Source organism: Sphingobacterium sp. UBA3519 (assembly GCF_002377215.1).
Classification (GTDB): domain Bacteria; phylum Bacteroidota; class Bacteroidia; order Sphingobacteriales; family Sphingobacteriaceae; genus Sphingobacterium; species Sphingobacterium multivorum.
Genome location: NZ_DFPI01000026.1, coordinates 115,344 through 346,029 on the forward strand (window position 1 = coordinate 115,344; position 230,686 = coordinate 346,029).

207 protein-coding genes, 1 tRNA gene, 4 pseudogenes and 2 riboswitches (2 of these 214 only partly in view) are annotated in these 230,686 nt (G+C 38.8%); of the genes and pseudogenes, 82 read left to right on the forward strand and 130 right to left on the reverse strand.

Annotated features, from left to right (window positions below; all coding sequences use genetic code 11):
* Positions 1-62, forward strand: partial view of a hypothetical protein gene (locus B3297_RS17575; RefSeq protein ID WP_286779194.1) — the 3' portion only. Its footprint begins 619 nt before the window's first position; only the last 62 of its 681 coding nucleotides appear in the window; the start codon falls outside the window, past its left edge; it ends in the stop codon at positions 60-62.
* 631 nt (positions 63-693) lie between these two features.
* On the forward strand, positions 694-1,062 hold the full coding sequence (locus B3297_RS17580; protein WP_070561190.1) for a hypothetical protein: 369 nt from the start codon (positions 694-696) through the stop codon (positions 1,060-1,062).
* A 55-nt stretch (positions 1,063-1,117) separates the two neighbouring features.
* On the opposite strand, the gene B3297_RS17585 is transcribed toward B3297_RS17580, so the two are convergent.
* From B3297_RS17585 to B3297_RS17600, 4 genes are read right to left on the reverse strand one after another with little or no spacing between them, the layout of a single operon-like run.
* Entirely contained in the window at positions 1,118-2,473 is a 1,356-nt protein-coding gene (locus B3297_RS17585; protein WP_115049140.1) for a RagB/SusD family nutrient uptake outer membrane protein, read from the reverse strand.
* A gap of 6 nt (positions 2,474-2,479) precedes the next feature.
* The gene (locus B3297_RS17590) at positions 2,480-5,626 is read right to left on the reverse strand and encodes a SusC/RagA family TonB-linked outer membrane protein (RefSeq protein WP_286779195.1); all 3,147 of its coding nucleotides are present in this window, start codon (positions 5,624-5,626) and stop codon (positions 2,480-2,482) included.
* Positions 5,623-7,044, reverse strand: a complete 1,422-nt coding sequence (locus B3297_RS17595) for a TlpA family protein disulfide reductase (RefSeq protein ID WP_286779196.1) — start codon at positions 7,042-7,044, stop codon at positions 5,623-5,625. Before B3297_RS17595 ends, B3297_RS17590 begins: the two co-directional genes overlap by 4 nt.
* Before the next feature lie 18 nt (positions 7,045-7,062).
* Positions 7,063-7,437: a hypothetical protein gene (locus B3297_RS17600; RefSeq protein WP_286709326.1), complete on the reverse strand. Its 375-nt coding sequence runs from the start codon at positions 7,435-7,437 to the stop codon at positions 7,063-7,065.
* Between the two features lie 967 nt (positions 7,438-8,404).
* Between B3297_RS17600 and B3297_RS17605 the strand changes: the two genes are divergently transcribed.
* Positions 8,405-8,785: a helix-turn-helix domain-containing protein gene (locus B3297_RS17605; protein WP_286709327.1), complete on the forward strand. Its 381-nt coding sequence runs from the start codon at positions 8,405-8,407 to the stop codon at positions 8,783-8,785.
* 178 nt (positions 8,786-8,963) lie between these two features.
* Here B3297_RS17605 and B3297_RS17610 read toward each other — a convergent pair whose 3' ends face one another.
* The 18 genes from B3297_RS17610 to B3297_RS17695 form a co-directional block, all read right to left on the reverse strand.
* Entirely contained in the window at positions 8,964-9,665 is a 702-nt protein-coding gene (locus tag B3297_RS17610) for a M48 family metallopeptidase (RefSeq protein WP_286709328.1), read from the reverse strand.
* Positions 9,665-12,715: a type I restriction endonuclease subunit R gene (locus B3297_RS17615; protein ID WP_286709329.1), complete on the reverse strand. Its 3,051-nt coding sequence runs from the start codon at positions 12,713-12,715 to the stop codon at positions 9,665-9,667. The genes B3297_RS17610 and B3297_RS17615 overlap by 1 nt, the downstream gene beginning before the upstream one ends.
* Positions 12,712-14,745 (reverse strand): DUF262 domain-containing protein, encoded by a 2,034-nt coding sequence (locus B3297_RS17620; protein ID WP_286709330.1) that lies wholly within the window; start codon positions 14,743-14,745, stop codon positions 12,712-12,714. Before B3297_RS17620 ends, B3297_RS17615 begins: the two co-directional genes overlap by 4 nt.
* A complete protein-coding gene (locus tag B3297_RS17625) occupies positions 14,735-16,156 on the reverse strand; it encodes a DUF262 domain-containing protein (protein ID WP_286709331.1) in 1,422 nt (473 codons plus the stop codon). The genes B3297_RS17620 and B3297_RS17625 overlap by 11 nt, the downstream gene beginning before the upstream one ends.
* 142 nt (positions 16,157-16,298) lie before the next feature.
* Positions 16,299-17,519 (reverse strand): restriction endonuclease subunit S, encoded by a 1,221-nt coding sequence (locus B3297_RS17630; protein WP_286709332.1) that lies wholly within the window; start codon positions 17,517-17,519, stop codon positions 16,299-16,301.
* A gap of 5 nt (positions 17,520-17,524) precedes the next feature.
* The gene (locus B3297_RS17635; protein WP_286709333.1) at positions 17,525-19,960 is read right to left on the reverse strand and encodes a type I restriction-modification system subunit M; all 2,436 of its coding nucleotides are present in this window, start codon (positions 19,958-19,960) and stop codon (positions 17,525-17,527) included.
* Between the two features lie 166 nt (positions 19,961-20,126).
* The gene (locus B3297_RS17640; RefSeq protein WP_286779197.1) at positions 20,127-21,629 is read right to left on the reverse strand and encodes a DUF7017 domain-containing protein; all 1,503 of its coding nucleotides are present in this window, start codon (positions 21,627-21,629) and stop codon (positions 20,127-20,129) included.
* Positions 21,610-23,829 (reverse strand): ATP-dependent DNA helicase, encoded by a 2,220-nt coding sequence (locus tag B3297_RS17645; RefSeq protein WP_286779198.1) that lies wholly within the window; start codon positions 23,827-23,829, stop codon positions 21,610-21,612. Before B3297_RS17645 ends, B3297_RS17640 begins: the two co-directional genes overlap by 20 nt.
* A gap of 56 nt (positions 23,830-23,885) precedes the next feature.
* A complete protein-coding gene (locus B3297_RS17650) occupies positions 23,886-24,116 on the reverse strand; it encodes a hypothetical protein (RefSeq protein WP_286779199.1) in 231 nt (76 codons plus the stop codon).
* Between the two features lie 261 nt (positions 24,117-24,377).
* Positions 24,378-26,111, reverse strand: a complete 1,734-nt coding sequence (locus tag B3297_RS17655; RefSeq protein WP_286779200.1) for an ATP-binding protein — start codon at positions 26,109-26,111, stop codon at positions 24,378-24,380.
* A complete protein-coding gene (locus B3297_RS17660) occupies positions 26,098-27,432 on the reverse strand; it encodes an SIR2 family protein (protein ID WP_286779201.1) in 1,335 nt (444 codons plus the stop codon). Before B3297_RS17660 ends, B3297_RS17655 begins: the two co-directional genes overlap by 14 nt.
* Positions 27,433-27,450: 18 nt before the next feature.
* Positions 27,451-27,654: a heavy metal-binding domain-containing protein gene (locus B3297_RS17665; RefSeq protein WP_286779202.1), complete on the reverse strand. Its 204-nt coding sequence runs from the start codon at positions 27,652-27,654 to the stop codon at positions 27,451-27,453.
* A 604-nt stretch (positions 27,655-28,258) separates the two neighbouring features.
* Positions 28,259-28,483 carry a hypothetical protein gene (locus B3297_RS17670; RefSeq protein ID WP_075993018.1) on the reverse strand — a complete coding sequence of 75 codons (225 nt, stop codon included), beginning with the start codon at positions 28,481-28,483 and terminating at the stop codon, positions 28,259-28,261.
* The gene (locus B3297_RS17675) at positions 28,480-28,947 is read right to left on the reverse strand and encodes a hypothetical protein (protein WP_286779203.1); all 468 of its coding nucleotides are present in this window, start codon (positions 28,945-28,947) and stop codon (positions 28,480-28,482) included. Before B3297_RS17675 ends, B3297_RS17670 begins: the two co-directional genes overlap by 4 nt.
* Positions 28,948-29,154: 207 nt before the next feature.
* Entirely contained in the window at positions 29,155-31,752 is a 2,598-nt protein-coding gene (locus tag B3297_RS17680) for a carboxypeptidase-like regulatory domain-containing protein (protein ID WP_286779204.1), read from the reverse strand.
* Between the two features lie 75 nt (positions 31,753-31,827).
* Complete coding sequence (locus B3297_RS17685) at positions 31,828-32,589, reverse strand: GLPGLI family protein (protein ID WP_286779205.1); 762 nt, start codon at positions 32,587-32,589, stop codon at positions 31,828-31,830.
* A gap of 83 nt (positions 32,590-32,672) precedes the next feature.
* Entirely contained in the window at positions 32,673-32,936 is a 264-nt protein-coding gene (locus B3297_RS17690; RefSeq protein WP_070564608.1) for a hypothetical protein, read from the reverse strand.
* 183 nt (positions 32,937-33,119) lie between these two features.
* The gene (locus B3297_RS17695; RefSeq protein WP_262511806.1) at positions 33,120-33,242 is read right to left on the reverse strand and encodes a hypothetical protein; all 123 of its coding nucleotides are present in this window, start codon (positions 33,240-33,242) and stop codon (positions 33,120-33,122) included.
* A 237-nt stretch (positions 33,243-33,479) separates the two neighbouring features.
* Here B3297_RS17695 and B3297_RS17700 point away from each other — a divergent pair, with 237 nt between their 5' ends.
* Both B3297_RS17700 and B3297_RS17705 read left to right on the forward strand, forming a co-directional pair.
* Positions 33,480-33,680, forward strand: a complete 201-nt coding sequence (locus B3297_RS17700) for a hypothetical protein (RefSeq protein ID WP_070564605.1) — start codon at positions 33,480-33,482, stop codon at positions 33,678-33,680.
* Between the two features lie 47 nt (positions 33,681-33,727).
* Positions 33,728-34,279: a hypothetical protein gene (locus B3297_RS17705; protein WP_070564598.1), complete on the forward strand. Its 552-nt coding sequence runs from the start codon at positions 33,728-33,730 to the stop codon at positions 34,277-34,279.
* A 126-nt stretch (positions 34,280-34,405) separates the two neighbouring features.
* Here B3297_RS17705 and B3297_RS17710 read toward each other — a convergent pair whose 3' ends face one another.
* Together B3297_RS17710 and B3297_RS17715 are read right to left on the reverse strand one after the other, a co-directional pair.
* Positions 34,406-35,101: a hypothetical protein gene (locus B3297_RS17710; protein ID WP_070564594.1), complete on the reverse strand. Its 696-nt coding sequence runs from the start codon at positions 35,099-35,101 to the stop codon at positions 34,406-34,408.
* 741 nt (positions 35,102-35,842) lie between these two features.
* Entirely contained in the window at positions 35,843-36,043 is a 201-nt protein-coding gene (locus B3297_RS17715) for a heavy metal-binding domain-containing protein (protein ID WP_115049168.1), read from the reverse strand.
* Between the two features lie 790 nt (positions 36,044-36,833).
* Between B3297_RS17715 and B3297_RS17720 the strand changes: the two genes are divergently transcribed.
* The 3 genes from B3297_RS17720 to B3297_RS17730 all read left to right on the forward strand — a co-directional run bounded on the left by B3297_RS17720 (position 36,834) and on the right by B3297_RS17730 (position 39,627).
* Positions 36,834-38,288 carry a hypothetical protein gene (locus tag B3297_RS17720; protein WP_139144948.1) on the forward strand — a complete coding sequence of 485 codons (1,455 nt, stop codon included), beginning with the start codon at positions 36,834-36,836 and terminating at the stop codon, positions 38,286-38,288.
* The gene (locus tag B3297_RS17725; protein WP_070564584.1) at positions 38,233-38,766 is read left to right on the forward strand and encodes a hypothetical protein; all 534 of its coding nucleotides are present in this window, start codon (positions 38,233-38,235) and stop codon (positions 38,764-38,766) included. The genes B3297_RS17720 and B3297_RS17725 overlap by 56 nt, the downstream gene beginning before the upstream one ends.
* Before the next feature lie 453 nt (positions 38,767-39,219).
* Complete coding sequence (locus B3297_RS17730; RefSeq protein WP_070564582.1) at positions 39,220-39,627, forward strand: hypothetical protein; 408 nt, start codon at positions 39,220-39,222, stop codon at positions 39,625-39,627.
* 459 nt (positions 39,628-40,086) lie between these two features.
* Here B3297_RS17730 and B3297_RS17735 read toward each other — a convergent pair whose 3' ends face one another.
* Positions 40,087-40,332: a hypothetical protein gene (locus B3297_RS17735; protein WP_286779206.1), complete on the reverse strand. Its 246-nt coding sequence runs from the start codon at positions 40,330-40,332 to the stop codon at positions 40,087-40,089.
* A complete protein-coding gene (locus B3297_RS17740) occupies positions 40,308-40,775 on the reverse strand; it encodes a hypothetical protein (RefSeq protein ID WP_159333010.1) in 468 nt (155 codons plus the stop codon). The genes B3297_RS17735 and B3297_RS17740 overlap by 25 nt, the downstream gene beginning before the upstream one ends.
* Before the next feature lie 345 nt (positions 40,776-41,120).
* On the opposite strand from B3297_RS17740, the gene B3297_RS17745 reads away from it, so the two are divergent.
* Positions 41,121-41,834 (forward strand): metallophosphoesterase, encoded by a 714-nt coding sequence (locus B3297_RS17745; protein ID WP_139144988.1) that lies wholly within the window; start codon positions 41,121-41,123, stop codon positions 41,832-41,834.
* A gap of 108 nt (positions 41,835-41,942) precedes the next feature.
* Here the strand turns inward: B3297_RS17745 and B3297_RS17750 are convergent, their stop codons facing one another.
* Positions 41,943-42,926 (reverse strand): Rpn family recombination-promoting nuclease/putative transposase, encoded by a 984-nt coding sequence (locus tag B3297_RS17750; protein ID WP_070565937.1) that lies wholly within the window; start codon positions 42,924-42,926, stop codon positions 41,943-41,945.
* A 415-nt stretch (positions 42,927-43,341) separates the two neighbouring features.
* On the opposite strand from B3297_RS17750, the gene B3297_RS17755 reads away from it, so the two are divergent.
* The 3 genes from B3297_RS17755 to B3297_RS17765 all read left to right on the forward strand — a co-directional run bounded on the left by B3297_RS17755 (position 43,342) and on the right by B3297_RS17765 (position 46,753).
* Positions 43,342-44,154, forward strand: a complete 813-nt coding sequence (locus tag B3297_RS17755; protein WP_070565939.1) for a helix-turn-helix domain-containing protein — start codon at positions 43,342-43,344, stop codon at positions 44,152-44,154.
* Between the two features lie 97 nt (positions 44,155-44,251).
* Positions 44,252-45,931 (forward strand): alpha/beta hydrolase-fold protein, encoded by a 1,680-nt coding sequence (locus B3297_RS17760; RefSeq protein WP_070565941.1) that lies wholly within the window; start codon positions 44,252-44,254, stop codon positions 45,929-45,931.
* Between the two features lie 294 nt (positions 45,932-46,225).
* Positions 46,226-46,753, forward strand: a complete 528-nt coding sequence (locus tag B3297_RS17765) for a hypothetical protein (protein WP_286779207.1) — start codon at positions 46,226-46,228, stop codon at positions 46,751-46,753.
* A gap of 84 nt (positions 46,754-46,837) precedes the next feature.
* Here the strand turns inward: B3297_RS17765 and B3297_RS17770 are convergent, their stop codons facing one another.
* On the reverse strand, positions 46,838-47,164 hold the full coding sequence (locus tag B3297_RS17770) for a hypothetical protein (RefSeq protein ID WP_286779208.1): 327 nt from the start codon (positions 47,162-47,164) through the stop codon (positions 46,838-46,840).
* A gap of 407 nt (positions 47,165-47,571) precedes the next feature.
* Here B3297_RS17770 and B3297_RS17775 point away from each other — a divergent pair, with 407 nt between their 5' ends.
* Positions 47,572-48,042, forward strand: a complete 471-nt coding sequence (locus B3297_RS17775; RefSeq protein ID WP_070568840.1) for a DUF1963 domain-containing protein — start codon at positions 47,572-47,574, stop codon at positions 48,040-48,042.
* A 382-nt stretch (positions 48,043-48,424) separates the two neighbouring features.
* Positions 48,425-48,607: a hypothetical protein gene (locus B3297_RS17780; RefSeq protein ID WP_028069684.1), complete on the forward strand. Its 183-nt coding sequence runs from the start codon at positions 48,425-48,427 to the stop codon at positions 48,605-48,607.
* 779 nt (positions 48,608-49,386) lie between these two features.
* Here the strand turns inward: B3297_RS17780 and B3297_RS17785 are convergent.
* Positions 49,387-49,599, reverse strand: a pseudogene (locus B3297_RS17785) (transposase); the annotation flags it as partial.
* Positions 49,600-50,125: 526 nt separating this feature from the next.
* Between B3297_RS17785 and B3297_RS17790 the strand changes: the two are divergent.
* The 6 genes from B3297_RS17790 (at position 50,126) to B3297_RS17815 (ending at position 55,685) form a co-directional block, all read left to right on the forward strand.
* Positions 50,126-50,419, forward strand: coding sequence for a putative quinol monooxygenase (locus B3297_RS17790; RefSeq protein ID WP_070566204.1), 294 nt, complete (start codon positions 50,126-50,128; stop codon positions 50,417-50,419).
* Positions 50,420-51,168: 749 nt separating this feature from the next.
* The gene (locus tag B3297_RS17795; protein ID WP_070565712.1) at positions 51,169-51,765 is read left to right on the forward strand and encodes a Crp/Fnr family transcriptional regulator; all 597 of its coding nucleotides are present in this window, start codon (positions 51,169-51,171) and stop codon (positions 51,763-51,765) included.
* A 173-nt stretch (positions 51,766-51,938) separates the two neighbouring features.
* Entirely contained in the window at positions 51,939-52,535 is a 597-nt protein-coding gene (locus tag B3297_RS17800; RefSeq protein ID WP_070565714.1) for a hypothetical protein, read from the forward strand.
* Between the two features lie 189 nt (positions 52,536-52,724).
* Complete coding sequence (locus B3297_RS17805; protein WP_070565716.1) at positions 52,725-53,972, forward strand: helix-turn-helix domain-containing protein; 1,248 nt, start codon at positions 52,725-52,727, stop codon at positions 53,970-53,972.
* A gap of 91 nt (positions 53,973-54,063) precedes the next feature.
* Positions 54,064-54,759, forward strand: a complete 696-nt coding sequence (locus B3297_RS17810) for a hypothetical protein (RefSeq protein ID WP_070565717.1) — start codon at positions 54,064-54,066, stop codon at positions 54,757-54,759.
* A 20-nt stretch (positions 54,760-54,779) separates the two neighbouring features.
* Entirely contained in the window at positions 54,780-55,685 is a 906-nt protein-coding gene (locus B3297_RS17815; RefSeq protein ID WP_139144976.1) for a hypothetical protein, read from the forward strand.
* 45 nt (positions 55,686-55,730) lie between these two features.
* On the opposite strand, the gene B3297_RS17820 is transcribed toward B3297_RS17815, so the two are convergent.
* The 3 genes from B3297_RS17820 to B3297_RS17830 form a co-directional block, all read right to left on the reverse strand.
* Positions 55,731-56,588: a helix-turn-helix domain-containing protein gene (locus tag B3297_RS17820; protein WP_070565720.1), complete on the reverse strand. Its 858-nt coding sequence runs from the start codon at positions 56,586-56,588 to the stop codon at positions 55,731-55,733.
* Between the two features lie 201 nt (positions 56,589-56,789).
* Positions 56,790-59,054, reverse strand: a complete 2,265-nt coding sequence (ggpS, locus tag B3297_RS17825) for a glucosylglycerol-phosphate synthase (RefSeq protein ID WP_286779209.1) — start codon at positions 59,052-59,054, stop codon at positions 56,790-56,792.
* Between the two features lies 1 nt (position 59,055).
* Entirely contained in the window at positions 59,056-60,045 is a 990-nt protein-coding gene (locus tag B3297_RS17830) for an NAD(P)H-dependent glycerol-3-phosphate dehydrogenase (protein WP_083295914.1), read from the reverse strand.
* A 178-nt stretch (positions 60,046-60,223) separates the two neighbouring features.
* On the opposite strand from B3297_RS17830, the gene B3297_RS17835 reads away from it, so the two are divergent.
* Complete coding sequence (locus B3297_RS17835) at positions 60,224-61,531, forward strand: mechanosensitive ion channel family protein (protein ID WP_070565726.1); 1,308 nt, start codon at positions 60,224-60,226, stop codon at positions 61,529-61,531.
* Here the strand turns inward: B3297_RS17835 and B3297_RS17840 are convergent.
* The 5 genes from B3297_RS17840 to B3297_RS17860 form a co-directional block, all read right to left on the reverse strand.
* Positions 61,528-61,887, reverse strand: coding sequence for a barstar family protein (locus B3297_RS17840; protein WP_070565728.1), 360 nt, complete (start codon positions 61,885-61,887; stop codon positions 61,528-61,530). The genes B3297_RS17835 and B3297_RS17840 overlap by 4 nt on opposite strands.
* Positions 61,888-62,263: 376 nt before the next feature.
* Positions 62,264-62,731 carry a hypothetical protein gene (locus B3297_RS17845; protein ID WP_159333023.1) on the reverse strand — a complete coding sequence of 156 codons (468 nt, stop codon included), beginning with the start codon at positions 62,729-62,731 and terminating at the stop codon, positions 62,264-62,266.
* Positions 62,732-62,878: 147 nt separating this feature from the next.
* Complete coding sequence (locus B3297_RS17850) at positions 62,879-64,030, reverse strand: cysteine desulfurase family protein (protein WP_139145109.1); 1,152 nt, start codon at positions 64,028-64,030, stop codon at positions 62,879-62,881.
* A gap of 1 nt (position 64,031) precedes the next feature.
* Positions 64,032-64,766: a hypothetical protein gene (locus B3297_RS17855; RefSeq protein WP_070570598.1), complete on the reverse strand. Its 735-nt coding sequence runs from the start codon at positions 64,764-64,766 to the stop codon at positions 64,032-64,034.
* A 173-nt stretch (positions 64,767-64,939) separates the two neighbouring features.
* Positions 64,940-65,281 (reverse strand): winged helix-turn-helix transcriptional regulator, encoded by a 342-nt coding sequence (locus tag B3297_RS17860; protein ID WP_070570596.1) that lies wholly within the window; start codon positions 65,279-65,281, stop codon positions 64,940-64,942.
* A gap of 89 nt (positions 65,282-65,370) precedes the next feature.
* Here B3297_RS17860 and B3297_RS17865 point away from each other — a divergent pair, with 89 nt between their 5' ends.
* Positions 65,371-65,880 (forward strand): dihydrofolate reductase family protein, encoded by a 510-nt coding sequence (locus B3297_RS17865; RefSeq protein WP_070570594.1) that lies wholly within the window; start codon positions 65,371-65,373, stop codon positions 65,878-65,880.
* A gap of 86 nt (positions 65,881-65,966) precedes the next feature.
* Here the strand turns inward: B3297_RS17865 and B3297_RS17870 are convergent, their stop codons facing one another.
* Complete coding sequence (locus B3297_RS17870) at positions 65,967-66,218, reverse strand: hypothetical protein (RefSeq protein ID WP_112376264.1); 252 nt, start codon at positions 66,216-66,218, stop codon at positions 65,967-65,969.
* A 248-nt stretch (positions 66,219-66,466) separates the two neighbouring features.
* On the opposite strand from B3297_RS17870, the gene B3297_RS17875 reads away from it, so the two are divergent.
* The 6 genes and pseudogenes from B3297_RS17875 (at position 66,467) to B3297_RS17895 (ending at position 70,325) form a co-directional block, all read left to right on the forward strand.
* The gene (locus B3297_RS17875; RefSeq protein WP_070570592.1) at positions 66,467-67,036 is read left to right on the forward strand and encodes a Crp/Fnr family transcriptional regulator; all 570 of its coding nucleotides are present in this window, start codon (positions 66,467-66,469) and stop codon (positions 67,034-67,036) included.
* A 10-nt stretch (positions 67,037-67,046) separates the two neighbouring features.
* Positions 67,047-68,735 (forward strand): dihydroxy-acid dehydratase, encoded by a 1,689-nt coding sequence (gene ilvD, locus B3297_RS17880; protein WP_070570590.1) that lies wholly within the window; start codon positions 67,047-67,049, stop codon positions 68,733-68,735.
* A gap of 365 nt (positions 68,736-69,100) precedes the next feature.
* A pseudogene (locus tag B3297_RS24885) lies at positions 69,101-69,208 on the forward strand (TM2 domain-containing protein); the annotation flags it as partial.
* 24 nt (positions 69,209-69,232) lie between these two features.
* Positions 69,233-69,424: an SHOCT domain-containing protein gene (locus tag B3297_RS17885; protein WP_201639097.1), complete on the forward strand. Its 192-nt coding sequence runs from the start codon at positions 69,233-69,235 to the stop codon at positions 69,422-69,424.
* Positions 69,425-69,506: 82 nt separating this feature from the next.
* Positions 69,507-69,806 carry a hypothetical protein gene (locus B3297_RS17890; RefSeq protein ID WP_070570588.1) on the forward strand — a complete coding sequence of 100 codons (300 nt, stop codon included), beginning with the start codon at positions 69,507-69,509 and terminating at the stop codon, positions 69,804-69,806.
* A gap of 27 nt (positions 69,807-69,833) precedes the next feature.
* Entirely contained in the window at positions 69,834-70,325 is a 492-nt protein-coding gene (locus B3297_RS17895; protein WP_286779244.1) for an alpha/beta fold hydrolase, read from the forward strand.
* Between the two features lie 138 nt (positions 70,326-70,463).
* Here B3297_RS17895 and B3297_RS17900 read toward each other — a convergent pair whose 3' ends face one another.
* The 9 genes from B3297_RS17900 to B3297_RS17940 form a co-directional block, all read right to left on the reverse strand.
* Positions 70,464-70,877: a hypothetical protein gene (locus B3297_RS17900; RefSeq protein ID WP_286779210.1), complete on the reverse strand. Its 414-nt coding sequence runs from the start codon at positions 70,875-70,877 to the stop codon at positions 70,464-70,466.
* A 195-nt stretch (positions 70,878-71,072) separates the two neighbouring features.
* Positions 71,073-71,444, reverse strand: a complete 372-nt coding sequence (locus B3297_RS17905) for a response regulator (protein ID WP_070570584.1) — start codon at positions 71,442-71,444, stop codon at positions 71,073-71,075.
* Positions 71,445-71,835: 391 nt separating this feature from the next.
* Positions 71,836-71,958, reverse strand: a complete 123-nt coding sequence (locus tag B3297_RS17910; protein WP_256604652.1) for a hypothetical protein — start codon at positions 71,956-71,958, stop codon at positions 71,836-71,838.
* A gap of 452 nt (positions 71,959-72,410) precedes the next feature.
* Positions 72,411-73,091, reverse strand: coding sequence for a DUF421 domain-containing protein (locus tag B3297_RS17915; RefSeq protein ID WP_070570582.1), 681 nt, complete (start codon positions 73,089-73,091; stop codon positions 72,411-72,413).
* Positions 73,092-73,097: 6 nt separating this feature from the next.
* Positions 73,098-73,298 (reverse strand): hypothetical protein, encoded by a 201-nt coding sequence (locus B3297_RS17920; RefSeq protein ID WP_070570580.1) that lies wholly within the window; start codon positions 73,296-73,298, stop codon positions 73,098-73,100.
* A 249-nt stretch (positions 73,299-73,547) separates the two neighbouring features.
* On the reverse strand, positions 73,548-74,411 hold the full coding sequence (locus B3297_RS17925; RefSeq protein ID WP_070570610.1) for an SDR family oxidoreductase: 864 nt from the start codon (positions 74,409-74,411) through the stop codon (positions 73,548-73,550).
* Positions 74,412-75,139: 728 nt separating this feature from the next.
* The gene (locus B3297_RS17930; protein WP_070570577.1) at positions 75,140-75,583 is read right to left on the reverse strand and encodes a hypothetical protein; all 444 of its coding nucleotides are present in this window, start codon (positions 75,581-75,583) and stop codon (positions 75,140-75,142) included.
* 248 nt (positions 75,584-75,831) lie between these two features.
* Positions 75,832-76,152: an alpha/beta hydrolase gene (locus B3297_RS17935; RefSeq protein ID WP_217493585.1), complete on the reverse strand. Its 321-nt coding sequence runs from the start codon at positions 76,150-76,152 to the stop codon at positions 75,832-75,834.
* A 110-nt stretch (positions 76,153-76,262) separates the two neighbouring features.
* Positions 76,263-76,607: an alpha/beta hydrolase gene (locus tag B3297_RS17940; RefSeq protein WP_201303546.1), complete on the reverse strand. Its 345-nt coding sequence runs from the start codon at positions 76,605-76,607 to the stop codon at positions 76,263-76,265.
* A gap of 500 nt (positions 76,608-77,107) precedes the next feature.
* On the opposite strand from B3297_RS17940, the pseudogene B3297_RS17945 reads away from it, so the two are divergent.
* The 4 genes and pseudogenes from B3297_RS17945 to B3297_RS17960 all read left to right on the forward strand — a co-directional run.
* A pseudogene (locus B3297_RS17945) lies at positions 77,108-78,142 on the forward strand (PAS domain S-box protein); the annotation flags it as partial.
* Positions 78,143-78,169: 27 nt separating this feature from the next.
* Complete coding sequence (locus B3297_RS17950) at positions 78,170-78,637, forward strand: ATP-binding protein (protein ID WP_312905267.1); 468 nt, start codon at positions 78,170-78,172, stop codon at positions 78,635-78,637.
* Positions 78,627-78,992, forward strand: coding sequence for a response regulator (locus B3297_RS17955; protein ID WP_070570575.1), 366 nt, complete (start codon positions 78,627-78,629; stop codon positions 78,990-78,992). The genes B3297_RS17950 and B3297_RS17955 overlap by 11 nt, the downstream gene beginning before the upstream one ends.
* 192 nt (positions 78,993-79,184) lie before the next feature.
* Positions 79,185-79,574, forward strand: a complete 390-nt coding sequence (locus B3297_RS17960) for a DUF5856 family protein (protein WP_046672983.1) — start codon at positions 79,185-79,187, stop codon at positions 79,572-79,574.
* Positions 79,575-79,819: 245 nt separating this feature from the next.
* On the opposite strand, the gene B3297_RS17965 is transcribed toward B3297_RS17960, so the two are convergent.
* Positions 79,820-80,179 (reverse strand): winged helix-turn-helix transcriptional regulator, encoded by a 360-nt coding sequence (locus tag B3297_RS17965; protein WP_286753944.1) that lies wholly within the window; start codon positions 80,177-80,179, stop codon positions 79,820-79,822.
* A gap of 129 nt (positions 80,180-80,308) precedes the next feature.
* Between B3297_RS17965 and B3297_RS17970 the strand changes: the two genes are divergently transcribed.
* The 3 genes from B3297_RS17970 (at position 80,309) to B3297_RS17980 (ending at position 84,748) form a co-directional block, all read left to right on the forward strand.
* Positions 80,309-81,100: an SDR family oxidoreductase gene (locus B3297_RS17970; protein WP_286779211.1), complete on the forward strand. Its 792-nt coding sequence runs from the start codon at positions 80,309-80,311 to the stop codon at positions 81,098-81,100.
* Between the two features lie 283 nt (positions 81,101-81,383).
* The gene (locus B3297_RS17975) at positions 81,384-84,347 is read left to right on the forward strand and encodes a response regulator (protein WP_286779212.1); all 2,964 of its coding nucleotides are present in this window, start codon (positions 81,384-81,386) and stop codon (positions 84,345-84,347) included.
* A 110-nt stretch (positions 84,348-84,457) separates the two neighbouring features.
* The gene (locus B3297_RS17980; RefSeq protein WP_070570571.1) at positions 84,458-84,748 is read left to right on the forward strand and encodes a hypothetical protein; all 291 of its coding nucleotides are present in this window, start codon (positions 84,458-84,460) and stop codon (positions 84,746-84,748) included.
* A 1-nt stretch (position 84,749) separates the two neighbouring features.
* Here the strand turns inward: B3297_RS17980 and B3297_RS17985 are convergent, their stop codons facing one another.
* Complete coding sequence (locus B3297_RS17985) at positions 84,750-85,463, reverse strand: transporter (protein ID WP_286777234.1); 714 nt, start codon at positions 85,461-85,463, stop codon at positions 84,750-84,752.
* A 3-nt stretch (positions 85,464-85,466) separates the two neighbouring features.
* Entirely contained in the window at positions 85,467-85,703 is a 237-nt protein-coding gene (locus tag B3297_RS17990) for a hypothetical protein (protein ID WP_286777235.1), read from the reverse strand.
* A gap of 336 nt (positions 85,704-86,039) precedes the next feature.
* Between B3297_RS17990 and B3297_RS17995 the strand changes: the two genes are divergently transcribed.
* On the forward strand, positions 86,040-87,254 hold the full coding sequence (locus tag B3297_RS17995; RefSeq protein WP_286777236.1) for a transglutaminase-like domain-containing protein: 1,215 nt from the start codon (positions 86,040-86,042) through the stop codon (positions 87,252-87,254).
* A gap of 473 nt (positions 87,255-87,727) precedes the next feature.
* Here B3297_RS17995 and B3297_RS18000 read toward each other — a convergent pair whose 3' ends face one another.
* The 4 genes from B3297_RS18000 to B3297_RS18015 form a co-directional block, all read right to left on the reverse strand.
* Complete coding sequence (locus B3297_RS18000; RefSeq protein ID WP_112376251.1) at positions 87,728-88,567, reverse strand: AraC family transcriptional regulator; 840 nt, start codon at positions 88,565-88,567, stop codon at positions 87,728-87,730.
* Positions 88,568-88,646: 79 nt separating this feature from the next.
* The gene (locus B3297_RS18005) at positions 88,647-89,348 is read right to left on the reverse strand and encodes a peroxiredoxin-like family protein (RefSeq protein ID WP_112376250.1); all 702 of its coding nucleotides are present in this window, start codon (positions 89,346-89,348) and stop codon (positions 88,647-88,649) included.
* Positions 89,349-89,509: 161 nt separating this feature from the next.
* Complete coding sequence (locus B3297_RS18010; protein WP_159333032.1) at positions 89,510-90,808, reverse strand: spondin domain-containing protein; 1,299 nt, start codon at positions 90,806-90,808, stop codon at positions 89,510-89,512.
* Positions 90,809-90,910: 102 nt separating this feature from the next.
* On the reverse strand, positions 90,911-91,474 hold the full coding sequence (locus B3297_RS18015; RefSeq protein ID WP_070570559.1) for a dihydrofolate reductase family protein: 564 nt from the start codon (positions 91,472-91,474) through the stop codon (positions 90,911-90,913).
* Positions 91,475-91,764: 290 nt separating this feature from the next.
* Here B3297_RS18015 and B3297_RS18020 point away from each other — a divergent pair, with 290 nt between their 5' ends.
* Positions 91,765-92,874: a serine hydrolase domain-containing protein gene (locus B3297_RS18020; protein WP_070570557.1), complete on the forward strand. Its 1,110-nt coding sequence runs from the start codon at positions 91,765-91,767 to the stop codon at positions 92,872-92,874.
* Positions 92,875-92,951: 77 nt separating this feature from the next.
* Here the strand turns inward: B3297_RS18020 and B3297_RS18025 are convergent, their stop codons facing one another.
* From B3297_RS18025 to B3297_RS18060, 8 genes are all read right to left on the reverse strand, one after another.
* Positions 92,952-93,722, reverse strand: coding sequence for a hypothetical protein (locus tag B3297_RS18025; RefSeq protein ID WP_286779213.1), 771 nt, complete (start codon positions 93,720-93,722; stop codon positions 92,952-92,954).
* 53 nt (positions 93,723-93,775) lie between these two features.
* On the reverse strand, positions 93,776-94,243 hold the full coding sequence (locus B3297_RS18030; protein WP_070570553.1) for an SRPBCC family protein: 468 nt from the start codon (positions 94,241-94,243) through the stop codon (positions 93,776-93,778).
* 171 nt (positions 94,244-94,414) lie between these two features.
* A complete protein-coding gene (locus B3297_RS18035; protein WP_286779214.1) occupies positions 94,415-95,053 on the reverse strand; it encodes a hypothetical protein in 639 nt (212 codons plus the stop codon).
* A 202-nt stretch (positions 95,054-95,255) separates the two neighbouring features.
* On the reverse strand, positions 95,256-95,666 hold the full coding sequence (locus B3297_RS18040; protein WP_286779215.1) for a GNAT family N-acetyltransferase: 411 nt from the start codon (positions 95,664-95,666) through the stop codon (positions 95,256-95,258).
* Positions 95,667-95,709: 43 nt separating this feature from the next.
* Positions 95,710-96,111, reverse strand: coding sequence for a GNAT family N-acetyltransferase (locus tag B3297_RS18045; protein ID WP_286779216.1), 402 nt, complete (start codon positions 96,109-96,111; stop codon positions 95,710-95,712).
* Between the two features lie 76 nt (positions 96,112-96,187).
* Positions 96,188-96,616: a DinB family protein gene (locus B3297_RS18050; protein WP_286779217.1), complete on the reverse strand. Its 429-nt coding sequence runs from the start codon at positions 96,614-96,616 to the stop codon at positions 96,188-96,190.
* A 39-nt stretch (positions 96,617-96,655) separates the two neighbouring features.
* Entirely contained in the window at positions 96,656-97,312 is a 657-nt protein-coding gene (locus B3297_RS18055; RefSeq protein ID WP_286779218.1) for a GrpB family protein, read from the reverse strand.
* 140 nt (positions 97,313-97,452) lie between these two features.
* Positions 97,453-98,343 carry a DMT family transporter gene (locus B3297_RS18060; RefSeq protein WP_286726792.1) on the reverse strand — a complete coding sequence of 297 codons (891 nt, stop codon included), beginning with the start codon at positions 98,341-98,343 and terminating at the stop codon, positions 97,453-97,455.
* A 111-nt stretch (positions 98,344-98,454) separates the two neighbouring features.
* Between B3297_RS18060 and B3297_RS18065 the strand changes: the two genes are divergently transcribed.
* On the forward strand, positions 98,455-99,867 hold the full coding sequence (locus tag B3297_RS18065; RefSeq protein ID WP_112376245.1) for a PLP-dependent aminotransferase family protein: 1,413 nt from the start codon (positions 98,455-98,457) through the stop codon (positions 99,865-99,867).
* Between the two features lie 66 nt (positions 99,868-99,933).
* Here B3297_RS18065 and B3297_RS18070 read toward each other — a convergent pair whose 3' ends face one another.
* Positions 99,934-102,576: an alpha-L-rhamnosidase gene (locus tag B3297_RS18070; protein WP_286779219.1), complete on the reverse strand. Its 2,643-nt coding sequence runs from the start codon at positions 102,574-102,576 to the stop codon at positions 99,934-99,936.
* A gap of 159 nt (positions 102,577-102,735) precedes the next feature.
* Positions 102,736-102,831, forward strand: a riboswitch (TPP riboswitch).
* 60 nt (positions 102,832-102,891) lie between these two features.
* Between B3297_RS18070 and thiS the strand changes: the two genes are divergently transcribed.
* The 8 genes from thiS to B3297_RS18110 all read left to right on the forward strand — a co-directional run bounded on the left by thiS (position 102,892) and on the right by B3297_RS18110 (position 110,152).
* Positions 102,892-103,098, forward strand: coding sequence for a sulfur carrier protein ThiS (thiS, locus tag B3297_RS18075; protein WP_112376243.1), 207 nt, complete (start codon positions 102,892-102,894; stop codon positions 103,096-103,098).
* 46 nt (positions 103,099-103,144) lie between these two features.
* On the forward strand, positions 103,145-104,959 hold the full coding sequence (gene thiC, locus B3297_RS18080) for a phosphomethylpyrimidine synthase ThiC (protein WP_070570535.1): 1,815 nt from the start codon (positions 103,145-103,147) through the stop codon (positions 104,957-104,959).
* The gene (locus B3297_RS18085) at positions 104,956-105,573 is read left to right on the forward strand and encodes a thiamine phosphate synthase (protein ID WP_286779220.1); all 618 of its coding nucleotides are present in this window, start codon (positions 104,956-104,958) and stop codon (positions 105,571-105,573) included. The genes thiC and B3297_RS18085 overlap by 4 nt, the downstream gene beginning before the upstream one ends.
* Positions 105,519-106,151 carry a thiamine phosphate synthase gene (gene thiE / locus B3297_RS18090; RefSeq protein WP_286779221.1) on the forward strand — a complete coding sequence of 211 codons (633 nt, stop codon included), beginning with the start codon at positions 105,519-105,521 and terminating at the stop codon, positions 106,149-106,151. Before B3297_RS18085 ends, thiE begins: the two co-directional genes overlap by 55 nt.
* Positions 106,148-106,918, forward strand: a complete 771-nt coding sequence (locus B3297_RS18095) for a thiazole synthase (protein ID WP_070570529.1) — start codon at positions 106,148-106,150, stop codon at positions 106,916-106,918. The genes thiE and B3297_RS18095 overlap by 4 nt, the downstream gene beginning before the upstream one ends.
* Positions 106,919-106,927: 9 nt before the next feature.
* Positions 106,928-108,052, forward strand: a complete 1,125-nt coding sequence (thiH, locus tag B3297_RS18100) for a 2-iminoacetate synthase ThiH (RefSeq protein WP_286779222.1) — start codon at positions 106,928-106,930, stop codon at positions 108,050-108,052.
* Between the two features lie 4 nt (positions 108,053-108,056).
* Complete coding sequence (locus B3297_RS18105) at positions 108,057-108,764, forward strand: HesA/MoeB/ThiF family protein (protein ID WP_070570525.1); 708 nt, start codon at positions 108,057-108,059, stop codon at positions 108,762-108,764.
* A 146-nt stretch (positions 108,765-108,910) separates the two neighbouring features.
* On the forward strand, positions 108,911-110,152 hold the full coding sequence (locus tag B3297_RS18110) for a YaiO family outer membrane beta-barrel protein (protein ID WP_083296141.1): 1,242 nt from the start codon (positions 108,911-108,913) through the stop codon (positions 110,150-110,152).
* On the opposite strand, the gene B3297_RS18115 is transcribed toward B3297_RS18110, so the two are convergent.
* From B3297_RS18115 to B3297_RS18155, 9 genes are all read right to left on the reverse strand, one after another.
* A complete protein-coding gene (locus tag B3297_RS18115; RefSeq protein ID WP_286779223.1) occupies positions 110,149-113,571 on the reverse strand; it encodes a sulfatase-like hydrolase/transferase in 3,423 nt (1,140 codons plus the stop codon). The two genes, B3297_RS18110 and B3297_RS18115, sit on opposite strands and share 4 nt — an antisense overlap.
* The gene (locus B3297_RS18120; RefSeq protein WP_115049269.1) at positions 113,565-114,632 is read right to left on the reverse strand and encodes a hypothetical protein; all 1,068 of its coding nucleotides are present in this window, start codon (positions 114,630-114,632) and stop codon (positions 113,565-113,567) included. Before B3297_RS18120 ends, B3297_RS18115 begins: the two co-directional genes overlap by 7 nt.
* Before the next feature lie 4 nt (positions 114,633-114,636).
* Positions 114,637-114,993 (reverse strand): response regulator transcription factor, encoded by a 357-nt coding sequence (locus B3297_RS18125; RefSeq protein WP_070570518.1) that lies wholly within the window; start codon positions 114,991-114,993, stop codon positions 114,637-114,639.
* Between the two features lie 4 nt (positions 114,994-114,997).
* Positions 114,998-118,918 (reverse strand): response regulator, encoded by a 3,921-nt coding sequence (locus B3297_RS18130; RefSeq protein WP_070570516.1) that lies wholly within the window; start codon positions 118,916-118,918, stop codon positions 114,998-115,000.
* A 321-nt stretch (positions 118,919-119,239) separates the two neighbouring features.
* Entirely contained in the window at positions 119,240-120,394 is a 1,155-nt protein-coding gene (locus B3297_RS18135; protein WP_286779224.1) for a TIGR03364 family FAD-dependent oxidoreductase, read from the reverse strand.
* A 32-nt stretch (positions 120,395-120,426) separates the two neighbouring features.
* The gene (locus B3297_RS18140) at positions 120,427-121,767 is read right to left on the reverse strand and encodes a DUF5690 family protein (protein WP_083296140.1); all 1,341 of its coding nucleotides are present in this window, start codon (positions 121,765-121,767) and stop codon (positions 120,427-120,429) included.
* Between the two features lie 185 nt (positions 121,768-121,952).
* Positions 121,953-122,531 (reverse strand): helix-turn-helix domain-containing protein, encoded by a 579-nt coding sequence (locus tag B3297_RS18145; RefSeq protein ID WP_070565659.1) that lies wholly within the window; start codon positions 122,529-122,531, stop codon positions 121,953-121,955.
* A gap of 165 nt (positions 122,532-122,696) precedes the next feature.
* A complete protein-coding gene (locus B3297_RS18150; protein ID WP_070565327.1) occupies positions 122,697-123,521 on the reverse strand; it encodes a glycoside hydrolase family 16 protein in 825 nt (274 codons plus the stop codon).
* Positions 123,522-123,651: 130 nt separating this feature from the next.
* A complete protein-coding gene (locus tag B3297_RS18155) occupies positions 123,652-124,137 on the reverse strand; it encodes a nuclear transport factor 2 family protein (protein WP_070565661.1) in 486 nt (161 codons plus the stop codon).
* 363 nt (positions 124,138-124,500) lie between these two features.
* On the opposite strand from B3297_RS18155, the gene B3297_RS18160 reads away from it, so the two are divergent.
* Genes B3297_RS18160 through B3297_RS18170 form a run of 3 tightly spaced genes read left to right on the forward strand, consistent with a single transcriptional unit; the run spans position 124,501 to position 126,407 of the window.
* Positions 124,501-125,427 (forward strand): ring-cleaving dioxygenase, encoded by a 927-nt coding sequence (locus B3297_RS18160; RefSeq protein WP_070565329.1) that lies wholly within the window; start codon positions 124,501-124,503, stop codon positions 125,425-125,427.
* A 38-nt stretch (positions 125,428-125,465) separates the two neighbouring features.
* A complete protein-coding gene (locus B3297_RS18165; RefSeq protein ID WP_046672947.1) occupies positions 125,466-125,765 on the forward strand; it encodes a GNAT family N-acetyltransferase in 300 nt (99 codons plus the stop codon).
* Positions 125,766-125,789: 24 nt separating this feature from the next.
* The gene (locus tag B3297_RS18170) at positions 125,790-126,407 is read left to right on the forward strand and encodes an alpha/beta hydrolase (protein WP_070565331.1); all 618 of its coding nucleotides are present in this window, start codon (positions 125,790-125,792) and stop codon (positions 126,405-126,407) included.
* Positions 126,408-126,492: 85 nt separating this feature from the next.
* On the opposite strand, the gene B3297_RS18175 is transcribed toward B3297_RS18170, so the two are convergent.
* Positions 126,493-127,776 (reverse strand): Gfo/Idh/MocA family protein, encoded by a 1,284-nt coding sequence (locus B3297_RS18175; RefSeq protein ID WP_070565333.1) that lies wholly within the window; start codon positions 127,774-127,776, stop codon positions 126,493-126,495.
* Between the two features lie 574 nt (positions 127,777-128,350).
* Between B3297_RS18175 and B3297_RS18180 the strand changes: the two genes are divergently transcribed.
* Together B3297_RS18180 and B3297_RS18185 are read left to right on the forward strand one after the other, a co-directional pair.
* Positions 128,351-128,542, forward strand: coding sequence for a cold-shock protein (locus B3297_RS18180; RefSeq protein ID WP_046672944.1), 192 nt, complete (start codon positions 128,351-128,353; stop codon positions 128,540-128,542).
* A gap of 186 nt (positions 128,543-128,728) precedes the next feature.
* Entirely contained in the window at positions 128,729-129,853 is a 1,125-nt protein-coding gene (locus B3297_RS18185; RefSeq protein WP_070565335.1) for a DEAD/DEAH box helicase, read from the forward strand.
* Between the two features lie 63 nt (positions 129,854-129,916).
* On the opposite strand, the gene B3297_RS18190 is transcribed toward B3297_RS18185, so the two are convergent.
* The 3 genes from B3297_RS18190 to B3297_RS18200 form a co-directional block, all read right to left on the reverse strand.
* Positions 129,917-132,184 carry a cation:proton antiporter gene (locus B3297_RS18190; RefSeq protein ID WP_070565337.1) on the reverse strand — a complete coding sequence of 756 codons (2,268 nt, stop codon included), beginning with the start codon at positions 132,182-132,184 and terminating at the stop codon, positions 129,917-129,919.
* A 177-nt stretch (positions 132,185-132,361) separates the two neighbouring features.
* Positions 132,362-133,084 carry a LytR/AlgR family response regulator transcription factor gene (locus B3297_RS18195; protein WP_070565339.1) on the reverse strand — a complete coding sequence of 241 codons (723 nt, stop codon included), beginning with the start codon at positions 133,082-133,084 and terminating at the stop codon, positions 132,362-132,364.
* Positions 133,074-133,814 (reverse strand): histidine kinase, encoded by a 741-nt coding sequence (locus B3297_RS18200; RefSeq protein WP_083295901.1) that lies wholly within the window; start codon positions 133,812-133,814, stop codon positions 133,074-133,076. The genes B3297_RS18195 and B3297_RS18200 overlap by 11 nt, the downstream gene beginning before the upstream one ends.
* Before the next feature lie 294 nt (positions 133,815-134,108).
* Here B3297_RS18200 and B3297_RS18205 point away from each other — a divergent pair, with 294 nt between their 5' ends.
* On the forward strand, positions 134,109-134,327 hold the full coding sequence (locus tag B3297_RS18205; protein ID WP_046672939.1) for a hypothetical protein: 219 nt from the start codon (positions 134,109-134,111) through the stop codon (positions 134,325-134,327).
* A gap of 123 nt (positions 134,328-134,450) precedes the next feature.
* On the opposite strand, the gene B3297_RS18210 is transcribed toward B3297_RS18205, so the two are convergent.
* Positions 134,451-135,629 carry a thiolase family protein gene (locus B3297_RS18210; protein ID WP_286779225.1) on the reverse strand — a complete coding sequence of 393 codons (1,179 nt, stop codon included), beginning with the start codon at positions 135,627-135,629 and terminating at the stop codon, positions 134,451-134,453.
* A gap of 318 nt (positions 135,630-135,947) precedes the next feature.
* Between B3297_RS18210 and B3297_RS18215 the strand changes: the two genes are divergently transcribed.
* Both B3297_RS18215 and B3297_RS18220 read left to right on the forward strand, forming a co-directional pair.
* Positions 135,948-137,123, forward strand: a complete 1,176-nt coding sequence (locus B3297_RS18215; RefSeq protein ID WP_070565343.1) for an acyl-CoA dehydrogenase family protein — start codon at positions 135,948-135,950, stop codon at positions 137,121-137,123.
* Between the two features lie 28 nt (positions 137,124-137,151).
* Entirely contained in the window at positions 137,152-139,263 is a 2,112-nt protein-coding gene (locus B3297_RS18220; RefSeq protein WP_070565345.1) for a 3-hydroxyacyl-CoA dehydrogenase NAD-binding domain-containing protein, read from the forward strand.
* 201 nt (positions 139,264-139,464) lie between these two features.
* Here B3297_RS18220 and B3297_RS18225 read toward each other — a convergent pair whose 3' ends face one another.
* From B3297_RS18225 to B3297_RS18270, 10 genes are all read right to left on the reverse strand, one after another.
* Positions 139,465-140,916: a bifunctional 2-methylcitrate dehydratase/aconitate hydratase gene (locus B3297_RS18225; protein WP_070565347.1), complete on the reverse strand. Its 1,452-nt coding sequence runs from the start codon at positions 140,914-140,916 to the stop codon at positions 139,465-139,467.
* Between the two features lie 121 nt (positions 140,917-141,037).
* Positions 141,038-142,189: a bifunctional 2-methylcitrate synthase/citrate synthase gene (gene prpC, locus B3297_RS18230; protein ID WP_070565664.1), complete on the reverse strand. Its 1,152-nt coding sequence runs from the start codon at positions 142,187-142,189 to the stop codon at positions 141,038-141,040.
* A gap of 10 nt (positions 142,190-142,199) precedes the next feature.
* A complete protein-coding gene (gene prpB, locus B3297_RS18235; RefSeq protein WP_286779226.1) occupies positions 142,200-143,075 on the reverse strand; it encodes a methylisocitrate lyase in 876 nt (291 codons plus the stop codon).
* 434 nt (positions 143,076-143,509) lie between these two features.
* Complete coding sequence (locus tag B3297_RS18240) at positions 143,510-145,021, reverse strand: SusD/RagB family nutrient-binding outer membrane lipoprotein (protein ID WP_070565667.1); 1,512 nt, start codon at positions 145,019-145,021, stop codon at positions 143,510-143,512.
* A gap of 45 nt (positions 145,022-145,066) precedes the next feature.
* Positions 145,067-148,300 (reverse strand): SusC/RagA family TonB-linked outer membrane protein, encoded by a 3,234-nt coding sequence (locus B3297_RS18245; protein WP_070565349.1) that lies wholly within the window; start codon positions 148,298-148,300, stop codon positions 145,067-145,069.
* Between the two features lie 271 nt (positions 148,301-148,571).
* Positions 148,572-149,195, reverse strand: a complete 624-nt coding sequence (prfH, locus tag B3297_RS18250; protein ID WP_070565350.1) for a peptide chain release factor H — start codon at positions 149,193-149,195, stop codon at positions 148,572-148,574.
* A 5-nt stretch (positions 149,196-149,200) separates the two neighbouring features.
* The gene (locus B3297_RS18255; RefSeq protein ID WP_070565669.1) at positions 149,201-150,592 is read right to left on the reverse strand and encodes an RtcB family protein; all 1,392 of its coding nucleotides are present in this window, start codon (positions 150,590-150,592) and stop codon (positions 149,201-149,203) included.
* A gap of 528 nt (positions 150,593-151,120) precedes the next feature.
* Positions 151,121-152,434, reverse strand: a complete 1,314-nt coding sequence (locus B3297_RS18260) for a PDZ domain-containing protein (RefSeq protein WP_083295902.1) — start codon at positions 152,432-152,434, stop codon at positions 151,121-151,123.
* Between the two features lie 697 nt (positions 152,435-153,131).
* Positions 153,132-153,211, reverse strand: a tRNA-Leu gene (locus B3297_RS18265).
* Between the two features lie 114 nt (positions 153,212-153,325).
* Positions 153,326-154,063 carry an SIMPL domain-containing protein gene (locus B3297_RS18270; RefSeq protein WP_046674621.1) on the reverse strand — a complete coding sequence of 246 codons (738 nt, stop codon included), beginning with the start codon at positions 154,061-154,063 and terminating at the stop codon, positions 153,326-153,328.
* 95 nt (positions 154,064-154,158) lie between these two features.
* Between B3297_RS18270 and B3297_RS18275 the strand changes: the two genes are divergently transcribed.
* Together B3297_RS18275 and B3297_RS18280 are read left to right on the forward strand one after the other, a co-directional pair.
* Positions 154,159-156,978 (forward strand): S9 family peptidase, encoded by a 2,820-nt coding sequence (locus B3297_RS18275; RefSeq protein WP_070565354.1) that lies wholly within the window; start codon positions 154,159-154,161, stop codon positions 156,976-156,978.
* 174 nt (positions 156,979-157,152) lie between these two features.
* Entirely contained in the window at positions 157,153-159,342 is a 2,190-nt protein-coding gene (locus B3297_RS18280) for a glutamine synthetase III (RefSeq protein WP_070565356.1), read from the forward strand.
* A gap of 108 nt (positions 159,343-159,450) precedes the next feature.
* Here B3297_RS18280 and B3297_RS18285 read toward each other — a convergent pair whose 3' ends face one another.
* Positions 159,451-161,901: a TonB-dependent receptor domain-containing protein gene (locus B3297_RS18285; protein ID WP_175441982.1), complete on the reverse strand. Its 2,451-nt coding sequence runs from the start codon at positions 161,899-161,901 to the stop codon at positions 159,451-159,453.
* 342 nt (positions 161,902-162,243) lie between these two features.
* Between B3297_RS18285 and B3297_RS18290 the strand changes: the two genes are divergently transcribed.
* The 4 genes from B3297_RS18290 (at position 162,244) to B3297_RS18305 (ending at position 168,434) form a co-directional block, all read left to right on the forward strand.
* The gene (locus B3297_RS18290; protein ID WP_070565360.1) at positions 162,244-164,271 is read left to right on the forward strand and encodes an FUSC family protein; all 2,028 of its coding nucleotides are present in this window, start codon (positions 162,244-162,246) and stop codon (positions 164,269-164,271) included.
* 182 nt (positions 164,272-164,453) lie between these two features.
* A riboswitch (SAM riboswitch) is annotated at positions 164,454-164,566 on the forward strand.
* 261 nt (positions 164,567-164,827) lie between these two features.
* Complete coding sequence (locus B3297_RS18295; protein ID WP_070565362.1) at positions 164,828-166,138, forward strand: O-acetylhomoserine aminocarboxypropyltransferase/cysteine synthase family protein; 1,311 nt, start codon at positions 164,828-164,830, stop codon at positions 166,136-166,138.
* Positions 166,139-166,171: 33 nt separating this feature from the next.
* A complete protein-coding gene (locus tag B3297_RS18300) occupies positions 166,172-167,215 on the forward strand; it encodes a homoserine O-acetyltransferase family protein (protein WP_070565364.1) in 1,044 nt (347 codons plus the stop codon).
* A 37-nt stretch (positions 167,216-167,252) separates the two neighbouring features.
* Positions 167,253-168,434, forward strand: coding sequence for a homoserine dehydrogenase (locus B3297_RS18305; protein WP_046674614.1), 1,182 nt, complete (start codon positions 167,253-167,255; stop codon positions 168,432-168,434).
* Positions 168,435-168,497: 63 nt separating this feature from the next.
* On the opposite strand, the gene B3297_RS18310 is transcribed toward B3297_RS18305, so the two are convergent.
* Positions 168,498-170,828, reverse strand: a complete 2,331-nt coding sequence (locus B3297_RS18310; RefSeq protein WP_083295903.1) for a GH92 family glycosyl hydrolase — start codon at positions 170,826-170,828, stop codon at positions 168,498-168,500.
* 353 nt (positions 170,829-171,181) lie between these two features.
* On the opposite strand from B3297_RS18310, the gene B3297_RS18315 reads away from it, so the two are divergent.
* A complete protein-coding gene (locus B3297_RS18315) occupies positions 171,182-172,516 on the forward strand; it encodes a hypothetical protein (protein WP_070565366.1) in 1,335 nt (444 codons plus the stop codon).
* Positions 172,517-172,580: 64 nt separating this feature from the next.
* On the opposite strand, the gene B3297_RS18320 is transcribed toward B3297_RS18315, so the two are convergent.
* On the reverse strand, positions 172,581-173,381 hold the full coding sequence (locus B3297_RS18320; protein WP_254667693.1) for a GntR family transcriptional regulator: 801 nt from the start codon (positions 173,379-173,381) through the stop codon (positions 172,581-172,583).
* Positions 173,382-173,408: 27 nt separating this feature from the next.
* Here B3297_RS18320 and B3297_RS18325 point away from each other — a divergent pair, with 27 nt between their 5' ends.
* From B3297_RS18325 to B3297_RS18335, 3 genes are read left to right on the forward strand one after another with little or no spacing between them, the layout of a single operon-like run.
* On the forward strand, positions 173,409-174,746 hold the full coding sequence (locus tag B3297_RS18325; protein ID WP_070565368.1) for a sugar porter family MFS transporter: 1,338 nt from the start codon (positions 173,409-173,411) through the stop codon (positions 174,744-174,746).
* Positions 174,747-174,796: 50 nt separating this feature from the next.
* Positions 174,797-176,551, forward strand: a complete 1,755-nt coding sequence (locus B3297_RS18330) for a class I mannose-6-phosphate isomerase (RefSeq protein WP_070565370.1) — start codon at positions 174,797-174,799, stop codon at positions 176,549-176,551.
* Positions 176,552-176,581: 30 nt separating this feature from the next.
* Positions 176,582-177,880, forward strand: coding sequence for a hypothetical protein (locus B3297_RS18335; protein WP_286710002.1), 1,299 nt, complete (start codon positions 176,582-176,584; stop codon positions 177,878-177,880).
* Between the two features lie 345 nt (positions 177,881-178,225).
* Here the strand turns inward: B3297_RS18335 and B3297_RS18340 are convergent, their stop codons facing one another.
* From B3297_RS18340 to B3297_RS18355, 4 genes are all read right to left on the reverse strand, one after another.
* Positions 178,226-179,638, reverse strand: a complete 1,413-nt coding sequence (locus B3297_RS18340) for a c-type cytochrome domain-containing protein (RefSeq protein ID WP_286710001.1) — start codon at positions 179,636-179,638, stop codon at positions 178,226-178,228.
* On the reverse strand, positions 179,635-180,507 hold the full coding sequence (locus B3297_RS18345) for a sugar phosphate isomerase/epimerase family protein (RefSeq protein ID WP_286779227.1): 873 nt from the start codon (positions 180,505-180,507) through the stop codon (positions 179,635-179,637). Before B3297_RS18345 ends, B3297_RS18340 begins: the two co-directional genes overlap by 4 nt.
* Before the next feature lie 4 nt (positions 180,508-180,511).
* Entirely contained in the window at positions 180,512-182,011 is a 1,500-nt protein-coding gene (locus B3297_RS18350) for a DUF1501 domain-containing protein (protein ID WP_070565376.1), read from the reverse strand.
* Between the two features lie 174 nt (positions 182,012-182,185).
* Positions 182,186-184,942, reverse strand: a complete 2,757-nt coding sequence (locus tag B3297_RS18355; protein WP_070565378.1) for a DUF1553 domain-containing protein — start codon at positions 184,940-184,942, stop codon at positions 182,186-182,188.
* 515 nt (positions 184,943-185,457) lie between these two features.
* Here B3297_RS18355 and B3297_RS18360 point away from each other — a divergent pair.
* From B3297_RS18360 to B3297_RS18370, 3 genes and pseudogenes are all read left to right on the forward strand, one after another.
* The gene (locus B3297_RS18360; RefSeq protein ID WP_070565380.1) at positions 185,458-187,695 is read left to right on the forward strand and encodes a glycosyl hydrolase family 95 catalytic domain-containing protein; all 2,238 of its coding nucleotides are present in this window, start codon (positions 185,458-185,460) and stop codon (positions 187,693-187,695) included.
* Between the two features lie 335 nt (positions 187,696-188,030).
* A pseudogene (locus tag B3297_RS18365) lies at positions 188,031-188,267 on the forward strand (carboxypeptidase regulatory-like domain-containing protein); the annotation flags it as partial.
* Between the two features lie 81 nt (positions 188,268-188,348).
* The gene (locus B3297_RS18370) at positions 188,349-190,355 is read left to right on the forward strand and encodes a TonB-dependent siderophore receptor (RefSeq protein ID WP_254667695.1); all 2,007 of its coding nucleotides are present in this window, start codon (positions 188,349-188,351) and stop codon (positions 190,353-190,355) included.
* 67 nt (positions 190,356-190,422) lie between these two features.
* Here the strand turns inward: B3297_RS18370 and B3297_RS18375 are convergent, their stop codons facing one another.
* Complete coding sequence (locus tag B3297_RS18375) at positions 190,423-191,058, reverse strand: NAD(P)H-dependent oxidoreductase (protein WP_070565384.1); 636 nt, start codon at positions 191,056-191,058, stop codon at positions 190,423-190,425.
* A gap of 336 nt (positions 191,059-191,394) precedes the next feature.
* On the opposite strand from B3297_RS18375, the gene map reads away from it, so the two are divergent.
* Positions 191,395-192,156 carry a type I methionyl aminopeptidase gene (gene map / locus B3297_RS18380; RefSeq protein ID WP_286709999.1) on the forward strand — a complete coding sequence of 254 codons (762 nt, stop codon included), beginning with the start codon at positions 191,395-191,397 and terminating at the stop codon, positions 192,154-192,156.
* Between the two features lie 560 nt (positions 192,157-192,716).
* Positions 192,717-193,568, forward strand: a complete 852-nt coding sequence (locus B3297_RS18385; RefSeq protein ID WP_286709998.1) for a helix-turn-helix domain-containing protein — start codon at positions 192,717-192,719, stop codon at positions 193,566-193,568.
* A gap of 85 nt (positions 193,569-193,653) precedes the next feature.
* On the opposite strand, the gene B3297_RS18390 is transcribed toward B3297_RS18385, so the two are convergent.
* Positions 193,654-194,208, reverse strand: coding sequence for a cysteine hydrolase family protein (locus B3297_RS18390; RefSeq protein WP_046674600.1), 555 nt, complete (start codon positions 194,206-194,208; stop codon positions 193,654-193,656).
* A gap of 221 nt (positions 194,209-194,429) precedes the next feature.
* Between B3297_RS18390 and B3297_RS18395 the strand changes: the two genes are divergently transcribed.
* Complete coding sequence (locus B3297_RS18395) at positions 194,430-195,212, forward strand: alpha/beta fold hydrolase (RefSeq protein ID WP_204991071.1); 783 nt, start codon at positions 194,430-194,432, stop codon at positions 195,210-195,212.
* 79 nt (positions 195,213-195,291) lie between these two features.
* Here B3297_RS18395 and B3297_RS18400 read toward each other — a convergent pair whose 3' ends face one another.
* From B3297_RS18400 to B3297_RS18430, 7 genes are all read right to left on the reverse strand, one after another.
* Complete coding sequence (locus B3297_RS18400) at positions 195,292-196,590, reverse strand: cryptochrome/photolyase family protein (protein WP_115049318.1); 1,299 nt, start codon at positions 196,588-196,590, stop codon at positions 195,292-195,294.
* 158 nt (positions 196,591-196,748) lie between these two features.
* Positions 196,749-197,804, reverse strand: coding sequence for an NAD(P)-dependent alcohol dehydrogenase (locus tag B3297_RS18405; RefSeq protein ID WP_201639082.1), 1,056 nt, complete (start codon positions 197,802-197,804; stop codon positions 196,749-196,751).
* A 273-nt stretch (positions 197,805-198,077) separates the two neighbouring features.
* Complete coding sequence (locus tag B3297_RS18410; protein ID WP_046674596.1) at positions 198,078-198,308, reverse strand: hypothetical protein; 231 nt, start codon at positions 198,306-198,308, stop codon at positions 198,078-198,080.
* 7 nt (positions 198,309-198,315) lie between these two features.
* Positions 198,316-198,609 (reverse strand): hypothetical protein, encoded by a 294-nt coding sequence (locus tag B3297_RS18415; RefSeq protein WP_070565396.1) that lies wholly within the window; start codon positions 198,607-198,609, stop codon positions 198,316-198,318.
* A 149-nt stretch (positions 198,610-198,758) separates the two neighbouring features.
* On the reverse strand, positions 198,759-199,346 hold the full coding sequence (locus B3297_RS18420; protein ID WP_070565398.1) for a TetR/AcrR family transcriptional regulator: 588 nt from the start codon (positions 199,344-199,346) through the stop codon (positions 198,759-198,761).
* A gap of 106 nt (positions 199,347-199,452) precedes the next feature.
* Positions 199,453-199,944, reverse strand: a complete 492-nt coding sequence (locus B3297_RS18425) for a DUF6624 domain-containing protein (protein ID WP_083295905.1) — start codon at positions 199,942-199,944, stop codon at positions 199,453-199,455.
* Positions 199,945-200,084: 140 nt separating this feature from the next.
* Positions 200,085-200,873 carry an AraC family transcriptional regulator gene (locus tag B3297_RS18430; RefSeq protein WP_286709996.1) on the reverse strand — a complete coding sequence of 263 codons (789 nt, stop codon included), beginning with the start codon at positions 200,871-200,873 and terminating at the stop codon, positions 200,085-200,087.
* A gap of 88 nt (positions 200,874-200,961) precedes the next feature.
* Here B3297_RS18430 and B3297_RS18435 point away from each other — a divergent pair, with 88 nt between their 5' ends.
* The 3 genes from B3297_RS18435 (at position 200,962) to B3297_RS18445 (ending at position 203,389) form a co-directional block, all read left to right on the forward strand.
* Complete coding sequence (locus B3297_RS18435; RefSeq protein WP_070565402.1) at positions 200,962-202,017, forward strand: SDR family oxidoreductase; 1,056 nt, start codon at positions 200,962-200,964, stop codon at positions 202,015-202,017.
* Positions 202,018-202,157: 140 nt separating this feature from the next.
* Positions 202,158-202,841, forward strand: a complete 684-nt coding sequence (locus B3297_RS18440; RefSeq protein WP_070565404.1) for a dihydrodipicolinate reductase C-terminal domain-containing protein — start codon at positions 202,158-202,160, stop codon at positions 202,839-202,841.
* Positions 202,842-202,888: 47 nt separating this feature from the next.
* The gene (locus B3297_RS18445; RefSeq protein ID WP_070565406.1) at positions 202,889-203,389 is read left to right on the forward strand and encodes a hypothetical protein; all 501 of its coding nucleotides are present in this window, start codon (positions 202,889-202,891) and stop codon (positions 203,387-203,389) included.
* Between the two features lie 135 nt (positions 203,390-203,524).
* Here the strand turns inward: B3297_RS18445 and B3297_RS18450 are convergent, their stop codons facing one another.
* Both B3297_RS18450 and B3297_RS18455 read right to left on the reverse strand, forming a co-directional pair.
* Complete coding sequence (locus B3297_RS18450; RefSeq protein ID WP_070565408.1) at positions 203,525-204,664, reverse strand: acyltransferase family protein; 1,140 nt, start codon at positions 204,662-204,664, stop codon at positions 203,525-203,527.
* Between the two features lie 105 nt (positions 204,665-204,769).
* Positions 204,770-205,567 (reverse strand): hypothetical protein, encoded by a 798-nt coding sequence (locus B3297_RS18455; RefSeq protein WP_175441983.1) that lies wholly within the window; start codon positions 205,565-205,567, stop codon positions 204,770-204,772.
* 326 nt (positions 205,568-205,893) lie between these two features.
* Here B3297_RS18455 and B3297_RS18460 point away from each other — a divergent pair, with 326 nt between their 5' ends.
* Both B3297_RS18460 and B3297_RS18465 read left to right on the forward strand, forming a co-directional pair.
* A complete protein-coding gene (locus tag B3297_RS18460) occupies positions 205,894-206,235 on the forward strand; it encodes a hypothetical protein (protein WP_286709994.1) in 342 nt (113 codons plus the stop codon).
* Between the two features lie 8 nt (positions 206,236-206,243).
* Positions 206,244-207,092 (forward strand): transglutaminase-like domain-containing protein, encoded by an 849-nt coding sequence (locus B3297_RS18465; RefSeq protein WP_286709993.1) that lies wholly within the window; start codon positions 206,244-206,246, stop codon positions 207,090-207,092.
* A gap of 200 nt (positions 207,093-207,292) precedes the next feature.
* On the opposite strand, the gene B3297_RS18470 is transcribed toward B3297_RS18465, so the two are convergent.
* Positions 207,293-207,643, reverse strand: a complete 351-nt coding sequence (locus tag B3297_RS18470) for a GNAT family N-acetyltransferase (protein WP_254667696.1) — start codon at positions 207,641-207,643, stop codon at positions 207,293-207,295.
* A 343-nt stretch (positions 207,644-207,986) separates the two neighbouring features.
* Between B3297_RS18470 and B3297_RS18475 the strand changes: the two genes are divergently transcribed.
* Entirely contained in the window at positions 207,987-208,532 is a 546-nt protein-coding gene (locus B3297_RS18475) for a hypothetical protein (protein ID WP_070565414.1), read from the forward strand.
* 106 nt (positions 208,533-208,638) lie between these two features.
* Here B3297_RS18475 and B3297_RS18480 read toward each other — a convergent pair whose 3' ends face one another.
* On the reverse strand, positions 208,639-208,842 hold the full coding sequence (locus tag B3297_RS18480; RefSeq protein ID WP_139144971.1) for a hypothetical protein: 204 nt from the start codon (positions 208,840-208,842) through the stop codon (positions 208,639-208,641).
* Positions 208,843-209,127: 285 nt separating this feature from the next.
* Here B3297_RS18480 and B3297_RS18485 point away from each other — a divergent pair, with 285 nt between their 5' ends.
* A complete protein-coding gene (locus B3297_RS18485) occupies positions 209,128-209,328 on the forward strand; it encodes a YqaE/Pmp3 family membrane protein (protein ID WP_046674694.1) in 201 nt (66 codons plus the stop codon).
* 34 nt (positions 209,329-209,362) lie between these two features.
* Here the strand turns inward: B3297_RS18485 and B3297_RS18490 are convergent, their stop codons facing one another.
* Together B3297_RS18490 and B3297_RS18495 are read right to left on the reverse strand one after the other, a co-directional pair.
* Positions 209,363-210,148: an alpha/beta fold hydrolase gene (locus B3297_RS18490; protein WP_046674583.1), complete on the reverse strand. Its 786-nt coding sequence runs from the start codon at positions 210,146-210,148 to the stop codon at positions 209,363-209,365.
* Positions 210,149-210,193: 45 nt separating this feature from the next.
* A complete protein-coding gene (locus tag B3297_RS18495) occupies positions 210,194-210,628 on the reverse strand; it encodes an SRPBCC domain-containing protein (protein ID WP_070565417.1) in 435 nt (144 codons plus the stop codon).
* A 303-nt stretch (positions 210,629-210,931) separates the two neighbouring features.
* Between B3297_RS18495 and B3297_RS18500 the strand changes: the two genes are divergently transcribed.
* Positions 210,932-211,381, forward strand: coding sequence for a hypothetical protein (locus tag B3297_RS18500; protein ID WP_070565419.1), 450 nt, complete (start codon positions 210,932-210,934; stop codon positions 211,379-211,381).
* 1 nt (position 211,382) lies between these two features.
* Here the strand turns inward: B3297_RS18500 and B3297_RS18505 are convergent, their stop codons facing one another.
* The 7 genes from B3297_RS18505 to B3297_RS18535 all read right to left on the reverse strand — a co-directional run bounded on the left by B3297_RS18505 (position 211,383) and on the right by B3297_RS18535 (position 215,120).
* Positions 211,383-211,829 carry a hypothetical protein gene (locus B3297_RS18505; RefSeq protein ID WP_070565421.1) on the reverse strand — a complete coding sequence of 149 codons (447 nt, stop codon included), beginning with the start codon at positions 211,827-211,829 and terminating at the stop codon, positions 211,383-211,385.
* A gap of 91 nt (positions 211,830-211,920) precedes the next feature.
* Positions 211,921-212,295 carry a hypothetical protein gene (locus B3297_RS18510; RefSeq protein WP_139144972.1) on the reverse strand — a complete coding sequence of 125 codons (375 nt, stop codon included), beginning with the start codon at positions 212,293-212,295 and terminating at the stop codon, positions 211,921-211,923.
* 138 nt (positions 212,296-212,433) lie between these two features.
* Positions 212,434-212,631 carry a hypothetical protein gene (locus B3297_RS18515; RefSeq protein WP_070565425.1) on the reverse strand — a complete coding sequence of 66 codons (198 nt, stop codon included), beginning with the start codon at positions 212,629-212,631 and terminating at the stop codon, positions 212,434-212,436.
* Between the two features lies 1 nt (position 212,632).
* Positions 212,633-213,370, reverse strand: coding sequence for a DUF1266 domain-containing protein (locus B3297_RS18520; RefSeq protein ID WP_070565427.1), 738 nt, complete (start codon positions 213,368-213,370; stop codon positions 212,633-212,635).
* Between the two features lie 33 nt (positions 213,371-213,403).
* Positions 213,404-213,580: a hypothetical protein gene (locus B3297_RS18525; RefSeq protein ID WP_217493527.1), complete on the reverse strand. Its 177-nt coding sequence runs from the start codon at positions 213,578-213,580 to the stop codon at positions 213,404-213,406.
* A gap of 72 nt (positions 213,581-213,652) precedes the next feature.
* Positions 213,653-214,051 carry a hypothetical protein gene (locus B3297_RS18530; protein ID WP_217493528.1) on the reverse strand — a complete coding sequence of 133 codons (399 nt, stop codon included), beginning with the start codon at positions 214,049-214,051 and terminating at the stop codon, positions 213,653-213,655.
* A gap of 715 nt (positions 214,052-214,766) precedes the next feature.
* On the reverse strand, positions 214,767-215,120 hold the full coding sequence (locus B3297_RS18535; protein WP_070565675.1) for an arsenate reductase family protein: 354 nt from the start codon (positions 215,118-215,120) through the stop codon (positions 214,767-214,769).
* A gap of 184 nt (positions 215,121-215,304) precedes the next feature.
* On the opposite strand from B3297_RS18535, the gene B3297_RS18540 reads away from it, so the two are divergent.
* Both B3297_RS18540 and B3297_RS18545 read left to right on the forward strand, forming a co-directional pair.
* Positions 215,305-216,213 carry a helix-turn-helix domain-containing protein gene (locus tag B3297_RS18540; protein ID WP_070565429.1) on the forward strand — a complete coding sequence of 303 codons (909 nt, stop codon included), beginning with the start codon at positions 215,305-215,307 and terminating at the stop codon, positions 216,211-216,213.
* An 82-nt stretch (positions 216,214-216,295) separates the two neighbouring features.
* A complete protein-coding gene (locus B3297_RS18545) occupies positions 216,296-217,297 on the forward strand; it encodes an aldo/keto reductase (RefSeq protein WP_070565431.1) in 1,002 nt (333 codons plus the stop codon).
* 127 nt (positions 217,298-217,424) lie between these two features.
* Here the strand turns inward: B3297_RS18545 and B3297_RS18550 are convergent, their stop codons facing one another.
* The 9 genes from B3297_RS18550 to B3297_RS18585 all read right to left on the reverse strand — a co-directional run bounded on the left by B3297_RS18550 (position 217,425) and on the right by B3297_RS18585 (position 226,562).
* Positions 217,425-219,161 (reverse strand): HAMP domain-containing sensor histidine kinase, encoded by a 1,737-nt coding sequence (locus B3297_RS18550; RefSeq protein WP_070565433.1) that lies wholly within the window; start codon positions 219,159-219,161, stop codon positions 217,425-217,427.
* Positions 219,162-219,185: 24 nt separating this feature from the next.
* Positions 219,186-220,307: a histidine kinase gene (locus tag B3297_RS18555; protein WP_070565435.1), complete on the reverse strand. Its 1,122-nt coding sequence runs from the start codon at positions 220,305-220,307 to the stop codon at positions 219,186-219,188.
* A gap of 61 nt (positions 220,308-220,368) precedes the next feature.
* Entirely contained in the window at positions 220,369-221,454 is a 1,086-nt protein-coding gene (locus B3297_RS18560; protein WP_070565437.1) for a porin, read from the reverse strand.
* Positions 221,455-221,501: 47 nt separating this feature from the next.
* Positions 221,502-222,068, reverse strand: coding sequence for a K(+)-transporting ATPase subunit C (locus tag B3297_RS18565; protein WP_070565439.1), 567 nt, complete (start codon positions 222,066-222,068; stop codon positions 221,502-221,504).
* A gap of 25 nt (positions 222,069-222,093) precedes the next feature.
* Positions 222,094-224,103, reverse strand: a complete 2,010-nt coding sequence (gene kdpB / locus B3297_RS18570; RefSeq protein ID WP_286779228.1) for a potassium-transporting ATPase subunit KdpB — start codon at positions 224,101-224,103, stop codon at positions 222,094-222,096.
* 26 nt (positions 224,104-224,129) lie between these two features.
* Positions 224,130-225,815: a potassium-transporting ATPase subunit KdpA gene (gene kdpA / locus B3297_RS18575; RefSeq protein WP_070565443.1), complete on the reverse strand. Its 1,686-nt coding sequence runs from the start codon at positions 225,813-225,815 to the stop codon at positions 224,130-224,132.
* 141 nt (positions 225,816-225,956) lie between these two features.
* Positions 225,957-226,034, reverse strand: a complete 78-nt coding sequence (locus B3297_RS24890; protein WP_084823209.1) for a potassium-transporting ATPase subunit F — start codon at positions 226,032-226,034, stop codon at positions 225,957-225,959.
* Positions 226,035-226,412, reverse strand: coding sequence for a DUF7674 family protein (locus B3297_RS18580; RefSeq protein WP_070565445.1), 378 nt, complete (start codon positions 226,410-226,412; stop codon positions 226,035-226,037).
* Positions 226,413-226,439: 27 nt separating this feature from the next.
* The gene (locus B3297_RS18585; RefSeq protein WP_256604641.1) at positions 226,440-226,562 is read right to left on the reverse strand and encodes a hypothetical protein; all 123 of its coding nucleotides are present in this window, start codon (positions 226,560-226,562) and stop codon (positions 226,440-226,442) included.
* A 683-nt stretch (positions 226,563-227,245) separates the two neighbouring features.
* On the opposite strand from B3297_RS18585, the gene B3297_RS18590 reads away from it, so the two are divergent.
* Entirely contained in the window at positions 227,246-227,977 is a 732-nt protein-coding gene (locus B3297_RS18590; RefSeq protein ID WP_070565677.1) for a 3-keto-disaccharide hydrolase, read from the forward strand.
* 91 nt (positions 227,978-228,068) lie between these two features.
* On the opposite strand, the gene B3297_RS18595 is transcribed toward B3297_RS18590, so the two are convergent.
* The 5 genes from B3297_RS18595 to B3297_RS18615 form a co-directional block, all read right to left on the reverse strand.
* The gene (locus B3297_RS18595; protein WP_070565447.1) at positions 228,069-228,539 is read right to left on the reverse strand and encodes a hypothetical protein; all 471 of its coding nucleotides are present in this window, start codon (positions 228,537-228,539) and stop codon (positions 228,069-228,071) included.
* 165 nt (positions 228,540-228,704) lie between these two features.
* Positions 228,705-229,022, reverse strand: coding sequence for a DMT family transporter (locus B3297_RS18600; protein ID WP_046674567.1), 318 nt, complete (start codon positions 229,020-229,022; stop codon positions 228,705-228,707).
* A gap of 77 nt (positions 229,023-229,099) precedes the next feature.
* The gene (locus B3297_RS18605; RefSeq protein ID WP_286779229.1) at positions 229,100-229,462 is read right to left on the reverse strand and encodes a Crp/Fnr family transcriptional regulator; all 363 of its coding nucleotides are present in this window, start codon (positions 229,460-229,462) and stop codon (positions 229,100-229,102) included.
* 36 nt (positions 229,463-229,498) lie between these two features.
* A complete protein-coding gene (locus B3297_RS18610) occupies positions 229,499-229,657 on the reverse strand; it encodes a hypothetical protein (protein ID WP_286779230.1) in 159 nt (52 codons plus the stop codon).
* Positions 229,658-229,674: 17 nt separating this feature from the next.
* The gene (locus B3297_RS18615; RefSeq protein WP_286779231.1) at positions 229,675-230,187 is read right to left on the reverse strand and encodes a DUF4269 domain-containing protein; all 513 of its coding nucleotides are present in this window, start codon (positions 230,185-230,187) and stop codon (positions 229,675-229,677) included.
* Between the two features lie 282 nt (positions 230,188-230,469).
* On the opposite strand from B3297_RS18615, the gene B3297_RS18620 reads away from it, so the two are divergent.
* Positions 230,470-230,686, forward strand: the beginning of a protein-coding gene (locus B3297_RS18620) for a TonB-dependent receptor (RefSeq protein WP_286779232.1). Its footprint extends 3,050 nt past the window's final position; only the first 217 of its 3,267 coding nucleotides appear in the window; the start codon lies at positions 230,470-230,472; the stop codon falls past the right edge of the window.

Genomic DNA, 230,686 nt, shown 5'->3' on the forward strand with positions numbered 1-230,686 from the left:
AATATATGGCATTCATTGACGAGATTATCCAAGAAGCCACCACAATACCTTTGAAAATTTAACCGTAGCATTCCCCCCCGAGGGGATTTTTTATTGCTCTACCTTTTCATTATTCCAAACCTGTACATACACGACTCCAGATTCGGCCAAGCCCAGCTGCTCTTTACTGGCGAACTTTGGTATAAGTTAACGACGAAAACGTTAACCGGATAAAACGAAGAAATAATAAAAGTCAAGTGGGCAGGCCATGATAAGGAGGCGCCGCTGCCAACAGACAAATGGATCAGGTAATACAAGTTGTATGAACAAAATGCACCCTATATTGAACATAATGACGGCTCTTTTCCGTTGCATCGGAAAGCTATACTCGTCCCTGAGGACGCAGGTATATCCGCTGATTATGCCCAAGAGTTTGGTCTGTAGACTGGTCAAAGACAAGCTTCAGCTGGACACTTTACCGCATCGGATTGCCTTCGCCCAGAAGAGAGTTGTACAGCGAAGGTCGCGCAACCGTAAAGGGGCACTGTTCACGGAAATCCCGGATGGCTCTCAGGGCTCATCTGGGAACAGGCAGGCTGCGTATCGGGATGCAAAGCCAGCCAGCGAGGTCTGCTAAAAGACACCCCACAACATAAAATTAATCAAAGTTTTTTGAGGCAACCTTTTTTTGATCGGATAAAAAAGACCACAACCATGATTTCAAAAAAGATCATTAAAAGAAGTCTAATTACCGTTGGCTCGGCATTGACTTTAGTACTAGGTATCGCATTCGCGGTGAATGCAATGGAAAAGAAGGATAGTTTTATTGAGGAGCAACCTGCAACTCAAACATACTACTATCAACTAAACAGTACAACTCCTGCGGATGTTAATAACCGCAATAATTATGCATTGACCAAACCTGGCAACGGACAGGTGGAATGCGGTAACGGAATATATATCTGTGAAATTCAAGATACTCCACACCCATCCGACGCTACAAAACCGGCCATGTCATTGGGTAATGTGACCGATAATCCTGATGATTACGAAGCTGCCGAAAGACCGGCATTTTCAAATTAATGGGATAGTTTTTAAGGAGGGACAGCTCGGCTGCCCCTCCTTTTAGTGACACACTTTATCTTGGGTTTTGGGGCATGCCTGTCAGTTCAATGATCTCAGCAGGTAATGGTAACGCATATCTGTTATCATTTCTCTTAAGCAAAAACTCGCTGTCACCTAACTTGCGAACAGGAATAATCACCCCATCATCAATCTTATTTAAACGTTTGATATCCCCCCATCGGGAATCCCGCATGATAAATTCCTTTCGTCTCTCATCCAAAACTAGTTTTAAGGCGCTCTCCTGCGACATTGAGGCAAGCGGCGGGCTATAAGTCTCATCGTAACGATGACGTTGGAAAATTTCAAGAAATCGCAGTCCTTCCTCTGTTTTATTCAGGCGTATCAGTCCTTCCGACAGATTGAGGTAAGCATCCGCTACTGTAAGTCCCATAAAAAGCCCTCGGGAACCGACGTAAGACCCCTTGAAATTATACGATCCATCTTTATTTCTTTCAAAAAACAGCTTCTTTCTAAGATCATGTATGTCATATGAAGAATATAATAGTGTATCAATTTTACAATAGGACTTTCCAAGCATGTTATAGATTCCTCCTCCGGCCACTATATAAACGATTTCGTCATCAAAACCAAAAAACGGATATCTGGCTTCCTGCGAATACTCTTTATAATCTTTAAGTTTGCTATCGATTTCAAGTGCTTTCTGTGCATACAGAATTGATTGATCAAATTCAGCTCGTGCCTGATAAATCCATGAAAGTAGGACATAAGCTGATATCCTTGACGGTAAGTGCATATTATCTGATTTCAGCGGCAATAAACTTTCCGCTTCATGTAGATCCTGTAATATCTGTTGATAACATGCCTCTACTGTTCCCCTTTCGGAAGGTATATTAAAGTCATCATTCAGTCTTAATGGGATGCCAAGATCAGTTTTAGAAGCGTCTTTATCATATGCATTAGAGAAGAGTGAAAGCAATTTATAATGACCAAATGCCCTGAAGAATAATGCCCTTCCCCTAAGCTCCATTGCACGCCCCTTTATTTTCTTCTCAGAAGCGATCTTATCCAATTTGGCTAATACATGATTGCTGTAATATATGCTCTTATAATAATCCAGCCAAGGATTGAGGTAAAACTGGTAGAAGATTTCTCCTCCCCATGTATATAACTGTCTTTCGTGCTGATCAAATGCTTCCCAGCTAGATTTGTCGAGGTAATAATTATCAGCAGAAGCCTCGCCAAGTCCCATGCTATAATAATTCATGATCTTAGTATTGTTCAATAGCGCATCAAGGTCTTCGAGGCTATTGGCTTCTTTTAGACTGGCATCAGGTTTTTCATCCAAGAAATTTTTACATGAAACCTGAAGGATGATCAATAGATATAAAAAATAGTTGAGCGTTTTCATTTTTTTCTAATTATAAGTCAAATTAATGCCTAGAGAAATCTGTTTCTTAGGCCTGAATTGTGAAAGGTAATCGGGATCAATTCCTTTATTGTTTTTTCTCCAAATAATTCCAAGATTAGTGGCATTGCAGAATAGCCTTCCGGAAACAATTTTATTGATCCTGAATTTATATCCTACAGAAAGATTTTGTAAACGTACATGGCTTGCATCTTCAACTAAAACGGAAGAACTTTGATAGAAAGAGCTACGCTCGGTATCAACAGGGTAAATAAAAGAAGGTATATCTGTTTTGGATTCGTCACCACTCACTTTCCATCTACGGTCAAAATCCCCGCTACCATCGCCTAATCCACCCATGGCAACCAATTCATTATATCCTACTGGAGTCCGTCTAAGTACATGTCCTAATTTATATAGAAAACTGGCGGAGACATCAACGTTTCCTAGCGACATACCGGGGTTAAAATAACCCGAATAGCGCGGAACCACAGTACCTTTGTATTCGAGTACAGATTTATCCTGCAGTTTGATGTTTGGATAATCGATCGAACGCTGACCATCCAGTTCCCCGACAGGATTTCCGTTGGCGTCTAGCCCATTCCACTTATATGCGAGAATAGAATATACCGGATAGCCTACCTGTCCCGTTACTGAAGTACCATAACTTAGAAACTCATAAGCATAATTGCCCTCATAATAATAATCGGTTACTTTATCAGTATTGAAATTGATCATAAGCTGGGGCGTAAAGAAAACACGATTTCCAAATGGAATATTTCCATTAAGCTTTAGGTCAACACCATTGCCTTTCATTGCGGCAATGTTCCGAAGTACACCCTTGTTTGGTATAGCCGTATAATCCACGGGATATCTGCCAAAAAGGTCAGTTCCCCATTTTTTGTAATAGTCAAGAGAACCATTGATCTTACCCGATATAAATGAAAAATCAATTCCAGTATTCCATATTGTATTTTTTTCCCACCTTAGATCAGGGTTGCTGTACTGGGAAATAATAGCCTGCGGCAAGTTGGTATAGCGGTCCGGGCTTGTGTAGCGAATAGTTGTAATGGCTGAGCGCGATTGATCCACATTTCCACTGATACCATATGATCCGCGTAAGCTCAGCGCATCTATCCATGCAATCTTAAAGAAACGCTCTTCCGAAAGATTCCATTTGTAGCCGATAGACCATAGCGGTTGCCACCTTTCATTCGTTTTTACACCGAATAGATTTGAAGCGTCCCGCCTAACACTCCCTGTCAGGACATACCTACCGTTATAAGAAACCGATGCATTTGCATATTGAGATCTTGAACGGTTTATTTTAAGGCTCTTATTATCTAAATATGGAACATAAATGGTCGATTTATCAATAAAGTGAGTGTATGGGTTCCGGTAATCTACTTTTGAAACAGTATACGTGTCGGGATCAAATCCATAGAATCTGTATTGCGCACTCTCGGCATTTGACTGTCTCCACTCCGTTCCCAGTAAAGCTGTAAACAACAAACCCCGCCACCTCTTTTCATAGTTAACACCAAATCTCACATTATGCGTCTTTTGTATCTGATCAGACTGATCCAGAATACCGCCAGTAGGAATTGCCGATGTTACAGTTCGTTTGGCATAGTCTACCATAGCATAGGAATTGATTAGATTTCTGACCATGTAACTATCCTCATCATAACGTTGCTTATCCCGGGTGGATACAAACTGAAAACCATAGTTCCCCTGCAGATTCAGGCCCTTCAAGAGTTTGATATCAGCTGTCACATTTGCCAGCACCATATTTGATGCAAGTATAGAATGCTTTTTTTTGTATTCTATCAGCGGGTATTCGAACCAATCATTTAAGAGCCCTTGCCCTACAGTGTCAAGATATCCTACCCTATTTTTAGCTTGTCTAATTGGATTGCCATCTTTGTCTGCAAGCATGAGGTATGGTCTACCGTTTGATGGACTATAAGCAGTTCTTCCTTCTTGAAATTTATTGTCTACATATTGAAGGTCAGTTGAAAGCCTGATTTTTGGATGCAGTTCAATCTCAATAAAAGTCCTTATTAAATTCTTCTTCAGCTTTTCATCCAGTGTGCCGGTATTGTTGTCCATTCGTGCAGAAAATTGGTAACGCAAGTTCCTGCTACCACCTTCAATACTTAAGTTGTGATATTGGTTGACAGCCGTTCTGTACATATACTTACTATAATCGTCCCTGACATCAAGTTTTCTGTAGTTCGCTATAGCCTGCTCATGATCCTTTCGATCTCCTATCCCATCTCTAATGGCTATTAAATGCTCTACTACAGGCGAAAAATAAGGCATGTTGAAGGAATTTTGATTATCATAACGGCCTTTTTCAAACAGGAAGTTTTCGAGATCGACAACACCCGAAGAAGAAATTCGATTCAAGGAATAAAGGTCCGGTTTTTCCTGTATCTGCACACCGCCTGCTATTGTGACCCGATTCGGTGAATTGTATTTCCCTTTTTTCGTCGTGATTACTATAACCCCATTACCTGCACGGGTGCCCCAAATAGCCGATGCAGCAGCATCTTTTAATATTGTGATATCGTCGATATCTTCCGGATTGATCCAGTTCGGATCACCTTCGTAGGGAAAATTATCGAGCACGATGAGGGGAAGGTTTGTATTATTTATACTGCTCAATCCACGGATAGTCATCGACCGTTTGCTGTCACCCGTCTTATCGAATAGGATCGGTGAATTGCCTTCTAACTTCTGAAATATATTGCTGCCGTACACATCCCTGCTTCGTTGGAGATCAATTTTATCGACTGCGCCTGAGGATATACGCTGATTTATTTTCTGATATCCTGTATTAATTGTAACTGTTTCGAGCATATTATCTTTGCTGGCCAAAGTGACAGATCTGTCTTTAAGCAGCTGGCTCAATGCAATCGTAACAGTTTTGTATCTGATATGTGTAAAAGTCAAGCTATCCATATTAAACTTGTTCAAAAGAAAAGATCCTTCATGGTCAGTTTTTGCAACGAAATCTCTTCCTTTGACATTTACCTCTTCCAGCGGATTAAAGCTATCCACGTCGGTGATCTTTATCTTTATTACCTGAGCCTGACCGTTCACCGTCTTGATAAAAATGAAAAGCAAGAATATTAAATAAGTCGTTTTCATAAGCTTCTCCTTTCTGTTACCTCTATAATTGATTGTTTAGCGCGCTGATTTTTGATTTTTAGCCCATATTTAGACAATATGTCCTGTAAATATTCCTCGTCCCTTATCTTATGGAGATCTATAGAAATCCGGTCCTGTTTATCGATTAAATCACTGGACAAATAGATTGGTACCCTCCGCATATCCTTTTGCTGGTAGTTCAGCGACTTCAGCAGTTCTTCAATCGTCACATTGCCTGCTGTGGCATATAACTTTTTATTTCCTGTTGGATATATCAGTTTGGTTTCAACTTCTTTCTCAACGACTGCAAGGTCATATCCATTTGTATTGAGCAGTGCGCTCAATGCATTCCACTTTAACTCCTTTTTTGGGATGTTCAATGGAGCAATAGATTCCAAGCCAGCGCCATATTTGGTTAACCATACAGTGTAAGGAAATTTTTGTTGATCTTCGAAGCCGAAGTAGTCGAACTGATCTTCATTACTTATCTTTAAAAAGATCCGGTTATGCCAATAAACATCCAGGAGCTTGTACATTGCAAACAACAGACTATGATTTGTCAGGTAGAGCCTTTGCGTGCTATCAGTCTTTTTGTAAGATCCAAATGCTGAAAGTCCGCTTATAGGCCCCATTATAACCGTCCTGGATTTTATAGCATCCTTAATTCTACTGTTTTTTTGGTCCAGGATGACTTTGGTTTTATCAAAATTAAGGATATCGCTCTTTGCAAGATATTCTTCATATTTACCTCCTTTCAATTTTTGGACATTTTCAGGTAACAATATTTCAGAGTGGGCAATAGTCAAAACTTTCCCCTGTTGGATGACTACGACGTGCGGAATTATCCTATATGGAAAATAAGCGCTGAGCACTGTATCGCCAATTATTGTTGGAAAGTTAAGCTTAAACCTTCCGTTGAACTTGGTGACTTCTTCCTTGTCCTGATAAGTGACACCGAGGAATGCTATATCTGCATCAGTATACGCATCTGTTTTAACATACTTTTGTATTGATCCAATACAGGCACCACACCATGTAGCCCAGAAGTCCAGAATGATCAGTTTTCTATTTTTGAGTTCATTAAGAGTTACTGTATTCCTATGGGATCTGTCGTACATAGAATTTAAGGCTGTAGTCCAAAATTCATCTGGCACTGTATCACCTATTTTCAGTGGTTTGATTATTTTCAGCCCTTCCGCCCCGCTGTCCTTGCGGGGCGTCTGAGCCGATAAACTAAACATATGAAACATAAGAGCTAATACAATAAAAGCTCTTATGTTCTTCAATGCCTTTAAAAAACAAGTTAAATAGGATTGAAAAACTAAGAGGAACACAATTACAACTAGTGTAATCTGTATAACTGGAATATTGACTACCTTATCCAATAAGGCAGTGTATGATTTTGATCTTTTTATCATCTGCTTATGGATTAGGTATTATTCAGCAATTCTATTAAAGAAACTGTGGATCCTTTGTTTGGTTTCCAGATCGGCCGTAATGACGCCGGCAGGTTCCGTAAAGGCAAATGGCACCGTATCGATTCCGATCTTGCGAAAGTGTACGAGGAAATAAGCCATCAGCACACGACACACTTTCATCAAAAAGGTATGCATCTGCTTTACGTCGGCAGCATCTTCCTGCACCGTACTCTTTCTATAGTTTTCAAAGAGTGTCCACAGGCTTTCCTGACAGTCGGTGATGGTATGTTGGGACCAGAACTCCGTAATGGTTTTTAATGGATCGTATCCATTGTCGTATATTTCATAACATGCTAGCTCAAAAGGTAGCAGATTGTTTGATTTTTGGTTCATAATTTAGTTTCATCAAGTATGACAAACCCGAGGTGCTACCGGAAAATTAGGCCAAAGCATCCCCCTTCGCGATTTTTTCGCGTTAAAATGGCTTGTCATTGCACAGATCAAATGCGACCTATGCGAAATGGACAAATAAGATTAAAAGTCCGAAAAGCGCCTTGATACAGTTTCAAAGCATAAATTAGGGTTAATTATGGCGCTCCCTGCCGGAAAGAAGGAAATACCGACCTACCACAAAATTGTATTACAATAAAAACTACGGGTAAAAAGTTTGGACTGAATGAAAATTTGCTTAATTTTAAGGTGCAAATATTAAATCAAGCTGTATCACTGGCCAATATTACCTTTTAATGCAATTATATAAATGTATAGGTCGGTGACAGGCGTAAAAAGAGGGAAATTAAACTGAACCGGGTTCAGTTGTCTTTTCAATTTAAGGAAAGTCAAATCCTCCCCTTTTTGTTGCTCTTTACAGCCTGTTTTAAGTTGAGCGCAACCTATTCAGGTGCGCGAAAGATGTTCTTTAAAAGTGATTTGCGGGAATACCTAGTCATCTGATCTCTGATCGAATGCGGGTAATGGGTGGTGTTTTTTGTGTTCGTTCTCATAATCATTTTTGGTTTTATGTGAACGATGTTACTCTCTATTATTGCGAAGAATAAAAAAAGCAAGGGGTGACCCGCACTTTAGATCTGAAGGTGACTAACCTTTGTTGTCTATGTCTACACGAGACACTTGACTCTACCCTCTAAAGTAAACGCGAATCACCCACATGCATTATAAAAGTATTACAAAAGTAACAAACTTTTTGAGCATGGGGCGATATCACGGTTTTCTCTGGGTAATTTAGTCGTTTACAGATAGAGAAAAACATCGTTAATCATGGCTAATTGCCCTGATCTTCATATCGCTAGAACAAAAATACAAATAACTGGAATATTATGCAAGTTTTTTAGGTTAAAATATGTCGAAAAAAATCAATAATATAAAAAAAGCTATCAAAGATTCTCCACTCCAAGTAATAGCACTAGCTCTGTACCTTGACGTGGATGACACGACAATAAGCAAATGGAATTCAAATACTGCTCAACCGAGTTTAAAAAGATTGGACGAAGTAGGTGAAATTCTTGAAGTAGATAACGTAGAACTAATTCAATCCATTCCGAGATATTCTACTGGATTAGCTCAAGCTCTACAGAATGAATATAAAAGATTGCTCAAAACCGGTATGTCTATCAAAATCCAATCTCCTGATGATAAAGGAGAATTAAAAGAGATTAATAATCCTGAATTTGTAAGAGCACTCCAAAAGTTTGTTGCCGATTATAAGAACGAGAAATTATAACTTGCAACGGGATTGTATGTAGCCAAAAGGATTTTATGGCTGAAAAGCCTATAAAATCCCGTTCGGATAATGGAGCCAAAATTGAGATTTAAAACTGAGATAAATATCAACAGAATTTGCTAAAATTGTACACCCCAGCATTCGAAATGTTGGGGCATATATCTTTTGACTATTTAAACTAATATATCAATGGCAATTCATTCAATAATTTTTTCTGAGTTCTCCAATTTGGGTAGTATTGGTCCATCATTAGGACAAAACGCTTATTATGATGACGTTCTAATAAATGAACCAATTCATGAACCACTACATATTCAATACATTCAATCGGTTTCTTTGTTAATTCGATATTAAACCATAATCGCCCATTAGTTACAGCACAAGAACCCCATTTTGTTTTCATCGTTCTGATTTTGAATTCAGGAATTTCCAATTGCATTTTATCTGCAAAATGTGCGAGCAAACTATTCAATTTAATACGAAGTGCTTTTCTGTAAAACTTGTATAAAACCTCACGCTTCAATTCTTTATCATTTCCATCTATTACAAAAAGAACAATCTTTTTACCTTTTAAACTAATCGAATTCCGTTTAGCCACAACGACTTCTAACAAATATCGTTCACCAAACAAATAATGACTTTCTTGGTTTATCATTTGTCGTTCGGATTCTCTTGCTTGATTTTTAAATTTTAGCTGCTCTTTCTTAATCCAACCCAATTTGGTAGCCGCATAGATTTTCACCTTCTCCAAATCATAAAATTCTGGCGAAGAAATCGTCACCTTTCCTTCCGGCGGGTGGACACTAAGATGTAAATTCTTAATATCTTTAAAAGTAACCTCTATCTCTACTCCTCCAATCTTCAACTGCTCTACTTTCATTAGTATTCGTCTTTATGAGCTTCTATAATTTTATAAATCTCGTTGACTTTATCCTTATCTTTTACAACGTCGTAAATTGCTTTTTTGACTAAGTTTTGTTTCGCTAAATTTTCTCTAAAACCTTCTTGTTTTGCGTATTGTACAGCATTTTCACAAGCTAAAGCCAAATATTCATCTTCCAAGGTATGATACAAAGCTACTTTTCCTTTTGTATTTAGCGAATCCGGTAAGTCATCCTTTTTACCTTGATTGACTTGGCGCACCAGTTCCACCATTTCATTCAAATATTCTTGATAGGAAATCATATCTTGCTTGCGCTTTTCAATCAATTCTTGCAAAAGAACAGACATGTGATCAAAATACTTCGGATCTAACAAATGTTCTTCTACAATTTTACTGCGCACGTTGTTTTCAATAATTTCTGCAACAGCTTCTTTATTACCTTTAACACCAGCAGGTAAAGTTTCAATCGCTTTTTGAATATTGGTATCAAATAAATCCAACAAAGAAATATCCTCAAAAGGAGAAATGGTTTCAGATTCTTCAGCACGGATATAGGTGTCAATCAAGAAACGCATATCGGCTTCGTAGGCTTTCAAATCAATCGTTTCACCTGACGCAATTCGAATAATTTCTCTGATGTTTAAATACTCATCAATTTTTTTATGAAAACGTTGTACTTCTGCATCACTAAATTCAGTCTGTACAAAATCTGCTTTGATAGCTGTATAAGCACGTACATATTCAACGATAGCTTTGTATAAGGCCATACGTTTGAATTCATTCGCTTTTAAATCTTCGGGGTTCTCGGTATTCCCACAGAAATAGCGAATAAAATCCAAATCCGCTTTGGGTAAAGCTACATTTTCAATAATCGCTTCTACGGTTTCATATGCCGTCATCAATCGATCGGCCGCTACTTTGATACGATCCTTTAAATTGATTTCAACTTCTTCCTTTGTAAACCCTTCACTGTCCAATTCAGATGTATAGACACTGATAGCGTCGGTTACATTTCCAAACAATTCCATGTAGTCGATGATGTAGCCATAATCCTTGTCGTCGGTATCCAAACGATTCACACGACAAATAGCTTGAAACAAGGTATGATCCTGCATCTTTTTATCGATGTAAATATAGGTACACGGAGGCGCATCGAAGCCTGTTAAAAGTTTAGATACTACGATCAATAATTTCATGCGAGCAGGTTCCTTACGGAAACGCTCCTTGCTTTCTTGTTCATAGGTTTCAGTCTTAGATTTATTACCACTCGGGCTCACTGATTTTAATAATTCCGTATAGGTATTGTAGATGTATTCTTTGTCTGTTTCGCTATCTGCCCCTGTATCTTCTAACGATATATCACGTGCATTTGGATTGTACGAAGTAATGATCGCACATTTGTTTTTCAGTTCCGTATTTAGAAACAAGTTGTAGTACTTACACGCTTCATAAATGCTCGAAGCCACTAAAATGGCATTACCTTTTTCATTTGCTAAACGCGGTTTTACAGAGAAATCCATCACAATGTCTGATACGATTTTTTCCATGCGGCTCTTTGAACTCAATACATTTTGCATTGTTCCCCATTTCTTTTTGAGTTCATTGCGCTGGAATTCATTCAACCCCGCTGTTTTTGCTGCAAACCATTGATCAACTTTAGATTGTGATGTTAAAGATTGTTCTATCTTACGGCCCTCGTACATCAAATCTTTCACGACACCGTCTTGAACTGCCTCGTTGAATTTGTAGGTATGAATGTATCGACCGAAAACATCCATCGTCGTTTTCTTGTCTTGTTTCAACAAAGGCGTTCCTGTAAACCCAACAAATACTGCATTATGCAATACGGCTTTCATCACTTGGTTGAGTTTACCGCTCTGTGTGCGGTGGCACTCGTCAATGAAAACAAAAATTTCTCCCTGCGTTTGTAGCGGATTTTCTTGCAATTCTTTTAAAAAAGCATCAAAATCGGTTTCGCCTTTATTTCCAAACTTATGGATTAATGAACATACCAATCTTGGGCGTGACGAAGTCAAAAACTGTATCAATTCTTTACCTGATCTAGTTTTTGCAATATCTGTTTCACCCACATCATTAAATACCCTTTCGATTTGATCGTCCAACTCTGTACGGTCGGTTAGAATCACCAAACGGGAATTGGGAACATTCTCCAGAATCCATTTCCCTAGCATCACCATCATTAAGGATTTACCCGAACCTTGCGTATGCCAGATAATTCCTCCTTCACGACCTCTCACAAAATCTTGCGCTGCTTTCAACGCAAAATACTGATGTGGACGTGGTAATTTTTTCACCCCTGCATCAAAAACAACACCATTGTAAACGATATCTAAAAAGCGTTCTTTGACACAAAGTTTCTTTAGGTATTTATCCAGTTTATATTCGGTATTGTCGGCTTCGTCTTCTTTCCAAGACAAGAAATATTTAGCTGGAGTTTCTATAGTTCCATACTTCAATCCTTGCGTATTATTACCCGCCATAACAAACTGAACCGTGGTATAAAACCACTCGTTAAAGGTTTCTTTTTGATTGGAAATGGATTGATTTACCGATTCTGCAATGTCTGTGGTCCCACGTTTTAACTCCAATACACCCAAAGCAATACCATTCACATACAACACAATATCAGGACGACGTGTATGTTGGCCTTTGGTCAAAGTAACTTCTTCCGCGATACCAAATTCATTCTTCTCCCAGTTTTTCCAATCAATCGGGAAAATGGTATCAAACTGCTCTCCCAATTCCGGTCGCGCTTTTACACCATAACGCACCATGTTATAAAAAGCCTTGTTACGATCGTATAAATTACCTGAACTCGTATGTGCCAAATCGTATAGCTCCTTCACTGCTTTATTGGCCAAAGTTTCTGTATATCCCCGTTGCAAAAGATTCTTTTTCAAAATCTCTTGCTCTACGTTGCTATTATTGTCACGTTTCTCCCAATTGCCATAATAGCTATAGCCCAATTGCTCTTGAAACAATTTGATAATTCTATTTTGGGTGATACGTTCGATTGGGTTGATCATGGTAAATTAGTTTTTAATAGGGAAACAATATATTGATTATGTTCCAATATTTCTTCAACAAACCATTTTGAATTTTTCATCATTTCCAGTTGTTTTATACTATCCTTTGAATTAGAATTGATATAATGTTCTTTTTTAGCTTGAGGCAAATAATTACTTAATTTTGAATTATTGCTATGAGATATTAAACATAAATTTCCAATACAATTTAATATATTTTCATCTTCTAACTTTTCTCCGCTAATTGGATTTTGAGGATAATAGTGCTCTACTGAACTTCTGAAAGAAAATGCGAAATCTTTATATTCATCCTTTTTATTCACCCATAAGAGATAATCAATGTAATTGAAAATTAAATTGTTTCTTACTTTCCCATAGGATAGTAAACTGTCATCAAAATCTGCTTCTAAATTTTCTAAGTCATTCAAAAGTATTTTATCATATCCTACTTCTTGATTTTTATTTAAAAATCTAAATTTCAAAAACTTCTTTGCAATTTTAATTAAGCTTTCTTTATATGTAATTGAATCTATATTAGTTGGATTTTCTAATGAAGCTATGTTCTTTTCAAAATCATAAGATTTATGAAGAAACATTAACACTTCTAACAACCAATACTTATAGACTAATGTTGGTGTGGATACATGAAACATTGATAACAATAATATGAGTTCGTCATTTATTGATTTTTCATGGTAAGTATTGATATAATTATAAGATTCTTTATCTCGTATTCCATCTATTTTAGGATAGAATTTCAATGCTTCTAATGTCCAAAAATCCTCACCTGGTAAATATTTTCTTTTCAAAACATAATGATCAAGTAAAAATTTGGTCTTTAATAACATATAGCCAAAATCAAGTACAAATCGCGATTTATCGGCAGAATTATCTAGTGCTTTTTTAAAAAAGCTCAAAAGTCTTTTGTCATCCAAACTTATCTCGGAACTATCAGATAGCATCAATTTTAAAACATGTAATAGAAAATTTTCAAAATTGATTACAGGCTGATATTGATTTGAATCAGATTCGTTAACTATTTCCTCATTTTGAAAAGAGTCAATTTTATGCTTTAATGATAATTCATCATTTGTATCAATGATTTCATCAAAATTTAGTCCTACAGTAACTTGTTCAATATCACTATTATCATTTGATAATAATCTGTATAATTCATCACTTGATGTTGGTATAAACTGAAACCATCGATCGCCAAATACCGCTGTTCTGTATTTTTTTGGAAATAATAATTGAACGTAGTTCTCCATTTGTGAACATGCATCCCAGATTAAATGAAAAGACTTTCTAAGCTTTGAAGAATTATCCAATCCATTTAGCTCATTCATCATTCGAGCTTTAAGAATTTCGTGTTTTTCTAATTGCTCGCCTCGAGAATTCATTATTTCAAAATAATGATTCAAATCTGTGTCTAATGGAACTTGAACACGAATAATAATTACTTTTTGAAATAGATAATCTATGAAACCTTGAAAGGATTTATTTTGTAATTGAATCTCTTTTGTATCTGAAGAAAACGATTCTAACAACTTTAACAACTGTGCTTTTACGATAGCGATTCCATTGATAATGTTCTCGTTGAATTCTGGAAAATTGGGTTGTGCTGTACCATTGTTATAAATATATTCAATTGTCTTAACCGATATACTGCGAGATTCAAAACTAATATTTGTCTTTAATTGTTTATCATAACCTGTGATGTCATGTTGTTCTCGTTTTAATTCGCGCAGCGCGCACATTATTAAGTTAAACGTTGTAAGCCTTTGCTGTCCATCAATTGTTTCATAAAAAAATGATTGATTTTCTCGTCGCACATTGACAACTAAAGTACCTATGTAATAATTTTTACTTGATTCTTCGAGGTAATAATCCTTTATATCTTCTATAAGTTGAATAATCTGTTTGTCTTCCCATTCGTAATTACGCTGATAAATAGGAATTAAATAAGCATCGTCTCCTAAGAATAATTCTCCTATGCTTAGATTTACAAGTTCACTTTGATTAGTTTGCATAGTAATTATTTTCTTTAAAAAATTTCACAATTCGCTTGTCCATTCTTCTTGAATTTGAATTTTCAAAATCAATAACCTTCTGTAAACTCGGTACATTTAAAAATGCAGCTTTAATCACTTCTTTAGGTTGAAAAGCATTTTTAACGATTAAAAACAAATTGTTATTAAGTACATATTTATCAATACTATCAAAACCTATTCGTTGGAACTCAAAACGAAGAAAGTAACACCAAACAAATGCTTTTTCTATAAACGCTTCAATTTCTGCTGAGCCAAATTTATCGATATAGTAAATCGTTATACATTCAAACAAATCTTTTAAATAGGACTCTCCATCACGGTAACTATAATCATTTCTATAGACGATTTTCACAAGATATTCGGCCCTTGTACAATCACTATCCAAAGTACTTATAGGTTTTAAATAGTCCTTTTTAAATCGTTCATTTATTCCTAAATAATAATGGATGTACTCAAAAAACCTACGCCCATTTATCATTAATTGATCTATCTGAAACGGAAAGTTCATTTTTTGTTTATCTATTTTCCGTTCAATGTTGGCGTTGTATCCATCTACTAAGTGATGAGCAATTTGTAAACTTTTTACGTAAGGATATTCTTCAATCTTACTAATGCTAATTCCTTTAAATCCTTCTATTTGTTCTTTTCTAAAATAGCGAGACGAACGGCTATTACTCCATCCTTTTATCCTGAACAAATATTCAGAAAACAACTCATGTAATTTCGCTGTTGAATACTTTTCCCATTGATCTATGAATTCGTGTTGGATACTTTTTTCACTTGGATCAAACTCTCTTAAATGGAAAGCTTTTAATAAATCATGAGGATATAGATCTTTACCTCGAGAATTTTGTGAATCAAAGAATTGAAATGCTTCGGTTTCGTCATAAATAAAGAAAACGACTACTTGAAAGTTTTTTATAAATTGAACAATGGTTTGATCATCAAAATGCTGAATGGCACGTTGAATCGTTTTGTAATTCGAATTTATATTTTCAATAGATACCTTGTGTCGAAAAGTAATCGGTACTTTTTTTAAGCAATTATATGTAGCATTTACAAACTCCTTCGTATGATTTTGATATCTTGGATTATCACTTACTTGCTTTTGTAGCGCATAAATCAATATTCTCAAGGTCAAATAGCGTTGTTGACCATCAACTATGTCATAAGATATACGTTCTACTCCATTTTCATTTATGTTATTTATATGAATAACGATAGTACCTATACGATAATGACTTTTGTGTCGAAACGTATGTATATCATCTACTAATTGTAGCACATTTTTAGAAGTCCATTTATAAGGTCTTTGGTATTCGGGTATACGTATTGCTTCTATACTCAAAAAGTCTTCTATGGATTTTATTTCGGCTATATTATCTTTCATTTAAAAAATTTTATTTAGAAAACTTAAACCTATAGCCACGCTGATAACTCTTGATTTCGAAAACGTTAATTCCAGCATTTACGATTTCGGCTATAGTATAAAGATTAGTGCCAAGTTTTTTCATTTCATAAATATTTTTTATCTACACCAACCTCGTTTTCCCCGTCAAGAGCTCCTGCATCATGCCTTGTTTGATGTGGCGAGCTTTGCCCAATTGCTGCTCCAAAGCCTCGATCTCGGCATCCATATCCGATAAAATTGTTGCTATACGCTCCTGCTCGGAAAGAGATTTGGGAAGTTTTATTTTTAATGTTCCTAAATTACCTCTAGAGATTCTTTTATGTGTTGTACCACCAACTTGTTCAATAACATCTTTAAACCAGTTTTCAGTTGATAAACTATATAACAGAAATCTTCTGTCATATTTCGATTCATTGGGTCTGAATATAGTAACGTCAACCGATGTAACAGATTTATAATCTTCAGTTTTTGGAAACAAACAAACACGACCAGCAGGTTCGGCTAATCGACAAATAAGTAAATCTCCCTCTGACAATTCCTTACATTTTAACTCTGAAAATGATTTTTCAGAGATGTATTTTTTATTTGATTTATTTAAGAATTTACCAACTCCAATATTTCCTGTTTGAACTAGTCTTATACCTTCATCCTTGATATGTTCAGATTCAATCCAATCTCCATCATTAAATAAGTCTCTCTTGCAATCTGCAATTTCAAAAATTGACCTTTCTTCCCAGTCTTCTTTAGGAGTAAGCAAAGTTTGCATGGCACCTTGTTTGATGAGGCGTTTTTTGGTGATGATTTGCTCCAATTTTTCGATCCACGCATCGGCATCACTCAAAGCATTTGCAATGGCTTCTTGCTCGGCTAAGGGTGGTAGCGGGATTTGAATTTTTCTTATAATTTCTTGGTTCAAATTTGGTTGACCACCTTGTGTATATGTAGATAAAATCCATTCTTTTTTATAATCTAAAAAATTTTTTAAAAAGATGTTGTTTGATTTTGAGACATCATTTTTAATTGCCAATACTGCTTGATTGATTGCTCCAACAATCTTAGAAATTGCAATAACTCCTGCTGTAGCACCATACATAGCTATTAGTAAAGTGTTTTCCTCAACTAATTTTGAGGCAGAATTTTGCAGACCTTTTTCACTTATAAATGAATCAGTATATCTTATGATATTTTTATTCAATTCACCAGAACTAATCCAAGGTATATTACCATTATAATATTCACTAATACTAGAGTTTGGAGTTCCACCTGAATAAGTATCACAAAAATCACCTAATTCTTTCACCTCCCAATCCTCAGGGATTAAGCCAATTTCTGTTTGTTTCATATCCTTTACCATGATAAGCCCATTTGTTTCAGGTGAGACAATACTTTATTCGAGGCTTCGAGAACCTCAGCCTCCAAGCTTGGTAAAGTAACCGCGTAGCGTTCGGCTAAGGCTTTTATGCGACCCGTTAGGTTTTGGCTAATTTTTTCTTGCTCTTGCGTTAAGGCTTGTGCCAAAGCGCCTTGCCATTTGCGGTGGATCACCAATTGTTTTACATCAGCTTCGCTAAGCGTTGGGTATTTAGCTAAGACTTTGGCTTCCAGTTCTGTATTCAATTTTTTAATCTCGGCATTGGCTTTTTTAATGGCATCCGCCTGAGCAATGTATTCTTTTAAAACGCTCATTTCGGCCCCACTCCATGCACGCGTTTTATCTTTTATTAGCTTAGCAACTTCGGTTGAATTTACTTTTTCCAAATCGGCAAATAAACCTTCTTCGCTGCTTTGTTCTTCTTCTATTTCGGTTAAACGTGCTTGTGCTGTTTCTACCACATTTTCTTGTTCGGCAATCGCTTGTTTTTCGGCTTCAAAATAAGTTTCAATCAACAAATCAGGTGAAATCATTCGTCCTGCAATTCCTGCCAAACCTGCAATTTCTTTATCGGCTTTGGTTTTTCCGTTTTTATCGGGCTTGCCTTTTACCACCAAACGCTCGTATTCGGCACCGGCTTTCCATCTGTCCATCGCTACCGTGTACACATCGTCTTGCATGGTTTCGTTCCAATACTGCATCAAATGTTGGTACAAATCGTAGGTATCAATCAAACGCGTATCGGTCATCGTCCCAAACAAAGCGGCGGTACTTTCGGTAATCACTTCCTTCGGATGCGCTCCTTCGCTTAGGTTTTCCCATTGCGCTTTTTGTTGGTTCAACCATTGCTCGTAAGCCGTTTGTATCGTTTGGTTGTACGCCACAAATTCGGGATGCGTAAAAATACCTTGTTTCAATTCGTTTGGTGCTACTTTCAACGCCACATAACCCGGACGTAAAGTTTCAAACAAATCGTTTTTCAACCCTGGGAACACTTGCCAATAGGCTTCCAATCCCGCCATATCGGCTTCGGGAATACCACCCAACAAATGTGCTTCTATGTTTTGTATATCTTCGGCTTCCTGCGTATCGATATAACGCGGAATGTTTAAGTTGTAATCGTTCTTGGCATCGGCAATTTCACTCATCGACACCATACGGCTATATTTCGGTACTTCCAACTGCGCTGAAAATACATCCGTTATTTTACGAATATCCTGCTCACGCAAACGGTTTTTGTTGCCATCTTTCACAAAGCCTTTGCTCGCATCGATCATAAAAATCCCTTTGCGGTGCTCGGCATGTTCCTTGTCCAACACAATAATACAAGCCGGAATACCCGTACCGTAAAACAAGTTGGCAGGTAAACCAATAATCCCTTTGATGTAGCCTTTCTTCAAGATGTTTTTACGGATTTCGCCCTCGGCATTTCCACGGAACAAAACCCCATGCGGTAATACCACAGCGGCTTTACCTGTTGCTTTTAACGATTTTATGATGTGCAACAAAAAGGCATAATCGCCATTTTTCTCCGGTGGCACTCCCAATTCGAAGCGACCAAATTCATCGCTATCCACACTCACACCATTGCTCCAACTTTTTAACGAAAACGGCGGATTGGCTACCACGTAATCAAAACGCTTTAAGCTACCATCGGTTTCCTTGTACGCCGGACGCGTTAAGGTATTGTCTGCGACAATTTCGGCCGTTGGGCTATTGTGCAGAATCATATTCATCTTCGCCAAGTTGGCGGTTGTCGTTTCTTTTTCTTGTCCGTAAAGGGTAATGTTTTTCCCCGATTCATTGGCTACTTTCAATAAGAGCGATCCAGAACCACAAGTTGGGTCATAGGCCGTGGTTTGATTCGAGGAATTGGCTGGCGAAATACCAATCACCTTAGCCAATACACGCGATACTTCGGCAGGCGTATAGAACTGACCTTTTGATTTACCCGATTCTGTCGCAAAGTGACGCATCAAATATTCGTAGGCATCGCCCAAGATATCATCGCCTTCGGCAGAATTTTTCGCAAAATCCAAACTCGGATCGTTGAAAATGCGCACCAAGTTCGAGACCGTATCCACCAAATCCTTTCCTTTTCCTAATTTGTTTTCGTCGTTAAAATCAGGGAAATCAGTCAGTTTATTGGCTTCCTTAATCGGGTTTAAAATTTGCTTATTGATTTTATCGCCAATTTCTGGATTTCCAATCAAATCCACCATATCGTCAAAGGTTGCACCATCAGGAACGGTAATCGCCCCAAAGGGATCGTCTTTGTATTTATCAGAAATGTACTTCACGAACAACATCGTAAGCACATAATCTTTGTATTGCGAGGCGTCCATGCCTCCACGTAATTCGTCACAAGATGCCCACAACGAGCTATATAATTCGGATTTTTTAATGGCCATTTACCTAATAATGATACAGTTAACAATCTTTCGTTTCGTGCTTTAAAATAGTTTATTTTAGTGGATTAAGCAATAGGAAAAACAGGTAATTCTAATTAAAAATCACCTTATTATCCTTCATTATACCTTTCGTATAAGAGCTAATAACTTATTACAATAAATCTACCTATACTACCACATCAATAGCACGCCAGCCCCAGGAACTTTTTTTCTTATTAAAAGACAATATTGACTTCAATTGAATGTTGCTACCATCTTTGATATTGTGATGATTTATAAAAGACTTATCAACAAAAACATCATCTACAAATCCAAAGCCAGCAGGACTAACACGTATTATTCCTGAAACAATTTTTAACACTTCACTCATAGACGTGTGATCTTTACGAGCTGTCAACAATTTATACATGGACTCCTTAATATGCTGCATTCGAACTTGATACAGCTCTCCTATCTTAGGATTTTTCAATGTAAAATCATATTTAAAAAATCCGCTTTTCGTTTTGTCTTTAATAAAATTGACAATTCTCTTTTCAGAGTTTACAAACTCCACCACAATAAGTTCTTCTGGATCATGTTTGAATAATAAGTCAGTGGCTTTGTTTTGGTGCTTTTGATAAAGTGCCACATTATTTTTTAAAGCATGAGTATCTTTATACCAAGAAGTATTCTGCCAAGCTATTATTTGGTTTGGTAATTTAGCTCCTGATTGATTTTTTACCTTTACAATAGCTTCAATTTCCGTTTTAGCCTCTGCAAAAAGCTGTTTTCCGACTAATAAATCAGCAAACAACTGTCTTATTCTTACCAAAAATTCATCTGGAGTCCGAAGAGACAAGGCCTTACAATAGCAACTAAAAACAATATCTGGTTCATCCTTGTATATCTCCGCCATCAACTGCCAAACCCAAAAGTCATTTTTCTTTTGCTTAGCAAAAGGTATAAATGTTTGCATTACCTCACTACTACCTTGAGCCAATAACAATTTAGCTTTAAAAAAACTTGGATAGACATAAGAAGGATTATCAGAAATAATCTTATCCAATTTTGGCATAAACTGTTGTACTTTATGCAAATAGGCATCATAATCCATATACGCCCTATTTGGATTTGATTGCATCAATAGAGCCTTAGCATAAGCTATATAAACTTGTTCGGCCAAAGCCATGATGTTTCGATTGTTGAAAGTAGTTTCTTTATAATCCTCAGGTAAAAGGTTTTTTAGTCCCCACCAATCAATTATATCTAAATAATCTCTGCTATCTTTAAATGCCTTATGAAGTGCTCCCAATAGCACAGTATAAGTCTTTGATGGTTTTGCAAATTGATAATCTTTAATAATATTAAATATTTGAAGGATAAAGTTATAGTTAACAGGCTGTTCATTAGCCATCATACGTATCACGGATGAAATAGGCCAAGTAACAGTTTCGAAAAACATAACTTCATCAGCAGGTAGTTCTAATTCGGCTATCTTAGTTAAATATTCTAAAAAACCATCTTTGTTAAGTGGCTCTGCATTTGACTTCAAGTAATCATAATAGACCCAAGATAATGCTCTTAGATTCCATATATTATTATTGTCCGTAGAATAATTATGCAACGCTAACGCTAAAGCTTCTTGGAGCTTCCCATTAGCTCTTAGTTCTTTAATCTCTTTGAAAGACATAATCTTGTTTTTTTAATTGATTAAAAGCTTCTTGAAGATCATTTAATAATACAAGACTATTGCACATTTTTTGTAAAGGCAATATTCTTCCAAAAAAACCTTTATCATTATAATCTATATCTAATATAGCTTTCTCTCTACCTCGAATAAAAGTAAATCGTTCTTTGTAGTTTAAATGTTGGATATCCTCAATATTTATTTTATAAACTGCTATTAAAGCATTTAATTCTTCTTCTAAATTTCGCAGAAAAGGTTTATTTTCTTCGATAGTAAAATCAGGTTCAATCTTTGACTCAATTAATGAAATATCTTCACGTACCAAATTGACTACAGGAAGATTAGTAACCAAATTACTGATTAATTCGAATAATGATGGAGAATTAGTCAATGAGTTAATATTTTGAAAGTTAGGTCGAAATTCTCCCTTTCCATTAAACCAAAATTTGACACCTACTCTATCATTGTCTTTCCCAAATTGGTAATGTACTTCATAGTTTTTCACGCTATGTAATAGAATGTTTATGTCTTGATTTTTTAGTTGGTACCAAATTGATAAGAAATGATCCCGTATATAAGTGGAAGTTGTTTCTAAACCAAAATCTTTAAAAAGATTAGAGATTTCTACTGTATAAGGCAAATCAATATCTTTCTTAACATTTGTATCTATAGAAAGAAATTTATCATTTATATCAGCATCAACAAAAAACATAGAACTATATGGACTAAAATAAGGTGACTCAATACAATATAAAAATCTCGAGGAGCGAGTTATAGCTGTGTAAGCCCATCTGTAAAAATCAGAATTACTTTTTCCCTTATGACTAAGCTTATCCACATTATTTTGTGCATTGGTAGTACCCTTATCCCAAAATACTATAACATTATCCCATTCTCCACCTTGAGCTTTATGACAAGTAATAGCATAACCAAACTGCAACATTAAGCTATTAAAAAAAGCATCATTTTTCAGCTTCTCACCAAATTGCTTGTCATTTCTATTGATTCCTGGATGTCTCACCATAAAATCTACATATAATGCTTGCCTCTCTTCAGAAGATAAATCGCCATCGCCATAAAGATAATTTTCTAGAAAATATCCAGATACTATACCGACCTTATTTACTTCATTTCTGACGATAAGCGACACGCCACGCCAAACTAGTGTAACATTAGTTAATTCGCCTTTACTACCTTTTTTTCTAAAACTTATCGTTCGAGATATACTATCTGACACCTCATTCACCAAACCAAACTCTCCATTCATTAATCCCAAATTATAGTTATTCTTTCCGACTATCATAACATCACCTTTTTGAACAGGTAAGTCTGCCCCATATTTATCTAGTCGAATTTGCTGATTGACATAGTTCTGTGTACTATTTTTATAAGAGATTACGATTTTCTTTCCTTCAATTTGATTATATATTTTTATAAAATTTTCTAATTCTACATTAAACACATCCAAACCATTATCACTCAAATTAAAACCATTATAATAACCTGATTCAAGACTTTCTCTGATTTTTGTAGCTTTATGAAGTATGTTATTATTTTTATCCAAACGCTTAACTTCCTTCAATTCAACACTTGATACAGAAATTTTAAATTTATTGGTCAGATATTCTTCATCCAAGGCGGGAGAAAAATTCATTCCAACAGGTGGTAATTGAGCTGGGTCTCCTACTAAAATTATTTTTGTTTTATAAGTAGGATCATTTATTCTGCTATAATGAGCTAAATCTTCCAAAACTTTTCCCGTACCGAATCTAAAAAATTCCTGTTCCGAGCACACGTCCGATACCATAGATGCCTCATCTATGATTATTACAGAATTTAAATTTTCTACTTTACTCACTTTATATTGATACAAGAATGTTAAATCCTCCTTATCTGAACCCGTTTTTATTTCTTCCAACTCACTGAATGAATAAATACCTTTGTGTATAGTAGATGCATTCTCTGTCGTTTTTTCCTGAACAATTTTTGCAGCTCGTCCTGTAGGAGCCATCAATTGTGTATCATAATTCAAGTCTTTTAAATACTTAATTATGCCACTGATTAATGTTGTTTTACCTGTGCCTGCATAGCCTTTTAATAAGAATATACGATCATCGCTATTAATAAATTTCTCAAATCGCAAAACAGCATTATGCTGATCCTCTGTTAATATTAAGTTTGAAAAATAATTGGTAACATTCATAATTAGTTAATTCTGGACTATAAAAATATAGCAAAGTATGATCCCCCCCCCTACAATTATTTGCTTAAATGGCAAGCAAGCTTGTAACCATCTAAATTCTTTACATGCTCATCCGCAAAATTTTCTTCCTTTAATGCTTTAATCATTGATTCTTCTACAATTTGAAAAGATGCACTTTTCAAAATTTGCTTCAAAAAAGGATTGTTTGTACCACGAATTATAGTTTCTATCTCTGTTTTACTAGTTGATTTACTAAAGATACTATTCCATTCTGCGTAATTAAGCATTCCATTCCCTCCCGCTCAAGGAATGAAACAGCTTCCGCTAGAATTACATGTCTAAGTGATATAGGTTTTCCATTTTTCATTTATTAAAAATTACATTTATATTTTATAGGTCCTACTAAAAAAATAAGACAAAACTACTTAAATATCAACACCTTATATTATACCGGCATGATTTATTGTTGATAAACAATCTTTGATTAGTGTTTTATATCTGCTTTCAATTTATACAGTCTCCTTCTCTTTTAATATTTAATTGAATTATCAATTAACATTTAAACTAGGGGTTCCGGAGTTAGGCTTATTACTAGGTTCTGCAATTTTCAACATGATTGGCATCGGGAAATCTACGCCAGTAAGAATGGCTTCGCCTTCTCCTAAAATTGGTAAAAAATCTAATGTGTTTCTATTTGCTGAGCTGCAAGCATTCGAAATAGCGTCTTTATCAAAATGATTAATTAGTCTATGTACTATAAAAGTACCCATCTGACTTAGCGTTCCCTGTGGAATATCACGTGGCATTTGGGTAGCTATACAAAGAAACAAACCATGTTTACGGCATTCTTTTGCGATAGAATCAAATGAATCTAAATTGCTTCCAAAGAACTCGTCACCTACTCTTTTATTCAAAAATTGATGAGCTTCATCAATCATTAATACCAATGGTCGCTTTTCTGCATCTTTGACATTATTGAAACTTCCTGAACGAGCTAAGTTCAACAAGTGATTTCCAATGGCATTGGCAAGAACCTCCCTGGCTTGGAACTCAAATATGACTTTTTCAAAGTTAATTCTTAAAATCGACATGTTATCGTCATTCAAAAAGTTATCAATTTTCTTTACTAGATCATTTTCGTCGCTATCTTCTATATCAAAGCCAAATATTCTTTTAAAATGAACGGATTGGATTAAAGTTTCTGTCCTTAAAAATAAACTTGTACTATTTTCCCACTTCCTTCTATCCAAATCTCCCCAATGAGTAATATCATTTCCAAAGCCATCACTATCATAAACACATTCCCTCCTCAATTGCATTGTAAGATTATTAATATTAAAATTGGCTTTCGCATCTTCAATTTCTGAAGCAAATTCATTATATAGATCGATATAAGGCTTTTTTGGTTTTTTGGACTTTATATAAATACCCTTCTCGTCAATTTCCGAAGTTTTTTTATCATTTTTTATAGCTAAATGGGCAATCTTTAGTGATTGAATTGCCTCTAAAAGAATTGGTTGTTGGACTTGGCCAGATGGTTTTAGAAGAATTAATAAGTCTTGAATTGATAAATTTTTGTAGTGAAAATAATGTCCATTTCCTAGCTCAACATTCGTACATTTAGGATTTGTAGTGAAAGAACTGTATTCTCCAGTCGCATCGATTATAATTGCTTTACTATTTGTATTGGAAAGAATTTCTAGAAGCTTACTGACAGTATAGCTTTTTCCCCCTCCTGTTGTTCCGACTATTGCGCAATGACGTCCAAATAAAGATTGCAAATTGACATTAACTTCAGTTTCATTATTTGAAACTAACTTTCCTAAACTAACCGGAGTAATACTTTCATTATACTTTGCTCCAAATCTGGACATAAATTGTCCAACCAAATCCGAAGAACAGACATACACCTTCGCCCCAATATTCGGATAGCTTGCAAGTCCTTTTTTTACTATAAAAGGATTATAAAGATCAAATGACAGTAAGATCTCAATCTTTCCCTCCGGATGAAAATCTTTTGTTTGAAAAGACTTTTCACTTAATGATAGTCGCTCCTTTTCGGGTAGAGCTAACTCTACGAGTCGACCTAAAAAACCATATTTGTCTCCTTCAACAACAACAAAGTTACCTACCAAGCCTCCATTGAATTCCTCTCCTTGGTTTGTAAACCCACCAAGCAAAATAGAAGAAGGAAAGTGGACCCTCACATACTGTGGTAAGACCTGATTTATATATCCAATGAAATAATCATGGGAGAATGGATTAATTTTATTGACCATCATTTCTAAGATTTATAGGAGTATATCTTAATTCGTTGTCATAGGTTTGGATCTCGGGGAAGTAATCGGCAAAATCAGTAAAGGTTTCAGAAACTATCATAATTTTGTCCGATTCCATTGCTTCTCCTATTAGCCTAGCAAAAGCTTTCGATTTCGTCCAACAGAAATATGGATCAAGAACAGCGATTCTAAATCCTGGATTCTGATTAATTGCTTCTTCAATTGCCGCATTGATATGATTATCATTAAAGCTGTAACCAATACATATTAGCAAGGTGTCATTATCTTGTCTCAAATTTCTTTGAAATCTCGCAATCATTTCAAAAAATGGCTGTCCATAGGAATCTTTATATTTTCCTTCGCGAGGATAAACCATAAGTGGATCAACTGCCTTATCATTTATTACAATTTCATTAGTATTTGTCTCTTTCTGCCAATTCAACGAACCATGTAACTTATAAAGATGAAATACTCTTGTAACAAAGTTATCTTCTTCGTTGACCTTGCTCCCCTCCCGTTGCACAATATCGTAATCGAAATAGCGACCGCTAAATGTCCTAGGTGATGTAAATGAAAAACCATCTATAATTACAGCATTTATTTTATTGGCGGCTTTTTCGAATAGCAAATCATAATTTAAAGTGAAAACTTTAACCCGAGAACTTGTTTGTTTACGTTGTAATAATTTCTGTAAAAATGTCACATGTGGAAACTTTCCTCTTGGTTCACCTACATTGGTATGATGTCTTATAACCTTCAAAATGTCGTCTCTGTAAGAACTAAGTTTTTTCCCTTCTATTTCAGTATCATTATTATATTGAATGTACCCCTCCAATCTTGAAATCAACAGTTCAAAATCCCCTTCAGCAGTATGTTTTATGGTAGAGCATATTTCATCAAATACTTTCTCACCTAATTCTTCTTTCACAAATTTCCATAGTCCAGTCATTAACGGCAACCCGACATCTACAGAAGATCCCGCACCGGATAAAACTAATAAATTTTTAAATGGCTTTTTGAAAAAATCATTATACCAACCACGCTTCAGGGCTTGGGCATCCTCAACAGTTGGTTTGTCTCCTTTATTTTTAGAGAAAAAGGGTTCTAATCCCTCAATGTACGTCAATTTCCCTTTATCGAATTTAGGATTTTTTACAGCGATCTGCTTTTTCTTGCCGTTTACATATAATAAAAAAGATTCGTCAGGTACATCATTATCTTCTTCAACTTTTTTTTCTTCTTTTGGTTTTGCCGATTCAGCCATTTTCGATGGCGATGCAGATCTTGGAATAATAAAATCGTTAGTTTCTACTGAGTCATTCATATTATAAATTGATTAGTGTTAAAGCAAATGATGCTGTACCTCGGATACTTTCTTTTTTATCTGTAAAAATACCATGTGGGCTAAAGTGCCCCGAAAGAAATCTATATAGCTCATTGCTATATCGCTAAAGATATTGGTGCCGATGACAACATTGGCTGCTATTGGATCATTATATCGTGAAATCTCCCTCCCTTCGATGGAATTGGTCGTGGTTACTATCATGGCATNNAGCCTAATATACATTATTTATTCTGAATTAATATGTTTACAGATATTAACTTTCAAGATTATTACAAATTGTTAGGGCTAAGGTATTGGTTTGAAAGAAAGGTTGGTTACGGGAAACCGTAGCTGATTTATTCAACTGTTTTAAGAAGACAATAAAATAAAGAAAGCCCCCCTTATAACCGTTAAGGGAGGCAATTTTGGCTAGATGTCCGCTTGGGCTAGATGTTAACCGGCTTTGGGCATTCATCTACTGTAAAGATCGCGAGATTAGTTGGGATAATTGTTGTTCATTTCTTAAAAAATGTTGTTCAAAAATTATATCCTAATAATAATTTAATTCCAAAAGGCTATTTCACTTCATCAAATGTCCAGATCAACCCACTCTTCGATAATGACAACCGTCGTTTATTAAAAGTTCTTCCATAATCATCCATACCTGATCAGTCAACGTAAAATATTATTTACTGCTTAGATCATCTATAGTCAAAAATCCGGTAACAGAAAACTTTTTGACAGCTAGTACTGCGTGCTCAACAGCTAGAAATAATGTTTTTTCAAAAACCAAACAGGATTCGCCCCTCCCAGACTCAAGGTTTTTTTATTCCTCGTAGCCCAGCTCATCAAGGATAATAACCAGTTCGTCAGTTGTCAACCAACTTGTATTGTTACATAGCATTACCCAATCGCCATTGCGAAAATCTACATTCATTATAAAAAACCGATCAATCATAATTTGCAAGGTTCCACCGCCATGCAAAACAGAAACCTCAACCACTTGCTTTTGACCACACACGTCACATTCGAACTTTATATTCTTTTTCATCGAAGATCGTCCTTTATCCACTTTAATTCCCCACGCTGGATCAGGACTATATACTTTTGCACGTGATCATCGGTCAATAAGCCATTGTCTTCAAGGTGGTAATTGAACTGCTTAGTGAAGGTGTCATACTGAATACTTCCTACATAAGCATTATTGAGATAAATATGCCACAGGCTGTATTTCTTGGCCCGTACTTCCACTACCTGGCGTTTTCCATGATGATAAAACAACTCAGGCACTTCCGTATCAAAGCGAAGTATAAGAGCGTCAATGCACGCGTCCTTGATGTCATCGGCAAGTACACCGAATGCCAATTGCCACACGCCCTGAGATTTTCTGAAAACATAAAAAGCAAGACCATTTTTGTTGTAAAGATGATAATCTTTCATGCCCATGCTTTTATCATGCACCGTAATTTGAGCGTACATTACCCGATTTCGGCAAAAGATTTCTAGCAGTTTCATTTCACAATACTACTAATAATATTAGTAATATTGTATACGATATAGATTTATAGGGTTTCTCATTTTTTATATGTAATTGGAATGTTGGAATTGGTATTAGTATGCTTAATTAAGATGTTTACAGCTATTAATTTTCAAGATTTTTATAAACTGTAAGGCTAAGATATTGGTTTGAAAGTAGGATTGGTTGCAGGAAATCGTAAGATATTATAGGCTATATGATAAACCCAATAAAAAAATACGGGGCATCGTATAGATAATTTTTTCGGAACTGATATACTCTGTCAGTACCGCAGTGCGGTAGCTTGCGTTTTTTAACACATTTAGCCCTTGAATATAAAAACTGAATGGAGATTTTACTTTCTGGTAACGCAATTCAAAATTTCCATTTATAGTAGTTGGATCGGCACTGCTATCCCCCAGCCCTGTCTTCAAGAGACTCCAGTCTGTTTTAAACACAAAATTCTTCAGCTGATATTTCCCGGTAATGCTCCATTTATTGAGCGCGACCTTTTGACTATCCCCCAAACTCTTCTGCCAGCTATCTGTTCTTGTCCAGGCTACTTTCACATCTGCCAGCTTTGGTATGAACCATCTTAAGGAAAGGTCTGTCGAAACCGTATTCTGCCGTAGATAAATCTCGTTGTTATCGATACCTTGTGCTAACCTCATATGGATATAGGACAGATATACACCCGGTTCAAACCTGCCGTATCTTATGCTATACCCCCCGATATTGGTGAAATTGAAATCAGGTCGATCAAACAGCTGCACTGTCTTCAACTGCTCGTAGGAAGAAGTCAAAAGGCTGTTCCCTTTGATCTTATCTTTCAAAGTCAATGCACTGTTAAAATGGATTACCCGAAAGTCTGTAAGTCTAAAATTGTTATAGGTAAAAGCAAGTTTATGGAATGTCTGTCCCTCCAGCAGGATATTTCCCCGGGACAAACTATTGTAACCTGTGATCCAATAAGACGGATTGAGGTCCATTGCTGCCGCAAAAGTATAACCCCTTCTGTAGTTAAGACGAAATCCATCCAATGCACTTTTTCCATATTTTAAATCCACCTCCGGCTGTAGAAACCATTGCCCATGACGATCATCGTTTGCTGGAGTCTGGTTGATTAAGTATAAGTAGTACTGCTTTAAGGAAAATAGTATTTTTAACTTATCGAAGTCCAGCCGGTAGCTCCCGCCCAAATAATTGCTGCTGTTTCGATAATATTGCTCGTGGTCAAACAAATGCGTACCGGTTGTATCCTGTGGTCCCGCTGACTGCCCATTCTGCCGTAATAATTCATTTTGCGAGTTCACTTCCAGATGAAGCTGCTGGTTTTGATTGATTACCCAATAGTATTTATAAGATCCATTTAAAAGATTCACCTTGCGCTCCAAAGGTCTCACTATACTATAGTTCGCCATAGAATCAAAACGTATAAAGCCGCGAAGGAAAAGGCTGTCCGAGGAAAGGGAAAAATTGTCTCTCTCCGAGGTATACTGATGCTGGAAAGCAAATGAGCTGTAACTTCGCAAAGAATGCTTCCAGCTACCTTCCAGGTATTGCTTTAAAACAACAGAATGTCCATCCTGGATTTGTATACTATTGTTGTCTACTCCAAATCTGTCAATGACATTGTTAGTATGCACCTGCTGCTTGGGCATTGTCCAGAATGTACCCAGGTTATAATCCAAGCTAAAATATGGACTTGGCTTAAAATTGCTCGAAATATTGAAAGACGCCTGCCTATTAACCTGCGAAGAACGCATATTGGTTTGTTCTGTATACCGAAGGTCGGGAAAAGAATAATGATTAGTGCCTTCTAAAATGGTGCCCAGTCTGTTTTCGGAATATACGCCATAGAGATTTACGCTCAACTTCTTTTTTAGGATCTTTTGAAAACCGTTGAATGCGGCGAATTTATTGATGTTTTTTATCACATTTCGATTGTCACGATTGTAACCCGTCAGACCATCCTTGGGAACTGAATTTGAAAAATACTGCAACTCGGCGCCCTGCACGCGATCGATATCTTCCTTGGATACCGGTGAAGTACCGATATTATTGATATCCCCAATAAAAGACATGGTTTTTGCCGGTGAGTAATAAAATAGGGCGGCGTGTTCCTTGTAAGATTTTTCGCTTCCCAATGAAGATTCAAGATCTCCAAAGATGAAATTCTTCTTATTCTCTTTCAGTTTGACGTTCATGGCAAGCTGATCATTTACCTGGACGTTTCTCAGCAGGTCGTTTTGGGAAAATCTACTGATCATCTCAACCTTGTCTACTGCATTAGCGGGAATATTCTCGATAGCGAGCTTACTGCCGCCACCAAAAAAGCGTTCATTTTCCACTAAGGTTACATTGACCTGCTTTCCCTGAAAACGCACTTTTCCATCTTCGATGGAAAAGCCAGGCATCTTTTCAATAAGATCCTGTAATTTTCGGTCGGTACTGTCCCTGAAGTAATCGGCAGAAAAACGGATGGTATCTTTGGCAATTTCCACCGCGCGGTATCGGTAGTCAATCTTTACTTCATCAAGTTTCTGGACAGATTTTAATAATTTGTATTTGATTTTCCGTTCTGCTGACTGATTATCTAAGGTATCAACAACTTTTTGATAGCCTAATCTGGAGATTGTGAGCTCAATTTTTCCTACGTTCGGAAATTCAAACTGAAAATGGCCCTGCTGATCACTTTTCTGAAATAAGGGAGCACTTCCGGAAGAAGGAATACGCTTGATCACGATACTTGCGTTCTCCAACGGTTTGTCACTCTCGTCAACAACAAGACCTTTAATTAGCAAGCTTTGTTGCGCCGGTAAACTAGGGGGAAGAACAAATAAGAGAATAAATAATAGTATAAATCTTAACGTCACAAGCTATTGATAAGGAACATTTAATTCTTTGGCTAGTTTATATAACCTTTCCCGCCATTGTTCTTTTGTCAGGATTTCTTTATCTGGCAATGGAGCAATGTCAGCCTTTCCTGTTAAGTTAATGTCAGTTAGTCCGTAGACAATACCGTCATATTGAAACTCAAATATCAAACCTGGTAGGTCACGTGCGAAGACAGGGCCAAAGGGTATAGGAATTTCGGGACAGAACCAGGCAATAACAGGTGTTTTTCTAATTTTGTATTCGCCGCCCTCCCTATAGCTTATTACTTTATCTCCTTTTGCTTTATAGCACGTAAACTCACCTATTTTTTTCGTTTCCTCACTGATTTTCCAGTCAAAATTGTTATGGGTCTTCAATATAAGTCCTTTTTTGTCCATACCTTTTCTAATATCCCTATCAAAACTGTAAAAATACGAAGCATCATGCCAGCTTGTATCTCTATAACCGACCAATGTTTCAGTTGTCTTAATATCTTCATTCGAGACTTTTTCAAGTTCCCTGGTTTTTACCCGATTAAACATTGCGTTCGTGGTTGTAAATTCCAGCTTAAAACGCATCATTGCAGCCACCTTAGGAACAAAAGGATATGCGTTGAGCATCCATAAACCTTCAGGGCCATTATTAATACTATCAGTACTCCTTAATACAGCATAATGAGCATGGCCGGCAACTTCCTGTGCGTTGGACTTGACCTTCATAATGAAGATCAATATAAAAAGAAGAAAGATGTGTTTTAGTTTCATTTTTTAAATTTTGAATATGGTTGAGCAAATACCCAACCATATTTATTATTTAAATAACCAACATAGTTCTTAGACTATGAATTTTATTGTTGTGTAGAGTGAGTACCTTCAAAACATTTTTGCATTTCAATTTCTAAGATACGGTCAAGAACATCATCTGGGTAATGTCCTTGCATCTGTTCGCCGCGAATTACGACGCCTAAAAGACATGGGACAGGACTGTCCTGTTCAACCATCGCTTCCATTTGTGCAACCGGAACTTCTTCAGCAATGGTTGATGCTTGAACTTGGCTCGCTCCAAAGATAACACCACCTAGTAGCATCATCTTTAAAATACTTTTTTTCATAATTTATATTTAATATAATATCGAATATATTTATAAAAATCACATCTATAATATGGTTTTTTGAAATTTACACAAATGTGTAGTAAACAAAAAATTGTCTGAATTAATTAAAATCCCCCATAACTACTATTATTTACATATCTATCACATAACACACTTAAGAAATTATCGACTTATAGTAAATTACACGAATAGGCGACCGCCAAAGAACTCTACATAGCTCTTTCCTATATCGCTAAAGACAGTGGTACCGATGACAACATTGGCCGCTATTGGAAGGTTGGAATTGGTCATGGTTACTATCATGGCATGCAACCTTTCAATCGGGCAAGGTTGATACTTAAGCCTAATATACATTATTTATTTTGAATTAATATGTTTATAGATATTAACTTTCAAGATTATTAAAGATTGTTAGGCTAAGGCATGGGTTTGAAAGTAGGACTGGTTACGGGAAACCATAAGTAACTTATTCAGGTGTTTAGAGAAAAATTTGTATGAAACCGTTAGAACATTGTTCGAATTATTCTTTATTTTTAGTCTATGAATGACTATACTATTTCGCTTGTGCCTAAAGTGTCCAGGTATGTTTTTGATGAAGTTGTTGTAAATGATATTTTAAAGTGGTTAGTTTCGAAAGATATCGTCAAAGCTGAATTATCGGATTGCATACTCGGCAACCTTGGATTTACGTTTTGGAACGGGCCTGAATTGAAACCTGAATTTATAGTTGCATTGCAGTAGAAATTAAACTGTTACCTGGCGGTTGTAAGATCTCATATTTAGTCATTATGAAAAAAGATAACAATGAAGGAAAAAGCATTATTAAGGGAAGCGGTATGCTTCATATTAATTGGGGTGATGAAAAAAATGGATCAGTACTATTTTTTCAAGGAGATACGGTCTTATTAGGAATTAGCAATGTCCCCTTTGCCTTATATACGACAACGATGTTTGACAGAAATACCTTGCCAAATGAACATGTAAAAAGCCTTTATCAACTTGAAAAACTATTTTTAACAGGCGATTACAGTAGTAGAAGGGTAAAAGAAAATAGTCCCTATGAGATCCCGTTATGGATAAATGACCTTGAAAATTTGAGTTTTTTATATTTGGATCATTTTGATTTAATCGGTTTGACTAACCTCAGAATACAAAACCTAAAAACACTGGTTCTTAAAAATGCTCATATTATTGATATTCCCAATCTTTTAATTGAAATATTAACTTTTAAAAACCTAACACATATTGCTTATGATGCGTCATGTATTCCGTTAATCGACCAATTAAGGGAGCATCATACTGGAGAGATTACTTTTGAGCTCTTAGATGGTTTGAGTTAAATTTATCCACCAATCCAAAAATTCTATATATATATTAGATGTAAGGTAAGGTGTGCAAAGGGATTGTACAGAAAAGCCTTAAGCGAACGCTCAAGGCTTTGATATAATACGAAATACAATTCATTTCTATTCTTGAACTGTAGGGTACTCAATAACTGTAGATAATCCACATGCAGTTTGAGCAGTGGCTGAAATATAAAAATACGGTAAAGCCCCATTTTGCGTGTTAAGTACTTTGACTCTCACAGTATTTGCTGTCGTTGATAATATTGTTCCCCCACCGACAAAGAAACTGACATTCCCCAATGAAGCATCGACTGTATAGGTATAAATCTGGCCCGGATTAACAATAGGTCTCCCAGAAATGTTAAAGCCTGCACCTACATCTATAACTTTTTCAACTGAATAACCTTTCACATTTTTGGTCTTCAGTTTTACAAAACCGGCATAATTACCAGTTCTTGTAACTTTCCACTGATTATTACCTAATGAAGTTAAAGTTGCTATTCCATCAGCGTTTTCCAAGGTTACTGTTCCCGGATTTACTATCGTATATATACCATCAGAACAAATGCTAGACGGTCCATTAATTTTAAATCCATAGAATTGATTTAACCCTTCGATATCACCCTCACTTAAATCATCTCGCTGAGCTGTCCAGGTACCACCGCCGACTTTAGTCATGACATTCGAAGCAGGATACATCATGATTGAATTAAAGCCCAAAATACCGTATGAAGTTGAATAAGGCTGTATCTGATACTGATATGCCTGACTAAGACCAAATATTCTTTTATCCAAAAATGTTGGCAATCTATCCATGGTACTCAAGTCATTCGTCCATTTGTTATCATCAAAAATTCAATCGGCCCACGACAAATTTTAGTATCTGCTGATATTAATCCTTTTTTTTCATTGTAGTAACAATAAACAGTAAATTGTCGAGATTTTTATTCGATTTTGCATGGCCAAAAATGTGAAGCAATTCATTCCGCCCCTCGCCACTTTTACTATCCATTATGCTTTGAACTGAATAGTCTCCATTACAATTATAAATCGTCCAGTTAACATTTTGATCAAACATTTCACTTTTCCGCGTCTCTGTTCTGCAACTTTCATTTTTAGCTGGAAATTGACGAGGATGATTACCAAAATAAAAACCGCCCGAAAAACCAGTGTGATTTGTAGTGTCGACAGGATGAAAATGATAAATGGAAAAATCTTCTCCATTGGTTTCATCTAAAGCGTAAAATGTGGGTAAAGAAATATAATACTTACTTTTCCTATTTGCCTTTCTTCCAATGATTTTATAAAAACCTTATCTGCAGAACTATGTACAGATTTATGATCATTATTTTGTCCGAGGCTGGTCAGAGTTAATATTGTCATGAGGACAGTCATTGTCAATTGCGTATTCATATCTTGGTTGTATTTGTAATGATTGTTGGCTCTAAATTTTATACTTCATAACCGTTAGATAAATTGCAGGTTCCCCTTACCTGAGATTTCGTCGAAATCAACCTTAAGCCCTATAGTAACATCAGCACGAATTGCCTGTGCACGTTACCTGAGCGTTTCAGTAACACGCTTGTACATCTCATGCATCTTCTTCTCATAACTGGTAGAGCGACCGCCAAAGAAATCTACATAGCTCGCTCCTATTTCGCTAAAGATATTGGCGCCGATGACAACATTGGCTGCTATTGGATCATTATATCGTGAAATCTCCCTCCCTTCGATGGAATTGGTCGTGGTTACTATCATGGCATACTACTTTTCAATCGGGCAAGGTTAATACCCAAGCCTAATATACATTATTTATGCTGAATTAATATGTTTACAGATATTAACTTTCAAGATTATTACAAATTGTAAGGCTAAGGTATGGGTTTGAAAGAATGGTTCGATACGGGAAACCGTAGCTGATTTATTCAGCAATTTTAATAAGGCAATAAAATAAACAAAAGGCCTCCCTCGTTAACCGTCGAGGGAGGCCATGTTGGCTAGATGTCCGCTTGGGCTAGATGTTAACCGGCTTTGGGCATTCATCTACTGTAAAGATCGCGAGATTAGTTGAGATAATTGTCGTTCATTTTATTCAAAAGCCTGCTAAAATTCGAATTTTTAATTTTTTTATAAAGTAATAAGATTTTACTGCTAATGATTAGTGATCTTTGATCCAGATTTTGTTAAAAACAGTTAGGTTCATTTGGAAGTAACACAGAGACCAGCATGTTTCACCAGCCTTTGACAGAGTGCGTTTTGTACTCCCTCACGCTCTGCAATCTTTGTCCTTTTTTCATTTCTTATATTATCTAACCAGCTTATCTATATTACACGAGTAACGTGTAAAGCTGATTTCAATTCCCTATTGTATTTCAATCAGAAGAATGGTTCTTAAAATCGAATTACTTTTCTATTATTACCTGTATATTACCTGTGCATTATCTATACATTATAAGCGAGTTACAAACTTTCACACAAATGTGTAGTTTTTTAATCTAGTAAAAATTTCACGATAAATAACTTTAGCTTTATTCCTATAAATCGTTAAGTGAAAAGTAAAATAGAAGTAATGAAAAGCCATTTTTTTACAAGAAACTTTATCTGGCTCCTTATCTTGCTGTTTATCGTAGTAAGTTGTCAGAAAGATTCGTCCCAAGTATTAGATAATGAAAATAAGCCGACTTTGGCTGATATAAAAGAATTTTATGCCAAAGAAGGAATATTTAAAAAGATCAATCCAAACGATAACTTACCAATTCAATGGGAACCTTTATGGGATGAAGTAACTGTCCGTAAAGCAAACGATTCAGTTGAATATATGTTCATTCCATTGCATCCTTTTCTCAAGGAAGATAAGAAGAAAATTACGTTTGAAAAAGGTGGTAAGACATACTTACTCGTAAAAAATGGCAAAGAATTTTACAAAGGCTTTTTTTTCAATGATACGAAGGAAGAAATTACTGATCTCCGCTCCTTTACTGGAAAAATGTTATTCACAAATCTAAAAAGTAACGCTGCAAATTTGATAAAATACCGGAATGGTTCGCCTTATTTTGAAGGAGATGAAAATGTACAGAAAAAGAGGGCTTCATCAACGAAAATGGCATGGGAGCAAAATTGCAACTATCAAACGGTGGATTGTATCTATCAATCAGGAGGATATGGATGTGGTAGTGGTATTACTATATATCATAGCAGAGATTGTTCTTACCCCTCATTTTGTGCTGGATATGGTTGGTCGCTTATTGATAGCCGAGATGAGTACGTCTGCGAAAATGTTTGGGTTCCAGATGCACCTGGTACGGGTGATGGTGGAGGTGGCTCGGACGGAAGTGATATTGCAAACTTCAATGCTAAAATCGATGATACAAATCTTCCAGACTGTATGAAAGGCGTATCGGATACACTTAAAATGCTGAATGGAAATTCTGTCGCTGATATAATCAAAAAGTTTTCGGGAGAAATACCAGGGTATAACCTTAAGTTTACTACAGAAAATTTTAGCGATCCGATGAAAGTGGCTGGTACAAATCGAAATAATAATACAGGAGAAATAATTATAGCTTTCAATACCAATCCACTAGTTATAGGTAATGTTTCCGACTTAGCATTTGCAACAACAATGCTTCATGAATCTATTCATGCTTACCTTACTGCATTTTTTTATGATGATCCAACGGCAGCAACAATGACTTATCCTCAATTATTTGAAAAGTATACAAAGAAAAAAGCTTTTTCAAATGGCGCTCAACATGAGACCATTGCTAGAGATTTTATTACAGATCTAGCCGCATCCATTAAAAATTACGGAGAATTAAAAGGCTATCATTTAGATAAGCAAATATATGACGATATTGCCTGGAAGGGCTTATTAGAAACGGATGCATTTAAAAACCTTTCAGATGTAGATAAATCTCGAATTACAGATAGAATAATGGCTGAACAATATGATACTAGAAAAGACAAAGGAGTTACACAAAAAGGAGTTCGCATGGGTTGCTAGCATTCTTTTATTTTGGACATTGGCAAGTTGTGCAACGAAAAAGAATCTTGACGACTTTGCTGAAATTGATCGAAACAATTGCAGTAGTTTTAATCAGATGGGCAAAGGATATACGGAAAGCGAGGTAGCTCCATTAATACATGGAAAAGTAAGATTATGCTATAATAATGAAATAGTGCCTTACGCGAGAGTCTTTTTTCTTAAAAATGGCAGGGACACCATAGCTTCGCTTACCACAGACGAAAAGGGTGAATTTTCAAAACAAATCTCTCCAGATGGTTTTTGGGGAAAAGTAATTATAGAAAAATTTGGATCGAATTTGACAATTGATGAAGTGAGAATAGATGCATACTTTAAAGATTACTATCTGGATATAAAATTACCAAGGCAACCTGCTTATATAAATGAAGTGGGCCCAAGAAAAGATCAGAAAAAGTTAAGAAAGGAAGTTGAAAAAGCAAGTCGAAAACATCAGTAAATAATTGCAATCTATCCACTCACTAACTTCAAGTGGGGAGGTTGATGTTATCTATTTTTTGAATGTGTAGCTTTTAAAGATCATCCACACCTGATCCGTCAACGTAAAATATTTTTGGTGCTTAGATCATTTACAGTCAAAAATCCGGTAACAGCAAACTTTTTGACAGCTAGTACTCCATGCTCAACAGCTAGAAATAATATTTTTTAAAAACCAAATAGGATTCGATATTGTATTAATAGTACTTTTCAAAAGCTTTAGCATTTGCAAATAATTATGCAACCTTTGGTAATCCACCTGTTGAAATAAATGAAACCTGGGTAAAAAACCCAACTATCACCGTGACGAGCGCCGATGGTCAACCTCAAACGATCAAACCATACGCAAACTTAGGCGATGGGAAAAACTGTCCGATCCATAGCGTATCCTCTAGCCCCAATTAATTGATAACAAATGAAGAATAACATTTTAACAATTTTGGGTATTTGTTTTTTAACATCTGCCTACAGTCAAAAAAAAGAAAAGGACTTATCGATACTACAGACTTTGGTCGAAAAAATACATTTGGATCTCCGTGATGTTGCAATGATGTCTGGTGTTCCAAGTAGGACATCTGCTACTTGGGCAAATTTGGTATATGTTCAACGGGGGGATTCCATAACAACTGTGCCGTTTGACAGTCTCACTTCTCCCAAATGGAATCGCTTTGAATATGATATAACGGTTGAATTCGACAGATTTACAGGGAATAGCACTCAAAATTTAAAGGGGGTAATTGTTCTAAAGCGTATCAGCCCTGAAAGAGAGGAAAAGCTCCGAAACTGGATGCTTAAAGAAAAGGAAAAGGCTTTGAAAAGATAAATCTTAAAGTCCGGTCGATATATACGGCTGGACTCATAATAGTGTTTATATTAATGGATGCTTACATAGGTTGTGAATTGCTTTCATTCTTTGGTTTAATTGTATGTAAATCCCACAGATAGTAATTATTCATTTATTTGAATATGTTGTTTAAAAGTTCCTTCCTGATAATACTTTCATTCCGGAATGCTAGTTTATTGCTTCAAATATTATTATCATGTTCACGAACACTCCAGATCAACCCCCTGTCTCGGTAATGACAGCATTCTATTATCAAAAAGTTTTTCCATGATCGTCCACACCTGTCGCACCGTCCGTTATCATTGCTGCAACTTGGGTGATTTCTAATTTTGGAAAAGACTTTATAATATTTATTCATTTATGAGGATGAGGAGTAACTCGGCCTTTTTTTGTTTTTAAAACCAAACAGGATTCGCCCCGCCCAGACTCAAGGTTTTTTTATTCGTCATAGCCCAACTCATCGAGGATAATAACAAGTTCATCGGTGGTCAACCAGCTCGTATTGTTACATAGCATTACCCAATCGCCACTGCGAAAATCTACATTCATTATAAAAAACCGATCAATCATAATTTGCAAGGTTCCACCACCATGCAAAACAGAAACCTCAACCACTTGCTTCTGACCACACACGTCACATTCGAACTTTATATTCTTTTTCATCGAATATCGTCCTTTATCCACTTTAATTCTCCACGCTGGATCATGGCTATATATTTTTGCACGTGATCATCGGTCAATAAGCAATTGTCGTCAAGGTGATAATTGAACTGTTTAGTGAAGGTGTCATAATGAATACTTCCTACATAAGCATTATTGAGGTATATATGCCAAAGGCTGTATTTCTTGGCCCGAACTTCCACTACCTGGCGTTTTCCATGATGATAAAACAACTCAGGCACATCAGTATCAAAGCGAAGTATAAGGGCGTCAATGCACGCTTCCTTGATGTCATCGGCAAGTACACCGTATGCCAATTGCCACTCTCCCTGAGATTTCCTGAAAACATAATGAGCAAGACCATTTTTGTTGTAAAGATGATAATCTTTCATGCCCATGCTTTTATCATGCACGGTAATTTGAGCGTACATTACCCGATTTCGGCAAAAGATTTCTAGCGGTTTCATTACACAATATTACTAATATTATTAGCAACATTGTATACCGTACAGATATTTAGGGTTTCCCATTTTTTATATGTAATCGGATGTATTAAGCCTATCCTAGCCCGATAATAGCATTATGGGAAACCTTAGTCTATATTAAGATTGGAATTGACGTAAGCCGTCGCTACGCGGACAGCTTACCATAAGCGACTTGGTTAAACAGCTCCACTTTCGTATCTTCGATACGGCTACGTTACTTCGCAAAGTCGCCGCTCTACATATACAATGCTAAAAACTACCGTACATACATTCAACGACCTTGACAAATGGTTGTCCGACAACTTCTATTTTGAAGACGGACACGTTTTGGCAATAAAAGAAAATCCGCTTGAAATTATTGTTGGTTATAATGTGAAAGCAAATTATAAGGCAAATTCAGAAAGACACATCTTGCCTTTCAAAATTATTCCATCAAAAATTTATGAATGGACTTTTGACATAGATGTAACAAATGTTGGTGACGACAATTACATTGAATATATTGAAGCATGGGAAGTTGAAAATGGAATTTGCTTAGAGTTCGCTACACCTGCGATTTTTCGACTTGTTACAAACAGCCTTGAAATTGAAGAACAAGAACTAATAAAAACAACATTTAAGCCTTGGACAAGTGAGAAGGAAATATATTTGACCGCTGACCTTTCTGAAGTTCCGAGACCTTTATTTTGGAAAGAAAAATTAAGCAAATACGGACACGACATTCTGTTTCGTTATTATTCAGGTGAAGAAAGACAACCAGAGCAAGTTCCTTATCCAGACTATCAAGGTTACTATATACAACTTGCGGACAGAATTAGCTCGACACAAGAAGGTATTTTTCTCAAGCATATTAAAGTAGAAAACGGAAAATTTAGTTTGAATTTTGAAAACAAGGACGATAAATTGAAAAATGTTTGGAACGACTTAACAGCAATTCTTGCAGAATTTCCTAATGCTCAAATCAAAAGCGGAAATTGCGAGTTTACCGGGACAAAATGGAAACAATATTTAGCGGACAAACTATTACCGACAACAGAATAACAGGAAGCACAGCATATAACGGGAGACTGTAACATAAACTGTGTCAACCAATTTAATCGGCTCGTGCCATTCATCTATTGGTGGAGCAGTCATCCAAAATAAAGAAACTTAGAGTTTTTCGACCTCTTCGACAGAAAGCCCTGTGCCCTTAGCAATATCAGCTATAGGTAGCCCCATTTCCTTAAATGCTTTAGCAGTCTCAAGAGCTTTTTTACGCTCTCCTTCTGCTAGTCCTTTGGCTTTACCTTCTGCTAGACCTTTGGCTTTACCTTCTGCTAGACCTTTAGCTTTACCTTCTGCTAGGCCTTTAGCGTGACCTAAAGATTCTCCGGATTTCTTGGCCGAATTAAATACGCTCTCAGCATCACGCTTATGTTTTAAACTTGCTTCGTATGACATTAGCTCCTCCTCCGTTAGTTTACCTATCTCTCCTATCTCAAAGATAAGACCAAATATTCTTTTATCCAAAAATGTTGGCAATCTATCCATGGTACTCAAGTGTTTAAGTAAGTACAACCACTGATCCATAACTGTCTTTAGTTCTTCTGGCTGTTTATTAAATAATGGAAGCGAAATCATTTTATATCCCAATTTATCATAGAATATTTCTTTGGTCAATTTGTCACACAGCGCAACATCATAGAAATAAGGCCGCTCTGTGACACGAGATATACCGGTACTACCATTTCTATCCATGTGAAACTCCAAAATACCAATAAAGTAAACCTCCGGTAGGTAATAATCACTACCCTTCTTACCTCGCGCTAATTGTTTATTGATGAGACGTGAGGTATAGTACACTGCACGGTCCTTAAAAAATTCTTGAAAGAGCTGCTGCATCTCAATGATGAAAACCTCACCATCGCTGCCGATACAATGTAAATCAAATACAACACGACGCATTCCCTCATAATCACCATCATGTTCTACAGGCTTATATCTTAGATCCGAAATTATCTTCTCTCCCTGAAACAGACTATTGAGAAACTCAATCAGTAAGATTTTGTTGTCCTCCCTACCAAAGTAAAATTTCCAACCGAAATCGGTACGTGGATCTACATACCTACCCAAATGTTTTTTTGATCTAGCCATAATTTTTATTAATTGATTATCAGACAAATATATAACAATAAATTGATTATTGCTAACATATTTAGTAAAAAAACAAGTAAATTATATGGATAGTCAATCACATGAGCTGAAAAATTACAGACAGACTATTCTTTATCAAATTTTATGAGTTATTTAGTATGTAATAAATTAGCACAATAACCTAGTAAATAATATCGATTATGTATAAATTACTTTTAATCACTTTTCTTAGCGTTTGATAGTGAATTATATTAGACTAAAGTAGCCCTTTGCTAAGCGCTAATCTCCAGCAAAGCTGTTTAGGTTTTTTTCCAATCTCCATTATTATTTAGACGATCAGATATATGTTGATTTAGCATTAACTTTTTTTCTTATTTTTGAAATTATTGCAGATTTGCGAGGTGGAAAGTTAAAAATGAAGGAATTATTTCAAACGTTCAAACCAAAAAATCCTATAGTCAAAAAGTATGTTGATTATTACTATTTGGACATTAAACCAAATAATGTGATCAATAAATTCCTATGTTTCCCCCATTTTAATAATACAATTTCAATTTATAGATATCATGTGAGATTGGAAAATGGAGAAATAAAATTTGATGATAACGCAAACCCATTTCAGATTTTCACCCCTATTCGGCAAAAAGTACTTAATGTAAAACAATCTGGAACAGTTTACAGAATCGTCATTGTATTTCATCCTTTAGGTATCCAGCAATTTTACGAAAATTTAAATTTTGCAGATTATATAACAGATTACGAGTTTTTCAGTCCAGAAGAACTAAAAGAAATCTTTTCTACAACTCAAACAAAACATATTTCAGATTTTTTAGACAACGCTTTATTACATCGTTTTAAAAAATTTGAGAGCCCAATTTTAGAACAAGCAATTCAATATATTTTCAGTAATGACGAGAAAATATCTGTCACAGAACTTTCAACTTACATTGGAATCAGCAGACAACATTTAAACAGATTATTTCAATTTCATTTGGGAGTTTCCATAAAAAAATTTTACGAAATAGTTCTTTTTAGGCAGTCCGTCAACAAGAAACTTTTTGAGAACCCTGAAAGTAGCTTCACTGAAATTGCTTATGAGTTTAATTTCAGCGACCAATCTCATCTTAATAAAATCTATAAAAATCTGGTTGATAATTCACCTAGAAACTTTTTTAGCAAAGGAACTATTTTAGGAAAAGAAGATACTTTTTGGCATCTGGATCCTTAACGAGTAAAGTTCCATTTTTACAAGTTCGAGTAAAGTTCCATTTTTACAAGTTTCCGAAATAGTTTGTCTGTAGATTTGCCTGATTAAATTTTGATTTATGAGATATTGTATTGTTTTATTTTTAGTTCTGTTAAGTTTATTTGCCCAAGCACAGGAAAATTATTCAACTTTGATTCGAAAAGCGGTCGAAAACAAAAAAAAAGCAAAAGATTCAATTGCGTATCTGCATGCATTAGGATTATACGAGGATGCATTTGCGCGCTTTCCGGATAGTATAGATCAATTTAGCCGCTATAACGCTTCAATCTTAGCCTATAAATTGAATAATAAAGATAAAGCATTTACCTATTTATCTGCGCTGGCAAAGAAGGAAACCGACTGGAAAACTTATCCCGCTTGGAATTATATCATTAGAGATTATGCTTCGGAAGAATATAAAGATCTAATAGGTGACCCAAGATGGCAAATTTTGAAAAGTGATGCTATTAAAAATAAAGATCGTTTTTACATCCAATTAAAAGTAAAGGAAGATGAATTTTTCAGCATAGAGCCAACTAACCTAGATAAATTTCAGGATGAAAAATCTCTTTATGAGAAAATAAAAAACTTTAATCCCTACAAAGCGAAAAAGAATCAGGATTATTCTATTTCATTCAAAATAAACGATTCAACCAAAACTTCGTTTTTTATTCATTTACCAAAAAATTACAATCCTCATAAGAAGTATCCCCTGCTTTTCTTTCTTCATGGTGCAGTAAGAAGTAATGCGTTGATTGATTATCAGTTTGCAGATTGGAATTTAGGTGGTTGGAATAGATATTACACAAAATATGCAGAGCAAAATGATGTCATTTTAGTTTTTCCAAAAGGGAGCAGGCAATACAATTGGATGACATCAAATGAGGGCTTTTTTATGATTCCCGAAATGCTTGAAAGTATCAAGAAAGCAGTCAACGTTGATGACAATAAAGTTTTCATTTCGGGACATTCTAACGGAGGAACGGGGTCGTTTTCATATCTGATGAAACAACCTACACAATTTGCAGGTTTTTACGGATTTAACACTTATCCAAAAATATTTACGGGTGGTACTTTCGTTGAAAATATTAAAAACCGTTCATTTATCAATTTTTCAACAGATGAGGATTATTATTATCCACCAAACGCAAATGATGATTTAACAAAATTAATGAACGGAATAAATGCCGATTACAAAGATTATCGCTACAATGGATTTCCGCATTGGTTTCCACAATTTGACGAATCTGAACCAGCTTATCAGATTCTTTTTAACGACCTAAAACCCCGGAAGAGAAATCCTTTTTCGAAAGAAATATCTTGGGAATTTGATGATGAAAAATACGGAAATATTGATTGGTTTTCTGATATAAAACTAGATACCCTAAGCCGAAAATCAAATTGGCACAAAGAGTTAAATTTCAAAATCAACCAATGGTTGAAATACGACAAAAACGATAGCTTAGTTGTGCAGGAGGTTAATAAAAAAGCTTTTGATTTTCCAAGAAAATCAGGAAAAATAAAAGCTGAATATCAAAACAACATTTTCAGAATTAAAACTTCATCTATTAAATCATTTTCAATCAATATTTCGCCTGAAATGGTCAATCTGAAGAAGAAAGTAAAGGTTTACGTAAATGGTAAATTGTATTTCAATGGAAAAGTAAAGTACAATCGTGAATATATGTTGCAGAACTTTGAAAACAACCAAGACCGAGAACAAATTTGGATAAATCGTATTAACCTTAATATATCCTAAAATATGTACGCGTCCTTTTCATCAAAAGGTTGTTAAAAAGAATATATACAGCTCTTAATTTCAAGATGATGACGCATTGTTAAGGCTACGGTATGGGTTCGAAAGAAGAGTTGGTTACGCGGAAGAACAGTCGATTCGTTCGGCAGTTTTAACAAATTAAAAAAAAGGCCTCCTGAAATGCAGGTCTAAATCAATGCACAGCTTGGAGCGAATCTTGCGAGAGGAGCCAATATGGTAGGAACTAATCCTGGGACTGGAGTGAAGAACTGGGATACTAATTGTAAATAAATTCAGATGCGAAAGGAACAAATAACAGAGCAGTTAAAAGAGTATTATCCGGAGGGTGTTACCCTCGACGATATCATGGCTTATTCCGCTTCAGAAGCTTACAATAACCGGAAACAATGTATTGAATCAGCCTGGTCAAACCGCGGGCAATGGGAACAATTAAAAGAGTCCCTTACCGACCTGTCTGCTGAAATCTGGGACTATTCCTTCTTAGGGGGAAGCCCTTCATATCACTTTTCCTTCCCCCTTGAGCAGAATGAAGACATCTTATACTCTTTATTTGTTAGTGTTATTTTACCCTATTTTGCGATCAGGATAATGCGCCTCCCCGATCGGAAAAAATCATTTACCCCAGTATGCGATACTGATTTTCAGGTATTTGAAAAGCTGACAAAGAAAGTACAACATGTTTTCCCCGAGCATCTGATAATTAAAGACGATAGGTTGCTACAAACAAAGGTTGATATCTTCGAGGCAGATGGGGAAAATCCTCCATCAATACAGCACCTTTTATTCTCGACGATAGAAACATAGTTACAGCAGCACTATTCCGCAGTATTTAGGAAGCCTTAAGATCCTCCCAGACTCGAGGTTTTTTTATTCCTTTTATATCGTTTTTCATCGCATATCGTCCTTTATCCACTTTAATTCTCCACGTTTTATCAGGGCTATATATTTTTGCACCTGATCATCGGTCAATAAGCAATTGTCTTCAAGGTGGTAATTGAACTGCTTAGTGAAGGTGTAATATTGAATACTTCCTACATAAGCATTATTGAGATAAATATGCCAAAGGCTGTATTTCTTGGCCCGAACTTCCACTACCTGGCGTTTTCCATGATGATAAAACAACTCAGGCACATCCGTATCAAAGCGAAGTATAAGAGCGTCAATGCACGCTTCCTTGATGTCATCGGCAAGTACACCGAATGCCAATTGCCACACTCCCTAAGATTTCCTGAAAACATAAAAAGCAAGACCATTTTTGTTGTAAAGATGATAATCTTTCATGCCCATGCTTTTATCATGCACGGTAATTTGAGCGTACATTACCCGATTTCGGGAATCCGTAGCCAATTTATTTATTCGGTAGCTTTAATGAGACAAACAAATTAAGCAATAAAAGCTCCTCTCGTTAACCACCAAAGGAGGCAATCTTAGCCAAATATGTTCATACGTATAAAGCTCACAAGATTGGACAGATTCCTATACCGGTCTATCAAGGATAGAAACTGACTGAAAACACTATCCGCCACTTTTTTATACGAATTATCTCATCGTTTTGGACGTTTCCTCTGTTCCAACTTTGCTTAGAAGATATTGAAATTAGACCTGATATTTTAGCTGATACAATGGTGATTACTGTTTTTATAGCAGAAGAACTTCCAATGGATATAACTGCCAACGGAAATGAATGGCTTTTGCGAGAATATAAAAAATCAGACAAATTAATAATTAAAGAATTAAACAATCCTGATTCAGGACTAAAACCATTTCCCCTAAAACCTTCAAAAATAGAAGAAGATTATCCTGTGTGGGATGGAGGTGGTTTAACAAGTGAAATGGAAGATGAAATATTAAAACTTGAAAATTCGGGAGTAATTGAAGGTTATTATGATACAGCTGACAATCAATATGGACACAAACTTGGAGGTTACCCAAGCTTTTGTCAACCGGGTGTTTATTTTGGTAACGACTTTGAATTTGTATTTCAAATTGCATCCGACGACAAAGCAAATTTGAATATAGTTGATAGCGGAACGATGTATTTTGCTAAAAATGCGAAAACAGAAGAATGGAATTTCTACTGTGCCTTTTATTAAAAAAACAGCAGATAACATCCATTTGGCAAAATCTAGTAACTTTATAAAAGCCCGCAATATTTTATTTTTGCAGCATTGACATTCGAGATATCGAATTCTTTGGTAACTGTACTCTATTTTTGGCTCGACTCCCCTGCACTAGCCATACAACGTGTAAAGAAAAGAGTAGAAAACGGAGGACACAATATTCCATCTGATGTGATAGAAAGACGTTATCATCGTGGTTTAGAAAATTTGTTTAACATTTATATTCCAATATGTGATCGCTGGTTGGTTTTTGATAACATGGATTTAATCCCCGGAATTATTGCTCAGGGTGATAAATTTGGAGAATTCGTTTCAAATAGCGAAATTTGGTCAACACTAAAATCGAAATACTATAATGAACGATAAGGTAAATATTGAAAATATTAATCTTGCTGAACGAATTCGTTTAGGAGTGCAAAAGGCTTTACGAAAACTAGCCGAAGAAAGTGCAGCAAAGGGTGAGAGTTTGGTGGTAAAAGTTGACGGAAAAATACAAGAAGTACCTGCAAAGGAACTACTTATGAATTTACCAAAATAGTTTCTTCTGTAAACTATTTAACTAGGCCCCCGGCTATACGCCAAAAAATCTTTAATTCCTTAACGCGTATATTTATTATCTGGAGTTTCTCTTCTGTCTCTTGATTAAAATAGCCTTACCACTGCATATAAATATCTGATATATCATACCGAGTGGCTTCATGCTTCACTGCTTTTAGATAGACCATCTATTCCTTGGCAAAAATTCCAGTCGGACTTTGACTTCGCCTGCATGTACCCCGAAATCTAAAGCGCTATTCCGTCCCTGTGGTAAATCGATAAAGTTTTCAATGCACCACCATGCTTCGTAATTTGGGGCTAGCGGTATCTCCATAAAAATTCCGATAGCCAGATTCCTCATTTAATGGCGCATCCACTAAATTATAACAAGTGACTTGGCAAAACAGCTCCACTTTCGTATCTTCGATACAGCTACGACAAGTCGCCGCGCCAGTTACCTACAAGCATAACACGACACATCAAGAAAACACAATTGCATTTATGACACCTACGGAAAAACTAACTTCCATTTCGACCGAACAATATATTTAAGAAGATGGCGACGAATATAAAGTAGAATTAAAAGAAGGTTTGACAAATCAACAAATTGACGAATTAGCCAAAGATTGCCAACAGGACAAATTCCGCCAGAGATAAGAGAATTACTAAAATTTGCTAGCGCCTTTGAATTTTTTGGAATTGAAGAAATCACATTTGACGGAGTAGGTCAATTCGGATTTGAAGAGTTTTTTAATAATTCAGTTCAACTAGCAGGAGATGGGCATACATGCTCAACACGTGTCCCTCAAGCTGTTCAGTGATAATTAATTGTCTGTTAGGTACTACTTTAGGCTCGAACCTTACCGATCTATCCCGGCCTGTCTCCAGCTCAAAAGTTCCGGTATTGAGACCTCGGACTGTCTTTTTTGTCTTGCCATTTCGACGATTGCTATTGCCCGAAGCTTTCTTTTCGTTCAAGTGGTTTTCCAGTTGCATACCCAATTTTCATATTTAGTTACATTAAACTCATGTGATATAAATTCATGAAACTTTGTTTATTGATACAAGTTTTTGATACAACATCTTTTAAAATTAATCATGCTAATTAAGGATATCGAATAATCTCAATAAACCTCCGTTTTAATGTCTGAGAGGTTACAAATATGTATTGCTTGACGATAGTTTAGGTTAGATCTTTTCCACATTTTTAACATACTAAACCAAGCCTATGTTAGAACGTTTAATCAACAACAATGGTAAGATAGCGAAGAATTTGATAAAGAATCTTGGGGTGAATTAAAAAGGGTCCATACAATAGCGTTATTTTAGGCATTTTGATGCAGGGATTCTAACATTCTATTACAGTAAGTTAAGATGGTTTTATTGATATCCCCAAAGGCTACGTTATAACGGTAGTTGATCTTTTTTCATAAGTTTTTGAACCAAATAAAAAATCCTAAAAAACTTAAATGAGCTACATTTGTTATAAAAATGTGTAATTTAAAAAAGATAAACATATATGAAAAAATTAGGATTATTAGTTCGACTAGAAGCAAAAGCTGGAAAAGAAAAAAACGTTGAAGAGTTTATTACAAGTGCGTTGCCACTTGCTAATGAAGAAGTCGGCACTATTACTTGGTATGCGTTTCGTATTGACTCTTCTACATTTGGCATTTATGACACATTTTCAGATGAAGAAGGCAGACAAGCACATCTTGGTGGTAAGATAGCAAAGGCGCTTATGGAAAATGCACCAGAATTGTTAGCTAATCCGCCATCTATTGAGAAATTGGACGTTTTAGCCGCTAAATAAACATACCATAATTATTCTAAAATGGAAGTCTGTCAAAGTTCTGTAAATGAATTTGGACAGGCTTCCTTTGTTTACAAAACAGGTTAATGTTCTATCTGCTGTGCTTAGTCTCAATATTTCTTTTCCCTAAAAAGTTTTGAAATCAGGTCCCTATCTGCTTGATTAATGTCTATTGCATCTGTAACCGTTTTTAATAATATATTTATCATAATAGCGACGTATTGGTTCTTTAAAGATCGTAAAAAATTTTATGCCAGGATCAGAAAGTCAAAGGGTGATCGGGATAGCTGGTGTCCTATAACTTAAAGGAAAGCTTGCCGAAGAAAATGCTGCAAAGGATGAGAGTTGATGGTAAAAATTGACAAAAAAACAATAAGCCCCTACAAAGGAGCCACTTATGAAGTGGCCAAAATAGTTCCTTTATTTCGACACTTATAACTTATTCTCAGATTTGGACTTATCTGGAAATTTTATTCGTTGAGGTCGGCCAGGGATCTCGATACGGAATCGGTAGAGATTATTCTCACCGCAGCTACTGGGATAACGCTTCGGTTTCAAAAACGAAACAGGACAATAAATACAGACGACTATTATTGCCGCTACAAATTCAGGCACAATAATACCAAGATAAAATCTATCATATATATCTAGTGGTCATTGATATCGAAATATCCAAAGAAGAAGAAAAATCAATTTTAGCTATTTAAAATATACGTTATATTTATTCGAATATAGCCCCGCTAAAGCAAATGACAGAAACAGAAAAATATCTTGCTGACTTTAAAACAGCTGTTACAAGCGTATATCCCATTTCGGATAAGGCATTTGATTTATTGGCTGAAACGGCCTACATTCAGCAGTTTAAGAAAAATGAAGTTTTACTTAGGGAAGGGCGTGTCGCCAATGACATTTTCTTTGTCTGTAAAGGAGCCTTAAACTCTTATTTTATTGATGAAAAAGGAGCTATCTGGAATAAATGGATTTATTTGGAGAGGGATTTTGCGAGCACAAGATTTTCGGCAATCATAAAAACGCCCAACGATTTTAAACTGCAAGCTATTGAAAACACTACTGTGGTATGTATGCCTTATTATCAAACAAGAGCAGCTATCAATCAAAATGATGAACTAAAAAACCTTTACATTGCCTATTTGGAGAAAAAATGGATCGTCATTAATGAAGAAAGAGAAATTTCTTTACTGACCGAAAGTGCAACCACAAGATATCTCAAATTGCTGGCGGCACATCCGGGAATTGACAGCAGAATTCCACTACAATATATTGCTTCGCACCTGAGCATTACCCCAACACAGTTGAGCCGAATACGTAAAGGGCTAACCAAATAAAAAAATCATTACGCTCAACCTATATAGAGTGCGTTTTCGAAATCACACTTTATTTTTGCTTATTATCAAACAATAATAAAGGATACTATTAAACTCTTTGAAATAGAACGCATCGTACTATTAATTGAAGTTTGGAATAGGAGACCGTAATAATTAACAATTGAAATTAAATTATGCAAACAATTTCCAAAACACTAAAAATATTTCTAACCGCACTTATTCTTTCCAATATCGTACTGATGGCTTGTGTGGTCTACTTTTTTCTGAACAACAAGCACAGTTTAAGTGCTGAAAGAATAGATATCAAGGACAGATCTGGAAATAATCGTGTCGTTATTGCAAACACAGATAACATTCCGCAACCTATTATCAAAGGGAAAACATATAAAAGGGCTTACGCTCCCGCGGGCCTGATTTTCTATGATAAAAATGGAGACGAAAGAGGTGGTTTGGCAATTACCGATAATGAAGAGACTAACCTGAATGCACTTGCATTTGATTATCAGAATGCCGATGCCATTGGTATCCTGGCACAGGATAATAAACACGACAATTATTTCAGGGCTGGTCTATTGATTAATGATAAAGATCTATCCGGTAAGCCGGGGCATAATATTAACCGGATAAACCTACTAACAGAGAATGGGAACGCTTCTTTGGTGATGAAAGATAACAATGAGATACCGAGAATTATTTTAAAGGTGGACAGTCTGGGTAACCCTTCTATCGAAATGTTGGACGATAAGGGAAAAGTGAAATGGAAACAATAAGCTATAATCGAGAACTGTGCTGTCATTGATAAAATCACTATCTCCGCTTAAGCGATCGAAGCATAAACCGAAAAACGAAAAAGCAACCTATATCAGTAATCTCATTCGACAGCAGTTTGATATTGTATCGCATGGAACCCTAACAGATTTATCCGTTTGGATGGACACGGACAAGACCAGTAAAGATCATTGCTAATTTGTAAAAAAAAGCTTACTCGTCGCCCCGCTGTCCGTAAATGGTTGGATCGGGGTACTTATATGGATGATGTAGCACCATTTGATCAATTATGTTTAAATTCACGTTACAATGATAACTTGCTACGGCCCATGATCAATATACTCTATACCTTTCATGCTTTTTCAGCGGGTGCATTTCTGTTGCTCGGCACCTTAATCGTTATGGGTGTCAACCACAGTTGTTCCCACGCAGACCGGTGGCTTGGGACTTGGTATTATTTGATGGCATGCTTATTTACCCAGCTTTTTCTGGAAGGTTTTCATATCGAGAGCAATGGATTGATCCATACGCTGGAACTCCCGCGATGGGCAACACTCCCCTGCTTCTATCTGGCCGTTCACTACATGGTCAAACCAACAGCAACAATTCGGTATTGGGGACTACATTTTGTTCCATTCCTCGCTTTCGTTTTCTTCTCGATCATCTATTTAATACCCGGACTTTTTAATAAACACATCCATCCTCCTCAATTACCGCAATGGATCATCTTTGCTATCAAATATTTCTTTTTTGCACAATGTATCTTTTATTGGATTGCCTGTTATAGGCTCTTCAAAATACACCAGAAAAACATTCGCCAACTATCTTCCTATACGGAAAAGATAAACATGGCCTGGTTGAAGTATCTATTGATCGCGCTCTTATTGATGATTGTTGCCCGCCTGCTGGCTATGGTATATATAGTTTTTAGTGCTGTCGCCCCAATTTTATATTTTATGGGCACTGTGGCACTTGCCTACGCAACGTTAACACAACGGTCAATTTACACAATTGAGTCTACAGAAAACCTCATCAACGAAGCGGAGCATAAAAAGGTTAAAGCCGAAGAGCGGCTGACAGCAAAACAAGTAGACGCATTAAAAGAAAAACTAGTACAGAAAACAGCAGCTGAAAAGCTATATCTCGACCCGGCTTTGATACTATCATCCCTCGCGGAGCATATCGGAATCAATCCGCATGATCTGTCGTACATCATAAACAATGGGCTGGAAAAAAATTTTTACCAGTTTATCAACGGGCTTCGAACGGAGGAAGCGAAAATACTTTTATTATCCGAAGAGGCCAAGCTACTTGATATGTTTGGAATCGCAATAAGGGCAGGTTTCAATTCAAGAACAACCTTTTATGCCAGCTTCAAAAAAGCAACAGGCATTACGCCGACAGAATATATGAAAGTCAATAGTAAACAATCAAACTAACCCGACGCAATGAAGTTTGTTCGATTGCATCCATTCGGACGGTTAGCCTATCAAAAAGACCTACTCTTGTATCAAATCAACAAAAGAAATTATGATACAATACACCAAACCAAGCGGGTACTCGAGAGCGATCCGCCAATTTTCCAAAGCAACATATGGTCTTCTGGTGGGAGCATGTTGTCTTTTTGCTTCGATTGATACATTTGCCCAGTCCGCCTCTAAAGATAGCCCCCAGCAACAACAGTTGGTTCCGCTAAAATCATTTCAAGGTTACTACCAGCTACCCAATAAAGTAGCTTTCATTGCTTTCGAGGAGCAAGATAACAACCTGTATGCGACACAGCTGTGGGATCAGAAAAAAAGATATCAGCTGGTCCGTAAAGATGATACGCATTTTGAATCCAAAAATGAAGGCTACGCCATAGAATTTTTAAAGGATGATTCCGGCGATTTTAGCCAAACCAAGATACTGGGTAGGATTTTATGTGAGCGCGTGCCATTTGACCCCACTAAAATCGCGAGTTTAACCGCATCTCAACTGAAACAACTTGCCGGAACTTACCTCAAGGTAAATGATAACAACTTTAAGATTCAAATAGATCCCTCCTCAACAGGCCTAACGCTTACGCAATCGTGGGATAACAAAACAATTTCATTTACCCCACGATCGGAATTTTTCTTTCTAAATGATGATGGTACCTTCCCATTGACATTTTCTGTTGCCAATGGAAAGGTGGAGCAAATGCAGTGTTTCGAAAATGATGTCTGGCTAAAGACGGACCAATAATCCTATTCAAGAAAAATAATATGAACAGATCTATTGTCTGCTTATTCCTTCTGCTAATAGGTACCTTTGGGTTAAGTGCCCAACAGGTGGCGGATGAAAAGTTTCATTATCCCATCACCGATCCGCTGGTGCGGATCGGTGATGGACCGCTACTCCTATTTGACGAGGCACACAACAATCCGGTTACTTTGAGAGGAGCCTACGCTCCTTTTTCAGATCTTCTGCAAGCTGATGGATATCGCCTCCGAAGTGCCAAAGAAAAAATCTCTTACGATCAATTAAAGGAAGTGAAAATTTATATCAGCATAAATGCCTTATATAATCCAGAAAACTGGAAATTACCCACCTATTCAGCCTTTACCGATCAGGAGATAGAAACACTCAGTCAATGGGTATTTGATGGCGGAAGCCTATTTCTAGTGACCGACCACATGCCTTGTGCCGGATCTGTACAAACGCTTGGTGCGGCATTTGGGATTCATATCGTGAACGGTTTTGCCTTACCTAAGAATGGACGTCCCGAGATCTTTTCAAAGGATAGAGGCACACTGTTATCCAATGAAATAACCACTGGATCAGGTAAGGAAATAGACAGTATCATGTGCTGGGGTGGAACAGGCTTTATCATACCAACGAAGGCACATATTATTTCTTTATTAAATGAAGAATATGACATCTACCTACCCAATGATGCGAATCAGATAAAAAGACCTATTCCAGACAATATTCCCCGATTGTCGGGCAAAGGGTTTGCAAACGGCGCTTACCTGCAATTTGGGAAAGGGAGAATTGTGGTATTCGGAGATGGTGCTCCTTTTTCGGCACAACTCCATGGCATCAAAAGTGAAAAACGAGGAATGAACCATCCTGCCGCAACACAGAATGCGCAATTTTTGCTCAATATAATTCATTGGCTTGACCAATGACCTGATTTGGCTAGTCTAATGCTGATTCCTCTAGAAATAAATTTGTCATATAATTGATATACGATAGTCGAGTGGACTAATTCTTGTTTTCTTTTTAAACAGTCTGGTTAATGACTGAGGTTGATCAAATTGCATTTTTTTAGCGATTTCAGCTACTGATAAATCAGTTTCAGCAAGTAATTCCTTTGCTATTTTAACAATAAAATTGTCAATATGATACTGTGCTGTATTTTTAGAAGTTTTTAAAGAAACATCATTGAGAAATCGTGTTGTACAATTTAGTTTCTTGGACAATAATGTTAAACTAGGAAGTAAAAACAAGCATTTTCTTTTGTTATCAAAAAGAGTGTGCAGCTCGCTCATGAAATCTTTTTGTAACGCGCTAAACTCATTCAGCTTATCTTCCATTAACTGTTGATAAAACCTTTGCATATGTTGTAAAAGCAAATCAAGATAAGAAATAAGTATTTTAGACTGCGTTTCACTCATGGGCATCTTAGTCTCGAGGTCTATCAGTTCAAAGATATTTTTTATAAGTCTATAATCGTTATTCGATAAGATCATCGATTCCTGAATGGAGTATTCTAGAAACCCAAATTCTTTCAATTTATTTCGCAGACTATATCCTGTAAATAGATCTGAACGGAATGCAAAATAAGCCCCTTCTTTAAAATATCCTCTTAGTTCTTGAACCGGAAAATACTGGCTGCTGAAAAATAATAAGATATGTTGTCCACGATGATCCTTAGTTGAACATCCAAACACAATCAAGAAATATTTATCATCAATCCATCTTTTGGCAGAATCAAAAAATTGCTCCTCATTTCTAAAATTGTCAAAATAATAACTGAAGCTTGCACTGAAAGCATTTTGAAATTCATTATTATTACCTGTATTTATCATATTTTATTTTTTCTTCGAGACTTTGCGCGTTATTTTTTTATTGAATTATTCCCTCAAGAAAAACCCTCTTTAAAACAATATTGTTTGTAAAATAGAGGGATTTCCTAAAGGATACATCTAGCAGCTTCGTTTTCAACGTTATTTCTAACTCTTTTTTTCTTAGATGGCTTAAAAAACACGTTTAGCACCTGAGACTAGCCGTTACTTCTTTTCAGGAACAATTGCTTTACCCGATTTTTCGAGCTCTTTCACAAAATCCCGCCCCCAGTAATGGATATCGTAGTGCTCAATATGCTCGTACAGCCGGCGCGCCCTGACCTGAGCCTCTCCGGGTTCCATGACCAAGGCTTTCAACAGTGCATCTTTCATGCTCTTACGGTCGTAGGGATTGGTCAATATGGCATAAGGCAATTCGACCGAGGCACCTGCAAATTCTGAGAGCACAAGAATCCCGGGAGTCTCCAATAACCCATGGGTCGCAATGTATTCCTTTGCGACTAGATTCAGTCCGTCCCGCAGAGGCGTGATCCAGGCAATATCACTCAGCGCATAGTGTTTGACCACTTCCTCAAAAGGTAAGGCCCTGTAAAAATATTGGATCGGGGTCCAGTTCATCGTTGCATATTTACCGTTGATCTCACCCACGGCCTGATTCACCTGATCCCGGATTTCGTCATAGATAGTCATCCCCTGTGATGGCGGCGTACAGACATTGACCAGTTCGATCTTGCCCCTAAATTCTGGGTATTCGGCTAGAAATTCACCAAAAGCCTGGATTTTTTCCAAGGGGCCTTTGACGTAATCCAGACGCTCGATGGATATGATACGCGTTATTCCGGATCCGGCTTTGTTTTCTTTGAGGGCATTGATCTCAGTCTTGACCTTATCATCCGTCAAAATCTGTTCGATATGGTCCCTGTTCACCCCCACCGGCTGTGCGCCAAGCCTAATCTGCCGGCCATCCACCTCTATGATCTTGGTCATCTGATCGACGCCGAGTGCACAGCTATAGGTCAGGAACTGATTGGCGACATCAACTTTTTTGACCACTTTAAATGGTGTATGGCTGCGGATCACATCCACAAAATTCTCGACGTAACGAGGGATATGAAAACTGATAAAATCACAGAGCAGCAGGCTGCCGATGATCTCTTTGCGCCAGGGAATAATATTGAAAATATCTGCTGCCGGAAAAGCCGTATGATGAAAAAAGCCAATTTTCAGATCCGGGCGCATGGTCTTTAAAAAAGAAGGCACCATCCACAGATTATACTCATGGATCCAGACCAGCGCCTCCTCGTCGGCCTCGCGGGCAATCCGCTCGGCAAAGCGCTTGTTGATCATCAGGTAATGTTCCCAGTCCTCGTGGTTGAATTTTGCCCGGTCAACAAAGGAAAAGATCGTCGGCCAGAACGCCTCTTTGGAGAATACACGATAGAACTTATCGATATCCTCTTTAGACAGCGATAGGGTGGAAGCGACCAGATTAGGATATCGGCTTTCGTCCACCAACTGATTTGGAACCGGCTTTCCGTCCTGCTGGATGACTTCCTCCCCGATCCAAAGACCGGAGCGTCCCTTTTCAAATAAGCCCAGCAGCGAAGGAATGATGCCGTTCGGGCTTCTGGGCGGTACCCTTACCGTCTTACCGTTTACCGACTCCTTTTCAAAAGGCAGCCGATGGTACACCATCACCAGCTGGTCTGATTTTTTGGATTTTCTTTTTTGAGGCAACGATTTTTGTTCCCCGCGGATCAGCTGCTGAAACGGGCGGTATTTACCCATGTACTCCAGTATACCGCCCGCTCCAGCGGCCTCTGCACTGTACGCTGTATCCAACTGATCAATGGCCTGCAGCAGCCCCGGCTCAGATTTTCCGACAGCAACACCACGAAAGCCGATCTCAAACAAGGCCAGATCATTCAGCGTATCGCCAGCTACCATCACATCATCTGGGTCAACGGCCAGAAATTCAACCAGCTTCTTTAATGTCGTCCCCTTATTGACCCCTCTGGGGAGCAAGTCCAGGTATTTATCGGCCGAAGTAATAATATCACAGTCATACCTGTCAGCCACCTGCTGCACCAGACTATGGTCCACACCGGCTTCATAATAAAATGAACTGCGGCGCTGCTGCGGCACATGTTGATAATTCAACTGCGGTATTTCCTCCAGCGCTGCCCGGATGGCATAAGTCTGCGGCCATTTTTCCTCAATCTCACTCTGCAGCGGCTCAATCGCTTCCAGGCTATGGCCGTTAACGACCGTTGCGCCCACATCCGCAATAATGAAATCTGGCACCGGAATAAGCGGGTCGCTCAGCAGCGGCAATACCGACTCCAGCCCTCTTCCGGTAACAAAGACCAGCTGCATATTCGGGCTAGTTTTTATCAATCTATATAATCTGAGGCGGTCTTCCATCTTTCCGCCCAAAAAAGTTCCATCTAAATCTGTTGCTAATAGCATATTATTTTATATTCCTTTCTAAAAGTTTAAATTCATCAATTGCGGCCATATGGTTGTATAGCACACGATATGTTGTCTGTAAGAGGGGCAAATTGAGCCCGAGGCTCGAGACCGTCGCCATCAGCCCCCGGGTTGCAAAATATCCTTCAGCGACCATGCCCATGAGTTGACGGGCTTCGAACACCGAATATCCCTGGCCAAGGTATTTACCGAAAGTCCGGTTACGGCTATGCGCGGAGTAACCCGTCACCAATAGGTCGCCCAAATAGGTGGAGCTCCCCAGCCGGACATCGGGCGCACCAAGGGAATGCAGCAACAGCCCCAGTTCGTCAATCGCATTGGCCACAAGCACCGCCATAAAGTTGTCACCGTAATGCAGTCCTTCGGCCATGCCACAGACGATGCCGACGACATTTTTGTAAATAGCGGCGTACTCCACGCCCATCATGTCGGGGCTATAGTTTACCTGCATATAGCTTGAAGCGAAGCCCTTGGAAATCTTACGGATAAAGGATTCGTTGGGACCGCACAAGGTCATATACGTTTTCTTGCTCCGTGCGATTTCTTCGGCATGGCATGGTCCCGCAATGATTGCCTGCTGAAAATCTTTCAATTCAAAATACCTAGCGAGATAAGCACTGGGGAGCAGGTTGTCCGGGCCGACGGTTCCTTTAATAGCGGTGATCACAAACTTTTCGGCAAGGTCCTCTTTGGGGATTGCGGCGCAAACTTTGTCCAAATGCGCACTGGGCACGACGAAAAGGATTACTTTCGATCGGGCCACGATCTCGTCCAGCTGATCGGACGCATAAATTTTTGTATTGTCAAGTTTTAAAAACGATAGGTAGTCAGGGTTAACAGCATCCCGGTTTATCGAGCGCACCTGCTCTGAACGCCGCAAGTACCAGTTGGTATGAATGCTATTTTCTGTCAAAATTTTAACCAGGGCTGTGGCCCAACTCCCACCACCTATCACACTAATCTCATTCAAATCGTTGGGGGTTTTAAAGACGCGAAACAGAAGAAATTTCGCCGTCGGGTTATCTATTAATTTACTAATATACGTAAAAATTAATCAATAAGCAAACTTTACACATAAAAACAGCGTAAAGGGGTATTTTCCACGCTAAAATCCGTGTTTATATTTCTTCGTAAATTTGTTCGTTCATATGAAAAATTTAAACATGCTTAACTTCAATGAACAATCACCAAGTTCAATTTATCAGTACATTTTTAATTTCTTTGCCAAATTGGATTTACCCGAGCAGCAGGCACATATTGTTACGGCCGCCGGATTACTTTTTGCTTTTGCGGTGATTCTCTATGCGCTCGATTATATCATGCGCAAAGTATTTTATTCCGCATTGAACCGGATTGCCCAGCGAACCTCGACCAAATGGGATGATTATCTGTTGGAAAACAAGGTGCATGTACGCGTGAGCCGCACCCTGCTCGTGCTGCTTACACGGCAGCTGCTACCAGTGATCTTCGTTGGTTTTCCGGTGCTTACAGCCGCTATTATCAAGTTTCTGGATATCGTGGTATTGTTCACCATCTACTATCTGGCCAATAGCTTGTTAAAAACCTGCCGCGATATTTTTCGTGGTACAAATGTGTTTAAGGACAAACCCATCGACAGCTACCTGCAAGTGGTACAGATCTTTTTAATATTTGTGATCGGTACACTGGTCGTTTCCCTGCTGACCGGCAATTCGCCCTGGTCTTTTCTGGTTTCGCTAGGGGCGGCATCCGCCATCCTCATGCTCGTATTTAAGGATACAATCCTGGGCTTTGTGGCCAGTATTCAGGTGTCGGCAAATGACTCGGTCCGCGTAGGAGACTGGATAGAAATGCCTAAATACGGTGTAGACGGCGACGTGCTGCAGATTAACCTCAACAATGTGAAGATACAAAATTGGGATAAGACCATTGTCACCATTCCGACCTATACCCTACTGAGCGATTCATTTAAAAACTATCGTGGGATGCAGGAGACCGGTGGCCGTCGGATAAAACGGGCATTGAACATTAAAATGTCTTCGGTACGCTACCTCAGTGAGGAGGAAGTCACGGCATTGAAAACGATCCGGCTGCTAGCTCCCTATATCGAAAAAAGAGAGCGCGAGATTGCCGAGTACAATAAAACCTGGCATACAAACAGCTCCTCGCCCGTCAATGGTCGCAGGATGACCAATATCGGCCTGTTTAGGGCCTATGTACTCGCCTATGCCAAACATAATCCCAATATCCATCAGGAACTTACTTTATTGGTCCGTCAGCTAGCCCCCAGTGAATACGGTATTCCGCTGGAGCTCTACATGTTTACTAAGGGAACACAATGGGCCTATTTCGAAGATACGATGGCCGATATATTTGATCATCTACTGGCTGCAATTAAGCACTTTCACCTGCAGATATTTGAATTGCCAGCATCTGATGACCTGAGGCTGCTAGGCGCAATGGAGCGCCGCTCCTAACAGCAGCGCCTCTGTTGCGATCTAGGTTTGCCCAGTGGTTTCAATCTTATTGCCGCTGGGTAACTACAATCATTAACTGCGGAAAACAAAACATCAAAATATATCCTCAATTGCTCTTCCGAAAGTACAGGAATTTCTTCATATACCAATGTGATTCCTTTTTTACTAATCCAGCTAAAATCTCTTAGACAATCAAATACAGCACTCCAATTTTCCCCAAAATAATCTGGAAAAGTAAGAATATTGCTCAACTTTCTAAATAATTCATTTTCACCTTCTACTTTGGGCAGATATGCAACGTACTCAACTTCGTTGAAGTAGGCAATCGGATATTCTAAAAATTTAATTTTCTTCATTTTATCAATTAATCAAGTTAATCCTACATTACAAAAAATAGGATTTCTTACTAACAGAGTATTATGACCATTACCGCCGGCTCCTTTTGGCACATTTAAAATTGCTACAAATGTTCCACCTTTAAATTGTCTTTGAAATGGCGTTCTGCCCCCTTCACTTTGTTGATGTTAAGCTACGTATTTTCGTAAGTATAAGAAAAGCCGTCATCCCCTTCTGCATTCCGGTATCTCCCTACTCAACAGCTAGAAATAATTTTTTTTAAAACCAAACAGGATTCAATATTGTATTAATAGTACTTTTCAGAAATAGGTAGTAATTATGAAGTCTTGAGATCCTCCCAGACTCAAGGTTTTTTATTCCTTTTATATCCTTTTTTCATCGAATATCGTCCTTTATCCACTTTAATTCCCCACGTTGTATCAGGACTATATACTTTTGCACGTGATCATCGGTCAATAAGCAATTGTCGTCAAGGTGGTAATTGAACTGCTTAGTGAAGGTGTCATATTGAATACTTCCTACATAAGCATTATTGAGGTATATATGCCAAAGGCTGTATTTCTTGGCCCGTACTTCCACTACCTGGCGTTTTCCATGATGATAAAATAACTCAGGCACATCCGTATCAAAGCGAAGTATAAGGGCGTCAATGCACGCTTCCTTGATGTCATCAGCGAGTACACCGAATGCCAATTCCCACACTCCCTGAGATTTCCTGAAAACATAAAAAGCAAGACCATTTTTGTTGTAAAGATGATAATCTTTCATGCCCATGCTTTTATCATGCACGGTAATTTGAGCGTACATTACCCGATTTCGGCTAAAGATTTCCAGAGGTTTCATTTTACAATATTACTAAAAATATTAGCAATACTGCATACACTGAAGATATTTAGGGTTCAAATTTTTTATATGCCCTTGGATGGATGAGGCCTCTCATAGCTGGTAGAGCGACCGCCAAAGAAATCGACATAGCTCGCTCTTATATCGCTAAAGGCAGTGGTGTCGATGTAGCGATTTATTATTGTGCAATTGGTTTATGATCTCGCTTACAGCTTCCACAGTTTGTCCGATTTCTTCTGCTGTAGTGAAACGCCCTAAACTAAATCTTAGTGCATTAAATGCCTCATTCCTACTCAATCCCATAGCTTGAAGTACAGGAGAAGGTGCTGCTTCAAAATAACTGAGTACTGAGCAGTTGGAAACACATATATTATCGAGTTTTTGAACAATATTTTCGCTGTTAATACCATCAAAACGTATTGTACATGTTGTATAGATCCTGTGTGTTTTAGAACCTATTAATTTCGTCCCTCCGATTGCCAATAATTGTTGTTCTAAGATATCACGTAGTTTGCCAATGCGTTCTTCGTCTTCATTCATCTGTAAAGCTGCGAGTTCAGCGGCTTTGCCGATACCAACGATACCCGGCACATTAAGTGTACCATTTCTTGCCTCGCCTTCATGTCCACCAGAAAAGATAAGCGGTTTCATAGGTACTTCGGGTCTAAAATAAATACCGCCTATACCCGTTGGCCCATAAAATTTATGGGCAGAGAATGTGAGGATATCTATTAATGATCGTGCGCGAACAGGGAGTTTTCCGACAGATTGGCTTCCATCGGTCATAAAAAAGGCGTCATGAGCATGTGTTATTTCCGCAATTCGCTCTATGTCCTGAATCACACCAGTATCATGGTTGACATGCATCACACATACTAAAGCTGTAAGAGGTGTAAAGGCCCGCTCTAGTTCTTCAAGGTCTATCAATCCGTCGCTATCAACAGAAAGGTAAGTAACCGCAATACCATTGGTCTCAAGATACCTGCAGGTATCCAAAACTGTGGGATGCTCTGTCTGTACAGTTATAATATGTTGTTTCCCGGGCCTCAATAATCCACGTAATCCCATATTGATAGCTTCAGTAGCACCAGCTGTAAAGAAAATATCTTCTGCATTGGTATCTATAAGATCAGCAATCTGTCTCCTACTCTTCTCGACCGCAGTATCTAAATATTTGCCTAGTTTATGACGACTTGCTGCGTTACCATACTTGTCTGTCAAATAGGGCATCATTTCGTCTAAGACCCTAGGATCCATTGGAGTGGATGCGTTGTTGTCAAGATATATAATTTTGTCCATGTTAGTCGATTTGTCTTGCGTCATTCTTTTCATCCTCATCATACGTTTTGAGCATATAATCTTTTCCAAGGTTGCCTTTAAAAACTTTTACTTCGGCAGTTGTTGGCGGATGCGGAAAATCACCTTCCCATTTCAAAAAAAATAAATTCATCCACCGAGTTCCCCATTCTCTGTTCTCAAATATGGCATCGTTGTAATTTCCTCCAAAAGTAATTACCCAGGATGGTAGCCCCACTTCAGCACGCTCCCATTTAACGACTTGCCGCGCATTAAAAATGTTTATAAGAGATAGCAGCCCGTAGGAATAGACAGTTGAAAAGAGAAAAATAGCGCTTATATAAAAGAATTTCGAAAGTGCTTTTGGAATAATGATTTTTTTTAACCCGATTAACATACTAATGGTTACCATCACAGCTCCACCCAACAGAACCGCCCACGGTAAAAAGTACCAATCATCTTTCAAATGAACTTGATCATATAGCAAAAATGCAAATTCTAGCACTATAACAAAAGTTAATAATCCCAACCCAGATCTGTTGATGAAATATTCAGTCCGCCAATTTTTAAAAAAAAGAACTAATATTAATCCAGAAAACAGTCCGTAAAACAAAGCTATGTATTGATTAAAAAGCATAAAACCTGCACTGTAAAAAATCATAACTAATAACAAACCGATTAAAACTAATCCATCGAATTTCTCGTTTAAATAAGTGCTAAGCTTTTGTATAATACGCATAAATTAGGCTTTTGGTTAACCTTACACGCCTAAGATTAGCCGCATAGGATAAATAACATTAGTTTAAAGATAAGCATTATTCACCAATACTTAATAAGGTTAGGAATAATTATTCGGATTGTTACATAGAGAAGGCTCCAAACTTCCCCAAATGAGCTGTTAAAATAGAAACCTCATTTTGCTTTAATTTTATCTCTATGCTTTAGACCAAATTTAATTAAAGCATTGGCAACTTCCTCCGTTTCTTTAGCATAGGCGGTAAGCGCATAAGAAACAGTTACAGGTTTGGTGTCATTAACCGTTCTACTAATCAGTAAATTATCTTCTAATTCCTGAAGTTCCTTGGATAGAACTTTTGGGGATATTCCCTGAGCCATCTCTTGCAGATCTTTAAACCGCATTGGGCCGTGTTTCTGCAAATTGTGTAGGATACAAAATTTCCATTTACCACTGAGCAATTCAATGCCATCTTTTAATGCCAATATAGTTTCTTTACCAATATTTTTATTGCTCATAAGATAGTTACTTTCCTAAAGGTAATGAATAGTAAATATATATTGAATATCCAATAGTTTTGTTGTACAAAAATTTAAAGAAAATCATTATGAAAGTAACAGTAATCGCAAATATTTCGGCTAATGGAAGAATTTTGATATCCGATAATCCGCATCATAAACTGCCACCGGAAGCAATGGAATTTTACATACAATTTGTAAAACGGATTGGAAATGTAGTGATAGGATTGAAAACATTTGAAAATTTTCTAAATTTTCCAGATCCGATAAAAGATCATTTTAATGGAATAGAAATCATCATATTGGCCGATAAACCTTATACGGCTGATGGCTACAAGACTGTTGCAAGTCCTGAAGAAGCAATTGCATATATGTCTGCAAAAGGAGTGCGGGAAATAGCCGTTGGTGGCGGAGCAGGTACTTTCAACGCTTTTTTGGATAAGAATTTGGTTACCGATATTTATTTTAACATCAGCCCTATAATTACTGGAGCTGGAGCAATTTTAGCAAGCAATGAGGAGTTAAGTTCAAAGTTCAAGTACCAAGGTCAGAAGCTTAAAAACGGTTTTCTTCAATTGCATCTAACGAAAGAAGACTGAATAACAACAGACCAAAAATGTCTTTCAAAAATAGTTGAATGACGGAAACAAACCCGCTAAAATTATTTCTTTCGGATCTATATCTTTCAATTGGCGACTGAATCCACACGACGATAAGTATATACATCATGGTTAAGGGCGCCGGCGAGCGGAAAGAGAATAAGAAAACCGCCAGCTGTCGACTCACTCGGCACGACTAAATCACCATGGTTATCTAGTGCAAAGCAAATAGTCTCGGTAAAGAATCTATTAACTAATACATAGATGTCAAGGTCGGTATTTCTGAAAGAAACAAAGTTTTGCGGTTCGGGCTTAATTTTCCTCGTTCTTTCACGCACGACATTTCCTAAGGTATAAATTAGTTTGAAATGGATTTTTTTTTGGGTGAGCTGTGGTCAAACGAACAGCTTTTGCACCTAACAAATAAATAATTTGTGCATATTTCAATGTTGTATTAGCTCTAAACTTACCAAATTTCCATTATCTCAAAGGAGAATAAAACTTTAATAAATCGTTGACGTTTTTGACCAATGTCAACGACTATATCCTAATATAAAGTGCATCTTTGACCTATAAATAATAAGCGATGAGAGAGCAACTATTACAATTGTTACGTGAAAAAGCGTTGTTAAACGAACAGCAATTAACGGAGGCCCTAACTTATTTTAAACCCCAATCGATAAAGAAAAATGACCATCTGCTCAACGAAGGTTCCATTGCAGACTATCTTTTCTTTGTCGGAAAGGGCTGTCTGCGCCTATATTTTCGCAATGACGAACTATCAACGGCAACCCGATTCATGGCTTTTGAGCATACTTTTCTAACCTCTATCGTCAGCTTCATTTCCAGACAGCCAGCTACAGAATTTATCCAAGCCGTAGAAGATACGGAGGTCCTAAGCATCAGCAACACTGATTTTATCTTTTTGAGAGCAAATATGCCCGGCTGGGACAATTTTTATATCTACATCCTCGAATATGGATTAACTGTTGTTAATAATAAGCTCAGCAGCTTATTAACCCAAACTGCTAAAGAACGTTATCGCGATCTATTGAAAAATAATCCCGAACTCATACAGCGTTTGTCTAATGCTAACCTTGCGGCTTATCTGGCGATATCACCCGAAACACTAAGTAGGTTAAAATCTACTATTTAACTAATAAAAAATGAGAAGCGACGAAGTAAAGCAGGGATACCAACGTACTCCCCATAGAGCCCTATTTCGGGCCACAGGCGTAAATGATAACGATTTTGATAAGCCTTTTATTGGAGTGGCAAATTCCTTTATCGAAATTATACCCGGACATTTTTTTCTGAATAAGGTTGCTGAGATCATTAAAGACGAAATCAAGGCAAACGGATGTATTCCTTTTGAATTCAACACGATCGGTATTGACGATGGTATTGCTATGGGACACGATGGAATGCTGTACTCGCTCCCCAGCCGAGAATTGATTGCCAACTCAATTGAAAGCGTCATGAATGCACACAAATTGGATGCTATGATAGCTATCCCTAACTGCGATAAGATTGTACCCGGCATGATTATGGGTGCGCTACGTGTAGATGTGCCTACAATCTTTGTCAGTGGAGGCCCCATGAGAAAAGGGTATATCAAAGATGGCACTGCCATTGACCTGTCTACAGCTTTTGAGGCTGTAGGCAAACACGAAGCAGGCTTAATCAGTGACGAAGAGCTCAAAGACATCGAGTGTAATGCATGCCCCAGTGGTGGTAGTTGCTCGGGTATGTTTACAGCAAATTCCATGAACACCCTGATGGAAGCTATGGGTATAGCACTACCTGGTAATGGAACCATATTGGCATTAACACCCGAGCGTGAAAATCTATATCGGGAATCAGCCAGAAGGATCTGTGAAATCGCCAAAGACAATCAGCTTTCCAAACAATTCAAACTTAAAAACATCATCAATGAAAAAGCCATCCAGAATGCTTTTGCAGTGGATATGGCCATGGGCGGTAGTACCAATACTGTCCTTCATATGCTTGCTATAGCTCACGAAGCGGAAATAGATTTTCAGCTTAGGGACATTAACTCAATATCAGATCAAGTAGCGCACATTGCAAAAATATCGCCCAGTTTAAGCACCGTCCACATGGAAGACGTCCATCGCGCCGGAGGAGTAAACGCTGTAATGAACGAAATGACCAAGCGCAACAACCATGTCCTTCAGGATAATATAACGATCAGTGGCGAAATGTTATTCAAAAAGATTGCCAATGCAGCGATCAAAGATGCAACAATCATACATACAATAAATAATCCATACAGTCCTGTTGGAGGATTGGCGATTCTATTCGGAAATCTTGCAGAGCAGGGAGCCGTTGTAAAATCTGCAGGAATCACTGGCGAAAAGAATTTTAGCGGGACTGCGGTTTGCTATGATAGTCAAGAAGAGGCCATAGTAGGCATCCTTGCCGGTGAGATCAAAGCTGGAGATGTTGTGGTGATCCGTTACGAAGGTCCCAAAGGTGGCCCGGGGATGCAGGAAATGTTGACACCTACTAGCCTGATCATGGGGATGGGATTGGGCAGTTCTGTAGCGTTGGTAACAGATGGCCGATTCAGCGGAGCTACCCGCGGAATAGCTATTGGACATGTCTCACCTGAGGCTGCTGAAGGTGGATTGATTGGATTACTAAAAAACGGAGACTATATCGTTATTGATATCGACCAACATATGCTTTCAGCTGACATTAGCGAAGATGAGATTCAATTGCGAAGAAAAGGCTTTATTCCGATCAGAAAAAAACTAAATTCTAAATGGTTGAGTCAATATCGGCAGCTTGTTGGCAATGCTAGTAGTGGTGCCATATTAAATTGTGATTTTTGAAAATAAAACCGTTTCAGTTTAGCAAAATTGACATCTTAGGCTAATTCTAATGTATTTAGGCAAATAAGGAAGGTAACAGAAAAAGAACAGAACTGGTGGTGGTTACCATCATGGCATGCTATTTTTCAATCGGGCAAGGTTAATACCAAAGCCTACTATACATTATTTATTCTGAATGAATATGTTGGTCAATTTTAACTATCTAGATTATTACAAGCTGTAAGGCTAAGATATTGGTTTGAAAGTGGGATCGGTTACGGAAAACCGTAAGAATGTCTAACAGGCAATCCTTAGGTTTGAAAAGACAATACAAACCGCATTAATCAATAACATATGAAAGATAAAACAACCGCAGCTTTAATGGCATTTTTCTTGGAGTATTTGGTGCACATAGATTTTACCTAGGGCAGACCGGATTAGGTTTCCTTTATCTCCTTTTCTGTTGGACGCTTATACCTGCTTTTATCGCATTGATCGACTTTATTGCTTTTCTAACAATGCGCAAAGAGAATTTTGATTTAAAATACAACCGCGTATATTTTTCACAACCCGTCGTTCATAATTATGTGCCTATCTCCCCCATTACCCAAAAAGATGCTGCGACTGAAATAGAACGATTACATGGATTGATGGAAAAAGGAATGATTACACAAGCAGAATTTGAGGATGCAAAACGTAAACTGCTGTAAAGGATTGATGAATGTCAAGAGAGACATTATTAGCTATGACCTGGAAAAATAGGGCATCAAATGGCACCTTTATAACGGTTAAATGAGGCAATATGAAATCAAACTTTTATTCGAAGATTTGGGAATTGGTTATAAAAAAGAATGTGAAGTATGGCATTATTACAATGATGAGCTTGGTGACCATCGCTATAGTCGGTGGTTTCACTTTAAAGGATCATTTCAAGACAAAAATTATGTCAGCCAAACAAATCAAATTTGTCCCATAATCGATCTCGTTCCAATTAATGAGAATTTCAGCATAGGCTTTAGCGAAAATAATCAACCTACGGCATTGTCCCAAATCAACGTGGCTATGGTAACTCATCCTGCCCAACTGAAGTAACGGATTATAACATAAAGCACTGGACTGCTGACCTTATCCGCTCTACTTGATCATTTCGGATACAAAGATGCTACCTTCGTCGGTCATGACTGGGGTGCTAATGTGGTGTGGAATCTCGCACTATTGTATCCTGAACGGGTAAATAAAATAATAAACTTAGCGCTGCCTTATCAGGAGCGCGGAGAACAACCATGGACTGAACTGATGGAAATCCTATTTGGAGAAGACTTCTACTTTGTTCATTTCAATAAGCAGATCGGAATTGCAGATGCCATAATGAATGAAAACGTACACCTGTTCCTGCGGAACATATTCCGCAAGGATATCCCTCCCGCTCGACCTGATCCCGGCATGCTCATGATCAATCCCGCGAGAGCAGTAGAACCAATTGGCAAGCCTCTGATGGAAGAAAGCGAACTGTCTGTATTTGTCTCGACCTTTAAATCCGCTGGATTTACCGGAGCAAACAAATCGTATTATATCTGCTTAATGAGAAGGCTAATTTGTCATTTTACGTAGCAAAAATTGGGAGTGTTTTCGTGGTCATGTTGTGGAATTTTATTGACAATTATTTCTTTGTATTCCATCAATAGCACTGAGTGTAATTAGATTAACAGGATAATAGCAAGTTCATCGATTGTCAACCAGCTCGTATTGTTACATAGCATTACCCATTCGCCATTGCGAAAATCTACATCCATTATAAAAAAACCGATCAATCATAATTTGCAAGGTTCCACCGCCATGCAAAACAGAAACCTCAACCACTTGCTTTTGACCACACACGTCACATTCGAACTTTATATCCTTTTTCATCGAATATCGTCCTTTATCCACTTTAATTCCCCACGTTGTATCATGGCTATACTTTTGCACGTGATCATCGGTCAGTAAGCAATTATCTACGAGGTGGTAATTGAACTGCTTACTGTCATACTGAATACTTCCTACATAAGCATTATTGAGATAAATATGCCAAAGGCTGTATTTCTTGGCCCGAACTTCCACTACCTGGCGTTTTCCATGATGATAAAACAACTTAGGCACATCCGTATCAAAGCGAAGCCTCATATATAGGCTGCTTAATATGAGTAAGAAGTGGCGCGACATACTTCGGTAATTTTGTAGCTAAATATATAGTGGTATTTCGCAAAGTCTAATAAGAGTACCATCTGATCAGGAGAGCAAATATATACGCCTCCGACGTCATTGTTCTTGCCTTCAGAATACTATAGTGCCGGCAAGCTATATTGTGACGATTGGGCATTACGATTCACTTTCATAAACAAATCTTCGTATGTAGTTTTCCAGATCAGTAAGTTCAAAAGGCTTTGCTAGAAAACCCTCGGCCCCACATTCCAAAGAGATTCTTCTTCCGTCGATATGACCTGACATCATAATCACAGGCAGCTTATCATATTTAGCTGAACTCTTGAGATCACGCAGTATCATGTCACCATTCCGTGCATGCATATGAATGTCCAAAAAGAGTATATCAGCATTCATAGTATCCAACACTTCCGTCAGGACTAAACTGTTTGCTACAGATATAACAATCGTATAATGATTCTCTAACACCAAGGAAAATGCATTTAGTATTTCTTTATCATCATCGCACACTACTATTGTCTTTTTCATCTTATTTTTTTAAGAAATATTTTTTTCATCACTTATTAAAAAATGGATCTTAGGCATAAGATCCACCTTCCTTGATTGTTGATTAGCTCTTAATGAGCTTTTCCATTGAGTAAGTCTATCGCCCTAGAGCTTTTTAAAATTGAACGCCCATCGAATATATTTGGTTCTACTTCAAACGTCATTACCCATACTTCACGTGTATATTCAGACGAAGACGTATAAAAACATCGCTTTGTGATGAAACTCATTTTGTTGTCAAAACAATGGGTATATCATTCAGCTTTGCAAATTAAAAAAGCGAGCAAAAGCCTGGTGATAATCCAGACTGTATACCCGCTTCAAAATAATCTGCCTTGTGCAAGTGCAAAAAATAAGCTACCTTTTCGATTGCCTATTTCTTTTTTTTACGGAAAACATTATCCGTTAACTCTTTAGAGGAGCCATCTTTTTCCTTTTGATAAGAAGATTGTGCTTTCTCTTTGGTGCTTTTTTCCTTTTTAATGTCTTTACTCATGATGTATGGATTTTATAAAGTGATGGTCCTTTTACTTTCAATAGCTAAGATTGATCGGAAGGAATAATATTAAGCTGAATCGTATTTACTCTTTGAAGTACGCAAGCTGCTAGTTGTTGAACTGAAAATTTCCGAAAGGTATATCGTGGAGAATTTAGAGATAAAACAAGTGTATTTATCATATCGGATCTACTGAATGGGTTAAGATGAATAGCAGATCGCAGTAATAAATGTACGCATAATAATTGACAATCAGGCATCAAGTTTTTTAAATACACTAACGAACAGGTTCATTCATATAATCCGCCATCTTAAGCCGGGCCATTAAATAGCTTATTGTGGATTCTGCGCCTTGATTGATGTTGATCGTGTGTTCACAGAAAAGCTTCAAATAAAAACGGTCAAATTTTTTCACCCTATAATTTGTTTAAATAATACATGGTATTATTCTTCTATACTCTTCTTGAATTCAAGGCTTTGCTCCATTGTGTTTTATTGCATCTTGGACATGCCTTTGATTCGTTCTTAAAACTAAATACGACATGGCCGCAATACATGCATGCGAATGGCCCTTCAGCACTCATTACATCAACCTTTTTGAAAGAAGACGGGAATAATGGTAGCCCATACCTCACATCACTATCAGCATAAAATAAAACGCTTAATGTTCCATCGACTTCTAGAATGCCTTCCTTAACCTGCCCCAAATGTTCGACATTTAAATTTCTCAGTTCAGAAAAAAATTCCATACGCGAAAAGGTATTATCATTTTCATGTTTTATATCAAATACGCCATCCTTAACTACAGGTAAAACTTTACCTTCCAATAAATGGGCAATATTCTCTGATCGGGAGGTAATCCAGGTTACCAACTTATAGACAAAGATTACACATATAAAGACAACAATCGCATAAAAGATGGGTATTTCTTCTTGAAACATGGGATCTCCCGCAGCTGAGCCCAAACTGATTATAATCGCAACCTCAAAAAGAGTTAACTGCCGAACTCCCCTTCTACCCGAAAGCCTTAGAATGATCAATATTAGAAGAAACATTATAATTGTTCTCGCACCTATTTCAATAAGAAAGGAGCTTTCCACCCCCTCTGCAAATATTTTTTGTATATCAATCATAACCTTTTAAAATTCAAAAATCTTACTATAGCCGCCGCCATTCAATCCTAAACATTCCTCCGGTCGCAATAGTTCATCACTTGGCAAAAACAACATACATAAGGTATCAATCTTCAATGATGGAAACAATCCCGCTAAAATTATTTCATTCCGATCTATATCTTCAATTTGCGACTGTATCCATACGACAACAGGTATATGAATCATGGTTAAGGTCGCCGACGAGCGGAAAGAGAATAAGAAAACCGCCTGTTTCTCAAACTAATATTAATTCCAGCAACAATTCGTACAACAAATCTGTACTTATTAAAGAATAATACTTTGTCAACAAATTTAGCTAGCTCGAGTCATTCATTCATTGGCGGGGCAGTCACCCCATAGTAGAGAACATTTTGAAAAACTGAAAGCCTTATGTCGATTGACGACTTGCAGATCTGATTGTGACTTATTCATTGGTTAACCATTGACGACTTCTCCGCCATTGGGATGTAAAACTTGACCGCTCATAAAATGTGAATCTTTGCTAGCTAGAAATAGAAAGCTTGGTGCAATTTCATTTGGCATTCCTGCCCTTCCCATTGGGGAGTCGCTTCCAAATTCGGAGTTTTTTTTAGGATCAAATGAAGATGCTATCAATGGAGTCCATACCGGACCGGGCGCAACAGCATTGACCCTAATTCCTTTATCCATAAGATTTGCTGACAAGCTTCGTGTAAAAGAAATTATTGCACCTTTTGTTGCAGAATAATCGATCAACTTTGGACTGCCTCGATATGCAGTCACCGAGGATGTATTAATGATACTTGCCCCCTTCTTAAGATAAGGCATGGCATACTTCGTAATCCAGAAATAGGAATAGAAATTATTCTGAAAAGTCTTGTTTAACTGTTCAGTGGTAATTTCTTCAATTGATTCTGTTTGCCAATGTAGCCCCGCGTTATTAACGATAATATCAATTTTCTTATGCGTTTTTATCGTAAATTCAATTACTTTTTTACAGTGATTTTCTTTTCCCAAATCACCTTTAATCAGCGTACATTTTCTTGAGAAGGATTCAACCTCTTTCTGGGTTTGTTTTGCATCTTTTGTTTCACTAAGATAGGCAATAACAATATCAGCTCCCTCCTTGGCAAATAACAAAGCTACAGCTTTCCCAATGCCGCTATCTCCTCCAGTAATTAATGCTACCTTATTTTTCAATTTTCCTTCTGCAGGATACTTTAACGGCGAAGTGTCAGGAACTGGTGTCATATTTATTTCTAATCCGGGTCGCTTTTGCTTTTGCAACGGTCGAATCTTTTTACTTGCTGCTTTTTTCATACCATTTTTTAAAATAATGACAGACATAGCTGATTTCCAAAACGTGTAAGGGTCAGTGCAAATGGCAAAGTCCTAAAGTTTCGGTAATCTTTTATAACCTTTATTAATAAATGGATGTAATCGGCATTTTGCGAAAGAGTTTAACCGATTCATCCATAAAGTGAACAAAGCCAAAGTCTAAAAGGTTTGAGCTATCTACATTTGCGCTATTGCTTTTGCCTTATTTTCAATTAAAGCCTTCTCATACTTAAATACAAAACCCGGTGGTCAATAATCCCTGGTCACCTGTAAGTCCTTTTACGTGAACTATAGCAATGCAATCCAAATAGCTGAATTTGCAGGAAATACTAAAGATGACGAGCTACTCCTACTGGCTTTGATTCATCTAAAAATTCTTTTCTATGATGCTCCCCGAGCCCGAAGATATGCAATCCTGCCTGATCTGCAAACGCTATCTTTGACAATAGGGCTTTCATTGCTGTTATATTTTCCGCTGAACTCAACCCACCATCATATGCTCCGGTAGCGATAAAACTATCTATTCCTATTTCGTTAATTACTTTTAATCTGATAGACTTCCCTTATTGAAAGCTATTCAAATTTCAATTTTCCCGACGGCTTAAAACGATGATCTAGATCAAAAAAGATGTTTTTTCATTTTAGATTGGCGCTTAAAGGGGCATGCATTGAACAATGTAATCTGATAAATTTACCAACTCTAGTCTTTCCTAACTCTTGCTCATAGCTTTCATGGCTAGACCAGCGGCCACTCCTCCGATCACATACCAGGCCAAGGTCATAAACTTGGTACGATCAGTCTTTTTTATTGGCTTGGCATCCAGTCCGGCCTGTTCTGGAATAGTCAGTGTTGCCAGACCAACTACCGTTCCGAGCAACGCTCCTTTGAGCAGCATATTTTTCTGACCTCCATATCCGATGAGGGTATATAACATGGCATTGGAAGCTACATCTGCCCCAAAAGTTGCCGCCACCAATGCATTGCCCTTTGGCGGTTTAAATCCAGCAAAGCGCACCGTTTTCTGCATCGCTTCTTCGCCCACTTTATCCACTTCTGGAGCTTTGGGATCGAATCTCTTGGCAGCACTATGGACCACATTGAGTACGAGCGCACCGATCAATCCGCCCAACATATTTTTATTAAATCCATTCATATTTTGCTTTTTACGTTTTCAACCTTTTTTGTACTGTTTTTGTACTGTTATTCTGAGAACAATGGACAACCTAAAATCGTTTAATCAAATCCACAGAAGAAATTTTTACTACAATGTATTAAGCTTTCAGGACAGTCCGGAGAAGTTTGGTCAGAACTGGCAAATCGATCGTATGGTCATATGCTAGCCCTTGTTGAGGACGGTTTCAGAAATACCTTACACGATATTGAAGTAACTTTTTCGGAAGATTATTTTAAGTTTTCTTTTGTGAATGCTGCGATGTCCCGAAAAGCTTCTCTGGTTTCTCTTAAAACAGCTCCCATATGCAAAAAACCATTGGCAATCTCTTTGTAATGAGTAATTTTGACTGGAATTTCGGAGGATTTCATATTCTCTGCCAATTGTTTTCCTTCATCCCGCAACCGATCGTGCTCAGTCAATAAAATCAACGTTGGAGGCGTATTCTTAAAATATTCAATCAAAAGAGGAATTGCTATGGGGTTCTGTTGATCCATTTGGTCGGTTAGATACCAATTCCAGGCTTTTATTCCTTCCTCCTTATTAATAATCGGACCATTTTGATAGTCTTTCTTTGACTGTACTTAATTGATTATCAGCTGCCGGATAAATCACACATGAAACCTCAAATGCTCACCAGGCCTTGTCGAAACTCCTACGGTTAAAGCTGCCCCGCACTGTCGCCAATAATTCCAATCATAGTTTTATCGATGTTTAAAGAGTCCGAATTATTAACGATCCACTCAGTCGCTGATTGAGCATCATCGAAACCAGCCGGAAAAGGATACTCTGGCGCCAGTCGAAAGTCCACAAAAACAATGGCACAACCCGTAGCGTTGGCCAATTGACAGACAATAGCATCGTGCGTCTCAAAACTTCCAGAAATAAACCAACCGCCATGAAGATAAATGATGGCCGGTGATTTTTCATTTATAATTTCATTGGGTCGGTGTATTCTCACAGGAATTTCGTGATTCTTGCTACGAATATTAAATTCTTCTAACATTTTCACTGCTTCTTTTTTGCCGCTGAGCCGAATGCCATTGTCTCATATCCTTTGCAGCTTTATTTCTAATGAATTTATGCCGTCAAACACATGAAGCTTGTTCAGGTTTTCAATTATTTTAATTATTTCAGGAGTCAATTTAGTTGTATTCATTTCTTTACTATGATTTATGTTTTTATAGAAAATCATTGCCGGTATCACGCGTATTCCGAGAATCTTTTTGGTAGGCTATCAAAATTTCAAGTAAAATTAACTAGAAGTCATACATTTACTACAATATACCGCTGAATGTACGTTACTAACAAATTTGTATGTAATATTTTAGGCAATATTAGCATATGTTACCAACACTCAGTTTATGTTGTTTGGTGTACAGTACCACGTGCTAGCTAAACTCCTGACGCGGATTTATACGTGTTTTTCAAAAAAAACAGGCTGTTTTTCATTGGTTTTAGTTTTATAGATTAAATTGGACAACGATATTTGGAATACAACACTATATGGGAAAACGTGCGTCAGGCATTAATGAATTAAATATATATCTTAAGGCTTTAAATTCTGCTTATTCAGGCATTATTATCACCGATAATTTGCAGCATGATAATCCGATTATCTATTGCAATAAGGCCTTTGAAAACATCAGTGGTTATTCACACGATGAAATTATCGGTCACAATTGTCGCTTTTTGCAAGCGCAGGATCGTTCTCAACCTGAACGCTACATCCTCAAAGATTGTATCAAAAATGGTGAAGAATGTAAGATCGAAATTCGCAATTAACGCAAAGACGGAACACTTTTTTGGAATGAGCTTTTCATTTCACCTGTGAAGAATGAGGCCGGCCAGGTGACGCACTTTATTGGTGTTCAAAATGATATTACCTCGCGTAAAAAGGCCGAACACGAACTCCGGGAGGAAAAAAACAATGTTGAGATCAAAATACAGCAACGAACCAAAGAATTGCAGGAGAAGGAAAGCTTCCTCTCGAGCATGATTGAAACGGTTCGCGAAAGTCTTCTAGTACTCGATGGCAATTATATTGTGCTGAGTGCAAATAAACATTTTTTAACATCATTTCACGTCTCCTCAGAAGAGACTGTAGGAAAATTATTGTTTGATCTGGGCAATAAGCAATGGGATATCCCCTCCTTGAAGGAACTTCTTACGCATATTTTACCAACCAGCAATCCCGTAATTGATTACGAAGTAGAACATGTATTTCCGCATATCGGCCGCAAAGTGATGCTATTAAATGCCTATCGCATAGAGTTTGAAGGGCAATATAAAGACCGTATCCTGATCGCCATTGAAGACATCACCGAGAAAAAAGAACAGGATCTACGTAAAGACGATTTTTTGTCCGTCGCTAGTCATGAACTAAAGACGCCCCTAACGACCATTAAGGGGCTTGTACAGATTCTGCAACGACTTAGTATAGACCATTCCGACAATAAATTTGTCAGTACACTGGATAAAATTTCGGCCTATATAGATCGACTGAATATATTGATTACTAAATTACTAGACACCTCAAAAATACAGTCTGGCCATATTGAGCTTCACATGGAGCCATTTGCCATAGATCATACAATTCGGGAAGCCATTGACAATATAATGGTAGGTGTACCTGGTTACAAAATAAACCTATTAGGCTCCACAGATGCTACAGTTAGCGGCGATGAATTACAAATTATTCAGGTAATCAATAATCTGTTGTCCAATGCGATCAAATATTCACCGGGTTCAAATAGAATCGACGTTGCCATTCACAGGGTTGCCAATTTTGTCAAGATCTCTGTACGAGACTATGGCATGGGAATAGCAAATGTCGACAAGCAAAAAATATTTGAGCGCTTCTTTCGCGCCGGCCATACCCAAAAGAAATTTCCGGGATTAGGTATTGGACTGTATGTTTCGCACGAGATCATAACGCATCACAACGGAACCCTTTGGGTAGAAAGCGAACCCGGAGAAGGTTCTACTTTTAATTTCACATTACCAATAATGAGGACAGAAAACGATGAAAAGTAAGAAAATAATGATCTGTGACGATGACCAAGGCATTGTTGAGATGCTGGAATTATTCTTGGATCTGGAGGGTTACCAGGTCTTAAGCGAAACAAACAGTACAAATCTGACCAAACAGCTCATAGCATATCAGCCAGATCTTTTGTTATTGGATCTCTGGATGCCCGTGCTTTCGGGCGACCAGCTGATTAAAATCATACGCAATACACCCGAAATCAAAAATATACCTATCCTTGTTCTATCCGCCAGTGTAGATGGTCGCGATGTTGCCGAAGGACTTGGCGCAAACGGATTTATTGCGAAACCTTTTGATTTAAATGAAATTACATCCAGTATTCACGACGTATTGGCTAGTTAAAAGTATAGTACAATCTCCTAATTTCGTCCGACTTCGTTGGGTAGGCCCTGCTGGCACACAAAACTATACAGTCGAAAATCCGGATATCCTTGATTTCTTGATCACTAGCGGTTTTTCTAATAAATTAGAAACTTTGACCGCTAGGTTGTTGTTATAATAATCAAAAATGTGACTTAAATAAAGTAAAATATCATGGCAAAAAAACAACAGAACTCAAAACAGGAAATTGCGAACTTTTTAGGTGAAATGATTTCATTCAGGAACGCATTGAAGCTGACCCATTGGTCGATAACAGGAAAAGGGAGCTATGAGGCTCATATTTCTTTAGACCAAGCGATTGAGTCTCTTATTGATATTACAGACAGACTGGTGGAAACCACTTTTTCATTGGAAGGTACACTTGATATCGTGATTCCCCAAACGTCAAAACCGGCTAATTACATCAAATACATTGAGGATTTTTACAAGCAAGTTGAAAACAAACGAGAAGGACTTTTTAAGGAAAACTTCTCACAATCCATTATTGATGATGCGCAAGAAGCTGTCCAACAGTTATTGTTCAGATTAAAAAGATTGGAGTAATGCCCATGTTCGGGAGCTTTTCCTGAGTAACGGTCGAACCTATATTCGGCCGTTTTTTTATAGATTAAATTGAGTAACCAATTGCTCTCCCCTCCAGTAACAAAAATAATAACACGCTATTTTTACTAGCCAACGTCTTGATTACTGCATTTTTTAATGATTTTATTTTCTTGCAAAGAGCAAGAAAATAAAAGAGAAATTTTGGATAAACTAAAATACTTTACCGACTAGAGCAATTAGGGGTATTATCCTAAAATTCTTTTTAAAATTATTGTCCGCAGTCTATCTTCGTTTTGATCACCCCAGTGTCCTAATGCGGAAATTATGGGTATTAAACTCATCCCTAAATCTGTAAGCGAATATTCAACTTTTGGAGGAACGACAGGATATATTTTCTTCATGACTAGCTCATGATCTTCCAGTTCTTTCAGCTGTATATTCAGCACCCGTCTGGAGGCGTCTGGTATCTTACGTTGCAATTCACTCGGTCTTTTATGTCCCTGGTCAATAAACCAGAGCAAGCGTATTTTCCATTTTCCGTAAAGCACTTCACCTATCAAGTCGAGACCGCAATTTAGGTTCGGAATTATTTTTCTCTCATACATATTTTCAAAATTAAAGGTATGTTCCGATTTGTACAATAGGGGAAAAATTTATCCCTATATGAATCGTAATTCCGTACTTGCACAGGCTGGTTTTATACCTCAATTTTGTCCTATAAACAATTTGTAAAAATGGAACAATTTAATTTCAACAACGAATTATCAGACAAGATTGCCTTGGTAACAGGGGGTACAAAAGGCACTGGAAGAGCAATCGCGGAAAGACTATCACAAGCTGGAGCAACAGTTGTGATTACCGCAAGAAACGTCTCCGACCTGGAAAACAGCAAGCTGCATTTCATTGCTTCCGATCTGAGTACAGCAGAAGGGGCTCAAAAAGTGGTGAGCGAAGTGCTTTCGAGCTATGGTAGACTAGACATCTTGGTAAACAACCTTGGCGGATCTTCTACCCCCGCAGGAGGATTTGCTGTGTTAAGTGATGAGGATTGGGAATCGACACTGCAAGCTAACCTTTTGGCTCCGATCCGTCTAGATAGGAGCTTTTTACCGCAGATGATAGAACGCCAAAACGGTGTGATCATCCACATTGCTTCTATTCAGGGCAAATTACCCTTATATGATTCAACATTACCTTACGCAGCGGCAAAGGCTGGATTGAGGAACTACAGCAAAAGCTTATCGAACGAGGTTACTCCTAAAGGTGTCCGTGTACTGACGGTTTCGCCTGGCTGGATCAATACCACCGCATCTGAAGCCTGGCTAGGCGAAATTGCAAGAAATTCGAACAGTACTATAGAAGAGGCGCAACAGGGCGTAATGGATGCACTGGGCGGGATCCCTTTCGGGAGACCTGCAGAGCCTGCAGAGGTAGCTGAACTTGTTGGCTTTCTAGTTTCACCAAGAGCCAGCTATCTAACGGGGACAGAATACGTAATTGACGGCGGAACATTACCAACCATTTAAAAATCTTCCTAAGATTTTTAAATATGAATTTACCAAACATTATCTCCGAACTCCTGAAAGCACAAAACAAATTTGACAGTGATGCTTATGCGAAGTTTTGAGATATCATTTCCAGTTGTTTAATGATCGAATTAAATATCTGAAAATAACAACTTAACAGTGCAATATATTATTGGCGCCGATAGTAGCATTGTCCACCTTTGGATTATTATTCAAAGTATTCAATAGGAAATCTGGGGTAATTATTTACTTTTTTAGTATCTTAACAGTAAACAACCATCCTATGCCAAAAAAAATTATTAGAAATCTTCAGATCGGTGTAATGCTCTCTTTAATACTGCTGATTACGGGTTCTATAGCCTCTTATATTAGCATACATAAGCAGATGGAAAGTAGGCAAAGCCTCTTAAAAACGAAGGAATCTATCAGTTTAATAAAGGATATTTTAAACACACTGTTAAATGCTGAAACTAGCAATCGGGGTTACCAGCTTACCGGCAAGGAAGAATTTCTTGAACCGTTGGTTAAAAGCGGGAAAGAATATCCCCTGCTTATTGCTGACAAAGAAAGGTTTAATCTTAAAGATAAACCCCAAATTAATATCTTTCATGAACTGCGGCACACCTCAGACCTGCTGATGAAAGAATATGCCTCGCTGATTAATAATCGTAAAAAGGGTATATTAATGACCCCAGAAAAGCTTGAACAAAACAAGCAGATCATGGATAAATGTCGAATGCTTGTTCAGGAATTTGTAAAACATGGAGAAAGTCAGCTTGCTATAAAAAATGAAGACCTGAATAACTCCACCAAACGGACCGTTTTGTTCATTATATTTTCTGCAGTTGCGGCAATCGGTGTCACCATTTTCGTCTATATTCAACTAAAATCTGACATAATGCGCCGGGACAGGTTGGAAAAAGATCTGTTTTATACGAAGGAAATGCTCGAGGAAACAAGTGCGGTTGCCCAAGTGGGAGGCTGGGAAGTCAATATGAAAAGCGGAAAACTCACTTGGTCTCAAAGTGTGCGAGAAATTCATAAAACTAACATTAATTTCCAACCAACTTTTGAAAATGCCCTTGGATTTTACGAAGGAAAAAATAGAGAGCGAATAGAATATCTATTTGACAGAGCAGTACAACAAGGAATTTCTTTTGATGAGGAGCTGCAACTCATGCGTAATGACGGCGTTACGATTTGGGTAAGGATAAAGGGTATTCCCGAATTTGAAAATGAAATATGCCACAGGGTTTTTGGAATTATTCAGGACATTGATGCCTTCAAAAAAATGTTTCTAGAGGTTGCCGAGAAGGAGGCTATGATGCAGTCTTTTGCCACCGATGTTCCTATTCCATTGGCAATGTTGGACAAAGCCCTTAACTACGTTGCTGTAAGTAGTAGATGGCGAGATGAATTTAATATGAATAATGTCGATCTTATCGGCAATAATCTATTTACAATATCGCCTAATATTCCAGAAGAAAGAAAAAAAATTTACAGGAGTGCGCTTTTGGGAGAAACGTACATCGATGGGGATTTTGCGGTAAAGGTGGAAGGTAAAGAAGAAATTCAGCATTACGACCTTAAAGTCGGGCCATGGTATCTTACAAAAGATGAGGTTGGAGGTATAATTATTTCCATACAGAATATTACAAATGCCGTAAAAATAAACGAAGAACTGAAAAGCGCTAAGGAAACTGCGGATATAGCCAGCAGGGCAAAATCCGAATTTCTGGCCAATATGAGTCATGAGATCCGTACGCCTTTGAACGGAGTTATTGGATTTTCAGACCTCCTCCTCCGTACACCGCTGAATGAAACACAAACACAATATCTGAATTACATCAACGAATCAGGAGAAAACCTGCTCAGCATTATCAATGATATACTGGATTTTTCTAAAATAGAATCCGGAAAAATGGAACTTTTGATCGAAAAAAGTGACGTGTATGATATGTTAAGTCAAGTCATCAACGTGATTCTTTATCAATCCCAGAAAAAAAACATCGAACTTCTTCTCAACGTTGAGCCGGGCCTCCCGAAAACACTTTTTATTGATGAAGCCAGGTTAAAACAGATCTTGATCAATCTGCTAGGGAATGCTGTGAAATTCACAGAAAAGGGTGAGATCGAACTAAAAGTAGAGAAATTGCGCATGGATGATCATACGATTGCTTTGCGTTTCTCGGTAAGAGATACAGGAATCGGCATTCCTGTTGAGAAACAGAAATATATTTTTGATGCCTTTACCCAGGAAAACAGTTCAATCAGCAAGCGATTTGGCGGTACGGGACTAGGGCTAACGATCTCAAACAATATCTTGGGCTATATGGGGAGTCATTTATCTCTAAACAGCGAGATAGACAGCGGATCTGTATTTTTCTTCGATCTCACGGTTCCATACGAAAAGTCTGAATGGAAGGAAGAAGATGAAACGGCTATTAAAACGGCATTAGTGGTAGATGATAATGAAAGCAACAGGATTATCCTTGAACACATGCTTACCTATAAAAATATCAAATCCACATTGGCTTCTAACGGCATGGAAGCACTGGATATCATGTTGAAGGGTGAGCGGTTTGATGTGATTTTGATGGATTATCATATGCCTATCATGTCTGGATTGGAAACAATTGAGAAAATAAAAGGCTTGTTAGATCAGCGAAAGGAGATCGCTCCATTTATAGTACTTTCTTCTTCTTCAGAAGAACTGGATATACTTACTTCAGTTAGGAAAATAGAAAATACACATTTGCTGTTGAAGCCTATAAAATCACATGATCTATACAAAACCCTAAAAAAGGTAGACAGAAGTACTGTATTAGAAATTATTCAGGATCAGCCAGAAAAAGATTCGCATGCATTTGCACGGGAATTAGATGTGCTTTTGGTTGATGATAACCCAGTAAATATGGTCCTGAACAATAGGATAATGAAGTCTCTAGCTCCCAAAATACATTTAACGGAAGCTGCAAACGGTTTACAAGCTTTGGAAGAATGCAGGAAAAAGCAGTTTTCCCTTATTATTATGGATGTACAGATGCCGATAATGAGTGGTATTGAGGCAACACAACATATTAGAATGCTGTCAGGATATCAACACATCCCGATCATAGGTGTTACCGCCGGAAATGTGCTGGGAGAAAAAGAAAAATGTCTTGAATCCGGAATGAACGACTTTCTTCCCAAACCAATACGGCGGGCAGACCTTCTCGAAGTACTCAAAAAATATATTAGTGTTTAATAATTATAGAAAATGGGCGTGCTTAGCATATAAATGAGTTCATATTATCGCGTCATATATAATTTATCGTCCACCAAAATGCTGATAAGATAATTGTTAATACATGTGCTATGTCAAGCTTAGGCTGGATACTAACGCTTAATTTTGGTTATCACAACAAAAATTATAAAACCGTCAATTTGGAAAATTACAGTATTACAATACCGCTGCATTCACCTGCAGAAAAAGTATTCGGTACATCGATCAATGATATTCCACTATGGTGGACTGAAATTTTTGAAGGCATTTCAAATAAACAAGGGGAATCTTTTACGATTCTTTTGGGAGAACCGGTAGTTAATCAATTTCGCCTACAGGAGCTCGAAGCAAACACAAAAGCTGCGTTTTATAGCATCCTCTGAGTTATTTTGCCGGTATTAGGAAATTTACACCTGTTTGAAAAGCAATCCCACCAAATCTATTTTCGGTCGCAAAATTCTGCGTTACCCGGGCCATTATACCGATTTTATGAGGTACCACCCAATACGATCCGAATGCACCTATTCCCGCGTTCTGGTCAGAAAGAAAACTTCCCTCTGTTCCCTTGTCGTCGGATACTTGTTTGGAATAGTTGCCAAATAACCCCACTTCATCTCCCCGGGAATTCAATAAATACGAACCACCTAAATCAAACGTAAGATGACTCCCTTCTTTAAAGTCAGTGTTTTTTTGCCACTGATTGATTTCTAATGTAGGAGCAATACTTAAATTGATCTTGGAAGTTGGTTTATATTTAAGAGCACCACGTATATTATGTGACCAATATCCATGCCCCCCATTATCTAAACTACCATGCTCGTATTTCCCAGTCGGCGCCCATAGGCCATAATTTAATGCATATTGAAACTTTCCCTGCTTCCATGATAACCAGATTGGCTGTACATACATGTCGCCAAATCCTAAACTTTTATTGGTAAAAACATATCTTCCAGGACCTGTCTGCTGCGAATAGTAGTCCAACGCAATATTGGCGGTAGGACTGTTTACTGTCGGGATAACCATCAGTCCCCAATTGGCGCCCAAAATCTTTCCCTTTCCTCCGTAAATTGCCATCAGGATAAAAGAATGCGTGATCACCTTTTATTCAATTTGTAAAGCAGTAGGATTTCCAGGAACCGGATTAATCAATTGATCTGTCTTTTTACCCTGCCCATTGAAATAATTCATATTGGCATAACCATACCATACTGGTATAATCAACCCTTCATGCGGAGCAAAATAATCGTTGGGATTAAACGATGAACCGTTGTAATGCCCCTGACCATAAACTTTCATCATGGAAAGGATAAATAGAAACACATAAAATATCTTTTTCATATGACGAATCATTAATCCCTTATAATATCATTCAAAATGCAAACAACTCTACACGTGTTTTGTTGCATTTTCCAGATAATTTCCGCTTAATATTCATTCTCCTAATCGCGCAGCGCTTAAATGGATTAAAGACGATATTCGATCACAGCGAATTAAGCGATAATTATTTAAAAAGTATTTGGATAATATTATACGAGCCAGATGTAATAATTCACATGGTATAACTGTCTTAAAGCAAATCCTATTTTATAAAATCATAGGACAACGCTTTTCAAGCACAAAAATTACAGTTGACATTGATATAATAAAACTATTTACTTTAACTAAAAACCTCCAATGAAACTATTTAACCTTCTTCTTTTCATGCTATTGACCACCTGTGTATCCGCGCAGACAGCTTCTACGACATGGCATAAATTCCTCTCAGACTTTAAGAAGTTAGAACAGGAATATAATAATTATTACCCGGCAAAGGATTATCAAAAAGCAGCCACAGTATTAAATGCCATATCGGCCAAAATGGACAGGTTACAGCTATCTGAAAAAGAAAAGCAGGAATATCGAACTACGATAAGTGAAATCAATGCGAATATAAACTACAACCTTGCTTGTTTACAATCATTACTCAATCAAAAAAAACAAGCTGTTTCAAGTTTTGAAAAGGCAATTTTGTGGGGATATACCGACTATCGTAATGCTTTAAATGATCACGATCTAGATAATATTCGAAAGGAAAGCAAATTTGTAAAAGCATTGGTCCAACTGAAGCAATACGATAAATTAACCCTGTTGCAGCAATCAGGAGGATACGTTTCAGCAAATAGTGACTCTTTGCCGATATTTACCTACGAGGTAGCGAGCGATCGTAATTTATTAGCAGTAAAAAATTTTTTCAACCTGGACTCGATAGCTGGTAATGGCGACGAAATTTCCAAAATCCGTAATATCATGTTTTTCGTGGCAAATAGCATTAAATATGACGGCAGCAATTGGGCGCTATGTGAATTTGACGCAATTGATTTTTACAACTACCACAAGGCAACGGGAAAAGGTATCAACTGTCGGCACAAAGCGATGACGTTAAATGAAATGTACCTCGCTATGGGATTTAAGTCACGCTATGTTACATGCATGCCAAAAGACGACAAAGATACTGATTGCCATGTGATCAATAGCGTATATGCTGAAACTCTAAAAAAATGGCTGTGGATGGATCCTTCCCATGGTACATTTGTGATGGACGACAACAACAATTTACTGAGCGTTGAAGAAGTTAGGGAGCATTTAAAAAATAATCAATCGCTCAAGCTAAACGCAGAGTCCAAAGTAAGCAAACTTTGGTATCTGGATTATTATATGGCAAAAAATTTATACTGGATTCAATGTACGAATAAAAGCCTGTTTAACACTGAAAGTAGATATAGGCCTGCCGACCCCAATCTGCAGTACATTTCTTTAGTTCCAAGCGGGTTTGACAAAAGCAATAACAAATATTTAAAAAACAACGTTATTACGTTTGATCCCGCCTACTTTTGGAGATCTCCGCAATAAATAACAACATACCCGTCTTTATTAACGATTTTTGCAAATTGTGCATTCGCTAATTGGCTTACTACAATGAAAATTAGTGCTAGGAGATTTTTGTGGTTCATTTTTTATCATATTATTGCTCATCATAATTTGGCAACGTTTCGAAATAGAATTTTAATTTCTCGCTCAGACTCATTCTGGTAAGTCCCACCCGGATAAACCGAAATTGCAATGTACATAAAAATCAATGCAATGATCATCCCTATCAACACAAAATATGGTTTTAATAACTTCATTTACAGACTATTAATAATTTGTTATATTGGGCTTCAATTTTCTAGCGCCAGCTTACCAATGGCATACGTTTTATTTTAAGAGCAAATTCACTTATTTTTCATAAGGAAACCTTAATCGCATATTCATTGAAAGGTATAAATCAAATTCCCATACAATACAGTCTTTCTCTAAACGGCAACCCGCGCCTTGAATTATGATCAAAGGTTCTTAAAAGCTGAAACATTTGTTCCAGAATACTTTTTGAAAAACCGGCTAAAATGGGCAGGACTTTCAAAACCAAGTTCGTAGGCTATTTCCTTCGCTGACTTCTCGGTATAATGGAGGTACCTTTTAGCCTCAAGAATTATTCGGTTACGGATAAGAACAGATGGCGCTGACTGTTTCAACAGACCAAATACATTGCTCAGTGTTTTTGGTGATTTGTTGAGTGCAGCGGCATAGAACCTGACTTCATGTTCCTCTTTAAAGTTACATTCCAGTAGCAATGCAAACTTTCTCACAATATCCATTTTTTCGTCTGGAAATAGCTGATAGCTTTCACTTTGGAGCTTTGCAATTCTTGTGGTATTGATAATAACTCTCTTAAGAAGGGTGCGCAGCATTTCACCCTGAAAATTATCTTTTACCATCATCTCATTGGAAAACACATTCTCCAGATGAGACATTTCTTCGACAGCAGTATCATTTAATACAATGAACATTGGATGTCGAATACCATAGAACAGAAAACCAACACAACCGACCTCAGCATCGTGGTCAACGATACAATAGAACTCCCTATTAAACTGCCAGGCAGTCAGCGCATCGGGCTGCTCAAATACAAAATGCTGATTGGAAACCAAAGGAAGTATACACCTTGCTGGCATCGTATAGCTAATCTCATCGATCGTCACTTTCTGTTCGCCGCCCTTGTTGTAGATAAATGTGTTGATAGGCAGAGAACCCGCATTACGAAGTCCCCTACCTGAAAACTGGTTGTTGTCACTATGCATCACAAACCGTGCTGCGGTCACGTTATCATTATACTCCCTAATCATGTTGTCGTTTACTTACAGCATTTCAATTCGCTTAAATTTAATCATTTTCTTAAGAGTCTACGACCCAAAAACTAGAAATTTAAAGGTCTTCTTTAATGCTGCTTGCAGCTGCAAGCAGCAGATTGGAGGACAATCTCTGTTTGAAATCGGGATTGATAAATTCAAAGTGTATGGTTCCCGTTTGATCGACTATAAAAACTGATGGCACTGGGAGCAATAACTCGCTGTCCTTACCTCCAGTTGTTTTCGGAAGCATCTCCCAATAGTCTTTTGGAGCTTTATATGCAATCCCCATTTGTTTCGACAGCGCAAGATCTGAATCCGATAAAAGTGTATAGCTTAATTTTTCTTTTGCTGCAGCTTCCATTAGTCCTTCAGATTCGTCTGTGCTTATGGCAATCAACTGATACCCCATTTCTTCCAATCCTGAAAAGGCCTCTTGTAAGCCCGAAAGTTGTCTGATACAATAAGGACACCAGCCACCGCGGTAGAAAACCAAAATGGTCGGTTTTTGGGAAATCGCCCTATTGAGATCAAATCGTTTACCGGAAACGTCAAACAATACGGCCATCGGTATTTTTTCTCCACACAATAGCGGGCTGATGTCTTCCGGATTTTGCGGAATATGATAAGGGGATTGCTTCATTTCGATTTTATGTATCACGCCGTCAGCTTTACTCATGCGAGAAGGCTCTTGCGCATTGGCTATGCCTGCGATGCACGTCGTGAATAACAGCAACGCAATAAACGCAGCTAATTTTGTTTTTATATAATTTTTCATTTTACAACACATTTACTACTTATTAAACTGAATCTATACTTTTTCCCCATGGAAACTCAATCGATACTTTAGCCCCGCATGTAATAGGTTGCTGATTGTCCTGTCTCCAGTAAGGACAATAATATCCATGAGATTTTCGTACGTATAACCGGACTCAAAAATTAGTTGATTGTTACTTTTATCATGCTGGAAATTGATGGCAGTGTGGTGAACCCATTTGGATTAGGCACTTCTATAACAGGTTTACGTTCTGTCGCAGGAGTGCCGCCTAATCCTGCTTGCTCATTGCCGGCTCCGGGAAACTGATTAATCGCTGTCCCATTGTCAAACAATCCGATTGAATAGGATACATCTCCTTTTACTGTTGCATCAATTCCATTATCTTTTGTGGCGAAGAACCAATCGTTGGAAAGCCCATACATGCTTGCAATGGCAATTCGGTCTCCACTTGCTACACTTAACTGCTGCGAAACGCTACTTCCCGCCTGCGCTCCGATTTTAGGAAGTAATACAGTTGAGCTAGCCGCCGGAAGGATATAAACAGCTTTTACACCTGCGAGTGTTTTAAGATAAGTCGCCAGGCCTGATGCATCACCTTTTTGCGCTAAATCTTTCAGTCCTTTTCCACGGTCATTTTCACCGGTTTTATATATCGGGTTTTCGATGCCTTTATACAACACTACCAAAACCGGAGATAATGGTGTAAAAATACCTGTTTGTGTATTGATATAATTTCCTAAAACGCTATTGTCTCCCATTTCCGCAATATTTGTCATGCCATTTGCACTTGGTTTTCCTGCCTCAAATAATGGATTAGAATTTATCAGCTTGCCTCCTGCGATATATGAAATCGCCCAAACTCCGGGACTGAAGGGAGTCGGATTGCTCGTATCGCCAGAGGTATTCGTGATTATAAGTGTAAAATTGGAATTCCCTTCATAATGAAGTGTTGCCTTCATTAAAGTAGAAGCTGCAGCATAAGTATTGCCCTGTGCATCGGTTCCATTTCCTTCGCTAATAGCTTTTGGAGCAGTTTCTGTGGTTCCCGGGTGCATTACAGCTGCGCCTGGTTTCTGATTGATACGAGTACCATTATCCCATAATTTGATCTGTACCGAAACATCGCCCTCAACCGGAGTTCCATTGTCCTGATACAGCTTTATGCCAGGATTTTCTGGAGCAAAAAACAAATCATTCGACCAACCATACATCGTTGCAAAGCTAAGCGCTTGTCCCTCGGCTGCAGAAAACTTAATTGAAATTGCTTCACCAGGCATAATCACTGGCGAAGCACCATTGTTTTTAAAACGACCAGACTCGACCAATGGTTTCGAATCCAATACATTTTCTATCGTGATGGTCGTCTCCGACATCGATGGCATAGCATCATTTCTTTTGCAAGCGGTAATTAGCGAGGGGAGTGCTGCTATAGCCCACAAAATTGAATGTTTATATTTCATAATGAATTCTTTTTAAATTACATTACAAATGTAAATTTCATCAGAGGAGCTGCAGGTATCTGGATTTCCCGCTGTGTTGCCGATATTTCCCGATGGAATAGTTTATAGGGAAGTAGGTGTTGGACTGTATTGATAGTACAAGAGGACTGATCCGCCAGAAAAAGGCTTTGTTTTTAATAATTTAAAAACTTTTCTATCGATTATATTTTCAAAAAGTGAAAGCCCCTGTCCTACAACAACAGGATAAATGCACAGTTGAAATTCGTCGATCAAATTGAGATTCAACAACTGTACAATTAAACTTCGACTCCCAACCAAAATATCCCTACCGGATTGCTGTTTCAATTTCAATAATTCATCTTTAAGTATACCATCGGCCAATTTTGCACTTGCCCAGTCTATATTTTTCAGGCTATTTGAAAAAACAACTTTTGGAATTTTATCGATAGCCAATGCAAAGTCATCCATTGATTTTTCACCTGAGGGACTTTTCACAAAAGGCCGCCAATATTCCATAAGCTGATAAGCAATCCTACCATACAAAATGACATCAGCGTTATTTAATAGATGCGTATAATGAAGATGTATTTCCTCATCGGGAATGCCTGCTGTATGATCACAAAACCCGTCAAGGGTCATATTGAATGCTGCAATTACTTTTCTCATATCCTTACGATAAGCTTCTTTTACACCATAAATCTAACATTTTATATATTGAAAAGACTTTGCATACGACAAGAAATAAAACTGATGTGCTATTTTACATTTTTCACCATCAAGATTATTATTTTAATTCTTATTTTCACAAGCGCAACAGGAAGCAAAATCCGTTACCCCTGCTGTAGGATCAATGCTTTTGCAGGTGCAGTGGCGTCTGTTAGTGAAGTAGTAAAGAAATATACTTAGCAATGCTCAGACAGTTTCTGGATCTGAGATACACGTTTAGAAAAGAATATATGAAAAAAATCGTGTTGTTAAATACCATGTTTATTCCATTAATCGGATGGGCTCAATTACAGCCAGTTTTTAAGCATAAAGTAGATTCTATTTATGATAAAAATAAAGATGCAATCGGGATTATTGTTCATGTAGAAGCGCCGAAATACAATATTTCCTGGAGTTATGCAAGAGGAGTAGCAGATACCAGCACGAACCAAGCGCTGGAAGACCAACAGCCTGTTTTGATTGCTAGCAACACAAAACCTTATGTTGCTGCAGCAATGCTAAGATTGGTAGAAAAAGGTGAATTTTCTATTGATCAACCGATTGCCAATTTATTATCAAAAAAAACACGTCACCTATTTGAAAGCGATGGCTATAATCTAGCGGGAATCACTATAAAGAACTTGCTGTCACATACTTCGGGAATTCAAGATTATGTAGATGAAGCTTATTTTGAATTCGTCAATCAGCATCCTAAATATAAATGGAAAAAAGACGAGCAGATCAGAAGATCCATCGATATCGGGAGCCCACAGCCTGTCGGGGAAAAGTTTAGTTACGCTGATATTAATTATTTGCTCCTCACCGAGATTATTGAGCAAAAAACGCATCTGCCATTTTATACAGCTATTCGAAATTTACTGAAATACAAAGAATTAAATCTTACAAAGACATGGTTTATAAACTTAGAGCATTATCCTGAAAGCACCTTGCCACTCGCCCATCAATACGCTAACAAATACAACTGGGACTCTTATGCTATTGATCCTTCCTGGGATCTGTACGGAGGCGGCGGAATCGCAGCAACAGCCAAAGAGACTTCCCTGTTTTTCCAATATCTATTTAACGGGAAAATCATTCAGGATAAAAAGCTTCTAGAAGCGATGCATACCTATGTTCTTTCGTCGGATAAATCTAAATATTGTTTGGGAATTTATCATTTTGACATGGGATTCAACGCCTACTATCATGGGGGTTGGTGGGGAACAGATGTGATCTATTCGCCGGAGTCTGATGCGACTATCACTGTCTTTACATTGCAAAAAGGATTTCAGCACGTCATCAATCCATTTATCGGAAAAGAATTTCAAAAGCTATTGATTGCAAAATCAGCAATAAAATAATAGTTGGTTTCGCTGCATTACTATGGAAAGCTTAAAATTCGATTGCCAACAGAATCATGCACTTTATTAGGCAAGGACTAGAAAGGCTGTCGCTTACGATATTGAATAAAGTACACAATTACATTTAGCAAAACAATAATGGCTGCCATTATAGCCGCTGCATATACAGTGCTATTAATTAATTTATTAGCAGCTGCAATGGCTATTAAAGCCCATACGGCGACAAGTCCAAATACCGGCAAATGACGTTGCCAGATCATCAATAAGTGAAGAATTAATGCAATTGAAAACATGATAATAGCCCACATGGTAGCTGATAATCCAAAACCTCCCCAGCCTATCTTCGTCAGATAGGCTGCAATATTGGCAATCAAAGCGACAGAAATCCACCCTGCATAAAGTTGAAAAGGGATCTTAAGAAATATACGCTTGCTGCGTGCAGCATGAAACGCAATAGTTTGTGTATAGTAAATTATCTTTAATAGCGACACAAAAAGTAAGACCATCAATAAAATAGTTAAAAAGGTATAGTCATACAACCAGGTAATGACCCATAAACTATTTGCTAGACAAGAAATCAAGAACCACCATCCGACTTTTAAAACTACTTTATCTTTTTCATTTGTCTGTCTGACAAAAGGACCAAAATAAATTACAAATCCAAACAACCCCAAATAAATGAGACCCCATATGGAAAAGGCATATCCCGCAGGTGTAAATAGATTTTGATATTTAGCAGAAATTGTTGCCATGGTCTCCCCATTAAAAATCCCCGTATTGGATAGGTAATTAATGATCACAGTGATGACCAAAGCAACTCCATTGCTTATTTGATAAAATTTCTTCATTGTAGACTACTTCTTTCTTTTCGGTCACGTGAACTGCAATAGATTCGTTACCACTAATTCTGAGTTTGATTAAATAATTTTTCTAAAACCTGATGACGGTAATCGAAGATTCGCTCCAACTTCCTTTTAACAAAAATTCCATGCGCAATTGTGCCTAGAATCCCCAAAGGCAATTCATAGTCAACCCTGTCTTTCATGAGTACCCCATTTTCGTTTGGAATAAATTCATGAAAATGATTCCAATAGGCATAAGGTCCCTTTAGTTGGAAATCAGTAAAACTTTTATTCTTTTCCACCTGCGTTATTTTGGTCTTCCACTTCAGCGGAAACCGAAGAATCGGAGATACCAAATAATCGATGATCATTCCTTCAAAAATTTCTTGTTGATCACAGTCTGAGGTGACTACAAAACCCATATCTTTTGGAGTAATTTCTGAAAGATTCATGGGTGACGAAAAAAATGCCCATGCGGTATCCATATCGCAGGTCAATTGCTGTTCTCTATATAATTTGTACCTCATCTGATTTGAGCTAACTTTATTGCTTGCCAATATAACAATATTAATGCAATTTAGTTTATTACACCATAAAACGCCTTTACGAGGTACTGAATCGGTGTTATAAAGAATATTTTTACACAAATACATTATTTAAATTGAAGCTAGCTTTTAAAGCATACTTTTTATCAATGGCTATTTAGCAGCAATATCCTTTTCCAATGCTTTTACGAGCGCCTTTGTATAACTTTTAGAAAAATCTGCTAAGCTGGAAGGGTTGATCGTTTCAGACTGTACACTCCAAAGCAGTTGTTCGGAGCTAACATCATATAGATTGCTTTCCAGATAGTACATTTTATCCGTCGTGTAATAACCAGGATCGTATGCAATTGGGTACCAATGGGAGTAATAGCTCCAAAAATTACCATACCAACCAAATCTCGGATAAGGCATATAAGGCCCATTTCCCGGTACATATCGGGTCTCGCTGGCTTTGTCGATCAGGGTAACAGTGAAAATGGCATCTGCATTCAAACTGTGTACTGCTTTCATCACTAAATCTTTGTTTTGACTTTCATCTTTGGTAAACGTCCGTTTAAAAACGTCGCTGCTTTTAATAGCCTTGTAGCCATGCATGGAAGCTTCTTCTGCCAAATTGGATTCAATGACCTCCTTTGCTTTAGCGTGGTTTGTCATTGCAATAATGAATATTGTTTGATATTGTTTGGGAGTAAGGTCTCTATTTTTATAGATATCTGTTATCCTTGTTGAAGTGCTACAAGCCAACAACAATAAGCTTGAGACAATTGCGATTAAAAATGACTTCGATTTCATATGTTTTAAAAATTAGTGTCGTTTAAATTGTTGAAGAGCGTCTTTTCCGAGGGATGGTAAAATTACACCAGTAAATAGAATTATAATGGACAGTTTAATAGCACATCCTATCTAACCTTTTGTTAAACAACACTTTTACAACAACATTTGTTTTCACAATTATTGATCGTAAATGAAATACTTTAATTTTTAATTGATATTATCAGAAAATCATCTTGACCATTTCAATCTGGTTGATTGTGTTGACCAGGCCTTGTCTTTGTAGAAATAGTTGCAAGTTTTTGGCTTTTTCATCAACGTTAGTAATTTGTACCTTTGCGCTGGACACAAACACTTTCAGCTCGGATAAAAGCTGTGTTGCAATACCTTTCCGCCTATGCTGCTGTGCTACCGCAATTTGGTAGATCCGTCTATTGGACGAATTGAACAAGATATATCCCACCAAATCGGAGCCAATAAATGCCCCCAACCCTTTAAGCTGAATTAATTCACTACGCTCACTTCTATTTTGCCAGCTGGGTTCAACATCCCAAAAAGACTGCAAAATATCCCAAGAAAAGTCATGGATAGACTGTATACGGATAGGCTGTGTTCTGCCAGATAAAGCACCCATCTTTACATGAAGTTCTCCTCCAAAGCACAGTAATCTACGGCCTTTAACAAAACCATTTTTTTATATATATCCGAATAGCACGTCGATTACTTTCTATCACTTCCAATAGTAATTTTTTCACGCGATACTCTCTGAAGGATGGCTGCATAAATCTGTACATTTCACCGACTAATCCGCTGTTCCGATAGGCGGGCAAAACACCTGTACCAGCATTGTAGATCACTTTACTACCCTCAATTTCTCGCATGCCATGCATAATAAAAGCTACCAGTTGTATTCCGTCAAAAACACCAACTGACAAGTCCATTAAAATATCCTCGCCTCTGATCTTCGACTCCAATTGCAATGCGTCTAACTGAAATGGTACAATATAGTCGGCAAAAGCTCCATTAATTGCCTTTAATAAGTCAGCACTATCTCCCGCTTTCAATTTCCGTATCTCCATCCCTTATTTTTTATGGACTATTAAATTTACTGATGCCTGAACAAAGAGCTCTCATGCTATCCTTTCCTAAATTTTTTTATTCGGACAAAATCTGATTTCTGTGATGCTTCAAATGCACCACATAGTCAAGCATTAAAAATTCGAGGCTATGGTCATTACAAGTCCTTTGAATCAATTTGTTCGCAATTACCTGCTTAAACAAAAACAACAATTGTTCGTTTACCGATCGCCATAGATTGCATAATTTCTCGGTCTCAGCATGTTGGTAACCTGCAGATGCACAATAGGCTACCTGATCATAGTATACTTTTGGATTTTCTTCAAATTGAGCTCTTATAAACCGTTGGTAATTAACAAAAGCGCTATCGACTAGATGACCCAGAATCTCTTTTTTGCTCCATTTATCTGGTTCTAATTTGCGATTAAAATCGTCATCATTTATTTCCAAAATTTGCGAAGAAAACTTCTGAATAATATGCTCAAATTCTTCCAATAATGTATTCATACCTAAATTTAGCTAGTATAACCTTAATTTCTTACCAATTTAATCCGATCCATCCACGCTGCTTTGTCCAAGGTTCTCATTGTAATACCATTCTATTGTTCCGCAACCTTTATTGTACCACTCCACAGCTTTTGCTTCATGCTCTTTCAAAAATTCATCTTTCGCATCATTATAATCGTTACCATCTTTCCATTGCTGCAGTACCAATTTTTCTTTGAGTGCCTGATAGCGATCTCTTACATTGTCGTGCGCACGCAGGTAATCGCGAAAGGCTATATGGCGCAACCAGTGTTTTGATTGCAAGGGTATGCTATGGATATGTGCTACTCGTAACGAATGGTCATGCAATCGTGCTGGAATTTCATCGCCAGGTGCGATTTGCTCTGGTAATCCTAATACTTCAGGACGATCAATCAGGGCGATAAAAAAACGTCTGTAAGGCATATCCTCATTGTATTTTTCATAATATACATAGCAATTGTCCCGCAACTGGAGCGGAATACGATCAAGATCGTTTTCTTCCTCTAAACCGATCAATATATCAATGATTGGTTTGGCAGACAATCCCTCAACGGCCGTACTGCCTATGTGATCAACCCTCGACCTTATTGGTTTCAACAACGTAAAAAGTTCATGTTGAATACTGTCAAAATTCGCTTTCCATATCGGATTATAAGGTTCAAACGGTAAAATCATACGCTGTTTTCTTTGCCAATACAAGATAAATACACATCATTCGATCAAATACGCCTCGAATGACACCCTAAAAGTTAAAGTTAATAAATTTATCGTTTTACGAGAGAGGCTATAATCCAGTTCTCTTTTTTCTAATGCATTTATCGGGCAAATCTCTTCGTTCCAACGACACAAAGAATAACAGCAACTGTTACGGCCAGCATGCCAACACCGACTTGTTCATGAAGAAGCCCGGCGGCTAAAGCCAGACCGAAAAAAGGCTGGAGTAACTGTAATTGTCCGATGGTCGCCGTGCCACCTTGGGCGAGTCCTTTATACCAAAAAACAAAGCCAATAAACATACTGAACATCGACACATAGGCTAAACTGGCCCAGGCCCCGATAGGCACAGTGTCAAAAGACGATGGAAGGTAGACAAAGGTAAGTGGCAACATCAACGGCAGCGACAAAACCAAGGCCCAGGAAATGACCTGCCAGCCCCCTAGCGTCTTGGTCAATTTTGCACCTTCAGCATAGCCCAAACCACAGAGAATGACCGATAAAATCATTAAAACGTCGCCTAAAGGTGAGGCTGTTAGTCCTTGTGCCAGCGCATAGCCGATCACCAGTAGACTCCCTAGAGCAGAGAACAGCCAAAAGATTGGCTTCGGACGCTCGCCACCGCGTATAATACCAAATACGGCTGTCGATACGGGCAAAATACCGATAAAAACGATGGAATGCGCGGACGTGATGTGCTGCAGAGCCAAAGCGCTCAGTAAGGGAAATCCAACGACACATCCTATTGCCACGATGCATAGCGACCCCAATTGCTTTCTTTCTGGACGTTTTTCCTTAAAAACCATCAATGTTATCAGTGCCAATATGCCTGCAATGGAAGCCCTTGCTAAGGTAACAAATACAGGGTCAAAAGCTAAAACCGCCATGCGTGTTGCCGGCAACGAACCACTAAATAATACCACACCAATAAAACCATTTAACCAACCGCTTGTTGTATTTTCCTGTAATTTACTTATACTTAATTGCGCCATGTATCAATCTTTTACACAAAGTTCGTCCATTACAAGAATTAAGCACAGTCACAGTTTTTGATAATTCAATGGACACAGTTACCTTTAAAGACGAACACTAATCCTAATTTGATGAAAAAAGATTATTTGTATAATGAAATAGCAGACAATATTGCCAATAAGATTAAATCAGGCGTCTTAAAAGCTGGCGAAAAACTACCTTCGGTGAGGAAGCTAAGCGCTGAACACGGTATCAGTATAAATACCGCAAAAAGGGCATTTCTAGCGTTGGAAGAACGTTCTCTTATACAGTCCAAGCCCCAATCCGGCTACTTTGTTAGTCCTCCAAACTATTTGCAACTTCCGTTGGCGGCAGCCAGTCAACCTATTCCAATCGCCAACAACAGAGAACCGGATCAATTGATGAATAAGGTGTATTCAACCATGGGACGTCGCGACTTAACCTTATTTTCAATCGGTGTTCCTTCCGGAAGTCTCCTACCTACCGCAAAATTAAAAAAAGAAATCGTCCTCGCTACACGGGAGCTCAGCGATGGTGGCACAGCATATGAACCCTTGCAAGGCAATATAAAATTACGTCGTATGGTGGCCGTACGTTCATTGGCCTGGGGTGGAAATCTAAATGAAGATGATGTCGTTACCACCAACGGCTGTATGAATGCTTTAGTTTTGTGTCTGATGGCCTTAACCAAACCTGGAGATACACTGGCTCTGGAAAGCCCCTGCTATCCGGGTATCCTCCAACTTGCCGTCAGTCTAGGGCTTAAGGTGCTGGAAATAGCTACGGACCCCATCATAGGAATAGACATTGAAGCCCTCAAAAATCTGTTGCCCCAAATTAAAGTCTGTTTACTGGTCCCCAATTTTAACACCCCTTTGGGTTATTGCATGCCGGATGAGCATAAGCGGGAAATTGTGGCATTGCTGTCAAAACACCAAATTCCGCTAATCGAAGATGACACCTACAGCGACCTCCATTTTGGCACGCAACGCCCCAAATGTTGCAAATCTTTTGACCGGGATGGCAATGTCCTCTGGTGTGGATCCGTTTCAAAGACGTTGGCTCCAGGCTTCCGTGTCGGATGGGTTGCTCCTGGAAAATACAAAGAACAGATTATCAAACTAAAACTGATCCATTCCCTGTCATCTACGGCGATCATCAATGAGGCGGTTGGAAATTTTCTATTAACCGGAAAGTATGAAAACCACCTGCGTAAACTTCGTAGATCATTAACGGAAAACTACCAGCGCTACGCTGCTATCATTTCGGCCCATTTTCCGGAAGGCACTAAAATTAGCCGTCCACAGGGTGGACTTGCCCTATGGGTCGAGTTTCCAAAACACATCGATACAGGCAAGCTATATAACTATGCGCTTAAACTACAGATCAGCATTTCACCGGGGCGGATTTTCACCTTACAGGATCAATTTCACCATTGCATGCGTCTCTGTATTGGTTTACCCTGGAGCAATGAACTCGCTTTAAAATTAAAACAGCTCGGTAAACTTACAAAAGCACTCTAATACATAACATGATAAGAGCATAATACCAACGGTCGGGGCAATAAAACAACAGATCGGAGCCTATGATTACTTGAGTTCCAGCTCCAGCCTATGTTTACCAGCCTCCAATTGGACGGCATCGCTACTGCTAATGCTAACATTATCCGGCGGATAAAATGTCGCCGTGGCATTTGCGGGTATTTGGATATCATAAACAATCTTTTTATCCTTTAACTTCCATTCGGAAACAATTTTACCGTAGGGTGAATCATAAGAAATAGAAGATTCTTTCAGTTCCTGGGGGAAGATGGGTTTTAAGAGCACATGTTTAAATCCAGGTTGTTTAGGATCTGGCAGAATTCCGCCGATAGATTTAAAAAACCAACCACCGATTTCGCCAAACATCATGTGGTTGTCTGAAATATCACGGGTTGCTTTTAAATCCCAGTTCTCCAACAATGTTGTTGCGCCATTTACAATCCACCATCCCCAAGACGGATAAGTATCTTGTACCGCAACCTTATAGGCTGTCGTTGCATAACCGTTATCTTTTAACGCATTCAATAATGCTTTTGCACCCAATACTCCTACATCTAAGTGAAAGTTGGCCTCTTCCACTTTCTTATTCAGGTTGGCTGCAACCCGGGCTTTCATTTCGTCAGGTACCACACCCCAATAGAGTGGAACACTCAGTTCAGTCTGTGTTCCATTGCTATAAATACCCTTGGAAGCATCTAAAAATTTAGCGTTGATGGCCGTCTTAATTTTTCTGCTCAGCAGTTCATATTTTTGTTGATCTGCTGTGTATCCAAACAATTTAGCCGTAGCAGCCAAGATGGTCGCATCCACATAAAAATAAACCGAGGAGGTCAACTCCAGATTCGACTGTGACTTCACTGGCACCCAGTCTCCACGCCCAAAAGTTGTCAACCCAGATGGGCTGATTCCGTCGACATAATCCACATAGCGTTTGATATTAAGATAGCATTCTTCTAATGCACGTGGGTCTCCATAAAACTGATAGATCTGCCAGGGAATAATGGCAATGGTACTTGTCCAATCCAAACCATTCGCTGTACCATAACCCCATCCCCCAGTTGGAATAATATCGGGTAAGACACCGTTCTCCTGTTGCTCATCACGATGATCCGCCATCCATTTTTCATAAACTGTTATCCCGTCAAAATTGTACAAAGCTGTTTCAATCGCAAGGTGCCCATCCCCTGTCCAACCGTTCTTTTCGCGCTGCGGACAGTCTGTCGGATAGCCCATCAAATTGGACAAGTAGGCATTGTTGGTCGCTTCCCATAGTTTGTTGACCAACGCTGATGACGTCTTGAGCTGTCCAATGGCGGGCACATCACTATGCATAAAATAAGCGGTCACAGCCGAACTATCCAATGCAATTGCCGCACTACTACTAATTTCGACGTAACGAAATCCTTTGTAACCGAACTTTGCCATAAACTCATCATTACGACCGCTTAAGGTAAGAATGTCCGTTTGAAAGGGCTCCTTTTCCTTATCGCCCCGATAATAAACATCAATATTGGACAGGTCAAGACGCCCATCTGCCGACAATCGTTCACCGTGCTTGATACGTAGCATAGTCCCTGCAGCTCCTTTGACTTTAACTTTTGTAATCCCAGCCATATTTTGGCCCATATCGAAAACATAAGTACGTTGGTCTATCTTTGTCACTGATTTGGGCTTATAGGACTTCACGAGCCGAATCGGTACCATCTGTTGGGAAACGATATGTGCAGATGGCGCATTTCTATACTGAACAGCCTGCCAAGTTGAATCATCATATTTAGGTTTGTCCCAGTTGGGTATTTCCAGTCTTGCATCATAATGCTCACCAGTGTAAATATTATTATAAGTAATTGGTCCCGAAGCTGTTTTCCACTGCTTATCTGAAACAATAGTTTCTACTGTACCATCTGTATAGACGATTTTCAGCTCTAAACAGAATGTTGGTCGGGCCCGCCACGGTGCTTTATCAAAGTTCCAAACCGCCAGTGGTTGGTGATTATACCAGCCATTCCCCAAAACAACGCCAATAGCGTTCTCTCCTTGTTGGAGCTGCTGGGTTACGTCCGTCACGACATATAATGTACGCCGGTCGAATCGAGTATACATTGGATCCAGGCGATGGTCTCCTACGCGTTGACCATTCATGGAAAGTTCATATAGCCCTGCTGTGGCAATATACGCGCGTGCAGACTTTATCGGCTTATTTATCTTAAATTCTGTCCTAAAATAAGGCGTTTCTCGCGCATGAATATCCTTATTGTCGCTAATCCATTTTCCCTTCCAAAGGTCCATTCCCATCATTCCAGTTTCGAACGATGCTATTTTAGAACTTGTTGATATACCATCCTTATCCCATACTTTAACCTTCCAGAAATACGTGGTCTGTGGCTTTAACTGTGCGCCGTTATAGGTCACTAACATGGACGAGCTGAGCTGTTTGCCACTATCCCAGCTATTTTTCGTCTCCTTCAGTAGTGCCAGCGAATCTTGCCCTAAAAGGATCTGATAAGCCTGTTGTACCGCACCATTACGTTGGTCCTCAAGTCGCCAGCTAAGTCTCGGCTGGGTTGCATCGATACCCAATGGATTGACCAGATGTTCGCATGTCAACTGTACCGCGATGCAGTTGCTTTTAGGTTGGGCATAAGTGCTGTTCGTTATACACAACAGTATTGTCAATAAAATCCTACGCATGAAAAGATACTATTCTTGGTGATTGTTAAATTGTTTTAGCTGATTTAAAAATCTAATATATCAAATATTTTCCACATGGTGACCTGTACTTTCCTGCACGATATACCTCAGGCAGCAAAATAAATTCTTGCAACTTTCATAAAAATAACCTTATATTAGTCGCAACTTTAGGGGTGTCTGCTCATGCAGGCTGAGATTTTACCCTTAGAACCTGATCCGGATCATACTGGCGTAGGGAAAAGTGAGCTGTCTACAAGGTGCATTGCTGCGCCTTTGTGTAGCCATTCCTAAAGTTTTACCAAAAAAAATTAAGGAATGGAACTTACAATAAACCATCAAATTCGATTTTTCGATCCCGCACTTACTTCACTAGAAGGCTTGTTACTTTTGGAATTATCTGGCAAAACCCAGGGCGTGGCTGTAGCCATCAACAACCAAGTCATCCCCAAAAAGGACTGGGGTACGACAACACTTAAACCTTATGATCAGATTATCTTAATCACTGCATCTCAAGGCGGCTAGCCTTTCAAAAAAAATCAACCGAGTAATTCACCACAATACAGAAAAAATGACAGCTGAAACAATTACGCAATCCCCCTTTCCAAATGCAAAGAAAATTTTTGTAGCCGGAAAACTATTTCCTATTCAAGTCGCTATGCGTCAAATCTCCTTGAGCCCAACCAAATTAACGAATGGACAGATCGAAATTAATCCGCCGGTAACAATCTATGATACTTCTGGGCCTTATACAGATGACACTATCCATATCGATATCCGCAAAGGACTCCCTCGCCTTCGCGAGCAGTGGATCTTGGATCGTCAGGATGTCATACAGTTGGCTGGCATCAGCTCTGAATATGGACAAAAACGACTTTCTGATCCAACGTTGGACGAACTCCGATTTGCCTATAGCCACAAACCGAAAGTAGCCTCTGCCGGCAAGAATGTCACCCAATTACATTATGCAAAGCAAGGCATCATTACCCCGGAAATGGAGTATGTTGCTATCCGGGAAAACCAACGTATTGAGCAGTTGGAAGCTAGTACCCCTGGGATGGATCATCAGCATCGGGGGCAAAACTTTGGTGCGAGAACACATGATAAAGCTATTACACCAGAATTTGTCCGTGAAGAAATCGCCGCCGGAAGAGCGATCATACCCAATAATATTAATCACCCTGAAAGTGAACCCATGATTATCGGACGCAACTTTCTTGTTAAAATCAATGCCAATATTGGCAATAGCGCCGTAAGTTCAAGCATAGAGGAAGAAGTTGAGAAAGCGGTATGGGCCTGTCGTTGGGGGGCTGATACCATCATGGATCTATCCACTGGCAAAAATATTCACGAAACCCGCGAATGGATTATCCGTAACTCGCCAGTCCCAATCGGTACAGTACCGATCTATCAGGCGCTCGAAAAAGTAAAGGGGGTGGCCGAGGATCTTACCTGGGAAATATTCAAAGATACCTTGATTGAACAGGCCGAACAGGGTGTTTCGTACTTTACCATACACGCCGGCGTATTGCTTCGTTATATCCATCTCACGGCATCCCGAGTTACTGGAATTGTCTCCAGAGGCGGCTCTATCATGGCCAAATGGTGTCTTTTTCATCACAAAGAAAATTTTCTCTATACCCATTTTGAGGAAATATGCGAAATTATGAAACAATATGATGTGGCTTTTTCACTTGGCGACGGTCTTCGCCCCGGAGCTATTGCAGATGCAAACGATGCAGCTCAATTTGCGGAGCTCGAAACCCTGGGCGAACTCACCAAAATCGCCTGGAAACATGATGTTCAGGTGATGATCGAAGGGCCAGGACATGTTCCTATGCAATTGATCAAAGAGAATATGGACAAGCAATTGGCCTGTTGTGACGAAGCGCCATTTTATACCTTAGGTCCCTTAACAACAGATATTGCTCCAGGCTATGACCATATCACATCCGCCATTGGAGCGGCTATGATCGGTTGGTATGGCTGTGCAATGCTTTGCTATGTTACCCCCAAAGAACACCTGGGTCTACCAAATAAAAAAGATGTCAAAGATGGTGTAATCACCTATAAACTAGCTGCCCATGCGGCCGATTTAGCCAAAGGACACCCTGGTGCACAATATCGTGATAACGCCTTGAGTAAAGCCAGATTCGAATTCAGATGGGAAGATCAATTCAACCTTTCCCTTGATCCAGATACCGCACGGGAATATCATGACGAAACATTGCCGGCAGATGCGGCTAAAGTTGCGCACTTCTGCTCCATGTGCGGTCCCAAATTTTGCTCGATGAAAATAACGCAGGAAATCAGGGATAGTGCCGCCCAGGGGATGCTGGAAAAATCACAGGAATTCATCGCACAAGGAAAAGAGATCTATTCATGATTATTGCATTGACAGCAGCAGAAACAATCCGTTCTGAACAGGCGATTATAGCAGCGTTGTTTAAAGAAGGTCTTGATATTCTGCATTTGCGTAAGTATCATTTTACAGACTTACAAATGTCGCGATATATAGAAACTATAGCTCCTATATACCGCGACAGATTGGTTCTACACTCACATGCGCATCTATCGGCTGAGCTTGGGATTGCACGAATCCACCTGAACGATAAAAGTAGACTGCATGAATCTGCAAATCAACTGGGGCCTACAACAATCTGTTCAACATCTGTGCATGATATTGATCAATTCAATAGCCTTGATGAACGTTGGGCCTATGCTTTTTTCAGTCCATTATTTCCGAGCATCTCAAAAGTGGGGTATGGAACGCATAATGCAAGACTAGGTCAACTACCGTCACGCGCCAACTTTGCTGTTCGTCTCATCGGTCTTGGAGGGATAAACCAAAACAACTGTCTTATTCCGATGCAGCAAGGTGCAGATGGAATTGCCTTATATGGCACTTTATGGAAACATCGGGATCCTATTCAAAATTTTATTGCATGCAAACAAAAACTATGGAAAGACTCCAATATATCTCACAAGGTAAAACTATAAGGGAACAAAAAAACAACATGCTGAAAGCGCTGGACGCTGGGGCCAAATGGATACAGATCCGATGGAAGGAAGCCGAGGAAAAAGATCTTTATGCGCTCGCCGAAGAGATCAGGCAGGCTTGTTCCGAATTTGGTGCCAGCTGTATCATCAATGACCATCCTTCGCTTGCAGCAGCTGTAGACGCTGATGGGGTGCACTTGGGACTGGACGACTGCAGTGTAGCAGCTGCCCGGCACCTATTGGGTGCAGGAAAAATAATCGGCGGTACAGCCAATAGCTTTGCCAATGTAAAGCAAAGAATAAGTGAACATTGTGACTATATCGGGCTCGGGCCATTCAACTATACCACGACAAAACAAAAACTAAGTCCCCTACTGGGGATTGCAGGATATGAAAACATCATCCAACAAGTCCACCGAGAAGGCCTAACCCCTATTCCAATATTCGCAATTGGCGGTATAAGCCAACTTGAAGATATCCAACATCTATTAGAAATTGGCGTCTACGGTGTAGCACTCTCGGGAATCGTAACCAAGACTCCAAACATTGTTTCATCCATCAATAAAATTTTACTATGAGCAACCTACATATAGCCGATCGCGTATTTGAATCCAGATTATTTCTCGGTACGGGCAAATTCGGTTATCTCACGGAAATGAGCGCTGCCATTGTGGCTTCGGCTTCCCAATTGGTCACCGTCGCCCTCAAACGAATCGACCAGACCGGCTCAGACGACAGCCTCATCAGCGCGCTCGATCTGGCGGCAATCCATTTGCTTCCCAATACTTCGGGAGCACGAACAGCTGAAGAAGCAGTACTTGCGGCTCAACTTGCTCGCGAAGCACTGGAAACAAACTGGGTGAAATTGGAAATTCATCCCGACCCACGTTATCTGCTGCCCGATCCTATTGAAACCTTACGCGCAACCGAATCACTTGCTAAATTGGGTTTCGTCGTCATGCCCTATATTCACGCAGACCCGGTACTTTGTAAACGTTTAGAAAATGCAGGCACAGCTGTCGTTATGCCTTTAGGTGCCCCTATTGGAAGCAATAAAGGGCTGCGTACCTTGGACTTTCTCGAAATTATTATTGAGGAAAGTAATGTCCCAGTGGTCGTAGACGCTGGAATCGGAGCGCCTTCCGATGCCGCTAAAGCCATGGAAATCGGAGCTGATGCGGTGCTTGTCAATACGGCAATTGCAGTCTCTAATAATCCGATACGTATGGCCGAAGCTTTCAGAGAGGCCGTTATCGCTGGACGGAAAGCTTATGAGGCCGGATTGGGAAAGATAGGCTCCCACGCAATCGCTTCGAGCCCCCTAACTTCATTTTTATTTGACTGATAATTCACTATGACAGATTTCAAAATGATACGCGATGAATACTCCTGGGATGAGGTCCATGCACAGATTTATGACGCTACGGATCAGGATGTACAACATGCGTTAGAAAAAGACCATTTAACGCTCTCTGACTTTAGAGCGCTCATCTCACCGGCTGCAGCACCATATCTGGAGCAAATGGCACAAAAAACCCAACAAATCACGCAACGTCGTTTCGGTAAAACCATACAGCTCTATGCCCCGCTTTACCTGAGCAATGAGTGCCAAAACATCTGTACATATTGCGGTTTTAGCATGGACAATAAAATCAAACGCAAAACGCTGAGCAACACCGAACTATTACTGGAAGCAATGGCGCTTAAAGCCATGGGAATCAATCATATCTTACTGGTCAGCGGAGAAGCCAACAAAACTGTCGAGATCACTTATTTCCTAAATGCTATTCGGCTTTTAAAACCTCATTTTTCACAGATATCCATTGAAGTACAGCCATTGGAAGAATCCGAGTACCGATTACTGCAGGCAGCCGGAGTCTATGCAATATTGGTCTATCAGGAAACCTACCATCGCGAAGTTTACAAACAATATCATCCGAAAGGAAAAAAGTCCAATTTTGACTATCGTTTGGATACGCCTGACCGTATAGGCCGGGCGGGAATCCATAAAATCGGACTGGGCGTATTACTTGGGCTGGAGGACTGGCGGGTGGACAGCTTTTTCACCGCGGCACACATCGCCTATTTACAAAAACGATATTGGCAAACACGCTATTCGATTTCCTTTCCACGCCTGCGACCAGCCGCAGGTTCTGTTGAGCCAAATTTTCATTTGGCAGACCGCGATCTACTGCAGTTGATCTGTGCATACCGCCTGTGGAATGAAAATTTAGAAATCTCCATTTCCACCCGAGAGAACGAAACCTTCAGGGATCATATCATACCTATTGGCGTAACGACCATGAGTGCCGCTTCAAAGACCAATCCGGGAGGCTATGTTGTTGATCCGCAAGCTTTGGAACAATTTGAAGTAAGTGATGAAAGAGATATGGAAACAATAAAAAATCAAATCCGAAAGATGGGCTATTCTCCAGTGATGAAAGACTGGGAGAGCAATTATGCCGCTATAGTACGTTAAATACATGAAAAATAACATTTTTGATCGCTATAGCAGACAGATTTTTATTGAAGAGATCGGCGTTGCCGGACAACGGAAGATTATGGATGCCAAGGTATTGGTCGTCGGTGCAGGGGGACTCGGGAGCCCTGTCGTTCAATATTTAGCCGCAGCTGGTATAGGCAAACTTGGCCTGGTTGATTTTGACAGGGTTGAAATCCACAATCTAAATAGACAGATCATTCATTCCGAAGATAATATACACCAGGCAAAAACAGAAAGTGCCACAGCCTATATACGGCAACACAATAGTACAATTCATTTTGAGCCCTTTCAGGTAAAAATAGATGCAGACAACGCGCTAGCATTGCTCGCTCCCTATCATATCATTGTCGATTGCTGTGATAACTTTACAACACGCTACCTGCTTAATCATACGTGCCTACAACTCGATAAACCTTTGGTGTACGGTAGCATCTATGGTTTTGAAGGACAGCTGGCTGTCTTTAACTATCAGGGTAGTAAAAACCTATTGGATATCTTTCCAACGCCCCCCGATCCGGAACAGGTTCCAAATTGCGATAAAAATGGGGTGCTGGGTCCTTTACCTGGTATTATCGGCAGTATGATGGCCATGCAGGTGCTTAAAATAATAACCGGATTACCCGTAGACAGCAACCAGTTAACGGTTGTTGACACATTCCATTGGCGTTTTTCGAAACTCTCCTTCTAAGGATTATTTCGGAAGGCGTTCCGCAAAAAGAGATAGAACGCTTTAAAAGAGCTCAAAAATTTATTTTAAAACAAAAGCAGACAAACAAAATTTGCTAATTTTAGTTTATATATTAGCAAGCTTAAATGTCAACTTTACGATCTAGAATGAAAAAAGTAATTTATCCATTACTCTCCCTCTCTTTATTACCCTTATTTTCAATTGCGCAAGAGACGAAACTCACTGCTGATGATCTCTTTGTAAAAGCGCGAAAGGTAGCCTTTGATTCAAAAGATTATCCGCAAGCCATTCAATTATCCAAACAGGCGCTACTTCAAGCACCGGATTACTCGGATATCAGTATCTTTCTCGGACGGCTTTATACCTGGTCGGACAAAATTGATTCGGCAAGAACCATCTTCACAGAACTGGACAAAAAGAATACAAGTGATGAAGATTTCTTTTTAGCATATGCCTCATTGGAATATTGGAATGATCAGACTGACAAAGCTATTGCAATTACAGACAAAGGGCTTAGCCTACATCCGCAGTCGCAGGATCTACTTCTGTTAAAAGGTAAAATTAGTTATGGCAACGATCATTATGAAGCTGCCGAAAAGGCAATTCATAGTTTATTGGCAATTAATCCTAAAAACACAGAAGCTCGAGCACTGGCAAAAAGTATTGAAGAATATACGGCTAAAAACGCAATCGGTCTGACCTACAACTTCGTCTATTTTGACAAACAGTTTGATCATAATTGGCACATTGTCGGCTTAAGTTATAAGCGGGCAACCCCCATAGGATCAGTTATTTTCAGGACCAACTATGCAAATAAATTTGCAGAAAATGGCGTACAATTCGAGATGGAGGCTTATCCTCGTCTTTCAAAGATATTTTACCTCTACGTGGGTGCTGGATACTCCAATAATGTGGGGATTTTTGCGAAATATAGAACTGGCGTGTCTCTCTATGCCAATCTTCCGAACAGCTTTGAGGGAGAGATCGGATATCGTCAGCTTTATTTTAGTGACAACATCTGGATGTACACGGCTTCAGTCGGAAAATATTACCAAAACTTTTGGTTCAATCTGAGGACTTATCTTACACCGGGCGAAAAGAATATTTCCCAATCCTATACCGGAACAGTCCGCTATTATACAAAAGGAGCAAACGATTACTTCGGATTTAGTGCCGGAACGGGTCTGAGCCCCGAAGAAAACCGAAATAATCTATTGGACAACGCTTCCTATAAATTAAAGACATTCAAAGTAGGTGCCGAGTATAACTTCTCGGTGAAACAAAGTAACCTATTTTCAATTTCGGGCACCTATTATAACCAAGAATTCAGGCCAAAAGAGAAAGGAAATCAATTGGACATCATCCTTGGTTATATTCGAAAATTCTAGTTCTTCTTTGTTCTATTAAAGTAATTTGTATACACACTGTCTGGAAGAAGTCGCTTCTGGGTATAAAAGAGTTTGTTCTTGCGCTTAAATAATTCAAAGCGCTTGGACAATTCTTCTTTCGCATTATCCGCGGTGGCATCTTCATTGAGTATTCCATCCAGTTTATACAGTTGTCCATCGGAAAGATGGTAACTGCCTTTTACAAAATCAATCAATTGATTTTTACTCTGCATCATGGCAATGCCATCTCCCTGAGCTGAAGTGCCCTTGTCAAGGCCCTGACCGATCCAGGTAACTTGTGTAGGAGTTTTCATACCAAAATTCTCGCGATAGTAGGCCAATATGGAAGGCGCGACATCAAAATGGCTAACAAAATTATGAAAAGTCTTTGGCCCTTTCAAAAGTGGTGAATAAATCAACAGTGGAACATGATAACGATCGATTTTGCTTTGCAAGGGTATCTCAGGCATCGCGTGGTCCCCAGTTATGACAAAAATAGTATTTGCAAAATCTGGTCTCTTTTTATATTCATTAAAGAACTGCTCCATCGCATCATCTAGATTCAGCACCGAAACAAGCTGGGTACGGTTTTCCAAAGCCCACTTTTTTTGTTCGGGTGTAAGGTTCAATGTTGCGATACGTTGATCAAATAGTTGCTCATAATGAGCCGCATTATTAATCAAAAACGGATTATGGGTTGATAGTGTCAAAAGAACATGGAAATAAGGGTGTTCCTGTACCTTCTGTACTTCAAGAAGTTTGCTAAAGACAGCTTGATCTTCATATCCCCAGCTCTCCCCACCCTTTTCGGGTAATTTTTTATAAGGAGGTCCGAATGCGGCTTGGTCCATGAGCATATCTATTTTATTATAATCCATGAACTTTTTCATGAAATCAAAATTAGAATGACCGCCATAGAAAAACCCAGTATTGAATCCATTACTCTTCAGAATATTAAATAGATTAAAGTTGTCAGGCAAGGTGTCTTGTTCCATGAATCCATGTGTTGCAAAAGGCAACGAACCTGTTATGGTCGGCAAAACGGAAAATGTCCGACCCGAGGAACTCATATTATTATCCCAATACAAAGACTGTTGCTTCAATGTACCTATAAAAGGCGTAAAGTTGCCAATATAGCCATTTTCAGCACTATAGGCATGTCCTAAACCCTCGATAACAAGAATGACCAAATTGGGTACTTTCGCCGTTTTCTGCATGTATGCCCCTAGGAAATCTTTAGTATCCTCTTTTTTCAAAAAGGGAAATTTAGTATCTACCACTTTTGCATCATCGTCGTCTTTATTGAACATAGCGAGCATCCCAGGGTGCTCATCCACGTAATTAGTGAAATTGGAATCGAAAAAATAACGCCACTTACTCCGGCTTGCATTGGCGACGAATTCATCTTTTTCGGAGCTCCCCCCCAAAAGCGAAGCCGAGGAGACAAAAAACGATATGATCCCCAAAGATAACAGTGCAATACTCGCATAAGCCTTTTTGAATGTCTGTTTATTGGCTACCCAAAGGGGAACCCAAGAAATTACGATCAATAATAAAAGTAAAGCAATATTGGTAAAACTCAACATACCACTGGCCTCCAAAATTTGCTTCATCTCTTCCGAACTATAATAGAACATATCAGCCCCAAGCAAATTTCTCGATTCGCCAAAATACAAAAACAAGATGAATTGCATAACGACAATAAACGAGAACGATATGACCATAAGAAGTCTTGCCCAAAAACTGCTGATGAACTGAAGCAATAAATAGCCGATTCCCAAACAGGCCAAGGATTGAAAGATAAACAAGATGTTATCCAAAAACAGGTATTTCCCGGCATGTGACTCCGAAAGCTGAGAAAATCGACGACCGTACCACCACCACTCGACACCAACAGATAACATATACAAGGCAAAGACAACCAACATAACAGGTCCTAAGCTCTGTAACGACAGAGTTAATCGCTGACCAAGGTATTTCCAAACCGACTCATTGGCATCTTTTTGTTGAAAGCCTTGCCGTGTCATTTCTCCCCAGCCATGCTGCTTACGAAAGTAATCAACAACCCCCTGTACCCCAGCTTTAACAACAATGGGATGAAAGTATAAAGGTTCTAGTATCGCGGTAGTTATCAGGGTGGAAAGATCTCGTTTCTTCGAATAGACCTGATGGCTAACAAGATCAACCAAGATGGCATAGATCGAATACAAAATTCCGGAAGCAATCACCAGTGCAAATAGTGCAACGAAAAATGGCCAATTGATTATTCCTAGAATAAAAAAGATTAGAAAAACAATATAGCCCGTAAATTCGACAATGGGTCCCAAGAATTCAAAGAAAAACCAATAAGGCATACTGAGCATACCAAAACGGCCATATTTGGGGTTGAACATAAGTTTACGATGTTTCCATAAGGTTTCCATCGTGCCCCGCATCCAACGATTGCGCTGCTTACGCAATACTTCTTTTGACTCGGGTACTTCCGTCCAGCACAATGGATCAGGAATGTTGACCACCTCGTAGGCTTGCTTTTGCTCCTCCATATAGCGGCGCATACGAACAACGAGTTCCATGTCTTCTCCCACCGTATTTCGGTCATAGCCCCCGCACGCTAATACAATCTCCCGGTTAAAAGCGCCAAATGCCCCGGAAATAAGAATTAATCCAGAAGCCCTGGACCAAGCCATACGGCCTAAAATAAAAGCGCGGATATACTCCAAAGCCTGCGTACGTCCCAACCATGATTTTGGTAGATTAACGTCGACCACCGAACCGTTCACGACATTACAGTTATTAGCCAAACGTATAACGCCGCCACAGGCTATAACCCGTTTGTCGGTCTGCTCCAAAAATGGCTTTGCTAATTTTAGAATAGCATCCTGTTCCAAAATGCAGTCCACATCAATACAGACGATATAATCTCCCGAAGAAATATTAACGCCGACATTGAGCGCATCAGCCTTACCGCCGTTTTCCTTGTCAACAACAATCAGCTTCTTAAAAGCTGGATTTTTGCTCTTATAGATCCCCCTTATATCCTTGGTCTCAATAGTTCCCTGAACAAAAAAGGACGTTGGTTCAAGTTCATAAGAAGCTATCAATTTCAAAATTGAGTCGTCTTTACTACCATCATTAACGATAATAATTTCCAGATTATGATAATACAGCGACAATAATGAACGTACGTTTTCAACGATGGTCATCCCTTCGTTGTATGCTGGCGCAATCAGACTGAATGTTGGCGCGTTGGGGTTGGTGGCAATAATACTATAATCCGTAAATGTATTATTGTGTTTGTAACGAAACACCGCTCCATAAGCGTATAGCCCTATCCAAGTATAGATAATGAATACTGCTGCCGAATAAAGCAAAAATAACCAAACTATAATTTCGTATACGATATGGGAAAACTCTAACATTTTTTCTCTTGCAAAGCGTGTTTAATAATTTGTGTAAGTTCGTCGTATGTATCTTCACGTTGTGAAATCTCGCGCAAATACTGTTCTTCGCCCAGTACAACGAGTACTTCTGCTGCAGAAATTTTAATTGACACTTGGTTATGATTCCACAGTTGATCCTTTAGAAAATACTCACTTTCTCTACTTTTGGCAATCTTCATTGCTTTAAGGATTTCGATCTGAACTTCTATTGGTTGCAGATCAAAATTTTGCATAAATTGCTGAATTGTCCCACTGTTCTCAATAGCCTGCAACGTTCGTATGGCTTGTACACGAACCTTCGTAGATGGATGATCCAATAGGCTAAAAACTTCGGTATAAAAAGTCATCAATCTAAATTTTCGGATCAAACGCAATGTAAATACGACGACAGAATCATTTGAACTCTTAAGCCAGGTATCCACATGTAACTCCGAAAGCTCGGGTATTTCATGAATAGAAAACAATAAACGCAATTGTTGCCAGTCAGATAAGGGACGATCGAAATGGTCCAAAAAACCAAGTCCCTCATATCCCTTAAAACTTACGATCGCATATTGTGCTTCTTGATATACCGCAGTACGGGGATCATTAAGCTTGGCTGTTATCTCAGGGATTGCCGGTTCAACATTCATCGCGGCAAGCTCTTGAACCCCACCCGCAACCAGATAAGCTTTTCTATGCCGAAGCTTTCGCCAAGCCTCATCCTCCAATTTAAAATCATGAAACAACCTATTGATCGATTGTTTCGCTCCACCAGAAAATTTTCGATCCGAGTCGACTAATACATCCAAAAAAAGAGCCCGAAAAGAAGGTTCCTTCAGGTATTTCGCAAACTCCAGGTCTCGATCGCCATTCTCATCGCCACCTACTATAGTTTCCATAATTTTGTACTCGATGATCTGTCGCCAAGATTGCCTATTATGAAGGATTCTATAGCTATAAAAGCTGTATCCCAGCACTGTGATAATCAATAATAGTACTAAAATCAATACGATAACAATCGCCAGAATAAGCTCATGTAGCTCGATATGGTGGTGCATAATTTTATTTATTTATCAGGCGTTTTATCCTAAGAATCAGTTCGTTTGGACTAAATGGCTTAACCATAAAATCAGATGCGCCTAAATCAAATGCATCCACCACGACCTCCTCTTGGCCCATACTCGATAATACAATAACCGGGATTTTCTTTCCGATACTCTTTATTGCCGAAAGAATTTCAATACCAGAAGCAAAGGGCATCATAATATCCGTTACAACTAAATCCAAATTCAGTTCATTAATTTTCTCGATGGCTTCACGGCCATTTCTGGTCAGCACCACTTCGTGTCCTTCTTTCACTAATTTGTGTTCAACAGTACGTAGTATCAATTCGTCGTCTTCCGCTATTAAAATCAACATATCATTATTTATTTAAGATTTTTGCAATTAATTCCAATCCGATATCCATTTCTTGTTCGATGGCCACAAAAGCGATCGCAAGGTCTGTTTCAATCGTTGGGCTGATCTCCAGGTCCTTGGTCATTTGAGCCAATTTAATAAGTCCGGCTGTCGATGAAGTTCCCCGCAACTTATGAAGGAGTTCTTTGATGCGTACAATATCGTTTGTATCAATGGCCTCCTTTAACTGCTTTCTAGACCCCTTTATTTCCCGGACGACCAAATCCAGAAAAAAGGTTAAAAATGCGGGATCATCGCCAGCCTGTTCTTCCAGCCGTCGCATATCCAGATGCTCGTCCAAATCTTCCAGATCCGAGGCTTCGGCAGCACTGGGTTTAACCGATAACATGGCTTTTTCCAAGGCCTTGAATAAATCCTGTTGACGAATAGGTTTAGCTAGAAAGTCTGACATTCCCGCTTCCAGACAGCGTTCCTTTTCGCCTGAAATATTACCGGCAGTAACACCGATAATAGGTGTCTCAGCATAGGATGACATTTGCCGGATCTGTTTGGTTGCTTCAATACCATCGACCTCGGGCATCTGAACATCCATCAAAATAAAATCAAATTGTTTCTCTTTGCAAGCACGAATGGCTTGGGCTCCGTCAGAAACTTCGGTTAACTGGGCGCCAGGCATGATGCTAGCCATCATGCGTAAATTAAGCGCCATATTAACGGCATTGTCGTCTGCCAGGAGCACCTGAACGTCTTGACCGTACGAATCTGATGATAACGATAAGTTTGCATTCGCCTTTACTTGCACAGCATCTTCCCTATTTTGTTGTATCGCCCTTCTTAAAGTCGAATACAGTTCTTCAGATTTAATCGGCTTAAGTAGACAGAATGACCGCTCCTCCTGTCTAAATGCAGAAATCACCTCATGCTCTTCCGAGGAAGTATGTAATACAATCAATGGAATGCCTTCTTCTTGTTTTCTAAAGAGTTCCTTAATCTTTTCTATCGTTTCCAGACCCGATAAGATAGGCATATGATAGTCCATTAAAATCACATCGAATCGTTCACCTTTCATCAGCAACTGTAAGGCTTCCATACCGTTTTCTGCGAGGACAGACTCAACGTTTTTATAGGCCAACATATGTTGAAGGATAATCCGATTATTAGCATTGTCATCGACAACGAGGACACGATTTAACGGTAAGTCTGTATCTTCCTCCTCCATTTCTTCGCATCGGACCTCGATATCAAAATAGAACGTCGATCCGACGCCCAGTTCGCTTTCCAGATTCAATTTACTACCCATGTATTTCAGGAGGTTATTGGAGATTGTCAAGCCTAGTCCCGTGCCGCCGTATCGTTTACTGACGGAGCTATCTTCTTGTGTAAAGGCATCAAAGATGCGTTGTTGTTTCTCTGGTGGAATTCCTATCCCCGTATCTCTAACCGAAAAACGTAAGGTCAATTTATCCTCATCGTTGCGAAGTTTACTGATCTTAAATTCAATCTCACCTTTTTCCGTAAACTTAACGGCGTTACCTAATAGATTCACCAATACTTGCTTAATACGTGCCTCATCAATCCAAACAAAAGCCGGCAGCCCCTGTTCAATGTTCAAAAGCAGTTCGACTTCTTTGCGTTGTGCTTGATAGAGAACAACATTAATAACCTGATTCGCTACATCATATACATTATACTTATCGACAAATAATTCAAGCTTACCGGATTCGATTTTTGAAAAGTCTAAAATATCATTAATAATATTGAGTAAGCTATTTCCAGATTCATTGATATAGCCTAAGTATTGTAACTGTGTGTCATTTAATGGTGTTTTTAATAACAAATCGGAGAATCCAATCACACCGTTCAATGGCGTTCGAATTTCGTGACTCATATTGGCGAGGAATTCGGACTTTGCCTTACTCGCCAGATCGGCCAACTCTTTCGCTAATTTTAATTCATCATTTATTTTAACCGATTCAGTGATATTTTGTGTAAAAATAATGATCCCACCTATACTTCCATCAGCGAGATGCCACGGTCTTACTTCCCAATTGAAATGTTGTGCTTCGGCAAGTCCACCAGCCTGTATGACTTCATCCGTATTCTTATACGGTATTCCCTCCAGCGCATCAAGGTAGATTTTTTTTCTATTTTCCGGTATATTTGGAAACAATTGAAAAAAGTTACTATTTGGCGGCAAACTTACTCCTTCGTGAAAATCTTCCAACCATTGATTACTCACCGAAATATAGTTAAAGTCTCGGTCAAACATAGCAACCGAAGCAGGAACATAATCCACAAAAGCCCGTAACATAGATTCTTTGCGTTCCAGTTCCAAGAATAGCGATTTACTTTTATCAATATCCTGAATAATTCCAAAAACACGTTTACACACATCATTTTCAAATTCGGGAATACCTTTTACCCGCACCCAAATTGATTCACCATCTTGTTTTAATAGACGCAATTCGGTATCATAGGGTGTTCTTGTTTTAACGGCGTTTTCAAAAATTCCATGCAAAATAACCTGGCTTTCCGGCTCATAAAATCCGATTGCATGTTCAAAATCAGGTGTAAAATCAGGATCCACACCATGAATTAACTTCGTGGAGTCGGACCAATAGACCTTGTTTTCAGCTAAATTGACCTCCCATCCGCCTACCTGAGCGACAGCATTGGTCTGCTCCAGGATTTGTTTGGTATGCAAAAGATCATTTTCAAGGCGCAGTCGATCCGTCATATTCAAGGCCGTACTGACAACATAAGATCGTCCATTTTCATCCGTTTCCAACATATTATGGTATAGCCAAGAAATGTCTTCACCATCTTTTGTTTGAAGAACCATCATTCCCGAGTCCTCTTTGTTGCTTGCAATACGTTTGAGATAGTCTTCAACAAGACCGACATGATGAGACGGCACCAATTTCTTGAGGTTAAGTCCTTTTACCTCTTCTTTGGCATACCGCAATATCTCCCGTCCTTTTTCATTAACGGATAGAATATTACCGTCCAAGTCATGCATGCTCATCAGACCGATCGCATTTTCAAAAAAGCTACGGAATCTACGTTCAGAATTCTCCAACTTGAGTTTTTCTTCGCGCTCTTTTGTTACGTTTCTGCCAAAAGCCAGAATATCATGATTTATTGGATCATATTTGAAATGCCATTCAATTTCAACAACTTGGCCATTCTCTATTTTAGTCCTACTCGTTGATTGAACGCCGTATTTGGTTTCCTCAACCCGACCTAAGTCCGACACTAATTCCCTTTCAGTATCTCCCAATAAGGTAAAAATAGATTTGCCTAAACTATTCGACCTGGACAATCCCAGGACTTTACTAAATGCGGGGTTAACTTCTTTTACCTTGCGCGCCTCATCCAATACACAAATAATATTGTTCGTCAAGTGAAAAATTTCGGAGAAATAACCAGCCTGTACTTTTCGTTTTTTTCCCAATAATATTTTGGTCACCGCTTTGCCTAGCTCCTCCAACGAGTCTTTTTGCTTATCCGAAAGCTTTTTCGGATGGAAATCAATGACACAGATTGTTCCAAGAGCATCACCATCATCATCCAAAAGAGGAACCCCAGCATAAAAACGGATATTTCCTTCGCGAATCAATGGATTGGAAGATGAGCGTGGATCTTCAAAAGTATCTTCAATAACAAGGACCTCCTTGCTCATTATCGTGTATTGACAGACTGTATTCTTCCTTTCAACGGTATCCAGCTCCATCCCAACGCAACTTTGAATCCGTTGTGTTTCTTGCTCCATCATAGCAATTAAAGCTGCAGGGCAATCTGTAATCAGACAGGCTGCCTGCGCAAAAACGTCCAGCTCAGGGTCTTTCCCGAGTCCCATTAACTCATAGGACTTTAATTTTTCTATCCTTCTTAACTCATTTTCAGGAAAAACATTATTTGCCATTCACTTCTACTATTTAGATCTGGTTTATTGTGACCGTGAAGTTAATAAAAACATTGTTTAACGCCTAAACAATAAGGAAATATTGATCAGTAATGTTTTATAAAGAACAAACAACTGGTCAATTAGTTGGTGCAATACAAAGATTTACGATACATCTTCTTTATAATTTAGTTATTTACTAATTGAATTTTATAAAGTTTGACCTTATTAATAAAGGCGATCTGTACCTCTAGGGAATCTGTACAAACTATTCAAAAAATAGCGTAAAAACCAAAGAGCCCCCGCTAGATTTGATAGCGGGGGCTCTGCGATAGGTATAAGTTAAAAAAGTTTTTCAATACTCTGTTCGGCATAGCCGGCACTTGCTGTCATTCCCTTCCCTCCGATACCGGTTCTAACATGTATCTTTGAGCTAACGTCGATTTCAAGAATATGATCTTTGTGCTGCGAATAATAACCTGCCCAAGAGGATGAAATCGAGGCACGCTCCATCGGCATGATACGGTTGGCTTCTGTAATCATCAATTCATTGATATAGGAATTCACAGCGAAGCCCAATTCATCAAGTCTGTTGCCCACTGCATATTCGTGCGAATCACCGATAATAATACTACCATCCGTGGCCTGTTTAAAAAGTATATGAATTCCATAATTGCGTAGCTCCTGATAGTGATCAGGCAATGGAATTGTTTGAAAAGATGGGCAGTATTCTTCAAAACTCTCGTATCGACGAATGGTCAGTCCTGTTAAAATATTCCCTGGCAAATGGATATGGGCCAAAGGTTTCGTTCGCATCATTTGCAACTTGCTAATTTCAAGTCCACTATTGTCAAATAAGGAACGATATAAAATTTTAAACTCGTATCCATTGCAAATAAGCAATTTCTTCCCTTCAAAGTTTTGCAACGTACTGCTTGTGACAACAACAGCATCATTTTTATCCTCACAGGCCACAATTGTCGTATCGTATTTCAACGTATAGTCCACAAACTTATTTTGCATATAAATATGCAGCTGTCTAATCATTGACTCGGGTTCTACACTGAGTTCCTGCGGAAAAAAGATGGCCTCTTTAACATAACTAGCATTCATCACAGGATATTTCAATAAAACCTGTTCCTTCGACCAAAGTTCATGTTCATATCCTTTCGCTTGATAATGCTTAGATAACTCATGAAGTACCTGAACTTCATCATTATCTGAAGCAATATAGATACTACCATTTTTTCTAACGGATATATCCATCTCCCGCTGAATAGATTGATATATTTCAACTCCACGTACACCATAATCAAACCATTCACCGGCCATCCCCGATGGCACTACTTGTCCAAAATTACGAACGGTAGATCCCACGGGAAAATTATCCTTTTCGAGTTGGAGCACACGTAACCCCTTTTGTAACGCATGATAGGCATGAAAGGTCCCTAAAATCCCGCCCCCAACAATAATTAAATCATATGTATTTGTTTTCATCTTTATAAATAGAATATCATAAAAAAGTATAGTTAACTAATTTGTACTTCTCCTTTTGTCGCATGCCAAGGAGCCAACAACTCATCGTCGCTTTCTTTCATCTGTTCTTTTTTTCGAATAAAATAAAGTAGGGAGAAGATGCCCAAAATCGCTCCGATAATAGACGCCGAAAAAACCAATTGAATAAAGTAATTTCCCCAGGTAACAGAATTTGGCATAAACTCTTTGTTCACCAATATCAGAAAACTACCCAAATAGCCGATTGAATCAGCCATATACATCACAAAACCAATATTACTTTTCATACGATATGTAGCGATCATTCTTTCAAAAAATATAGCGTTATAAGGAATGTATGCCATATATAACCCCAAACCGACAAGCAACATCCAACTTAAACCATCAATCCATTGCCTCGTAAACAAATAGGTAGAAATACCTGCAGTAAGGAACCCCATAATGATCATATAGTGAATCAACTTAAACGCTTTAAGATTGTTTTTAACCATGATAAGACAACTCACCAACAGCAATACAATTAATGAAATAGTCCCATCAACTTTTGCAAAAATACCCGCTCCTTTTACATGTAACATCTGCCAGATTTCTACCTCAAAGTTATCCCGCACGTCACGTAAAATAGTAAGCATCGTGTACACGATAATAGTCAATACAATCCCGGGATTAAAGGTTTTAAAAAAGTGTTTTCGCATTTGACTGTTCATTGCAACGCGTTCTGTCCGTAGCTTCTTATCCTCCGTTGTAGGTTCTGGGGCATTTTCAAGTATCCATACGCACAAAATAAAGGGTAGAAAAAAAAGTAAACCCGTCAAAAATGGCATCCAAAATTCATTAATATGAAAAGAAGACATCAACCACCGTCCAACAGTTTTTATCAGTCCAGAAGCAAAAATCAGACTCACGGACATTACTGCCCCCATAATCTCTGTAAAACGCCTTCCTTCTAAATAACTAAATACCAATCCCCAAACCATTCCCAATGGAAAACCATTGATAAAAAGAAAGACAACATTCCAAGGCCTTGGACAAAGTGCAAATGCCAAAAGCCCTATCCATGAAATACAAATCAATGCGATTAAATACCGTCCTCTATTACGTTGTTTACTTTCAGAAATAAATTTAATGCCATAGAACTTTGACAACAAATAGCCCAGCATTTGAATGACCACCATACAGACTTTATAATCGACACCAAAAATAGTATCATTTGCAAAGGCAGATGCCGTAAATGACTTTCTAAATGAATACATACTCGTATAACATAAAAATGCTGTAACAGCCAGAACAATAGCCACATATTTCTCATCCAGTCTATTTATGCGTCGTTTTATTCGTTGGTTTAACTCCATCATCTAAACTTGTTAACAGACCTCATCGTCCGCAATCAAAAGTAAATTTTGGAAATTAACACAAGACTAAACTTTTTGTTAAGTATTTATAAACAAATATAATTATCCATTTGTAATACGAAAAGTATAGAATAAAAAAAGCATCATTGAATGATTCAATGATGCTCTAATACTTAACGTGTTATTATCTATTTCTTATTTTCAAAAAAGTATACAATTAGCATGACGGCCTTTCCATTTCCAACATTGCGCGGTGTATGTGATAGTCGTCCATTAAAGAAAATCGAATCGCCCTCCGCTAAGCTAATTTTTTGATCATTGAAGATATACTCCACCTGTCCGCTAATGATATATTTATATTCATAGGCTTCGGTCTCCACCATGGGGCGTTCTGCATCTGGAAGCAACTCCAAAAGAACAATATCCATGGTCGAACTATCCATCGCAGTTGTAAAAATCCGTTTATAATGAAAACCTATCGCCGACTCTTTTTCAAACGGACTATACGTATCTTTTTTCCGAACGACCACAGGGCCTGAATCCAATTCAGAATTAAAATCTTTAAAAAACTCGTTAAGATCAATATTCAGTGCATTGATGATATTAATCAATACGAGTAAGGAGGGTATTGTTCTGTTATTTTCAATCTGCGAAATAAGCCCCTTGCTTACACCCGCTCTATCGGCAACTTCCTGTATGGTAATTCCTTTTTCTTTTCGAATTTCCTTAATTTTATTGCTAATCTTGAATATCGTATTATCTTCCATAACTTGGCCAAAAGTAAACATTTTTATGAGGTCGTGTATATTAAGTTTTTATCACTTAATCATAGGTCACCTATAAAATTATGATATTTTACTGTTCTCAGAAAACTAAGGTTCAATAACAGTAGATTTTTTTTCATCATTCATTTTGCTCAGCATTGGTGAGTACTATTGGTAAACTTTAACCCAGTCAACACGCATCTCAACGGGTAGCTTGTCTTGATTCACTTCACCAACCCAGCTTCCGCCCAACTGTTGGTCAATCAAAAGATAAAAGGGTTGATCATAAGGCCACTGAGAGGGATCTACACCATCAACTCTTGGGTAAGTAAAGGTGTCAACACCATTTAACTGAAATACGATACGGTCGGGATACCAGCTTATACCATATATATTATACGCGTCAGTGTTGACCGAAGCGGTGCCAAAATGTTTCGGATTCTCCTTTTGCCCCAGATCCAACGTATAATAGGAATGCGTGGTCTGGTATATGATATTGTCAAAATTAAGATGCTCCATAATATCGATTTCACCATTTCTAGGATATTTCCCATACTTGTCCAACTCTGCCAGCATCCACATGGCAGGCCATGCTCCTTTTGCACTTCCTAGCTTGGCTCTGATTTCTATGCGTCCGTACTGAAAAGCAAACTTCCCCTTGCTCCATATCCCGCCTGTCAAAAATGGTCTTGAATCGCTATTTTTGTCTGTATTTTTTATTCCTTTGAGAATTAACTCACCATTTTCCCATCCAAAACAGGCGTCATCCATGCTCATATGCCGATTCCAATCGGCTTCCCCTGCTGGAATCCGGGACCATTTACTACTATCTAGCTTTGGGGAATTGAAGTTTTCTTCCCATACCAGCTTCCATTCTTTAAGCTCACGATCCTTCTTTTGCATATACACATAAGGATATTCTTTTGGACTATAATGAACACTACATGCAGAAAACAGTAAGAAAAAACAACTTAGGCTTAGGACTCTCTTCATAATTAAAATAGTGGTTTCGCAAAAAATGATTTAGGCCTAAATTTAGACATAAATTACCATAACCGACAACTCCGCTAAAAATTAATAGAAACAAAGATTCAAACGCAAAAAATGAGATTGCGCAAAGTCCTTAAAACATAGGGTGAGCATTTGCCGCGTTCTTAGGTACATCTTGCTGCGCGTCCCAATGCTCTACGATTTTACCTTCTTCCAATCTGAAGATATCGATTGTCGATTTAAGGCTACCATCTGGATTCTTATTTTTTAGGTGTATGAAGACCAAGTCGCCGTCCGAAGCAATATGCTGTACATCAATCTTTGTCTTAGGCTGCCCTTCAAACCACTTTGTCGCAGCGAGCTTAAACGCTGCTGCCCCATCCGCAACAGCGGGATTATGTTGGATATACTGAGGAGAAATGTACTTGTCAACTGCAGAAATATCCTTATCACCAAACATTTGCTGATAAAAATCTAAAACGATTCTTTTATTCTCTTTGTTTTCGTCAAGTTGTTTTTGCGCAGCTTCTTTGGATTCATCTGTCGAAGGTTGCTGACAACCCAGCGTTAGCAATAAAACAGAGAAAGTCATAACCTTAACCATTATTCTATTTTTCATCTTTAAATCCATTTTAATTGAAGTCATCGATTCACACCTCACCTTAGCACACTCCAATTTACCTAATTTATACAATATAAACAGCTTTTATCTGAGGTCTTTTACTTTATAAATATTGGCATGATAATTGGATTTATTCCTATAGTATAATATTCAGAAATATACATTTCATAAATTTAGGTTAATAATTGGTTAGGTTAAACACCTGAAGTCCCCAACTTCAGGTGTTTTTTATATATTTTCGAAAATCAGTATTGCTATAAAAACAAAAATGACAATTATCGCTTTTATTAATCTAGTTCAATAAAATTCCTTATTGCGCGATGTAACTTTACGTCAGTTAAGAAAATAAAATTATCAGCTATGGAAAATAAAATATTAGGACTACATCACATTACGGCGATAGCAGACAATGCAAAGCGAAATCTCGATTTCTATACAAAAGTACTGGGCGTACGCCTTGTCAAAAAAACAGTTAATTTCGACGACCCAAGCACCTACCACTTCTATTTCGGTAATGAACAGGGCGAACCAGGAACGATTCTTACGTTTTTCCCTTGGGAAGGTATCGGAAAGGGTACTCCGGGAGCGGGAATGGCGACTCATATTGGCTATGCCGTACCTCAAGGGAGTTTGGATTTCTGGAAAAATCGCTTAGCGGAACATCAGATTAGTTTACAGGAAAATGAGATTTTTGGAGAGAAGCTGATTTCATTTAATGATCCCGATGGATTGCAACTTCAGTTTATTGAAACTAACGACCCTAGAAAGGCATGGACAACTACCGACGTCAATGCAGATCATGCGCTAAAAGGATTCCATAATGTCACGCTTTCATTAAAAGAAGCAGATCCAACTATACGCGTATTGACCGATATTTTAGGTTATTCGTTTCATCAGCAGGATGAGAACCGCTATAGATTAACAACTGACAGCATTGAAACAGCAAACATTGTCGACATAATAGCGGATAAAAATCTGCCCTATGGCAAAAATGCGGCCGGCACAAACCATCATATCGCATTCCGGGTAAAGGATGATAATGTATTGATGGAGTATCGCGAAAAGGTCCTTTCGGCAGGGCTGAATATCACAGAAAAAATAAATAGAGATTACTTTTTCTCACTCTATTTTCGTGAACCTGGCGGTGTCTTATTTGAAATCGCGACAGACAATCCCGGGTTTACAGTAGATGAACCCTTATCCACTTTAGGAGCGGCACTCAAATTGCCAAAACAATATGAAAGCTATCGTTCGCAGATTGAACAGACATTGCCAAAAATCGATTAATAAAAGTTTATAAAAATCATTTTACAAAAGAAAAAGTTATGGAAAGAACTGAAATTGTATTAGACAAAAATCAACGTGGGGAGCTCCAATTATTCTCCGACGATCACAAAGCAGGTTTAATGAGCATCGCTATCATTGACGGGAATTTAGTAGTTTACCATACAGAGGTAGACGAAGCTTATGAAGGCCGAGGATTTGCCAAAATACTTCTTGAGAAATTGGTATCTCATGCGCGTGAAAACAACATGAAAATTGTTCCTTTATGTCCTTATGTAAATGCACAGTTTCATCGTCATCCAGAGCTTTATCAGGATGTTTGGTTTAAAAAAACGGTATAAATTACCATAAAAAGAAGGGACAAAATGAGTCATTCAATCAATATTAAAACGGCTGGGCAAAGTTTGGAACAGGCAAAAAAAGCCATCGTCATGATCCATGGTCGTGGGGGAAGTGCAGAAGACATCCTTGGTATGTCATCCTATCTTCATGTCGATAATTTTGCGTTACTTGCACCACAGGCAGAAAATCACAGCTGGTACCCCTATTCTTTTATTGCTCCCGTACAAGAGAACGAACCCTGGTTGAGTTCTGCAATTGATCTGATCGATCATACGGTCAAACTAGCTTTAGCCAATGGAATCCTCACCGAAAACATCTATTTTTTTGGTTTTTCTCAGGGTGCCTGTTTAACACTAGAATACCTTACACGGCATGGTCAACGCTATGGTGGTGCTATAGCAATTATTGGCGGAGTAATCGGTGAAGAAATTAACAGGGATAATTACAAGGGTGACTTTGCTCAAACACCTATTTTTATAGGCACTAGCGATCCAGATTTCCATGTTCCTCTTGAACGGGTGGAAGCTACAGTAGCCATCTTAGAACAAATGAATGCCAATGTAAAGCTCATGGTATATCAAAACGCAGGCCACTCCATCAACCGCGAGGAGATCGATCTTGCAAACGAATTCGTTCTTTAAAAAAGACAGAAATGATCCATTGGTAAGAGTGATCCATTGGTTGTTGATTAACTATGATTAATCAACAACCAATTTTTTCGACACATTAGACTTTAGGGTATTTATAGCCATTATGATAAACTGATGCCAGGTACCTATTCGCTTTCTGATCCGTAAAATGCTGTTGTTCTTTATCCCAATAGAGTTTTTGTCCTGTCCTAAATGCAATATTTCCCAATTGAGAAAAGATGGCAATATGGGCTCCTACTTCAATTGGTGCATGGAGTATTTGTGGATTACGTTGGCGAATGGCAGCCACAAAATTTTCCATATGTTTATCCAAGCCATTGTCTAAAGAAGGTTGGATAGAGACCGCTTCCATCCTTCCTTTTTCTGGAATGACCTCCCATCCCGATCTATTCAACACCAGCGTACCATTGTTACCAATAAATGCGACACCATGATTACGATTATAAGGTCCGAGATCAATACCCTTAGCATGCTCCCATTGGATGTTGAAGCCCTCAAACTCATATACGGCAGTCATGGTATCAGGCGTTTGGCCAGCATCGTCCGGGAATGCGAACTTACCTCCTGAGGCCATGATGGATTTTGGATCAGAAACTTTCATCCCCAGTAAAGCATAATCCAACATATGCACGCCCCAATCTGTCATCAAACCACCCGCATAGTCCCAAAACCAGCGGAAATTAAAGTGGAATCGATTCGAATTAAATGGTCTTTTTTGTGCCGGACCTAGCCATTCCGTATAATGCACACCTGCGGGAACCGGTTCATCGGGTACAATGGGAATAGCACTTTTCCACCCCTGATAAGACCAAGCTTTCACCAATCGTATTTTACCTAATTTACCCGAATGAACAAAATCAATGGCGTCCTGGAAATGTTGCTGGCTCCGTTGCCACTGTCCAACTTGCACAATAGCCTTATTCTTTTTTGCCGCCTGAACCATTAATTGACATTCAAGGATAGAGTTACCAATAGGCTTTTCGACATAGACGTGTTTCCCCGCATTTACGGCATCGATCATTTGCAGGCAATGCCAATGATCCGGAGTTGCAATAATGACCGCATCCACCATTGGGCTGTTGAGCATTTTTTTATAATCTACAAATGTTTCGACATGTATGTTTCTTTTTTGAAGTTCTTCCGCTCTCTTTTTAAGAATATTTTCATCCACATCGCAAAGAGCGGTACAAACCAAGCCATCATTCTTTAACAACGCATTCAAATCAGCCCAGCCCATACCATTTACACCAATTAATCCAACCCGGATGGATTGATCTAAAAAGGTTGAACCTTTCGCATTTAAAAAAAATGTTGAAGCAGCTAAAACAGTAGACGTTTTGATAAAATCTTTTCTATTCATTGGATATTGGTTTAAGTTTTGTTTTTAACGGATATCATCTAAATATCAAATACGAATAGACTACATATGCTTGGATGAATGCCATTTAACAAGAATTACGTTCTTTATTATTAAAAACAAATTACTTCGATGAAAATACAAAAATGAATTTAGGTGCTCGCAAAAAGCATTGTAAAATATATATCGACAATTGTTGCGGAACCTTATGGACAAAACGAAAAAATGGTCGAGTTAGAATCACTCGACCATACATCTACCTATGAAAAACATGCCCGTGGGAGGGGCGCATGAAGTTAATACTAATTTCACGAAGAACAAACATTTTAAAAAATATTTATCTAAATAATTAATAATACCATTAACAATGGAATTATTAATTGATCATGTTACATTGGTTGGAGGGATTGTGTTTTATTAGGCATTTATGTTCAATAATTTCTTTCCTCTAGCGCTGTTCCAATCAACATCTTCTTCAAAAAAAGCCTCAGTTACAGAACACATTTTATAATTCATTTAAAAAAAATAAAAGATTAATCATTTATTATGCCTACCTTGCCGCACTTAATTAAAAATAATGAATACAGGTAAAATTAAATTTTTCAATGAAACTAAAGGTTTTGGTTTTATTACACCAGAGGATGGTAGTGCAGATGTTTTCGTACACGTTTCTGCGCTTAAAAACCAAGTATCTGAAGGCGACGTTGTAACTTATGATGTAGAAAGAACTCCAAAGGGGATCAGCGCTACAAATGTAAAATTGGCGTAATCCAAAAAATACACTTTCTTGTTAATGGGGTAATTCTTAATGACTTATCCCATTTCTTTTTCCTATTCTTCCTTTACAATTTTTCAGCAATCCTTTACTTTTCCGTTGAAGACTTTTAGTTTTCAAATAAAAGCATAAAAAGGATTCTCAAAGGTTTTATTTAAGACAAATTCGAACATACTATTTATGGAATTTAAACAACTCAGTTTAATCGCTCCGCTTTTAAAAGCAATAACAGAAACAGGCTACACACACCCCACTGCAATTCAACAGAAAGCCATTCCAGTTGTATTGCAAGGCAACGATCTTATTGGTTGTGCACAAACGGGAACAGGCAAAACCGCCGCTTTTGCACTTCCGCTTTTACAACGTCTTGAAGAAACTAAGACTTCAGGTAAGCTCGTTCCGATTAGGGCTTTGATCCTTACGCCAACACGTGAACTAGCCATTCAAATTGGAGACAATATAAACTTATACCGGAAATATCTAAAACTAAACTACTGCACTATTTTCGGTGGTGTAAGCCAAGAAAAACAAGTTAAAGAAATTAAAAAGGGCGTCGATATTCTTGTAGCTACCCCAGGCCGCTTACTGGATTTAATGAATCAAAAAATAGTTTCTCTAGATAAAATCGAAATCTTAATATTGGACGAGGCGGACAATATGCTGGACATGGGCTTTATTCATGACATCAAAAAGATCCTGGCCAAAGTTCCGTCAAAACGACAAACATTATTCTTCTCGGCAACGATGCCACCCAATATCCGTAAATTTGCACATGGCATATTACATAAACCTATTGAAGTTGACGTCACCCCGGTAAGCTCAACGGCCGAGAAAGTCAATCAATCTGTATTTTTTGTTGAAAAGAAGGATAAGATCAAATTATTGACGAGCATACTAAAAAAGCTGAAGCATGAGCGTACCATTGTCTTCTCCCGAACAAAACACGGAGCGGATAAAATCGTTAAGTTACTTGCGAAAAATGGTTTGAGAGCAGCAGCCATTCACGGAAATAAATCTCAAAATGCGAGACAAAAAGCGCTAGGTGAATTTAAGGACAGTCATCTTAAAATATTGATCGCTACCGATATTGCTGCAAGAGGAATTGATATCGAACAACTCCCCCTTGTGATTAATTATGATCTCCCTAATGTACCGGAAACCTACGTTCATCGCATCGGAAGAACAGGAAGAGCTGGCCAGGAAGGAAAAGCCGTTTCTTTTTGCGATGTAGAAGAAAGACCATATTTAGCTGATATTGAAAAATTAATCGGACTAAAAATCAAAATAGAAAAGATCAATAAATAGATCTTTATAAAACCTCAAGTAAAAGGCCCTAAATTATTGGATTTAGGGCCTTTTATGTTTTATTTATGGTTTGCGATCTGCCATCAACAGTGTCGATGGCGTGAAAGGAAGCCAATGTACTTTTTTATTGACAATTTTGTTCCAGCTGGGAAGGCTGATCAACATTAAGTCTTGCTCCTGCCAGGTCTCACGGTTTAACTCTTTTTCAGTTATTGTAAGATGATTTGGTACAAGTTGTTCCAATTGCCTCAATTTCTCTTTAAAGCTCTCATTGGTTTTCAGCACTTGGTTGAGATCCCACACAATGACTTGAGCATCGGAATGCTGTATTAGACGCTGTATCATTTCACCAAGAAATTCATCGTTTTTTAAGACAACAGGAACAACCACACGATTTGCCTTTAGAAAATTTTTATCGATTAAGATACCTACCTGTGCATTTACTTTAGCATTGATTTGCTGATTTCGATCGAAAGTCATGAAAGGAGACTCTGCATTTGTAACCGTATGGAATAACTTCTCGGGATTCACAATCCGGGTAGTAAAATCTAAAAAACGCCCCAGTAAGCTTCCCTCATAAATTGATTCACTGACACCCAACAATAATAAGTCCTGATTGCGCTCATTGGAAGTTTGAACAATCTCATTGTCAATATCACTGGAGATTTTAAAAATTGTCTGGATCGGTTGCTCAAGCTGCATCGCCACCTGCTTAATTTCACGGAAACTATCCAGCTCCTGGATTTCCACTTCATAATGATGTAATTCGTTGGCAGGCTCAATATGTAATGCCGTAATTTCAGCGTTCTTTTTTGATTTCAACGTTAAAGCATCAGCCAGATACAATAGTGAAATCCCCGTGTTACTTTTCGCAAAAGACAGTAGAATCTTAAATTTTGATTTATCACGGAAATCTTCCTGTAGTGAATTTTTCTTAGGTCGATAGAGGAAATTGATTAAATCTAAAGATGGTCCCGTCATAAAAGTAGTGACCAACGCCATTACAACCATCATCGAAAATAATTCAGCACTTAAAACGCCAAGATCGTATCCAATATTGAGGACGATAAGTTCCATTAGCCCCCGCGTGTTCATTAAGGCACCAATACTCAAACTATCTTTCCAGCTTTGACCAACAAAGCGCGCCGCTAACGTACTACCTGCAAATTTACCAATAACCGCAACCAAAATAATCCCAATGGTAATCATCCATAACTGAGGGTCATTAAGCAGACCGATCTGCGTGCGGAGACCTGTAAAGACAAAGAATAAAGGTAATAGTAACAAGGTTGAAACATCTTCGATTTTTTCGATAAATGCTGTCCGGAATCGACTCCCTTCGGGCATAATAGCTCCGGCCATAAATGCTCCAAAAAGTGCATGGATTCCGATTACTTCGGTCGCATAAGCCGACAATAACAGCACAATAAAGAAAATAGCAACAACAGGCTTACTTAGGGCTTCTTTACTTCCTTTTACCTCTCCAACGCGCATCAAAAATGGACGAACGATCTTAATCATGATGAGCACATAGGCAACAGCCAGCCCGATGGTATATAATGCACTAGCAAAATCACCCGCTTTGACAATTGCTATCACGACAGCCAGAATACACCAAGCTGTAGTATCGTCTGCAGCGGCGCAGGTAATCGCCATTGCACCTAACTTACTTTTTTGCAACCCCCTTTCTTGTATAATTCTAGCAAGAACAGGAAACGCTGTTATACTCATGGAAATACCAATAAACAAGCTGTAGGATAGAAACTCTACATTTGTGGGTGGATGGAATAGGTATAAAAAATAAGCCAGTGAAATTCCCAACGTAAATGGGATCACAATGCTTGCATGAGAAATGACAACAGCATCATGCGCTTTATTTCGCAGCACATTCAGGTCCAGCTCCATTCCAATGATAAACATAAATAAGATTAGCCCAATTTGGCTCAGAAACTGCAAGTTACTAAGCGATTCTACAGGAAAAAGTGTATGCGAAAATTCGGGAAAATGGAGTCCCAGCAACGATGGCCCCAATATGATACCGGCGAGCATCTCTCCTATGACGACAGGCTGCTTAATCTTTATGCAAATCCAGCCCATGATACGTGCAGCGATAATGATTGTCACGATTTGCGCCAGTAATATCGCTAGCGGATGCTGCAGACTATGGAATAAGGTTGATGTAAAATCGTTCCAGGCACCTTGACTTGTTTTCTGTCCACGCAGCAGCTCTGGAGCCTCCAGCTGTGTCCCCAAATGAATCACCCAATACATCACACCGAGTAACGTACCCACTAACACTACGTAGAAAATTGTATTCCTATATCTCCTCATCTTCAATGGCAATTAAAATAAATATAATGACAATAGCATACTAAGTCCCGACCAATATTCTTTAAACAAAGGGGGGATAAAATACATTCTCAACAAAAATATAATTCTGTTGCAGTTTTAATGCCTTTCAGCAGGTAGGTCTAAGAAAATATGTAATGAACCAAAAGAATTTTGTAATCAACTGAATTTCTCGAAAAACATTTTCTTGTACGATTCGCCCAAATTAAAAACAAGGGGTAGATTTTGTTCGTCCAACAAAGTGCTTGTAATTTCATCAGCCGAGAAAAATTTGACGATCTTGGCTGCAATGATCTCTTTTTTATTGATACGGATAAAATCCTGTTCAGGCAAGATCTCCATCAGCTTATCAAAGCTTATATTTTTCAATAAAATAAATGAACCATCCGCCAAATAAACTGTTTTATCCCGGCTGTCTACTTCAGCTATTTGAACATAGTTAATCTGTTCGAAATACAATACTGTTTTTCCTTTATTCGTATTAAATTGCGCAAACGAGACAGTTTCAGATCGCTTGCTGATTAGCTGCTCAACCTTCATAATGGCTTGTTGAAGACGTTCCAAGGACAGTGGTTTACGCATATAATCTACTGCGTTGATGTCAAATGCCTCGCTCGCATATTGTTTATATGCGGTAGAAAACACAATTGGAAAGTCTTTTAGCTCTATGGCTAGATCAAATCCGTTAAATTCCGGCATTTCAATATCCAGAATACAAAAATCAAAACTCAAATTGCGGTATTCACTCAATAATACAGTTGGATCATTAAAAGTTTTCACCACCTCCAAGCCAGGAATCTGTTCACATAGCATTTTCAAAAATCTCAAGCTTGGTATTTCATCATCCAAAAGAATACATTTCAAATTTTTTTCAATCGGCATACAATCTAATTTGAAGGTGGGCAGTATAAACATCATTTTCTACAAATCTGCGCAGATGATGTCTACCTGGATAATACAACATGAGACGCTCTTCCAAGGTTTTGCTACCTATTCCACTTTTAGACTTTTGCAATGGTGAACGTTTTGATATTCGATTGTTTACAACTAATTCGAATAAACCGTTCTTAAAGGTCAACATGATTGCGATAAAAGAATCCGGACCGTGAAAGTCCGCATGCTTAAACGCATTTTCAATTAAATCAACCGACATCAGAGGAACAAAAGAAGGTGTGTTCAATATAGCGTCATTTAGTTCATCAATATCAAATTTTACGCGGATATCAAATAAAGGGCTTAATTTAACTTTATTAATCTCAATGAGATTGCGGGCAAATTCAATTTCGGCCTTTGGTGAAACGAGCTCATCTTCACTTTCATACAACACGTAATCCAATACCATGGCCAATTTGTCCATCGTATAATAGGTTTGATAAGCATGGGAAAGTATTCCGTTCAACGAATTTTTAAGCAAATGTGGATTTAATTGAGCCCGATGGAAATGTGCTATCTTTTGATTGTCCATACGATTAAAAAGATCTTTTTGTCGTCTATTTTCGACCTCCAATTTCCGGTATTTTTGTCTTAACAATAGAAACAAAACCAATACTACAGCAACAATGGTCAGCAATAATAGAATGATTATATTCGAGATTTCAGTTGTCATGTTCATCCAAACTTAGTTAAAATTTCATTCTAAACGAAAAACCAGTTGCAGAAAACCTGGATAATCAAACTCGTTAACGATCAAATGAAATCTGAGCAATCTAAACAAAATACAGCACTGTAAAATTCTTATGTATTTATTACAAAAATTAACAGTTTCATTACAATTTAGTCACTTTGAAACATTAATTTCAGATTATTATCCTTATATTGAGACTATTGTAATTAGCCGATCAAATGATTGTCTACGCTATTTTGGTTAAACCCGCCTGATTTTTAATCAGGCCTAATATGAAACACTATGGAAAAGCTCATTTTCGAAACTAATGCACAACATCCCAGTCTTGTAGACAAAATTAAACAAGCTGTTGAAAAACTGAATGGCATCCACGAATGGAAAATCGACTTGGATTCTATTTACAATCTGTTAACCATAGAAGGCATTCGATTAAACCCGACGGAAATCGAATCGGAGCTTGCGCTCCATGGCGTCGAAGCAAGTCGTCTATATGAAGAGTAGACAAACGACTTGATAGCAAATAAAATAAGTTTCTTGGAAGCTAGATGGTTAATAACAACCGAATTCAATAAAACTGAACTTCTTCCAGCATAAGATTAATGCATTCTTATGCTGGAAGAAGCATCAAATCTTTTTAATAACCATGGCAGAGGCACCGCCGCCACCATTACATATCGCAGCCAGTCCTAATGATCCCCCTTCCTGTCTTAAGATACTACTAAGTGTTACCACAATTCTAGCTCCCGAACATCCCAATGGATGCCCCAAAGATACCGCCCCCCCATAAACGTTTACTTTGTTCAAGGGTAAGCCTAAAATTTGTGCATTTGCCAAAGCGACAACAGAAAAGGCTTCATTAAATTCGAAATAATCAATATCATCAATGGTAAGGCCTGCTTTTTTTAATAGTTTATTTGTGGCAATACTAGGCGTTGTCGTAAACCATTCTGGCTCTTGTTCAGCATCAGCATAAGCAATAATCTCGGCTAAGGGGACAAGTCCAAGTTCTTCCAATTTTTCACCAGACATGAGCAGTACCGCAGCAGCTCCATCACTTATCGTCGATGCGTTCGCTGCAGTTACAGTCCCCTCTTTTTTGAAAGCGGGTTTAAGCTCAGGTATCTTGTCAAAATTAACCTGAGAAAACTCTTCATCCCGCGAAACAAGCACCTCTCCTTTTCGACTCTGTACCGTTATAGGTTGGACTTCGCTCAAAAACTTATTTTTTTGCCAAGCATCGAGACTTCTTTTATAGGAACTTATTGCATAATTATCCTGTTCTTCACGACCAATATGATATTTTTCGGCGCATAGTTCCGCGAAGACTCCCATGGCATCATTTGAATAGGCATCACTCAAGCCATCGCGTTGCAAGCCATCACTCAGGCTTTGAGCACCAAACTTAGCACCCCAGCGCATAGCATCTGCATAGTAAGGTACCCTGCTCATGCTTTCCATCCCCCCTGCAATCACAACATCCGCATCTCCCAATAGAATACTCTGCGCAGCAACCGCTATGGCTTTCATGCCACTTGCACATACTTTATTGATGGTTGTTGCAGTTGTATGATCTGATAAACCGGCGAAACGAGCAACCTGTCGAGCCGGCGCTTGTCCTAAATCAGCTTGCAAAACAGCCCCCATAATAATCTCGTCGACTAAATCACTGGCAATTCCAGCTTCATCAACAACCGCTCGGACAACCCGGGCTGCGAGCTTCGTGGCTGAAATTGACGATAGCGCTCCACCAAAGCTTCCAATTGGTGTACGTTTCGCTGCAACGATAAATACGCTTTTTGACATGATATAAAAATTTATAATTGTTTTGCTAAAATTAGGAGGCCTATCCTAAGCGTATCCGCAACAGCCCTTCCTCGTCTTAAAGATAAAAAATATAACAGATACCCCACAACAAGTCGGTTTTATTTTTTTTATAAAAACAGAATAAATAGAAAAAAAACAACCCAAAAACTTCCCTACTTAAACTATTAAACGAAAAATAAAGAATAAAAATTTGTAAAAAGCCAAGCCTTTTCGTTAAATTCGTTTAGATAACATCCTAATGGACGGGCATTCAAAAGGCCCCCTTACATAAGATAACCAGAAGCAAGATAAACGATTATGCAGACAATCCGGTTTACAGCTGAACATCAGATTTTTCGCGATACACTTCGCGCATTTATTCGAAAAGAGATTACACCTTACATCGATGATTGGGAAAAACAGAGGGAGATCGACCGGAAAGTGTGGAAGAAAATGGGTGATATGGGATTTATGGGTCTCAATTATCCAGAAGTGTATGGCGGACTAGAACTCGATTTTTATTATTCCTTGATACTCTGCGAAGAATTATCGTATTGTTTTTCTGGCGGATTTACCATTTCCGCGCTTGTCATTCAGTTTATGTCGGCTCCATACCTACTGAAATATGGATCAGAAGATCTGAAAGTACGCTATCTTAAACCGGTTATTGCTGGTGATATGATCAGCGCTGTTGCTATTACTGAACCCGGGGCTGGTTCTGACGTAAAGCAGATCAAAACAACAGCTGTCCGCGACGGAGATTTTTATATTGTCAACGGATCTAAAACATTTATTACCAACGGTTACTACGGTGATTTTTTCATTACAGCAGTCAAAACGGCTCCTGACCAAGGAACAAAAGGAATAAGCTTGTTAATTATTGACAGAAATGCAAGCGGAGTCTCTTCAAACAAAATCAATAAATTAGGTTGGCACGCCTCAGACACTGCCGAACTAGGTTTTAATAATGTGCGAGTCCCTATTTCTCACCTTGTTGGCATTGCCGGAGAAGGATTTCGCTATTTAATGGATGGACTTCAGTTGGAAAGGCTTACCGCAGCTGTTCATAGTCTCGCTACCGCAGAATCCGCGTTTCAATACACGCTTGATTATATCGCACAACGCGAAGCCTTTGGAAAAAAGATCCAGGAATTTCAAACCATACGGCACCGGATCGCACAAATGGCAGCCAATATTGCTACCACGAAAGCCTTTGTCTACCATTGTTGTGATCTCCAAGACCAAAACGAATATGCAGTCCAAGAATGTTCCATAGCGAAGCTACAAGCAAGTGAGCTCGCCGTCAATGTCGTAAACCAATGTCTCCAATTATTTGGCGGTTATGGCTTTACAGAAGATTATAAAATCGCACGTTTATATCGCGATGTCCGTGTCGGCACCATTATCGGAGGAACCTCAGAAATCATGCTCGAAATTATCGCGAAAATGACAATAGATCATGTGACTTATCAATCCGGAAAGTCCAAACAATAGAAAGCTTTTAAAAATCAGGACCAATACAATGGATGAAAATAAATCTTATAGGACACACCCTCTCTTTCGTGTAGAACAGGATAATCATCATATCATTACAATCCAACCTCTATCGGCAGCAGCTCCAGAGCAGTTGGATATGATAGGCTATCTCACACAATTTGTCGATTTGGTTACGTTCATTCTCGAACGGGAAGATACGGTAGGCGTCGTATACACTTGCCCGATTCAAGACGAAAAAATTGAGTATGCGCAATTATTTAGGCAGTTTTCTTCGAGCCGCTCGAGCCCTTCGGACTTATTCGAGCTTACATCAAAAGTTTTGCGTTGGGAAACGTTTAAAAAGCCAATTGTCTCTCTTTTCACTAACAATTGTACTGCGATTGCCCTAGCGACTATGCTATGGTCTAATTATCGTATCGCCTCCGAAACACTTCAGTTTGGCTTTCCGGAAAGTAGGTATGGTTTGTTTACGGCTTTTGGTGCAACGATCTATTTGCCAGCATTGATAGGTACTGAAAATGCCCTAAGTCTGCTGACACAAAGCAAACTTGTGAGCAGTGAAGAAGCACATCAACTTGGGTTAATCAATGAATTGGCGCAGAAGCCGGACGATTGCCTACCTTTAGCAAAAAACTGGATTCTTCATCCTCCCAGCATTGATGCCAACCAGCACACAAAACAAATGGACGAACTGGGGCCCGAAGCAATTCTCGCTATCCAAAAAAAAGCACGCGGCTTATACGCCGGCACAAATGCAGTTATTGAATTATTACAAAAAAAACAATTATCTACACCGTTTGAGGCCGCCGAGCAGGAAGCAAACTTGTACCTGCACGTATTAAGACGTCCCGAGCCACTCAGCATGGTCCGTACACTTCATTATGGTGTCCAATTGGCGAAATCACCCAAAACTATAAATCATTTTGAAGATTATAGCCTAAAAAAAATAGGCATTCTGGGTGCTGGAATGATGGGTTCGGGGATCGCTTATGAGGCGGCCCGGGCAGGAATAGAAGTTGCTTTAAAAGACGTTACACTTTCCCAAGCCCAACGCGGCAAAGCTTATGCTAAGCAGGTTTGTGAAAAATCACTGGCTTTAGGGGCCATGACCGCATCCCAAGGGGAACAATTGCTTGCACGCATAAAACCAACGGAACAAGTCGGTGATCTGAATGGATCTGACTGTATTATTGAAGCTGTATTTGAAGATTTCCACCTAAAAGCTAATGTCACACAAGAAAGCTTACCCTATTTAAGTGAAAATGGGTTCTTCGCGACAAATACGACATCATTGCCCATTACGGAGCTTGCTTTCGCAAGCTCCGAACCTAAAAGTTTTATCGGCATGCATTTCTTTTCTCCTGTTGACCGCATGCCTCTTGTCGAAATCATCTGTGGTAAACAAACCGCGCAAAAAACGTTGGAGAAAGCACTCACCACAGCTTTACGCCTCAATAAAATTCCGATAGTCGTACAAGACGGTCCAGGTTTTTTCACCTCGCGTATTTTCTTCAACTATTTACTGGAGGGTATTACAATGGTATTGGAAGGAATCTCTCCAACTCTTATTGAAGAGGAAGCGATAGCTGCAGGTTTTGCCGTAGGTCCCTTAGCGGTATTAGACGAAATCTCCTTGGAACTAATGCTCCATGTATATGATCAACTTCCACAACTACATGCCAGCCAAAAGCGCGCATACAATTACCTCAAAGGTATGGTGGATCAAGGAAGAAAAGGAAAAAAATCAGGCGCCGGATTCTACGATTATGACACTGAAACCAAAAAGAAGAAAATTTGGAAAAACCCTATAATTGCATCTGTAAAGGAAAATATAACGGCTACAATTATCCGTAAGCGTTTATTGCATGTTATGGCATTGGATAGTTACCGATGCCTCGCAGAAGGTGTACTTCATCAACCCATCGATGGCGATATTGGTTCCATCTTAGGGGTTGGTTATGCAAGCCATACAGGGGGGGTATTCGGTCACATCGATCTCACAACACTTCCTCTATTCGTTTCGGAATGTCAACTATTTCAGCCCTACGGTGAACAATGGGATATTCCAGCATCTTTAAGAGAGCTGGCAGATAAAGATTTCAGATTTTATAATGGTTTCGACTCAAACTGGTCTTAAAACCGACCTGTGCTCAACTGAAGAAGTTGTCTAGCACCTATTAAATGCTACCCTAACAGATAACCATTAAAGGGTTAAAAAACTACCAAACAAAGGATTACATCTTTAAAACTAAATATTCTATATAATTGCGTAATGATGTTATAAAGTACTAAACAAAAGCTAGGGCGAAAAATAGGGTGAGTCGCCCTAGCTATATCATTAGCGCACAAACAAATCCATGAGACGCGAAACATCCTGTTCGAGGAAAGTATCGTAGTCCAAGGTAGCTGCAAGTATTTCCTTTTGCTGTTTTTCAGAAAATACCCGAGCAAGATTTGTTTTGTATTTTTCAATTAACTTAGGTATTCCTTCTGCCCTCCTTCTTGGATGACCTATTGGGTATTCGACAACGACCTCAGGCAATAAGGTCCCATCAGTCAATTCAATGGTCAAAGCATTTGATATCGCCCGCTTTTGTGGATCGTGATAATCAAGGGTGAATTGAGTATCTTCGATACAATAAATTTTATCGCGCAGTGCATCAATTCTTGGATCAGAAGCGATATGATTTTCATAATCTTCAGCTGTCAGACGTCCAAAGATCAGCGGCACAGCAACCATATACTGAATACAGTGATCACGGTCTGCAGGGTTGTGCAAAGGCCCCTTTTTATCGATAATCCGGATAGCCGCTTCATGTGTACGAATGGTAACACGGGCAATATCCGAAGTACTTTTTCCGAATTCCTTCAATTGCTGATGAAGTAACATTGCTGCTTCGGCTGCAGTCTGTGCATGGAACTCAGCGGGAAAAGAAATCTTAAAAAGAATATTCTCCATCACATATGATCCGTAAGCACGTTGAAATTTAAATGCACTTCCTTTAAAGGATACATCGTAGAATCCCCAGATTGGAGCTGTCAAAACAGATGGATAGCCCATTTCTCCTGTTTTTGCGATCATGGCCAGTCGAACAGCACGTGAAGTTGCATCTCCGGCTGCCCATGATTTTCGGCTACCTGTATTTGGTGCATGCCGATAAGTGCGTAAAGCTTGTCCATCGACAAAAGCCAAAGAAACCGCGTTGAGCAATTCCTCTCTTGTGAGACCAAGGAGCCTACCTACCACCGCTGTTGAAGCTACCTTAACCAAAATAACATGGTCCAAACCCACTTTATTAAACGAGTTTTCAAGCGCCAAAACACCTTGTATCTCATGAGCCATAATCATTGCCTCGAGCACCACTTTAGTTTTCAATGGTTTTTGACCATGCGTAATATTGGTTCGGCTCAACCAATCTGCGACAGCTAAAATTCCCCCTAAATTATCGGATGGATGGCCCCATTCTGCAGCTAGCCAGGTATCATTAAAATCCAGCCATCGAATAATCGTGCCGATATTGAAGGCAGCCTGAATGGGATCCAATTGAAAATTTGTACCCGGCACCCTTGCACCATTCGGTACAACGGTCCCTGCCACAACTGGCCCCAACAATTTAGTACAGGCAGGATAAGTCAATGCTTCCAAGCCGCAGCCGATGGTATCGAGAAAACAGTAAAATGCTGTATTCCAAGCAACTTTTTCCTCAATTTTATAATTTAGGACATAATCCACAATGTCCACTAAAACCTGATCCGGTTGTGGTCTTTCATTTGATATTGCTGAACTCATTCGTGTATTTCGTATAAGACTATCGTTCTATTTATTAATATAATTCGTTTTTTTTATGCGCTAAATTCTTCCTCTCCCCCCTGTTCAAAAAGCACTTTAAACACCTTTCATTAATCCAAATTTACCGTTCGGAAAGAGGTACAAAAGGTCTATCATCGGGACCAATGTAGTTTGCACTCGGCCGGATAATTTTTCCATCCTGACGTTGCTCAAAAACATGCGCTGACCAGCCTGTTATACGTGAGAGAACAAATAAGGGCGTAAACATCTCCGTTGGAATCCCCATAATATGATAGGACACGGCGGAGTACCAATCCAGGTTCGGAAACATTTTCTTTTCTTCCCACATAACTTTTTCCAACCGCTCCGCGATCAGGTAGAGTGTCATGTCTCCTGCTTCTTCCGACAGCTCTCTCGCAACTTGTTTTATCACTTGATTTCTTGGATCCGAGATCGTATACACCGGATGGCCAAATCCAATAATGACTTCTTTATTTGCCAATCGTCTTCGGATATCCTCTTCCGCCTCATCAGCATTTGCATAACGACTCTGAATTTCGAAAGCGACCTCATTGGCTCCGCCATGCTTAGGTCCACGTAGCGCACCTATTGCCCCTACTATACAGGAATACATATCTGATCCTGTTCCTGCAATTACCCGAGCGGTGAATGTGGATGCGTTGAATTCATGCTCCGCATATAAATTAAGTGAAATTTGCATCGCTCTCACCCAAGACGGCGATGGGACCTTTCCGTGCAGGAGATGTAGAAAATGTCCGCCTAAAGTGGAGTCCGAAGTCTCAACCTGCACCTCACGTCCATGCTGACTAAAGTGATACCAGTACAACAGTGCTGAAGCCATCGATGCCATCAGACGAGTTGCAATATCCCGTGCACCAGCAATGGGATGACTATCCTTTTCTGGCGATACACTACCGAAAAACGAAACATAAGTCCGTAAAACATCCATGGCATGGGCTGTAGATGGCAACTGCTTAAGGACTTGTTGAACAGTAATAGGTAGGCCACGTTGACTGATCAACTGACTTTGATACGTGACGAGCTGCGCCTGTGTTGGTAGACTTCCATAAATAAGTAAGTAAGCAACCTCTTCAAAACTTGCCTGATGCGCCAGATCTAAAATATCATAACCCCTATAATGCAGATCATTACCACTTTTTCCGACAGTACTCAAAGCCGTATTACCAGCTGTTACACCAGAAAGTGCTACACTTTTTTTAGGCTTAAAACCTGCGCCGTTTGTCTCTTCCATCTGAATATAATTATTTGTTAAACAATTGATCCAATCGATTTTCATAAGCATAATAATCGATACTTCTGTATAACTCCTCTCTCGTCTGCATATCGTCGATCACATTCAGCTGCCACCCATCTTCCCGAATATGACGATAAACAGTTGTAGCGGCTTTATTAGCTGCACGGAAGGCAGATAGCGGATAAAGGACAATAGAAACATCCGCTTGACGAAGTTCATCCAGGCCAAACAACGGTGTTTGTCCAAATTCGGTGATATTCGCCAAAATCGGAAGGCCTGTTGCCGCACTAAATTGAACGTATTGCTCCAAATGATGCACCGCCTCGGCAAAAATAAAATCCGCTCCGGCTTCTTTATAAGCCACTGCCCTTTCCAAAGCAAGCTCAAGGCCTTCGGAAGCCAGTGCATCTGTACGTGCACCAATGGCAAAATGTTCATCCGTGCGTGCATCCACCGCCGCTTTCAGACGGTCAACCATTTCAGATCGAGAGACGAGCTCTTTCCCAGGCCGGTGCCCACAACGCTTAGCTCCCACCTGATCCTCCATGTGTACTGCCGCCGCGCCCACTTTAATTAAAGACTTTATTGTACGTGCCACATTGAATGCCGAAGGACCGAAGCCAGTATCAATATCCACCAGCAAAGGAAGCTTACACACATTTGTAATGCGATCCACATCAATCAAAACATCCTGAAGTGTTGTAATCCCAAGATCCGGAATCCCAAGAGAACCTGCTGCAACACCACCTCCAGAAAGATAAATAGCTTTAAAACCGGCCTGTTCAGCCAAAAGAGCATGATTCGCATTGATCGCTCCAACAATTTGTAATGGTTTTTCATTCTTGATCGCTTCCTTAAAAAGGAAGCCCGGGGATTTTATCATAATATCGAATTTGAAATTCCATGCCCTATAACCTCCTTTAGATGCAGGTTACAGCGACTACTTAAGTTTACTTAGTCTGAAGGAATTCTTTTGAGGCCCTTCCTCTTAAAGATACTAATTATCACCGCAATAAAACAAATTATTTTCTACATTAAAGGTCAATGACAGAAGAAAATACGGTAATAGTCCCTATTAATTATAAATAAATTATTTCAGCGGCTAAAGCTTTCCCGCAGTCTGCTAAATGGCCTTAACAACCGTGTACTATTTTTTCTAAGGGAGGATACAGTAGCAATCAAAAAGCCCCAACTTTTGATGTTGAGGCTTTATCAGAAAGGTTAACAGGACGTCTTGCACCGAAGGGGTAAAATTGTCATTAAAACGAGCAAAAAAAAGCGGGATCTTTCGATACCCGCTCAATAAAGCATTTTAAACTAGTTTTTACCGTTATTTTTAGCCCACCATAAGCGTTTTCCCCAGTTATAATCCACAGTCCCTTGCGCAGCTGCTGTAACGTTATCCGTATTATATAGGTATTCATTATTCGGATAAGGCAGGCGAAATGGTTGGTCTGTATGTGGAGTTGCTGAATTTTGAATTTTTGAAGGATAATTGGTGCTAGGAATTCCCGTCCTTCTATACAAACTCCAGGCTTCAAAATTTTCTTTAAATAAAGCGACCCACATATCCCAATAGATACGATCCTTCGACCCATCAAATTTTCCCGCTCCGGCTAAATAAGCATTCACAGCTGGTTCAGCAACTTCGTTATCTTCCATAGATAGCCTAACTGCTGTTTCATAGGCTGCTTTAGCTGTAATTCCAACATTATAACCTAATAATGCGGCTTCAGCCAACATATAATAAGTTTCACAGGCTTTATAAAAAGGTACTGCCCCAGCAGGGTTATTGATATAATGGAGTCCAATCCATGAAATTGATGTTGAAGGGGAAGGATTAGTCAACGAACCATTAACAAACCCAACATATTTACCGGCATTATTTTTCTGCGCAATGGACTCAATCCGAGGGTCGTTCGTTTCCGTTAAATGATTGATAAAAATATCAAACATTCCCCAATTGTTGATGCGTTTACCGTAAATACCAGACTCATACCAAGGTTCCATATAAGGCAGATTTCCAGGGAAAAACATTTGACAACTTTCCGCATTGGTCTCAATTAATGGATATTTTGTCTTATTTCCAGCAATTTCCTCTATTGTAGATTTAGCTAATGCCGGAGCAACGGAAGAAATGCGTATTGCCATCCGCAAGCGTAGCGAATTACAAAACTTCTGCCACCTTAACATTTGTGTTTTTACATCCGGACTACCACTATTAGCCTCTCCATAGATGACGTCATAGTTACCAACATCATCCGTTCCAATACCAGCCGCCAATTCATCAGCAATTGATTTGAGATCCGCTAAAACTGCGGGAAAAACATCCTCCTGTTTATCATATTTGGCTTTCAATACCGAACCATCTTCTGGCCGTCCTTTAAATGCCTCTGAATATGGAATATCACCCCAGCCGTCCAATAAATAAGACCACATGTAGTTATTCCAAATTCTTGCTATAGCCCTTGTATTTTTATACCCTTCAGCATTGGCTTCTGTCTTTTTAAGCAGGTCTTTCATTTGGGTGATATTATAGTAGCAAGCAGCCCAACGATTGCCATAGGTATTATTTGTCGGAATCAATCCACTCAGGTTATCTGGATATTGAATTTTAACAATATATCCAGCAAATGTACCATAACCATCAACGTCGCCGCCAAACTGGTCTCCGGCATTTCGCATCACGTTGACCAACATATTTTGTGGTGGAACGTCATTTAAAGCATCCGGATCGGTATTAATTTTCTCAAAATTTTTGGTACAACCTGTCACCAAAAGAACGGCTAACAAAGGCGTATATTTAAATTTTTTAATGAAAGTATTCATAATCATAATTTTTTGGGGTTCTATATCTTAAACTTTATGTATTAATTAAAATGTAAAACCAAGTTTAAGACCTATACTTCTTGAGTTTGGAACTGTCGCTTGCTCAAATCCTACACCTCTAGAATCGCTAGATACACCTCCCGCTTCGGGATCTAACCGCATCGTATTTGATTTATGCACCCAAAGCAAGGCTAAGTTGGTACCCGTTACAGAAATATTAGCCCGCTTAATCCCTTTTATTTTACTATATAAATGTTTTGGTAAATTATACGAAATATAGGCCTCTCTTAATTTCAGGAAAGAACCATCAAAAACATACATTTCGGCAATTCCGCCATTTTCGTACCAGTCCTGCGCTGACGTTTCTATGGTATTTGCAACCCAGCCTCCTTTTCCGTCCGACATTGCAAATCGTTCATTCTTCATCACATCCCGACCTGCTACAATTGCCCTTTCACGAATGCCATCCGCAGCAGTGATTTCAGCTATACCCGTCGCATAACCATGGGACATCGTTTGTGACCAAATATCTCCCCCCTTACGAAAATCGAGCATAAAGCCAAATCTAAAATCTTTAAAGGTGAAGTCATTACGCATCGAAGCCAAGAAGTCCGGCACAGCATTACCAATCACTTGACCATCAAGTGGTGTAGAAACCAGACCGTTAGAACCCACTTTAATAGCACCTTTCATCGGTCCATCTTTTACACGATCGTATCCGGGGCCAACCAAGCTTCCCCAAGGGCGCCCCACAGAAGCCATATTGGAGATGCCCCAAGTCCAACCCTGTCTGTAATCTTTCAAGCCCAATTCAGGATAAAGTTCAACAACCTTGTTATTATCTTTTGAGAAGTTGACAGTTGTTGTCCAATTCAATCCATCTTCACGTTTCAGGATATCACCGCGTAATTGAACTTCAATACCCTTGCTTCGAATTTCTCCCGCATTTAAGAAGATACTACTAAACCCAACCACATTGGAGGTCGTCACTGGAAGCAATTGTTTTTTATTTATTTTTTGATAATAGGTAAGGTCTAAATGAAGACGGTCTTTGAATAATCCAAGCTCAGTACCGATTTCATAAGAAGTGATAGCTTCAGGTTCCAGGCCTTCGATCGCATAGACCATACTCTTGTACATTTGCGCTAGGTTATTATAAGCATCTGTTTGTGCATAATAATAGTTTCCATTTTGATAAGGTTGTGTAGCGTTACCTACTTTCACCAAATTAAATCGCATTTTCCAAAAATTCAAATAATCACTTTTCAGACCTTCAAATGAAGCTGTCGGAATCCAGCTTAAACTTGCCGAAGGATAGAAAAAGGATTTCCGTAGTGTCGATGACCAGTCATTCCGTGCTGTCAGATCCAAATATAATTGATCTTTCCAGCCCAAATTTGCCTGAGCGTAAACCGAATTGGATCGGCCTTTCGAATGATCCATAAACGTGTAGGCATCTCCTATTTTATTCGCAATCGTATAAACGCCTAATACATTTAATCCTTTGGCCCCTAGTGTACTTGTTTCATATTGATAATCGCGGTAGTTAGCACCCAAAATACCTGTCAAACTCAAATCCCCAAATTGTTTATTGAAATTTGCGATAAAATCTGCATTAAAATCGGAATTGCTATTTTTTATGTCATTGAACTTACCATCTTGGTTATCAAAGTTAAAATAAGTCGTCTCAAACATATGTGTGTTATAGTAATCCAATCCTACACGTCCCTCAAATTTCAAAAAATCAAAAGGTTGATAATATAAGGATGTCTTACCGAAAACACGGTTCATCTTCATCGCATTACGGGATTCATGCATCGTATAAAAAGGATTCATATGATAAGCGGAATTCCAATTGTAATAGGTATATTTCCCTTGCGCATCTTTTTGATCCCAATTATTTTTCAAGTCTTGCATATCCACCTGGCGACCAAACCAGATCAGGCCGTTCATTGGATTTGCTGCATCATATCCCTGCGTGACCAAGTTGTTACTTTCTGTACGCGTAAAGTTACTCATAATGTCATAAGACACTTTATCGCTAACCTTATATTCATTGTTCAGCTGGGCAGTATATTTTTTCTGATCTGTATTAGGTACTGTTCCCTTTTGATCCCTAAAGGAAATAGATGCACGTGTAGAAGATCGATCTGATTTGGAAAGCAATGAAACATTATGGTTTTGGGAAAAACCTGTCTGGAAGAACTCTCTAACATTGTTTTTATGTGAATTCCATGCTGTTGCCTGGCGTACACCATTCACAACCGGACTGTTAAACTGTGGTATCAACAAACCAATGTCCATGCGAGGCCCCCAAGATTCATCGATATTATCATTAACACCAATGTTTCCTGTGCCATCAACGTAACTGAATGAATTCTGCGTTACATAATCCTGATAAGATAGATTTCCACCAAATTTCTTAAAACTGTATTCATCCCCCCGTGATCCTTGACCATATAAATTTTGGTACTTCGGTAAATTGGCGGCTCTGTCGATGGAAAAATTACCATCGTATGAAATCTGGACTCCGTTTTCGGCCCGTTTTCCAGATTTTGTGGTAATCATAATAACGCCTGTACCAGCACGCATACCGTATAGTGCTGCTGCCCCACCTTTCAGTACGTTGATGCTTTCGATATCATCTGGATTAATGTCGTTTAGACCCGAACCGTAATCCACCCCAGTATAGGTATTATCTCCGGAACGCTGAGAGTTATTTGTAATAGGAATACCATCCACTACGATAAGCGGTTGCTGGTTTGCCTGTAACGACGTGTTTCCGCGGATCGAAATACGCGCTGAAGATCCGATCGCTCCACCAAATTGGTTTATTTGGACACCTGCAACTTTACCCGCCAATGCTCCTGTTAGACTATGTTGTCCGGCATCTGTCAATTCCTTGGCTTTAACCTCCTGCATGGCATAACCCAACGATTTCTTCTCTCTTGTGATACCTAATGCGGTAACCACCACTTCGTCTAAATTCTCCGCTGAAGATTCTAATGTAATGCTTAAATTCGTTTGATTATTCAGTTGAAACTGCTTGGATTTATAACCAACTGCAGTGACATTTAAAACTCCTCCACCTGTATATGTTAATGAAAATCCACCATCAATTCCTGTCTGCGTGCCGGCACCGCCTCGAATGGTTACCGATACCCCTGGTATTGGTTTGCCATCCTGATCCAACACTTTACCTTTAAGTGCTGTTTGGGCATAAAGCGCAGAACATACTAGTATATTGGATGCTAGTATTGCAATACTTCTTTTGTTCATAAGCTAGTCTCTGTTAGTTAGTTTAAAATGCTTTTATAAAATCTAAATTATGCAAATGTTAAAACAGAGCACGCTATGATATTGACCAATATTACCTATATTTTAACATCAAATGTTAAAATATTACAAGTCTAACACAGCTAAATTTAAATCATTGACCTTCCACAAATAAACCGCGAGCATTTTTCAAATAAAAAAATTAACGCTAAAAAACAAACCCTTGCCAAAATACTAGCAAGGGTTTTCGCTTCAGTAAAACAGTAAAAATAACTTACTTTTCAATAAATTTTTGTCCATGAAAGACGCGTTTTGCCTGTCCCCGTGACACCTCGATTTGATTTTTCCATTTTTGTGCTTTGGCCGCGTTTAATGTGGCCTGCCCTAAATCCCGAAGACGTGCAGCCAGGCGCAGCATTGCAATCTCCTTATTCTGCAATTGGGATCTCGTATCCATCACCTGAACACTTACCCCTGTCGGTGCATGCGTAGCTCTGACGCCAGAACTTACTTTATTGACATGCTGCCCACCTGCGCCGCTACTCCGCATTGTTTGGAAATATACATCTTTCAAATTCAACAGTTTTTCCTTTTCCTCAGGATCGTACATTTTAACGTCGACAAACCAATTCTTCCGTTTGTGTAAAGGACGAAAAGGGCTTTTACACACCCAACAGATTGTGCCAATCCAATGATCAATCAATTGTTCCATATCTCTTCCGCTCAATCTGACGATTAACGAACAAGGAAGTCCATCAACGTCTTCTCTTTCTATTTCCGTGACTTCTACGCCAACTTTACGGCATTCAACAGCGAGTCTATCGAATACTAACCGGACAGCCATATTACATTCCTTAGGACCTCGTCCCGAAGAAATCTGTAGATACCTTTCTTCCATCACCTTTATTTGTCCATACGCACAATCTTCGGACTAAACGTTCCGAGAACATTCACCAGTTCCTCCTGCAATTTCATCACCCGATGAATATCTTTATAAGCACGTGGCGACTCATCCAATGCGCCCCCGATCAACTCCACACCACATGCTTCCAGCTCTTTCAACATGGCGCTTTTTGTTAAATTATTTTTGCAGGCAGATCTCGACATGACCCGCCCCGCTCCATGGGATGCCGACTGTAAACTTAAGGGGTTTCCCCTCCCTTCCACAATGAACCCCGGTGCTGTCATCGAGCCGGGAATCACCCCCAACACACCCTTTCCAGCAGGAGTTGCTCCCTTCCGATGAACGATACATTCCTCACCATTCACGAATTCCTTCCATGCGAAATTATGATGATTTTCGATCGTTACCACGGGGTTACATCCAAGTGCTTTAGCCAAACGTCGGTGGATATCCGTATGACAGGCCTGAGCATAGTCCCCTGCCAAATTCATTGCCATCCAATATTCTTGTCCTTCTTGGGTTGATAAATCCAACCAGGCCAAATGCTGCACATGACGAGGTAATGGACACAGTTGGGCAGCCAGACTCGTATAATGTTTAGCGATATGTGCTCCCAGGCCGCGAGAACCACTATGGGATAAAATCCCCAAATACTGCCCTGGATCCATCCCCCATTCGTTCCGCACGGTATGAAGCTCAACAATGCCCATTTCGACAAAATGATTTCCGCTGCCAGAAGTCCCGAATTGCCTATAAGCTTTCCCCAACAGGGATTTTAACAGCGGGATTTCCTGAAATTCCGTCCTACTGAAAATGATGTGATCAGACTTCTCACGATGCGTGTCGGTTAAACCAAATTTGGTATTTTCCTTCAATATATTTCTTAGTTGAAATTCTCGTCCTTTAAAATAACTGCCAGGTAAATCGAATATCGACAGGCTCATCCGGCAACCGATATCCACCCCGACACCATAGGGTATAACGGCATTTTCTGTAGCCAGCACCCCACCGATGGGAAGCCCATAACCTGTATGTGCATCTGGCATCAATGCACCTTGCCTTGAAATAGGCAATTGCAATGCATCGTACAATTGTCTTTTCGCCTGCTCATCAATTTCATTTGCACCAAATATGTTAAATGGAGCTCCATGCGCGCTCAGCTCCCGGACACGTATTTCTATGGGCTGCACCAGTCCTTCAGAAAGCTTTCCCCATATTTTATGCTTCATAAATCGCTCTGGAGCTTCTAAAAGCTCAGCAAGTTCAAGAAGAATGGTTTCTTTATTTTCTTTCTTTCGATACCTTGTGATCAGTCCCAAAGCTGTGTTAACTATATTATTTTGTGGAAAACCTATTTTTATTAGATCTTTTCCAGATAATTTACTTCCCATTTTTTGTAAAAAACATACATAATTAGCCACCAATTCCATCGTAGAAATCGGCAGCATTTTTGAAAAAATTTCGGGAATATTCTTTTAGAGATAACGAATCTATTAAACAAATGCTCTTCATTATGCACAGTTGATTCGTGCGAAAGAGCGGATTATAAACACCTTTTCAGAAAGCCATATGCCCCTAAAGTGTCTAAGTTGTATGAATAGAAACGAAAATCAGGAAAAATAAAAAGCCCGAATGAACTTCGGCTTTTTCATCTGTATTAATTGGTTTTCCAAAAGAAGTGAAGCGATCCGATTATTTATTCCAGCGGATTGAACAAACACGATGTGCTCCAATTTTGAAGAATGTCTTAACTATGACAAAAAGCACGAAGATTGCTTTCAGCAAATCCATTTGCCTTAAAAGCTTGCGGTGTTATAATCTTGGCGACCAACATATCTCTTCGTGTTTAATTGTTAAAATACTATTATTGACAGCAAAGATAAATAAGTTTTATTTAAACTTTTCATATTTGCAAAAATTTAATTCGGGTTAAATGGAAGTGGATCCTTTAGCACAAATTTAAAGTCGCGTGTATTCCCGCCTCTGGTTACGCGGAAACGCATTTCCTTTCCCTCTTCTGATTTAAAAAGATTGTGGATCGACTCCAGGGAAAATGAAGATGCAGGTCTACCATTGATCCTTATAACCTTATCTCCCGGCATTAGTCCTGCGATTGCCGCAGGCGAACCATCACGAACCGTCGCAATTTTGTACATATTCCGTAGTACAAAGCGATACTGCACGCTGTTGCCCATTCTTACCTCTGTACCGCCATCTTTTTGCAGAACCACGGGTATTTCTTCTTTTTCGTATTTAATGCCATCGTGGATAATTTCTAAGCCACTCATATTCAAATAATAAAAGCGATCAAAATCTTTATTCTTATGAAGGTATATGGATTTGTTGGGGTAATCGAATACGACCTTAAATCGGCGTAACAACTCATTTCCAATGGAACCTACCCTTTCGCTCACAAATGTTGCATGCTGTAACGAACTCAATTCGGGATAGGCTACGAGGGGATAATCCATTGTAAACGGCCCAAGTTCGAGCGATCGGATTCGATTTCTTTTTCCATAAATCTCACCGTTAAATCCTTGCCCTATGTAGTCATCAATAAATGGAGGCTTAATATCAAAATTATTTAGCTTGGAAGGAATAAGCATTAAGGCATCGCTATTTCCCATGTCGATCAATACACGACCATCAATAGCCACATCGCCCTGTTTAAAAGCAACCGAAGTATAGGGGCGACTGTTTAAAATATCCAAGGGCAAACGCTGCATCTTCTCAAGCCCCTTAGGCTTGTTCGCCCTTGGATATAAGGTGATGCGATGTTTTTGAAAATCCATTTCGATCATTTGGTTTTCAAAAAAACGACTACCCATAATTCCATTCACTTCCACGCCTATCCGGGTAGAAATATCAATATGAGCATTTTGAAGAATATAGATCGGTTGATCCAAATCTTCATATACGCCTGCAATATTCACGTGATTGCTGACGGATAAATAGCCATCCAAACCCTCTTCCCGACCCAAGCCCTGAAACTTATTAACAAAAACAGCGCTATCAATTGACTTTAATGTTTCCCCAAATATCATGGTTTCTTTAACACCTGTATCCAACAGGAAGTTCATCATATACCCGTTTACTTGCACAGGTATAATGACTAGGTTATGAACAAAAAGAAAAGGAATTTTGACATTCTTTTTCCCGTTTAAGACAAACCCCACTTGTCCCTGCGTCATGAAAAAACACAACAGTGCCAGCGATAAAAAAACTGTTTTCATCCAAGTTTATATTTGGTATTTCCAATTTAAACAAGAAAATTCAGATTAAAGAAAGTTTATAAAAAAAAGCCCGTCTTACTGCCAATTCAACGGTAGGCAATTTATCTTTCTTATCTACAAGTCTGGTTGAGGATTACACCTACGTTACCGTTTCTTTGCTCTTTTATTGCTCTTTTATTGGCATTTTATCGTTAAAACACCAAAGAAAGACCAGAGAAACACCAAAGAAAGACCAAAGAAATACCAAAGAAATACCAAAGAAAGACCAGAGAAACACCAAAGAAAGACCAAAGAAATACCAAGGAAACACCAAGGAAACACCAGAGAAATAGCGAACGAATACTCAGGAAGGTCTAATGAAAGTCCCTATAATAAGCGAAGAAACACCAAAGAACAAGCTATAGCTATTGTAGCAAATTCGGATCAAAGAGCGATCAGATTAGCTCTTTAGACACTGCTTGTTCAGTGCTTGTTCAGTGCTCGTTCAGTGCTTGCTCAGTGACAACTGAATAAGTAATGACTAATCATTGTCTAAAAACTGCTTAAAAACTGGTATTAGGTATACGTTGGTATTAGGATATATCCGTTATATTGTCTATCTTGATAAGTTATTATCGGGGTATTGTCGAAATCATCAGGTCAGAAAAACATAGGTGTATAAAAAAAGCCTCTTTACGTATCGCAAAGAGGCTTTCAGTACCCGGAGCCGGAGTCGAACCGGCACGGTTTCCCACTGGTGTTTGAGACCAGCGCGTCTACCAATTCCGCCATCCGGGCATATCCGTTTGGGATGATGCAAAAGTAGGTTTTTTATTGAAAAGGAGAAAACTTTTTGAATAAATTTTCAATCAAAACCAATATAGGACTGAGATTCAGTCAAATAATTTTTCATTAGTTACTCAAAAAACTTGCTTTAACTGTGATATTAGCTGTTTTTTTTCTTGATGCTGTATTAAATGCACCACCTGAAGAGTATTCTTCGTTGTCGTTTTGTCCCGTTATCTGAAAAATTCCCAGATCGGCCTTTACCAGATTACCCAATCCGGCATTCGATTCCTTTGCGATATTCTCTGCACGTTGATGTGCATTTTTTGAAGCCTGTGAAATAAGTTCCAGCTTTAGATCCTCTAGCTTGGAGTAATAATAGTTAGGGGTACTGGAGCTAAGTTCTATCCCCTTGGAAATTAATGTCGATATTTCTCTTGAAGCATTGTCAACTTTATTTAAGTCTTTTGATTCGACACTGACGGCCTGCGATAAGGTATAACCGGAAAAAGTATTATAACCATTGCCTTTTCCATCGGTATGATATTCAAAGTCTTTGGCAATATTAACAGCCTCGAAACGGATCTCGTCAGCCTTAACCCCCTGTTGTACTAAAAAGTCCCGCACCAAATCTCTATCGGTAGCCAATTGTGCTGAAGCAGCACTCAATTCATAATTCTTTCGGCTAAAAGTAGCACTCCATTTGACTAAATCGGATTCAAAATCTTTTTTGGCATTACCATTAACAGTGATTGTCTGCGTCGATTTAAACTTATAGCGATAAGCTGTACCCAATATCCAGGTGCCGAGCAAGAGCACAACGCCCATTATAATCGAAATAATAACAGCGGATGATGATTTCATAACCAGTTTTTTATGTTTACGTAACAATGAATATACCAAAAAATCGATGTTTATTTATTTTTTATGAATAAATTGCGACAAAAAGGTTTAAAAATATGAATAAGAAAAGTATCTGTATTCCATTTTGTTTTCTGGCTGCATTCGCTGCCCATGCGCAAAAGAAACCATTGGATCATACGGTATATGATAGTTGGCAAAGCGTATCATCACCCTATATCAGTAAATCGGGAAAATTTATCCTATTCCAGGTCGTTCCACAAGAAGGCGACAATCAGCTTTTTCTCAAAACCAAAGAGAACAAAGAAATCATTCAAATTCCCCGTGGGTATAATGGAAAACTAACAGATACCGAAAATCATCTGTTAAGTTTGGTCAAAGCGCCATTTGCCTTAACCCGCGAAGCCAAGATCAAAAAGAAGAAAGCCGAAGATCTCCCAAAAGATTCATTGGCAATCTACAATGTAACAACGTCATCCCTTGTCAAATTTGCGCAGGTAAAATCCTATAAAATTGCTGATCAAAACAACAATTTCGTCTCTTTTCTTTTCGACAAGGAAATAAATGAAAAACCTGATTCAAAAACGGCTACTGATGCCACACAAGCAAAGAAAGGCAGCGATAAAAAGAAAAAAACAGTGGCAACGCTTGCTTTATATGATCTAAATTCTGGTGATTCGGTGCAATTCTCATCTGTAGATCAATACGAATGGAATAAAAATGGATCAAAAATCGTTTTTTCAAAAAAAACAGATTCAAAAGATAGCCTATCAAAAGAATCTGGAGTCTACCTTTACGAAATAGCAACTAAAAAGCTTAAAAAGATATCAAATGGAAAAGGTAATTATAAAAATTTCAAATTTGATGAATCAGGTAATCAGCTCGCTTACCTGGGGGATCTCTCCAATGAAAAGGCATTACTAAAAAATTACAATCTATATTATTATGCCAATGGTATAGATACAGCCCAATACCTCGCAACAAAAACAAGCAATGGTATACCTAAAGACTGGGCCGTTAGTGGGGATGGCGATATCCGTTTCAGCAAAAATGGGGAGAAGCTATTTTTCGGCATAGCACCAATACCACGTGTCAGAGACACCACTTTGGTTGATTTTGAGCATGCTAAAGTGGACGTTTGGAACTGGCAAGACGACTATTTACAGCCCATGCAGTTGGTCAATTTAAAGAAAGATCTTGCAAGAAATTTCTTAGCGGTTACTTACCCCAAATATAATCGCAACATTATTCCCCTTACGGACCAAACATTTAACTCCACCGCACTTACACCGGACGGAAATGAAGAGTATATCTTAGCACGCACTGATTTTGGCAAGCGCATCGCAAGTCAATGGGAAGGCAGTACACGAGACGACATTTATCTGGTTTCAACAAAAACAGGAAATAAAGAGTTAATCCTTTCAAACTTTTCAGGAAATGCAATCTTAAGTCCTGACGCAAAATACATCGTATATTTCGACCAAGATAAAGGTTCCTGGAATTCCTATCAGGTTAGTTCAAAGAAAAAGACGGTGCTAAATGACGGTATACCAGCGTCCTTTGCCGACGAGGAAAATGATATGCCTACTGCCGCGCAAGGATATGGCATGGCAGCATGGAGTCCGGACTTTAAAGGGATTTACGTCAATTCGAGGTATGATATCTGGTATTTTAACTTGGACGGTTCCAACAAATCCATCTTGACCAACGGCTATGGAGCTGCATCGCAGACAACTTTCCGCTACTTACCGCTAAAAAGAGAAGAGGACCGCGAACAAGCCACAACACTCGACTATAAAAAGGGTGGTTTTCTAACTTCCTTTGACAATAAAACCAAAGAATCTGGTTTCTACCAGTTCAAGGGGCAGCATAACGATCCTAAAAGTCTTTTGGTGGAGGCAAAAACGTTCAGGAATATCAGCTCTTCAGCGGATCAACAAACGATACTGTACAGTAAAGAGGATTATATGAATTCGCCTAATATCTACACCAATACCATAAAGTTCAAAGACGAATTACAACTATCCAATATTAATCAGCAACAGGCTAATTACAACTGGGGGACAGCGGAGTTAGTCCATTGGACAACGCCCGAAGGAAATCAGGCTGAGGGAATTCTTTATAAACCAGAAAATTTTGATCCTGCAAAAAAATATCCCATTATAGCTTACTTCTATGAAAAGCTTTCAGATGGATTATATACGTATCAACCCCCTGCTCCTACGCCATCGCGTTTGAACATCCCCTATTTTGTAAGTAACGAGTACCTGGTATTTGCGCCAAATATAAGCTACAAAACAGGTCATCCGGGTAAATCAGCTGAAGAATACATCAATTCTGGGATGAGATACCTCGCTCAGAATGCATGGGTTGATAGCACAAAGATGGGAATACAGGGCCAAAGTTGGGGCGGTTATCAAGTTGCTCACCTCATTACGCGGACCAATATGTACGCTGCAGCATGGACTGGTGCTCCTGTCGTCAACATGACATCTGCCTATGGCGGAATACGCTGGCAAAGTGGTATGTCCCGCCAGTTCCAATACGAACATACACAAAGCCGCATCGGAAAAACCCTGTGGGAAGCTCCAGAACTATATATCGAAAATTCACCTTTATTCCATTTGGATAAAGTTAAAACTCCTGTTGTCATTATGGCTAATGACAACGACGGGGCCGTGCCATGGTATCAAGGTATTGAAATGTTTACTGCGTTACGCCGATTAAACAAACCTGTATGGATGCTGAATTATAATGGTGATGAACATAACCTCATACTTCGACAAAACCGTAAGGATATACAAATTCGCGAACAGCAATTCTTCGATCATTTCCTAAAAGGTGCCCCCGCTCCTGCTTGGATGAAGAAAGGAGTACCTGCTACCGAAAAAGGAATAGACTGGGGATTCGAATTATAACACAAAACAATAAAAAAGGTGTGATTTATATAAATCACACCTTTTTTATTAGCCAAAAACCATAATTTTTGAATTATTTCACAAAAAACATCAAAAAAAATTTCAGTTTTCAATAAAAACACAATATTTTTGAAAAACAAAATCAACAAACTGTAATTTAACTACAAAATACAAATGTCGAACCTAAGATTCAAAGCAGTAGAAGCAGCAGGCTCACGCCAAATTGCTTCATTTGAAAAAGTTGAAACTAAAAAAGCAACTGACATTTACGGAAAGAATGTTTTTTCCGTAAACAAAATGAAAGACTACCTTCCTAAAAATTCATACAAGGAGTTAGTTGCATCCATTGAAGAGGGACAGATTATTTCAAGAGATTTGGCTGAACACATTTCACAGGCCATGAAAACTTGGGCACTTAACCACGGCGTTTCTCACTACACACACTGGTTTCAACCTTTAACGGGTTCGACTGCTGAAAAACATGATGCTTTTTTTGAGCCAGACGAAAACGGTGAAGCCATTGAAAAATTTACTGCTGACGCATTAGTTCAACAAGAGCCCGATGCATCTTCTTTCCCAAATGGTGGTATCCGTAATACATTCGAAGCTAGAGGATATACAGCTTGGGATCCATCTTCTCCTGCATTCATTTACGAAACAGGTGCTGGTAAAACATTATGTATTCCAACAGTTTTTGTTTCCTATACGGGTGAATCATTAGACTATAAAGCTCCTTTATTGAAAGCCATCAACGCAGTAGATAAAGCGGCAACGGATGTTGCTCAATATTTTGACAAATCGGTCACTAAAGTAAACGCTTCTCTAGGTATTGAACAAGAGTATTTCTTGGTTGACCTTTCCTTATATAATGCTCGTCCAGATCTTCAGTTAACGGGCCGTACGTTATTTGGCCACATGTCGGCCAAAGGCCAACAATTGGAAGACCACTATTTTGGTGCGATTCCAGAGCGCGTATTAGCGTACATGGTGGACTTGGAAAACGAAGCGCTAAAATTAGGTATTCCTTTAAAGACTCGTCACAACGAAGTTGCACCTTCTCAATTTGAATGTGCTCCAATGTACGAAGAAATCAACTTGGCCATCGATCACAACCAATTGTTGATGAATGTCATGGAACAAGTTGCTTTAAGACACAACTTCAAAGTATTGTTGCATGAAAAACCATACTCTGGTGTCAACGGATCTGGTAAACACAACAACTGGTCTTTAATCACAAATACTGGTGTAAATTTATTATCTCCTGGAAAAACACCTAAAAACAATTTGATGTTCTTGACTTTCTTCGTCAATACCATCAAAGCTGTTTATGAATACGCTGATTTGATGCGCGCTTCTATCGCTAGTGCAAGCAACGATCACCGTCTGGGTGCAAATGAGGCTCCACCAGCAATTATTTCAATTTTCTTAGGCTCTCAATTGGATGAGCTTTTGGAAGAAGTTGAATCTGCTCGTGTTGCTAAAAAAGTAAAAGCAGAGGCAAACTTATGGCATGGTATTCCTAAAGTTCCTGAATTAAAACTGGACAATACAGACCGGAACCGTACTTCACCATTTGCCTTTACAGGTAACAAGTTTGAATTCCGCGCTGTTGGTTCTTCTGCAAACTCCGCTTTACCGATGACCGTGTTGAATGCGATCGTTGCAGCGCAATTGATCGAGTTCAAAACAGAAGTAGATAAACAAATCAAAAAAGGCACGAAAAAAGATCTTGCGATCTTAAATGTTGTCCGCAAATACATCAAAGATTCAAAAGCTATCCGCTTTGAAGGCAATGGATACAGCGAAGAATGGGAAAAAGAGGCCGAAGCACGTGGTCTTTCTAACATCAAATCGACACCTAAAGCATTAGATGTTTATGTAAAAGAAGAATCTTTAGCCCTGTTTGAATCACTAGGTATTTATACCAAACGTGAATCAGAAGCTCGCCACGAAATTTTGCTTGAAAACTTCTATAAAAAATTACAAATTGAGGCGCGTGTCATCGAAGAGATGGTTAACAACCAAATCGCCCCGGCATGTTTCATTTATCAAAATGAATTGATTGAAAACGTCAAAGGATTAAAAGACCTGGGTCTGGCACAAGCAGCATTCAGCTCTCAATTGAACTTTGTAGAACGTATTTCAACACACGTAAATACCATCTTGGAGCAAGCTGAAGCAATGCGTCAAGAACGTAAAAAAGCAAACCAAATTGATGATGTACGTGAGAGATCAATCGCTTACGATGAATTAGTTAAACCATATTTCGATGTGATCCGTTATCATGTCAACAAATTGGAGAAAATTGTTGATGACAAAAAATGGCCTCTTCCAAAATTGAGAGAGATCTTATTTTTAAGTTAAGATAACTTCCCAATAAAACAAAAAGAGCCGGCGATATTGCTGGCTCTTTTTGTTTTAGGGGAACGTTCGTCATCTCTTGCTCCTTATCTCCTCTCACAACAATAGCTCCTATTTTTTTAATCGATTATCTTCGTCATTATTCCCTCCCTTTTTATTGGCTGACTTAATATTCATATTACCAAAACGATAAGAAACAGACAATCGGATAACCCGACTATCATATGCATTTCGTATACGATAGTATCCATTTTCCTGATAACTCGACAATCTGCGCTGGCCTCTTGTATTCAAGACATCATTTATACCCAACTTGACATTCAATTTTTTGTCAAGAAATGTTTTACCTGCACCTAGATCAATGCCATAGTAAGACTGAAAACTAAATACGCCATATACTGCTGGCGAGAAATAATTGCCCGTCAGCTCCAGGTTTGTTGTTTCCCCAATTCGGATATCATGATTGGAACTTACCTGGAACGATAACTTTTCCAATTGGCGTTGTGCTCCGGAGTGTTCATCAAAACTAAACTTATTATAAAAAGCGCTGGCATTGTTAGAAATACTCCACCATTTAAAAAGCTTAACGGGTATATTGACATTCATGTTGTAATAATCAAAATAAGCCAGATTTCGATCGGTCTGTGCAATAGCTTTGGTCTCTGAATTACTTTCTATCACCTGAGTGATTGCATCGTTGGTCCTCTTGTAGCCCAAACTCAGTAAATAGCGATCTTTAAAGGTATAATTTACTTCATACGAATTGGTATATTGTGGATTTAAATAAGGGTTGCCATACTGATACGTGTATTGATCCAAATAATACACAAAGGGATTCAATGACCCATAATCAGGGCGGTCAATACGTCTGCTATAACTCGCACCAAGCTTGTGATTATCATTAATTTGTTGCTGTACAAATATTGATGGAAAAAAATCGGTATAGGTACGTTTTGTTTGTTGCCCAAGCGTCACTGAGTTTCCTAGGGAGCTCGTATTTTCAACACGCAGTCCAGTTTGTACCGAAAACTTTCCGAACGATTTATTTAAACTGAAATAAGCTGCTGCTATATTTTCATTGTACAAAAAATGATTACTTTGACCATTATTTTGCACAAACTCGCCTTGCTGATCCTGATCTTCGTACAACAAATTATTATCTGTTTTTACGCGGCTATATTTTAACCCCGCCTCGAGTTTCGTCGTTTTATTAAAAGGATGCACAAAATCGGTTTTAAAAACTAATATTTTTGCCTTAGAAAGCATATCATTCCGGAAAATATGCGGTGATTTAAATTCTTCCCAGTTTGCGTCCAAAAAATGGTTTCCAACAGTGCTATTGTCATTATTTTTCGAATATGAATAATCCCCATTAAACGTCAATTCAGTCCCTAAGGTATCAAATGTCTTTTTGTAATTCAGATTATAAGTGAGGTAATGGTATTTAAAATCTGACAAATTACTTCCTAATACTACCGAATCAAGCTTTCCTTTTTGAGAAGCGATCAGATTGCTTCCCTCCCGTGTTGAATGACCATTGCTTACATTACCATTAACCACAAATCCAATGACCTCCTGTTTCCCCAGGTTAAAATCTGCCGCAAATTTGAAATTATGACCTCGATAGCGGAATTTCGAATAAGAATCCGAATTGAAAAAAGTCGTCCCGCTTTTGGTATCTACAGCCCTATCGATATCTAAATCATTAAAGCCTAAGGCAGTTGCATAGTTATAGGAAGAAAATAAGTTCACCCAATTGTTACGATGGTTTATGAGAAAGCCACCATCAGCCTTTGTATATTTACCCTGCCCTAAATTGAGGTTTAAACTAACATTACTTCCAAATTGCGTATTCCTCTTCGTCTTAATATTAATAATTCCTGCATTCCCTGCCGCATCATATTTTGCAGGTGGATTGGTGAGTACTTCGATCGAGGCTATTGCATTTGAAGCTGTATTTTCCAATAAGCGCGACACTTCATCTGCAGAAAGATAAGTAGGCTTACCATCAATCATGATGATCACATTACTTTTTCCACGTAGGTTGATCTTTTTGTTGTCTAAAGTTACCCCCGGGACCTTTTGCAAGAGTTCCAATGCGTTATTTCCGGTTGCCAAAATACTGTTCTCGACATTGAGCACAACTTTATCAAGGTGACTTTCAATTAATGGCTTCTTGCCAATTACCTGCGCCTCATCCAGCACTTTACTTTCCAGCTGTAATCGAATCGTATCCAGCACCTTGAAATCACCCGCACGCAGCATTATTTCCCCAGAACGATAAGTACCATAACCCACCGTGGACACCTGTAAGCTGTACTTCCCCTCGGGTATCGCAAACAACACAATTTCTCCATTTTCGTTGGATAAGGTTCCTTTTAACAAGACATCATTGGGTTTACGAAACAGTGAAATATTTGCGGCAGCAATGGGCTTGTTGTCCTGCCCAACAACGACAGTACGTAATTTCCCCCCGTCAGACTGTGCTGAAACGGGTCCGGCATTAGAACACAGGAATAAAACAATAGAAAATAAGAGCAATTTAATTTTTTGTGGTTTCATAATGTAATTTCTTTGGGCTATCGATCGGATAGTCAACTTCATAATAATGACAACAAACCTCGTGTATTCATTACACGTTGACTAGCAGAAATAGACAGGTAGTGCGATTCACTCGGTAGACAACCAAATAATATCGGTAAACCCTATCCTTCGCTGATCGCTTTTACAGCGGATAGGATCATGCGAGATAATTTTGAATCTTCTGAAACATATCGTAGGAAAATGACATCGAATCAAAATAAAAATTCAAAAAACAAATAAAATTCAAAACAAATAAATTGTATACAAAAAATATTAAGCATAATATTTGTATTTTTGCATCGAAAATTAGTAAACTGATTCATGAGCACTGTATCATTGAAGAAAAGACTCTACCGTATTTATATCCTTATAATACGATTTATGCATGGCGAGCATGCTGGAGACGCATTACGTAATGTTGCAGTCAGTATTTTGCCAAGTTTGGCGATCTATTTATTGGGAGCGCAAGCGAGCACGGCTATCGGAATCGGTGTCGGATCGTTGTTAACGACACTCACCGATCCTCCTGGCAACAGAAAAGATAAACTTTCTTCAGCTCTGGTATGTATTCCCACCTTCTTTATTGCATCATTGTTTACAGCTATTGTATTTCCCTATCATTGGCCCTTGGTTATCGTGCTAGCGTCAGCCGGTTTTATATGCACCTTATACGGCATTTTTGGAGCCCGCTATGCTGCAATTGGAAACATGACATTGATTCTCATGAGTTTTGTGATCGGAATGGCCCCACAACACCCCTTTGCGGTTAGCTTACAGATTACAACAGGGTCCATAATATATTACTTTTTTAGCCTTTTACAAGCCTATATACAACCTTATCGCTCTTTAAAACATGCCATGGCTAATGGCTTTCATGGATTGTCCCAATTTCTATTGATACGATCACAGTCTTACGATCCCGATATTCCTTTGAATATTACGTACAGTCGCGTAGGAAAAATTCATGGCCAGATCAGCGAACAGCAGGAACAAATCAGGTCTCTTCTGTTTCGAGAAAAAAAAATCATAAGCCAACAGTGGCATAAAAGCAATTATTGGCTCAGTCAGGTTTATGGATTAATTGACCTCCATGAGTTAATTATTGCGCTTGATCATGACTACGATGCAATTCGCAAAAATCTTGCAGACACGGGCAGCCTCCCCTTAATTCGTCACACAATCAAATTATTAGCGTTAGAAATCGATAGCTTTTCACAACCCAACAAGAGGTTCCGGTATGCACATCAATTATACCATAATAACTTTAAAATTAATGCCCTCTTACGGGATTTAAAAGAAATTCAAGAACAACAGGCCGATCCAGCAAAAGGTATATTATGTTCGATCATAAGCAACATCGAAGCAATTATTGATGTACTCAACAGAATCCAGGTCGCTTTTTATCAAAATCAGGAAATTCAGGATAAGATTGACACCAGCGAGTACCAACAATTTATCAGTCGACCATTACGTAATCTCGCTGATCTAAAAAGTAAACTCCATCTGAATAATCCGCTTTTTCGATTTGCGGTTCGGATGGCTCTTCTTTTTGGAACAGGTGCATTGATCGGTATTTTATTTTTGGATTTTAAATATACCTATTGGATCTTACTGACGATCGCTATTGTTGCCAGGCCAGCATTTTCAATGACAAAAACCCGTAATATAGAACGTATTGTCGGTACATTCTCGGGTATTATAGTTGGTGTGTTCTGCTTAATTTCTATTCATTTTCTTCCAGCACTCCTAACCATAGCTGCATTGGGTCTTTTTGGATTCTTTTTGTTCAACCGATCTAACTATATGGTCAGTGTCATCTTCATTACCTTGGGAATTGTGATTGCACTCAATCTGTTCGAAGGCAACATCAATCTCATTTTAGGCAGCCGAATACTTTTCACACTGATTGGAGCATTCTTGGCTATAGCGGGTTATTTCTTGATACCTGTACGCCAGAGCACAGGCATGGTTCAGCTGGCAAAAGAGGTATCCCTTTACAACGCGCATTATTTCCAGATCATCAATAACCGTCTGTCGGACGAAAGACAAAGTTCGTTTGATATACGACTGGCTCGTAAAAAGGCGCAGACCGCCATGGCCCTGTTTTCAGACGCCATTAATCAAATGAAAAAAGAACCCGAGCACAAATGGATGGATTGGTCACATATTCACCATTTTCAGGCACTCGCATATCAGGTCAATTCCCATTTGGTGGGCCTCTCGCTATCGTTAAACAAAAAGACGAATCGCCACCTCGCCTATGATATCCATAGTAGAATCGATGCGCTTAAACCTCTCCTAACAGATTTAAATCAAACTGCAGAACGGATCAATTTAAAGAAATCATAATACCCGATTGACAGTTACTTTTGCGGTTTCATCGGAAGATATGCGATGCCAATCGGCATGTTATTCAAAATTCCTTTAACTAAAAAATACCATTTCTTTTGCTTTAATAAAAAAAGAGTTTATATTTGTGTCGTCTTCGAAAGAAGATTTCTAATCAACACCTCCCTTCATCAGTAGGTCTTGATTTATAAAGAAGTGGCGAGAGACTGGCTCAATGACCCACTGGCAACCTTCAATTTGTTTGAAAAGGTGCCAATTCCTGTCCAAAACAATATCGTTTTGGAGCATATAAATGACATAAGACAATGATTATTAAATTACTGAAGTCCATTAAAAATTCAGGTTCAACACAAGTGAACCGCACGATAAGCGAAAGTGTAACCCATCGTACAATTGTATCGATGCGAATGCGAATGCGTATGCATATGCACTTCCATGCTTGTTAAAAATCATTTCCGTTTTCTTGGATAAAGATTTAACAGACCCTTCAAGGAGGTGTGTATGCTTCTCTTTTTACTTTGCAATTTCTTTTTGAACCCTTAAAATCTGATATATTATGTCTTCAAACAAAAATTTAAAATTCGAAACTCTTCAGGTTCACGCTGGCCAAGTCGCTGACCCTACTACGGGATCTAGAGCAGTTCCTATATATCAAACAACATCTTTTGTATTTGAAAATGCCGAACACGGCGCAAACTTATTTGCATTAAAGCAGTTCGGTAATATTTATACACGGATTATGAACCCTACTACGGATGTTTTCGAACAACGTATTGCGGCACTGGAAGGTGGAGTTGCAGCTGTTGCTGTTGCATCCGGCCAGGCGGCACAGTTTATAGCTTTAAATAATATTTTGGAAAGTGGTGACAATTTTGTTGCGGGATCCAACTTATACGGCGGTACATTCAACCAGTTTAAAGTTTCTTTTAAGCGCCTAGGCATCGAAGCTCGTTTTGCAACAGACGCCGAAGCCGATAAAATTGAAGCGCTCATTGATGATAAAACAAAAGCAATCTATGTTGAAACAATCGGAAACCCAAGTTTCAATATTCCCGACTTTGAAAAAATTGCTGCCGTAGCAAAAAAATATGACTTACCATTAATCGTCGACAATACTTTTGGAGCCGGAGGTTATTTATTTAAACCTCTGGAGTATGGTGCAAATGTGGTTGTTGAATCGGCAACTAAATGGATCGGTGGACATGGCACAAGCATTGGCGGTGTCATCGTCGACGGCGGAAACTACAATTGGGGCAATGGAAAATACCCGCAATTTTCCGAACCATCTGAAGGCTATCATGGTTTAGTATTTTCCGAAGTTTTCGGTGAAAGCGGACCATTCGGAAATATTCAATTTGCCATTCGGGCGCGTGTGGAAGGGCTCCGGGATTTCGGACCAGCACTCTCCCCTTTCAATTCATTTTTATTATTACAAGGACTTGAAACCTTGTCTTTGCGGGTGCAACGCCATGTAGACAACACTTTAGAGGTCGCAAAATGGCTTGAGGCGCATCCACAGGTAGAAAAAGTAAACTATCCGGGATTAAAAAGCTCTCCGAGCTTCGCTAACGCACAAAAATACCTTAAAAATGGCTATGGCGCGGTACTTTCTTTCCAGCTTAAAGGTGACGCAGCGCAAAAGGCCAATAGCTTTATCGACAGCTTAGAATTGATCAGTCATTTAGCCAATGTTGGTGATACGAAGTCATTGATTATTCATCCAGCAGCTACAACCCATCAACAATTGAGTGATGAAGATCAAGCCAATGCCGGAGTCTTCAAAGGCTTATTACGTCTTTCTGTAGGAATAGAGCATATTGATGATATCAAAGTTGATTTACAACAAGCTTTTGATAAAATTAAATAATCAGATTTTTTCGGCTTAAAACTTAAACGTGAAATGAGTAAGCATATATATCTGCACCCGGAGCCTTTTGTATTTGAAAATGGAAGAGAGCTTACTGATTTACAAATCAGTTATGAAACATTTGGCAAACCCAACGCAGATCGCAGCAATGTGATCTGGGTTTGCCATGCATTAACGGCCAATGCAGATGTGCTGGATTGGTGGTCCGGTCTTTTTGGAACAGGTGAGTTGTTTGATGCAAACGATTATTATATTATTTGTGCCAATGTCATAGGATCAGCATATAATAGCAGTAATCCGCTATCTGTAAACCCAGCAACCGGACAACCCTATTACCTATCTTTCCCCGAATTCACAGTGAGGGATTTGGTTCACGCACATCAAGTCCTTGCGGACCACCTGGAAATCAAACAAATAGAGATCCTTATCGGGGGGTCATTAGGCGGTCAACAAGCATTGGAATGGGCCGTATCGCACAGTATAGCCATCAACCATCTCATCGTGGTTGGAACAAATGCCGTCCACTCACCATGGGGTATTGCATTCAATGAAAGTCAACGTCTGGCCATTACAACTGATCGAACCTTTTACGCCAATCACCCTGATGGTGGAGCTAAAGGATTGAAAGTTGCACGCGCTATGGCACTGTTGTCTTACCGCAACTATACAACGTATGCCAACACGCAAAAGGAAGATGATAACGAAAAACTCGATCATTATAAAGCATCCTCCTATCAGAACTATCAGGGTGAAAAATTGGTGAAATGCTATAATGCGTACAGCTATTATTTCCTGACCAAAGCAATGGACAGTCACAATTTAGGTCGGGGAAGACGATCTATTGAATCTGCTTTGGCGAGCATTGATTGTCCAACTTTAGTCCTGAGCGTTAATACAGATTTGTTGTTTCCGCCACAAGAGCAACAATTCATCGCGCAACATGTTCCCAATGCCCATTATCAAGAGATTGAATCGACCTATGGCCACGATGGCTTTTTGATCGAAACAAAAAAACTCACAAAAATCATTAGCAGCTTTCTGCGGGAACAAAAAGAATACATAAACGAATTAGTATAAGAGAGTAAATAATATATAAGAGAATTTAAGAAGAGATATGAGTAATAAATTAACAATAGGGATGTTTGGGTTTGGTGTCGTAGGCCAAGGTCTTTACGATATCATCAAAACCAAAGATCTTAATCTGGAGATCAAGAAATTTGTCATTAAAAACGGAGATAAAAAACGCTCGCTACCAGCAGATTTATTTTCTACCGATGCCGAAACAATTTTAGGTGATCCAGAAATTAATACTGTTGTCGAACTAATCGATGATGCCGAAGCAGCATACCAACTAACTGTTCGTGCTTTGAAATCGGGGAAAAATGTGGTATCTGCCAATAAAAAAATGATTGCCAGCCATTTGGAAGAGCTGGTTGATATCCAACATGAATACGGGACCAGTTTATTATATGAAGGTGCCGTTTGCGGAAGTATTCCCATTATACGGAATTTAGAAGAATACTATGACAATGAATTACTGCATTCTGTCAGCGGTATTTTTAATGGATCTTCCAACTACATTTTATCTAAAGTTTTCAACGAAAATCAGCAATATACAGATGCTTTAAAGAAAGCACAAGAACTTGGTTTTGCAGAAACAGATCCAACGCTGGATGTAGGTGGATTTGACCCCAAATTTAAGGTATGTATTGTTGCTTCGCATGCGTACGGTATCTATGTCAAACCAGAAGATGTGTTCAATATTGGTATTGATAAATTGGGACAGCAAGATATTCGTTTTGCGAAAGAAAAGAACCTCAAGATCAAATTGATACCGACGGCAAAAGAGATCGACGGCGACAAAGTTGTACTTTATGTATTACCACGCCTAGTAGGCAAAGACAGCATGCTCTATAATGTAGAAAATGAGAACAATGGAGTATTGGTGAAAGCGGCCTTTGCAGACGAACAATTTTTCTATGGTAAAGGAGCAGGTGGCCACCCAACAGGTTCTGCTGTGCTATCGGATATCGCGGCTCTTCGCTATGGATACCGCTATGAGTATAAAAAACATTTAGAATCCAGCACATTAAATTATAGCCAAGATTATTTAATTAAGGTTTATTTGAGATATACAGATGATACACTGATTGAAAAGTTAAATTTCAGTGAAATCACAGAACGATATTACGCACCAGATTTCAAATATGTCATCGGACATATTAATCTTCAACAAATCGCAGCCCATAAAGCTGATTTGGATCAAGAGGGCAATTTTATTGCTGAAATCGCGTAGGCAATCAACAAACCAACCTACCTTGAAAATAGCCCTGAATGGGGCTATTTTTTTATCTTATATTTAGTCACCTTTCAACTTGAGATCTAAAATCCCACCTTCCACCAAACGTTCAAAAGGAAGTTGCCAACCTTTCCACAGGCGATTATTCAACCGAACTTGATCAACAATAGAACTATTGGGTTGCTCTTTCTTCACCTGAATGATAAATTTATTTTTTCTTAATTTCTTCGGCAATTGTATCGTTACCCGATCGAAAAGTGGCGCGCCTATCTGAAGTGCGGGCTTCTCGGTGGTGAGACTTCGGACATCGAATAGGCCGATACTCGACAAGACATACCATGCTCCAAGCTGTCCTTGGTCTTCGTCTTGTCCGTAGCCATAGCCATGTATCGCATCGTTACCATAAAACTCATTGCAAATTGCCCGTACCCATTTTTGACTCAGATCAGGTCTACCAGAAAAATAGAACAGCCAAGAGATATGCAGGTTCGGTTGATTACCGTGATTATAAAGACTTTCAATCCCTGCGAAGGCGTCAATTTGTGTACCACCTCCAAACACATTCTTCTGCGACACCGTAAAGATACTATCCAACCGCTGATTGAACAGATCCTTTCCAACGAGTTTAACCAATTCTTGTGGGACATGCGGAACATAGAACGTATACTGCCATGCATTTCCTTCCTGAAATCCACGCCATGGTTCATAAGGGTTAAAGTTTGAAATGAATCGTCCAGTACTATCCTTTGGCCGCATAAACTTCGTCTCGGTATCATACAGATTGCGCCATCCATTGGATAATTCCTGAAATTTAACATAGTCTTTTTGACGCCCCAATGATTTTGCAAATTGCGCAGCCGCTCCAGCGGAAAAAGCATATTCCAAGGTATGCGAAGCGCCAAAAGGAGATCCATTGGTCATTAATTCGGGACTGCCATGATCATCTTTTATATACGGTGAGTAGCCTTTGCGGACGAAAACTCCCACATCTAACTTTCCTGCTCCAGGCAGACGGTCCTTCGCTTCCAATTCATTTTTGCGTACCGCATCATAAGCAAGATTCATATCATAGTCACGAATACCGACATTGTAGGCCGCTGCGATTGCCAAACCCGTAAAATTAGTTCCTACACCCGAAACGTATTTACTGTTGGCAATACCGTCTCCTAACCAACCTGCATCGCGATAGACCAACAATTGACTCTGAATCCAGTCGTTGTAATAGTCTGGATACGCAATAGACCACAACTGTGTCAAATTCCAAAATGCGCCCCAGATAGCATCGGTATTATAATGATGATGAATCGGTTGCCCTTGCTTATTTAGGGCAATCTGCCCTACCGAGCCGTCATTTTTGGGATATGCACCATTTACATCGCTTGCAAGCCCACGGCCAAGTAAAGCATGATACAATCCCGTATAAAATTTAATGCGGTCGTCCGCTTTGCCCCCTTCCACCAAAATTCTTCCCAGTTCACTATTCCAGGTTTGCAAGGCATTATTCTTTGCAGCATCAAACGACATATCCTTCGCCTCTTTAAGCAAATTCAGTTGTGCGTTTTCTACAGAAGTATAAGATAAACCCGTCTTGATGTCTATTGATTCGCCTGCTTCAGTGCCAAACTTCAGATATACTCCAGCTCCTTTTCCTTTTATGCGCGTATGTTGGTCAAAAGTTATAGAATCTCTAAATGTCCCAAAAGACTTCGGTTGTTTGTTGATCTCCGCAAAGAAAAACATTTTGACCGTAGCCCCCTGCTGATATTTTTGTACATAGACAGGATTGGTAACCACATATCCCCAGACGTGCTGTTTGTCATAATTTACTTCGGCATCAACGACCGGTCCACTTTCCCCCATCACATGGCCAATATCGAAAATAAGGTTGGCTTCTTCCGTTTTTGGAAAAGTATAGCGGTGAAAACCGACACGCTTCGTTGCCGTAAGCTCAGCAAGTATATTATAATCTTTTAGCATGACACGGTAATAGCCAGAAGTGGCAAATTCATCCTTCTTGTCAAAATCGGAACGATAACCGCTTTTTGGACGATCAAGTTGACCGGGCATTGTCTTCAATTTTCCGACGGATGGTGCAAATACCACTCCGCCTACCTGAAATTCGTGAAAATTAGCAAAGCCTTCTATTGAGGTATGCCTATCGTCATAACCCACGGCCTCCCAGCCCGACTTGTTCCCATAGCTTCCATTTGTGCTCGGAGCGAGCTTAGCCATTCCAAAAGGTACGGCTGCTGGTGTATAAAAGAAATACCGACTATGGACGGATCCAATATTAGGTTTTACAAAAACGGTCAAATCTGTTTTCTGCTGTGCGGAAACAGCTGCCGTACTCACAAATAAACTACAAAAATAATAAATGATACGCTTTAACATTGTTCTCAATTAGATTCTACAGCAAACTTACAAAAAAATAGAGTATGTATAAACATGAGTTAGATTTTATTACTTAATTTAACGACTTAACAGATTGCATCGCAACGCCTAGATTTGTAAAATTTTAAATACTAATCAAATAAAACACTATTAAAGCTTAAATACTGACATTTTTCCATAACTTTGATTGTACATACATATTAAAATATAACCAGTAAATAAATTCAAAAAAATACACATCGAACGGTTGATCTTCGATCACAAGCCTGAAATAAATACAAATTAACGTTGAAATAAATACCAATGATTGACAGGTACACTTGTCAATCCTAATTAATTACAATACAACCACAATGAAAAAAAACACCACATTTTTTAGTCTAATACTTCTGTTACTCGGAACCCAACTATCAGCACAACAAACAAAACCCGACCGTATCGCGCAACTTAAGTTAGCAAAAAGCATTCTAGCGGATCAAAACCTAAAATATGTGGACAGCCTTGCCCGAGAGGTCATCAAAGAAGGTTTCAATGCGGGAAGTGGCTACTCACAAATTTGGGCCAGAGATCTCAATACATTCATCGAAACCGCATTGGAAGAGCGGTCCCAAGCGGACATTAGAGGGGCTATTTTAGTATTTTTTAAGATGCAACAGACCAATGGTGAAATGGTAGACGGCTATGTACTAAAGAAAGACTTTACCTGGCATGATGATACACCCTACTATTCAAAAAACGCTCCTGATCATGTGGGTTTTAAAAACACGGTAGAAACCGACCAGGAAACGTCACTCATCCAATTGTTGGGTAAATACATAATAAAAACAAAGGATTACAGTATCTTGGAAGAGTCTATCGGTGGAATTTCTGTAAAAGACCGTATCCAACTTATGTTGGATTATCTGAAAAAGGAACGGTTCAACCAAAAGTATCAGCTACTTTGGGGTGCGATGACAGCAGATTGGGGAGATGTACAGCCCAACGACAGCTTTGGTTGTGATTGGAATGACCAACTTTCCAATGAGGCAATCGATATTTATGACAACGCGATGTTTATTATTGCATTGCAGACCTTGATTGAAATCCAGCCCAACTCTCCCAAGGAGGTGGAATGGAAAGGATTAAAAAAGAGTCTCGAAACGAACAGTAGACGTTCTTTATGGGATAAGAAAAAACAAAAATTCATTCCGCACATATACCCTAAGACATCACCTATTTCTAAAGGATTTGATGAAAATACGATCCATTATCATGGCGGCACCGCCATCGCTATAGAAGCGGGGCTACTAACACCTTCAGAAATAAAAACAGTCAACAAACAAATGCTTGAAAACGTGCGGTTATCTGGCATGCCGAGTATTGGATTGACCTTATACCCAACCTATCCAGTTGGATTTTTCATCGGCGGAATGGCTCAGCCTTACCAATACCAAAATGGTGGTGATTGGACCTGGTTTGGCGGACGGATGATCCAGCAACTCGTTTTAAACGGTTTCTATCCGGAAGCCTATACCGAACTCCAACCGATGATCGATCGGGTTGTGAAAAACAAAGGATTTTACGAATGGTATGATCAAAATAACGTACCCAGTGGATCAGGAAAATTCAAAGGTTCAGCAGGCGTGCTGAGTAAAGCAATAGCTCTCCTAGAAAGCTGGGCTGAAACTACCCTGGAAAAGAATCATTAAAAGAATAAATAAATTAGCTATTCACTCATCCAATTGATCCATTCAAAAAGGATGAGTGAATTCCCTAATAATCTCTTCTGCTTTCGACAGTATAGGTAAAACTTTCCGCGCGGTAGAACCCCAAATTATATTCAATCGGCTTCCCAGATTGGTCAAATACAAAGCGCTTGCGGGACAGAATAGGATCACCGATATTAATCTCCAATTTATCAGCTATAAATTTATTTGCGGCCATTGCATCCAGCTCTTCCTGAGAAAGATCTGCAACGACATGATAATCTGCTTCTAAGATCTCATATAAAGGTCTCTTAAAATCTTCATCGCCGTTTAAACCTATACGCGGATGGAAGTAAGAGATAAAATAAACAAATGGGTCATCTTTCTTTCCTCTCAGACGTTCTAGTTTTAATAGCTTTTGGTCCTCATCTACATTAAAAAACTTCGAGACTGCTTTATCCGGAACAACCCAGCTGACGTGAAGCTCAAAATTCTTTACCTCAATTCCTCGGTTTTTCATCTCTTGTGAGAAACTCAGCCAATTCTTGGATTTGGAACTAAATTTGGAACTGGCCACCTTCGTGCCTATTCCCTTCTTTCTAATGAGCAACTCCTCGTAGACTAGTTTATTGATCGCCAAACGCAAAGTAGAACGGGAAATTGCCAATCTTTTTGCTAATTCAATTTCGTTGGGCAATAACTTACCCTCTATATATTCAGGCTGCTTAATTAATTCGCGTAACAGATTCTCTGCTTGTATATGCAGCGGAACAGGGCTTTTATGATCTATTTTTAAATTCATCAGTTGGATTGCTTGTGCTAAAATAAGATTTTTTGCATAATTAAAAAAATAGATATATGTTTGCATGTATATACATATTAATATAAACCGCAGATGTCAAAGAGATTTATCATCATTTTATGTATCGTTTCACTTGGAGGACTCCTTTTCGGTTTCGATATGGCTGTAATTGCAGGTGCATTGCCGTTAGTAAAGCAATTTTTCGGACTATCTCCTGCTCAAGAGGGCGTTTTTGTCAGTTCAGCCCTGCTAGGCTGTATTGTTGGTGTATTTTTCACAGGACCATTAACAGATAAATACGGCCGAAAACCAGCCTTTGTTACTGCGGCCCTGCTCTTTTTATGCTCAGCAATTGGCTGTGGATTCAGTCCTTCTTATAGCATATTAATTGCAAGTAGAAGCATTGGGGGCTTGGGTGTTGGAATAGCCTCAATCGTTGTGCCCTTATATCTCGCGGAAATATCGCCAAGTAAATTTAGAGGAAGATCAGTCACCTGTTACCAACTCGCTATTACATTCGGTATTCTTTTTGCGTATATCAGCAATTATTTGATTCTCGAATATAGCTCCGCACAGCAAAATGAACTCTGGCGAACTATGTTTTTAATTGGTGCAGTACCGGCTTTATTGTTATGTATCAAAGTTTACTTTATTCCTGAAAGTCCACGTTGGCTATCTAAAAATGGGCGGAACACGGAAGTTGCAGCGATCAGTGGCGCATTAGGACTATCGGATATACAAGAGGTCGGCAACGTTTCCTCGAAGGGAAATCTACGTGATCTCTTCTCGCCTATTTATCGCAAGGCCTTCCTATTGGGCTTATTCCTTCCTTTATTTTCACAGCTCAGTGGCATAAACGCAATTGTCTACTATGGTCCGAGCATATTGCTTGAATCTGGTATTTCATTAAATAATTCCTATCATGCTCAACTATTCTTTGGAGCCGCCAATGTGTTATTTACTTTCTTTGCCATCTGGAAGGTTGACAATTGGGGTAGACGTCCCTTATATCTTTTGGGAACGGTAGGTGCTACCCTGAGTTTGCTGGTTACTGGATATCTTTTTAATCAAGGTCAAGTCAATAATATCGCATTGATTATCGCTATACTTTCGTTCTTATTTTTCTTTGCTTTTTCCATTGGCCCGCTAAAATTTGTTGTGGCGGCCGAAATCTTCCCAAATGCCATCCGGGCTCGTGCCATGGGTATCAGTATTATGGTGATGTGGATTTCCGATGCTATCGTGGGACAACTAACACCCATTCTACTCGCTTCCTGGGGGGCCCGCTATACGTTCTGGTTGTTTGCATTTTTCTGTGCCATCGCATTCCTTGTTGTACTTGCATTCCTTCCGGAAACAAAGGGCAAACCTTTGGAAGAGATCGAAAAATTCTGGATTGAAAAGCACAATAAAAAATCAACAAACAAGTAAGCAAAAAGCGACTTAATCCAACATCATTCATTTGCAATAAATTACATTATATGTATTCTAATACTCAAACAAAACCTTTTCAGTACGAAATCACACCGACGTTTCCGGTTCAAGGAACACTATCAAATTCCTACACGGATCTTGTTGCACATCTCATTACACATAATATACATAGCATTGATGGTTTTGTAGGTGTTGACTGGGCTACAATCATCCTCAAGCTAAAGCAAGAATTTGAAAAACAGGGCGTAACTCCCCGATTTATTGCCATGGATTCAGCTTTAAAAACTGAATCAGCGATCCAGGAGCTTGTCGCACCATACCTCGGTGGCGACGATCCATTATTTGGAAAAAAGGCCGGGATTCAACTCATTGAATACTTTGACACCCAAAAGCTTGCGGACCTTCAAACCATACGAGCAAACGCCGAATCAATACAAGCTGAGTATACCATCTTTTATGGCCCTGGAGCATCATTAGTCGATACGTCTAGTCAGCTGATGTTTATTGATCTGCCCAAAAACGTGCTAATTCAACGTATGCGTGCGGGAGAAGCTTTAAACTTAGGTTGTTCAACACAGACCAATCAAAAGGAAACCTACAAGCGTTACTATTTTGTCGATTGGGAAATATTGAATAGACATAAAAGGTCTATCCTTTCCCGTGTCGAAATTCTTGCCGATCAACAATCGTCCCAAAACCTACCATGGATCACAGGGAAGGATCTACATGCTACTTTGCTGGCCATGTCCCAAAATTACTTCCGCGTACGACCAACTTTTGAACCCGGCGTATGGGGTGGACAGTGGATGAAAGAGCACCTTTCAGGCATAGATCAGCATGTCAAAAACTATGCGTGGTCCTTCGAAATGATTGTCCCTGAGAATGGCATTTTGCTCGAAGCAGATGGACATACACTTGAAATTTCATTTGATCAATTGATGTTTCAAGAAAGTGCCAATGTGCTTGGTCATGCCCAGCAACGTTTCGATGTTGAATTCCCGATACGCTTCAATTTTCTGGATACCTTTGATGGCGGCAACCTATCCATTCAATGTCACCCTAGTCCAGCCTATGCAAAAACAGAATTTGGAGAAAACTCCACACAGGACGAATCATACTATATCGTTGATAGAAAAGAGGACGCACAAGTGTATCTGGGCTTTCAGCAATCCATTGATGCAGACAAATTTCGCTCAGCTTTAGAAGAGAGCTTCCATACCGGAACAGCCATGGATATCGAGCAATACGTTCAAAAATTCGAATCCAAGAAACACCAATTGTATTTGATACCACATGGTACTGTACATTCTTCCGGCGTGAATAATCTCGTACTCGAAATCAGTGCAACACCTTACAATTATACCTTTAAAATGTACGACTGGGTGCGTCCGGATTTAGATGGGAAACCACGCCCATTAAATATTGATAGAGCATTCGCCAACCTCAATTTTAGCCGAAAAGGTGATGTCGTAAAAAACACGCTGCTTGCTCAGCCCACTGAAGTAGCCCTTGATGCGCAAGCAACAAGAATACATTTGCCAACGCATGAAGATCATTTCTACGATGTTTTTAGATACGAATTCGATCAGGATGTTGCAATTGAAACACAAGGACAGTGTCACATCATGATGCTTGTGGAGGGGGAGGCAATTGAGCTGATGACAGCAAATGGCATGAAGAAAGTCTTTCATTATGCTGAGACTTTTGCTGTTCCTGCTGCTGCCGGATCCTATACATTGCGTAATTTAGGAAACGATAAGGCAAAGGTTATCCAATCTTTTGTCAAAGAATCCAAATGTTAATCAAACCATTTACTATAAACTAACAGCACAATGAGAACTCTATTTTTTGCGTTATCTTCGTCTCTCCTATTACTGTCCTGCCAAAATGCTGGCGGTAAGGTTTCGACAAGCAATTTACAGGACAGCATCCAAAAAGACAGCAGCTTCAATCTTGTCAAAGATATGGCTACGAACGTCATTAAAAGTGGATTCAATGCGGGGGATGGATACAGTGAGGTGTGGATTAGAGATTACAATACATTTATCACCTTAGCAACAAAAGTCCATCCCCATGAACAGATCAAAGATCAATTAGCTTTGTTTTTTAAGCTACAAGGTCCTGATGGTAATATTGCCGATGGTTTTGTCAAAAAATCCAGCTTAAAAAATGGCGTATCGGACTATTATACCATCACTAGTCCCTTAGCTCCTGATTATGCAGCACACAAAAATACAGTTGAAACGGACCAGGAGTCTTCTTTGATCCAAGCGGTACATAAATATATCGTTGCAACGAAAGATAAGGCTTTTCTCGATGAAAAAATTGGAAATGCGGCTGTAAAGGATCGCATGGAGCATGCTTTACAATTTTTATTGGACAAACGTTATAATGCTACTTATGGTTTACTTTGGGGCGCAACTACAGTCGATTGGGGTGACGTTCAACCTGAACACGATTGGGGTGTCCACCTGGATGAAAATTCGCATATTGCTTTGGACATCTACGACAATGCAATGTTTTTGATCGCGCTTGACAATTACATGGATCTTTTCCCTGAGAAAAAAGAAAAGTGGGGAAAAATCAGAGCGTCTATAGCAAGTAATACCATGAAACACCTTTGGGACGAAAAGAACCAAAAGTTTATTCCCCATATTTATATCAAAGGCTCTCCATTTGCGGCTGATTTTGATGAAAATCAAATCTATTATCATGGTGGAACAGCAATTGCTATTGAGGCTAATTTGCTCAGCAAAGAGCAAATAAAAGTTTCATTGGATAAAATGATTAAAAATGTAAAAGATGCTGGTGCAGCAACAATTGGACTTACTGTGTACCCGACTTATCCGGCAGGCTCGTTTAAGAACAAAGGCATGTATCCTTACGGTTATCAAAATGGTGGGGACTGGACTTGGTTTGGTGGTCGTATGATTCAGCAGCTTGTTAAAAATGGCTTTCAACAGGAAGCTTATGCGCAAATACAGCCGATGCTTGCCCGTGTTATCAAAAACAAAGGATTTTATGAATGGTACACAAAAGATAACAAACTAGAGGGCTCTGGAACTTTTAGAGGTGAAGCAGGTGTCCTTTACGATGCCATCGAGTTATTAGAAGGTGCTGGCACGAAATAAAAACAGCTTATCGTGATGTAAAAAGAGCAGCAGGAAATTCCTTGCTGCTCTTTTATTTGAAATCGTCACCTCCGCATTCCTATTCCTATTCCTATTCCTATTCCTATTCCTATTCCTATTCCTATTCCTATTCCTATTCCTATTCCTATTCCTATTCCTATTCCTCCTATCCTACTCTAGCGCATTTTGTCTCATTCCCCTTATACATTCGCTTCACATCTGCTAAAAAATCCTGTTTATTTTCCTTAAATTACTTGTCCATGTCGCCCCAATCGTTAAATTATACAATAATATTTCATTCGGATTGCGGATTTCCAGCGTATAGCCAGCAATTCCAACAACAGCTCAAAACCTGATTGTATCGGTTTCAATAAAAGGCAAACTATAATTACCGGTATCTGCCTTAATCTTAGCGTTCAACTGCTTTATCGTAGCGACTTCCTGATTTGCGGTTTTATAGAGATAGACGTTTTTTAAACTCGGAAGGTCCTTCAGTTTTGACAGACCTTTTGAGGTAACTTTTGTTCCCGTCAGATTTAAATACGTTAATTTTGACAGACCTTTCAACTGGCTCAATCCGGCATCGGAAATTTCTGTATTTTCTAGATGTAGGCGGGAAAGACTCGGCATTGCCGAAAATATTGAGAAAGCAAGATCTGTAACAGCTGTATTTCCTAATTTCAGCTGTACAATATTATCCTTAATACTTAATAATTCCTGTAGGTCCTTATCATTAAATTGAGGATAATTAATGGCATTAACCAACACAAAGTTATTATCTTTTGCAACTTGGATGATCTTAATACCCTTAGCCTGCCAAGCATCGATTTTATCTTTTGGCAAAGCTGGCGCTGCAGGTAAATCTGCATATAATACCGATGGAGTGTCTTTTTCCCCTGTTTCCAATTTTTTCAACAAATGAGCGATTTCCTCCGTTTGTGGTATTTCACGCACTTTTTTATCAAAATTGGCTCCTTGATCTATCCACCAGGCAATCAGTCTGATCTGATCAGGAGTTATCGGCGTACGACCTTTAGGTGGCATTCGCTTCTTATGTCCCTCAGGTAATACCAACCTGGCATATAATTCACTCTTTTTCGAATCGCTTGCATGCAGTACTGTGCCATTCTCTCCTCCTTTTAACAAATTCTCTTTTGTATCCAATGCCAGCCCCCCTTCCTGCTTTTTTTTCCCATGGCAGCTTTGACAACGCTGTTTAAGAATAGGTTGAATAATTCCATTATAGGCATCTGCTTCCTGTGCATTTTGAACGATAAGAACCTCCTCTTTGTCTTCTTCCGTTTTAAACAGCTTTTTTAGTGCCACTGGCATAGCTTCGACAAAGTAGCCCTTTCCATGCGTCAATGTTCCACCATAGTGTCCAGTGACCCCAATCATGATTACTACGAGAAAAAAAAGCCAAAAGCGAAATGCAGCAGAAGATTCTTTACGATAGAGAAACCACAATAATAAGCTGCTCAACGCCACGACAATTCCTAACCACTTGTGATAGCTCAGTACATCCTCCTCATAACCTCCATTTCGTGAAAGCAGATAACCCGATAAAGCAGCCACTATGGCGGCTATAGTCCCTAGGAATAAGGAGAGCTTAATAGCAGGCAAATACATAGCTCCGCCTTTAAACTGCGCAATAATTGCCATAACAAAAGCCAACAACAATATGCCGATCGGTAGGTGGACCAAAAGAGGATGAAATCGTCCCGAAAAGCCCAATAATTCATCAAAGAAAACCATCATTCTTTATATCTGTCTTTGAGTAAATGCAACATATAGACATTGATTGACCACTGATCGGCCACCGGTTGTTGTGTAAATGGCAATGTGGGTAAATAACCCGCTGGGCCAAACTCGGTTGTTATGGTTAATAACTTCATCCCATTTTCCTTGTGTTTAGCAACAACTTTATCCCACCAAGCCAAATGTTGTGCAACAATACTCTCCCATTCGGGAGCGGCGGGGTCGTTGACTTGTGGTCCTTCGGGATGCCCAATGCGTGCATGAATTTGCTCAGTTCTAGAAAGTGCCTTTGTTACAGCATCGGTCTGATCAGAAAGCATTGATTCGTGTACATTGCACCAATGCGAAATATCCAACGCAAGTTGTAACGTCGGAATCTTCTCTAAATATTCTTTTGTTACATGGGCTGCAAAACTAAATCTTCCGCGATGAGTCTCATGATAAACGGGGATATGGTACTTATTTTTAGCTGCATCAGCAAGCTCAATCAATGTTTTGTTCTGTTCAAACGAGTAATAATCTTTACCTGTATGGCAATTAATATAATCGGGTTTCAGCTGTGCTGCTTCATCCAAATTACGCTTAAAACTTTCTTTATATTCCTCATAAGTTCCACCAGATCCCCCTGAAAGTAACCCTAAACTCAATCCATGTTTATGTAATGCATCGATCATCTCTTTGCGCTCTTTGGGACTACCAGGTAACCAAGATTCAACACCATCGTAACCTGCATTTTTCACACGGAGACAGAACGTATCCCAGGAATCACTATTTCCCCAATTGGTGCAATAATATTTAATGTGCAACTGCTGGGCAGTCATGGATAGAAAACTGCTCATAAATAAAATTAATACTAGAAATTGTTTCATTTTTTTAAATTATAGCTTGAATTAGTTCACCCTCCACATCTGTCAATCGGAATGGCCTTCCCTGAAAATCGTATGTAAATTTCTCATGATCAAAACCCAAAAGATGAAGCATGGTCGCATGGACATCGTGTACAGAACTACGCCCTTCTACCCCGGCGAACCCGATATCATCGGTTTGACCGTAACTTATACCATTACGAACTCCTCCACCTGCCATCCAGATGGTATAGGCATCGGTATGATGATCACGTCCCAGGAATGGCATGTCGCTGTTGTCCCTATTTTCTTGCATCGGTGTGCGCCCAAATTCCCCGCCCCACACCACCAGTGTTTCTTCCAGCAAACCACGTTGCTTTAGATCCATAATCAATGCGGTCATAGGTCGATCAATCTCTCGGCATTCATTTCTAAAACCGAGATCAATCGAATCTGCTGGATTAGTACCGTGACTGTCCCAGCCCCAATCAAATAACTGAACGAATCGTACCCCTTGTTCTACGAGTTTCCGAGCCAATAGGCAATTATTGGCGAACGATTCCTTACCAGGCTCTGTTCCGTACAATTCGTGAATATAAGCCGGTTCATTATTGATGTCCATCACTTCAGGTACGGCTACCTGCATTTTATAAGCCATCTCATATTGTGCGATCCGCGACAAGGTTTCGGGGTCTTTAAAGGTATCATACTCTGTTTTGTTGACGCTATTTATGGCATCAATCAAATCACGCTTCATACCCCTTCCCATTCCTTCAGGATCGGCAATGTACAATACGGGATCACCCTTTGAACGACATTGAACGCCTTGGTATACCGATGGTAAAAATCCACTTCCCCAGACACTTTTACCAGCATCAGGCGTTTTACCTCCCGATGTTAACACAACAAAACCGGGTAAATTGCTATTTTCAGATCCCAGACCATAAGTTACCCATGAACCAATGCTAGGGCGACCGAGACGGGCACTTCCTGTATGCATAAACAATTGGGCCGGGCCGTGATTGAACTGATCGGTATGCACAGCCTTCAGAAAACTCACTTCATCAACGACTTTACTAAAATGAGGCAAATGATCTGATACCCAAGCCCCACTTGCTCCATACTGTTTAAAAGTAGCCTGTGGTCCCAGCATTTTTGGAATCCCACGAATAAAAGCAAATTTCTTTCCTGCAAGCAAGGACTCCGGACAAGGTTGATTATGTAATTTCTGCAAGGCAGGCTTGTAATCAAATAACTCCAATTGTGATGGAGCGCCAGCCATATGCAGGTAAATGACACTTTTAGCCTTACCTGGGAAATGAGGTGGCTTGGGCACAAGTGGATTGAGTGCATTCAGATCCAACTTTTCTGCTGATTTTGACTGTCCCCATCCATTACAACTCGTTAACAAACTCCCCAAAGCAATACCGCCGATACCGGCCACACAATCTTTTAGAAAATGTCTTCTGGTGACAGCCTGCAATTCAAATTGTTGCGCTTCTTTTATTAGCTTATTTAGGTCTTTCATCTGACTATCATTACGTATGAACGGGCTGTGTCTCTAAAATTTTAGTGCGCAGCTTTAGCTCATTTCGGTTTATATTCTTACTATTTTATAGGTCTAACCTTCTCAATAAAAGACTTCGTTTTCATACGATAGTCCTTATTCAGAAGTTTCGGTCCATATTTATCATTTCAATATTTATGATTTCGTTAAAAATTCGTCCAAATTCAACACTGCATTCGCAACAAGCATGTAGGCAGCTTTTGAAGGCAGGACCTTTACATTGCTTTTTGCTAAATCTTCATTCAAAAATTTGGCTGCCGAATCAGGTTTTTTGCTGAAATCAACCAATGCCTTTTGATAAAGATGTTCCAGCTCTTTGAGTTTCTTTTCATCGGCATCCTTCAACATGGCACGTTTATAACCGACACGAATACCATTTCTAAGGTTTCCATTTCCCTCTTTCTCCATAATAGTCCCCAGATGTTTAGCCGCTTCGAGATAAACAGGATCATTTAATGTGGCAAGCGCTTGCAGCGGTGTATTGGTGCGAATACGGTCGACCAAACAAACCTCCCTGCTAGAAGCATCAAAAGAAACAAAAGACGGATAAGGACTCGTACGCTTTAAAAACGTATAGATGCCCCTTCGGTATTGATCTTCTCCAGCACTTTTCACCCAGGACTCACCGCTATATACAGTCATCCATACCCCATCAGGTTGGTAGGGCATTACACTTGGTCCATACATTTTGTTGCTGAGCAATCCACTTACAGCTAAAGCTTGGTCACGAATCTGTTCGGCAGATAATCTAAACCGAGGTCCCCTTGCCAAATAATAATTCTGTGGATCCTTCTCAAAATTGGAATTGTTCAAGCTAGAGGACTGCTTATACGTTCCGGATAAGACAATCTCGCGGATCAGTTTTTTAACGCTCCACTTTTTGGTATTCATCAGATCTAGGGCAAGGTAATCCAATAACTCTCGGTGAATTGGCGGGATACTCTGAGTGCCCATATCTCCCAATGGTTCAACTAGGCCCCGGCCAAATAGCTGTGCCCATACGCGATTAACTAAGGTTCGTGCTGTCAAGGGGTTTTCCTTACTGACAATCCACTGCGCAAACCCCAGACGGTTGCGCGGAGCGCCTTTCGGGAAACTATTCAGTGAAGCCGGAACTGTAGGCTGTACTTCCGCCCCCAGAGACAGACGGTTACCACGTATAAATACATTTGTTTTACGATGCATGTCTTTGGGATTTTCAATCATGATTGGCACACCTTCGGGTTGCATGTTGACCAACTGGAGAAAAGTCTTTTGAAAATTCATATTATCCAGTGACTTTTCATGTGGAAAGTTCTCACGAAATGCAAACCATTCAATCATGCAGATCGGCTGCCCATGCGCCACAGATGGATTTTTGAAAACCAGATATAAGTCATGTACACCGCGAGTCGGGAGTATGGGAGACTGAATAACCTGTCTTCCATTTGTACTCGGCAAATCAATAACGGCGAGAATTGGTCCTGTAGGTTTATCCACGTGAATTTCTAATTTTCCACCTACCGCGCCTGTCCAGAAATTCATAAAAAATTGCTGTTTATTATCCAAGTTTATTGCCCTTAACCGAGCCGATCCTCCAGTTCTAACCCCCAACCATTTCGTATCATAAAGCGCACCATCTACTATTTGATCGCTGTAATGCGCATGTATTTTGGGTTCAAGAGTGTGAAGGAATAGATCTGTTGATTTTACCAAGCTTGTATTTCCTGTCGTCGACAACCACCTTTTTATACTGTCAATTCGCTTTTCATCTTGTGCCGTATAAAAACGAAGTTTAGGATGATCACCTTGGGTGTCTTCATCTCTGGTGTTGTTAAAAAAAGCTAACGATTTATAATACTCTTCAAATTTAAAGGGATCATAAGTATGGCTATAGCATTGCACGCATTCGAAGGTTGTACTCAACCATACTTGATAGGTTGTATTTAAGCGATCCAAAACCGCAGCCATCCGAAATTCCTCACTATCGGTCCCCCCTTCATCATTATTCATGGTATTGCGATGGAAGGCGGTTGCGATAAGTTGATCCTTGGTTGGCTCCGGGAGCAAATCCCCAGCGAGCTGTTCAATCGTAAATTCATCATAAGGCATATCCTTGTTCAAGGCCTTAATGACCCAATCCCGATAGGACCATATCGTGCGCGAACCATCCTTCTCGTAACCCTTCGTATCTGCATATCGCGCCATATCCAACCACCAACTCGCCCACTTTTCGCCATATTTCTGCGACGCCAGCAAACTATCTACACGCAAGGTATAAGCATCATCACGCTGATCTGCTTCAAAGGCTTGAATTTCTGCCAACGTGGGTGGAATACCAATCAGATCTAAATACACTCTCCGTAACAACAGTGCTTTATCGGCCTCATCAGCAAAGGATAATTTCTTCTCCTTCATCTTATCCAAAACAAAAAAATCAATCGTATTATTCACCCCTTTAGGTTTGACACCAAATATGCCGAGCAATGAAAAAGGTTTAGGTACCTCAGTCTCCTTGGGCGTTGTATATGCCCAATGCTCTCCCCATTTGGCACCTTCATCGATCCATCTTTTGAGTATATCAATTTCATCATCGTTCAGTTTAGGGGCATTGTAAGGCATACGCAATTCAGGGTCATCGGAAATCAGTCTCTTTACCAGTTCACTATGTTCGCCATCGCCACGAATAATTGCTGGTTTGCCAGACTCGGCTTTGGCGAAAGCCTCATTTTCAAAAAGAAAACTTAGTCCGCCATTTTTTTTAACCCCACCATGGCATGTGATACAATGTTTATTCAATATCGGTTTAACATCAGCGCTAAAATCAATTGGCTCTTTCTTTCCAAAGGTCAAAATGCTCGTACCAATAAGCACAAGCGCCAATAATGTTAGCACCACAATCTTTTTTCTCATAGCATTGGGATATATCTACTCTATAACATTTTAGGTTTACGCACTACAACGAAATAAATAATGATTGTTTTTTTCGTTAAGTGGAGCCGAAACTATCCGATAAATGTGCTAGTTTCGAGTAGGATAAAATTAGATAACAACACTGGATTATACTAAAACTGGATTAACAGAAACATAAACAATATTACCCTTTGCTCTTGCAAGATTTTCTGGATACTATATTCCCACTTGCTCAAAAGATTGATTTAAAACAGCATGATGTACTTTTTTCGGTTAAACTGCAGTCCCTAAAAACGGTACTTTTATACCATATTCTTTCGTCTCAAAAAGTATAACAATTTCGATACGAACTCACTTTTTTGATTTCATACACTGCATACATCTCAGTTAAATTTGCTTAAACGTGATTCCAGTATCAGGGCCATCGCTTTGCTAAAATAGTATGCAAAAAAGTAACAATAGTGTCAGTACCTCCCCATCCAGAGTTTTAAATTTACAAGCTAACCCTTTCAATTATGAAATATCTTTATTTAATACTATGCTGTTCGTTTACCCTGTTCTCTTTCGGGCAACCAACACCTGACAACAACCTCCATTTCGATCAGTTGGCTTCGCGATGGGATGAAGCCATTCCCTTGGGAAATGGTCAATTGGGTGCACTGATTTGGAAAAAAGACAATACGATTCGATTTTCACTTGATCGCGCAGATCTATGGGACGAAAGAAAGGCCTTTGCAATAGAAAACCACAATTTCAATTGGGTCCAACAACAAATAAAAAACAACAGCTACGGCAGTGTACAACAGTGGGGAGACGCTCCTTATGACAGATCCCCCTATCCCACTAAGCTTCCAGCAGCGTCGCTGTTCTTTGACTTGGCGAAATTTGGCACTGTCGTTTCAAACGTACTTGATCTGGAACAGGCCACCAATATTCTTAGATTTAAAGATGGTAGGATATTAAAAACCTTCATACATGCCTATAAACCATTTGGCTATTTTGAAATCACAGGAAACAATGTTAGTGACCTTTTACCTCAATTAATTCCACATCAATATGAAAATAACACAAACAAAGACGAAAACAAAAGCGTTGTCGAAGGTCAAGATTTAGCAAGATTAGGGTATAAGCAAGGAAATATAATCCGCACCAGCAACTATGAAGTGCTGCACCAAAATACGTATGATGATCATTTTTTTGAAGTTGTATTGAGGTGGGAAAAAATATCAGCTAAAAAGCTGATTGGTTATTGGACAATCGTCAATGATCAAAAGGCAACCCCATCTGCACTTTCCCTCAAAAAATACACCGAAGAAAAAGCAAGCCATTTGCATTGGTGGTCAAACTATTGGTCCAAATCAAGTATAACCATTCCTGATAAAAATCTTGAAAAACAATATTATCTTGATATGTATAAACTCGGTGCTGTCGCAAGAGAAGGTGCTCCAGCAATTACGCTTCAGGCCGTGTGGACGGCGGATAATGGTGGTCTTCCTCCTTGGAAAGGCGACTTTCACAATGACCTTAATACACAATTAAGCTACTGGCCAGCCTATTCGGGAAATAGATTGGCCGAAGCCAAAAGCTATACGGATTGGCTCTGGAAGATCCGCAAAAAAAACAAGAACTTTACAAAGCAATATTTTGGTGTCGATGGGCTGAATGTACCCGGTGTCCTCACGTTAAATGGAGACCCTATGGGTGGATGGATTCAGTATTCTCTTTCTCCTACTATTGGTGCATGGGCGGCCCAGCATTTTTATTGGCAATGGAAATATAGCATGGATAAAACCTTTCTAAAAGAACAAGCCTATCCCTATATCATGGAATCTGCAACTTACCTTAAAAATATAACCACACTAAAAAATGAACGCCGTTACCTGCTCTTGAGCAGCAGTCCCGAATACAACGAGAATAGTGTATCAGCATGGTTTGACAATTGGACTAATTTCGATCTTAGTTTAGCGCATTTTCTTTTCCAGGCTGCTACAGAGGTGAGTACAGCAATGGGCAAACCGCAAGAAGCAGAGAATTGGTTAAAATGCAAGGCACAACTACCTCACTATGCGACCGATGAAACTGGGCTACAAGTTGCTGTAAATCTTCCAATGAAACATTCCCACCGTCACATGTCTCCCTATATGGCAATTTATCCATTGGATTTATTAGACATCAATAATCCGCAGGAAAAAGAGCTCATTGAGAGCTCCCTAGATCACATTAAAAAACTGGGTACACGTGCGTGGGTTGGTTATTCCTTTGCATGGATGGCTTGTTTACACGCGCGCGCTAAACAAGGAAAGGAAGCCGTAACCAATCTTCGAAAATTTGCGCAGAACTTTTGTTCCTCCAATTCCTTTCATTTGAATGGCGACCAAAAAGACGGGCAATATTCAGACTTTACGTATCGACCATTTACCTTAGAAGGTAACTTTGCATTTGCACAAGGAATACACGAATTGCTCATTCAGAGCAAAAATAACTATGTAGAAGTTTTTCCGGCTTTACCTGCTGAATGGGCAACAGCGTCTTTCAAAAATTTGAGAACGATGGGTGGATTTATCGTAAGCGCTGAAAAAAAAGAAAATAAAATTGTTCTGCTGAAAATAACTGCTACCGAAGATGGTACCTTTCGAATTTTTGAACCCAAGGCACTCATGCACATCAGCACTAAGAAGCTCATACAGAGAGATAACACCATACAATATGTGAAATTAAAAAAGGGACAAACGGTCAACCTATGTAGCCTATAAAAACAATGGATTTGCCTTACCAAATAAAAAAAACACCTTACACAGTACCGATACAGTCAATTTAAGTCAGCTGATAACGTGCAAACAATGCAAAGAGCCCAAATCATCCAAAGCGATAATTTGGGCTCTTTGCATTGTTACATTACATTATTTAGAATGATTATAAAAAATAACAGATAATCCTTTGAAAAATGCAATAGGACCAATAACTTTGCCTCTGTTTATAATTAATCTAAATAAAATATTCAATGAATCGCATCATCATCTACCTTATGTTGCTTGTCCCAGGAGCTCTACTTGCGCAAGCATAGCACAAAGCAGAAATACTGGGTAAAATCCTTTCGTCCGACGGAAAGCCCATTGAAGGGATAACCGTCAGACTACAACCGCAAAACATAACAACTTCTACACGATCTAATGGTTCATATCAATTTAAATCACTTAAGCCGGGTCAGGCAAAATTAGCCATCTCAGCCATAGGTATTCAACCACATGAGCAGGAAGTCGAAATTACGGATGGTAAAAATAGGGTTCCTGATATTTATTTAATTGAAAATCAAGCGACACTGCAAGAGATCGTTATTAATGGTAAAGGAAATAACAAATTCACACGGAAACAGAGTTTATATGTTTCCAAAATGCCACTGAAAAATATGGAGAACGCACAGTCGTATGCTGTCGTTACCAAAGAGTTGCTAAAAAGTCAGGTGAATACAAATTATGATGATGCATTAGCCAACGTTTCAGGAATTGATAAGCTTTGGTCGGCGACTGGACGGCCCGGAGACGGTGTTAGTTACTACACGTTGCGCGGTTTTAGTACGCAGGCTGCCATGATTAATGGTGTAGTCGGTATTTCCAGTACAAGTCCAGACCCTGCGAATCTCGAAACAATTGAAGTGATTAAAGGGCCCTCTGGTTCATTATATGGCGGTGCGGCTGTTGGTTTCGGTGGATTAATCAATAATATCACGAAAAAACCTTTAGATACCGTGGGCGGTCGGGTAAATTATATTTTTGGAAGTTTCGCACAACATCGCCTTACAGCAGATATATATGGCCCATTAACAGCAGATAAAAAATTGCTCGGACGAATCAATACAGCATTATCCCATACAGGTACCTATCAAGACGCAGGATTTAATAAGTCGGTGTTTATTACACCTTCACTAACCTATAAACCAAACGAGAAACTGGATATCCAACTCGATGTTGAACTTTACCAAAACAAGGCTACTAATCCACTGATGGTTTTTCTCAATCGTTCACGTCAATTATTTGCCAGAATCCCCGAGGCACTCCAATTCGATTTTGATAAGTCCTATACTGCTAACGACGTCACATTCAAAAACCCAACCACCAACCTCCGCGGAAATGTAGTGTACCGGTTTAATGAGCGGTGGACGTCCAATACCACTGTAAACTGGAACAACCGGAAGGCAGATGGCTACTTTCAATATGTGATGTACCTACAAAACAGCAATGACACACTTATTAACAGATATGCTTGTAAACAAAATTATGCTGCAAAAAATATCAATGCTCAACAGAACTTTATTGGTGATTTTCATATCGGTGAGCTTCGCAATAGACTACTTGTCGGTCTGGATTATTTATACCAGCAAACAGAAACACATAATTCGCCCTATGTCCTTGTAGACCAGATCAACACAGCAATAGATGATCCAGATTACTATAAATTTAATGCAGGAACCATTGACGCAGCCATAAGCGCTTCAACGGCAGCCAAAACGAACAATAGAGGTCGAAATCAAGTATTGGGAGCCTATGTTTCAAATGTATTGGATCTCACGTCGCAGCTACATTTAAACCTAGCGTTGCGTATGGATTATTTTGATAACAAAGGAACCTACAACTTCGATAAAGACACAACAACTGGGACTTACCATCAGACTGCGTTCTCACCCCGTTTCGGTTTGGTTTATGAAGCTGTAAAAGGTCAGGTATCACTATTCGCCAATTATCAAAATGGGTTTAAAAATGTATCTCCAGTTGTACAGCCACATCCCAGCATCTCGGGAGACTTCAAGCCCCAACAAGCCAAACAATGGGAAGCCGGAGTCAAATTAGACCTTTTAAACAACAAATTAGGCCTGACAGCAAGTTACTATGACATTTCAGTAGATAATATGCTTCGTCCTGACATAGTTACCATTGACGGACAAACCTATAATATTAGTGTACAGGACGGAACGCGCTTGAGCCGGGGAGTTGACTTTGATGTAACATTGGCCCCTATTCAAGGTCTAAACCTCATTATGAACTATAGTTATAACAATAGTAAGATGACTAAAGCAGACAAGAATGTCAACAACCTACGTCCGACAGAAGCTGGGCCTAAACATCTTTCCAACATCTGGGCAAACTATAGCTTACAGCAAGGAAAACTAAAAGGACTAGGATTTGGTATCGGAATGAATTATGCAAGTGAAAATGTAATTACCAATAGTGTTGCAACTGGCACATTTACCCTTCCGTCTTACACACTCTTGAACGCGAGTCTATCTTATGGATTTAAACATTTTGAATTCGCCTTCAAAGCAAACAATTTAGGAAATCAAACTTATTTCAAAGGATGGACAACGGTAAACCCGCAAATGCCTAGAAATATACTTGGAAGTTTTGCCTATCAATTTTAAAAATATTTTTCTATAAAAAAAGCGTTTCGACAATGGTGGAAACGCTTTTTTTAACGTGAACTACAATTTATGCGAGCTCAATCAAAAATTCCTCTTTTGGAAGTCTAAATTTTTTCAGCTTCAACAACCAATCTTGTTCTTCCATCCGATAACCCAACGGAAGCATAACCGCACTCTTCAATCCCAGCTTGTCTAAACCAAGTAATTCATCCAATTCGGCATTTGAAAAACCCTCCATAGGCGTCGCATCAACGCCTAGTTCTGCTGCCTGCGCAATTGCCAAACCAAAAGCAATATAAGCTTGCTTCGCCGCATGTGCCGCTTGTTGTTCTTCTGTAAAACTTGCTAATTGGCCTTTCAACCTATTTTTATACTCGTCAGTGCTGTCTAAAGGTAAACCTCTCAAGGTATTCATCTTGTCGAAGGTTTTATCAATGCGTTCGTCGGTGTATCTATCCCATCCTGCGAACACCAATAGATGTGAACTATCAGCCACTATTTGTTGCCCCCAAGCCACAGGCACAATTTTTTCTTTTAATTCCTGATTCGTAATCACAATTACACGGAACTGTTGAAGTCCAGAAGAGCTAGGTGCCATCCGTGCTGCCTCCAAAATCTTATCCAAATCTTCCTGAGCGACCTTTTTTGTAGGGTCGTATTTTTTTGTGGCATAACGCCATTCTAGAGTATCCAATAAAGCCATTTTGTTTTAATTTAAATGATCAATAGCAATTTCATAAAGTTATATAAAGATACATAAAAAAATAAATGTCTAAACATCAAAATCAAGAAATAAAACAATAAAAACTAGGACAAAAACAGACTGGCATTCAGCATTTATTACTAAACTTTTAAAGCCAAAACACAGTATATTTACTTCTAATCGCAAATAAATGCCTATTTTATTCAATTTTATTAAGACCTTTGTATTGGTTTATATCCGGTATAACAAAATGACCTTGAACTATTTGTTCTCGGTGGTAATACCCTAACAAAATAGAAAACTGAGCTTTCATGCTCAAAAATAAAAACATCAGCGATGTCTATAACGAATGAAACTGAGCTAACAGGCATACAAAAAGCGAGCGATGCCGTTGCCATCACCTTAAAGGCTATGATAGAATATGCTCAAGAGGGCATGTCCACGAAGGAGCTTGACGAATATGGAGCCGAAATATTGAAAGGTATGGGTGCAAATTCTGCTCCCGCTCTCACTTATGGTTTCCCAGGTTACACGTGTATCAGTATAAACAACGAATTTTGCCACGGAATACCTACGGCGGAAAGGATATTGCAAGAGGGCGATTTGATCAATATCGATGTATCTGCCGAATTAGATGGATATTGGGCTGATAATGGTTGTTCCTTTGTTATAGGAAAGGACATCTTTGAACACGAAAAATTGGTCAATGCATCGAAAGAAATTCTTCAAAAGGCAATCAATAATATTCGTGGTGGTGTGAAAATAGCCGATATTGGGCATCTAATCGAAACTGAGGCTAAAAAAAGAGGGTATAAAGTCATCAAGAACCTTGGCGGACATGGTGTAGGAAAAAGTCTGCACGAGGAGCCCGACGAACTGCTTAACTATAAAAACCGCTTCGACCAACGAAGATTTCGAAAAAATACCGTTGTTGCTATTGAAACCTTTATTTCAACGACCTCCACCTACGCAACCGAACTCAACGATGGCTGGACAATGGTTGGTGACAAAGGTGGATTCATGGCACAACACGAACATACGATTCTCGTTACCGATGGCTATCCCGTTATATTAACTGTACAGAATGCAATTTACTAGCCCGTAATAAGAAAATCCTTATAGGTCTTTTCGAACAAGTTATTGAAAGCTATCGAAAAGACCTATTTTCTTTAAATAAGACTCCAAACTTGTGGTATAGTGCATCAACCCTTTACATCAGGATAGAGGTTGTTAAAAAAATTAAGGGGCCTCTCATAATGAGAAAACCCCCAAATAATATATTTTTATGGCTAAATAATTTTTGTCAAACCCAAAGATTAATCCCACTGGATAACTGACTACAGCAGTAAAAATAGCTTATTCTTCTCAACAAAAAAGTGATGAAAATCACTTTTCATAAAATTTTTATTCTCCTGTTCAAAATTCAGCTTCACTCGTCTTCACATTTCCCTCAACTATTGTCTTTTAACTGTTTTGAAAACTATTTTGAAAAACACCAAACATTAGAAAACCTTTGTTCCAAACTCTTCGCTTCCAACCCTTACTCCTTGCTCAGCTGCCTGAATAAACATGCAGAATAAAACGCTACGATAATATTTGTATTTCGGCTGGTGTAACTTATAAAGTTTAGTATTTTTGATCGATTAAAGTAATCTAGATTGAGAACAATAAAATTCCATAAGGGAGAATGCGGTGTTGACTTCTTGTTGAATGTCCTCAACGAGATGGAAACGGATTATACACATCAAGAAACTTACCATAAAGACTTTTTTGAAATTCTATTTTTCAAAAAAGCGAAAGGCAGATTGATATTGGGGCAAGAGATCCTCTCCTTGTCCGACAATTCAATTATCTTTATTTCAGCTTTTCAGAAACATACCTGGGAACTGGATCCTGAACACCTTGAGTTTACAACATTGATTTTTCAGGAAGACTTTTTAAATGATTTCTTTTCGGATAAATTATTCACATACAAACTATTATATTTCTACCAGCTTAGTTATGTACCCCAGATTATAGCAGATGACACACATATGTCAAAATTCTTAGGTCTTCTCGCCGAAATTAAACTTGAACTCATGGAAACCCAAGCAGATAGTGTCCATATTATTCGTTCTTTACTTTATTACCTATTGCAAACTTTAAACCGAAAATATGCACGCTTAAATATGCTTCCGAACCAAAAAGCGGAAAATAACTTCGCCTATCAATTCAAAGAACTTATGGAACAGTTCATTCGGAAGAAACAACGGGTAAACGAATATGCGACACTTATGGGAATAAGTAGGATTACACTAAATCAGGCCGTTAAGGCACAGTTTAATACCACAGCTGCCCACTTACTTCGACAACGGTTACTATTCGAGATTCAGGATCTGCTGATCCACTCTGACCATTCCGTTAATCAAATTGCTTTTGATCTTAACTTTTCAGAACCCAATCATTTAATGCGTTTTTTTAAAACTCAAACTGGAAAAACCATAAGTGCATTTATTCAGGAATCCAAATAAATGTTGAATTATCTATTATACAAATTGTCGCTATGGAAATCGGGCCATGCAGATCGGCCTCCCCATGGCCCGATTTCCCTATAAATCAATAGCGTGCCAAGTACGTCTCGGTATCCTGAACCTGCGCATAAAAGAACGCCAAAGCAGCAAGAAAGGCATGCTGAACATCCAGTGCAGCAACTACGGAACCATTAATCTCAAGATCTCGCGTTGCACAGGCATCAGCAATTACAGTACATGAAAAACCTAAATCGACAGCGGCGCGTACCGTAGCGTCGATACACATATGGGTCATCATGCCTACGACAACAAGTTTCTCGACCTTATTGCTGCGAAGGTAATCCAATAATTCTGTCTCTCTAAAGCTGTTGGGAAAATGTTTACGTATTACTAGCTCGTTTGGCATTGGACTCACGCTTTCATGAATTTCGGCAGCTCTTGTGCCATCAATAAAGAATGGCATTGCTTTTGGATCTGAGGAAATATGTTGGATATGAACCACAGGTAACTTTTCTCGCCTAAATTGGTCGATCACTCTTCTGGCGTTCATCCCTGCCTTTAAGGGATCCACAAGTTCCATTCCGCCATCTTCAAAATACTCGTTTTGAATATCAATGACTATTAATGCGCTATTTCTCATCTATTTTATGAATTAAGTTTAATACAAAATTAAGCTGGATTTAGCGGCGATGACCTACCAATAAATCACCAAATACTACCATTTTGATAAGAGCGATAAGACGGGATGGATAGAAAGTTATGTAATGTTTTACATAATTTCGATCAAAAAATCACCAACAAAAGCTAACTTCGCTGCATATACACGTCACATACAGGTGATAAATCGTAATAATAGATATCATGGCATTGAAAGAATTACAACACAGCAAAATATATGGCGCAGATAACGGTGGCACTCCATTAATTGTCCTACATGGGCTTTTTGGCATGGCAGACAACTGGGGATCCTTTGGTCGTAGTTTTGGCGAGAAAAGACAGGTACATCTACTCGATCTTCGTAATCACGGACGAAGTTTCCATAGTGAAGATATGTCGGTGGAAGTTATGGTAGACGATCTGCTGTCCTATATTGCATCCATTGGAGCAGATAAAGTATTGCTATTGGGCCATTCTCTAGGCGGAAAAGTAGCGATGCAATTTGCTATTGACCATCCTGAAAAGATTGAAAAACTGATCATCGCTGATATAGCTCCGAAAGCTTATCCTCCACATCATGAGGACATATTCGACGCGCTATCTGCTGTAGATATTACAACACTAGAAAACAGGAAAGATGTACAAGTAAAGATTGAACACTACTTGAGCGATCCGGGTGTTATCCAATTTTTATTGAAAAATGTATATATCAGAGAAGATCGAAAATTAGATTGGCGCTTTAATCTGGATGTTTTAAAAAATAAATATACGGAGTTTATTACTGTCGGGGTAAAATCAGGAATATTCAACGGCCCCACATTATTTCTACCAGGAGAAAAATCAAGATACATATTACCTGAAGATAAGATTAAGATCAGGGAACAATTTCCAAATGCCGTATTTAAAACAATTCCTAATGCTGGTCACTGGGTTCAAGCTGAAAATCCACAGGTATTCGACGCATTCGTTGCCGAGTTTTTAGATTGATAAAAATGAGATACATTGAATGTCTACTCCGACTTGTTGGTCCTTAAAACCTCTCGTAAGATGTAGACATTCAATTCTATTATTTCAACGCCTTTGCGTAGGTCTTTATCGCACGATCACGGGCAATCTGATGGTCAACCATAGGCTCACAATAGGCTGGAGTACCTAATTCAGGAACCCATTTTTTTATATACTCCTGATTTTTATCGAACTTCTCAGCCTGAAGCGTCGGATTAAAAACCCTGAAATACGGGGCTGCGTCGCAGCCACTGCCTGAGGCCCATTGCCAGTTACCATTGTTGGCCGACAGATCATAATCATTTAATTTTTGCGCAAAGTAGGCCTCCCCCCACCTCCAGTCAATCAAAAGGTGTTTACAAAGAAAACTGGCTACGACCATTCGTACGCGATTGTGCATATAACCGGAAGTATTCAATTGGCGCATACCCGCATCTACTAAAGGATATCCGGTCTGTCCTTCACACCATTGCTGGAATTCTACCTCATCGTTCCGCCATTGTATGGCGTCGTATTGCTTTCTAAAGGATTCGGTAACAACATGCGGATAGTGATAGAGAATCTGCATAAAAAATTCACGCCAGATCAATTCAGACAACCAGGTCGCATTGTGTTTTAAAGCAAAGGTAACACACCGACGTACACTGATTGTTCCAAAACGAAGTGCTATCCCCAAATGAGTAGTGCCCATTAACGCTGGATAATCGCGGGTTTTATCATAGTGATCAATGATAGTAGCATCCAGGTGTGGTTCTTTAAAGCTAAGATCGGTCTCTAAAAAACCTAAGTTCTCCAAAGAAATGATCTGCTGATGCTTTTGCTGAACGAAGGGTTCCATTGCGTAGGTATAGGAACGATGGTCCTCAGGACGTAATTTCTCACGCCATTTTTTTGCATAAGGCGTATAAACCGTATATGGTGTCCCATCATTCTTTAAGATATCTGCTTTATCAAAAATAACCTGATCTTTCACAGCTTTGAAGGGAATTCCCTTAGCTTGAAAGAACTCAAAAATTTCTTTGTCCCGCGCAATTGCCATTGGCTCATAGTCCCGATTACAATAGACGCCCTGCACATCAAATTTTTCAACCAAGTTCCTGTAGATAGCGATAGGTTTACCATAGAACGTATTCAACGTTGCACCACTTTCCCCTAGTATAGTATTGATACGGGTTAAAGCCTGATGGATGTAATGAAGACGTCGATCCCTTTTATCCTCCAATTGCATCAAAATTTCCTCGTCAAATATAAATATAGGTAGTACCGGATAACCCAAAGCCAGCGCGCGAGCAAGCCCGGCATTATCATCCAGCCGTAAATCACGACGAAACCAAAACACAATAATTTTATTTTTTTCCATAAAAACGACCAATATTTACCATCATTACCCATGTTAACAATTTTAAAGGGTAAAAGGTTAACTCAATAATTAGGTAAAAATACCTCTATAAACAGACTGAACCATCAAAGGTACTTGAAATTCCCCTTGATGGTTCAGCATTGAATAATTTTATTGTGTTAGTTTTTCAAACTTGCCATGTCAATAACAAACCGGTATTTAACATCACTTTTCAATAGTCTATCATAAGCATGATTGATATCCTGCATTTTAATCAGCTCTATGTCGGATATAATATTGTGTTTACCACAAAAATCAAGCATCTCCTGTGTTTCGGCTATCCCCCCGATCATCGAACCTGAAAAACTCTTACGTGTTGGAATCAGGCTAAAAGGAGCCACAGGAAGTGGATGCTCAGGAGCACCAACAAGAGTCAGGGAACCATCTCGTTTCAATAAACTTAAATAGGCATTGATGTCATGCTGTGCCGAAACACAATCTAAAATGAAATGTAAAGTTCCCGCATGCGCTTTCATTTGTTCTGCATCAGTTGACAAGATCACTTCATCGGCACCTAAACGTTTGGCGTCATCCACTTTAGACGCAGACGTTGTAATGACAACAACTTGTGCTCCCATTGCTTTCGCTATTTTTACCCCCATGTGTCCCAAGCCGCCGATACCTACGATACCTACTTTTTTTCCTGGTCCCACATTCCAATGCCTCAAAGGCGAATAAGTGGTAATTCCAGCACATAATAAAGGCGCTGTTGCTGCAAGATCCAAATTTTCAGGAATGTGGAGCACAAAATCCTGGTCTACTACAACGCGTTCGGAATAACCGCCGAATGTCTGTTTATTAAGGTGCTTATCGTGTCCATTGTAGGTTTGAATATTTCCACTTTCACAATATTGTTCCAGTCCTTCCTTACAACTTTCACATTCGCGACAACTATCTACCATACAGCCTACACCAGCCAAATCGCCGACTTTAAACTTGGTCACCGCTGAGCCAACTTGAGTAATTCGCCCCACAATTTCATGGCCGGGTACATTCGGATAAACGGTCCCACCCCATTCGTTTCGCGCTGTATGTAAATCCGAATGGCAAACTCCACAAAATAAGATATCAATCTCGACATCTTTCTCCGTCACTTCGCGACGTTCAATATCCATCTGTTTTAGATCGGCCGTTGGTGCACTTGTTCCAAAAGCTCTAATTGAAAATGTACTCATACTTGATAAAATTGTTGTTTTCTGTTTTAAATGACTGCATAAAATTCCTATGTACAACACAGATTCCATCCGCACGATAAAATTAACCAATGGATGGAAAAAATGTTTTGAAGGAACGATAACAAAAGTAAAAAGCAACTTTCAGAATTATGTTGCCATAAAGCTCAAGTTGCTGTTTCTTTACGGCTCACCGCATCATGCTTGAACATCTGCGATAAGCTAAGCTTTGTAAACCGCACGGGTTCGTCAGGATTTTCTACCTGTACAGACGGATTAATCAGTATCTTCTACCTGTACAAATTGCATTGCCAACCCCTGTTTCTGGCAGATGTTCAGAATAGAAAATTCCAATCGGGTACTAATCCGCAGGACAAGCAAAAATTGCTGATCATCCAACAATAAATCAATATTTTTTATCTCCGGGAAACTCTGATAGAGAAAATGATAAATCTCGCTGGCTTTCCACTTCAGCTTACGAGATAAAGAATAAACAACTTTATACATATTTAGATTATTTCAAAATTTTAACGGCAATTTGTTGTAATTGGTGGTTCAAAAAAGGCATCTGTTTCAGTTCCTCAAAATCTCGGGCTAGTCGAACCTTTTTATTTTCATTTTCCAGCGCAAGAGCGAGGCTATCCAAGCTCTCCACATCATTGTGTATCAATAAATAACAATCAATATCGGGATCCAGTACCCCCATCATTTCAGGGCGGATCGTTTCCTCTGTCTCCACCATGACCAAAACGCATCTTTCTGATGCAAAGCTATCCACCGACTTGCCTACTTTCGCATTTAACACCATAGTTGTCATCCTGTTTATTGTCTGTATAAAAAGAATCGATCAATCAAAATAGACATATTTTGTATTTTTGTCGAAACCACCTTCTAAAAAAAGAACGATATACGTCCCTATTATTTACAATAACTTTTTCTCGTTATCCTGTCGAATGGCTAGCGCAGCCCCTTAACACATATACTTGTCAACCAGGAAAGCCTAGCTTCAAAATCCGGAAAACGATCAAAAAGTAAAACTTCCTGCTCAAAACAACGTGATGTTGTCACTAACATTTCCGATAAAAACAGGATATCCTTTTCCTCCAAGGCCTGAATTTCTTCTTTCCTAACGGCTAATTCAATCATTTCACGAATCAGCTTAATCTCGTCGTCCAGCATGTAACGTGTTTTTGAAACCATCAGGGCCGGATCGGATTTCATATCTTCGAATGCGAGATGAAAACGTTTCGTAATTAAATTAATCTGACGTAGTTTTGCTTGTAAAAAACCAACTAAATTATCTTCCAGTGAAGCGTCCCTGTTATAAGTTTTACTCGCGACCTCAAACACTTGCTGACATAAGTACTCCGCAATCGCATCAAAGACATCCATCTTACTGGTAAAGTAGTAATATAACGTGCTCCGCCCCTTTCCACAAGCTTTTGAAATATCCTGCATGGAAACCCTTGCAAATCCATAGGTTTCAAACACTTTCATGGATGATAAGATAATTTCCTCTTTAATATTTTCTTGTTGACCTGTCATTAATCGACAAATCTACAAAAAATGTCGAAAAATCAATTCACCCAGCCAACTTTTTTTCGCCACTCATTATAGGTGTCGTTCTCCTGATCCAGAAATGGAATTCGCTTCACATCTTCAATTTATTCATTTCTTTAGGATTAAGGGGTAAAAGGTTCATTGTGCTCCTTAAGCTGTTTATTGCATTTTTATCTTCCACGGGATAAATACTGCCACAGCTGCTTAACTGTGTCCCATAACGTTGCGGCTTACTTTTGAAAACCTGAATTCGATCGTGCAAATAAGCCAGATTTGCGAGATTGACGTCCAAGATATTATCAAGAAGCAACTGATAACAATCTTGCATAAATTGAGGTTCTCCTATCGCATGCTGAACAATCAGCCAAGCTGAATTGCTAGCTGCTTCGCCGACTTTTGAAATAGTTGGATAACCTATTTCGGCAATGATTTCACGTAATCTTTTTGCATTCCGTCGGTGAATTGTTTCCATCTCCACATGATATCCACCATGAAGCTCTCCCCTCTGCAATAACTTTTCCCGCATTGATTCGTCGTCCTGCGCTAATCGGATAATCTCTTCCGCAATATTTCTATATAACATCTCAATTTTCTAAAATTTTTAATACGTATTTTACTTCTCTAAATCCTTTCCGCCTCGGCCGGTAACCTATTACATTCATAAGCTATTTTGCTCAACTATTGCTAGATTACATTTGATTTGAATACATCGACGGAAATACACTACGTTTTATGTATAATCTTATTCAGGTGACTTACATCAGTCAGCCCAAATTCAGCGACAATTTCCTTTAAGGTAACTCTTCCTGTTGCTATTCTTTGACGTATTAATGTATTGCGGTAGTTTTGAATATATTCGCGTAAGGTAATTCCTGCCTGACGTTTAAAGTAAATACCGAGATAATCGTTGGCAATGTTAAAATGCTCCGCCATTATTTGTATCCGTAAACGATTGGGATCGTAAATATTTTTATGGATATAACAAAACATGGCCTGCAGGTCACGGCTTTTAAAACTATTGCTACGCAATTCGGGCATATTCCGCTGCAAAACATGTACAACACTGAATAATTGGAACCAAATAAGCTCCTGATTTACAATTTGATCTTTTCTTAATAAGAGAAGGGTATCAAAGATCAGTGTTATTATCGCATTATCTTCTCCAACTAACTGAAACCCCATCTGATGAGTTTCTCTACTTTTTATAAGATATTCCAGCTGTTGTATAGCGGACGTAGAACCCGAACTGTTACGACCCAGGTAGGCGTCGGTGAACTTAAGATATACAAAATGGGTGAGTTGTTCGATTTCAAAATAATGTTGGTCATCTGGCCCTAGTAGAAAGATCGACCCTGCTTTGTAAGGAAATGAATGCCCATTAACAATATGTCGCCCTGTCCCCTCACGAATAAAAATGAACTCGTAATGATTGTGATTGTGTTCCGGATGAGTCCATTCAAGTATCTTAAACCCTGAAATAAGCACCGGTTCAAACTGACGATAACGTTTCATTTCAGAAATATACCTAATTATATTGGATTTTTACATTAAAACCCACTAAGCTTCCAACTAACTTTGGCCCTATAAGTAATATAGAAAGATGAAGACTAGAAAAAACACCGCTTTAGTTGTTGGCGCCAATGGCGTTGTTGGCAACAATCTCATAGACTATCTTGAAAAGATGGAGGAATGGGAAATTATAGGTTTATCACGACGAGCAAATGCCGATCGGGCTAACGTTCGTTTTATCGCTGTAGATTTATTGGATATAGCCGATTGTCTCAAAAAGCTAGGCAACTTGGATACCGTAACCCATATTTACTACGTTGCTTATCAGGATAGACCGACCTGGGCTGAGCTAGTGGAGCCCAATATGAAAATGCTAAGCAATGTTTTGACCGCGGTGGAACCGGTAGCAAGTGATCTTCAGCACATCAGCTTAATGCAAGGGTATAAAGTATATGGTGCTCATCTGGGCCCTTTCAAGACACCAGCCAAAGAATCAGATGCCGGACATATGCCGCCGGAATTCAATACCAGCCAACAGCAATACCTCGAACAATTGCAAAAGGGTAAGAAATGGACTTGGTCAGCGATGCGTCCGTCAGTTGTTGGTGGAACGGCCCCCAATAATCCCATGAATCTAGCGATGCTCATTGCTGTATATGCATCTATCTCAAAAGAACTCGGTATTCCACTTCGATTTCCAGGAAAAATTGGCGCTTTTCAGACATTGATGGAAATGACCGATGCAACACTATTAGCCAAAGCAACGGTATGGGCCTCGACCAATCCACAAGCGGCCAATCAAGCCTTCAACATTAACAACGGCGATCTCTTCCGCTGGAAGGAACTATGGCCCAAATTAGCGGCCTATTTTGATATGGAAAGCGCTGATCCTATTCCGCTATCACTCAACACAATGATGGCAGACAAGGAGCCTTTATGGCAAAAATTAAAAGAAAAGCATTTATTAAGCTATAGCTATGATCAAGTTTCAGCTTGGCCTTTTGGCGATTTTGTATTTTCTTGGAATTATGATTTTTTTGCCGATGGCACAAAGGCAAGGCGTCTCGGCTTTCATGAATTTATTGACACCGAACAAATGTTTTATCAGCTCTTTGACGAAATGCGTAAAAAAAGAATAATTCCATAATAGCAAAGATTAAATTTTACCGTCTATTTTTGTAACTTACCCGGCTCAAGCATAACCTTTACTTCATTGCAATTTCATCCGGTATCATTTTATCGTTTCATAGTCAAAAGGATAGCAGATGTTTTGATAAAACAAACAATATGAATACAAAAAAAGCCTTTGTAGTTGGATCAGGAGAACTGGCAAACGCGATACTGGAAGCCGATTATTCCATCCCCAATGTAGAAATTCTACCTTGGCAGCCATCCATTACAACGTCGTCGCCATCGATCATTATACATGCCGGATCGGGTCGGGAGCTGCAAGATTGTCTTGATTTTTGTGCACGTACGGATTCGGTATTCATTGAATTGTCTACAGGGCTAGAGACCGAAAAGCTCGAGACAGCGTTTCCACTTGTCATTTGCCCAAATACCTCCATACTTTTGCTAAAAACACTCCATATGCTTCAACAATTTGGTCATAATTTCAAAGACTACGAAATATCTATTATGGAGTCTCATCAGTCCTCCAAGCTTACTGAACCAGGTACAGCTTATCATATAGCCAATTCTTTACATGTCGCTCATGAACGCGTTATCTCTATTCGCGATGCAAAAACGCAAGCTTATAAAATCCATATTCCCGTTGCCTACTTAGAAAAGCATGCCTACCATCAGATTGTGATCAAAGATAAAAATGATGAAATTAAAATTGAGACCAAGGTCCTCGGACATGATTCTTATTCAAATGGTGTCAAAAAAATCCTTGAAGCATGTGTCAACAATAAATTAGCCAATAGAAGGCATACTGTATTGGATTTGGTAGCTATGGGGCTACTTTAGTTAAACTTTCAATTTAGAAAGGAGCTTTCTACACAACGTCTAAAAATATGGGATTTGGAGTATTTATCTTTATACCGTTGCTGATAATTCTGCTGTTATGCGGGGTTATCACAAAAAGACGATTCTTCGGGTATGCAATTTTATCTCTGATCGGTGGCGCAATTATACTTTTTTCTTTGTCTCAATTTTTTCAATGGATCACGAGCCCAAAAATCCTAAAAAAAGAAGATTATTATGGTACCTACCACATAAAGCGTGACCTGTTCCCAGGAAAACAAGCTGACTGGCAATATAATAGCTACAATTTTGTCATAAAGGATAACGATTCGATTTATTTCAACGTCGTAAGTGCGGGTAAAGTATCCAAAGTTTACAAAGGCAAGATCGAAACAGTCTGTCCTTACCAATCCGCACGCTTAAAACTGTGGATGGACTTCCCCGCTCATCATATTCTTGCTTCAGATCCAACGGTATACCGAAGCCCTTTAGGCTTCTATTTGGTATTTTATTCGTCGAAATATAACAACGTTTTTTTTGAAAAAGACTGACATTGAAGCGTTATTTAACATGACAAGATATTTTCTCTATGTACAGATCACTGTCCTAGGTAACATGCATAAAAAAACACCAAAAAATGGTGTTTTCTTATTTTATAATAAATAATAGGATTAGTTTGCTAGCATCTATTTCCCTTTTGCCTTTAGAAATCGTTTTGACAAATATTGCCGTACGGGTATATCGTATAACTTCAAACAGCCGTATGCAAGCACAATACTTCCGATCACGACAGCCGCTGCTCCGGGCAACGACTCTTCAAAACTCAGATTTTCATTCTTAACCCAAGCATAGTATAGATAGATAAAGGGATAATGTACCATATACAAAGGATAGGATATATCACCTAAAAACTTGCAAAGCCAACTTGTAATACCATTACCGCCCTTGCCAGAAGCGCCTAACACAACGAGTAAAGGGAAAACCACGACACAACATAGCGTGTCGTATAAACCATTCATCCATAGTTGCTCGGCACCACCAATGCGCGGCATAGCCAAAAGTGGCACTAGGATCAAACTACAAATCCAAAATGCGCCCTTGATCTGTAAAGACTTAAATACTCTAGATAAGAATAAGCCTGCTGTAAATGAAAACAAAAGACGAAGTGAACCCGCCGTAAATTCCGTTTCTGTGAGTGAAAAACCAGCACAGATATCTCCCAAAGGTCCCAATATCGCAAAGGCCGCCAACCCTATCCCGAATAAAACAACGAGCCCAGCCAATACTTTGGTTGAAAATCTACGAATAATCAATGCATACAGAATATTACCGATGTATTCGAAAAACAACGACCAGCTCGGCCCATTTAATGGAAACATCTCCCCAAGCCCTCTCACTTCTTGCCCTGGAATGGCAGGAATCAACAAGGCATTCAAAAGGGTCGCGATTGCCAGCGAAGAAAATGTCACCTTAGTCACATCCCAAACAGAACATCCCTGAAAATAAAACATGACTGCTCCAATGATCGCACCCATTACAACCATCGGATGTAAACGTATTATCCGACGCTTGATAAATTCTTTTATTGTCATTGTCTTCCAACGATCGTCATAAGCATAGCCCACGACAAAACCTGAAAGCATAAAGAAAAAGTCAACGGCCAAATAACCGTGATTAATACGCTGGTCTAAATGGCTCGTCGCAAAGGCTTCAAAAATATGAAAGCAAACAACAGTTATAGCTGCTACACCGCGTAACCCGTCAAGTACTGCATAATGTGGTTTGGTATCTGCATAAACGGAAGTCGGTATTTGAGTATCGGACATAAAAACAAAACGATTTGATTGATTTTTTTACAAGGACGTAAATATAAACAAAATCGTCCATGCAGATTTGTAACAAGTTTACCGGTGCCCCATTTTTAAAGGCTGTTAATTAACACTGGGAATATAATCCGGTAAGTAAACCTGCTCTTTTTGCATATTTTGGATGTAAATTTTAGAATAAATTTCCAAACGGATATCGGTGATGTCTGTAGTCGTCGGCTTGTCGTCTTCATCTTCTCCAAATGAAAAAATCTGTTCTTCCCTTCTATTTTTTTTATGCAAAAAATAGTAAAAGTCTTTATTTTCCCAACCTTTTATATCACTTCCCGCATCATCTTGAACCTTCAATTTTGTAAACGTCTTCTGTAGATAGTTGTAAATATTTTGAAAATCATCTTTATTTTTTGAAGTCTTCAGTGCATATAGATAAGCAAATTCACCATTTTTATCCTCTGCCACTGTCAACGCTGGAAAAGGAACTCCGTTTAATATGGCTATGGTGTCCTTATCTTCATTGTAAGAAACCGTGGTGTAACGATAACCGAAATCTCTGACCGGCTTTAATTTTCGTGTTCCCCAGGCTGCAGTAGACTCGATATAAAATGGTGTTGGCAAACTCCCTTCTGAATTAAAAACAGCAAGCGTATCCTTTTTAAATATGGCAGTTTCAAAGACTTCTTTCAACTCTTTCTTATCCATACTTTTAACGTCCGCATGCAGCAACTCTTCGCTCCTTTTTATCTTGGGGCCATAAAATTTGGATGCATTAAAGGTTCTATCCAATTTTTCAAGTATCACCCTGTCTGGATCTTGCGATTGACAGGAATACAGCATACCCGATAAAAGGATCAGACAGCATACACTATAATATAGAAAATGAAACGGCTTCATCGGAATTGTCATTTAAATTATTTTTTGGGTTATGATCTTTACTTTGCCGTAAAGATCTTCAAACTAAAATAAATTTGTATTCATTTGCAAATGAAATTGTGCGGGATTAACACCTTTTGACTTTTTAGAAGTGCAGCGCAATCCAAAAGTACATCATTCGTGGTCGCTTGCTATTTGGGAGTCCTTCTGCTCAAATTCAGAAACATCACTAAGTAAATTGGGCTTCCAAGCTACTAGTCAGACTATAAAACGTATTCTTACATATAAAAATCAATTTATCTATGTTTGAAATATACAAATTGTGTTAATTTAAATAGATCAAGAACAAGCAAGCTCATATGATGTTCAAAAAGGTATTTTCTTTCGTTTTCTGCTGTTTGTCTACAGCCATTTTTTTCAACGTATCTGCACAAGATTTCAAGCTTTCCTCGTTGCCAAGTCAGTATCAAAAACCGGTCAAAAATGCACTAAAAGCTGCCGGCATGAATCGCACTGAATTAGAGAAAGTACTAGCAAATCTACCCAAAGAAATGCGTGAAGGGGCAGCTTTTCTCATAGCTTATATGCCCAAGAATGATTTAACGACTATTAAGAGCATCTTATCCATAATATTGAAAAGGCTTACCAGGCAAGATCAACGTTTTCCTGGGCAAAGGAAATTCCAGATTCAATTTTTCTAAATGAGGTATTGCCCTATCGGGTATTTTCTGAAGATCTCGACGATTGGCGTGGTGACTTCTACGATCGTTTCTCAAAATATGTGACAAATAGCAAAACGATAAAAGATGCCATTGTAGCCATAAATAAGAATATCAGAGATGAAGTGAAAGTCGATTACAATACGCAACGAAAAAAAGCAGATCAAAATCCATCTGAATCGATAAGCCAAGGAATGGCTTCTTGTACCGGATTATCCATTTTATTGATCGACGCATTGCGATCAGTAGGTATACCGGCTCGGATTGCGGGAACGCCAAACTGGCATGACAACCGTGGTAACCACAGTTGGGTCGAGGTGTGGATTAATGGTAAATGGTATTTTACTGAATATTATCCGGACAAAGACCTGAATTACAGCTGGTTTTTAGCAGACGCGGGTAAAGCCGATCCGAATAGCAAGGAACATTCTATTTATGCGGCTTCCTACAAACCGGCAGCTACCTCATTCCCGGCGTGGAGTGAAACAGAAGTGTATGCCGATAATGTTTCTCAGCGCTATATTGATCTATTCAATCAGCAATATAGCCAACAATTGAAGGACAAATCTTACACCCGTCTAAACGTAACCATGTATCTCAGTAAGGATCAATGTCAACCGGAAGGAAGAACAAAATGCAATGTAGATATCTTCCAAGGAAATGATCAAATTGGCGGAGGCTCGACTGCTACTAAACTGCAGGATGCGAATGATCATTTAACATTTATCGTGAAAAAAAATCAGTCTTATACATTGAGGTACAGCAATAAAAGTGGGCCTACCGAAAAGAAAGTAACTGTAAACGATGAGCCTTTAAATGTGATATTATACTTCAATTAATGTAGATTATTATTTCGTAAATTGAAATTATGAAAAATATTTTTGACAAAACAGTGGGTGATGAAGTGATAGCACGGATTCAAAATCTTAATCCAGGCAGCAGTGCCCAATGGGGTAAAATGACTGTCGATGCCGTCTAATTAATCTCAGTTGCCAATTGGATCGCCAGGCGCTGGAGTGCACTGACGATCCAATTAAAGTTATCGCCACCAATGATAATAGTTATGCATGCCGTCGTATTCAAATCCACACCTCGGATAAAGACTATTACCGATAACATTTGTTTTCTCGGTCTCAAGCATCAGACCACAAGCTCCAGTCTCTTCACACCAAGCTTTACTTCGATCTATAAGCCGAACCGAAAGACCTTTACTCCGATGATCAGGATGCACAAATAGATCACTCAACAACCACTGCCGCTGCAATTTAGTATAATGAAACAATTTATAAAGCTGAACAAAACCAACCGTATGTTCGCCCTGAATTGCCAAAAAGATTTCTGACTCTCCGTTCAAAAATCGCTCCCTCAAAAATTCTTTGGCTTTTTCCAAATCCGATTCCTGTCTATAGAAATTCGATAAAGATTGAATAACGTTGCTGCTTGATCAAGATCCTCAAGACTTGCCTTTCTAATGTTATAATTCATTTCATTAAATAGTTTGATTTATAGTGTAAATGTATCCTAACTCTTTCGTATCAACCTCATCCAGATAGCAGATGTACAGTGGTCCAATCTTCGGTAGCATGGATTTCGATGCGACCAATAAACAAGTTCATAATAATTTCAAAAACAGACTTCATGCCCTTATAACTAATAGTTGTCGAATTATAAATGCTTCTGAACGAATTGTAATTCTTCGATGCAGTCAATTTATAAGGTCCCTATATTTAGATATGAAAAGGAGAAAATTAGCAGTTACAGACAGTGAAACCTTTATCAATTATTACCTACCAAATTGGCGATCCATTATCATTGGCAGTATTTTGATTTTAATGGGGATATCGACTTGTTTTATCGGTTATCATCCTCATAATTCACTTAAAGAGAATTTCAGCGCCATGGTACTTGACTTTAAAGACGTATTTCGCTTTTTAGTCTCATTATTTATGCTGTTACTCCACTTATCTTTTATTATCGGCGGCTTCCTTCTTCTAAAAAACAGCAGGAAAGTTATCCGAGCCCGGACAGATAAAAAAGGATTGTATTTTAAACGGATCGAAAAAAAGACCGGGAGTGTCTGGGCTTTGGCAGATTTGGATGTGCTGGTATTCGTGCCCTACATTCAAATCGTTAATATCCGCATTATTGAAAGCAATTGGTTGGGTCCGAGACTTGAGCTTGAGACTTTTCAAGGTAAAGAAACCCTGACCATGTTGAACGTATTAAGCCGAAAACAAAAAGAGCAAATTTGCCAAACCGTGAAAGAATTCGGCATTTAATAAGATTCACTGGTCCTTTTTTTTAAAGAAGAAAGTTTACTAAAATCAGGACAAACTGATCCTAGTAAACTTTTAATTTGATTTACTTGTTCGTATAATTTTATAATCAATCGTTGGGCAACAACTGATCGACATATTCTCTGATCTCTTGGGGTAACATCAGATAAACCGAGGTTTTCAGATTTGCTTTACTTGGTTCCCCATCGATGAAAATATTCTTAAATCCTTCATTGAGCCATTTCCCCTCATCTTCTAGATATCCATGATATTTGCTGTTTAAATTCTCAATAATATTATTATCGTTTCCCATGTTTTCCGTCATTTATTATATGTAATCTGCATCTAAAATATTCGACAGGGAAACATCAACTTTGGTGCCACTCCTCCTTAAAATTTTTAAATTTGGCTATCCAATAGCATGTTTTAAGTTTTCTTAACATTTACATAAGCTAACAGGGCAAAACCACTAAGCGTTATATATCAATACATTACAATTCTAAAAAAAACTACTTATTTTGCTTAAGTTGATATTATTTGCAATTTTTAGTAGTGAATACCGTAATTTTGTATTTTAATGTTTATAAACCTTTTACTTATGATACTAATAGCAGTTTTACTTCCTTGGTTATCGTTTTTTTTACGTGGTAAAATTCTAAGTGGCATTCTCTGTTTGATCCTTCAGATAACTATACTTGGTTGGATACCCGCAGCCATATGGGCGGTTGCATCGCGTGTTGACGGGAAAAATGAACAGCGCATGCGCAAATTGGAACGCAATATGCGTAATTACCGATAAATCATTAGGGCTCCGTTATTCGATAACCCGAACATCATTTAGATTCCAAAAATTGTTGTACTTGTTTTAATGTAAAATCAATCAGTTCAACGTTGACATCGCCATTAAAATCAGCCATCATATAGTTGCCATGATTTGCCGGTAGAATAAGTAATCGTGCAGCAGGAATCTGCTGTTGCATAGCAGCTAAATGTGTCGTTTTCACAACATCTTGGTCTCCGCCTAGCAAAAATACGGGGCAGGTCAAACGCGTTAAGGATTCGGCGTCAAAATCCTGAAAGTGTATCATGCGCTGGCTGTCTTTTTCATACATATTTCTAAACTTCTCTGGATCTGGGTTCAGCTTCATAAAATTCTCTTTCAGAAATGGCGGCATATCGTTAATAGTTGACGCTTCCATACTTTCAAAAAAACCATCCAGAAGCCCCTCTCTTTTGGTATTTCCAGATGCTGCTATCAGCTTTTCGACCTTGTCTGGATACATCGTCGCAAATTTCAAAAGGGTTGTCGCTCCATTACTAAAGCCAAAAAACGAAGCTTTTCCGATGGAAAGAAAATCTAGAACAGCCAAAATATCTTTGGCATCCTGCTCGAATGTTTCAGCTGAGGATCGATGATCGGATCTTCCATGATTTTGGAGATCTATCAAAATCAACTGATACTGATCATGCAACCTTTTTACAGTCTCCTCAAAATCCGAAAAACCGGAGGAGCCACCACCATGAATAAGAACGAGAGGTTTTCCTGTGCCAAATATTTCGTAGTAAAGTTTTATCCCGTTAGCAGGTGCATAACCGCTTTTCGATTCTATTTCACGCATAATTTATACTAAATGGTCTATATTTTTATCATTAGCAACACGCTTCTACAGCGATTTGTTTTCTATAAATTTTTTAAAACTTAACAAGACCCCATCGGTAAAAGACTGTTGCAGGTCCAAACTTGTAAACGGATCAGGGTCGAAAGTTTCGCGAATAATTGTATTGTTGTCAATCGCCTGAAATTCCACAATACACTTTCTTCCCCCACTGTTACTTTCAATAGACTCCATCCAAATAATCTCATCGTACACACCCACATAATCAAATCCTTCGCGACTATTTTTTTGCTCCATTCTAAAATTAAACATCCCTCCTTCCCTAAAATCGATACCAGCAGCCGGACAGTGCCAATCGTCAAATGGAATATTCCATTGCATAATGGCATCAGCATCATTCCAGTATTTCCAAACATCGGCTAGCTGCTTTTCAACTAAAATAACCGAAACCAATTTTTTTACAGGTTGATCTTTATGTTTCATAGGATGTTTTAAATGATAAGAATCCTTTTATCTATCTACACCGGTTTAAAATCATTCCGTTCAATGTACTGAGATAAAAGGCTACATTGAACGACATCACAATATTAATAAACTATACAGAAATTCGACTTGTCCTATGACAATATTGACCTACGCTACACATTTTTCTGCGATACTGTAGAGATACACTTTATAGCTAATTAAAGGAGGAAAATTTAACGTAGTGGGTCGATTAAAGAATAAACTGATGACTGTGGTATATTTATTGTACGAACCTCATGGAACATATAAAAACCGATTTAAATGAGAAAATTAGCATTTATAGCAATGAGTCTTGTTACTTTCACGGCCTGTAATAATACTCCCAAGAACAATGAATCCAAAGAAGCAGGTGATCAAAGCAAGGAAGAAGTAACCCCGTCAATCGGCGGCAACAAGGATGAGCACGGTTGTTTGGTCGCGGCAGGACAAACTTGGAGTGAGATCAAACAACGATGTATCCAGGTCTTTAATGTTGGCTTACGCCTAAATCCAACGGAGAAAGAAGAAGGAAAAGCTGTCATTAGTGCCTTTGTTGTCCTTAGCGAGGATAAATCAAAGGTAGAATTATTCATACCTGATGACAGTAAAAAAACCGTCATCCTAGATAAAGTTGAAAACGACATTTACCAAAAGGATAACTATAAATATGATGCTAAAAAATCAGCACTTTATGTAAATAATACGATTAAATACAAAGGTGATGTCGAATAGCCTAGAAAGATTGAACTATTGGCACAATTTGCACTAGATATGGCCCTGAATAATGATTCCCTATCATTTTATTCTCATTCACAGTAATATGATATTGGCCAATATCTTTAAATCTATAGGTAAACTCTTTGCCAAAAGGGCCATCAGAAGAACCATCGGGCAGAAAAAGCTGACTAATTCGTACATTGGCTGTATCCATGGGAGTTTTTATTTTGATAAGAACCGAATCTGCCTGATGGACTGAAATGAAAATAGTATCTGTTTTCCCTGATACCATATTCATTTCCTTAGATCTTCCACCACCAAAAAAGGTTACGTTAGAAGGTAATTCTTGTGCCTTGTGATTAGATTCATTTGTACTGGATTGTGGTGGGCGCTGAGGAAATTGACAAGCTCCATAAATAAAAATTGCCAACACATTCATGATCAATAATCGTAATTTGCCCATAAACTTTTACTTAGGATAACAAAAGTTATTAGATTACGGTTTTAGTTACGACAACTTTTTCTGTACAAAACAAACGCTGAAATTGAATTTGTTACATCCTCCACAAACTCCATTTTGATTTGATTGCATGTGGATTTAGTTCCCGTATTTTTTGATAAAAAGCATAGAAATTCCTATTCCAGAGGGAATAGTTATGCGTAAAACTGAAAATGGACTGTCCCTTACTATCCAATTGAACGACGACTTGCCAGATATAGTGATTATTAATTTGAGTCGATGTCCTACGAAGCTCAATGATATCCACTAACCTAAAGGATCTACCTGCCCCGCCTCTTCGACCGACAGCGTAGAAATAATTTTCATCAAAAAAATAATCTTCGTCACTTAGCAGATTATCTTCTATACCAAATAAAAAGGGACGTGATGACAGTTTTCTTAATTTATCTGTCTCAAAATGATCATTCATTTCATAGCTTTTTTTAACACCGTATAAATATTTCTTAGCTACATTTTTCCTATAGACTTCTATCAACATGACAACGATCAACACACAACTGAGAACCAAAATGATGCCTTTAGAATTCATTTATTCCACAAAAAGAAATTAACTTCCACAAGTCAGATAGAACATCGGAATTCCCCCTTCATCTTTCTCGATAGCATCTAATCCTTCGAAATAGCTATGGTCACCGAGTTGTTTCTGAGCGATTTGTTGTTCAAATTGATACAGCAAATCCAAAGCTGTAAAATGTAGTGGATGTGAAGGCCACGTGAGACAACACTCAGACGGAATGATTACCATTCTACCATGCGATATTATTCCAAGGACTTCCTTTCTTTTCTTTAAGATACCCAATATACCTTTTCAAGTAAGATTTCCCAATTTTACTGTTTACACCAACTTGATCTTCTCCTTCCAGGAAATAATCGGAAAATTGCAACCAATCAATAAAATGCTTTCTCGCATATAGTGACAAACTCTTGAGAACATTTAATGCCACAGGTTTTGTTAAATATCCAACGTCCGTTGCGGATGTCGTAATATGACTCACTACAGCAACAACAAAGGCATTTACCCCTGATTTGGAGATATCCCAAATGGATGTATCAATTTTGCCGTTTTTTCCCTCCAATGCGGTCCCTGTCTTTTCTATCCCAAGTAACGTAAAGTATGAACTCAACATTTGAAGACAAGTTTCTCTATCCGTTATACCAAAATCTCTCTTTAGCAATTTGATAAAATCACTTCTATATTGATCAATTCTTGGATAATTACCAAATTGATATAAGTGAATCGGATAACTACCATCATCTCCGGTACTTCCGAATACCGTAAACCAATCCCCAAAAACAATCACTCTAAATGCGGCTCCTAGCGCATTACCAAACTGTTCTTCATAAGGAATATTCAGAAGTACAGTGTTATCAGATACTAAACTTCCCGCCCTTTTTTCCTCTTCGGCTTTCAAAGTAAGTTCATCTTTGGCTTCATTTACACCTTCCTTTGCCGCATTCAATAATTCTTTCAAAAATTTAAACATAACGGTATTGATATTAACTACTTAAAAGAAATCTTACTTACTATATTTTGGTACCAGCGCATAATCGTACGGGATTCTCATGGACAGCTCGCGTGCTTGCCAAATATCCCCTTCGGACGCCTGGTAGAAATCATAGGCATTTTTCAAGAAATTCTCGCCGTTTGGAGCTTCAACCCAATCTTTCTTCTCTCGATTGTAAAGTAAAATCATACAACTTACACAGCGATAATTACCTGCTGTTTTTGGGTTTTCAAAACAAGTTCCAACTTTAATATTAATCTTCTAATTGATTATCACATCGGTCAATTTACGATCTGTGAGATGAATTAATGCAATTTGTGCATCCTCATGATCGGGTCGTAACTTTGCTATTACTATTCGCCCAAAATCTGCCTTTTTAATTTTTTCGATTTCTAAAGCCCTAAATTCCGGCGATATGCGATTCGTATCGACCGGATATAGATCATCTTCGGCAGCCGTCACTTCTGTCGTCGTTACTTCGGTGGCTCCGGAAGCCAATAGCTGCTTATTTTTTTTGTAATTTTCCCATTCTGCTGCATCGTAGCTAACCCACTGCTGTATCTTATAGAGTAAGGTTTCCCTCTTGTTGACTTTTATAAAAAACGCTGCAATTAAAAATGAAACCAGCAATATGAACAGGATAATGAGGACTCTTTTCAAACTAAAAATATTTAATGAAGTATTTAAATCTGTAAAATCGTGAAAACATACCCCATGTTTTCATTGATCACCGTAAATCTGCACATAATTATTCACCCCTTAAATCTGCAACCCATATTAGGTCAAAACTTAGCGATATTTGTAGCTTAACAATCAATATTTGAAAACAACATGACAATTGTTAATTTCAAATATTTTAACCAATTAAATACAAGTAGACTGTATGATTTCCTTATTTACTAGAGTAGGTCATAGACATCAAGGATAAAACTGAAATACATTGATAGCAAATTGTATCTAATAACAGTTTTAAATCAATTTTTAGACAGTAGTCAATCATTGTTTATTCAGTCTACACTGAATGATCACTGAACAAGCACTGAGTAATCACTGAACAAGCACTGACTAAGCACTGTCGAAAGCTAGAATCCGAGTACTGTCTGATCTTTCCTTTGTTGCCCTTGAAAATGATAAGAAAAAAATGACCAGCATATTGCATCCGAATACGTCAGCAAGCCCTTGATTAAGTAAACATAACCATAGATAGCCTCTTTGACATCAATAAACTTAATTTGCTCAAATAATAGTCTGTTCAGATCACTGAAGATAAGTATGAGTTAGATCAGACAAATAGTTTAAAAAAAATATCGAACAAAGCTGTCAATATATTCATAAAATGCTTCATAAAAAAGAAGTTACAGGGATCAATCCAACTTTATTGTTTAGCCAGAATGAGCTTTACAACTTTTTCAATAGGTCGACCAATTACGGCTACACCATCCTTTACAACGATAGGTCGCTCAATTAAGACCGGATACGTTAACATCGCATCGATCCATTGCTCATCGGTCAAATGAAGATTTTGGAATTTTTCCTGAAAAACAGATTCTCCTTTTCTGATAAGTTCCAAAGGTTTTAAATTGAGTTGCCCCAATAATTCAATCAACTGGTCTCTGGTTGGAACATCATTTAAGTACTCCTGCACTTCTATATCCAGAGCTTGATGCTGTAGCACTTCCAATGCATTACAACTCTTGCTACAATTTTTATTATGATAAATTTTAATCATGGCCATAACATGTAAAGGGTATCTTTGTGATAAAGAAAAACAATTATTGGATAAGGCAAAAATACGAACAAGATCACAAACAGTTTAAATAAAATACCATTAGCTAACCAAAAATTGGAATTCATTTTTGAGAAACTGATCCATTTATGACCTAGGATTGTTTCACTTTTTTTAATTTAGTGATATGAAATCAGCCGAAAGTGTAACAGATTTTTACAAAAGGCAACCAGGTTTAACTAATTTGGATTTGCCGCTAAATAATACCGGAATTGGGCATTTCAATGTTTTCAGTAGAGAATCCTGTACCGTCGTATCTCCGTACAATCGCCGTGATTTTTATAAAACCTCCCTTATTATAGGGCGTGGAAAACTATATTACGCAGATAAGTGGATACAAATCGATAAACCGGCCATGTTATTTGCGAATCCGGTTGTCCCCTATGCTTGGGAACCGGAATCCTCAGAACAATCAGGATGGTATTGTATATTTACAGAGGAATTTATACAGCATAGTGAACGGATAGAAAGTCTAAAAGACTCCCCGCTGTTCAAGATAGGCAGCAATCCGATCTATTTTCCGGATGAAACACAATTAGCAGAAATTTCTGCAATCTTCCAGAAGATGGTAGTTGAAATGAACTCAAGCTACGTTCATAAAGATGATATGTTGCGAAGTTATCTACATCTTCTAATTCATGAAACCATGAAATCGAGTCCCGCAGCGAGTTTTGGATCTTATACCAACGCTTCAACCAGGGTATCGGGACTATTTCTTGAGCTGTTAGAAAGACAATTTCCAATCAATACCCTTCAGCTTAGCCTACAGTTGAAAAGCCCTGCAGATTATGCTCATGCGCTTTCGGTTCATATCAATCACCTCAACAGGTCGGTAAAAGAAGCCACAGGCAAAACCACCAGTACACACATTGCAAACCGTGTGGCCCAAGAAGCCAAAGCTTTGTTGTTGCATACCAATTGGAATATATCGGATATTGCCTACAGCCTAGGATTTGAATATCCTTCCTATTTCACCAATTTCTTCAAAAAGCAAACGGGGATGTCCCCAAACCAAGTCCGAAGCGGTACTGTTTGAATTGTATAACAATCTGTTTGATTGTCTTAACTCCCTTCGTTTATTCCATGTATACTTTTGTATTAAACAAAATATCATTATTATGAAATATAGAAATCTTGGAACAACAAATGAAAAACTCTCTGCGATTGGATTAGGTTGTATGGGAATGAGCTTTGCATACGGACCTACGGACGAGAAAGAGAGTATTGCTACATTGGAAAGAGCATTGGACCTAGGCATTAATTTTTGGGATACCGCAGATATGTACGGCAACGGTGCCAATGAGGAGCTTATTTCAAAAGTACTTGTTCCCAACCGTGACAAAGTTTTTATTGCAACAAAATTTGGGTTTCGCTTTAAAGATGAAGTAGCAGGTCCAAGTGGTACGGCAAACACCTACTTCGATGGCTCGCCCGAATGGATAAAATTAGCGGTGGAAAAAAGTTTAAAACGCCTTGGAATAGATACCATAGATCTTTATTATGCACATCGCGTAGATCCCAATATTCCCATCGAAGAGACCGTAGGCGCTATGGCGGAATTGGTTAAAGAAGGAAAAGTGAGGTATCTTGGCTTAAGCGAAGCATCCCCCGCCTCAATCATCAAAGCAAATGCCGTACACCCTATAGCTGCTTTACAGAGCGAATATTCGCTCCTTACACGCGATGTAGAAAAAGAAATCCAAAAGACTGTACGTCAATTGGGGATAAGTTTAATTCCTTATGCACCGCTAGCGCGTGGATTATTTTCAAATTCTTTAAATCTAGAAAATCTCGCTTCGGACGACTTTAGAAGAACCTTACCGCGTAATCAAGGCGAACATGCTTTGAACAATGCACAATTGGTCGCCGACTTCTCTCTACTGGCAAAAGATAAAAACTGTAGTCCTATACAGCTCGCTTTAGCGTGGGTACTGGCACAGGGAAATGACATCATTCCCATTCCAGGAACTAAAAAAAGAAAATACCTGGAAGAAAATGTGGGCGCCCTTGACATACAATTATCGAATGATGATTTAAAAACAATCGATGAAATACTCCATAAATACCCTAATATCGGAGCTCGATACAGCGAAGGTGCTATGGCTTTAGTTAACCATTAATCCATTTTTGAGATTATGAGTGGCTCGCCGGCACCACTTATAATCTCAAAAACTGTTCTCACCTTATCCAACTTTGTCGTGTTGTCATAATACACTATAGGAACAGATACGATCCGATTAGTATGTATTAATTATCGGGAATAGCAGTACGTAATGAAAAATAGAAAGAACTTCCTGCGCCATAATCACTTTCAACACCAATCTCGCCTCCTTGCGCTTCTATAAACTCTTTACTAATACTTAAACCAAGTCCTGTTCCACCTTTTTTGGACCCTGGTACACGGAAGTAGCGTGCAAATATTTTATCCAGATATTTAGGCTCGATCCCCTGCCCGCTGTCGGTAACGATAAATTTTGTTTTAAGTTCGTTATTTTCCACCCCTATACGAATGACCGAATCTTCATGCGAGTAACGTATCGCATTGGAAAGAAAATTGGTAAGAACCCAGGCAGTTTTCTCATTGTCAGCAAAGATAGCTTTCACTTTGGGATCTACCTCGATAACAAAGTGTATATTTTTTTGATTCGCAGCAAATTGATTCGCCATGATAGCATATTCAATAATAGGCTGTATTTCTGTCGTATGTAAGTTAATTTGGATGGAACCACTTTCAACCTGGGTCATATTTAACAGTTCACCGGTTATTTGAAGCAGTCGGTTAGAATCCTCTTTTATTCCGTTTAACAAGGTGAGCTGTTCGGTATTCAGATGGCCTATTTGTTCATTTTCCAGCAATTGAACCCCCATCTGAATCGCAGCAATAGGTGTTTTGAACTCGTGAGAAACGGTGCCGATAAAGTTTGTTTTTGCAAGATCAAGTTCCTTAAATGGCGTAATATTCTTTAGGATAACCACCTGCCCAATAAACTTTGATTCCAGTTCACCAGTCGGCAAAACATTGATATCGATAACATCTTTCTCAAAATAGCTTTCTCTATCGTCCGCATAAATTTTAACAGCATTCTTTTCACGTTGCTCCACGGGAAGGAACAGGTCTTTAAAAATATCTTTAGCAAGATCATTTTCATCTGAAACCGCCAAAGCAGATCTTCCGAGAAGTTGATCTTTATGTAGATTGGTGATGCGAAGCGCTTCCTCGTTGACAAAAATAACACGTCGCTCTTCGTCGAAGCCTATCACCGGATCATGCATATGATCCACAAGAGACTCGATTCGACTTTTTTCCTTTAAAATTTTTTCAAGTTTACTTTCAGCGTATTCTTCAAGTTTCTCTGCCATGGAATTGAATGAAGCGACGAGTTCAGCAAACTCACCTCCGCTCTGTACCTGAATTCGTTCTTTGTAGTTCTGTCCTGCAATCTGTCGAATACTCGCTGTCAATTTTGCTATGGGATCAGCTATATTGGACGGCAAATTGACCAGCAATATAAAAGCAATAATAAAACAGAGTGCCCCAGCAAATGAAATGACCAAAATTGCATGTTCTGCGGTGCGATCCGCAACAATACTCTTCCTAGAAATTGCCGTCATATTTTGCTCCATTAACAAAGCAATATCCTTTCTGATGGACGAGATGATAGTGATGTCTAAGGGCTTATATTTCAGTTTTAAAAAATGTTCAGCAATCGCGTTCGTTGTTTGTTGCTCTCCGACTTCAGTAACATTTCTCCGTTGTTTGTCAAGGTTGACCTCGAAGTTCTTAAAAGCAGTTTTTTCAACAGGAATTTCCTCCAAAGCCAATAACATATTCTTGGCATACAGCAGCGTGTTGTAATTTGCTGTCAATATATTTGCGGTATCCTTTTTTAACCGGTTTACATACCAGCCGCTTAAAGTGGCGAGTAGAAAGATCATGAGAAAAAGTGATCCTACACCAAAGGTAAGTTTCGTTTTTATTTTCATCTTATTCACAATTTACCTTTATCATTATGACAATATAATCAGGTCGATATCTTCGGTCGACAGTTGCGTCAGCAATTTGCTAAATGTATCCTTAGCAAGTAACATCCTTAAAAGAGATAATCGTGGTTTACCAATACAAACTGTGGTGATCTTGCGGAGCTCGCACAAAGCGATAATCTCTTTTGCCACACTATGACTTTCCACTTTGATAATTTCACCACCAAGTTCTGTCGCCAGCTTAAAGTTATTGATCAGGTGTCGCTGTTTATTTAAGGCTATCCGATCGCCACGCTCTTTTGGCAACTGTACATACAGCAGAAACCAACTGCTATTGTAATATCCTGCTAAGCGCGCTGTTTTTCTGATCACGTTTTTTGCTTTTATTTCATTGGAACTTATACAAGCCAGGAAACGCTCCTTTCGTACCCATCGTTGAGGTTGAACTTCGATCTCCACTTTACGTTGAACCTGGGAAGCCACTTCTTTCAACGCCATTTCCCGCAATTGCAAGATATGTTCGCTTTTAAAGAAGTTTTGAAGTGCTGCCTGAATTTTTGAAGCGTCATAGATCTTGCCCTCTTTTAGGCGGATGATAAGTTCTTCTGCAGTAAGGTCAATGTTAACGACTTCATCGGCGGAATCAATAACACTGTCAGGGACACGTTCTTGTACTTCAACCCCTGTAATCGCTTTAACCTCCTCGTTTAAACTCTCAATATGCTGGATATTTACAGCGCTGATCACATTAATCCCGGCTTCCAGAATCTCCATAACATCCTGCCACCTTTTGGTATTTTTGCTACCTTCAATATTGGTATGTGCCAGCTCATCGATAATGACTACCTCAGGATGTGAATTCAAAACAGCATAAAGATCCAGTTCCTCTAACTGTTTGCCTTTATAAAAAAGATGGCGTCGGGCTATAACGGGTAGACCATCCAGCAATTGATGGGTTTCCTTCCGATTATGTGTCTCAATATAGCCAATACGCACATCGATTCCTCCCTGTAAAAGTGTATGGGCATCCTGTAACATGCGGTAAGTTTTTCCGACGCCTGCACTCATGCCGATATAAAGTTTGAAGCGACCTCTTCTCGATTTTCGGATAAGGTCCAAAAAGTGTTCAGCGCTTTTCCTTTCTTCCATTTTTATTGCCTTTCATTTCAGAAAGTCCCTGCCGATCCAACACACGACAGGAACGATTGTTTTAAAAACTAACTGTAAGTGCTGTGACAGCCGTCAAACTATTTTTCACCAACTTATTTGTCCGATCAAGGAAAATAGCATCTTTATTGGTGAGATTACGTAGTTCCGTGCGCCAAACGACATTGGGAAGAATTGCATAATCTGCATTTAAAGAATAGCCAAACGTTTGAAAACCTTGATCTGTCGTAGTCGAAACGATTACACCATGCTTATCGTTGTAATATTCTCCTCTTGCTGTTAAGCTAAATTTTTCGGTCGTCGCATATCGTGCAATTAACACAGGCGTGTACCATACATTGTACGTTGAGCTACCTTTTGCTTTTTGTTCCGCTCCAATATCAAATCCGAATGTAATTCCCAGCTTTTCATTCATTTGATAAATGGCATATAGATTATGAAAATAGCGCATCTGTCTGACGCTATCCGCTTTATCACTGCCAATAAAAGAACCACTATTGATAGTCCATTTAGCTGTCGGTTTATAGACTAATTGATGTCCAAATGCAGGTAAACTGCTACCATCCACCCGTTGAATCCGCTGCCATCCGTTTAAAATAAGCCCGCTTAAAAATAGTTTTCCTGATGCGGATGTATAGGATATTTTTGCGCCGGTTTCAAAATAAGGGGAATTATCAGCAAAAATACTCCTTGTTACAGTCCAATTATCCTTTCCTATAGCGCTTTCAAAGCCCAAATGGGAAGAAAATATTCCAGCATCGATCCATAAATTATGTTTTTTCGAGATACGAACACCGGCATTCGCTTCGTAAATATTTTTTAAGACACCGGGTTCCGCACTGTAGTTCGCATTCATATATGTACCGACACCAAAAGCAAGATTTGCACGTGTATTGGTTGTTTCGTACGCAGCTTTTAAAAGTGCCAAGTTTATGTTTACTTCATTTGTTCTGTTGTGACTATATACAAAGCCTGGGCGTGTATTTCCAATTGGGTTGTTAAAGTCCCGAAGGTAATATGCTTCAAGGTAACCACTGATAGACAATTGGGTATTTTGAGTTGTATCTTGCTGTGCAAATAATTGTGTTGCTCCTGCGAGTAAACAGGCCAACATCGCTAGTTTTTTCATGTATATCGTTCTTGTAAAGTGTAAATCAATGACCCATCAGGTCAATTTTATTTTTCAACCATCTTGTCCAAAGCAATATTTAGTTCAAGGACATTGATTTTGCGAGGTCCAAACATATTCCATAGAGGGGTCTGAACGTGAGCATCAACGAGAGACTGTAAGCTATTTACCGATATACCTCTTGCTTTCGCAACACGATCGATTTGTATTTTTGCGGCCTCTACCGAGATATCTGGATCCAAACCACTGCCACTGGCTGTAACAATGTCTACCGGTACCTGTTCGCGTTTTACGGTGGGATTGTGGACTAAGAACGTATCAATACGGGCCTTAACTTCCGAAAGATATTCCCCATTAGAGGGTCCTTTGTTACTTCCTCCCGATCCTGCTGCATTATAACCAACAGCGGAAGGACGCGACCAGAAGTAATCATCACGCGTAAAGGCCTGTCCAATATTTCTGTAATACTTTTGCCCGTTGTACGCTAGCATTTCCCCTTTTCCATGATTAGGTGCTATCTGAGCTATTGCCCAAACAAGGGCCGGATATACAACTGACAGCAGGAGCAATAAAACTATTGTAATCTTTATTGCTGGATATATATGTGTTTTCATCTTTGCTTTAATTATTAAAAATGTATTAGATAAATAGCGAAACCAGCAGGTCTATGACCTTGATACCAATAAATGGAACGAGCACTCCACCAAGTCCAAAAACGAGCAGGTTTCTCCGTAACAATGCGCTTGTGCCTATAGGTTTGTATGCAACTCCCTTTAATGCCAAAGGAATCAGTAATGGGATAATAATTGCGTTGAAGATGACAGCCGATAGTATGGCGCTTTGTGGACTACTGAGCTGCATAATATTTAAACCTTGAAGTGCCGGTATTGCCGCAATAAACAGGGCCGGAATAATCGCAAAATATTTGGCAACATCGTTTGCAATACTGAATGTTGTCAGCGTACCCCGGGTCATCAACAATTGCTTACCTATCTCCACAACCTCGATCAATTTGGTCGGATCATTGTCGAGATCGACCATATTTCCAGCCTCTTTTGCAGCTTGCGTACCGCTATTCATTGCTACACCAACATCCGCTTGTGCAAGTGCCGGAGCATCGTTTGTACCATCCCCCATCATGGCGACCAATCGCCCGTCAAGCTGTTCTTTTTTGATATAGTTCATCTTGTCTTCGGGTTTCGCTTCGGCGATGAAATCATCCACCCCTGCTTTTTCTGCAATATATTTGGCCGTTAACGGATTGTCTCCTGTCACCATAACAGTCTTAATACCCATTTTTCTCAACCTTTCAAAGCGTTCATGAATCCCGGGTTTTATCACATCCTGCAATTCTATGACACCGAGTACTTGTTCATTCTCGGCTACGACCAATGGGGTCCCCCCATTTTGAGAAATAAGCTTTACGCGCTCATCTATTTCCTGAGGAAATAGATTTCCAGCCTTTACAATGATATTTCGAATAGCATCTGTTGCACCTTTACGAATACGTGTCTGTTCAAAGTCTATTCCCGAGCTACGGGTTTCGGCGGTAAACTTAATGAATGCCGGGTTTTCGACCTTATAGCTCGATGGGTTGACACCAGCCAATTCAACAATTGATTTCCCTTCTGGTGTTTCATCCGCCATGGAGCTCAATGTTGCTGCACGTACCAGCGCTTCTTTCATGACACCATCGGCGGGGTAAAAATTTGTCGCCTTACGATTTCCGATCGTAATGGTTCCAGTTTTATCAAGCAACAAGACATCAATGTCACCCGCCGTTTCAACTGCCTTGCCACTTTTTGTAATAACATTTGCACGAAGTGCGCGATCCATTCCCGCGATACCAATCGCCGATAAAAGACCACCTATTGTCGTTGGAATCAGACAGACAAAAAGTGAAATAAACGAAGCAATGGTGATACCGACATTGGCATAATCCGCAAATGGTTTTAAGGTCACCGTTACGATAATAAAAACAAGTGTAAAACCTGCCAAAAGGATGGTTAAGGCAATCTCGTTAGGTGTTTTTTGGCGGCTTGCCCCTTCGACCAGTGCGATCATCTTATCCAGAAAGCTTTCACCCGGTTCTGTCGTTACCTGCACGACAATTCGATCGGATAAAACCTTGGTGCCACCTGTAACTGAACTTTTATCGCCCCCAGCCTCGCGGATCACCGGTGCTGATTCACCGGTAATTGCACTTTCATCTATTGTCGCCAACCCCTCGATAATTTCCCCATCCAATGGAATTACATCACCAGCCTGACAAACAAAAACATCATTTTTTTTCAATTGAGCGGATGAAACGACCCGACCATCGCGCAGGGTTGCAGGAGTTTCCTCCCGAGTTTTCCGAAGACTATCTGCTTGCGCCTTTCCGCGGGCTTCGGCAATTGCCTCCGCAAAATTGCCAAACAGCAAGGTTAAAAATAGGATAAGAAATACTGTAAAATTATAACCAAGTGTACCTTGTGATTTTTCTCCGAACATTATCCAAAGACAAACCACGGCCATAATCAACGTCCCGATTTCCACGGTAAACATCACTGGATTACGGAACATTATTTTAGGATTTAGCTTCACGAAAGATTGCTTTAACGCTTGTTGTACAAGCTCTTTCTGAAACAATGTTTGTTGACTGCTCATTTTTAGAATTCTTTAATTTTTACGTATTACATGGAAAAATATTCCGCAATTGGACCCAGTGCCAACGCAGGGAAGAAAGAGAGTGCTGCAATAATCGCGATCACAGCGAATACCATTAAACCGAATGTACTTGTATCAGTTTTTAGCGTTCCCTCGCCTTCAGGTATAAATTTCTTCTCAGCCAATAACCCAGCAATAGCAATTGGGCCTATAATCGGTATAAATCGGCCGAGTAACAATACGATACCTGTCGAAATGTTCCACCAAATGGTATTATCTCCAAGACCTTCAAAACCACTACCATTGTTGGCTGCGGATGAAGTATATTCGTACAATATTTCACTAAAACCATGGAATCCAGGGTTATTCAATGTAGAAGCACCTTGGGCTGGAAATGCTGTCGCAAGTGCTGTACCGACAAGGATTAGAAAAGGATGGGCAAGAGCAACAATCATGGCGATTTTCATTTCGCGCGCTTCAACTTTCTTACCCATAAACTCTGGTGTGCGCCCCACCATCAAGCCACTAATGAAAACGGCGAGTATAATAAAAATGAAGAAATTGAGTATCCCCGCGCCCACACCGCCATAAAAGGCATTCACCATCATGGCTATCAGTTCGTTCATACCAGATAAGGGCATGTAACTATCATGCATAGAATTGACTGATCCCGTCGAAATCATCGTTGTGACAATACTCCAAAAGCCGGATGCTGCGGCACCAATACGTACTTCCTTTCCCTCCATAGCCCCCATAGACGTATCAATACCCATCTGTGCGATCGCTGGATTTCCAGCCATTTCCATTTTTATATTTGGAATCGTCAGGATGATAAACCCAATGGTCATCACGCCAAACATCATCCATGAAAATTTACGCTTGCGAATAAAAAAGCCGAATGCAAATATCATCGCCATCGGGATAATAAACTGGGCAATCATTTCCACCATGTTGGTCAAATAATTGGGAGTTTCGAATGGATGCGCACTGTTCGCACCAAAAAAACCACCTCCATTTGTTCCCAGATGTTTAATTGGAACAAAGGCAGCTACTGGTCCTCGACTTACCTGTACGGTATCTCCAGTAACTGTAATCATACTGTCCTTACCTTCGAATGTCATCGGCATGCCTTGGAACACGAAAATGGCAGCAACCAGGACCGAGATAGGGAGTAAAATGCGGGTGCAAGATTTCACAAAGAAATCGTAAAAATTGCCCAATTGCGTTGTTGTTTTATCCCTAAAAGCTTTAAAAATAACCACTGCAGCAGCCATTCCCACGCCTGCAGTCACGAATTGGAGAAACATGAGCCAAATTTGTCCTAGATAACTCACGCCCGACTCCCCAGAATAGTGTTGGAGATTACAGTTAACCAAAAAGGATATACTGGTATTAAAAGCCAAATCAGCAGTCATTCCAGGATTTCCATCTGGATTTAAAGGCAAACTTCCCATATTCATCAGGATAGCCATACTCAACAGGAACCACACTAGATTAATTGTCAGAAGAGCAACGAGGTGCTGTTGCCAAGTCATCTGAACATTGGGATTAATTCCTGTCACTCGATAAAAAAAACGTTCCAATGGTTGAAACAATGGATCTAACCAGGTCTTTTCGTTACCATATACCTTAGCTATATATTTCCCGAGGGGAAGTCCGAGTAGTAATGTTACGATGAACATCACTATGATTCCAAGAATCTCTGTATTCATTTCTTTAATTGATTTGTATAAAAAGTGTATCATGATCAATCGTCAGCTAACTTTAAGCCCTTCTTTTGACTTCGTAATGCCAAAAGGACTGACTGAAAGCGCAGTTTCATCGCTGACAATGACGAATGAGTAATCTTGTTATTAAAATTTTTCTGGCCTTAAGAGTACATAACAGATGTATGTAAAAACCAGTAGTGCTACAATAAATAAAGCTGTCATTTACTTTGATTTTAGAAGGTTATGGATTTGTTGTCCTTTGAGGACCTCTAAAAATGGTGTTGGTAGCTGGGCTTCGATTTCTGCCCATGCATTGACCGAACTTATACGTCGAAGACCTCCTAAAGATCTAACAAAAAGATTTTCCAAAATGTATTTTACATAATTGTTTCCTCGTCCATAAATCATTCCGAGAAAATGAATATGCTGGCAGATTTTGTCCGTGCTTTGCAGTACTATTAAGCTCCGAAGATGATTAATAACAGCCTGTAAAGCTCCTGCAAAATTGTGCTTCCGTAATAGGAAACTAATCTCTGATCGGATTTCTTTGTAATGGAGCGCCATATACAGACCTGCACCGTATTGATTTAATTTTTTCATGTTGTTCGTAAAACTATGTATCAAAATCTACCCGATATAGAGTTGAAAAATCATTGCAATAATCAATACCACTACGATGACCTTCGCTATACGGTCGCCCGACACATTATGAGCGGAACCTCTGCCTTTATTTTCTTGCTTCTCTTTCATATTATTTATTTTATATTTTGCCGAAAAAGTCGACCATTTTATAGAATAACCAGAAGAAAAATAGTCCAGTTATGATGAGTATGATTGTTATTACCATTGTTAAACTTTATTAGTGACTTGCGATTTCATTTTTTAAACTTGAATTTAATGCTAGTAGCTTTGCCGATCGTCCCCCTCGGCGGACTCTTACCACATACTTTTCTTTTCCGTCCTGTTTTCATATTTACATTCATTTGTCCCCATAAGCCAAATCCTGTTCCACTGTACCGAAAAACATCATAAAACGCTATTAATCAGATGATATAAAAAAATAAGTGACAAAATAGAATTGGAGAATCCTATCATTTTGATAAGGTTATTTTATCAAAATGAGAATGACTATGCTGAAAATGTGATCAAATCATTATAATGTGTACCTTGTCATCTATGCTTGAAAGGTGACCAAAAAAGTATAGACGGCTTGAGCCGATTTATCTTTTAAAATGATGGGCCAGCACATTTTAAAAATTCATGAATGAATGGGAGAATATGTGAACCTCGGGATAAGTATTAGCAGAAGCACTATGTAACAAATTTGCAAAGGAATATGAAATTGTCTCCAAAAGTTCACATTAAAAATTATTTTAGGGAATACATATTGGTTGGGAAAACGTATTAAAAAGACACTTATAAAAATAAAAACAATGATAAACTTAAACCTTTTCAAAAAAATCACCTTATGGGTCTTTCTGGGCTGTATTTTACTCTCCTGTCAAAATGAAAAAAGCAGTCCCAATACATTGACAGAAGAAGAGCAACGTAATGGCTGGCAACTTTTATTTGATGGTAACACGCTCAACAATTGGCATACGTACAATAATAGCAAAAATGCGCCTACGGCCTGGATTGTAAAAAATGGAACAATTTACTGTGACCCAAACAGTGAAAGCCAAAAATACGACTTGGTATCGGACAAAGAGTATAAAAATTATGAGTTTAAGTTTGAATGGAAGCTGGAAAAAGAGGGAAATAGTGGCGTTTTTGTCAACGTACAGGAAAGACCCGATATTAATGCGACCTACCATTCTGGACCGGAGTACCAACTGTTGGCAGATTCCCATCCTGATTTTGATAAACCGCTAAAGCGTTCGGGCTGTCTTTATACATTTCTACCGCAACAAAACTTTGTCAACATTAAAACGCAAGATGATTGGAATGAATCCAGTATCGTTCAGAAAGATGGAAAAATTACATTCTTCCTAAATGGAAAAATCACCGCTGAAATGGATTTTAATTCAGCTAAATGGAAAGATTTAGTAAAGCATAGTAATTTCAAAGATTATCCGGAGTTTGGTAAGCATATCAATGGGAAATTAGCACTGCAGGATTGGTCGAGAGGCGTATCGTTTAGAAATCTAAAAATAAAGCTTTTATAAAAAAAGTCCTTCAGATATGCGAAGGACTTGGACGCTAAAACAAAAAATTGTTTTAGCGTCTCGATTATAAAAAATATCGCAAGAAGTATTACTACCGCCATTCAATTCTTGTATCTATCCAAAAACAATCCCTATTCCGCCGAAATAGATCTTCTGGTCTTTGGTGATTGTAGATGAGTTCTTCCAACGCATTAAAATTATAGCGAAACATATCTTCATCCTTTGACTGAATAGGGCGCAAAATTGAATCTTCATCATCGATAAAAATATCGGATTCGAAAATATTGATTTGATGCGTATTCACCCAAGCAATTGCCATTTCCTTACTCATTCGTTCCAATGCTTTGGTCGTTTCCTGATATTGTTTCATTTCCCAGGGAAGATCTTCCGGATAATGCGAAGCAATATAGTCTTGGTACGCTTTTATATCACCTTCACGGAGACATTCATTGCGAAGCAAAAGTCTTGTCGTGTCCCGAGCAAAGCTAACATACTCCGGCCGCATAAATAGGCCGTACCTTTTACTATACAATTCTATTTTTTCTGCTAGTTCTTGCCTCATAATTTGATTATCAAGCAAAAATCATCCCAACCTACTCTTTTATAAGGAGTTTTGATTAAAAAAGTGCGTTTCAAACGACTTTGAACATTCTAGTCAAGCAAATTGAGCTCACCTTTATAATTTATTTAAATCTTCCCTAACATAAATAGCATTTCCTGTGGCTTTTTAGAATATTTTTAAACCGATAATTCCAGCGACGATCAATGTTGCTGAAAGGAGCCTAAATATATTGGCAGAATCTCCGAAAAAAAAGATTCCAACAATCAATGTTCCCACAGCTCCCAAACCTGTCCATACGGCATAAGCTGTACCGATAGGAATTGCCTTTTGAGCGTAAAACAATAATCCTCCACTAATGCTCATAGAAACAATAGCCAATATGATCCAACCCAATTTATTTGAATCTGGCTGTTGAGCCATTTTTAATCCGAGCGGCCAGCCAATTTCAAAAATGCCAGCGATGATCAATGCAATCCAATTCATTTTCAATAGTTTAAATTTCTACAGCAAAGATAATCGCTAAATGAGGGGCATTTTTTGACTTATATCAAAATCGTACCTTATCGCCGGATCCGACTAAGTGTTTCTTGTGTAATCCCCAAATATGATGCAATATGACCGAGATTAATTCTATTTAACAAATTTGGCTGTAAGCGTATGAGCGATTGATATCGTTCTACTGCAGATTCGGTATGCAGCGACATAATCCGTTCTTCAAGAATAATACAAACCTCCTCGGCAATCTTCCGACCGATAAGATTTAGTTCAGGATAAATTCTATACAATTCATTTAAATCGTCTACAGAAATAGCATAGATCTCGGAATCTTCAAGAAGCTGAATATTTTCAAAAGAGGGTTTTTCAGTATAAACGGGTAAAATCGATCCAAAAATCTGGTTTTCCTCACCAAACCAGCTGTTCATTTCACGTCCGTTTTTAAAAAAATAAGCTCGTAGTAATCATGTACTTAAAACAAAATAGCTGGATAAATGCTGCCCTTCTCTCAAAAAATGCTCGCCCTTTTTCTTAAAGAAATAACGCGTTCTATTTTCTACCGCTTTCTCAATTGCTTCATTGAGATAGCCATATTTTTTGAACTGTTCAACTAGGGGATTCATTCTATTATAGATTAAAATCATTCATAGTTCATCGTGTTATCTGCTGGATTATACTTTAGAAGTTCTGTATATGCATCGCCTTCAATTCCCAATAGCTGACAAAATGCAGGCTCAGTTTTTATCCCACTCCTCTTGAGCTGTCTGACCTGTTCAGCGAATTCTCCACCCCTCAATTGAATAATTTCATGCTCTTTAAGCATATGTAAGTATCCACTCTGAATTTCAGTTGCTTTATCCGTTGCATAAATTTCAAAAAGCTGCTCTTCAATCGTGAAACGGCAGATGATTACACGATCGGCCGGCCGCTGTAACCGAAAATGTGCATGTTTCGAAAAATTAAGAGACAGCATTTCTTCAAGAGCATCAAAATCGTCGACACAAAGAATAATGTCTATATCACTCCCACCCACATCTAGCTGAATCGGTATCGTACCAACTACAATCGGATCATAAGCATCAAGAAGAGTAGTAATTTGATAGTCAGTCAATAACCGATAGGCTTTTTTCTGCACGTCGTTTCCAGACTTCAAATAATCTATGTTTTTAAAATTTATGGTCATAAGTAACGATAAAATCCAATCCGGTTAGATAGGTTTGAATATACTAAACAACAAAAGAAAAAACGTAAACATAATCAAAATTAAAAAATAGCCGCAAGCAAGATTGGACTGAATTATCAATAATAAAAAACGGTTTATACCTACGACAGTGGAAACCGTTAAATAATATTTACTTAACACAAAATCAATACTACTCTCCTACCTTTATCGCGGTTTAAAAATCACCTAGTCATTTAAACAGCTACAAAACAAATGAGAAAACATTTGATTACCAGCATTTTGCTAAGCACAATCGGTACCTCACTTACCTATGCGCAAAATGAAACCACCTCTGCTCTGAATGGAACCGTCAGAGAGGGAAATTCGCCAATCAATGGGGCGACAATTGAAGCCATACATTTACCTTCTGGGACAAAGTACGTTACTTCATCGCGAAGTGATGGACGCTATAATCTCCCCAATATGAGAA

What these genes read in the sequence shown, in the direction of transcription:
- B3297_RS17580 (WP_070561190.1), top strand. Translation starts at nt 694, where the DNA reads ATGATTTCAAAAAAGATCATTAAAAGAAGTCTAATTACCGTTGGCTCG.
- B3297_RS17585 (WP_115049140.1), bottom strand. Translation starts at nt 2,473, where the DNA reads ATGAAAACGCTCAACTATTTTTTATATCTATTGATCATCCTTCAGGTT.
- B3297_RS17590 (WP_286779195.1), bottom strand. Translation starts at nt 5,626, where the DNA reads ATGAAAACGACTTATTTAATATTCTTGCTTTTCATTTTTATCAAGACG.
- B3297_RS17595 (WP_286779196.1), bottom strand. Translation starts at nt 7,044, where the DNA reads ATGATAAAAAGATCAAAATCATACACTGCCTTATTGGATAAGGTAGTC.
- B3297_RS17600 (WP_286709326.1), bottom strand. Translation starts at nt 7,437, where the DNA reads ATGAACCAAAAATCAAACAATCTGCTACCTTTTGAGCTAGCATGTTAT.
- B3297_RS17605 (WP_286709327.1), top strand. Translation starts at nt 8,405, where the DNA reads ATGTCGAAAAAAATCAATAATATAAAAAAAGCTATCAAAGATTCTCCA.
- B3297_RS17610 (WP_286709328.1), bottom strand. Translation starts at nt 9,665, where the DNA reads ATGAAAGTAGAGCAGTTGAAGATTGGAGGAGTAGAGATAGAGGTTACT.
- B3297_RS17615 (WP_286709329.1), bottom strand. Translation starts at nt 12,715, where the DNA reads ATGATCAACCCAATCGAACGTATCACCCAAAATAGAATTATCAAATTG.
- B3297_RS17620 (WP_286709330.1), bottom strand. Translation starts at nt 14,745, where the DNA reads ATGCAAACTAATCAAAGTGAACTTGTAAATCTAAGCATAGGAGAATTA.
- B3297_RS17625 (WP_286709331.1), bottom strand. Translation starts at nt 16,156, where the DNA reads ATGAAAGATAATATAGCCGAAATAAAATCCATAGAAGACTTTTTGAGT.
- B3297_RS17630 (WP_286709332.1), bottom strand. Translation starts at nt 17,519, where the DNA reads ATGAAACAAACAGAAATTGGCTTAATCCCTGAGGATTGGGAGGTGAAA.
- B3297_RS17635 (WP_286709333.1), bottom strand. Translation starts at nt 19,960, where the DNA reads ATGGCCATTAAAAAATCCGAATTATATAGCTCGTTGTGGGCATCTTGT.
- B3297_RS17640 (WP_286779197.1), bottom strand. Translation starts at nt 21,629, where the DNA reads ATGTCTTTCAAAGAGATTAAAGAACTAAGAGCTAATGGGAAGCTCCAA.
- B3297_RS17645 (WP_286779198.1), bottom strand. Translation starts at nt 23,829, where the DNA reads ATGAATGTTACCAATTATTTTTCAAACTTAATATTAACAGAGGATCAG.
- B3297_RS17650 (WP_286779199.1), bottom strand. Translation starts at nt 24,116, where the DNA reads ATGCTTAATTACGCAGAATGGAATAGTATCTTTAGTAAATCAACTAGT.
- B3297_RS17655 (WP_286779200.1), bottom strand. Translation starts at nt 26,111, where the DNA reads ATGATGGTCAATAAAATTAATCCATTCTCCCATGATTATTTCATTGGA.
- B3297_RS17660 (WP_286779201.1), bottom strand. Translation starts at nt 27,432, where the DNA reads ATGAATGACTCAGTAGAAACTAACGATTTTATTATTCCAAGATCTGCA.
- B3297_RS17665 (WP_286779202.1), bottom strand. Translation starts at nt 27,654, where the DNA reads ATGATAGTAACCACGACCAATTCCATCGAAGGGAGGGAGATTTCACGA.
- B3297_RS17670 (WP_075993018.1), bottom strand. Translation starts at nt 28,483, where the DNA reads ATGAAAAAGAATATAAAGTTCGAATGTGACGTGTGTGGTCAAAAGCAA.
- B3297_RS17675 (WP_286779203.1), bottom strand. Translation starts at nt 28,947, where the DNA reads ATGAAACTGCTAGAAATCTTTTGCCGAAATCGGGTAATGTACGCTCAA.
- B3297_RS17685 (WP_286779205.1), bottom strand. Translation starts at nt 32,589, where the DNA reads ATGAAACTAAAACACATCTTTCTTCTTTTTATATTGATCTTCATTATG.
- B3297_RS17690 (WP_070564608.1), bottom strand. Translation starts at nt 32,936, where the DNA reads ATGAAAAAAAGTATTTTAAAGATGATGCTACTAGGTGGTGTTATCTTT.
- B3297_RS17695 (WP_262511806.1), bottom strand. Translation starts at nt 33,242, where the DNA reads ATGATAGTAACCATGACCAATTCCAACCTTCCAATAGCGGCCAATGTT.
- B3297_RS17700 (WP_070564605.1), top strand. Translation starts at nt 33,480, where the DNA reads ATGAATGACTATACTATTTCGCTTGTGCCTAAAGTGTCCAGGTATGTT.
- B3297_RS17705 (WP_070564598.1), top strand. Translation starts at nt 33,728, where the DNA reads ATGAAAAAAGATAACAATGAAGGAAAAAGCATTATTAAGGGAAGCGGT.
- B3297_RS17710 (WP_070564594.1), bottom strand. Translation starts at nt 35,101, where the DNA reads ATGGATAGATTGCCAACATTTTTGGATAAAAGAATATTTGGTCTTAGT.
- B3297_RS17715 (WP_115049168.1), bottom strand. Translation starts at nt 36,043, where the DNA reads ATGATAGTAACCACGACCAATTCCATCGAAGGGAGGGAGATTTCACGA.
- B3297_RS17725 (WP_070564584.1), top strand. Translation starts at nt 38,233, where the DNA reads ATGATACTAGAAAAGACAAAGGAGTTACACAAAAAGGAGTTCGCATGG.
- B3297_RS17730 (WP_070564582.1), top strand. Translation starts at nt 39,220, where the DNA reads ATGAAGAATAACATTTTAACAATTTTGGGTATTTGTTTTTTAACATCT.
- B3297_RS17740 (WP_159333010.1), bottom strand. Translation starts at nt 40,775, where the DNA reads ATGAAACCGCTAGAAATCTTTTGCCGAAATCGGGTAATGTACGCTCAA.
- B3297_RS17750 (WP_070565937.1), bottom strand. Translation starts at nt 42,926, where the DNA reads ATGGCTAGATCAAAAAAACATTTGGGTAGGTATGTAGATCCACGTACC.
- B3297_RS17755 (WP_070565939.1), top strand. Translation starts at nt 43,342, where the DNA reads ATGAAGGAATTATTTCAAACGTTCAAACCAAAAAATCCTATAGTCAAA.
- B3297_RS17760 (WP_070565941.1), top strand. Translation starts at nt 44,252, where the DNA reads ATGAGATATTGTATTGTTTTATTTTTAGTTCTGTTAAGTTTATTTGCC.
- B3297_RS17765 (WP_286779207.1), top strand. Translation starts at nt 46,226, where the DNA reads ATGCGAAAGGAACAAATAACAGAGCAGTTAAAAGAGTATTATCCGGAG.
- B3297_RS17775 (WP_070568840.1), top strand. Translation starts at nt 47,572, where the DNA reads ATGGTGATTACTGTTTTTATAGCAGAAGAACTTCCAATGGATATAACT.
- B3297_RS17780 (WP_028069684.1), top strand. Translation starts at nt 48,425, where the DNA reads ATGAACGATAAGGTAAATATTGAAAATATTAATCTTGCTGAACGAATT.
- B3297_RS17790 (WP_070566204.1), top strand. Translation starts at nt 50,126, where the DNA reads ATGAAAAAATTAGGATTATTAGTTCGACTAGAAGCAAAAGCTGGAAAA.
- B3297_RS17795 (WP_070565712.1), top strand. Translation starts at nt 51,169, where the DNA reads ATGACAGAAACAGAAAAATATCTTGCTGACTTTAAAACAGCTGTTACA.
- B3297_RS17800 (WP_070565714.1), top strand. Translation starts at nt 51,939, where the DNA reads ATGCAAACAATTTCCAAAACACTAAAAATATTTCTAACCGCACTTATT.
- B3297_RS17810 (WP_070565717.1), top strand. Translation starts at nt 54,064, where the DNA reads ATGATACAATACACCAAACCAAGCGGGTACTCGAGAGCGATCCGCCAA.
- B3297_RS17815 (WP_139144976.1), top strand. Translation starts at nt 54,780, where the DNA reads ATGAACAGATCTATTGTCTGCTTATTCCTTCTGCTAATAGGTACCTTT.
- B3297_RS17820 (WP_070565720.1), bottom strand. Translation starts at nt 56,588, where the DNA reads ATGATAAATACAGGTAATAATAATGAATTTCAAAATGCTTTCAGTGCA.
- ggpS (WP_286779209.1), bottom strand. Translation starts at nt 59,054, where the DNA reads ATGCTATTAGCAACAGATTTAGATGGAACTTTTTTGGGCGGAAAGATG.
- B3297_RS17835 (WP_070565726.1), top strand. Translation starts at nt 60,224, where the DNA reads ATGAAAAATTTAAACATGCTTAACTTCAATGAACAATCACCAAGTTCA.
- B3297_RS17840 (WP_070565728.1), bottom strand. Translation starts at nt 61,887, where the DNA reads ATGAAGAAAATTAAATTTTTAGAATATCCGATTGCCTACTTCAACGAA.
- B3297_RS17845 (WP_159333023.1), bottom strand. Translation starts at nt 62,731, where the DNA reads ATGAAACCTCTGGAAATCTTTAGCCGAAATCGGGTAATGTACGCTCAA.
- B3297_RS17850 (WP_139145109.1), bottom strand. Translation starts at nt 64,030, where the DNA reads ATGGACAAAATTATATATCTTGACAACAACGCATCCACTCCAATGGAT.
- B3297_RS17855 (WP_070570598.1), bottom strand. Translation starts at nt 64,766, where the DNA reads ATGCGTATTATACAAAAGCTTAGCACTTATTTAAACGAGAAATTCGAT.
- B3297_RS17860 (WP_070570596.1), bottom strand. Translation starts at nt 65,281, where the DNA reads ATGAGCAATAAAAATATTGGTAAAGAAACTATATTGGCATTAAAAGAT.
- B3297_RS17865 (WP_070570594.1), top strand. Translation starts at nt 65,371, where the DNA reads ATGAAAGTAACAGTAATCGCAAATATTTCGGCTAATGGAAGAATTTTG.
- B3297_RS17875 (WP_070570592.1), top strand. Translation starts at nt 66,467, where the DNA reads ATGAGAGAGCAACTATTACAATTGTTACGTGAAAAAGCGTTGTTAAAC.
- ilvD (WP_070570590.1), top strand. Translation starts at nt 67,047, where the DNA reads ATGAGAAGCGACGAAGTAAAGCAGGGATACCAACGTACTCCCCATAGA.
- B3297_RS17885 (WP_201639097.1), top strand. Translation starts at nt 69,233, where the DNA reads ATGCGCAAAGAGAATTTTGATTTAAAATACAACCGCGTATATTTTTCA.
- B3297_RS17890 (WP_070570588.1), top strand. Translation starts at nt 69,507, where the DNA reads ATGAGGCAATATGAAATCAAACTTTTATTCGAAGATTTGGGAATTGGT.
- B3297_RS17900 (WP_286779210.1), bottom strand. Translation starts at nt 70,877, where the DNA reads ATGAGGCTTCGCTTTGATACGGATGTGCCTAAGTTGTTTTATCATCAT.
- B3297_RS17905 (WP_070570584.1), bottom strand. Translation starts at nt 71,444, where the DNA reads ATGAAAAAGACAATAGTAGTGTGCGATGATGATAAAGAAATACTAAAT.
- B3297_RS17910 (WP_256604652.1), bottom strand. Translation starts at nt 71,958, where the DNA reads ATGAGTAAAGACATTAAAAAGGAAAAAAGCACCAAAGAGAAAGCACAA.
- B3297_RS17915 (WP_070570582.1), bottom strand. Translation starts at nt 73,091, where the DNA reads ATGATTGATATACAAAAAATATTTGCAGAGGGGGTGGAAAGCTCCTTT.
- B3297_RS17920 (WP_070570580.1), bottom strand. Translation starts at nt 73,298, where the DNA reads ATGATTCATATACCTGTTGTCGTATGGATACAGTCGCAAATTGAAGAT.
- B3297_RS17925 (WP_070570610.1), bottom strand. Translation starts at nt 74,411, where the DNA reads ATGAAAAAAGCAGCAAGTAAAAAGATTCGACCGTTGCAAAAGCAAAAG.
- B3297_RS17930 (WP_070570577.1), bottom strand. Translation starts at nt 75,583, where the DNA reads ATGAATGGATTTAATAAAAATATGTTGGGCGGATTGATCGGTGCGCTC.
- B3297_RS17940 (WP_201303546.1), bottom strand. Translation starts at nt 76,607, where the DNA reads ATGTTAGAAGAATTTAATATTCGTAGCAAGAATCACGAAATTCCTGTG.
- B3297_RS17950 (WP_312905267.1), top strand. Translation starts at nt 78,170, where the DNA reads ATGGAGCCATTTGCCATAGATCATACAATTCGGGAAGCCATTGACAAT.
- B3297_RS17955 (WP_070570575.1), top strand. Translation starts at nt 78,627, where the DNA reads ATGAAAAGTAAGAAAATAATGATCTGTGACGATGACCAAGGCATTGTT.
- B3297_RS17960 (WP_046672983.1), top strand. Translation starts at nt 79,185, where the DNA reads ATGGCAAAAAAACAACAGAACTCAAAACAGGAAATTGCGAACTTTTTA.
- B3297_RS17965 (WP_286753944.1), bottom strand. Translation starts at nt 80,179, where the DNA reads ATGTATGAGAGAAAAATAATTCCGAACCTAAATTGCGGTCTCGACTTG.
- B3297_RS17970 (WP_286779211.1), top strand. Translation starts at nt 80,309, where the DNA reads ATGGAACAATTTAATTTCAACAACGAATTATCAGACAAGATTGCCTTG.
- B3297_RS17975 (WP_286779212.1), top strand. Translation starts at nt 81,384, where the DNA reads ATGCCAAAAAAAATTATTAGAAATCTTCAGATCGGTGTAATGCTCTCT.
- B3297_RS17980 (WP_070570571.1), top strand. Translation starts at nt 84,458, where the DNA reads ATGTCAAGCTTAGGCTGGATACTAACGCTTAATTTTGGTTATCACAAC.
- B3297_RS17990 (WP_286777235.1), bottom strand. Translation starts at nt 85,703, where the DNA reads ATGAAAAAGATATTTTATGTGTTTCTATTTATCCTTTCCATGATGAAA.
- B3297_RS17995 (WP_286777236.1), top strand. Translation starts at nt 86,040, where the DNA reads ATGAAACTATTTAACCTTCTTCTTTTCATGCTATTGACCACCTGTGTA.
- B3297_RS18000 (WP_112376251.1), bottom strand. Translation starts at nt 88,567, where the DNA reads ATGATTAGGGAGTATAATGATAACGTGACCGCAGCACGGTTTGTGATG.
- B3297_RS18005 (WP_112376250.1), bottom strand. Translation starts at nt 89,348, where the DNA reads ATGAAAAATTATATAAAAACAAAATTAGCTGCGTTTATTGCGTTGCTG.
- B3297_RS18010 (WP_159333032.1), bottom strand. Translation starts at nt 90,808, where the DNA reads ATGAAATATAAACATTCAATTTTGTGGGCTATAGCAGCACTCCCCTCG.
- B3297_RS18015 (WP_070570559.1), bottom strand. Translation starts at nt 91,474, where the DNA reads ATGAGAAAAGTAATTGCAGCATTCAATATGACCCTTGACGGGTTTTGT.
- B3297_RS18020 (WP_070570557.1), top strand. Translation starts at nt 91,765, where the DNA reads ATGAAAAAAATCGTGTTGTTAAATACCATGTTTATTCCATTAATCGGA.
- B3297_RS18025 (WP_286779213.1), bottom strand. Translation starts at nt 93,722, where the DNA reads ATGAAGAAATTTTATCAAATAAGCAATGGAGTTGCTTTGGTCATCACT.
- B3297_RS18030 (WP_070570553.1), bottom strand. Translation starts at nt 94,243, where the DNA reads ATGAGGTACAAATTATATAGAGAACAGCAATTGACCTGCGATATGGAT.
- B3297_RS18035 (WP_286779214.1), bottom strand. Translation starts at nt 95,053, where the DNA reads ATGAAATCGAAGTCATTTTTAATCGCAATTGTCTCAAGCTTATTGTTG.
- B3297_RS18040 (WP_286779215.1), bottom strand. Translation starts at nt 95,666, where the DNA reads ATGGGTGCTTTATCTGGCAGAACACAGCCTATCCGTATACAGTCTATC.
- B3297_RS18045 (WP_286779216.1), bottom strand. Translation starts at nt 96,111, where the DNA reads ATGGAGATACGGAAATTGAAAGCGGGAGATAGTGCTGACTTATTAAAG.
- B3297_RS18050 (WP_286779217.1), bottom strand. Translation starts at nt 96,616, where the DNA reads ATGAATACATTATTGGAAGAATTTGAGCATATTATTCAGAAGTTTTCT.
- B3297_RS18055 (WP_286779218.1), bottom strand. Translation starts at nt 97,312, where the DNA reads ATGATTTTACCGTTTGAACCTTATAATCCGATATGGAAAGCGAATTTT.
- B3297_RS18060 (WP_286726792.1), bottom strand. Translation starts at nt 98,343, where the DNA reads ATGGCGCAATTAAGTATAAGTAAATTACAGGAAAATACAACAAGCGGT.
- B3297_RS18065 (WP_112376245.1), top strand. Translation starts at nt 98,455, where the DNA reads ATGAAAAAAGATTATTTGTATAATGAAATAGCAGACAATATTGCCAAT.
- B3297_RS18070 (WP_286779219.1), bottom strand. Translation starts at nt 102,576, where the DNA reads ATGCGTAGGATTTTATTGACAATACTGTTGTGTATAACGAACAGCACT.
- thiS (WP_112376243.1), top strand. Translation starts at nt 102,892, where the DNA reads ATGGAACTTACAATAAACCATCAAATTCGATTTTTCGATCCCGCACTT.
- thiC (WP_070570535.1), top strand. Translation starts at nt 103,145, where the DNA reads ATGACAGCTGAAACAATTACGCAATCCCCCTTTCCAAATGCAAAGAAA.
- B3297_RS18085 (WP_286779220.1), top strand. Translation starts at nt 104,956, where the DNA reads ATGATTATTGCATTGACAGCAGCAGAAACAATCCGTTCTGAACAGGCG.
- thiE (WP_286779221.1), top strand. Translation starts at nt 105,519, where the DNA reads ATGCAAACAAAAACTATGGAAAGACTCCAATATATCTCACAAGGTAAA.
- B3297_RS18095 (WP_070570529.1), top strand. Translation starts at nt 106,148, where the DNA reads ATGAGCAACCTACATATAGCCGATCGCGTATTTGAATCCAGATTATTT.
- thiH (WP_286779222.1), top strand. Translation starts at nt 106,928, where the DNA reads ATGACAGATTTCAAAATGATACGCGATGAATACTCCTGGGATGAGGTC.
- B3297_RS18105 (WP_070570525.1), top strand. Translation starts at nt 108,057, where the DNA reads ATGAAAAATAACATTTTTGATCGCTATAGCAGACAGATTTTTATTGAA.
- B3297_RS18110 (WP_083296141.1), top strand. Translation starts at nt 108,911, where the DNA reads ATGAAAAAAGTAATTTATCCATTACTCTCCCTCTCTTTATTACCCTTA.
- B3297_RS18115 (WP_286779223.1), bottom strand. Translation starts at nt 113,571, where the DNA reads ATGTTAGAGTTTTCCCATATCGTATACGAAATTATAGTTTGGTTATTT.
- B3297_RS18120 (WP_115049269.1), bottom strand. Translation starts at nt 114,632, where the DNA reads ATGCACCACCATATCGAGCTACATGAGCTTATTCTGGCGATTGTTATC.
- B3297_RS18125 (WP_070570518.1), bottom strand. Translation starts at nt 114,993, where the DNA reads ATGTTGATTTTAATAGCGGAAGACGACGAATTGATACTACGTACTGTT.
- B3297_RS18130 (WP_070570516.1), bottom strand. Translation starts at nt 118,918, where the DNA reads ATGGCAAATAATGTTTTTCCTGAAAATGAGTTAAGAAGGATAGAAAAA.
- B3297_RS18135 (WP_286779224.1), bottom strand. Translation starts at nt 120,394, where the DNA reads ATGAAAACAAATACATATGATTTAATTATTGTTGGGGGCGGGATTTTA.
- B3297_RS18140 (WP_083296140.1), bottom strand. Translation starts at nt 121,767, where the DNA reads ATGATGGAGTTAAACCAACGAATAAAACGACGCATAAATAGACTGGAT.
- B3297_RS18145 (WP_070565659.1), bottom strand. Translation starts at nt 122,531, where the DNA reads ATGGAAGATAATACGATATTCAAGATTAGCAATAAAATTAAGGAAATT.
- B3297_RS18150 (WP_070565327.1), bottom strand. Translation starts at nt 123,521, where the DNA reads ATGAAGAGAGTCCTAAGCCTAAGTTGTTTTTTCTTACTGTTTTCTGCA.
- B3297_RS18155 (WP_070565661.1), bottom strand. Translation starts at nt 124,137, where the DNA reads ATGAAAAATAGAATAATGGTTAAGGTTATGACTTTCTCTGTTTTATTG.
- B3297_RS18160 (WP_070565329.1), top strand. Translation starts at nt 124,501, where the DNA reads ATGGAAAATAAAATATTAGGACTACATCACATTACGGCGATAGCAGAC.
- B3297_RS18165 (WP_046672947.1), top strand. Translation starts at nt 125,466, where the DNA reads ATGGAAAGAACTGAAATTGTATTAGACAAAAATCAACGTGGGGAGCTC.
- B3297_RS18170 (WP_070565331.1), top strand. Translation starts at nt 125,790, where the DNA reads ATGAGTCATTCAATCAATATTAAAACGGCTGGGCAAAGTTTGGAACAG.
- B3297_RS18175 (WP_070565333.1), bottom strand. Translation starts at nt 127,776, where the DNA reads ATGAATAGAAAAGATTTTATCAAAACGTCTACTGTTTTAGCTGCTTCA.
- B3297_RS18180 (WP_046672944.1), top strand. Translation starts at nt 128,351, where the DNA reads ATGAATACAGGTAAAATTAAATTTTTCAATGAAACTAAAGGTTTTGGT.
- B3297_RS18185 (WP_070565335.1), top strand. Translation starts at nt 128,729, where the DNA reads ATGGAATTTAAACAACTCAGTTTAATCGCTCCGCTTTTAAAAGCAATA.
- B3297_RS18190 (WP_070565337.1), bottom strand. Translation starts at nt 132,184, where the DNA reads ATGAGGAGATATAGGAATACAATTTTCTACGTAGTGTTAGTGGGTACG.
- B3297_RS18195 (WP_070565339.1), bottom strand. Translation starts at nt 133,084, where the DNA reads ATGCCGATTGAAAAAAATTTGAAATGTATTCTTTTGGATGATGAAATA.
- B3297_RS18200 (WP_083295901.1), bottom strand. Translation starts at nt 133,814, where the DNA reads ATGAACATGACAACTGAAATCTCGAATATAATCATTCTATTATTGCTG.
- B3297_RS18205 (WP_046672939.1), top strand. Translation starts at nt 134,109, where the DNA reads ATGGAAAAGCTCATTTTCGAAACTAATGCACAACATCCCAGTCTTGTA.
- B3297_RS18210 (WP_286779225.1), bottom strand. Translation starts at nt 135,629, where the DNA reads ATGTCAAAAAGCGTATTTATCGTTGCAGCGAAACGTACACCAATTGGA.
- B3297_RS18215 (WP_070565343.1), top strand. Translation starts at nt 135,948, where the DNA reads ATGCAGACAATCCGGTTTACAGCTGAACATCAGATTTTTCGCGATACA.
- B3297_RS18220 (WP_070565345.1), top strand. Translation starts at nt 137,152, where the DNA reads ATGGATGAAAATAAATCTTATAGGACACACCCTCTCTTTCGTGTAGAA.
- B3297_RS18225 (WP_070565347.1), bottom strand. Translation starts at nt 140,916, where the DNA reads ATGAGTTCAGCAATATCAAATGAAAGACCACAACCGGATCAGGTTTTA.
- prpC (WP_070565664.1), bottom strand. Translation starts at nt 142,189, where the DNA reads ATGGAAGAGACAAACGGCGCAGGTTTTAAGCCTAAAAAAAGTGTAGCA.
- prpB (WP_286779226.1), bottom strand. Translation starts at nt 143,075, where the DNA reads ATGATAAAATCCCCGGGCTTCCTTTTTAAGGAAGCGATCAAGAATGAA.
- B3297_RS18240 (WP_070565667.1), bottom strand. Translation starts at nt 145,021, where the DNA reads ATGAATACTTTCATTAAAAAATTTAAATATACGCCTTTGTTAGCCGTT.
- B3297_RS18245 (WP_070565349.1), bottom strand. Translation starts at nt 148,300, where the DNA reads ATGAACAAAAGAAGTATTGCAATACTAGCATCCAATATACTAGTATGT.
- prfH (WP_070565350.1), bottom strand. Translation starts at nt 149,195, where the DNA reads ATGGAAGAAAGGTATCTACAGATTTCTTCGGGACGAGGTCCTAAGGAA.
- B3297_RS18255 (WP_070565669.1), bottom strand. Translation starts at nt 150,592, where the DNA reads ATGGGAAGTAAATTATCTGGAAAAGATCTAATAAAAATAGGTTTTCCA.
- B3297_RS18260 (WP_083295902.1), bottom strand. Translation starts at nt 152,434, where the DNA reads ATGAAAACAGTTTTTTTATCGCTGGCACTGTTGTGTTTTTTCATGACG.
- B3297_RS18270 (WP_046674621.1), bottom strand. Translation starts at nt 154,063, where the DNA reads ATGAAATCATCATCCGCTGTTATTATTTCGATTATAATGGGCGTTGTG.
- B3297_RS18275 (WP_070565354.1), top strand. Translation starts at nt 154,159, where the DNA reads ATGAATAAGAAAAGTATCTGTATTCCATTTTGTTTTCTGGCTGCATTC.
- B3297_RS18280 (WP_070565356.1), top strand. Translation starts at nt 157,153, where the DNA reads ATGTCGAACCTAAGATTCAAAGCAGTAGAAGCAGCAGGCTCACGCCAA.
- B3297_RS18285 (WP_175441982.1), bottom strand. Translation starts at nt 161,901, where the DNA reads ATGAAACCACAAAAAATTAAATTGCTCTTATTTTCTATTGTTTTATTC.
- B3297_RS18290 (WP_070565360.1), top strand. Translation starts at nt 162,244, where the DNA reads ATGAGCACTGTATCATTGAAGAAAAGACTCTACCGTATTTATATCCTT.
- B3297_RS18295 (WP_070565362.1), top strand. Translation starts at nt 164,828, where the DNA reads ATGTCTTCAAACAAAAATTTAAAATTCGAAACTCTTCAGGTTCACGCT.
- B3297_RS18300 (WP_070565364.1), top strand. Translation starts at nt 166,172, where the DNA reads ATGAGTAAGCATATATATCTGCACCCGGAGCCTTTTGTATTTGAAAAT.
- B3297_RS18305 (WP_046674614.1), top strand. Translation starts at nt 167,253, where the DNA reads ATGAGTAATAAATTAACAATAGGGATGTTTGGGTTTGGTGTCGTAGGC.
- B3297_RS18310 (WP_083295903.1), bottom strand. Translation starts at nt 170,828, where the DNA reads ATGTTAAAGCGTATCATTTATTATTTTTGTAGTTTATTTGTGAGTACG.
- B3297_RS18315 (WP_070565366.1), top strand. Translation starts at nt 171,182, where the DNA reads ATGAAAAAAAACACCACATTTTTTAGTCTAATACTTCTGTTACTCGGA.
- B3297_RS18320 (WP_254667693.1), bottom strand. Translation starts at nt 173,381, where the DNA reads ATGCAAACATATATCTATTTTTTTAATTATGCAAAAAATCTTATTTTA.
- B3297_RS18325 (WP_070565368.1), top strand. Translation starts at nt 173,409, where the DNA reads ATGTCAAAGAGATTTATCATCATTTTATGTATCGTTTCACTTGGAGGA.
- B3297_RS18330 (WP_070565370.1), top strand. Translation starts at nt 174,797, where the DNA reads ATGTATTCTAATACTCAAACAAAACCTTTTCAGTACGAAATCACACCG.
- B3297_RS18335 (WP_286710002.1), top strand. Translation starts at nt 176,582, where the DNA reads ATGAGAACTCTATTTTTTGCGTTATCTTCGTCTCTCCTATTACTGTCC.
- B3297_RS18340 (WP_286710001.1), bottom strand. Translation starts at nt 179,638, where the DNA reads ATGATGGTTTTCTTTGATGAATTATTGGGCTTTTCGGGACGATTTCAT.
- B3297_RS18345 (WP_286779227.1), bottom strand. Translation starts at nt 180,507, where the DNA reads ATGAAACAATTTCTAGTATTAATTTTATTTATGAGCAGTTTTCTATCC.
- B3297_RS18350 (WP_070565376.1), bottom strand. Translation starts at nt 182,011, where the DNA reads ATGAAAGACCTAAATAAGCTAATAAAAGAAGCGCAACAATTTGAATTG.
- B3297_RS18355 (WP_070565378.1), bottom strand. Translation starts at nt 184,942, where the DNA reads ATGAGAAAAAAGATTGTGGTGCTAACATTATTGGCGCTTGTGCTTATT.
- B3297_RS18360 (WP_070565380.1), top strand. Translation starts at nt 185,458, where the DNA reads ATGAAATATCTTTATTTAATACTATGCTGTTCGTTTACCCTGTTCTCT.
- B3297_RS18370 (WP_254667695.1), top strand. Translation starts at nt 188,349, where the DNA reads ATGGAGAACGCACAGTCGTATGCTGTCGTTACCAAAGAGTTGCTAAAA.
- B3297_RS18375 (WP_070565384.1), bottom strand. Translation starts at nt 191,058, where the DNA reads ATGGCTTTATTGGATACTCTAGAATGGCGTTATGCCACAAAAAAATAC.
- map (WP_286709999.1), top strand. Translation starts at nt 191,395, where the DNA reads ATGTCTATAACGAATGAAACTGAGCTAACAGGCATACAAAAAGCGAGC.
- B3297_RS18390 (WP_046674600.1), bottom strand. Translation starts at nt 194,208, where the DNA reads ATGAGAAATAGCGCATTAATAGTCATTGATATTCAAAACGAGTATTTT.
- B3297_RS18395 (WP_204991071.1), top strand. Translation starts at nt 194,430, where the DNA reads ATGGCATTGAAAGAATTACAACACAGCAAAATATATGGCGCAGATAAC.
- B3297_RS18400 (WP_115049318.1), bottom strand. Translation starts at nt 196,590, where the DNA reads ATGGAAAAAAATAAAATTATTGTGTTTTGGTTTCGTCGTGATTTACGG.
- B3297_RS18405 (WP_201639082.1), bottom strand. Translation starts at nt 197,804, where the DNA reads ATGAGTACATTTTCAATTAGAGCTTTTGGAACAAGTGCACCAACGGCC.
- B3297_RS18410 (WP_046674596.1), bottom strand. Translation starts at nt 198,308, where the DNA reads ATGTATAAAGTTGTTTATTCTTTATCTCGTAAGCTGAAGTGGAAAGCC.
- B3297_RS18415 (WP_070565396.1), bottom strand. Translation starts at nt 198,609, where the DNA reads ATGGTGTTAAATGCGAAAGTAGGCAAGTCGGTGGATAGCTTTGCATCA.
- B3297_RS18420 (WP_070565398.1), bottom strand. Translation starts at nt 199,346, where the DNA reads ATGACAGGTCAACAAGAAAATATTAAAGAGGAAATTATCTTATCATCC.
- B3297_RS18425 (WP_083295905.1), bottom strand. Translation starts at nt 199,944, where the DNA reads ATGTTATATAGAAATATTGCGGAAGAGATTATCCGATTAGCGCAGGAC.
- B3297_RS18430 (WP_286709996.1), bottom strand. Translation starts at nt 200,873, where the DNA reads ATGAAACGTTATCGTCAGTTTGAACCGGTGCTTATTTCAGGGTTTAAG.
- B3297_RS18435 (WP_070565402.1), top strand. Translation starts at nt 200,962, where the DNA reads ATGAAGACTAGAAAAAACACCGCTTTAGTTGTTGGCGCCAATGGCGTT.
- B3297_RS18440 (WP_070565404.1), top strand. Translation starts at nt 202,158, where the DNA reads ATGAATACAAAAAAAGCCTTTGTAGTTGGATCAGGAGAACTGGCAAAC.
- B3297_RS18445 (WP_070565406.1), top strand. Translation starts at nt 202,889, where the DNA reads ATGGGATTTGGAGTATTTATCTTTATACCGTTGCTGATAATTCTGCTG.
- B3297_RS18450 (WP_070565408.1), bottom strand. Translation starts at nt 204,664, where the DNA reads ATGTCCGATACTCAAATACCGACTTCCGTTTATGCAGATACCAAACCA.
- B3297_RS18455 (WP_175441983.1), bottom strand. Translation starts at nt 205,567, where the DNA reads ATGACAATTCCGATGAAGCCGTTTCATTTTCTATATTATAGTGTATGC.
- B3297_RS18460 (WP_286709994.1), top strand. Translation starts at nt 205,894, where the DNA reads ATGATGTTCAAAAAGGTATTTTCTTTCGTTTTCTGCTGTTTGTCTACA.
- B3297_RS18475 (WP_070565414.1), top strand. Translation starts at nt 207,987, where the DNA reads ATGAAAAGGAGAAAATTAGCAGTTACAGACAGTGAAACCTTTATCAAT.
- B3297_RS18480 (WP_139144971.1), bottom strand. Translation starts at nt 208,842, where the DNA reads ATGGGAAACGATAATAATATTATTGAGAATTTAAACAGCAAATATCAT.
- B3297_RS18485 (WP_046674694.1), top strand. Translation starts at nt 209,128, where the DNA reads ATGATACTAATAGCAGTTTTACTTCCTTGGTTATCGTTTTTTTTACGT.
- B3297_RS18490 (WP_046674583.1), bottom strand. Translation starts at nt 210,148, where the DNA reads ATGCGTGAAATAGAATCGAAAAGCGGTTATGCACCTGCTAACGGGATA.
- B3297_RS18495 (WP_070565417.1), bottom strand. Translation starts at nt 210,628, where the DNA reads ATGAAACATAAAGATCAACCTGTAAAAAAATTGGTTTCGGTTATTTTA.
- B3297_RS18500 (WP_070565419.1), top strand. Translation starts at nt 210,932, where the DNA reads ATGAGAAAATTAGCATTTATAGCAATGAGTCTTGTTACTTTCACGGCC.
- B3297_RS18505 (WP_070565421.1), bottom strand. Translation starts at nt 211,829, where the DNA reads ATGGGCAAATTACGATTATTGATCATGAATGTGTTGGCAATTTTTATT.
- B3297_RS18510 (WP_139144972.1), bottom strand. Translation starts at nt 212,295, where the DNA reads ATGAATGATCATTTTGAGACAGATAAATTAAGAAAACTGTCATCACGT.
- B3297_RS18515 (WP_070565425.1), bottom strand. Translation starts at nt 212,631, where the DNA reads ATGGTAATCATTCCGTCTGAGTGTTGTCTCACGTGGCCTTCACATCCA.
- B3297_RS18520 (WP_070565427.1), bottom strand. Translation starts at nt 213,370, where the DNA reads ATGTTTAAATTTTTGAAAGAATTATTGAATGCGGCAAAGGAAGGTGTA.
- B3297_RS18525 (WP_217493527.1), bottom strand. Translation starts at nt 213,580, where the DNA reads ATGATTTTACTTTACAATCGAGAGAAGAAAGATTGGGTTGAAGCTCCA.
- B3297_RS18535 (WP_070565675.1), bottom strand. Translation starts at nt 215,120, where the DNA reads ATGATTAAAATTTATCATAATAAAAATTGTAGCAAGAGTTGTAATGCA.
- B3297_RS18540 (WP_070565429.1), top strand. Translation starts at nt 215,305, where the DNA reads ATGAAATCAGCCGAAAGTGTAACAGATTTTTACAAAAGGCAACCAGGT.
- B3297_RS18545 (WP_070565431.1), top strand. Translation starts at nt 216,296, where the DNA reads ATGAAATATAGAAATCTTGGAACAACAAATGAAAAACTCTCTGCGATT.
- B3297_RS18550 (WP_070565433.1), bottom strand. Translation starts at nt 219,161, where the DNA reads ATGAAAATAAAAACGAAACTTACCTTTGGTGTAGGATCACTTTTTCTC.
- B3297_RS18555 (WP_070565435.1), bottom strand. Translation starts at nt 220,307, where the DNA reads ATGGAAGAAAGGAAAAGCGCTGAACACTTTTTGGACCTTATCCGAAAA.
- B3297_RS18560 (WP_070565437.1), bottom strand. Translation starts at nt 221,454, where the DNA reads ATGAAAAAACTAGCGATGTTGGCCTGTTTACTCGCAGGAGCAACACAA.
- B3297_RS18565 (WP_070565439.1), bottom strand. Translation starts at nt 222,068, where the DNA reads ATGAAAACACATATATATCCAGCAATAAAGATTACAATAGTTTTATTG.
- kdpB (WP_286779228.1), bottom strand. Translation starts at nt 224,103, where the DNA reads ATGAGCAGTCAACAAACATTGTTTCAGAAAGAGCTTGTACAACAAGCG.
- kdpA (WP_070565443.1), bottom strand. Translation starts at nt 225,815, where the DNA reads ATGAATACAGAGATTCTTGGAATCATAGTGATGTTCATCGTAACATTA.
- B3297_RS24890 (WP_084823209.1), bottom strand. Translation starts at nt 226,034, where the DNA reads ATGACAGCTTTATTTATTGTAGCACTACTGGTTTTTACATACATCTGT.
- B3297_RS18580 (WP_070565445.1), bottom strand. Translation starts at nt 226,412, where the DNA reads ATGAAAAAATTAAATCAATACGGTGCAGGTCTGTATATGGCGCTCCAT.
- B3297_RS18585 (WP_256604641.1), bottom strand. Translation starts at nt 226,562, where the DNA reads ATGAAAGAGAAGCAAGAAAATAAAGGCAGAGGTTCCGCTCATAATGTG.
- B3297_RS18590 (WP_070565677.1), top strand. Translation starts at nt 227,246, where the DNA reads ATGATAAACTTAAACCTTTTCAAAAAAATCACCTTATGGGTCTTTCTG.
- B3297_RS18595 (WP_070565447.1), bottom strand. Translation starts at nt 228,539, where the DNA reads ATGAGGCAAGAACTAGCAGAAAAAATAGAATTGTATAGTAAAAGGTAC.
- B3297_RS18600 (WP_046674567.1), bottom strand. Translation starts at nt 229,022, where the DNA reads ATGAATTGGATTGCATTGATCATCGCTGGCATTTTTGAAATTGGCTGG.
- B3297_RS18605 (WP_286779229.1), bottom strand. Translation starts at nt 229,462, where the DNA reads ATGAACAGCTGGTTTGGTGAGGAAAACCAGATTTTTGGATCGATTTTA.
- B3297_RS18610 (WP_286779230.1), bottom strand. Translation starts at nt 229,657, where the DNA reads ATGAATCCCCTAGTTGAACAGTTCAAAAAATATGGCTATCTCAATGAA.